The sequence below is a fragment of the Shinella kummerowiae genome, from assembly GCF_009827055.1.
Lineage (GTDB): Bacteria > Pseudomonadota > Alphaproteobacteria > Rhizobiales > Rhizobiaceae > Shinella > Shinella kummerowiae.
In genome coordinates this window covers 448,616-670,729 of sequence record NZ_WUMK01000002.1, presented here as the reverse complement: position 1 = coordinate 670,729, position 222,114 = coordinate 448,616, and the positions used below count along the sequence as shown (strand labels likewise).

223 protein-coding genes, 2 tRNA genes and 2 pseudogenes (2 of these 227 only partly in view) are annotated in these 222,114 nt (G+C 65.0%); 100 read left to right on the top strand and 127 right to left on the bottom strand.

Annotation, left to right across the window (positions count from 1 at the left end):
- Positions 1 to 1,122: the 3' portion of a glycerate kinase type-2 family protein gene (locus GR138_RS07765; protein ID WP_160858026.1), read on the top strand. 147 nt of this gene lie to the left of the window's left edge; the window shows 1,122 of its 1,269 coding nt (coding positions 148–1,269); its start codon lies beyond the left edge, outside the window; the stop codon is at positions 1,120 to 1,122.
- 50 nt (positions 1,123 to 1,172) lie between these two features.
- On the opposite strand, the gene GR138_RS07760 is transcribed toward GR138_RS07765, so the two are convergent.
- Positions 1,173 to 2,972: an ABC transporter ATP-binding protein gene (locus GR138_RS07760; RefSeq protein ID WP_160858025.1), complete on the bottom strand. Its 1,800-nt coding sequence runs from the start codon at positions 2,970 to 2,972 to the stop codon at positions 1,173 to 1,175.
- Positions 2,973 to 3,228: 256 nt separating this feature from the next.
- On the opposite strand from GR138_RS07760, the gene GR138_RS07755 reads away from it, so the two are divergent.
- Both GR138_RS07755 and GR138_RS07750 read left to right on the top strand, forming a co-directional pair.
- Complete coding sequence (locus GR138_RS07755) at positions 3,229 to 4,431, top strand: glycosyltransferase family 4 protein (protein WP_160858024.1); 1,203 nt, start codon at positions 3,229 to 3,231, stop codon at positions 4,429 to 4,431.
- An 18-nt stretch (positions 4,432 to 4,449) separates the two neighbouring features.
- Positions 4,450 to 5,502 carry a glycoside hydrolase family 5 protein gene (locus GR138_RS07750; protein ID WP_160858023.1) on the top strand — a complete coding sequence of 351 codons (1,053 nt, stop codon included), beginning with the start codon at positions 4,450 to 4,452 and terminating at the stop codon, positions 5,500 to 5,502.
- Here the strand turns inward: GR138_RS07750 and GR138_RS07745 are convergent.
- Together GR138_RS07745 and GR138_RS07740 are read right to left on the bottom strand one after the other, a co-directional pair.
- Complete coding sequence (locus tag GR138_RS07745) at positions 5,449 to 6,783, bottom strand: UDP-phosphate alpha N-acetylglucosaminyltransferase (RefSeq protein ID WP_160858022.1); 1,335 nt, start codon at positions 6,781 to 6,783, stop codon at positions 5,449 to 5,451. The genes GR138_RS07750 and GR138_RS07745 overlap by 54 nt on opposite strands.
- Before the next feature lie 10 nt (positions 6,784 to 6,793).
- A complete protein-coding gene (locus tag GR138_RS07740; RefSeq protein ID WP_276508775.1) occupies positions 6,794 to 8,854 on the bottom strand; it encodes a GumC family protein in 2,061 nt (686 codons plus the stop codon).
- A gap of 373 nt (positions 8,855 to 9,227) precedes the next feature.
- On the opposite strand from GR138_RS07740, the gene GR138_RS07735 reads away from it, so the two are divergent.
- Genes GR138_RS07735 through GR138_RS07715 form a run of 5 tightly spaced genes read left to right on the top strand, consistent with a single transcriptional unit; the run spans position 9,228 to position 14,985 of the window.
- Complete coding sequence (locus GR138_RS07735) at positions 9,228 to 9,482, top strand: acyl carrier protein (RefSeq protein ID WP_160858020.1); 255 nt, start codon at positions 9,228 to 9,230, stop codon at positions 9,480 to 9,482.
- Positions 9,479 to 10,651, top strand: coding sequence for an acyl-CoA dehydrogenase family protein (locus GR138_RS07730; protein ID WP_160858019.1), 1,173 nt, complete (start codon positions 9,479 to 9,481; stop codon positions 10,649 to 10,651). Before GR138_RS07735 ends, GR138_RS07730 begins: the two co-directional genes overlap by 4 nt.
- A gap of 4 nt (positions 10,652 to 10,655) precedes the next feature.
- Complete coding sequence (locus GR138_RS07725) at positions 10,656 to 11,570, top strand: amino acid--[acyl-carrier-protein] ligase (RefSeq protein WP_160858018.1); 915 nt, start codon at positions 10,656 to 10,658, stop codon at positions 11,568 to 11,570.
- Positions 11,571 to 11,572: 2 nt separating this feature from the next.
- The gene (locus GR138_RS07720; protein WP_160858017.1) at positions 11,573 to 12,526 is read left to right on the top strand and encodes a DUF1839 family protein; all 954 of its coding nucleotides are present in this window, start codon (positions 11,573 to 11,575) and stop codon (positions 12,524 to 12,526) included.
- A gap of 11 nt (positions 12,527 to 12,537) precedes the next feature.
- The gene (locus GR138_RS07715; RefSeq protein ID WP_160858016.1) at positions 12,538 to 14,985 is read left to right on the top strand and encodes a glycoside hydrolase family 2 protein; all 2,448 of its coding nucleotides are present in this window, start codon (positions 12,538 to 12,540) and stop codon (positions 14,983 to 14,985) included.
- 3 nt (positions 14,986 to 14,988) lie between these two features.
- Here GR138_RS07715 and GR138_RS07710 read toward each other — a convergent pair whose 3' ends face one another.
- From GR138_RS07710 to GR138_RS07695, 4 genes are all read right to left on the bottom strand, one after another.
- On the bottom strand, positions 14,989 to 16,782 hold the full coding sequence (locus GR138_RS07710; protein WP_160858015.1) for an alpha/beta hydrolase family protein: 1,794 nt from the start codon (positions 16,780 to 16,782) through the stop codon (positions 14,989 to 14,991).
- 6 nt (positions 16,783 to 16,788) lie between these two features.
- The gene (locus GR138_RS07705; protein ID WP_160858014.1) at positions 16,789 to 18,318 is read right to left on the bottom strand and encodes a lipopolysaccharide biosynthesis protein; all 1,530 of its coding nucleotides are present in this window, start codon (positions 18,316 to 18,318) and stop codon (positions 16,789 to 16,791) included.
- A 70-nt stretch (positions 18,319 to 18,388) separates the two neighbouring features.
- Positions 18,389 to 19,273, bottom strand: a complete 885-nt coding sequence (locus GR138_RS07700; protein ID WP_160858013.1) for a glycosyltransferase family 2 protein — start codon at positions 19,271 to 19,273, stop codon at positions 18,389 to 18,391.
- Between the two features lie 190 nt (positions 19,274 to 19,463).
- A complete protein-coding gene (locus GR138_RS07695) occupies positions 19,464 to 19,655 on the bottom strand; it encodes a hypothetical protein (RefSeq protein WP_160858012.1) in 192 nt (63 codons plus the stop codon).
- Positions 19,656 to 19,806: 151 nt separating this feature from the next.
- On the opposite strand from GR138_RS07695, the gene GR138_RS07690 reads away from it, so the two are divergent.
- Positions 19,807 to 20,388 (top strand): YigZ family protein, encoded by a 582-nt coding sequence (locus GR138_RS07690; RefSeq protein WP_160858011.1) that lies wholly within the window; start codon positions 19,807 to 19,809, stop codon positions 20,386 to 20,388.
- Positions 20,389 to 20,645: 257 nt separating this feature from the next.
- A complete protein-coding gene (locus GR138_RS07685; protein WP_160858010.1) occupies positions 20,646 to 21,305 on the top strand; it encodes a peroxiredoxin in 660 nt (219 codons plus the stop codon).
- A 110-nt stretch (positions 21,306 to 21,415) separates the two neighbouring features.
- On the opposite strand, the gene polA is transcribed toward GR138_RS07685, so the two are convergent.
- The gene (polA, locus tag GR138_RS07680) at positions 21,416 to 24,403 is read right to left on the bottom strand and encodes a DNA polymerase I (protein ID WP_160858009.1); all 2,988 of its coding nucleotides are present in this window, start codon (positions 24,401 to 24,403) and stop codon (positions 21,416 to 21,418) included.
- Positions 24,404 to 24,780: 377 nt separating this feature from the next.
- Between polA and GR138_RS07675 the strand changes: the two genes are divergently transcribed.
- The 4 genes from GR138_RS07675 (at position 24,781) to GR138_RS07660 (ending at position 28,432) form a co-directional block, all read left to right on the top strand.
- A complete protein-coding gene (locus GR138_RS07675) occupies positions 24,781 to 25,221 on the top strand; it encodes a MarR family winged helix-turn-helix transcriptional regulator (RefSeq protein ID WP_160858008.1) in 441 nt (146 codons plus the stop codon).
- 135 nt (positions 25,222 to 25,356) lie between these two features.
- Complete coding sequence (locus tag GR138_RS07670) at positions 25,357 to 26,748, top strand: M20/M25/M40 family metallo-hydrolase (RefSeq protein ID WP_160858007.1); 1,392 nt, start codon at positions 25,357 to 25,359, stop codon at positions 26,746 to 26,748.
- A 197-nt stretch (positions 26,749 to 26,945) separates the two neighbouring features.
- Positions 26,946 to 27,893, top strand: a complete 948-nt coding sequence (locus GR138_RS07665) for a lysylphosphatidylglycerol synthase domain-containing protein (protein WP_160858006.1) — start codon at positions 26,946 to 26,948, stop codon at positions 27,891 to 27,893.
- Positions 27,894 to 27,994: 101 nt separating this feature from the next.
- Positions 27,995 to 28,432 (top strand): BA14K family protein, encoded by a 438-nt coding sequence (locus GR138_RS07660; protein WP_160858005.1) that lies wholly within the window; start codon positions 27,995 to 27,997, stop codon positions 28,430 to 28,432.
- 48 nt (positions 28,433 to 28,480) lie between these two features.
- Here the strand turns inward: GR138_RS07660 and GR138_RS07655 are convergent, their stop codons facing one another.
- The gene (locus GR138_RS07655; RefSeq protein ID WP_160858004.1) at positions 28,481 to 29,452 is read right to left on the bottom strand and encodes a flagellin N-terminal helical domain-containing protein; all 972 of its coding nucleotides are present in this window, start codon (positions 29,450 to 29,452) and stop codon (positions 28,481 to 28,483) included.
- A 377-nt stretch (positions 29,453 to 29,829) separates the two neighbouring features.
- Between GR138_RS07655 and GR138_RS07650 the strand changes: the two genes are divergently transcribed.
- Positions 29,830 to 32,055, top strand: coding sequence for a transglycosylase domain-containing protein (locus GR138_RS07650; protein WP_160858003.1), 2,226 nt, complete (start codon positions 29,830 to 29,832; stop codon positions 32,053 to 32,055).
- Between the two features lie 32 nt (positions 32,056 to 32,087).
- On the opposite strand, the gene GR138_RS07645 is transcribed toward GR138_RS07650, so the two are convergent.
- Positions 32,088 to 32,456, bottom strand: coding sequence for a hypothetical protein (locus GR138_RS07645; protein ID WP_160858002.1), 369 nt, complete (start codon positions 32,454 to 32,456; stop codon positions 32,088 to 32,090).
- 509 nt (positions 32,457 to 32,965) lie between these two features.
- Between GR138_RS07645 and dnaK the strand changes: the two genes are divergently transcribed.
- Both dnaK and dnaJ read left to right on the top strand, forming a co-directional pair.
- Complete coding sequence (gene dnaK / locus GR138_RS07640) at positions 32,966 to 34,876, top strand: molecular chaperone DnaK (protein ID WP_160858001.1); 1,911 nt, start codon at positions 32,966 to 32,968, stop codon at positions 34,874 to 34,876.
- A 237-nt stretch (positions 34,877 to 35,113) separates the two neighbouring features.
- Positions 35,114 to 36,238, top strand: coding sequence for a molecular chaperone DnaJ (dnaJ, locus tag GR138_RS07635; RefSeq protein WP_160858000.1), 1,125 nt, complete (start codon positions 35,114 to 35,116; stop codon positions 36,236 to 36,238).
- A gap of 52 nt (positions 36,239 to 36,290) precedes the next feature.
- Here the strand turns inward: dnaJ and GR138_RS07630 are convergent, their stop codons facing one another.
- Positions 36,291 to 36,527 carry a putative antibiotic biosynthesis monooxygenase gene (locus GR138_RS07630; RefSeq protein WP_160857999.1) on the bottom strand — a complete coding sequence of 79 codons (237 nt, stop codon included), beginning with the start codon at positions 36,525 to 36,527 and terminating at the stop codon, positions 36,291 to 36,293.
- 97 nt (positions 36,528 to 36,624) lie between these two features.
- Here GR138_RS07630 and GR138_RS07625 point away from each other — a divergent pair, with 97 nt between their 5' ends.
- Positions 36,625 to 37,236, top strand: coding sequence for a TetR/AcrR family transcriptional regulator (locus GR138_RS07625; RefSeq protein WP_160857998.1), 612 nt, complete (start codon positions 36,625 to 36,627; stop codon positions 37,234 to 37,236).
- Positions 37,237 to 37,254: 18 nt separating this feature from the next.
- On the opposite strand, the gene GR138_RS07620 is transcribed toward GR138_RS07625, so the two are convergent.
- Both GR138_RS07620 and GR138_RS07615 read right to left on the bottom strand, forming a co-directional pair.
- Positions 37,255 to 38,127: a methylated-DNA--[protein]-cysteine S-methyltransferase gene (locus tag GR138_RS07620; RefSeq protein WP_160857997.1), complete on the bottom strand. Its 873-nt coding sequence runs from the start codon at positions 38,125 to 38,127 to the stop codon at positions 37,255 to 37,257.
- 69 nt (positions 38,128 to 38,196) lie between these two features.
- Positions 38,197 to 38,697 (bottom strand): DUF2244 domain-containing protein, encoded by a 501-nt coding sequence (locus GR138_RS07615; RefSeq protein WP_160857996.1) that lies wholly within the window; start codon positions 38,695 to 38,697, stop codon positions 38,197 to 38,199.
- 74 nt (positions 38,698 to 38,771) lie between these two features.
- Here GR138_RS07615 and nth point away from each other — a divergent pair, with 74 nt between their 5' ends.
- On the top strand, positions 38,772 to 39,536 hold the full coding sequence (nth, locus tag GR138_RS07610; protein WP_202402538.1) for an endonuclease III: 765 nt from the start codon (positions 38,772 to 38,774) through the stop codon (positions 39,534 to 39,536).
- Here nth and GR138_RS07605 read toward each other — a convergent pair.
- The gene (locus tag GR138_RS07605; protein WP_160857994.1) at positions 39,526 to 40,101 is read right to left on the bottom strand and encodes a TetR/AcrR family transcriptional regulator; all 576 of its coding nucleotides are present in this window, start codon (positions 40,099 to 40,101) and stop codon (positions 39,526 to 39,528) included. The genes nth and GR138_RS07605 overlap by 11 nt on opposite strands.
- 83 nt (positions 40,102 to 40,184) lie before the next feature.
- On the opposite strand from GR138_RS07605, the gene GR138_RS07600 reads away from it, so the two are divergent.
- On the top strand, positions 40,185 to 40,610 hold the full coding sequence (locus GR138_RS07600) for a VOC family protein (RefSeq protein WP_160857993.1): 426 nt from the start codon (positions 40,185 to 40,187) through the stop codon (positions 40,608 to 40,610).
- Here the strand turns inward: GR138_RS07600 and GR138_RS07595 are convergent.
- Positions 40,593 to 41,318, bottom strand: a complete 726-nt coding sequence (locus tag GR138_RS07595; RefSeq protein ID WP_160857992.1) for a sulfate transporter family protein — start codon at positions 41,316 to 41,318, stop codon at positions 40,593 to 40,595. The two genes, GR138_RS07600 and GR138_RS07595, sit on opposite strands and share 18 nt — an antisense overlap.
- 156 nt (positions 41,319 to 41,474) lie before the next feature.
- On the opposite strand from GR138_RS07595, the gene GR138_RS07590 reads away from it, so the two are divergent.
- On the top strand, positions 41,475 to 43,505 hold the full coding sequence (locus GR138_RS07590) for a methyl-accepting chemotaxis protein (RefSeq protein ID WP_160857991.1): 2,031 nt from the start codon (positions 41,475 to 41,477) through the stop codon (positions 43,503 to 43,505).
- 132 nt (positions 43,506 to 43,637) lie between these two features.
- Here GR138_RS07590 and GR138_RS07585 read toward each other — a convergent pair whose 3' ends face one another.
- Positions 43,638 to 44,699, bottom strand: a complete 1,062-nt coding sequence (locus tag GR138_RS07585) for a lysine-2,3-aminomutase-like protein (protein WP_160857990.1) — start codon at positions 44,697 to 44,699, stop codon at positions 43,638 to 43,640.
- The gene (gene epmA / locus GR138_RS07580; protein ID WP_160857989.1) at positions 44,696 to 45,760 is read right to left on the bottom strand and encodes an EF-P lysine aminoacylase EpmA; all 1,065 of its coding nucleotides are present in this window, start codon (positions 45,758 to 45,760) and stop codon (positions 44,696 to 44,698) included. Before epmA ends, GR138_RS07585 begins: the two co-directional genes overlap by 4 nt.
- Before the next feature lie 150 nt (positions 45,761 to 45,910).
- On the opposite strand from epmA, the gene efp reads away from it, so the two are divergent.
- Entirely contained in the window at positions 45,911 to 46,480 is a 570-nt protein-coding gene (gene efp / locus GR138_RS07575) for an elongation factor P (RefSeq protein WP_160857988.1), read from the top strand.
- 123 nt (positions 46,481 to 46,603) lie between these two features.
- Entirely contained in the window at positions 46,604 to 47,596 is a 993-nt protein-coding gene (locus GR138_RS07570; RefSeq protein WP_160857987.1) for an adenosine kinase, read from the top strand.
- Here GR138_RS07570 and GR138_RS07565 read toward each other — a convergent pair.
- On the bottom strand, positions 47,589 to 48,128 hold the full coding sequence (locus GR138_RS07565; RefSeq protein WP_160857986.1) for an SH3 domain-containing protein: 540 nt from the start codon (positions 48,126 to 48,128) through the stop codon (positions 47,589 to 47,591). The two genes, GR138_RS07570 and GR138_RS07565, sit on opposite strands and share 8 nt — an antisense overlap.
- 180 nt (positions 48,129 to 48,308) lie before the next feature.
- Here GR138_RS07565 and GR138_RS07560 point away from each other — a divergent pair, with 180 nt between their 5' ends.
- On the top strand, positions 48,309 to 49,313 hold the full coding sequence (locus tag GR138_RS07560) for a 2-hydroxyacid dehydrogenase (RefSeq protein WP_160857985.1): 1,005 nt from the start codon (positions 48,309 to 48,311) through the stop codon (positions 49,311 to 49,313).
- 181 nt (positions 49,314 to 49,494) lie between these two features.
- Here the strand turns inward: GR138_RS07560 and GR138_RS07555 are convergent, their stop codons facing one another.
- Positions 49,495 to 50,253, bottom strand: coding sequence for a molybdopterin-synthase adenylyltransferase MoeB (locus GR138_RS07555; RefSeq protein ID WP_160857984.1), 759 nt, complete (start codon positions 50,251 to 50,253; stop codon positions 49,495 to 49,497).
- A complete protein-coding gene (recF, locus tag GR138_RS07550; RefSeq protein ID WP_160857983.1) occupies positions 50,250 to 51,374 on the bottom strand; it encodes a DNA replication/repair protein RecF in 1,125 nt (374 codons plus the stop codon). The genes GR138_RS07555 and recF overlap by 4 nt, the downstream gene beginning before the upstream one ends.
- A 249-nt stretch (positions 51,375 to 51,623) precedes the next feature.
- Between recF and GR138_RS07545 the strand changes: the two genes are divergently transcribed.
- The gene (locus tag GR138_RS07545) at positions 51,624 to 52,301 is read left to right on the top strand and encodes an HAD family hydrolase (protein ID WP_246200320.1); all 678 of its coding nucleotides are present in this window, start codon (positions 51,624 to 51,626) and stop codon (positions 52,299 to 52,301) included.
- Positions 52,302 to 52,325: 24 nt separating this feature from the next.
- Here the strand turns inward: GR138_RS07545 and GR138_RS07540 are convergent, their stop codons facing one another.
- The 6 genes from GR138_RS07540 to mepA all read right to left on the bottom strand — a co-directional run bounded on the left by GR138_RS07540 (position 52,326) and on the right by mepA (position 58,340).
- Positions 52,326 to 52,961: a 2,3-bisphosphoglycerate-dependent phosphoglycerate mutase gene (locus tag GR138_RS07540; RefSeq protein WP_160857982.1), complete on the bottom strand. Its 636-nt coding sequence runs from the start codon at positions 52,959 to 52,961 to the stop codon at positions 52,326 to 52,328.
- Between the two features lie 25 nt (positions 52,962 to 52,986).
- Positions 52,987 to 53,805 (bottom strand): 4-hydroxy-tetrahydrodipicolinate reductase, encoded by an 819-nt coding sequence (gene dapB / locus GR138_RS07535; RefSeq protein ID WP_160857981.1) that lies wholly within the window; start codon positions 53,803 to 53,805, stop codon positions 52,987 to 52,989.
- 17 nt (positions 53,806 to 53,822) lie between these two features.
- Positions 53,823 to 55,616 carry an ABC transporter ATP-binding protein gene (locus tag GR138_RS07530; RefSeq protein ID WP_160857980.1) on the bottom strand — a complete coding sequence of 598 codons (1,794 nt, stop codon included), beginning with the start codon at positions 55,614 to 55,616 and terminating at the stop codon, positions 53,823 to 53,825.
- 114 nt (positions 55,617 to 55,730) lie between these two features.
- A complete protein-coding gene (locus GR138_RS07525) occupies positions 55,731 to 56,756 on the bottom strand; it encodes a glucokinase (RefSeq protein WP_160857979.1) in 1,026 nt (341 codons plus the stop codon).
- Positions 56,757 to 56,819: 63 nt separating this feature from the next.
- Positions 56,820 to 57,200 carry a methylglyoxal synthase gene (locus GR138_RS07520; protein WP_160857978.1) on the bottom strand — a complete coding sequence of 127 codons (381 nt, stop codon included), beginning with the start codon at positions 57,198 to 57,200 and terminating at the stop codon, positions 56,820 to 56,822.
- 84 nt (positions 57,201 to 57,284) lie between these two features.
- Positions 57,285 to 58,340 (bottom strand): penicillin-insensitive murein endopeptidase, encoded by a 1,056-nt coding sequence (gene mepA, locus GR138_RS07515; protein ID WP_420853625.1) that lies wholly within the window; start codon positions 58,338 to 58,340, stop codon positions 57,285 to 57,287.
- Positions 58,341 to 58,535: 195 nt separating this feature from the next.
- On the opposite strand from mepA, the gene GR138_RS07510 reads away from it, so the two are divergent.
- The 5 genes from GR138_RS07510 to GR138_RS07490 all read left to right on the top strand — a co-directional run bounded on the left by GR138_RS07510 (position 58,536) and on the right by GR138_RS07490 (position 65,374).
- Positions 58,536 to 60,386 carry an extracellular solute-binding protein gene (locus tag GR138_RS07510; RefSeq protein WP_160857977.1) on the top strand — a complete coding sequence of 617 codons (1,851 nt, stop codon included), beginning with the start codon at positions 58,536 to 58,538 and terminating at the stop codon, positions 60,384 to 60,386.
- A gap of 153 nt (positions 60,387 to 60,539) precedes the next feature.
- Entirely contained in the window at positions 60,540 to 61,616 is a 1,077-nt protein-coding gene (locus GR138_RS07505) for a microcin C ABC transporter permease YejB (protein ID WP_160857976.1), read from the top strand.
- The gene (locus GR138_RS07500; RefSeq protein ID WP_160857975.1) at positions 61,616 to 62,755 is read left to right on the top strand and encodes an ABC transporter permease; all 1,140 of its coding nucleotides are present in this window, start codon (positions 61,616 to 61,618) and stop codon (positions 62,753 to 62,755) included. Before GR138_RS07505 ends, GR138_RS07500 begins: the two co-directional genes overlap by 1 nt.
- Positions 62,752 to 64,392, top strand: coding sequence for a dipeptide ABC transporter ATP-binding protein (locus GR138_RS07495; protein ID WP_160857974.1), 1,641 nt, complete (start codon positions 62,752 to 62,754; stop codon positions 64,390 to 64,392). Before GR138_RS07500 ends, GR138_RS07495 begins: the two co-directional genes overlap by 4 nt.
- A 25-nt stretch (positions 64,393 to 64,417) precedes the next feature.
- Positions 64,418 to 65,374 carry a 2-hydroxyacid dehydrogenase gene (locus GR138_RS07490; protein ID WP_160857973.1) on the top strand — a complete coding sequence of 319 codons (957 nt, stop codon included), beginning with the start codon at positions 64,418 to 64,420 and terminating at the stop codon, positions 65,372 to 65,374.
- Positions 65,375 to 65,416: 42 nt separating this feature from the next.
- Here GR138_RS07490 and GR138_RS07485 read toward each other — a convergent pair whose 3' ends face one another.
- From GR138_RS07485 to GR138_RS07475, 3 genes are all read right to left on the bottom strand, one after another.
- Complete coding sequence (locus tag GR138_RS07485) at positions 65,417 to 66,271, bottom strand: C40 family peptidase (protein WP_160857972.1); 855 nt, start codon at positions 66,269 to 66,271, stop codon at positions 65,417 to 65,419.
- 22 nt (positions 66,272 to 66,293) lie between these two features.
- A complete protein-coding gene (locus tag GR138_RS07480) occupies positions 66,294 to 66,644 on the bottom strand; it encodes a MarR family transcriptional regulator (RefSeq protein ID WP_160857971.1) in 351 nt (116 codons plus the stop codon).
- Between the two features lie 123 nt (positions 66,645 to 66,767).
- A complete protein-coding gene (locus GR138_RS07475; RefSeq protein ID WP_160857970.1) occupies positions 66,768 to 68,159 on the bottom strand; it encodes a leucyl aminopeptidase family protein in 1,392 nt (463 codons plus the stop codon).
- A 158-nt stretch (positions 68,160 to 68,317) separates the two neighbouring features.
- Between GR138_RS07475 and GR138_RS07470 the strand changes: the two genes are divergently transcribed.
- A complete protein-coding gene (locus GR138_RS07470) occupies positions 68,318 to 69,133 on the top strand; it encodes a tetratricopeptide repeat protein (RefSeq protein ID WP_160857969.1) in 816 nt (271 codons plus the stop codon).
- Positions 69,134 to 69,212: 79 nt separating this feature from the next.
- On the opposite strand, the gene GR138_RS07465 is transcribed toward GR138_RS07470, so the two are convergent.
- The 9 genes from GR138_RS07465 to GR138_RS07425 all read right to left on the bottom strand — a co-directional run bounded on the left by GR138_RS07465 (position 69,213) and on the right by GR138_RS07425 (position 78,165).
- Positions 69,213 to 70,139 (bottom strand): type II secretion system F family protein, encoded by a 927-nt coding sequence (locus GR138_RS07465; protein WP_160858107.1) that lies wholly within the window; start codon positions 70,137 to 70,139, stop codon positions 69,213 to 69,215.
- A 67-nt stretch (positions 70,140 to 70,206) separates the two neighbouring features.
- Entirely contained in the window at positions 70,207 to 71,217 is a 1,011-nt protein-coding gene (locus GR138_RS07460; RefSeq protein WP_160857968.1) for a type II secretion system F family protein, read from the bottom strand.
- 18 nt (positions 71,218 to 71,235) lie between these two features.
- Positions 71,236 to 72,708, bottom strand: coding sequence for a TadA family conjugal transfer-associated ATPase (locus tag GR138_RS07455; protein ID WP_160857967.1), 1,473 nt, complete (start codon positions 72,706 to 72,708; stop codon positions 71,236 to 71,238).
- 27 nt (positions 72,709 to 72,735) lie between these two features.
- Entirely contained in the window at positions 72,736 to 74,019 is a 1,284-nt protein-coding gene (locus tag GR138_RS07450) for a CpaE/TadZ family protein (RefSeq protein WP_160857966.1), read from the bottom strand.
- A gap of 58 nt (positions 74,020 to 74,077) precedes the next feature.
- Positions 74,078 to 74,749: a CpaD family pilus assembly protein gene (locus GR138_RS07445; protein ID WP_160857965.1), complete on the bottom strand. Its 672-nt coding sequence runs from the start codon at positions 74,747 to 74,749 to the stop codon at positions 74,078 to 74,080.
- Positions 74,750 to 74,808: 59 nt separating this feature from the next.
- A complete protein-coding gene (locus tag GR138_RS07440) occupies positions 74,809 to 76,347 on the bottom strand; it encodes a type II and III secretion system protein family protein (RefSeq protein ID WP_160857964.1) in 1,539 nt (512 codons plus the stop codon).
- Positions 76,348 to 76,369: 22 nt separating this feature from the next.
- Positions 76,370 to 77,179, bottom strand: a complete 810-nt coding sequence (cpaB, locus tag GR138_RS07435; RefSeq protein ID WP_160857963.1) for a Flp pilus assembly protein CpaB — start codon at positions 77,177 to 77,179, stop codon at positions 76,370 to 76,372.
- Positions 77,180 to 77,371: 192 nt separating this feature from the next.
- Positions 77,372 to 77,884 carry an A24 family peptidase gene (locus GR138_RS07430; RefSeq protein WP_160857962.1) on the bottom strand — a complete coding sequence of 171 codons (513 nt, stop codon included), beginning with the start codon at positions 77,882 to 77,884 and terminating at the stop codon, positions 77,372 to 77,374.
- Positions 77,885 to 77,982: 98 nt separating this feature from the next.
- A complete protein-coding gene (locus tag GR138_RS07425; protein ID WP_160857961.1) occupies positions 77,983 to 78,165 on the bottom strand; it encodes a Flp family type IVb pilin in 183 nt (60 codons plus the stop codon).
- A 332-nt stretch (positions 78,166 to 78,497) separates the two neighbouring features.
- On the opposite strand from GR138_RS07425, the gene GR138_RS07420 reads away from it, so the two are divergent.
- From GR138_RS07420 to GR138_RS07390, 7 genes are all read left to right on the top strand, one after another.
- Entirely contained in the window at positions 78,498 to 78,911 is a 414-nt protein-coding gene (locus GR138_RS07420; protein ID WP_420853622.1) for a pilus assembly protein N-terminal domain-containing protein, read from the top strand.
- Positions 78,912 to 79,034: 123 nt separating this feature from the next.
- The gene (locus GR138_RS07415; protein WP_160857960.1) at positions 79,035 to 79,646 is read left to right on the top strand and encodes a TadE/TadG family type IV pilus assembly protein; all 612 of its coding nucleotides are present in this window, start codon (positions 79,035 to 79,037) and stop codon (positions 79,644 to 79,646) included.
- Positions 79,646 to 80,251 (top strand): TadE/TadG family type IV pilus assembly protein, encoded by a 606-nt coding sequence (locus GR138_RS07410; RefSeq protein ID WP_160857959.1) that lies wholly within the window; start codon positions 79,646 to 79,648, stop codon positions 80,249 to 80,251. The genes GR138_RS07415 and GR138_RS07410 overlap by 1 nt, the downstream gene beginning before the upstream one ends.
- Positions 80,252 to 80,352: 101 nt before the next feature.
- Positions 80,353 to 81,582: a phosphopentomutase gene (locus GR138_RS07405; RefSeq protein WP_160857958.1), complete on the top strand. Its 1,230-nt coding sequence runs from the start codon at positions 80,353 to 80,355 to the stop codon at positions 81,580 to 81,582.
- 8 nt (positions 81,583 to 81,590) lie between these two features.
- The gene (locus GR138_RS07400) at positions 81,591 to 82,547 is read left to right on the top strand and encodes an adenosine deaminase (protein WP_202402565.1); all 957 of its coding nucleotides are present in this window, start codon (positions 81,591 to 81,593) and stop codon (positions 82,545 to 82,547) included.
- A 105-nt stretch (positions 82,548 to 82,652) separates the two neighbouring features.
- Entirely contained in the window at positions 82,653 to 83,282 is a 630-nt protein-coding gene (gene upp / locus GR138_RS07395; RefSeq protein WP_160857956.1) for a uracil phosphoribosyltransferase, read from the top strand.
- Between the two features lie 124 nt (positions 83,283 to 83,406).
- Complete coding sequence (locus GR138_RS07390) at positions 83,407 to 83,943, top strand: TIGR02281 family clan AA aspartic protease (RefSeq protein WP_160857955.1); 537 nt, start codon at positions 83,407 to 83,409, stop codon at positions 83,941 to 83,943.
- On the opposite strand, the gene deoA is transcribed toward GR138_RS07390, so the two are convergent.
- The 7 genes from deoA to GR138_RS07355 are packed head-to-tail and all read right to left on the bottom strand — an operon-like array spanning position 83,933 to position 90,843.
- On the bottom strand, positions 83,933 to 85,246 hold the full coding sequence (gene deoA / locus GR138_RS07385; protein WP_160857954.1) for a thymidine phosphorylase: 1,314 nt from the start codon (positions 85,244 to 85,246) through the stop codon (positions 83,933 to 83,935). The genes GR138_RS07390 and deoA overlap by 11 nt on opposite strands.
- The gene (deoC, locus tag GR138_RS07380) at positions 85,247 to 86,005 is read right to left on the bottom strand and encodes a deoxyribose-phosphate aldolase (RefSeq protein WP_160857953.1); all 759 of its coding nucleotides are present in this window, start codon (positions 86,003 to 86,005) and stop codon (positions 85,247 to 85,249) included.
- Complete coding sequence (locus GR138_RS07375) at positions 85,998 to 86,810, bottom strand: purine-nucleoside phosphorylase (protein ID WP_160857952.1); 813 nt, start codon at positions 86,808 to 86,810, stop codon at positions 85,998 to 86,000. The genes deoC and GR138_RS07375 overlap by 8 nt, the downstream gene beginning before the upstream one ends.
- Positions 86,807 to 87,199, bottom strand: a complete 393-nt coding sequence (locus tag GR138_RS07370; protein ID WP_160857951.1) for a cytidine deaminase — start codon at positions 87,197 to 87,199, stop codon at positions 86,807 to 86,809. Before GR138_RS07370 ends, GR138_RS07375 begins: the two co-directional genes overlap by 4 nt.
- Position 87,200: 1 nt before the next feature.
- Positions 87,201 to 88,172 carry an ABC transporter permease gene (locus GR138_RS07365; protein WP_160857950.1) on the bottom strand — a complete coding sequence of 324 codons (972 nt, stop codon included), beginning with the start codon at positions 88,170 to 88,172 and terminating at the stop codon, positions 87,201 to 87,203.
- A 5-nt stretch (positions 88,173 to 88,177) separates the two neighbouring features.
- On the bottom strand, positions 88,178 to 89,311 hold the full coding sequence (locus tag GR138_RS07360; RefSeq protein WP_160857949.1) for an ABC transporter permease: 1,134 nt from the start codon (positions 89,309 to 89,311) through the stop codon (positions 88,178 to 88,180).
- Complete coding sequence (locus GR138_RS07355; RefSeq protein ID WP_160857948.1) at positions 89,308 to 90,843, bottom strand: ABC transporter ATP-binding protein; 1,536 nt, start codon at positions 90,841 to 90,843, stop codon at positions 89,308 to 89,310. Before GR138_RS07355 ends, GR138_RS07360 begins: the two co-directional genes overlap by 4 nt.
- A 138-nt stretch (positions 90,844 to 90,981) precedes the next feature.
- On the opposite strand from GR138_RS07355, the gene GR138_RS07350 reads away from it, so the two are divergent.
- The gene (locus GR138_RS07350; RefSeq protein ID WP_160857947.1) at positions 90,982 to 91,203 is read left to right on the top strand and encodes a SlyX family protein; all 222 of its coding nucleotides are present in this window, start codon (positions 90,982 to 90,984) and stop codon (positions 91,201 to 91,203) included.
- Between the two features lie 63 nt (positions 91,204 to 91,266).
- Here GR138_RS07350 and GR138_RS07345 read toward each other — a convergent pair whose 3' ends face one another.
- The 3 genes from GR138_RS07345 to GR138_RS07335 all read right to left on the bottom strand — a co-directional run bounded on the left by GR138_RS07345 (position 91,267) and on the right by GR138_RS07335 (position 93,506).
- Positions 91,267 to 92,259, bottom strand: a complete 993-nt coding sequence (locus GR138_RS07345; protein ID WP_160857946.1) for a BMP family lipoprotein — start codon at positions 92,257 to 92,259, stop codon at positions 91,267 to 91,269.
- 229 nt (positions 92,260 to 92,488) lie between these two features.
- On the bottom strand, positions 92,489 to 93,139 hold the full coding sequence (msrA, locus tag GR138_RS07340; RefSeq protein WP_160857945.1) for a peptide-methionine (S)-S-oxide reductase MsrA: 651 nt from the start codon (positions 93,137 to 93,139) through the stop codon (positions 92,489 to 92,491).
- A gap of 46 nt (positions 93,140 to 93,185) precedes the next feature.
- Entirely contained in the window at positions 93,186 to 93,506 is a 321-nt protein-coding gene (locus tag GR138_RS07335; RefSeq protein ID WP_202402536.1) for a hypothetical protein, read from the bottom strand.
- A 236-nt stretch (positions 93,507 to 93,742) separates the two neighbouring features.
- Between GR138_RS07335 and GR138_RS07330 the strand changes: the two genes are divergently transcribed.
- Positions 93,743 to 93,832: transfer RNA gene (locus GR138_RS07330), tRNA-Ser, on the top strand.
- A gap of 255 nt (positions 93,833 to 94,087) precedes the next feature.
- Positions 94,088 to 94,303 (top strand): hypothetical protein, encoded by a 216-nt coding sequence (locus tag GR138_RS07325; RefSeq protein WP_160857944.1) that lies wholly within the window; start codon positions 94,088 to 94,090, stop codon positions 94,301 to 94,303.
- A gap of 35 nt (positions 94,304 to 94,338) precedes the next feature.
- On the opposite strand, the gene GR138_RS07320 is transcribed toward GR138_RS07325, so the two are convergent.
- The gene (locus GR138_RS07320; RefSeq protein ID WP_160857943.1) at positions 94,339 to 94,716 is read right to left on the bottom strand and encodes a winged helix-turn-helix transcriptional regulator; all 378 of its coding nucleotides are present in this window, start codon (positions 94,714 to 94,716) and stop codon (positions 94,339 to 94,341) included.
- 114 nt (positions 94,717 to 94,830) lie between these two features.
- Here GR138_RS07320 and gstA point away from each other — a divergent pair, with 114 nt between their 5' ends.
- The 3 genes from gstA to GR138_RS07305 are packed head-to-tail and all read left to right on the top strand — an operon-like array spanning position 94,831 to position 96,057.
- A complete protein-coding gene (gene gstA, locus GR138_RS07315) occupies positions 94,831 to 95,457 on the top strand; it encodes a glutathione transferase GstA (RefSeq protein ID WP_160857942.1) in 627 nt (208 codons plus the stop codon).
- The gene (locus GR138_RS07310; RefSeq protein ID WP_160857941.1) at positions 95,457 to 95,840 is read left to right on the top strand and encodes a nuclear transport factor 2 family protein; all 384 of its coding nucleotides are present in this window, start codon (positions 95,457 to 95,459) and stop codon (positions 95,838 to 95,840) included. The genes gstA and GR138_RS07310 overlap by 1 nt, the downstream gene beginning before the upstream one ends.
- A 4-nt stretch (positions 95,841 to 95,844) precedes the next feature.
- Entirely contained in the window at positions 95,845 to 96,057 is a 213-nt protein-coding gene (locus tag GR138_RS07305; protein WP_160857940.1) for a tautomerase family protein, read from the top strand.
- A gap of 32 nt (positions 96,058 to 96,089) precedes the next feature.
- Here GR138_RS07305 and lhpI read toward each other — a convergent pair whose 3' ends face one another.
- The 7 genes from lhpI to GR138_RS07270 form a co-directional block, all read right to left on the bottom strand.
- Positions 96,090 to 97,772, bottom strand: coding sequence for a cis-3-hydroxy-L-proline dehydratase (gene lhpI, locus GR138_RS07300; protein WP_160857939.1), 1,683 nt, complete (start codon positions 97,770 to 97,772; stop codon positions 96,090 to 96,092).
- 27 nt (positions 97,773 to 97,799) lie between these two features.
- The gene (locus GR138_RS07295; RefSeq protein ID WP_160857938.1) at positions 97,800 to 99,050 is read right to left on the bottom strand and encodes an NAD(P)/FAD-dependent oxidoreductase; all 1,251 of its coding nucleotides are present in this window, start codon (positions 99,048 to 99,050) and stop codon (positions 97,800 to 97,802) included.
- 7 nt (positions 99,051 to 99,057) lie between these two features.
- The gene (locus tag GR138_RS07290) at positions 99,058 to 99,780 is read right to left on the bottom strand and encodes an amino acid ABC transporter ATP-binding protein (RefSeq protein WP_160857937.1); all 723 of its coding nucleotides are present in this window, start codon (positions 99,778 to 99,780) and stop codon (positions 99,058 to 99,060) included.
- A complete protein-coding gene (locus GR138_RS07285) occupies positions 99,773 to 100,423 on the bottom strand; it encodes an amino acid ABC transporter permease (protein ID WP_160857936.1) in 651 nt (216 codons plus the stop codon). The genes GR138_RS07290 and GR138_RS07285 overlap by 8 nt, the downstream gene beginning before the upstream one ends.
- A 13-nt stretch (positions 100,424 to 100,436) precedes the next feature.
- Entirely contained in the window at positions 100,437 to 101,102 is a 666-nt protein-coding gene (locus GR138_RS07280; RefSeq protein WP_160857935.1) for an amino acid ABC transporter permease, read from the bottom strand.
- 69 nt (positions 101,103 to 101,171) lie between these two features.
- Positions 101,172 to 101,981 carry an ABC transporter substrate-binding protein gene (locus tag GR138_RS07275; protein WP_160857934.1) on the bottom strand — a complete coding sequence of 270 codons (810 nt, stop codon included), beginning with the start codon at positions 101,979 to 101,981 and terminating at the stop codon, positions 101,172 to 101,174.
- Positions 101,982 to 102,157: 176 nt separating this feature from the next.
- Entirely contained in the window at positions 102,158 to 103,675 is a 1,518-nt protein-coding gene (locus GR138_RS07270; protein WP_160857933.1) for an aldehyde dehydrogenase (NADP(+)), read from the bottom strand.
- Positions 103,676 to 103,822: 147 nt separating this feature from the next.
- Between GR138_RS07270 and GR138_RS07265 the strand changes: the two genes are divergently transcribed.
- Positions 103,823 to 104,860 carry an Ldh family oxidoreductase gene (locus GR138_RS07265; RefSeq protein ID WP_160857932.1) on the top strand — a complete coding sequence of 346 codons (1,038 nt, stop codon included), beginning with the start codon at positions 103,823 to 103,825 and terminating at the stop codon, positions 104,858 to 104,860.
- A gap of 371 nt (positions 104,861 to 105,231) precedes the next feature.
- Here GR138_RS07265 and GR138_RS07260 read toward each other — a convergent pair whose 3' ends face one another.
- The 3 genes from GR138_RS07260 to GR138_RS07250 form a co-directional block, all read right to left on the bottom strand.
- Positions 105,232 to 106,194 (bottom strand): dihydrodipicolinate synthase family protein, encoded by a 963-nt coding sequence (locus GR138_RS07260; RefSeq protein ID WP_160857931.1) that lies wholly within the window; start codon positions 106,192 to 106,194, stop codon positions 105,232 to 105,234.
- Between the two features lie 132 nt (positions 106,195 to 106,326).
- Positions 106,327 to 107,025, bottom strand: coding sequence for a GntR family transcriptional regulator (locus GR138_RS07255; RefSeq protein ID WP_160857930.1), 699 nt, complete (start codon positions 107,023 to 107,025; stop codon positions 106,327 to 106,329).
- Positions 107,026 to 107,220: 195 nt separating this feature from the next.
- Positions 107,221 to 107,886 (bottom strand): GntR family transcriptional regulator, encoded by a 666-nt coding sequence (locus tag GR138_RS07250; protein ID WP_160857929.1) that lies wholly within the window; start codon positions 107,884 to 107,886, stop codon positions 107,221 to 107,223.
- A 180-nt stretch (positions 107,887 to 108,066) separates the two neighbouring features.
- Here GR138_RS07250 and GR138_RS07245 point away from each other — a divergent pair, with 180 nt between their 5' ends.
- The 3 genes from GR138_RS07245 (at position 108,067) to GR138_RS07235 (ending at position 111,142) form a co-directional block, all read left to right on the top strand.
- Positions 108,067 to 109,098 (top strand): trans-3-hydroxy-L-proline dehydratase, encoded by a 1,032-nt coding sequence (locus GR138_RS07245; RefSeq protein ID WP_160857928.1) that lies wholly within the window; start codon positions 108,067 to 108,069, stop codon positions 109,096 to 109,098.
- A gap of 104 nt (positions 109,099 to 109,202) precedes the next feature.
- Positions 109,203 to 109,880, top strand: a complete 678-nt coding sequence (locus tag GR138_RS07240) for a FadR/GntR family transcriptional regulator (protein WP_160857927.1) — start codon at positions 109,203 to 109,205, stop codon at positions 109,878 to 109,880.
- On the top strand, positions 109,877 to 111,142 hold the full coding sequence (locus GR138_RS07235) for a CynX/NimT family MFS transporter (RefSeq protein ID WP_160857926.1): 1,266 nt from the start codon (positions 109,877 to 109,879) through the stop codon (positions 111,140 to 111,142). Before GR138_RS07240 ends, GR138_RS07235 begins: the two co-directional genes overlap by 4 nt.
- Here GR138_RS07235 and GR138_RS07230 read toward each other — a convergent pair.
- Together GR138_RS07230 and GR138_RS07225 are read right to left on the bottom strand one after the other, a co-directional pair.
- Positions 111,112 to 111,810, bottom strand: a complete 699-nt coding sequence (locus GR138_RS07230) for a 5-formyltetrahydrofolate cyclo-ligase (RefSeq protein ID WP_160857925.1) — start codon at positions 111,808 to 111,810, stop codon at positions 111,112 to 111,114. The two genes, GR138_RS07235 and GR138_RS07230, sit on opposite strands and share 31 nt — an antisense overlap.
- Positions 111,811 to 111,883: 73 nt before the next feature.
- Positions 111,884 to 112,228: a DUF488 domain-containing protein gene (locus tag GR138_RS07225; protein ID WP_160857924.1), complete on the bottom strand. Its 345-nt coding sequence runs from the start codon at positions 112,226 to 112,228 to the stop codon at positions 111,884 to 111,886.
- A 327-nt stretch (positions 112,229 to 112,555) separates the two neighbouring features.
- Here GR138_RS07225 and rnk point away from each other — a divergent pair, with 327 nt between their 5' ends.
- Complete coding sequence (gene rnk, locus GR138_RS07220; protein ID WP_160857923.1) at positions 112,556 to 112,981, top strand: nucleoside diphosphate kinase regulator; 426 nt, start codon at positions 112,556 to 112,558, stop codon at positions 112,979 to 112,981.
- A 181-nt stretch (positions 112,982 to 113,162) separates the two neighbouring features.
- Positions 113,163 to 113,669, top strand: coding sequence for a GreA/GreB family elongation factor (locus tag GR138_RS07215; protein ID WP_210253449.1), 507 nt, complete (start codon positions 113,163 to 113,165; stop codon positions 113,667 to 113,669).
- A gap of 12 nt (positions 113,670 to 113,681) precedes the next feature.
- Here the strand turns inward: GR138_RS07215 and GR138_RS07210 are convergent, their stop codons facing one another.
- The 3 genes from GR138_RS07210 to GR138_RS07200 form a co-directional block, all read right to left on the bottom strand.
- Positions 113,682 to 114,833, bottom strand: a complete 1,152-nt coding sequence (locus tag GR138_RS07210) for an HPP family protein (RefSeq protein WP_160858101.1) — start codon at positions 114,831 to 114,833, stop codon at positions 113,682 to 113,684.
- A gap of 171 nt (positions 114,834 to 115,004) precedes the next feature.
- Positions 115,005 to 115,091, bottom strand: a tRNA-Leu gene (locus tag GR138_RS07205).
- A gap of 97 nt (positions 115,092 to 115,188) precedes the next feature.
- On the bottom strand, positions 115,189 to 116,619 hold the full coding sequence (locus GR138_RS07200; RefSeq protein ID WP_160857921.1) for a phosphohexomutase domain-containing protein: 1,431 nt from the start codon (positions 116,617 to 116,619) through the stop codon (positions 115,189 to 115,191).
- Between the two features lie 151 nt (positions 116,620 to 116,770).
- On the opposite strand from GR138_RS07200, the gene GR138_RS07195 reads away from it, so the two are divergent.
- Positions 116,771 to 117,163: a BA14K family protein gene (locus GR138_RS07195; RefSeq protein WP_160857920.1), complete on the top strand. Its 393-nt coding sequence runs from the start codon at positions 116,771 to 116,773 to the stop codon at positions 117,161 to 117,163.
- 50 nt (positions 117,164 to 117,213) lie between these two features.
- Here the strand turns inward: GR138_RS07195 and GR138_RS07190 are convergent, their stop codons facing one another.
- Positions 117,214 to 117,516, bottom strand: a complete 303-nt coding sequence (locus GR138_RS07190) for an Rdx family protein (protein ID WP_160857919.1) — start codon at positions 117,514 to 117,516, stop codon at positions 117,214 to 117,216.
- Between the two features lie 178 nt (positions 117,517 to 117,694).
- On the opposite strand from GR138_RS07190, the gene GR138_RS07185 reads away from it, so the two are divergent.
- Entirely contained in the window at positions 117,695 to 118,144 is a 450-nt protein-coding gene (locus tag GR138_RS07185) for a DoxX family protein (RefSeq protein ID WP_160857918.1), read from the top strand.
- Here the strand turns inward: GR138_RS07185 and GR138_RS07180 are convergent.
- Complete coding sequence (locus GR138_RS07180; protein ID WP_160857917.1) at positions 118,135 to 118,533, bottom strand: response regulator; 399 nt, start codon at positions 118,531 to 118,533, stop codon at positions 118,135 to 118,137. The genes GR138_RS07185 and GR138_RS07180 overlap by 10 nt on opposite strands.
- Positions 118,534 to 118,724: 191 nt before the next feature.
- On the opposite strand from GR138_RS07180, the gene GR138_RS07175 reads away from it, so the two are divergent.
- Complete coding sequence (locus tag GR138_RS07175; RefSeq protein ID WP_160857916.1) at positions 118,725 to 119,486, top strand: Crp/Fnr family transcriptional regulator; 762 nt, start codon at positions 118,725 to 118,727, stop codon at positions 119,484 to 119,486.
- 4 nt (positions 119,487 to 119,490) lie between these two features.
- On the opposite strand, the gene pyrC is transcribed toward GR138_RS07175, so the two are convergent.
- The 5 genes from pyrC to GR138_RS07150 all read right to left on the bottom strand — a co-directional run bounded on the left by pyrC (position 119,491) and on the right by GR138_RS07150 (position 124,394).
- Complete coding sequence (gene pyrC, locus GR138_RS07170) at positions 119,491 to 120,531, bottom strand: dihydroorotase (RefSeq protein ID WP_160857915.1); 1,041 nt, start codon at positions 120,529 to 120,531, stop codon at positions 119,491 to 119,493.
- 58 nt (positions 120,532 to 120,589) lie between these two features.
- Positions 120,590 to 121,213 (bottom strand): nucleoside triphosphate hydrolase, encoded by a 624-nt coding sequence (locus GR138_RS07165; protein WP_160857914.1) that lies wholly within the window; start codon positions 121,211 to 121,213, stop codon positions 120,590 to 120,592.
- A complete protein-coding gene (locus GR138_RS07160) occupies positions 121,210 to 121,989 on the bottom strand; it encodes an ATP-binding cassette domain-containing protein (protein ID WP_160857913.1) in 780 nt (259 codons plus the stop codon). The genes GR138_RS07165 and GR138_RS07160 overlap by 4 nt, the downstream gene beginning before the upstream one ends.
- The gene (locus GR138_RS07155; protein WP_160857912.1) at positions 121,989 to 123,098 is read right to left on the bottom strand and encodes an ABC transporter permease; all 1,110 of its coding nucleotides are present in this window, start codon (positions 123,096 to 123,098) and stop codon (positions 121,989 to 121,991) included. Before GR138_RS07155 ends, GR138_RS07160 begins: the two co-directional genes overlap by 1 nt.
- 270 nt (positions 123,099 to 123,368) lie before the next feature.
- Positions 123,369 to 124,394 (bottom strand): sugar ABC transporter substrate-binding protein, encoded by a 1,026-nt coding sequence (locus GR138_RS07150; RefSeq protein ID WP_160857911.1) that lies wholly within the window; start codon positions 124,392 to 124,394, stop codon positions 123,369 to 123,371.
- A gap of 285 nt (positions 124,395 to 124,679) precedes the next feature.
- On the opposite strand from GR138_RS07150, the gene GR138_RS07145 reads away from it, so the two are divergent.
- From GR138_RS07145 to GR138_RS07135, 3 genes are all read left to right on the top strand, one after another.
- Positions 124,680 to 125,909: an ROK family transcriptional regulator gene (locus tag GR138_RS07145; RefSeq protein WP_160857910.1), complete on the top strand. Its 1,230-nt coding sequence runs from the start codon at positions 124,680 to 124,682 to the stop codon at positions 125,907 to 125,909.
- Positions 125,910 to 126,338, top strand: a complete 429-nt coding sequence (locus GR138_RS07140; protein ID WP_160857909.1) for an RbsD/FucU family protein — start codon at positions 125,910 to 125,912, stop codon at positions 126,336 to 126,338.
- A 411-nt stretch (positions 126,339 to 126,749) separates the two neighbouring features.
- Complete coding sequence (locus tag GR138_RS07135; protein ID WP_160858099.1) at positions 126,750 to 127,475, top strand: type 1 glutamine amidotransferase; 726 nt, start codon at positions 126,750 to 126,752, stop codon at positions 127,473 to 127,475.
- Here the strand turns inward: GR138_RS07135 and GR138_RS30505 are convergent.
- Together GR138_RS30505 and GR138_RS30500 are read right to left on the bottom strand one after the other, a co-directional pair.
- A complete protein-coding gene (locus GR138_RS30505) occupies positions 127,472 to 128,305 on the bottom strand; it encodes an aminotransferase-like domain-containing protein (RefSeq protein ID WP_338091051.1) in 834 nt (277 codons plus the stop codon). The genes GR138_RS07135 and GR138_RS30505 overlap by 4 nt on opposite strands.
- A gap of 15 nt (positions 128,306 to 128,320) precedes the next feature.
- Positions 128,321 to 128,872 carry a GntR family transcriptional regulator gene (locus GR138_RS30500; protein ID WP_246200317.1) on the bottom strand — a complete coding sequence of 184 codons (552 nt, stop codon included), beginning with the start codon at positions 128,870 to 128,872 and terminating at the stop codon, positions 128,321 to 128,323.
- 69 nt (positions 128,873 to 128,941) lie between these two features.
- Between GR138_RS30500 and GR138_RS07125 the strand changes: the two genes are divergently transcribed.
- From GR138_RS07125 to GR138_RS07110, 4 genes are all read left to right on the top strand, one after another.
- Positions 128,942 to 129,664 carry a pyridoxamine 5'-phosphate oxidase family protein gene (locus GR138_RS07125; RefSeq protein ID WP_160857908.1) on the top strand — a complete coding sequence of 241 codons (723 nt, stop codon included), beginning with the start codon at positions 128,942 to 128,944 and terminating at the stop codon, positions 129,662 to 129,664.
- 643 nt (positions 129,665 to 130,307) lie between these two features.
- Complete coding sequence (locus GR138_RS07120; RefSeq protein WP_160857907.1) at positions 130,308 to 131,105, top strand: bestrophin-like domain; 798 nt, start codon at positions 130,308 to 130,310, stop codon at positions 131,103 to 131,105.
- Between the two features lie 11 nt (positions 131,106 to 131,116).
- The gene (locus tag GR138_RS07115; RefSeq protein WP_160857906.1) at positions 131,117 to 131,728 is read left to right on the top strand and encodes a methyltransferase domain-containing protein; all 612 of its coding nucleotides are present in this window, start codon (positions 131,117 to 131,119) and stop codon (positions 131,726 to 131,728) included.
- Positions 131,729 to 132,021: 293 nt separating this feature from the next.
- Positions 132,022 to 132,768, top strand: coding sequence for a F0F1 ATP synthase subunit A (locus GR138_RS07110; RefSeq protein ID WP_160857905.1), 747 nt, complete (start codon positions 132,022 to 132,024; stop codon positions 132,766 to 132,768).
- 9 nt (positions 132,769 to 132,777) lie between these two features.
- Here GR138_RS07110 and GR138_RS07105 read toward each other — a convergent pair whose 3' ends face one another.
- Positions 132,778 to 133,671, bottom strand: coding sequence for a LysR substrate-binding domain-containing protein (locus GR138_RS07105; RefSeq protein WP_160858097.1), 894 nt, complete (start codon positions 133,669 to 133,671; stop codon positions 132,778 to 132,780).
- Between the two features lie 97 nt (positions 133,672 to 133,768).
- Between GR138_RS07105 and GR138_RS07100 the strand changes: the two genes are divergently transcribed.
- Together GR138_RS07100 and GR138_RS07095 are read left to right on the top strand one after the other, a co-directional pair.
- The gene (locus GR138_RS07100) at positions 133,769 to 134,491 is read left to right on the top strand and encodes an SDR family oxidoreductase (protein WP_160857904.1); all 723 of its coding nucleotides are present in this window, start codon (positions 133,769 to 133,771) and stop codon (positions 134,489 to 134,491) included.
- Positions 134,492 to 134,510: 19 nt separating this feature from the next.
- Positions 134,511 to 134,822, top strand: a complete 312-nt coding sequence (locus GR138_RS07095) for an Atu4866 domain-containing protein (protein WP_160857903.1) — start codon at positions 134,511 to 134,513, stop codon at positions 134,820 to 134,822.
- A gap of 26 nt (positions 134,823 to 134,848) precedes the next feature.
- On the opposite strand, the gene lepA is transcribed toward GR138_RS07095, so the two are convergent.
- Both lepA and GR138_RS07085 read right to left on the bottom strand, forming a co-directional pair.
- Positions 134,849 to 136,681: a translation elongation factor 4 gene (gene lepA / locus GR138_RS07090; RefSeq protein WP_160857902.1), complete on the bottom strand. Its 1,833-nt coding sequence runs from the start codon at positions 136,679 to 136,681 to the stop codon at positions 134,849 to 134,851.
- Between the two features lie 72 nt (positions 136,682 to 136,753).
- Positions 136,754 to 137,992 carry an MFS transporter gene (locus tag GR138_RS07085; RefSeq protein WP_160857901.1) on the bottom strand — a complete coding sequence of 413 codons (1,239 nt, stop codon included), beginning with the start codon at positions 137,990 to 137,992 and terminating at the stop codon, positions 136,754 to 136,756.
- A 141-nt stretch (positions 137,993 to 138,133) separates the two neighbouring features.
- On the opposite strand from GR138_RS07085, the gene GR138_RS07080 reads away from it, so the two are divergent.
- Positions 138,134 to 138,712, top strand: a complete 579-nt coding sequence (locus tag GR138_RS07080; protein ID WP_160857900.1) for a helix-turn-helix domain-containing protein — start codon at positions 138,134 to 138,136, stop codon at positions 138,710 to 138,712.
- Between the two features lie 14 nt (positions 138,713 to 138,726).
- Complete coding sequence (locus GR138_RS07075; protein WP_160857899.1) at positions 138,727 to 139,254, top strand: GNAT family N-acetyltransferase; 528 nt, start codon at positions 138,727 to 138,729, stop codon at positions 139,252 to 139,254.
- 197 nt (positions 139,255 to 139,451) lie between these two features.
- On the opposite strand, the gene GR138_RS07070 is transcribed toward GR138_RS07075, so the two are convergent.
- Positions 139,452 to 140,438 (bottom strand): Gfo/Idh/MocA family protein, encoded by a 987-nt coding sequence (locus tag GR138_RS07070; protein WP_160857898.1) that lies wholly within the window; start codon positions 140,436 to 140,438, stop codon positions 139,452 to 139,454.
- Between the two features lie 161 nt (positions 140,439 to 140,599).
- On the opposite strand from GR138_RS07070, the gene GR138_RS07065 reads away from it, so the two are divergent.
- On the top strand, positions 140,600 to 141,556 hold the full coding sequence (locus GR138_RS07065; protein ID WP_160857897.1) for an aldo/keto reductase: 957 nt from the start codon (positions 140,600 to 140,602) through the stop codon (positions 141,554 to 141,556).
- Complete coding sequence (locus tag GR138_RS07060) at positions 141,553 to 141,996, top strand: GNAT family N-acetyltransferase (RefSeq protein WP_160857896.1); 444 nt, start codon at positions 141,553 to 141,555, stop codon at positions 141,994 to 141,996. The genes GR138_RS07065 and GR138_RS07060 overlap by 4 nt, the downstream gene beginning before the upstream one ends.
- A gap of 246 nt (positions 141,997 to 142,242) precedes the next feature.
- On the opposite strand, the gene GR138_RS07055 is transcribed toward GR138_RS07060, so the two are convergent.
- Positions 142,243 to 143,133 (bottom strand): LysR family transcriptional regulator, encoded by an 891-nt coding sequence (locus GR138_RS07055; RefSeq protein ID WP_160857895.1) that lies wholly within the window; start codon positions 143,131 to 143,133, stop codon positions 142,243 to 142,245.
- Between the two features lie 134 nt (positions 143,134 to 143,267).
- Here GR138_RS07055 and GR138_RS07050 point away from each other — a divergent pair, with 134 nt between their 5' ends.
- Positions 143,268 to 144,266 carry an aldo/keto reductase gene (locus tag GR138_RS07050; RefSeq protein WP_160857894.1) on the top strand — a complete coding sequence of 333 codons (999 nt, stop codon included), beginning with the start codon at positions 143,268 to 143,270 and terminating at the stop codon, positions 144,264 to 144,266.
- 55 nt (positions 144,267 to 144,321) lie between these two features.
- Here the strand turns inward: GR138_RS07050 and GR138_RS07045 are convergent, their stop codons facing one another.
- Together GR138_RS07045 and GR138_RS07040 are read right to left on the bottom strand one after the other, a co-directional pair.
- Positions 144,322 to 144,939, bottom strand: a complete 618-nt coding sequence (locus GR138_RS07045) for a transglutaminase-like cysteine peptidase (RefSeq protein WP_160857893.1) — start codon at positions 144,937 to 144,939, stop codon at positions 144,322 to 144,324.
- A gap of 116 nt (positions 144,940 to 145,055) precedes the next feature.
- Entirely contained in the window at positions 145,056 to 145,868 is an 813-nt protein-coding gene (locus GR138_RS07040; protein WP_160857892.1) for an alpha/beta hydrolase, read from the bottom strand.
- 223 nt (positions 145,869 to 146,091) lie between these two features.
- On the opposite strand from GR138_RS07040, the gene infC reads away from it, so the two are divergent.
- From infC to pheT, 5 genes are all read left to right on the top strand, one after another.
- On the top strand, positions 146,092 to 146,628 hold the full coding sequence (gene infC / locus GR138_RS07035; protein ID WP_160858095.1) for a translation initiation factor IF-3: 537 nt from the start codon (positions 146,092 to 146,094) through the stop codon (positions 146,626 to 146,628).
- Between the two features lie 232 nt (positions 146,629 to 146,860).
- Positions 146,861 to 147,064, top strand: a complete 204-nt coding sequence (gene rpmI / locus GR138_RS07030) for a 50S ribosomal protein L35 (protein WP_029620731.1) — start codon at positions 146,861 to 146,863, stop codon at positions 147,062 to 147,064.
- Positions 147,065 to 147,102: 38 nt separating this feature from the next.
- On the top strand, positions 147,103 to 147,507 hold the full coding sequence (rplT, locus tag GR138_RS07025) for a 50S ribosomal protein L20 (protein ID WP_069060325.1): 405 nt from the start codon (positions 147,103 to 147,105) through the stop codon (positions 147,505 to 147,507).
- A gap of 268 nt (positions 147,508 to 147,775) precedes the next feature.
- Positions 147,776 to 148,858 (top strand): phenylalanine--tRNA ligase subunit alpha, encoded by a 1,083-nt coding sequence (gene pheS / locus GR138_RS07020; protein WP_160857891.1) that lies wholly within the window; start codon positions 147,776 to 147,778, stop codon positions 148,856 to 148,858.
- 23 nt (positions 148,859 to 148,881) lie between these two features.
- Positions 148,882 to 151,308 (top strand): phenylalanine--tRNA ligase subunit beta, encoded by a 2,427-nt coding sequence (gene pheT / locus GR138_RS07015; protein WP_160857890.1) that lies wholly within the window; start codon positions 148,882 to 148,884, stop codon positions 151,306 to 151,308.
- Positions 151,309 to 151,673: 365 nt separating this feature from the next.
- Here pheT and mbfA read toward each other — a convergent pair whose 3' ends face one another.
- Complete coding sequence (gene mbfA / locus GR138_RS07010; RefSeq protein ID WP_160857889.1) at positions 151,674 to 152,657, bottom strand: iron exporter MbfA; 984 nt, start codon at positions 152,655 to 152,657, stop codon at positions 151,674 to 151,676.
- A 119-nt stretch (positions 152,658 to 152,776) separates the two neighbouring features.
- On the opposite strand from mbfA, the gene GR138_RS07005 reads away from it, so the two are divergent.
- Both GR138_RS07005 and GR138_RS07000 read left to right on the top strand, forming a co-directional pair.
- Complete coding sequence (locus tag GR138_RS07005; protein WP_338091049.1) at positions 152,777 to 153,601, top strand: C40 family peptidase; 825 nt, start codon at positions 152,777 to 152,779, stop codon at positions 153,599 to 153,601.
- 92 nt (positions 153,602 to 153,693) lie between these two features.
- The gene (locus GR138_RS07000; RefSeq protein WP_160857888.1) at positions 153,694 to 154,161 is read left to right on the top strand and encodes a group III truncated hemoglobin; all 468 of its coding nucleotides are present in this window, start codon (positions 153,694 to 153,696) and stop codon (positions 154,159 to 154,161) included.
- 40 nt (positions 154,162 to 154,201) lie between these two features.
- Here the strand turns inward: GR138_RS07000 and GR138_RS06995 are convergent, their stop codons facing one another.
- The 5 genes from GR138_RS06995 to GR138_RS06975 all read right to left on the bottom strand — a co-directional run bounded on the left by GR138_RS06995 (position 154,202) and on the right by GR138_RS06975 (position 158,513).
- Entirely contained in the window at positions 154,202 to 154,759 is a 558-nt protein-coding gene (locus GR138_RS06995) for an AAA family ATPase (protein WP_160857887.1), read from the bottom strand.
- Positions 154,760 to 154,865: 106 nt separating this feature from the next.
- Positions 154,866 to 155,528, bottom strand: coding sequence for a YiaD family glycine zipper/OmpA-like lipoprotein (locus GR138_RS06990; protein WP_160857886.1), 663 nt, complete (start codon positions 155,526 to 155,528; stop codon positions 154,866 to 154,868).
- 80 nt (positions 155,529 to 155,608) lie between these two features.
- Positions 155,609 to 156,499, bottom strand: a complete 891-nt coding sequence (locus GR138_RS06985) for an EamA family transporter (protein ID WP_160857885.1) — start codon at positions 156,497 to 156,499, stop codon at positions 155,609 to 155,611.
- A gap of 197 nt (positions 156,500 to 156,696) precedes the next feature.
- Positions 156,697 to 157,722 (bottom strand): histone deacetylase family protein, encoded by a 1,026-nt coding sequence (locus tag GR138_RS06980; RefSeq protein WP_160857884.1) that lies wholly within the window; start codon positions 157,720 to 157,722, stop codon positions 156,697 to 156,699.
- 380 nt (positions 157,723 to 158,102) lie between these two features.
- Positions 158,103 to 158,513 (bottom strand): hypothetical protein, encoded by a 411-nt coding sequence (locus GR138_RS06975; RefSeq protein ID WP_160857883.1) that lies wholly within the window; start codon positions 158,511 to 158,513, stop codon positions 158,103 to 158,105.
- Positions 158,514 to 158,640: 127 nt separating this feature from the next.
- Here GR138_RS06975 and GR138_RS06970 point away from each other — a divergent pair, with 127 nt between their 5' ends.
- Positions 158,641 to 159,441 (top strand): helix-turn-helix domain-containing protein, encoded by an 801-nt coding sequence (locus GR138_RS06970; RefSeq protein ID WP_160857882.1) that lies wholly within the window; start codon positions 158,641 to 158,643, stop codon positions 159,439 to 159,441.
- Here the strand turns inward: GR138_RS06970 and GR138_RS06965 are convergent.
- Both GR138_RS06965 and GR138_RS06960 read right to left on the bottom strand, forming a co-directional pair.
- Complete coding sequence (locus tag GR138_RS06965; protein ID WP_160857881.1) at positions 159,399 to 159,788, bottom strand: GtrA family protein; 390 nt, start codon at positions 159,786 to 159,788, stop codon at positions 159,399 to 159,401. The two genes, GR138_RS06970 and GR138_RS06965, sit on opposite strands and share 43 nt — an antisense overlap.
- Entirely contained in the window at positions 159,785 to 160,783 is a 999-nt protein-coding gene (locus GR138_RS06960; protein ID WP_160857880.1) for a glycosyltransferase, read from the bottom strand. The genes GR138_RS06965 and GR138_RS06960 overlap by 4 nt, the downstream gene beginning before the upstream one ends.
- A gap of 179 nt (positions 160,784 to 160,962) precedes the next feature.
- On the opposite strand from GR138_RS06960, the gene GR138_RS06955 reads away from it, so the two are divergent.
- The 3 genes from GR138_RS06955 (at position 160,963) to GR138_RS06945 (ending at position 165,030) form a co-directional block, all read left to right on the top strand.
- Entirely contained in the window at positions 160,963 to 162,729 is a 1,767-nt protein-coding gene (locus GR138_RS06955) for a hypothetical protein (protein ID WP_160858091.1), read from the top strand.
- 116 nt (positions 162,730 to 162,845) lie between these two features.
- Positions 162,846 to 164,432, top strand: a complete 1,587-nt coding sequence (xseA, locus tag GR138_RS06950; protein WP_160858089.1) for an exodeoxyribonuclease VII large subunit — start codon at positions 162,846 to 162,848, stop codon at positions 164,430 to 164,432.
- A gap of 7 nt (positions 164,433 to 164,439) precedes the next feature.
- The gene (locus GR138_RS06945) at positions 164,440 to 165,030 is read left to right on the top strand and encodes an NAD(P)H-dependent oxidoreductase (RefSeq protein ID WP_160857879.1); all 591 of its coding nucleotides are present in this window, start codon (positions 164,440 to 164,442) and stop codon (positions 165,028 to 165,030) included.
- Here the strand turns inward: GR138_RS06945 and GR138_RS06940 are convergent, their stop codons facing one another.
- A complete protein-coding gene (locus tag GR138_RS06940) occupies positions 165,031 to 165,513 on the bottom strand; it encodes a MarR family winged helix-turn-helix transcriptional regulator (RefSeq protein WP_160857878.1) in 483 nt (160 codons plus the stop codon).
- Between the two features lie 83 nt (positions 165,514 to 165,596).
- On the opposite strand from GR138_RS06940, the gene GR138_RS06935 reads away from it, so the two are divergent.
- On the top strand, positions 165,597 to 166,505 hold the full coding sequence (locus GR138_RS06935) for an EamA family transporter (protein WP_160857877.1): 909 nt from the start codon (positions 165,597 to 165,599) through the stop codon (positions 166,503 to 166,505).
- Here the strand turns inward: GR138_RS06935 and GR138_RS06930 are convergent.
- From GR138_RS06930 to GR138_RS06905, 6 genes are all read right to left on the bottom strand, one after another.
- Entirely contained in the window at positions 166,456 to 167,244 is a 789-nt protein-coding gene (locus tag GR138_RS06930) for a pyrroline-5-carboxylate reductase family protein (protein WP_160857876.1), read from the bottom strand. The genes GR138_RS06935 and GR138_RS06930 overlap by 50 nt on opposite strands.
- The gene (locus tag GR138_RS06925) at positions 167,241 to 168,494 is read right to left on the bottom strand and encodes an aminopeptidase (RefSeq protein WP_160857875.1); all 1,254 of its coding nucleotides are present in this window, start codon (positions 168,492 to 168,494) and stop codon (positions 167,241 to 167,243) included. The genes GR138_RS06930 and GR138_RS06925 overlap by 4 nt, the downstream gene beginning before the upstream one ends.
- A gap of 69 nt (positions 168,495 to 168,563) precedes the next feature.
- Positions 168,564 to 169,037 carry a Cys-tRNA(Pro) deacylase gene (gene ybaK, locus GR138_RS06920; protein ID WP_160857874.1) on the bottom strand — a complete coding sequence of 158 codons (474 nt, stop codon included), beginning with the start codon at positions 169,035 to 169,037 and terminating at the stop codon, positions 168,564 to 168,566.
- Positions 169,038 to 169,247: 210 nt separating this feature from the next.
- Entirely contained in the window at positions 169,248 to 170,453 is a 1,206-nt protein-coding gene (pcaF, locus tag GR138_RS06915; RefSeq protein ID WP_160857873.1) for a 3-oxoadipyl-CoA thiolase, read from the bottom strand.
- Positions 170,454 to 170,524: 71 nt separating this feature from the next.
- Positions 170,525 to 171,229, bottom strand: coding sequence for a CoA transferase subunit B (locus GR138_RS06910; RefSeq protein WP_160857872.1), 705 nt, complete (start codon positions 171,227 to 171,229; stop codon positions 170,525 to 170,527).
- A complete protein-coding gene (locus GR138_RS06905) occupies positions 171,226 to 171,933 on the bottom strand; it encodes a 3-oxoacid CoA-transferase subunit A (RefSeq protein WP_160857871.1) in 708 nt (235 codons plus the stop codon). The genes GR138_RS06910 and GR138_RS06905 overlap by 4 nt, the downstream gene beginning before the upstream one ends.
- 273 nt (positions 171,934 to 172,206) lie before the next feature.
- Here GR138_RS06905 and GR138_RS06900 point away from each other — a divergent pair, with 273 nt between their 5' ends.
- A complete protein-coding gene (locus GR138_RS06900) occupies positions 172,207 to 172,962 on the top strand; it encodes an IclR family transcriptional regulator (RefSeq protein ID WP_069060301.1) in 756 nt (251 codons plus the stop codon).
- A 60-nt stretch (positions 172,963 to 173,022) separates the two neighbouring features.
- A complete protein-coding gene (locus GR138_RS06895) occupies positions 173,023 to 173,673 on the top strand; it encodes a sulfite oxidase-like oxidoreductase (RefSeq protein WP_160857870.1) in 651 nt (216 codons plus the stop codon).
- Here the strand turns inward: GR138_RS06895 and GR138_RS06890 are convergent.
- A complete protein-coding gene (locus GR138_RS06890) occupies positions 173,658 to 174,542 on the bottom strand; it encodes a helix-turn-helix domain-containing protein (RefSeq protein WP_160857869.1) in 885 nt (294 codons plus the stop codon). The genes GR138_RS06895 and GR138_RS06890 overlap by 16 nt on opposite strands.
- A 116-nt stretch (positions 174,543 to 174,658) precedes the next feature.
- Here GR138_RS06890 and pobA point away from each other — a divergent pair, with 116 nt between their 5' ends.
- Complete coding sequence (gene pobA / locus GR138_RS06885) at positions 174,659 to 175,831, top strand: 4-hydroxybenzoate 3-monooxygenase (RefSeq protein ID WP_160857868.1); 1,173 nt, start codon at positions 174,659 to 174,661, stop codon at positions 175,829 to 175,831.
- Here the strand turns inward: pobA and GR138_RS06880 are convergent.
- Together GR138_RS06880 and pcaQ are read right to left on the bottom strand one after the other, a co-directional pair.
- Positions 175,825 to 176,691, bottom strand: coding sequence for a phosphotransferase family protein (locus tag GR138_RS06880; RefSeq protein ID WP_160857867.1), 867 nt, complete (start codon positions 176,689 to 176,691; stop codon positions 175,825 to 175,827). The two genes, pobA and GR138_RS06880, sit on opposite strands and share 7 nt — an antisense overlap.
- Positions 176,692 to 176,721: 30 nt before the next feature.
- Positions 176,722 to 177,645, bottom strand: coding sequence for a pca operon transcription factor PcaQ (pcaQ, locus tag GR138_RS06875; protein WP_160857866.1), 924 nt, complete (start codon positions 177,643 to 177,645; stop codon positions 176,722 to 176,724).
- Positions 177,646 to 177,740: 95 nt separating this feature from the next.
- Here pcaQ and pcaD point away from each other — a divergent pair, with 95 nt between their 5' ends.
- The 14 genes from pcaD (at position 177,741) to GR138_RS06805 (ending at position 191,065) form a co-directional block, all read left to right on the top strand.
- On the top strand, positions 177,741 to 178,553 hold the full coding sequence (gene pcaD / locus GR138_RS06870; protein WP_160857865.1) for a 3-oxoadipate enol-lactonase: 813 nt from the start codon (positions 177,741 to 177,743) through the stop codon (positions 178,551 to 178,553).
- Entirely contained in the window at positions 178,546 to 178,950 is a 405-nt protein-coding gene (pcaC, locus tag GR138_RS06865) for a 4-carboxymuconolactone decarboxylase (protein WP_160857864.1), read from the top strand. The genes pcaD and pcaC overlap by 8 nt, the downstream gene beginning before the upstream one ends.
- 7 nt (positions 178,951 to 178,957) lie before the next feature.
- On the top strand, positions 178,958 to 179,707 hold the full coding sequence (gene pcaH / locus GR138_RS06860; protein WP_160857863.1) for a protocatechuate 3,4-dioxygenase subunit beta: 750 nt from the start codon (positions 178,958 to 178,960) through the stop codon (positions 179,705 to 179,707).
- The gene (pcaG, locus tag GR138_RS06855; protein WP_160857862.1) at positions 179,707 to 180,321 is read left to right on the top strand and encodes a protocatechuate 3,4-dioxygenase subunit alpha; all 615 of its coding nucleotides are present in this window, start codon (positions 179,707 to 179,709) and stop codon (positions 180,319 to 180,321) included. The genes pcaH and pcaG overlap by 1 nt, the downstream gene beginning before the upstream one ends.
- A gap of 220 nt (positions 180,322 to 180,541) precedes the next feature.
- Complete coding sequence (locus GR138_RS06850; RefSeq protein ID WP_160857861.1) at positions 180,542 to 181,597, top strand: 3-carboxy-cis,cis-muconate cycloisomerase; 1,056 nt, start codon at positions 180,542 to 180,544, stop codon at positions 181,595 to 181,597.
- A 139-nt stretch (positions 181,598 to 181,736) separates the two neighbouring features.
- Complete coding sequence (locus GR138_RS06845) at positions 181,737 to 182,909, top strand: ABC transporter substrate-binding protein (RefSeq protein ID WP_160857860.1); 1,173 nt, start codon at positions 181,737 to 181,739, stop codon at positions 182,907 to 182,909.
- Between the two features lie 221 nt (positions 182,910 to 183,130).
- Positions 183,131 to 183,994, top strand: coding sequence for a branched-chain amino acid ABC transporter permease (locus tag GR138_RS06840; protein WP_160857859.1), 864 nt, complete (start codon positions 183,131 to 183,133; stop codon positions 183,992 to 183,994).
- Positions 183,994 to 185,001 (top strand): branched-chain amino acid ABC transporter permease, encoded by a 1,008-nt coding sequence (locus GR138_RS06835; protein WP_160857858.1) that lies wholly within the window; start codon positions 183,994 to 183,996, stop codon positions 184,999 to 185,001. Before GR138_RS06840 ends, GR138_RS06835 begins: the two co-directional genes overlap by 1 nt.
- Positions 184,998 to 185,762 carry an ABC transporter ATP-binding protein gene (locus tag GR138_RS06830; RefSeq protein WP_160857857.1) on the top strand — a complete coding sequence of 255 codons (765 nt, stop codon included), beginning with the start codon at positions 184,998 to 185,000 and terminating at the stop codon, positions 185,760 to 185,762. The genes GR138_RS06835 and GR138_RS06830 overlap by 4 nt, the downstream gene beginning before the upstream one ends.
- Entirely contained in the window at positions 185,743 to 186,459 is a 717-nt protein-coding gene (locus tag GR138_RS06825; RefSeq protein ID WP_160857856.1) for an ABC transporter ATP-binding protein, read from the top strand. Before GR138_RS06830 ends, GR138_RS06825 begins: the two co-directional genes overlap by 20 nt.
- Positions 186,460 to 186,604: 145 nt before the next feature.
- Positions 186,605 to 188,332, top strand: coding sequence for a thiamine pyrophosphate-requiring protein (locus tag GR138_RS06820; protein WP_160857855.1), 1,728 nt, complete (start codon positions 186,605 to 186,607; stop codon positions 188,330 to 188,332).
- Between the two features lie 24 nt (positions 188,333 to 188,356).
- Positions 188,357 to 188,890, top strand: a complete 534-nt coding sequence (locus GR138_RS06815) for a 2,4'-dihydroxyacetophenone dioxygenase family protein (RefSeq protein ID WP_160857854.1) — start codon at positions 188,357 to 188,359, stop codon at positions 188,888 to 188,890.
- A gap of 104 nt (positions 188,891 to 188,994) precedes the next feature.
- Positions 188,995 to 189,171 (top strand): hypothetical protein, encoded by a 177-nt coding sequence (locus GR138_RS06810; RefSeq protein WP_160857853.1) that lies wholly within the window; start codon positions 188,995 to 188,997, stop codon positions 189,169 to 189,171.
- A 367-nt stretch (positions 189,172 to 189,538) separates the two neighbouring features.
- Positions 189,539 to 191,065: an ABC-F family ATP-binding cassette domain-containing protein gene (locus tag GR138_RS06805; protein ID WP_160857852.1), complete on the top strand. Its 1,527-nt coding sequence runs from the start codon at positions 189,539 to 189,541 to the stop codon at positions 191,063 to 191,065.
- Here GR138_RS06805 and GR138_RS06800 read toward each other — a convergent pair.
- From GR138_RS06800 to GR138_RS06760, 9 genes are all read right to left on the bottom strand, one after another.
- Entirely contained in the window at positions 191,054 to 191,812 is a 759-nt protein-coding gene (locus tag GR138_RS06800) for an RES family NAD+ phosphorylase (protein ID WP_160857851.1), read from the bottom strand. The two genes, GR138_RS06805 and GR138_RS06800, sit on opposite strands and share 12 nt — an antisense overlap.
- Positions 191,772 to 192,149, bottom strand: coding sequence for an MbcA/ParS/Xre antitoxin family protein (locus GR138_RS06795; RefSeq protein WP_160857850.1), 378 nt, complete (start codon positions 192,147 to 192,149; stop codon positions 191,772 to 191,774). The genes GR138_RS06800 and GR138_RS06795 overlap by 41 nt, the downstream gene beginning before the upstream one ends.
- Positions 192,150 to 192,212: 63 nt before the next feature.
- On the bottom strand, positions 192,213 to 192,971 hold the full coding sequence (locus tag GR138_RS06790) for an SDR family NAD(P)-dependent oxidoreductase (RefSeq protein ID WP_160857849.1): 759 nt from the start codon (positions 192,969 to 192,971) through the stop codon (positions 192,213 to 192,215).
- Positions 192,972 to 192,974: 3 nt separating this feature from the next.
- On the bottom strand, positions 192,975 to 194,426 hold the full coding sequence (locus tag GR138_RS06785) for an aldehyde dehydrogenase (protein WP_160857848.1): 1,452 nt from the start codon (positions 194,424 to 194,426) through the stop codon (positions 192,975 to 192,977).
- Positions 194,427 to 194,445: 19 nt separating this feature from the next.
- Positions 194,446 to 195,159, bottom strand: a complete 714-nt coding sequence (locus tag GR138_RS06780; protein WP_160857847.1) for an ABC transporter ATP-binding protein — start codon at positions 195,157 to 195,159, stop codon at positions 194,446 to 194,448.
- Positions 195,152 to 195,880: an ABC transporter ATP-binding protein gene (locus GR138_RS06775; protein WP_160857846.1), complete on the bottom strand. Its 729-nt coding sequence runs from the start codon at positions 195,878 to 195,880 to the stop codon at positions 195,152 to 195,154. Before GR138_RS06775 ends, GR138_RS06780 begins: the two co-directional genes overlap by 8 nt.
- Positions 195,877 to 196,800, bottom strand: coding sequence for a branched-chain amino acid ABC transporter permease (locus GR138_RS06770; RefSeq protein WP_160857845.1), 924 nt, complete (start codon positions 196,798 to 196,800; stop codon positions 195,877 to 195,879). The genes GR138_RS06775 and GR138_RS06770 overlap by 4 nt, the downstream gene beginning before the upstream one ends.
- Positions 196,797 to 197,669: a branched-chain amino acid ABC transporter permease gene (locus GR138_RS06765; RefSeq protein ID WP_160857844.1), complete on the bottom strand. Its 873-nt coding sequence runs from the start codon at positions 197,667 to 197,669 to the stop codon at positions 196,797 to 196,799. Before GR138_RS06765 ends, GR138_RS06770 begins: the two co-directional genes overlap by 4 nt.
- A 289-nt stretch (positions 197,670 to 197,958) precedes the next feature.
- The gene (locus GR138_RS06760; RefSeq protein ID WP_160857843.1) at positions 197,959 to 199,185 is read right to left on the bottom strand and encodes an amino acid ABC transporter substrate-binding protein; all 1,227 of its coding nucleotides are present in this window, start codon (positions 199,183 to 199,185) and stop codon (positions 197,959 to 197,961) included.
- Positions 199,186 to 199,367: 182 nt separating this feature from the next.
- Here GR138_RS06760 and GR138_RS06755 point away from each other — a divergent pair, with 182 nt between their 5' ends.
- Positions 199,368 to 200,267 carry a helix-turn-helix domain-containing protein gene (locus GR138_RS06755; protein WP_160857842.1) on the top strand — a complete coding sequence of 300 codons (900 nt, stop codon included), beginning with the start codon at positions 199,368 to 199,370 and terminating at the stop codon, positions 200,265 to 200,267.
- Positions 200,268 to 200,270: 3 nt separating this feature from the next.
- On the opposite strand, the gene GR138_RS06750 is transcribed toward GR138_RS06755, so the two are convergent.
- Genes GR138_RS06750 through GR138_RS06740 form a run of 3 tightly spaced genes read right to left on the bottom strand, consistent with a single transcriptional unit; the run spans position 200,271 to position 202,459 of the window.
- Entirely contained in the window at positions 200,271 to 200,615 is a 345-nt protein-coding gene (locus GR138_RS06750; protein ID WP_160857841.1) for an ArsC family reductase, read from the bottom strand.
- Positions 200,616 to 200,664: 49 nt separating this feature from the next.
- Positions 200,665 to 201,282 carry a YitT family protein gene (locus GR138_RS06745; protein WP_160857840.1) on the bottom strand — a complete coding sequence of 206 codons (618 nt, stop codon included), beginning with the start codon at positions 201,280 to 201,282 and terminating at the stop codon, positions 200,665 to 200,667.
- Between the two features lie 7 nt (positions 201,283 to 201,289).
- On the bottom strand, positions 201,290 to 202,459 hold the full coding sequence (locus GR138_RS06740) for an amino acid aminotransferase (protein ID WP_160857839.1): 1,170 nt from the start codon (positions 202,457 to 202,459) through the stop codon (positions 201,290 to 201,292).
- A gap of 159 nt (positions 202,460 to 202,618) precedes the next feature.
- Between GR138_RS06740 and GR138_RS06735 the strand changes: the two genes are divergently transcribed.
- Together GR138_RS06735 and GR138_RS06730 are read left to right on the top strand one after the other, a co-directional pair.
- The gene (locus tag GR138_RS06735; RefSeq protein ID WP_069061551.1) at positions 202,619 to 203,089 is read left to right on the top strand and encodes an Lrp/AsnC family transcriptional regulator; all 471 of its coding nucleotides are present in this window, start codon (positions 202,619 to 202,621) and stop codon (positions 203,087 to 203,089) included.
- Between the two features lie 116 nt (positions 203,090 to 203,205).
- The gene (locus GR138_RS06730; protein WP_160858087.1) at positions 203,206 to 204,027 is read left to right on the top strand and encodes an endonuclease/exonuclease/phosphatase family protein; all 822 of its coding nucleotides are present in this window, start codon (positions 203,206 to 203,208) and stop codon (positions 204,025 to 204,027) included.
- Here the strand turns inward: GR138_RS06730 and GR138_RS06725 are convergent.
- Both GR138_RS06725 and GR138_RS06720 read right to left on the bottom strand, forming a co-directional pair.
- Entirely contained in the window at positions 203,999 to 205,459 is a 1,461-nt protein-coding gene (locus tag GR138_RS06725) for a phospholipase D-like domain-containing protein (RefSeq protein ID WP_160857838.1), read from the bottom strand. The genes GR138_RS06730 and GR138_RS06725 overlap by 29 nt on opposite strands.
- 120 nt (positions 205,460 to 205,579) lie before the next feature.
- Positions 205,580 to 206,638, bottom strand: a complete 1,059-nt coding sequence (locus GR138_RS06720) for a M14 family metallopeptidase (RefSeq protein WP_160857837.1) — start codon at positions 206,636 to 206,638, stop codon at positions 205,580 to 205,582.
- A 135-nt stretch (positions 206,639 to 206,773) separates the two neighbouring features.
- On the opposite strand from GR138_RS06720, the gene GR138_RS06715 reads away from it, so the two are divergent.
- Positions 206,774 to 207,334 (top strand): methylated-DNA--[protein]-cysteine S-methyltransferase, encoded by a 561-nt coding sequence (locus GR138_RS06715; protein ID WP_160857836.1) that lies wholly within the window; start codon positions 206,774 to 206,776, stop codon positions 207,332 to 207,334.
- Between the two features lie 34 nt (positions 207,335 to 207,368).
- Here GR138_RS06715 and cml read toward each other — a convergent pair.
- From cml to GR138_RS06645, 15 genes and pseudogenes are all read right to left on the bottom strand, one after another.
- Positions 207,369 to 208,568: pseudogene (cml, locus tag GR138_RS06710) on the bottom strand (CmlA/FloR family chloramphenicol efflux MFS transporter).
- Between the two features lie 136 nt (positions 208,569 to 208,704).
- Positions 208,705 to 210,267, bottom strand: coding sequence for a glutamine-hydrolyzing GMP synthase (gene guaA, locus GR138_RS06705; RefSeq protein WP_160857835.1), 1,563 nt, complete (start codon positions 210,265 to 210,267; stop codon positions 208,705 to 208,707).
- A 53-nt stretch (positions 210,268 to 210,320) separates the two neighbouring features.
- Entirely contained in the window at positions 210,321 to 210,965 is a 645-nt protein-coding gene (locus GR138_RS06700; protein ID WP_160857834.1) for a 5'-methylthioadenosine/S-adenosylhomocysteine nucleosidase, read from the bottom strand.
- Entirely contained in the window at positions 210,962 to 211,411 is a 450-nt protein-coding gene (locus GR138_RS06695) for a PaaI family thioesterase (RefSeq protein ID WP_069060263.1), read from the bottom strand. The genes GR138_RS06700 and GR138_RS06695 overlap by 4 nt, the downstream gene beginning before the upstream one ends.
- Before the next feature lie 83 nt (positions 211,412 to 211,494).
- Positions 211,495 to 211,953 carry a TspO/MBR family protein gene (locus GR138_RS06690; RefSeq protein WP_160857833.1) on the bottom strand — a complete coding sequence of 153 codons (459 nt, stop codon included), beginning with the start codon at positions 211,951 to 211,953 and terminating at the stop codon, positions 211,495 to 211,497.
- Positions 211,954 to 212,006: 53 nt separating this feature from the next.
- Positions 212,007 to 213,110, bottom strand: a complete 1,104-nt coding sequence (locus GR138_RS06685) for a DUF1513 domain-containing protein (RefSeq protein WP_160857832.1) — start codon at positions 213,108 to 213,110, stop codon at positions 212,007 to 212,009.
- Positions 213,110 to 214,132 (bottom strand): imelysin family protein, encoded by a 1,023-nt coding sequence (locus GR138_RS06680; RefSeq protein ID WP_246200316.1) that lies wholly within the window; start codon positions 214,130 to 214,132, stop codon positions 213,110 to 213,112. Before GR138_RS06680 ends, GR138_RS06685 begins: the two co-directional genes overlap by 1 nt.
- 93 nt (positions 214,133 to 214,225) lie before the next feature.
- Positions 214,226 to 214,340, bottom strand: a pseudogene (locus GR138_RS31030) (endonuclease domain-containing protein); the annotation flags it as partial.
- 76 nt (positions 214,341 to 214,416) lie between these two features.
- On the bottom strand, positions 214,417 to 215,949 hold the full coding sequence (locus GR138_RS06675) for a di-heme oxidoreductase family protein (protein ID WP_160857830.1): 1,533 nt from the start codon (positions 215,947 to 215,949) through the stop codon (positions 214,417 to 214,419).
- Between the two features lie 44 nt (positions 215,950 to 215,993).
- On the bottom strand, positions 215,994 to 217,271 hold the full coding sequence (locus tag GR138_RS06670; protein WP_160857829.1) for an imelysin family protein: 1,278 nt from the start codon (positions 217,269 to 217,271) through the stop codon (positions 215,994 to 215,996).
- 211 nt (positions 217,272 to 217,482) lie between these two features.
- Entirely contained in the window at positions 217,483 to 218,772 is a 1,290-nt protein-coding gene (locus GR138_RS06665; protein ID WP_160857828.1) for an RsmB/NOP family class I SAM-dependent RNA methyltransferase, read from the bottom strand.
- A gap of 77 nt (positions 218,773 to 218,849) precedes the next feature.
- Positions 218,850 to 219,212: a septal ring lytic transglycosylase RlpA family protein gene (locus tag GR138_RS06660; protein WP_160857827.1), complete on the bottom strand. Its 363-nt coding sequence runs from the start codon at positions 219,210 to 219,212 to the stop codon at positions 218,850 to 218,852.
- Positions 219,213 to 219,572: 360 nt separating this feature from the next.
- Entirely contained in the window at positions 219,573 to 220,448 is an 876-nt protein-coding gene (locus tag GR138_RS06655) for an SDR family NAD(P)-dependent oxidoreductase (protein WP_160857826.1), read from the bottom strand.
- Positions 220,445 to 221,590, bottom strand: a complete 1,146-nt coding sequence (queG, locus tag GR138_RS06650; protein ID WP_160857825.1) for a tRNA epoxyqueuosine(34) reductase QueG — start codon at positions 221,588 to 221,590, stop codon at positions 220,445 to 220,447. The genes GR138_RS06655 and queG overlap by 4 nt, the downstream gene beginning before the upstream one ends.
- Before the next feature lie 10 nt (positions 221,591 to 221,600).
- Positions 221,601 to 222,114, bottom strand: partial view of a glutathione S-transferase family protein gene (locus GR138_RS06645; RefSeq protein WP_160857824.1) — the 3' portion only. Its footprint extends 179 nt past the window's final position; only the last 514 of its 693 coding nucleotides appear in the window; the start codon falls outside the window, past its right edge; it ends in the stop codon at positions 221,601 to 221,603.

The window sequence follows — 222,114 nt, the reverse complement described above, 5'->3', positions numbered from 1 at the left end:
GCGCAGATGGCGCGCGCCTTCGAACGGCTGTGGGATGCGCCGCTCACCGGCGTGGTCGTCACGCGCTATGGATATGCGGTGGCCTGCGAGCGCATCGACGTGCTGGAAGCCGCCCATCCGGTGCCGGATGACAGCGGCCTTCTCGCCTCGGGCCGGCTGATGGCCGCCGTCCGCGGCCTCACCGCTGACGATCTGGTCGTCGCGCTCGTCTGCGGCGGCGGTTCGGCGCTGTTGCCGGCGCCGGCCGGCGACCTGACCCTCGCCGATGAAATCGCCGTCAACAAGGCACTGCTCGCCTCCGGCGCGCCGATCAGCGCCATGAACGCCGTGCGCAAGCAGGTCTCGCGCATCAAGGGCGGGCGGCTTGCGGCCCTTGCCTATCCCGCCCGCGTGGTGTCCCTCGTCGTCTCCGATATTCCGGGCGATAACCCCGCCCTCGTCGCCTCCGGTCCGACCATCGCCGACGCCACCACGCGCGTCGACGCGCTGCGCCTTATCGAGCGCTACCGCCTCGACCTGCCCGACGCCGTGATGCGCCATATCCGCGACGGCAAGGACGAGGCGCCGCTGCCGTCCGATGCCTGTTTTGCCCGTAACGAAGTCAGGCTCGTCGCCTCCGCCGCCGTGTCGCTGGAAGCGGCCGCCGAAGCCGCTCAGACAGCCGGTGTCGAAGCCGTCATCCTGTCCGATGCGATCGAGGGTGAAGCCGCCGAAGTCGGCCGTGTTCACGCGGCGATCGCCGCCGAGGTGGTGCGCCGCGACCGGCCGTTCACGAAGCCGGTGGTCATCCTCTCCGGTGGCGAGACGACGGTGACGATCAAGGGCAAGGGCAAAGGCGGCCGCAACGGCGAATTCCTGCTGTCCTTCGCCTGTGCCACGGATGGTTTGGAGGGCCTTTCCGCGCTCGCCGCCGATACGGACGGCATAGACGGTTCGGAGGACAATGCCGGCGCCTTTGCCGACGGCACCACCGTCGCGCGCCTCGCCGGCATGGGCAAGGATGCCGCCGAATTCCTCTCCCGCAACGATAGCTGGTCCGCCTTCGACGCGCTGGACGACCTCTTCGTGCCCGGCCCGACCGGAACCAATGTCAACGACTTCCGGGCGATCCTCGTCCAGTAGCGTGACACGAAATCAGCCCGGAAAACCGGGCTGACTTTTTCGACGGGGCCTCAGGCCATCTCCGCGTGCCCCGTCTGGATGTTCCACAGGGTGCGGTAGAGGCCGGGGCATTCTACGAGCCTGTCATGCGAGCCGGACTGGATGATGCGGCCCCCATCCATCACGTGAATGGCGTCCGCATGCACGACGGTGCTCAGCCGGTGCGCGACGAGGATCACGGTGCGCTTGCCCTTCATCTTGGCGAGCGAGCGCTGGATCGCCGCTTCCGTCTCGTTGTCGACGGCGCTTGTCGCCTCGTCGAGGATGAGGATGGCCGGATCGATCAACAGCGCGCGGGCGAGCGCGATGCGCTGGCGCTGGCCGCCGGAGAGTTTCTGGCCGTATTCGCCGATCTGGCTTTCGTATCCGTCCGGCAGATCGCGGATGAAGCCATCGGCTTCCGCCATTCGCGCGGCCGCCTCGACCTCCTCGCGGCTCGCGGCCGGCTTGCCATAGGCGATATTGTCGGCGATCGAGCCGGCAAACAGCGTCACCTCCTGCGGCACCCACGCCATGCTCTTGCGCAGCCGCTCGCCCGACCAGTCGGCAAGCGGTACGCCATCGAGCGTAATGCGGCCCTTCTGCGGGCGGATGAACAGGCCGAGCAGCTTGATCAGCGTCGACTTGCCGCTGCCCGTCGGGCCGACCAGCGCCACCGTCTCGCCCGCCCGGATGGCGAGGTTGATATCGGTCACGCCGCCGGGACCGGTCGTATAGCGGAAACCGACATGGTCGATCTCGAAGCGGCCGGAGACCGTTGCGTCGTGCTCGCCATGCGGTTCGCCGCGTGGTTCGTCGAGCAGGCGCAGGATGCGGCGCGTCGAGGCCATGGCGCGTTCATAGAGGTCGGCGATCTCGGCAAGCCCCGTCATCGGCCAGAGCAGGCGCTGGGTCAGGAAGACGAGCAGGCCATAGGCGCCGACCTGCATCTGCCCCGTCAGCGTCAGCCAGCCGCCGATCAGGAAGGTGGCGAGGAAGCCGGACAGGATCGCCATGCGGATGATCGGGATGAAGGCCGACGAGACGCGGATCGCCGCACGGTTCGCCTCGACATAACCGAGGCTTTCCTTCGTCAGCGCTGCCGTCTCGCGCACTTCCGCGCCAAAAGCGCGGATGGTCTGGAGGCCCTGCAGGTTGGTGGTGAGCCGTGCGCCGAGGCCGCCGGCGCGTGCGCGCACCGCGTCGTAACGCGCCTGTGCGCGGCGCTGGAACCAGAAGGCCCCGGCAATGATCGCCGGCACCGGCGTAAAGGCGATGACAGCGATCAGCGGGCTGACGATGAAGAAGACCGCGCCGACGAGAATGACGGCGGCAAAGGTCTGGATCAGCTCGTTGGCACCCCGATCGAGGAACCGTTCGAGCTGGTTGATGTCGTCGTTCAGCACCGCGACGAGATCGCCGGAGCGGTTTTCTTCGTAAAAACTCGTCGGCAGGTGCTGGGCGTGGTCATAACAGAGGATGCGCAGGCGGTGTTGCACGTCCTGCGCCAGGCCGCGCCAAAGAATCTGGTAAAAATATTCGAAGAGCGATTCGCCGAACCAGATGAGGAAGGTCGCGATGCCGAGCAGGGTGAGCTGCTGCACCGGATCGGTGATGCCGATCTGTGCCACGAAGGAATCCTTGCCGCGCACCACCACGTCGAGCGCGGTGCCGATCAGGATTTCCGGCATGACGTCGAAGATCTTGTTGATGACCGACGAGGCGACCGCCCGCGCCACACGACCCTTTTCCTCACTGACAAGCGACAGCAACACCCGGAGCGGATGACGCTGGCCGGAGGAGAGCGGGGCAGAAACTGGCGAGGCAGTCATGGGATCGGAACCTGTTTTTGGGGGGCGTAGCGCGCCCGAACGCCAGAGCTGGCGACATCCACGCCTCTAACCGGGAGAACCGGCGCTTGCAATCTCTTAATCCTGTTCGCCAAAGAAGCGCCGCCCAAAGCCTGCCTTAACGTCACCTTAAGGTTGCCCGCGCCTTGATCGGCGCGAAAGGGCGGATGACGCCGCCCGGCATCGCCCGAACCATGTGCGGGTGCAGCGTTTCAGCCCTTTGCGACGGATGACCGGAATGAGCCCAGCAACCATCACCTCCTCCGCCAATGCCTCGGCCCCGCTCGCCGTGCAGGTCGTGCGCCAGTACATCCCGAACCGCGGCGGGCTGGAGGATGTGGTCGCACAGCTTTCCCGCCAGCTTTTGTCGCGCGGCTTTCGCGTGCGGGTCGTCACGCTCGACCGGCTGTTTTCCGCCCCGGACAAGACCCTGCCCGCCCGCGAGATGATCGACGGCGTCGAAGTGGTGCGCATTCCCTTTTCCGGCAGCACGCGGTATCCGATCGCGCCAAAAGTGTTCCGCCATCTCGCTGACGCCGACCTCGTGCATGTGCATGCGATCGACTTCTTCTACGATGCGCTGGCCTGGGGCTGGCTCCTGCATCGCAAGCCGCTCGTCGCCACCACCCATGGCGGCTTCTTCCACACGGCGAAATTCTCCGGCCTCAAGACGCTGTGGTTCAACACGACGACGCGTTTTTCCTCCTTCGCCTATCGCCGGATCATCGGGTGCAGCGCGCAGGATACCCGCACGTTCCAGCGCATCGCCGGGCGCCGCGTCACCCGCATCGACAACGGTGCCGACACGCAGAAATTTGCCGATGCCGGTGTGCGCGAGCCGCGTCGCCGGCTGATCACCGTCGGCCGTTTTTCCGTCAACAAGCGCCTCGACCGGCTGATGGACGCCATGGTGCCACTCGTGGCGGAGAATCCCGAATGGCACCTGGAGATTGCCGGCGTGCCGGGCGATCATTCCGGAGACGACCTGGCCGCCATGGTGCGCGCCCGCGGGCTGGAGAAACATGTCGATGTGCATGTCGGCCTGTCGAACGGCGCCGTGCGTCACCTGATCGGCGACACCTCGCTGTTCGCCTCGGCGTCTGAATATGAGGGTTTTGGCCTCGTTGCCATCGAGGCGATGACGGCGGGGCTGGTGCCGGTGCTGCATCCGAATGTCGCCTATACGGACCTTGCCGCCAGCCATCCCGAAATCCGGCTTTGCGATTTTTCCGATGCGCGGCTTGCCGCCGAAGGTCTAGGCGACGCCTATACGATGCTTTCGCGCGACCCTGCCGGCTATCGCCGCGCCGCAATCGACGCGGCCGCGGCCTATTCGTGGGACCGGGTGGCGGATCGCTACGTCGACGTCTATCGTGCCGCGCTTGGCGACAGCCGGCGCGGCGAGCCACGCGGCTTGCTCACGGAGCGGACCGGCGCCTGAGCCGAACGGAGACAGGGCATGCGATCCTCATCCCGCAGCGGGACACTCTTTCGACTGGTGGCAGCCATGGTGGCTTTTGCGGTTCCGCTCGAGGCGAGTGCTGGATGCCTGCGCGGCATCAATCTCGCCGGCGCCGAATTCGGCGAAGGGCGCGGAACCTACGACAAGGACTATGCCTACCCTTCGGAAAAGACGATCGCCTATTTCGCCGGCAAGGGGTTCAACGCCGTGCGGCTGCCCTTCAAATGGGAGCGGCTGCAACCCCGGCTCGGCCGCGGCTTCGACAAGGCGGAAAGGAAACGGCTTTCCGAAACGGTCAAGGCCCTGCGCGGCGCCGGCATGACCGTCATCCTCGACCCGCACAACTACGCCTATTACGGCGACAAGCAGATCGGCTCGACCGAGGTGCCGGACAGCGCATTTGCCGATTTCTGGAAGCGTCTTGCCGACGACTACAAGGATGACGACGGCGTGCAGTTCGGGCTGATGAACGAGCCGCACGATGTGCCGGCGGATCGCTGGCTCGTCTCCGCCAATGCGGCGATTGCCGCCATTCGCGAGACGGGTGCCAAAAACCTCGTCCTGATCCCCGGCACGATCTGGACCGGTGCGCATAGCTGGGAGGATGACCGTCCGGGCGGCGCGAACGGCACCGTCATGCTCGGCATCCAGGATCCGGCCGACAACAATGCCTACGAGGTGCATCAATATCTCGACAAGGATTTTTCCGGCACGACCGACACCTGTGAGCGGGCGGACGACGCGGTGGGCGCGCTGGCGCATTTTACCGACTGGCTGAAGCGCAACGGCAAGCGCGGTTTCCTCGGTGAGTTCGGCGCATCGGCCAATCCGGCCTGCCTCGACGGGCTCACCCGTATGACGGCGCTGATCGGCAAGGAAGCGGATGTCTGGACCGGCTGGACCTATTGGGCGGCCGGCGACTGGTGGCCGGCAACGGAACCGCTCAACATCCAGCCGACCGCCGACGGCGACCGGCCGCAGCTCGCAGCCCTCGTCTCAGGCGGCAACCTGCCGGCCCGGCCCGGCAGCTGCCTTGCGCTTCGCCGCTAGGCGCTCTGCCAGTTCCTTGCCGTGGTCGAAGGCATTCGAGCTCCCAAGGATGAACCACATCAGCGCCGCCGTCTTGATCGAATAGAACGAGTCGCTGATCAGCATCAGAAGCAGCATGTAGACGATGACCATGGAGTGGAATTTCCACGCCTTGGCATGCACGACCGGCGCATGCACGAACAGGCTCCAGAGCGTGATGAAGCCAAAGAGGCCGAAGGCCACCAGCGAATAGGCAAGGCCTGAATCCGAGACGAACTGGCTCGTCGTTTCGATGCCGAGCACGACGCCGATCGTCAGCTGCGTCAGGATATGCGCCGTCACCGCGAAACGACCGGCGAGATCGTTCGGCCCGCCGCCCTCCACCGACGTCACGCCATAGACCGCCAGCACCGCCAGCAGCAGGAAGGGCAGCACGCTCCAGAAGAGGCGCGGCAGGAGCTGGTAGAACGGGTAGAGCAGCGTGATGAGCACGCAGGTGTAGAGGCCGAAGCGCGCATCCGCCAGCGCCACCACCGTGAAGGCGAGCAGGAAGGTGAGCCACCGCCCCTTGAAGGCCTGGCCGCGAAACAGCGCCCAGGAATAGATGATCACCGCGAAATTGCCCATGGAGACCGGCTCCAGGAACACCGAGGAGACGCGGTGCTGGCCGAGGAAGGGCAGGATGGTGCGCGCTTCCGGGCGCTGGCCGGAGATGAACAGGCCCTTGGTCTGGCCGAATGTCTGGTCGAGCGTCACCGAGCCACGCGCGAGGTAGTAGCCGATGACGTTGAAATATTCGAGGAAGGTCTCGAGGAAGAGATATTCGAACAGGCCGAAGACGACGACGATGACGGCACTTGCCACCACCAGCCGGTCGCAGAGCTTGAGATCGGCGATGCGCCGGCCCATGAAATAGAAGACGAGCGGGATGAGGATGTCGCGAATCGGCTTGGGGTTCACCACGCCGCCGCGCAGCATGAACAGGAAGACCATGTAGGTGAAGAACACGGCGAGGAAGATGTAGAGCCCGGATTTCCGCGTCATCGCGGCGATGAAGGTGCAGCCGACGATCGCCAGTTCCGCCAGCATCACATGGCTGTCGGCCACGCCCATGATGCGCGTGTTGACGAAGGCGAGGAACGGGTTGAACACCAGCGCGCCAAGCACGGTGATGATGGCGAGAAACCGGTAGAGCCGCATGGCAAGCGGCAAACCGTCATCCGTCGCGTCGGGGGACGGCACGGCATGGCGGACGAAGCCGCCGGAGCCGGGAGGTCCTGCATAGGCTTGCCGCGCCGCCATCTCGCTCTCCTCAGGCGGCCCGGTCGCCGATCAGGATGTTGCCGACCAGCTTGTCGCGCCACGGCGCGATTTCGGAGACCAGGGCCGACAGCGCCTCGCTGCCGGTCGCCCCGATGGCGGAAACCACCAGGATGCCGTCGACATGGCGCAGCACGGCGGGAAGGATCGCCTCGGCCGGCGTGCCGCAGCAGTCGATGATCGTGAAATCGGCAGCCTCGTCGCGGAACGACGTGCTGACCCGGGCGGACGAAAGGACCGAGACCTTGCGCAGTCCGCCGGAGCCGAGGCGGCGGAAATGCAGCATGTCCTCGAGTGTCTGGGCGTGGCCGCGCGAGTGTCGCTCGCCGGAAGGCCGCGCGAAATCGGTGCGGATCTTCACCGAACCGGTGGCGCGCAGCGGGCTCTGTGCCACGCGGCGAAGCTCGCCGTCGGAAAACAGCACGTCCTGCCCGAGTATCTGCAATTCGCGTGCAATGCCGAGTGCCGCATTGCCGTAACCGGCGCTGCCGGCGGAGAGCACGGCGATCGTCACCGGAACACCCGGCTCGAACTGCGCATCCAGCAGATGCGCCGCGCGCGTGAGGCCCGAGACGCGCGGTGTTGCATCGTGCCGCGCCGCATCACGGCCGAACGGCACCACGCGGGCAAGCTTGTCGCTCCAGCGGCTTTCGCTCCGGCCGGCATTCTCGTCCTCGATCACGGCGATGACCGGTGCGCCCGTCTTCGTGACGAGGTCCTTTTCCGAGCGCACGGTGCCGCCGAACAGTTCGCGCACCACGGCAAGCGCTGCACCGGCAGCCGTGCCGAACAGGATTGCGGCGATGAGCACAAGCAGTTTCGGCGCCTGGATGGCCTTGCCGGACGGCGTGGCCGCCGAGATGATGCGCGAATTGCCGTTGCCGAGATCCTGCTGGCGGCTCAGCTCCTCGGCACGCGTCAGGAACGACTTGTAGACCGCGTCGATCGCGTCGGCTTCGCTGATGAGCTGCGCCAGGCGGTAGCGGACATTGCCATTGTCGCCGGTCGCCGTCGCCTGTTCATCGAAGCGCTTCTGCACCGCGGCGAGGTTTGTCTGCGCCCGCTGATAGGTGTTGGCCGAGAGCTGGCGAATGCGCACGAGCTCCTTTTCAATCGCCCCGCGGATGCTGGCGATCTGCGAGCGCACGGCCTTCATCTGCGGATGGCCGTTGCCGAGATTGGCCGAGAGCTCCGCCTGGCGGTCGAGCATCTGCGAATAGCGGCTGCGCAGCCCCGTCAGCGCGGTGGATTGCAGCGCTTCGGGAATGGCGCCCGATTCGACATCGGACATGTTGAGCTGTTGCGCCTGGTCATAGGCGGTCTTCTGCTGCTCGGCCTGCTGGCGGGCGGCAATCAGCTGCTGGTTGAGTGCGGCAAGCTGCTGGTCGGCGATCAGCCCCTGTTCACCGGTCGTCAGAAGGCCGTTCTCGGCCCGGTAGGTCTCCACCTTGGCGCGGGCATCGAGCACGCGCTGGCGCAGCTCTTCCGTCTGCTCCTCGATGGTCTTGGAGGTGCGCAGGTTGACGTCGAGCCGCGACGTGTCGGCGATGCGCAGATAGCTTTCGGCGATGGCATTGGCGATCTTTGCGGCCATTTCGCTGTCGCGGTGCTTCATCTGGATGGTGAAAACGAAGGTGTCGCCGTTGCGGGCGACCAGCAGGTTTTCCAGGATGGCATCGACGACGCCGTTCGTCGCATCTCCCTCCGCGGGCTTGCGCCCGAGGATTTTCGACATCAGGCCACCACCGCCACCGGTGAGATATGGGTCCTTCTCGAGGTCGAGACGCTTGACGACGTCGCGCAGCACGTCGCGCGACTGGAACAGGTAAAGCTGGCTGCCGATCAGCTGCTGCATGTTCATCGTGCCGCCGGTATCCGTGCCGACGACGGGGCCGCGCTGGATATCGACAAAGACTTCTGCCGTGGAGCGATAGAACGGCTTCTGGGTCATCACGAAGCCGAGCGCGAGCACGGCACAGGCGAGCGCGCAGAGAATCACATAGTGGATTCTCTTCAGCACAATTCCGGGCAACTGAAAAATATCTATGTCCATGGAACGCCTGAACGGCCGCCTCTGGCAACCAGCCTGCTGCAATGATGCTCTGCCACGACGCAATGGCTGCGCGATGGCTAGATCTGCACAGTCTCAGGATATGGTTAACAAAGCCTCAATTTTGCCGGCGCGTATCAGCGCGGCACACCGACAACTTCTTGCAACCCATTGAAAAACAAACGTGGGTCAGACTTTCTTCAGGGCGTTCCGAAAAATGACGCCCCGGATCCGGCCACATCGCCGCAGCGCTTCACCGAATCTTATCCATGTCCCTTCAGCCGATCTTATCAACCGTCGGTTATGTCTTTTCGGAAGAATACGACGACGGTCCGCTGTCCGGCCGTGAACGACAAACAACGCGATGGAGAACAACATGAAGCAGAAGATCCGTGACATTCTGGCCAAGCACGGCGGTCTCCCGGTGCCGGTCGATACGCTGGCCGACGACGCCGATCTCTATGCCGCAGGCCTGTCTTCCTTTGCCTCCGTTCAGGTGATGCTCGGCATCGAGGAAGCCTTCGACGTGGAGTTCCCCGACAACCTGTTGAACCGCAAGTCCTTCCAGAGCATCGCCGCGATCACGCGGGCGGTCGAAGGTCTGACCGGCAGCGCGGAGGCCGCCGAATGACCATGACCGTCGGTACGAGCCTTGCGGAACGCGCCCAGCGCGTGTCCGCCGTGGCCGCAGTGCATGCCGACGACGTGGACGCCAAAGGCCGTTTCCCGCGGGAAGCCGTCGATGCGATGATCGCCGAACGGCTGCTGTCCATCCAGATCCCCGCAGCCCTCGGCGGCGAGGATTGCTCCCTTTCCGAGATCGCCGAAGCCTGTTCGCTGATCGGCCAGAGCTGCTCGGCCGCCGCCATGGTTTTCGCCATGCACCACATCAAGCTGTCGAGCCTCGTCTCGCATGGCGCCGGCGACACCTGGCATTCCGCCTTCATGCGCCGGGTCTCCGACGAACAGCTGCTGCTCGCTTCGGCGACGACCGAGGGCGGCATCGGCGGCAATCTGCGCAACAGCATCTGCGCCATCGAGATTGACGGCGACACCTGCCGCCTCACGAAGGACGCCACCGTCATTTCCTACGGCGCCCATGCCGACGCGATCCTCATCACGTCGCGGGCGCATGCCGACGCCGCCTCGACCGATCAGGTCATGACCGTCTTCACCAAGGACCAGTACACGCTGGAGCAGACCCATGTCTGGGATACGCTCGGCATGCGCGGCACCTGCTCGGACGGCTGGCTGTTCAAGGGCGAGGCGCCGAAGGAACAGATCCTGCCCAAGCCCTTTGCCGAGATCGCCGCACAATCGATGCTCGCCACCTCGCACCTGCTGTGGAGTGCCGTGTGGTACGGCATCGCCGTCAACGCGGTTTCCCGCGCCCAGGCCTTCGTGCGCGCCGCTGCGCGCAAGAGTCCCGGCGTCACGCCGCCCGGCGCGTTGCGGCTGGCGGAAGCCTCCAACCTGCTGCAGCTCGTCAAGTCGAACACGATTGCCGGCCTGCGCGAATACGAAGCCGCCAAGGCGGATCCGGACCGGCTGTCCTCCATGGGCTTTGCGGTGGCGATGAACAACGTGAAGATCGCCTCCTCTGAAACGATCCTCGCCATCATCAACCAGGCGATGCTGATCGTCGGCATCATGGGCTACAAGAATGGCACGCCGTTCAGTATCGGCCGGCACCTGCGCGATGCCCACTCCGCCCAGCTGATGATTTCCAACGACCGCATCCTCGGCAACACGTCCAACCTCCTGCTTGTCCACAAGCAGGACACCAGCCTGATTGGGTGACACCATGGATATGCAGACCTCCCTTCTCGACAGGCTCTTCGATTCAGGCCTGCTCATCGATACCGGCGTCGAAGGCCTCTATGGCCGCTCGGGCGCCTTCGAGGACGTCATCGCCCGCTTCGAGCGGCTGATCGACGCCTATGGCGGCCGTGATGGCGCAGAAGCCATGCGATTCCCGCCAGGCATGAACCGCGCGCATTTCGAAACCTCCGGCTACATGAAGAGCTTTCCGCAGCTCGCCGGCACCGTGCACAGCTTCTGCGGCGGCGATGCCGACCACATGAACCTGCTGCAATGCATGGAAGTGAACGGCGACTGGACGAAGGACCAGAAGGCGACCGACATCGTGCTGACGCCGGCCGCCTGCTATCCGCTCTATCCGACCATCGCCAAGCGCGGTCGCCTGCCGGCCAAGGGCGGCCTCTACGATCTGCAGTCCTATTGCTTCCGTCACGAGCCCTCCAACGACCCGGCCCGCCAGCAGCTTTTTCGCATGCGCGAGTACGTGTGCATGGGGACGCAGGAGCATGTGACCGAGTTCCGCCAGACCTGGATGGACCGCGGTCTCGAAATGATGGCCAAGGTCGGCCTCGACGTGACGATGGATGTGGCCAACGATCCGTTCTTCGGCCGCGCCGGCCGCATGATGGCCAACAACCAGCGTGACCAGAACCTGAAGTTCGAGCTGCTCATTCCCGTCACCTCGGCCGCCAAGCCAACGGCCTGCATGAGCTTCAACTACCATCAGGACGCTTTTGGCGCGAAGTGGGGGCTGAACCTCGAAAACGGCGACGTCGCGCACACTGCCTGCGTCGGCTTCGGCCTGGAGCGCATTGCGCTCGCGCTCTTTGCCCGCCACGGCATGGATATCGCGACCTGGCCTGCGGATGTCCGCAAGGTTCTGGGATATCAGGACTGAGCATGGCTGCCGTCTTCGCCGGGGCCAATCCCGAGACCTACCGGCCGCATGCCCTGCACGACGCAGAGCGCATGTGGCCGGAGACGAATTGTTATGTCGACCTATGGATCGAGGTGCTGAATGCGTTCGGCAGCCATCCCGAGGCGATGCTCGGCTTCTCGCTGACCCAGGATTTCGAGGGCGACCAGTTCACCTTCTTCAAGGTGCCGCTGGAAGACCTCGAAGCGCTCTATGGCATCCGCGCGACGGAGCTTGCCATCTTCGACACGGTCGAGAGCCACATCGCGACGCAGATCGCCCGCGGCCGTCTCTGCCTCGTCGAGATGGACAGCTTTTACATGCCGGACACCCGCGGCGTCGCCTACCGTCAGGAGCACGGCAAGACGACGGTGGCGATCAACCGGCTGGATCTCGAAGCAAAGCAGCTCGACTATTTCCACAATGCCGGCTTCTTCCGGCTGGAAGGCGAGGATTTCGACGGCCTGTTCCAACTGAACTACGGCCCCGACGCTCTGCCCTTCCTGCCCTATACGGAATTCGCCAAATTCCCGGAAAAGCGCCCGGACGACCTGCATCTGCGCCGCGAGGCAAAACGCCTGCTTGCTTTCCACTTCGCCCGGCGCCCAACGGAAAATCCGGTTGCGGCCTTCGCGAAGGTGTTTCCGAAGCAGGTCGAGGCCGTGGCGGATCGCCCCTTCGGCTTCTTCCACAAATACGCCTTCAACACGCTGCGCCAGCTCGGCGCCAATTTCGAGCTGGCCGGCAGCCATCTAGACTGGCTGGGCCTTGATGGCGGCGACGCCGCGCGCAAAATTTCGGAGACGGCGAAGTCCGTGCAATTCCAGCTTGCCCGTGCGGTGACCCGGCGAAAGTTCGATCCGCTGGCAACGGCGCTCGACCCGGCAATCGAGGCGTGGGATACTCTGATGTCGGGTCTTGCTGCCCGCATCGACTGAAGGAAAAGGCAATGTCCGAGACCGGAAAGGCGCTTTCCACCGGCTGGCGCATGGCCTTGACGGCGGCAGGCAGTGCGGCTGACCCTGCCGCGCTGCAAAGCCTTTCCGATGTTCTCGATGCGCCCGTTCCCGGCACCGTCGCCGGCGCCCTCGAGCGCGCCGGTCGCTTCGATCGCACCGCCCCTGAACCGCTCGACCATCTCGACGCCTGGTATATGCTCGATCTCTCGGGCGAAGCGCCGGGCGAGGCCGTGCTGCATTTCGACGGCCTCGCGACGATCACCGAGATCTGGTGGAACGGCGCGCTTGCCCTTTCCTCCGGCAGCATGTTCGTGCGCCACGCGCTTCCCGTCACGCTGACCGGCAGCGACCACCTCGCGCTGTGTTTCCGCGCATTAAAACCGCATCTGGAAAAACGCGGTCCCCGTGCCCGCTGGCGGCCGCAGATGATCACGCCGCAGGGTCTGCGCCTCGTGCGCACGACGCTGCTTGGCCGCATGCCCGGTTGGTGCCCGGATGTTTATGCCGCAGGCCCCTGGCGGCCGGTGCGCCTCACGCGGCCGACGCCGGCTGTTCCCACCGATATCCGCCTTTCCGCGCGCCTGCACGAAAACGGCAAGGGCCAGCTCGAGATCGGTTTCACGCTGGATAGCGCGGCGGCACCTGTCGTGGAATGCGCCGGCGTTTCAGTCGAAGCGATCCCGAACGGCGACCACAGTTTCAGCGCCAGCCTCACCATCCCCGGCGTCGAAGCCTGGTGGCCGCGCACGCATGGGACACCGGTCCTGCACGATATCTCGCTCGTGGTGGGTGGCGTGCGGCAAACCCTCGGCCGTACCGGTTTCCGTCGCATCGAGGTCGACCGCGGCACGGACGGCCGCGACTTCGCGCTCATCGTCAACGGCACGAAAATTTTCTGCCGCGGTGCCGTCTGGACCACTGCCGACATCGTCGACCTGCCGGGCACGCGCGAGCGCTACGAACCGCTGTTGAACCTCGCTGCCGACGCCAACATGAACATGCTGCGCATCGGCGGCACCATGGCCTACGAGACGCCGGCGTTTTTTGCGCTGTGCGACGAGCTTGGCCTGATGGTCTGGCAGGATTTCCAGTTCGCCAATTTTGATTACCCGGCGAACGATCCGACCTTTGTCGAAAACGTCCGCACGGAGGTTTCGCAGTTCCTCGACGCCACCGCTGCCTCGCCGTCGCTCGCCGTGCTCTGCGGCGGCAGCGAGATCGACCAGCAGGCGGCCATGCTCGGCCTGCCGGAGACGGCCTGGGCCGGGCCGCTGACGCTCGACATCCTGCCCGCCCTCGTCGCCGTACACCGTCCGGATGTGCCCTATGTCGAAAATTCGCCGAGCGGTGGCGCCATGCCCTTCTCGCCCGATGCTGGCGTGACGCATTATTACGGTGTCGGCGCCTATTGCCGGCCGCTGGAGGACGCGCGTCGCGCCGCGGTGCGTTTTGCCGCCGAGAGCCTCGCCTTTGCCAATGTGCCGGAACAGCAGACACTCGATGCCCACCTGCCGGTGCCCGCCGTACACGATCCGCGCTGGAAGGCGCGCGTGCCGCGCGACCGCGGCGCCTCCTGGGACTTCGAGGATGTGCGCGACCACTATCTCGGCCTGCTCTACGGCCATGATCCGGCGCGCTTGCGCCGGGAGGACCCGGCCCGCTACCTCGATCTCTCCCGCGCCGTCGTCGCCGAGGTCATGGAGGCGACGTTTGCCGAATGGCGCCGCGAACAATCCACGTGCAACGGCGCGCTCGTCTGGACGTTCCAGGACCTGCTGCCCGGCGCCGGCTGGGGCATCGTGGACGCCACGGGCCTGCCGAAATCCGCCTGGCATGCATTGCGCCGTGCCTTCCGGCCGGTGCAGGTCGCAGTGTCCGACGAGGGCACCAACGGGCTCGATGTGCATACGATCAACGACAGCGCAGACGAACAATCCCTGACGCTGGAGCTTTCCTGCCTGCGACACGGCCGCCAACCGGTCGTCAGCGGCCGGCGGGAGATCACGCTTGCCCCGCATTCGGCGCAAACCCTGCCGGCAACTCAACTGTTCGGCGCCTTCTTCGACACGACCTATGCCTTCCGTTTCGGCCCACCCGCCCATGACGTGACGGTCGCCCGGCTGATCGATGCCGATGGGACTGTGGTTGCGGACGCCTTCCATTTTCCGCGCGGCCGGGCGGCGGCGATGGCTTTCGCGGCGATCAGCTCCACCCTCGATCAAGACGCTGAAGGCTGGAACCTCGCGCTTTCGGCGGATCGTTTCGCCCAGTCCGTCGCAATCAACGTCGAAGGGTTTCTGCCGTCGGACAATTGGTTCCATCTGGCGCCGGGTGGCGCAAAAACCATCCGGCTTGTGCCACGCGCCGGCACCGATCCGGCTGCCAAACCCTCCGGCACGGTGGGTGGTATCGGCGTCGAGGCGATCGTGTCGTTCTGAAAATCAGGCGAACTTCAGGGCAGCCTTGAGCAGCAGCGCGCGATAGGCGGCCTGGGCATGCGGCGGCGAGAGATTGTGATCGGCATCGGGGATCATCTCGACCGCCACGTTGTGGTAGCTGTCGAGCCCGGTGCGGCCGAAATCGAGCTTCAGCCGCTCCAGCCCGACGTCCCCTTCGCTATAGACCAGCAGCACCGGCACCCCGCGTTTCGCAAGCAGGCGGAAATCCGCCTGCGTATCACCCCGCAACCGGCCGAAACGGGAGAAACGGCCGAGCGTGCGGGGTGCGATGACGGCAAGGCGGCGGGCGATCTGCACACCGACATTGCCGGCCGCGCGGCGCAGGTCGATCTCGCCGGCCAGCAACCGGCGGAAGGTGGCGGGGTCGAAGGCGCGCTGGCGATAATCGTCGAGCGAGCGCGGATTGGCGCGCAACGCCTCATCGACGGACATATCCGGGTCCCAGCGGAAGGTGAAGGGATTGACCGAGACGACGCCGGCCGCGCGCTCATCCGTGACGGCCGCGCGGAACGCGAGATAGGCGCCGCTGCACCGGCCCGAAAGAAGGATGGGCGCGAGATTGCGGGAAACGAGAAAATCCATCGCCGCCCGCACATCGGCAAGCTGTGTTTCGCTGTACTGCACCTGTTCGGGCGCATCCGGCGCTGGCGGACTGTCGGCGACATTCGCGGCATCGAAGCGCAGCGACACGATGCCGTGCTGCGCAAGATAGCGGGCGGTCTCGGTCGTGCCCCGCGCCCAGCCGGCCTGCCGGTCATAGGCGGTGCCGAGCAGCAGCACGGCCGCGCCATGGCGCTGGCCTTGCGGGCCGCAAAGCGTTCCGAACAGCCGGTTGTTCTCGCCAAAACGCAACGGCTCCTCGACGAAGCCATCACCCGTCAGCGGCGCCGGGCCTGTGGGCTCCGCAGCGGCCCGCGCCCGCCCGCCGGCCTTGGTGAGCCCGGCGAGCCAGTGGACGACGCCATCGATGACCGCCTGCGGCTGGTGCGCCAATGTGGGGTTGGAAACGAGATCGTCGTAGCCGGCATAGTCCATGCGGGCAAGATCAGCACCGAGGCTTGAAAGATGCGCGGCAAGCGCCGCATCCTTCTCGCGGCCGGGGCGCTCGACCACCAGGGCTTTTGCAAACGGCAGCATCTCCAGCCGGTCGATGCCGAGGCTCTTGACGGCTTCGGCGACCTTTTCCGGCATGACCAGCCCGGCGACGGCGACGCGGCCGGCAATGCGCTGCTCCGATCGCAGGCCGAGCCCCTCATCGACCATCTTCGACCAGGCGGACAGTTCGCGTAGATAGAAGCGGCCGCTGACCACCGGGGCCATCAGCACGGCCGCCTCGCTATCGAGCGCGTTGCCGAGCCTTGCCGCAAGCGTCGCACCAAGACCGTGGCCGACCAGCACAAGGCGAGCGGCGCCGGAAAGCCGGCGCAGCGTGCGCCCGGCCTCCAGAATCGCCTGCGACCAGGTCTCGAGGCATTGCTCTTCCGGCGCATCGAGCGCATCGCCCGTGCCGGGATAGTCGAAGCGCAGGCTGGCGACGCCATGGACGGCGACCCGCTCGGCGATGAGACGCCAGAGTTTTCGCGTGCACATTTCCTCAAAACCCCAGGGGCTGAGAAAGAGCACGGCGATATCAGAGGGCGTGGCGGAGGCGGCAGCGGGCGTGTAGAGGCCGACCGTGCCCGCGAAGGTCACGGGAAGGGCTGCCTCCCCGGCGTGCCAGCGCGGCGCGGCGTCATGCTGCTCTCTGTCGTTTTGTCTGGTCTCCCCGCGCAGCATCTCGCCTCACTCTCCGGCGGGCTGCGATAGCGGCAGCGGCACCACGAAGGCGAGCAGCCGGCGGGCGATGCGGCCGGGTTTCATCGGCAGGCGCTCCAGCATCTTGTCGATGACGGCTCCATCCTCCGCCGGCACCGCCCGCAGCAGACGCAAGAGAACCCCGTAGGCAACGGCGCCGGCCAGGATACCGATGACGACGCCGGTGAAGCCGCCGATCTTTTCGGCGATCGGCCAGGCCGCAAGGCCGCAGCCGGCGGCGGCAATGCCCACCTTGAGCACGATGACAGAGAGGCCGGCCGACATGGCGCCGCGGCCGACACCCGTCAGCAACAGCCCGACCATGATGGCGAAGACGACGCCGCGCACCGCCGCAGCCCCGGCCCCGCCGGCCACCGGCACGACGAAAAAGAGGCCGACGACCATCAGCGCCGCGCCGACGCCGCTTGCCACCAGGCGGATTTTCACCCGGTCCATGGAGTAGAGATATTGCGTGACGAGCTGGCCGAAGACATAGGCGGGCGAGCCGGCGGCGAGGATCGCGACGATCAGTCCGGCTTCGGCGAAGGGCGCGCCGTAGACGGCGGTCACCAGCGGATGGGCAATGGCGGCGAGCCCGAAGCAGAGCGGGAAGGTGATATAGGCGAAACTGCGCACCACGCCGTCGAAGATGCTGGCATGCACGCTGCCGCCAGATGCCTCGCGCCGTTCCGCGTAGAATGGCAGCAGGCTTCCGGTCAGTTGCACGGGGAGCTGAAGCGCGAGATTGGCGAGCGACAGGGCGACGGCATAATAGCCGACTTCGCCGAGCGACTGGAAATGCTGCAGGAAGAACAGTTCCGGTCGGTTGAGGAAGACCGCGCTGACGGCGAATTCGAAGAACAGCACCGCGGAATTGCCAAGCAGATAGCGCCGGCGATAGCCGGCGTTGTCGCGGCGGACCCCGAACAGGCCGAGCGTATAGACGAATTGCACACATTGCCCGGCAATGTAACCGACGAGCGCGCCGGCAATGCCATAACCCAGCGCACCGGCGACGACGAAGACGAACTGGAGCAGCGAGGACAGGGCCGTGATGCGGAAAAAGGTGCCGAGGCGCTGCTCGCCGATCAGGAAGTTCTTCGAAAACGAGCCGACCGACTGGATGAACAGCAGCGCCGCCGTCAGCACGATGATACCGGTGGTCACGTCGGTGCCGTAGAGCAGCTCCGTCTTGAGGGAGACGCCGAAGTAGAGCGCGACGAGAATGAGAGTGGAGGCGATGACCGGCAGCGCCAGATAGGCGGCAAAGCCACGGCGCCCCGCATCGTCGACACCGCGGGCCTTCAACTGCGGCAGGAGGCGGAGAAGCAGCACGCCGGTGCCGAGCTCGGCGACGAGGGAGCCCGTCGCGCCGATCCACAGCGCAAAGGCAATGGTGCCGTTGGCTTCCGGCCCGAGCAGGCGGGCGACAAGGATCGAGCAGGCGAATCCGGTCACCAGCAGCAGCATGCCCGCCGCAGCATTCATGATCGAATTGGACATGATGCCCTTGCTCATCGGTCGTTCCATTCACCGTACGAACCGCAATTCTTCGCGGTCATTCAGCGGGAACCCTAGGACGAAACCCTTAAGATATCGTCGTTTTGGCGGGGGCCATGCGCCAGCCGGACCAGCGGCCGGCCAGGATTTCCCGCGAGCGGCGGGCAAGTGCCGGACGGCCCGTCACCGTGTAGACGGCAATGCCGGCAAGCGGGCGCAGAAGATGCGGAAGATAGTCGGTGAAACGATAGCCGTGTTTGCGCATGACGTAACCCAGGCCGGCGCCGTAGACGCGCATCTTGAGTGCGCCGTCGGGTGTTGCCGCCTGCAGACGGTCATCCGGGTGATGGCCGGTGAGCGACGGGTCGTAATGGCCGCGCGCGCCTGTCGACAGCAGGTTCAACGCCAGATCCTGCACCTCATAGGCGCCCCAGGGCGTGCCGGAGCCGGGGCCGATGCGATCATCGAAGCCACCGGCCTTCTCGAAGGCAGAGCGCCGCACGAACAGCATCCACTCGATCAATGTTGTCCAGATGTTTTCGCGCTCGATGGTGCGGGGCGAGAGTTCGAAGCGACCCATGATCGTCTCGCCCTCGGCGTTGACGGCACGTCCGCAGTAGAAATCGGCCGGCACCGCCTGCGATATCGCCTCGAAACGCTGGACGAGGTCGGCCGGATACCAGCAATCGTCATCCGGGAAGAGCAGCCAGGTGCCGGTGGCCTTGGAGGCCCCGAGATTGCGCGCCCGGCACACGCCCGCGCGATCGGTCCTGACATGTTGAATGTGGAGGCGGTCCTGCCACTGCGAGACGATCGGCGCGAGGCGCTCATCCTTGTTCTGATCGACGAGGATGATTTCGAAATCATGCCGTCCGAGCGCGGCAAGCGACGCGAACAGCAGGTCCAGTTCACTGGAACGGCCGAGCGTGGCGACAACCATCGATATCAGGAAAACCGGATCATCCGGAAGCATGGAGAAGGCCTTGCAACAATCGATGGCGGCGACGACCCGTCGGTCCTCTGCTCGTCCCTGCAATTTGTCTACGAAACCTTAATGCAGGATGAATGCCCCAAACAAAACCGCCCATTCCGGCGCAGGCCGCCGCATTTCGCGCGGACAACAGGAAATCATCGATGATTTCTCACAGTCGCGGAAAATCGCCTCAGAAGAAAACGTGCAACGGCCACTGCACCGGGCGCTTTGAAGAGGAAAGCCGGCTGCCTTCCAGCGGCAGACGCTCCTGCGTCACCGATGCCACGACCGCATCGTCGCGTTGCGCCTGCTCGTCCTTCGGCTGGAAGCCGACCGGATAGAGGTTGAAATAACCAAGCGTCACGCCGCCGAGATAGATCATGCCATGCTCCCGTTCCGTTTACGTCCCGGCAAACATCATGGCGGAATCGTGGCATCTGTCAATAGTCTATAGAATTAGTGCTCTATTGCGGGCTTGATGCGAGGGTCGCCGAGGGGCTACGAAGCGCGATCATCGCCACCGGAAACCGCCCGTGTATACGCTGGACCGCACCGAGACCTTCGATCAGGAAATCCGCAAAAGCCGGTTTCTTGCGATCGCCTGTGTCGTCGAGAGCGACACGGAGGCGAAGGCCCGGATCGCCGAGCTTTCCGATCCTGCCGCCAACCACAATTGCTGGGCCTGGCGCATCGGCCAGGCCTACCGCTTCAGCGACGACGGCGAGCCGAGCGGCACTGCGGGAAAACCCATCCTGCAAGCCATCGATGGCCAGGCGCTCGATCGCACGCTCGTCGTGGTCACGCGCTGGTTCGGCGGCATCCTGCTTGGCAGCGGCGGCCTCATCCGCGCCTATGGCGGCACCGCGGCCGCCTGCCTGCGCGCCGCGGCCAAGACGGAATATGTGGAACGGGTCGCCCTTTCCGTCTCGCTCGGCTTTTCCGATCTGGCGCTGGTCAAGGCGCGGCTTGGCGCTTTTGCCGGGCTCATCATGGACGACGAGGCCTATCATGAGACGGGGGCAAGGCTTTCCTTTCGCGTGCCCGCAGAGAAGGCGGAGGAGATCGGCCGGATGATCGTCGACCTCACCAGCGGGCGCGCCGAAATCGGCGACTGAGACGCACACTGCTCGCCCGGCGAAAAGAAAATCGCCTTCCACTGCGCGGCGACTTCGGAGAACGGTTTGGCGCGGGTGCTGCCAAGAACCGAACGCCGTCTTCCAACCGGCGATAAAAGCGCAAAGATGCGCTCGTCCCTGCCCCTCCAGCGACGGCGTGCCGCTATAGGCAAGCCAAATTTTTCGGTCTATCTACCGGCCCGATATTGTCTCGCAGGCTCCATGTCTGCGATCCCGCACAAGAGAGGACGAGACCCATGAGCCTGCGCATCAACGACATCGCTCCGGACTTCACCGCCGAAACCACCGCCGGCACGATCGGCTTCCATGACTGGATCGGCAATGGCTGGGCCGTACTCTTCTCGCACCCGAAGAACTTTACCCCGGTCTGCACCACCGAGCTTGGCGCCATGGCCGGCCTCGAAGGCGAATTCCGCAAGCGCGGCGTCAAGATCATCGGCATCTCGGTCGATCCGGTCGAAAGCCATGCCAAGTGGAAGAACGACATCCGCACCGCCACCGGCTTCGACGTCGAATACCCGCTGATCGGCGACAAGGACCTCGCGGTCGCCAAGCTCTATGACATGCTGCCGGCCGGTGCTGGCGAGACGTCCGAGGGCCGCACGCCCGCCGACAATGCCACCGTGCGTTCCGTCTTCGTCATCGGCCCGGACAAGAAGATCAAGCTGATCCTTACCTACCCGATGACCACGGGCCGCAACTTTGCGGAAATCCTGCGTTCGATCGATTCGATCCAGCTCACCAGCAAGCATCAGGTGGCAACGCCCGCCAACTGGCAGCAGGGCGAGGATGTCATCATCACCGCCGCCGTCTCCAATGAAGACGCCATCGCCCGCTTCGGCGCATTCGACACGGTGCTGCCCTACCTGCGCAAGACCAAGCAGCCGGCCGCCTGATCACGATCGATGGAAGACGGGCAGGGCGTGATGCCACGTCCGTCTTCCGCCGACCACCATCTTCTCCCCATCGGGGAATGTGACGACAGGGGAGAGGGGACTGCGTCCCCTCAGTGCGCCTCGTCCCAATTGTGCGCGGCCCGCGCATCCACCTTCAGCGGCACCTTCATTGACAGCGCCGGCATCGACGCGTTTTCCATGGTGTCGACGATGATCGGGATCGCCTTTTCGACTTCGCCATCCTCGACTTCGAAGATCAGTTCGTCGTGCACCTGAAGCAGCATGCGGGCGGAAAGGCCGGCGGCGGCGAGTGCCGGCTCCATCTTGATCATGGCGCGGCGGATGACGTCGGCGGCCGACCCCTGGATCGGCGCGTTGATCGAGGCGCGTTCGTTGAAGGCGCGCACCGACGGGTTGGACGACTTGATTTCCGGATAGTGCGCGCGCCGGCCGAAGATCGTCTCGACATAGCCGTTCTCGCGGGCAAAGGCCTTGGTGGAATCCATATAGTCCTTGATGCCCGGGAAGCGTTCAAAATACTTCTTGATGTAGTCGCCCGCTTCCGAGCGCTCGATGGACAGCTGGTTGGCGAGGCCGAAGGCCGAGATGCCGTAGATGATACCGAAATTGATCGCCTTGGCGCGGCGGCGCACGTCCGACGGCATGCCCTCGACCGGTACGCCGAACATTTCCGAGGCCGTCATCGCGTGGATGTCGACGCCATCGGCAAAGGCCTGTTTCAATTGCGGAATGTCCGCCACATGGGCAAGCACGCGCAGTTCGATCTGGCTGTAGTCGGCCGAGACCAGCTTGTTGCCGGGCGTCGAGATGAAGGCCGTGCGGATCTTGCGGCCTTCGGCGGTGCGCACCGGAATGTTCTGCAGGTTCGGGTCGGACGAGGAGAGGCGGCCGGTCGTCGTGGCGGCGAGCGCGTAGGAGGTGTGCACGCGCTTGGTTTCGGGATGCACGAAGCCCGGCAGTGCGTCGGTATAGGTGGATTTCAGCTTGGTGAGCTGGCGCCAGTCGACGATCTTGCGCGGCAGCGGAATGCCCTGCGCGGCCAGGTCTTCCAGCACCTGCGCGGAGGTCGACCACTGGCCGGTCTTGGTCTTCGAGGCGCCGGAGAGGCCCATCTTGCCGAACAGGATGTCGCCGAGCTGTTTGGGCGAACCGATGTTGAAGCGCTCGCCGGCCAGCTCGTAGATCTCCTCCTCGAACCGGGCGGCGCCCTGTGCCAGCTCGCCGGACAGGCGCGACAGCACCTGCCGGTCGATGGTGATGCCGCGCTCTTCCATGCGCGCGAGCACGGGCACGAGCGGGCGCTCCAGCCGCTCATAGACGGTGGTCATGCGTTCGGCCGCAAGGCGCGGCTTCAGCACGTGCCAGAGGCGCAGCGTCACGTCGGCGTCTTCGGCCGCATAGGCCGTGGCGCGGGAAATATCGACCATGTCGAAGGTCTGCGCACCCTTGCCCGAGCCGGCGACGTCCTTGTAGGCGATCGGCTTGTGGCCGAGCCAGCGTTCCGACAGCGTGTCCATGCCATGCGTGCCGGCCCCCGCGTCGAGCGCGTAGGACATCAGCATCGTGTCGTCGAAGCTCTCGATGGTGATGCCGTGGCGGCGCATAACGAGGTAGTCGTATTTGAGGTTCTGCGCGACCTTCAGGACCGACCGGTCCTCCAGCAGGCTTTTCAGCCGCTCGAGGGCGGCACGGATCGGGATCTGCCCATCGGCAAGCCCGCCACCCAAGAGGTCGCCGACGCCGGTCTTGTGGTTGAGCGGTACGTAGCAGGCACGGATCGTCGTGCCCGTCGGGTCTTTGGCGTTGTCGGCAACCGCCAGCGAGAAGCCGCAAAGCTCGGCCTGCATGGCGTCGAGCGAGGTCGTTTCGGTGTCGAAGCCGACGAGGCCGGTTTCGCGCGCCGCGGCGATCCAGCGGTCGAGCGCGTCGAGGTCGCGCACCGTCTCATAGGCGGAATGGTCGATCGGGGCGGCGGAAAACCGCTCGGCGCGTGCCTTCGCAAGGGCCGAAGGCGTCTCACCGCCGCTGCCGGCGGAAGGCAGCAGCGTTGCCGCGGCCTCGGCAGCCGTCTCGTTGCCGTCAAGAACCAATGCGGGACCGGCGACGTCGCCCTTGTCGAGATCCGGGCCGCGCGCTTCCGCGCCCCATTCCACCGGCACGCTCGCCGGTTCGATGGCGCTCGCGTCGCAGGCGCAATCCTCCGCGACGCGGCGCGTCAGCGTGGTGAATTCCATGGCCTTCAGGAAGGCGATCAGCTTCGGGCCGTCCTGCGGATGCAGCACCAGTTCGTCGAGCGTCGTGTCGAGCGGCGTATCGGTCTTCAGTGTGACGAGCTGGCGCGACAGCAGCACAAGCTCGCGGTTGGCCACGATGTTCTCGCGGCGCTTGACCTGCTTGATCTCCTCGGCGCGGGCGAGCAGCGTGTCGAGGTCGCCATATTCCTCGAGAAGCTGGGCGGCGGTCTTCGGGCCGATGCCGGGCACGCCCGGCACGTTGTCGGTCGAGTCACCCGTCAGCGACTGGAGGTCGATCATCTTCTCCGGCGGCACGCCCCATTTCTCGATGACCTCGGGAATGGCGATCTGCTTGTCCTTCATGCTGTCATACATCGAGACGTTCTGCGTCACGAGCTGCATGAGGTCCTTGTCTGAGGAGACGATAGTGACATCAGCGCCGTCGGCTTCGGCCAGGCGCGCATAGGTGGCGATCAGGTCGTCGGCCTCGAAGCCTTCCTTCTCGATGCAGGGCAGGTTGAAGGCGCGGGTCGCGTGGCGGATCAGGCCGAACTGCGGGATCAGGTCTTCCGGCGGCGCCGTGCGGTTGGCCTTGTACTGGTCGTACAGTTCGTTGCGGAAGGTCTTCGACGAATAGTCGAAGATGACCGCGAAATGGGTCGGCGTCACGCCCACGTCGGTGTTGCGCGCGTCCTTGAGCAATTTCCACAGCATGTTGCAGAAGCCGGACACGGCATTGACCGGAAGCCCGTCCGATTTGCGGTTGAGCGGCGGGATGGCGTGGAAGGCGCGGAAGATGAAGCCGGAGCCGTCGACGAGGAAGAGATGATCACCTTTTTTCATGGGGTGAATGGATAGCGCGGGGCGCTTTCCGCGTCCATCTCTCATTGCGGCTTCGGGGTTCTTTCGAGAGCGCGAAAAGGCTCACACGAACGTTACCAATTTGTAATTTCCGAGGGCCTGCGAATCCCTTGAAAAGCCACATTCGGATCCACAAATATTCATCAACGGCACCTGATCAAGCCGTTGTCTGGCATCACCGGCCTGTCCCCCGCCGCGCCAGACAAGGACAAAGGCCTCATCCCCCTCTCCGGGCCTTTGTCCATCATTCGAAGAAGCCGCCGCGACAAGCCTCCTGTCGTCGGCGGCTTCTCGCATTTGCGGATTGCATCGTCTGCGATCCATTGCCATCGGTTGCAATCCGGCATAGCCTCGCCTTCATGGACTTTGACCGGAAGGAGTCGGCCGCGTACCTCGCCAATCTCCTGGCGAAGGGAGCGTCCCGCGCGTTGCAGGCGCGGGCGGACGGGGCTGGCTTTGCGCCCGGCCAGTTCCCGGTTCTGGTCGAACTGTGGAGCGGTGACGGCCTCACCCAGCGCGAACTTCTCGACCGGCTGGATATCGAACAGGCGACGATGGCCAACACGCTCGCCCGCATGCAGCGCGACGGTCTCATCGCGCGGCGCCGCCACCCGAAGGACAAACGCGCGCAACTGGTGTTCCTGACGGCGCGCGGCAAGGCGCTGCGCGAGACGGCAATTGCCGCGGCCGCGGCGACCGAAGACGCGCTCTTTCAGGGCTTCCGGCGCTTCGAACGAGAACTGCTGCTCGAATATATGCGCATGGCGCTGGCCAATCTCGGCTGCGATCCGCGCGCATGATGGTCGCGAAACCGTCATACGATTTGCCCTTCCCGACACGATCGGTCTAATGTCGCGCCGAAATTTTGATTTGCCGCATGTCGTCATCGCAAAACCGCTCACGCATTTGGCGCATCGTGCTCTAGGGATTCCACCATGACCAATATTCTGCCCGTCCTCGATCACGCCAGCGCCGGCATTCCGGCGAGCCTCGAACGCCTGTTCGAGCTGGTGCGCATCAAGTCCATCTCGACCGATCCGGCCTTCAAGGCCGAGTGCCGTCGTGCGGCCGAATGGCTGGTGACGGAACTGCGGTCGCTCGGCTTCGGCGCGACGGTGCGCGACACACCCGGCCATCCCATGGTCGTCGCCCATCATGACGGTGCGAAGCCCGATGCGCCGCACGTGCTGTTCTACGGCCACTACGACGTCCAGCCGGTCGATCCGCTGAATCTCTGGGATCACGACCCCTTCGAGCCGGCAGTGCGCAACACTGGCGATGGCCGCCGCATCATCACTGGCCGCGGCACCTCCGACGACAAGGGCCAGCTCCTGACCTTCGTCGAGGCCTGCCGCGCCTACAAGGAAACGACGGGTAGCCTGCCCTGCCGCGTGACGATCCTCTTCGAAGGCGAAGAGGAATCCGGTTCGCCCTCGCTGAAACCCTTCCTGGAAGCCAATGCCGCGGAACTGACGGCCGATTTCGCCCTCGTCTGCGATACCAGCATGTGGGACGCCGATACGCCGGCCATCTCGGCGGGCCTGCGCGGCCTCGTCGGCGAGGAGGTCGTCATCAAGGCGGCCGATCGCGACCTGCATTCCGGCTATTTCGGCGGTGCGGCGGCAAACCCGATCCACATTCTGTCGACCATCCTCGCCGGCCTGCATGACGAGACCGGCCGGGTGACGCTCGACGGCTTCTACGACGGCGTCGAGGAAACACCGACGCAGATCAAGGCGGCCTGGGAAAAGCTCGGCAGCTCGGCGGAAAGCTTCCTCGGCGAGATCGGCCTGTCGATCCCGTCCGGCGAGAAGGGCCGCTCGGTGCTGGAACTGACCTGGGCACGCCCCACGGCAGAAGTGAACGGCATCACCGGCGGCTACACCGGCGAAGGCTTCAAGACGGTGATTGCCGCCGAAGCCTCCGCAAAAGTCTCCTTCCGCCTGGTCGGCAAGCAGGATCCGGCCAAGATCCGCGACGCCTTCCGCGCCTATGTCCGGTCCAAAATCCCGGCCGACTGCTCGGTGGCATTCCATGCCCATGGCGGTTCGCCGGCGATCCAGCTGCCCTACGATTCGGAATTGCTCGGCAAGGCAAAGAACGCGCTCTCCGACGAATGGCCGAAGCCCGCCGTGGTCATCGGCATGGGCGGCTCGATCCCCATCGTTGGCGATTTCCAAAAGATGCTCGGCATGGAATCCTTGCTCGTCGGCTTTGCGCTGTCGGACGACCGCATCCATTCGCCGAACGAGAAATACGAGCTGCGCTCCTTCGAGAAGGGCATCCGCTCCTGGGTGCGCATACTTTCGGCGCTCGCAGCGCGTTAACGCAGATGTGATGACAAAGTTGGCCGGCATTAACCGAAGGGAACGGAAAGGCTGGCCAACTGAATGACAAGGGCCGCATCGCGGACAGGCGATGACAGGTCCAGACGATGGGGAAAGGTCAGGATGGCATCAGGAAAGATTGCGAGACACCCTCGCGGCTCAGGCGATCGCGCGCCGGGCGCAGGGGGCAAGGCAGGATGAAGCGGCTGAAAAAATTCTTCTGGCCGCTCGTCAGCACCGCCGCGATCATCCTGTCGGTCTACATCCTCTACAAGGACCTGAGAGGTCTGTCGCTCGACGAGTTCATGGCGAGCATCCATGCCATTCCGGTCTCCGGCTGGGTTCTCGCCTCGCTTGCAACGCTCGTCGCCTATGCAGCCCTTGCCGCCTACGACCACCTGGCGCTGGAACATCTCGGCCACCGTATTTCGCTGTGGTTCATCACCATCACCTCCTTCACCACCTACGCCCTGTCGCACAATATCGGCGCCTCGGTGTTTTCCGGCGCGCTGGTGCGCTACCGCGCCTATACGTCGAAGGGCCTGACGGGATCGGAGGTCGGCGTGCTCGTCGCCTTCTGCTCGTTCACCTTCGCGCTTGGCACGGTCATGTTGTTCGGCCTTGTCCTGGTGCTGGAACCGACGATCATCGAGCGTTTCGCCGGGTTTCTGCCGATTGAGGCGGCTTTTTCGACCGGCGTCGTCATCCTGGGCCTGGTGGCGCTCTATGTGGTGGGCAGTCTTGTCGGCTTTCGCCCCGTCAACACGCGCTGGCTGAAGCTCGAATATCCCAAACCCTCGCTGGTCTTTCGCCAGCTGTTCATCGCCCCCATCGAGCTCATCGGCGCGGCGGCGATCATCTATTTCGTGCTGCCGGCGGAGGGCAATCCGGGTTTCTTCGTCGTTCTCGGTATCTTCCTCGCCTCCTTCTCGGTGGCGCTGCTGTCGCATGCGCCGGGCGGCATCGGCGTGCTGGAACTGGTCTTCATCGCCGGCCTGCCGGATATGGATCCGGCAACGGTGCTCGCGGCGCTTGCCGTCTTCCGGCTGTTCTACCTGATCATTCCGTTCATCATGGCGCTGGGCGTCATCCTGATCTTCGAACGCCAGCGATTTCTCGCCCGATTGCGCAGCGGTGACGACTGATTGCACGGACAGATTTGGTTCATCCCGGGTTCAGCCGAATTCTTTCATGGTGTGATCCGTCTTGATCACTGTAAAACAGTGACAATCCAAGGGAGATCGGCATGAAGACAAGGTTCAAGGGCGGCATTGCCGCAGCCATGGCCGTCGCTATGTTCGCCACGACATTCGTCCCGGCAGAGGCCTTCGCCATGCCGATGCCGAAGGTTGGCGCGTCTCAGTCCAGCGATGTCCAGCAGGTGCAATGGCGTGATCGGCGCGACCGGCGCGGCTGGTATGGTGGTCACCGCGGCTACCGGTACCACCGCCATGGCTATCGCCGCCATTCGGATGGCTGGTGGTATCCGCTGGCAGCCTTCGGCGCCGGCGCGATCATCGGCGGGGCAATTGCCAATGACGGCTATTCCCGGCCGCGCGACGCGGGCATCAACCCGCGCCACATCGATTGGTGCTATGCGCGCTACCGGTCGTATCGCGACTACGACAACACGTATCAGCCCAACTATGGTGGCCGCCGCCAGTGCTACTCGCCTTACTATTAAGGCAATCCACCGGGCGGCCCGAAAGGCCGCCCGAATGTTTTCAGGCGATCAACGGAACAGCGTCATGATGCCTTCGGCGCTGGTATTGGCGATCTGCAGCGATTGCAGGCCAAGCTGCTGCTGGGTTTCGAGCGCCTTGAGGCGGGTGGATTCCTGATCCATATCGGCATCGACAAGCCGGCCGATGCCCGTTTCGATCGAATCGGTGAGTTTCTCCACGAAGGCCGACGATGAGGCGATTCGCTCGGACAGCGCGCCGAACATCGAGGCGACCTTGATCATCCGCTCGGTCATCAGATCGACGACGACGGTCATTTCCGCAAGTTCCTCCCTCGTCGTCTCGTCCGTCAAGGTGATCTCGGGGTGGCCGCCATGGTTTTCGCCGCTGATCAGAACCCAGTCCTGGCTGTAGCCCTGCATGGTGGCGAAGCCGGAATTGGTGATGATGCCGTCGCAGCCGCCGTCCGACACGAGGTAGAAGACCTGGTCCGTGTCGAACACCGCCGTCATGTCGAATTTGATGTTGCTGATCGACACGCTTCCGGAAGGGTCGCGCACGAAGGAGGCCGGCAGGGATTTGACGCCATTCTGCAGCGGATCGGTCGGATCCGTCATGTGCAGCCAGTTCTGGCCGGCGAAGGAGGCCGAAGAGGCGATCGACCGGAGCTGGTCCTTCAACTGGTCGAGTTCCGTGTTGATCTTCGTCTTGTCGACGCCCGCTTCATGGGCGGCAACGAGCTTCGCCTTGATCTGGTGCATGACCTCGATTGCCGACGACATGCCGGCATAGGCGGTGTTGACGATGCCGTCGCTGACGCCGAGCGCGTCGGAAACCGCGTTCAGCGCCATATTGTCGGAGCGCATCGTCGTCGCGACCGCCCAATAGGCGGCATTGTTTTCGGCGGTGCGCACGCGCAATCCGCTGGAAACGCGGCTTTGTGTTTCAAGCATGCTGGCGTTGATGGTGCGCAGAGTCTGGAGCGCAGAAATGGCTCCGGCATTCGTGTGGATGCTGGTCATATTAGCACATGTAAAAATTGAGGTTTGCCTGTCATGGGCGGGTAGGTTGTGGCCAGTAAGCGCAATCATGGTTAACGAAAGACTAAACACCCAAATTTCGCCAACGAATCCAATATTTTAGATAGTTCTTTATCGAGAATTGCTGAAATGAAGGTGGGTGTTGCTTGCGCTCGTCCGTGCGTCAGCCGAGAGACGATGCCCGTTGTGGCGCAGAGGCATGAAGGCTCACGGGGACCGGTTCACGCGCTCTTAAGCCCTGTTGGCGGAAGTGATTGAGAAATTGGAGCTTTCCGTTTCCGATTTCTTAACTACCCCTTAAATCGCCGCATTTAAGGTTCAACCGACGCCAACATCCACGAGGACTTATCCGACCGCTTATGGCAGGCAACCGCAAATCCGAGCGTATTGAACCGTCCTTCCAGGGATCACGCGGGCGCGACGACGATGATTTTCACGTCGGCGCGGCGGATCGCGTGGTGGGCGGCGGAGGGCGCAAGGGGCGTGGCAAGCCGCCGAAGGCCGAGCGGCCGCAGCGTGGCGCCAGGGCACGCCGGCAATCGTCCGGCGGCGGTGTCTTCGGTTTGGTCCGCAGGCTGGTCTACTGGTGCTTCGTGCTCGGCCTGTGGGGCGCCATCGGCGTCGGCGGGCTGGTGCTCTATTACGGCGCACGCATGCCGAGCGCCACCAGCTGGTCGATCCCCGACCGGCCGCCGAACGTCAAGATCCTGGCCGTCAGCGGCGAGGCGATCGCCAACCGCGGCCTGACCGGCGGCGAGGCGCTGAACCTCGAAAACATGTCGCCCTATATTCCGCAGGCCGTCATCGCCATCGAGGACCGCCGCTTCTATTCGCATTTCGGCGTCGATCCGCTCGGCCTTGCCCGCGCGATGCTCACCAACATCACCACCGGCCGCATGGTGCAGGGCGGCTCGACGCTGACCCAGCAGCTTGCCAAGAACATGTTCCTCTCGCCGGAGCGCACGCTGGAGCGCAAGGTGCAGGAGGTGCTGCTCGCCTTCTGGCTGGAGCACAAATATTCCAAGGACCAGATCCTTGCGATGTATCTCAACCGCGTGTTCTTCGGCTCGAATTCCTACGGTGTCGAGGCCGCCTCGCGGCGCTACTTCAACAAGTCGGCGCGCGACGTGAACCTCGGCGAGGCGGCCCTTCTCGCCGGCCTGCTCAAGGCGCCGTCGCGCCTGTCGCCGGCACGCGATCCGGAGGCGGCGGAAGCCCGCGCCCAGGTGGTGCTCGGCGCCATGCGCGAAGAGGGTTTCGTCACCGATACCGAGATCAAGACCGCGATGTCGCAGACGCCGGCGCGCGCAAAAAGCTATTGGTCCGGCGCGCAGCATTATGCCGCGGACATGGTGATGGCGCAGCTTCCCGGCATGATCGGCGACATTACCGAAGACCTTATCATCGACACGACGATCGACCTCGACCTCGAAAAGAAGGCCGACGAGGCGATCACCGCGATCATCGACAAGGAAGGTGCCAAGTCGAATGCCTCGCAGGCCGCCCTCGTCTCGATCGACGGCACGGGCGCCATCCGCGCGCTGGTCGGCGGCCGTGACTATGCCGAAAGCCAGTTCGACCGCGCCTCCAAGGCCAAGCGCCAGCCCGGCTCCGCCTTCAAGCCCTTCGTCTATGCCGCAGCGCTGGAAGCCGGCCGCTCGCCGCTGTCGGTGCGCAACGATGCGCCGGTCAAGATCGGCAAGTGGACGCCGGAAAACTACGACCAGAAATATCGCGGCGAGGTGACGCTGTCCTCGGCGCTTGCCAATTCGCTGAACACCATCGCCGCCCAGCTCGTCATGGAAGTGGGGCCCGACGAAGTGGTCAAGCTCGCGCGCCGGCTCGGCATCGAATCCGAAATGCAGGCGAACGCCTCGATCGCGCTCGGCACGTCGGAAGTCACGCTGGTCGAGCTGACGGCCGCTTACGCCCCCTTCATGAATGGCGGCTACAAGGCGACGCCGCACATCATCCGCCGCATTTCGACGGCCGACGGACGGGTGCTCTACGAAAACACTTACGACAACCCGCCCCGCGTGCTGGAGCCGAACATCGTCTCGCAGATGAACGGCATGATGATGCGCGTCATCACCGAGGGCACCGGCAAGAATGCCCGCATTCCCGGCTGGCCGGCGGCGGGAAAATCCGGCACGACGCAGTCCTTCCGCGACGCGCTCTTCGTCGGCTTCACCAGCAACCTGACGACCGGTGTCTGGTTCGGCAATGACGACGGCAAGTCGATGAAGAAGGTGACGGGCGGCGGGCTTCCCGCCAAGGCCTGGAGCCAGTTCATGATCGCTGCCCACGAGGGCCTCAACCCGTCGCCGCTGTTCGGCACGGCCGGCGGTGACCAGCCGGTGGTGGAGGGGACCGAACCCGCGCCCGAAGGTGACCAACTGTTCGACATCATTTCCCGCACGCTCGGCACCGATGGCGGCAATACCCGCGACGGACAGTCTGTCGCCGCCGAACAGACGGGCGCGGTGCCGCTCGACGACGGCCTTGTTCCACCCGCCGACGTGGGCGAACAGCGGCAGACGGGAACGCGGCGCACGACGTTGCTGGATGTGCTACTGGGGGGGTGAGGACGTCGGCGCGTTCCCCGTGCCTTCTTGGCTTAACCCCAAGCGACGATCACGTTCTCAGGTTCTCTTGGGTGATCGATCCAGACGCGGATTCGTGTTTTGACCGTAGGCACGGGAATGCTGGCGAACTCTGGTTCGTTGGCGTCGAAGAAGATAAGCTTCTTTTCGGGCGTGTTGAGAATGCCATCGAACGTTGGTGGCGTCGACATCGGTATTTCCAAGGCCTCACCAACAGTAAAATTTGTATCGCCGTCGTTCCAATATGTACATGGAATGCTGACGCAGTCGGGCGTGAAGGGAATGATTCTTTCCCTGAAATCGTAGGGAACATCGCGCAGAGTGCGGCTCGCGAGGTAAACGCTGTTGTATTCGGGTGCTATGCTGAAGTGAAGAATAGCCATTTCAGAATTTCCCGCCACTTACGATGCCGCCCTGCGCATTGCTGCAGAAAAGGCAATGAGGATATATGCGTGTAGGTGTACCCAGTGAAGTTGGCACTTGGTGATCTCCTACATACCCTCCTTTCTCGGTTCCGGGTATCTTCGTGCCGCATCGGTGGCAGCCGAATTTGCGACCGATGCGGTTGATCTCTTCTTGTTCAGCTCGCGTAAGCCAAGCCTGTGCCGGGGCGGCAAGAATATCCGCATGACGATGCCAACGGATCGCACCCTTCGGCTTGACGCCCGTCGGGAACCTCACCACATTGCGTCCCGCAGACGGTTCACCCCTCTCATAGTGCTGATTTTGCGCGCTTTGCGGCGTGCCAATGTCTTGCAGTCGTCTGGAGTGCTCCTTATATACGCCGCAAGGCTTCGGCTTACGCTCAAGCTTTCGTGAAGACCATACCATTAGGGGCTGCCAACAGAATGCCTGAATGGGTTCCGGCAGTTCGCTTCAAGGAGAGAATGACATGGCTAAAGTAATCGGTATCGACCTCGGGACGACCAATTCCTGCGTATCCGTCATGGACGGCAAGGACGCGAAGGTCATTGAAAATGCCGAAGGCGCGCGGACGACCCCTTCGATCGTCGCCTTCAATGATGATGGCGAGCGCCTGACCGGCCAGCCGGCAAAGCGCCAGGCCGTCACCAACCCGGAAAACACCCTGTTCGCAGTGAAGCGCCTCATCGGCCGCCGCTACGACGACAAGCTCGTCGAGAAGGACAAGGGTCTCGTTCCCTACAAGATCGTCAAGGGCGACAACGGCGACGCCTGGGTCCAGGCCCAGGGCACCGGCTATTCCCCCTCGCAGATCTCCGCGATGATCCTTCAGAAGATGAAGGAAACCGCCGAATCCTATCTCGGTGAAAAGGTCACGCAGGCCGTCATCACCGTTCCCGCCTACTTCAACGACGCGCAGCGCCAGGCAACCAAGGATGCCGGCAAGATCGCCGGTCTTGAAGTCCTGCGTATCATCAACGAGCCGACGGCTGCAGCGCTTGCCTACGGCCTCGACAAGAAGGACGGCAAGACCATCGCCGTCTACGACCTTGGCGGCGGCACGTTCGATATCTCGGTGCTCGAAATCGGCGACGGCGTCTTCGAAGTGAAGTCGACCAACGGCGACACCTTCCTCGGCGGTGAAGACTTCGACATGCGCCTGGTCGAGTACCTGGCGGCCGAGTTCAAGAAGGACCAGGGCATCGACCTGAAGAACGACAAGCTCGCTCTGCAGCGCCTCAAGGAAGCTGCCGAAAAGGCCAAGATCGAACTCTCGTCCTCGCAGCAGACCGAAATCAACCTGCCGTTCATCACGGCGGACGCTTCCGGCCCGAAGCACCTGACGATGAAGCTGACGCGCGCCAAGTTCGAAGCGTTGGTCGACGACCTCATCCAGCGCACCGTCGCTCCGTGCAAGGCAGCCCTCAAGGATGCCGGCGTCACGGCGGCCGAGATCGACGAAGTCGTTCTGGTCGGCGGCATGAGCCGCATGCCGAAGGTGCAGGAAGTCGTCAAGCAGCTGTTCGGCAAGGAGCCGCACAAGGGCGTCAACCCGGATGAAGTGGTCGCCATGGGCGCCGCCATCCAGGCCGGCGTTCTGCAGGGCGACGTCAAGGACGTTCTGCTGCTCGACGTGACCCCGCTGTCGCTCGGCATCGAAACGCTGGGTGGCGTCTTCACCCGTCTGATCGAGCGCAACACGACGATCCCGACGAAGAAGAGCCAGACCTTCTCGACCGCCGAAGACAACCAGTCAGCCGTGACCATCCGCGTCTCGCAGGGCGAGCGTGAAATGGCTGCCGACAACAAGCTGCTCGGCCAGTTCGACCTCGTCGGCATTCCGCCGGCCCCGCGCGGCATGCCGCAGATCGAAGTCACCTTCGACATCGACGCCAACGGCATCGTGCAGGTTTCGGCCAAGGACAAGGGCACCGGCAAGGAGCACCAGATCCGCATCCAGGCCTCCGGTGGTCTCTCCGACGCCGACATCGAGAAGATGGTCAAGGACGCCGAAGCCAATGCCGAGAACGACAAGAAGCGCCGTGAGGGCGTCGAGGCGAAGAACCAGGCCGAAAGCCTGATCCATTCGTCGGAAAAGTCGCTCAAGGAATACGGCGACAAGGTCACGGAAGACGACCGCAAGGCCATCGAGGACGCGATTGCCGCGCTCAAGACCGCCGTCGAAGCCTCCGAGCCGGACGCCGACGACATCAAGGCCAAGACCAACACGCTGATGGAAGTTTCCATGAAGCTCGGTCAGGCGATCTATGAGGCGCAGCAGGCTGAAGAAGCCGCTTCCTCGGGTGACGCCGGCGACAACGTCGTCGATGCCGACTACGAGGAAGTCAAGGACGACGACGATCGCAAGAAGTCGGCCTAAAGCCTCTGAAATGCCGGCCGCCACAAGCGGCCGGCGCAACGGATAGCACAAGGGCGGAAGTCAGCGCGAAGGGAACAAGGCCAAGATGATCACGCCCGTTCTAAGCGGTGACGATGTCCTGGCTTTTCCTTCGCCCCGGCTTCCGCCTTTTGCATGCGCGAATTTCAAGCGCAGGCTAAGGCAAGCTTCCAGGTCCATAACAAGAAGACCGTTCCACTGAAACGGACGTGAACCCGAATGGCAAAAGCTGATTTTTACGAGACGCTGGGTGTCTCCAAGACCGCTGACGAGAAGGAGCTGAAGAGCGCCTTCCGCAAGATGGCGATGAAGTACCATCCGGACAAGAATCCGGGCGATGCCACGGCCGAGCAGACGTTCAAGAACGTCAACGAAGCCTATGAGACGCTGAAGGACCCGCAGAAACGCGCGGCCTACGACCGTTACGGCCACGCTGCCTTCGAGCAGGGCGGCATGGGCGGTGGTGGCGGCGGCTTCCAGGGCGGTGGCTTCTCCGACATCTTCGAGGACATCTTCGGCGAGATGATGGGTGGCGGGCGCCAGCGGCGCTCCTCCGGCGGGCGCGAGCGCGGCGGCGATCTGCGCTACAACATGGAAATCTCGCTGGAAGAGGCCTATGCCGGCAAGACCGCGCAGATCCGCGTGCCGACGTCCATTACCTGCGACGTCTGTACCGGCACCGGCGCCAAGCCCGGCACCAGCCCGAAGACCTGCGCCACCTGCCAGGGCTCCGGCCGCGTGCGGGCCGCCCAGGGCTTCTTCTCGATCGAGCGCACCTGCCCGACCTGCCACGGCCGCGGCCAGACCATCAGCGATCCCTGCACCAAGTGCCACGGCCATGGCCGCGTCACGGAAGAGCGTTCGCTGTCGGTCAACATTCCGGCCGGGATCGAGGATGGCACGCGCATCCGGCTTTCCGGTGAAGGCGAGGCGGGTGTTCGTGGTGGCCCGGCGGGCGATCTCTACATCTTCCTGTCGGTCAAGCCGCACGAGTTCTTCCAGCGTGATGGCGCGGATCTGTACTGCACCGTACCGATCTCGATGACCACGGCAGCGCTCGGCGGCACGTTCGACGTCGCGACGCTCGACAGCACGAAGTCGCGCGTCACGGTGCCGGAAGGCACGCAGGCCGGCCGTCAGTTCCGGCTGAAGGGCAAGGGCATGCCGGTGCTGCGCTCCGCGCAGGTCGGTGATCTCTATATCCAGATCCAGATCGAGACGCCGCAGAAACTGACCAAGCGCCAGCGCGAACTCTTGAAGGAATTCGAGGAGATTTCCTCGAAGGACAACAACCCGGAATCCGCCGGTTTCTTCGCGCGGATGAAGGAATTCTTCGAGGGCTGATCGCTGTCGGATTGTTCAAACAAAAGCCGGGGTGGAAACACCCCGGCTTTTTTCATGCGGCGCGCAGGATGAAATTTGCAAAGCGCTTCTGCACGAAGGGCGAAACGACGAAGACCATGGCGAACACCATGATCGGCGCGATGACCGCTGTGCGCTGCCAGATCGTCCAGCCTTCGGTGAGCGGCAGCACGATGTAGAGGATCGTGGTGATCAGCGGGTAGACGGGGACCAGCATGGCGAGCGCCAGGTGGAGTTTCGAGAGCTTGCGATTGGAAACGGACGTGGTCATGGGAGGAGCCTTATAGAACGGAACGTTTCGTTTATATAGAAACGAAACGTTCCGTTCAAGTACCTTTCATGGTAGAAGCGTGAAAAAGGAAAAGGCTATGACCGAGGCAGACATCAAACCGGCACGACGCTCCATCGGCGCCACGCGCAATCCGGCGAGCCAGGAGGCTATCCTGGTGGCGGCCGAAGCGGTGCTGGTTGAAAATGGGCTGAGCGGCTTCTCCATCGAAGCGGTCGCGCGCCGCGCCCGTGCCGGCAAGCCGACGATCTATCGCTGGTGGCCGTCCCAGGCGGCGCTCCTGCTCGATGTCTATCACAACCAGAAGCGCATCAACTTCATTTTCCCCGACACAGGCAATGTACACGACGACCTGCGCGCCTATCTTCACGGCCTCTTGCAAACCTGGCGGGAAGGCGCAAGCGGCGAGGTCTTCCGCTGCGTGGTGGCGAAGGCGCAGGAAGAACCTGCGGCGCTTACGGCGCTCTCCGCCTACATGGCCGGCCGGCGCCAGCAGAGCGGCAAGATCGTCGAGCGGGCGCAGGCGCGCGGCGAGGTTCGACCGGAGGTCAAGCCGGAGCTGGTCACCGAAATCCTGGCGAGCTTCGCCTGGGGCCGGCTGCTGACGGAGCGGCTGAACGTCTCCGAGGAGGAGGTCGATGCCGTGGTCGATGCGGTGCTTGGCGGTATTCTGGCCAAGCCCGCAACCTGAGTTGGCTTGGCCCGCGTATCAGGCCTTGCCCGATTCCCAGCCCAGCATCGCGCGCTTGCGCGTCAGGCCCCAATGGTAGCCGGTGAGCGCGCCGCTTTTGCCGAGCGCCCGGTGGCAGGGCACCACGAAGGAAATCGGATTGCGCCCGACGGCGGCGCCCACGGCGCGGGATGCGGTCGGCTGGCCGAGCTTTTCGGCGATCGACGAATAGGTGACGGCGCAGCCCATGGGGATGCGCAACAGCGCCTCCCAGACGCGGACCTGGAAATCCGAACCGATCAGCACGATGCGAAGCGGCTCCTTCGGGTCCCAGCGTTTCGGGTCGAAGATGCGCGACGCATAGGGCGCAGTTGCCTCGCGGTCCTCGACATAGTGTGCGTTCGGCCAGCGCGAGGACATGTCCTCGAAGGCATCCATGCCATCCGCTTCGTCGGTGAAGGCAAGGCCGGCAAGGCCGCGATCGGTGATCATGACGAGCGCCTGGCCGAAGGGGGAGGGATGCAGGCCGTAGCGGATCGTCAGGCCCGCGCCGCGCGCCTTCCATTCGCCGGGCGACATGGCCTCGTGCGTGACGAAGAGATCGTGCAGGCGGCTCGGGCCGGAAAGGCCGACCTCGAAACTGGTTTCGAGCAGCGGCAGCTCTTCCTGGCGCAACAGGCGCTTGGCATGGTCGAGCGTCACGGCCTGCAGGAACGCCTTCGGTGACAGCCCCGCCCAGCGCGTAAAAGTCTTCTGCAACTGCGTCGGCGACTGGTCGAGCCGGCCGGCAATGTCGTCGAGACCCGGCTGGTCGCGATAGTCTTCGGTGATCAGCTCGATGACCCGGCGGACGGTCGCATAGTCGTCGCCCTCGGGCGTGATGTCGTTTTGCAAAGTCGCGGCAATGTTCATTGGTCTTCTCCTGTGCCGCCAGAAAAGCACGCTCGAGGCGTACTCGCCACCCGATTCCTGCCAGACAGGCTAGTAACCGCGTTTGACCCGCGCGAGCGCCCCGGAAAAGGCCGAGGCGAAACGCTCGCGGTCATCGGGTGGCAGGAAGGTGCCGACATCGGTTTCCCGGCCGTTGCCGCTGACATGCATGGCGGTGATGCCGATCTTCGGCTTGCGCGAGACGAGGAAGCGCGCCCAGAACGGGTTGAAGACGTGTTCCGTTTCCTTGCCGGAGGGGCTGATCTTGCGCACGGAAATATTGGTGCGCGAGAGCGAGACGACCTCGCGCGCCCGGGCCGCCCGGTTGTTCAGCCAGAAGGCGCCGATGAGGATGCCGAAATCGAGGCCGAAGAACAGCATGACCGGCCAGGCACCGGAAATCAGGAAGACGGCCATATGGGCAAGGGTGAGAACGCCCGCGATGACGAAGAATATGCGATGCCCGTTCCGTCCCAGCGACCGGTACGGGTGGAGTTCTGCGGAAAAGACCGGCAGGTCGTTCATCGTCATGTCGGCGTTGCCTTGCGTCATCGCTGACGATTATAGAGCATGTTGCGCGAAAGTGTGCAGCGGTTTTGCGATAACAAATGCGGCAACAGAGCATCATGGAAAACGGGAAGATCAAAACGAAAGCGCCCTCCGCATCGCCGCGCCGCAAGGCCCCGGCGCGGCCGAAGAGCCTCTATTCGCAGGACGAGCTGAAGGAGATCTTCCGGCGCTTCTCCATCCAGCGGCCCGAGCCGAAGGGCGAGCTGGAACACGTCAATCCCTTCACGCTCGTCGTTGCCGTCGCACTCTCCGCGCAGGCGACGGATGCCGGCGTCAACAAGGCGACGCGCGCGCTCTTTGCCATTGCCGATACGCCGGAAAAGATGCTGGCGCTCGGCGAGGAGAAGGTCCGAGACTACATCAAGACGATCGGGCTCTACCGCAACAAGGCGAAGAACGTCATCGCACTCAGCCAGATGCTCGTCGATCGTTTCGGCAGCGAAGTGCCGCGCACCCGCGAGGAGCTGATCCTGCTGCCGGGCGTCGGCCGCAAGACGGCGAATGTCGTGCTCTCCATGGCCTTCGGGCAGGCGACGATGGCGGTCGACACGCATATCTTCCGCATCGCCAATCGCCTGCTGCTGGCCCCCGGCAAGACGCCGGACGAGGTGGAGGACCGGCTGATCCGCATCATCCCGGACGAATATCTCTACCACGCGCACCACTGGCTGATCCTGCACGGACGATACTGCTGCAAGGCGCGCAAGCCGGAATGCGAGCGTTGCGTCATCGCCGACCTCTGTCGGTCGCCGGAAAAGACCTGCGACGTGCCCGCACCCCTGGTTGAACTGCCGGCGCAGCTCTTCGGCCCTACGCCCTGACGAGCCCGTCGAGCAGGCCGGCGATTGCCTTTTCGTAGATCGCGCGATCCGCGCCGGTCTCGATGGCGATCGCCGCGCGGTCGAAGGCGGCGGAGAGCATGTCCGTCAGTGCCTGGAGCGTTGCGGCTCCCGCAGCCGCACCGAGAAAGTTGGAAAGCCCTGTCTTGAGCGTGCTCTCGGTATTCTCCCGGTCGATCGCGACCACACTCTCCAGACCGAGCACCGCCGGCGCCTCCAGCAGCAGCAGACGCGTGCGGCCCGCTATCGCCATGGCGTCGAAATAGGCGGAAGCGCCAAGCAGCAGCGCTTGCCGTGGCGAGGCGCCCTTGAGCGCGACGCCCTCGATATGTACGGCCACCGCCTCGCCCTCGCGCTCGAGCACGGCGCGAAAAAGCGCTTTCTTGTCCTCGAAGTGATGGTAGAGCGCGCCCCGCGTCACGCCTGCCTCCGCCACGATGTCGGGCGTCGCCGTCTCCGCATAGCCCTTTTCCACGAAGAGCCGCCGTGCCGCCTCGATCAGGGCAAGGCGCGTCGCCTCGGTGCGTTCCTTGTTGCTGCGTGCCATTTTTGCCTTTACATACAAACTGTCTGTATGTTAATTGATAGAAACATGCAGACTGTATGTTTATTTTCAAGAAAGGGAAAGAGATGAAAACGACCAGCTACTATCCCGTGATCATGACCGACGACGTGGCCGGCACCGCCGCCTTCTACAAGAGCCATTTCAGGTTCGAAGCGCTGTTCGACAGCGGCTGGTACATCCACCTTCAGTCGAAGGAGGACGAGAAGGTGACCCTTGCCGTGCTCGACGGCAGTCACGGGACGATCCCGGCGGTCGGCCGCGGCAAGGTCTCCGGACTGCTCCTGAACTTCGAGGTGGAGGATGTCGATACCGTATACGCTGCCGCGCGCGCCGCCGGCCTGCCGATCCTGCTCGACCTGCGCGACGAGGATTTTGGCCAGCGTCATTTCATCACCGCCGATCCGAACGGCGTGCTGATCGACGTCATCAAGCCGATCCCGCCGAAGGGCGAGTATGTCGCTCTCTATGAGGCATCAGTTCTGCCGCAGTGAGAAGCCCGGATCCTTGCGGCTCAAGGCCTTGTGGAGGTGCACCATGAGGCCGGCGGCAAACAGCGGCGTCAGCAGGTTGACGATCGGGATGGCGAGGAACGCGGCGACGAGCAGGCCGGCGAGAAGAACCGTGGATGCGTGTTTGGCCCGAAACAGCCGTGCTTCCGCAGGTGTGCGGTAGCGCATCGCCGCGAACTCGAAGAACTCCCGGCCGAGCAGGTAGCCGTTGACCAGGAAGAAGGCGATGAGGTTGACGCCGGGAATGAACAGCAGGAACAGCGCGATGAGGTTGCCGAGGATGACGATGCCGAGGAACTTGACCGAGCCGGCAATCGCCTGCCCGAGCGGCAAGGCGGTCCCCGGCGCCTCCGTCGCATAGTCGCGCTTCTCGATGACCTCGGCCACATCGTCGAGGAAGAAGCCGGCGATGATGGCCGTCACCGGCGCCAGCAGCAGGGCAAGGCCGAGCGCCAGCCCGAGGCTCGCGATGATGCCGAAGATGAAGGTGAGCCAGCCCGCCCATTCCGGCAGGTCGGGCATTACCGTCCCCTGCAGCCACGGCCAGGCGAAGGCGATGAAACTCTCCCGCAGGCCGAACCAGATGACGACGAGGGCGAGAAGCGTGAGCCCGATGACCTTCCAGAAGACGCCGCGCGTCTCGGGAGCGAAGAGATTGGCGAGCGAGCGCCGTGCGGCATCGAAGATCATCAAGAAACTCCTGTTCGTTGTCGCATGTAGGGTGTGGAAAAGCGCCCGGCAAGGCAGGAGGTTATGGCCGTGCATTAAGCCGGCGTTAAACGACCGCTCCTAGACTTTCGCGTACACGCACGACGCCGTGCGGCGCCAGAAAATCAGGGAACTGTTATGCGCAACGTCCGGATCAGCAGGCTTCTGCCCGCGCTCTTCGTCCTCATGGTCATCCTGGGGGCGCTGCAAGGTGCCGTCGCCTTCCGCTCGCTCTCGACGATGACCGGCCATATCGAGCGGATCGGCGCGGAGCGCATGCCGCAGATGAGCAGCATCCTGCAACTGAGCCACGCCTTCTCCGAACTCAACGCAACTTACTCAGAACACCTGCTGTCGATGGATCCGGACGAGATCGGCCGCATCGAAGCGCGCATCAAGGAGCGCGCCGATGCCTTTGCCGGCATGGTCGATGGTTACGGCGCCGCCAACAGCGGCGATGCGGCGACGGTCGCGGAAGTCGACAGCATCAAGGCGACGTTGAAGACCTATATCGACGAATCCGCCAAACTCATCCAGTTCTCCGCCATCGCCGCCAAGGGCCCGGCGCTGGAAGTCTACAAGGGGCCGATGCAGGCGAGCGCCGATGCGATCACCGCCTCGCTCAACGATCTCGTCGCCCGTACCCAGAAAATTACCGAAGAGACGATCCTTGCCGCGCGCGGGGAAGAAGGCTCGGCCTTCGCCTTGACCTGGGCGTCGCTCGCCGTCGCCATGGGTATCGCCATCGCCGCGATCTTTCTGGTCAACCGCCGCGTGGTCAAACCGCTGAACGGCCTGGGGGCTGCGATGAAGCGCCTGGCCGGTGGCGACGCAACGGTCACCATCCCGCACGCCGACCGCACCGACGAAATCGGCGAGATGGCCGGCACCGTTGCCATCTTCCGCGACAACGCCGCCGAGCGGCAGCGCCTGGAGCGCCAGGGCGAGGACGACCGCCGTCGGGCGGACGGCGAGCGCCAGGCGCGCGAGGCGGAGCGCACCCGCGACAGCGGCCGCGTGCAGGAGGCCGTTTCGAGCCTTGCCGATGCGCTCGGCAAGCTTGCCGCCGGCGACATGACCTGCCGCATCGAGCAGCCCTTCGATGGTGATCTCGACCGGTTGCGTGACGATTTCAACGCCTCGGTCTCGCGCCTCAGTGATGCGCTGCGCGAGGTCGGCGAGAATGCAAGGGCGATCGACGCCGGCGCCAGCCAGATCCGTGCCGCCGCCGATGACCTGTCGCGCCGCACCGAGCAGCAGGCGGCGTCCGTCGAGGAGACGGCCGCAGCCCTCGAACAGATCACCACGACCGTCAAGGATTCGACCAAGCGCGCCGAAGAGGCCGGAGCCCTCGTCGGCCGCACCCGCTCGGGCGCCGAAAAATCCGGCGAGATCGTGCGTCGCGCCGTTTCGGCCATGCAGGAAATCGAAAAGTCGTCGAGCGAGATCACCAGCATCATCGGCGTCATCGACGACATCGCCTTCCAGACGAACCTGCTGGCACTGAATGCCGGCGTGGAAGCGGCGCGCGCGGGCGAGGCCGGCAAGGGGTTTGCCGTCGTCGCACAGGAAGTGCGCGAGCTTGCCCAGCGCTCGGCAAAGGCCGCCAAGGAAATCAAGACGCTGATCAACACCTCCGGCGAACAGGTGCGCACCGGCGTATCGCTCGTCGGCGAGACGGGCCGTTCGCTCCAGACCATCGTCGGCGAGGTGCAGGAGATCAACAGCCACGTGCAGGCGATCGTCGAGGCCGCCCGCGAACAGTCGACCGGCCTTCAGGAAATCAACACTGCCGTCAACACGATGGATCAGGGCACGCAGAAAAATGCCGCCATGGTCGAGGAGACGACGGCGGCAAGCCACGGTCTCGCGTCGGAAGTGCACGCGCTGAACGCGCTGATCGGCCGCTTCAACGTCGGCGGCAGCACGGCGGCCGGTCACAGCCGGCAGGCCCCCCACCTCCATGTCGTGCCCTCCGCCCCGGTGGCCCCGCCCATTGCCCCGGCGCCGGCACTTGTCCGCAAGTCGTCCGGCCAGTGGAACGTCAAGCCGGCCGGCAGCGGCGCGCGCCCGGTCAGTTCGCCCGCACTCGCCCTCAGCGAAAAGCTGGCCGGTGCCTTGGGCGTACGCCAGGACAAGGGGCCGGACGGCGATTGGGAAGAGTTTTGAGATGGAAACCTCTCCCTCCGTCATGGTCGGGCTTGATCCGACCATCCACGCCAACGGTGCCGCATGGATCCTCGGGTCGAGCCCGAGGATGACGGCTGAGTGTCGGGCAAGGCTTGGACCTCCGCTTCGGCGCTAAGCCTGGCCGTCCTCCGGCGGATAAACATGCGTGGTGCCGCGGAAATCGCGCACACGAAAACAGCCGTTGTCCGCTTCCTCGACAGCACGTGAATCCGCCCGCACCTTGCCGTGCCCGCCGGGAATGTCGAGGATATAGGTCGGCTGGCAGAGGCCGGAGACGCGGCCGCGGAGGCTTTCGACCAGCGTCCTACCTTCGGCGAGTGTCAGGCGGAAATGCGACGTGCCCGGCGCGAGATCCGGATGATGCAGGTAATAGGGTTTGATGCGGTTCTCGACGAAGGTGCGCATCAGGTCCGCCAGCACGTCCGCGTCGTCGTTGATGCCCTTCAAAAGCACCGTCTGGCTGATCATCACCAGTCCGCTCTCGACGATCCGGGCGATGGCGGCGCGGGCCTCCGGCGTGAACTCGCGCGGGTGGTTGGCGTGGAGCGCCACATAGGTCGTCTTGCCGGAGGCCTTCAGCGCCGCCACGAGAGCCGCATCGATGCGCGCGGGATCGACCACGGGCACGCGGGTATGGAAACGCACGATCTTCACATGGGGAATGGCCGCAAGCCGTTCCATGATCGCCTGCAGCCGGCGCGGGGAGAGCACGAGCGGGTCGCCGCCGGTCAGGATCACCTCCCAGATTTCCGGGCGTTCGGCGATATAGGCGATCGCCGCATCGAGCGCCTTTGCCGACAGCGTGCCAAGCCCCTCCGGCCCGACCATTTCGCGGCGGAAGCAGAAGCGGCAATAGACCGGGCAGACATGCACGGCTTTCAAAAGCACGCGATCCGGGTAACGGTGCACGATGCCCTCGACGGGGCTGTGTGCGAGATCGCCGATCGGGTCGGCGCGTTCCTCCGGCAGCGTCACCAGTTCGGCGGCATCGGGAAGGAACTGGCGGGCGATCGGGTCGAGCGGATCGGTGGCATCCATCAAGGAGACCAGCGACGGCGTGACGGCGACGGCATAGCGCTCGGCAACGGCGGCCGTCTCGGCGCGCTTGGTCTCGGCAATGAGGCCGGCGTCGACGAGTTCCGCCACCGTCGTCAGGCTGCGTGCCGCCGTCATGGCGCCGTCTCCACGACGGGTGCCCAGATCACCTGGTCGATGCGCGACGCGCCGGTTGCCAGCATCACCAGCCGGTCGAAGCCGAGCGCGATGCCGCTCGCCTCGGGCATGACAGCAAGGGCGGCCAAAAAATCCTCGTCGAGCGGATAGGTCTCGCCATAGACGCGGGCCTTCTCAGCCATTTCCAGCTCGAAGCGCCGGCGCTGCTCGGCGGCGTCCGTCAGTTCGCCGAAGGCATTGGCCAGTTCCACGCCGCAGGCATAGAGTTCGAACCGCTCGGCAACACGCCGGTCATGCGGCGCCGGCCGCGCGAGGGCGGCTTCCGCCACCGGATATTCGCAGAGAAAGGTGGCGCGGCCGAAGCCGAGGTCCGGCTCCACCTTTTCCACCAGCACCCGGCTGAACAGGTCGGCCCAGGTATCGTCCTCAGCAACGCGCAGACCGGCCGCCTGCATGGCGGAAGCCAGATGCTGCCGGTCCGTCGTGCCATCCGGATGGATCGATGCAAGGAGGTCGATGCCCGCGTGACGCTGGAAGGCGTCGGCCACGGTCAGCCGTTCCGGCACCTGCCTGGGATCGCAGACAGCACCGCGATAGGTGAGCATGGAAACGCCCGCGACTTCGGCGGCAAGCGCCAGCATCTCGGCGCAATCGGCCATCAGCGCGTCATAGGTCTCGCCGGCGCGATACCATTCCAGCATGGTGAATTCCGGGTGGTGCAGCGGCCCGCGCTCGCGGTTGCGATAGACATGGGCGAAGCAGGCGATGCGCGGCTCGCCGGCGGCGAGGATCTTCTTGCAGGCGAATTCCGGCGAGGTGTGCAGGTAAAGCGGCGTCTCGGCGCCGGAATGGCCGATGGCGGCCGTCTGGAAGGCGTGCAGATGCGCCTCGTTGCCGGGCGAGACCTGCAGCGTCGCCGTGTCCACCTCGACAAAATCGCGGGCCGCAAACCAGCCGCGCAACGCCGCCTGGATGCGGTTGCGGGCCATCAGGAACGGCCGGCGGTCGGCATGGACGTCGGGCGTCCACCAGGGCGAGGGTCTTTGGCGTGTGGCGCTCATGTGACAGGTTTCTTCGGCCATGCCGGCGGTGAGACTGGTGTTTTGCCGGAATATAGGATAGTTGCGGCCCCGAATACGCTTTTTCAGCGTCCGGGAAGGCGTCTCAGACGGTCCTCTACGACGCGATCCATCCAGTTACAAGGAAGACTTATGGTAAAGATCATCGCCTCTTCCGTCCGCAAGGGCAATGTCCTCGAGGTCGAAGGCAAGCTCTATGTCGTGCTGACGGCGCAGAACTTCCACCCGGGCAAGGGCACGCCGGTCACCCAGGTCGACATGCGCCGCATCTCCGATGGCGTGAAGGTCTCCGAACGCTACCGCACGACCGAGCAGGTCGAGCGCGCCTTCGTGGAAGATCGCGAGCACAACTTCCTCTACGAGGATGGTGAAGGCTACCACTTCATGAACCCGGAGAGCTACGACCAGCTCACCATGTCGGTCGAAGACATCGGCGATCTGAAGGCCTACCTGCAGGAAGGCATGACGGTCATCCTGTCGGTGCATGAAGGCGTCGCGATCGCCATCGACCTGCCGCGTCACGTCACGCTCGAGATCATGGAGACCGAGCCGGTCGTCAAGGGCCAGACGGCGTCGTCCTCCTACAAGCCGGCGATCCTGTCGAACGGCGTGCGCACGCTGGTGCCGCCGCACATTTCGGCCGGTACGCGCGTCGTCATCGCGACGGAAGACGGTTCCTACGTGGAACGCGCCAAGGATTGATTTGCCGAACGGCAAACCCTGAAGCCGCCCGCCGGACACGGCGCGGCGGCTTTTTTCTTTCAACTTGCGGAAAATCCGTTAAGACCACATCCCGGCTCTTACCGAACTGAGACGGGATCCCGCATGACCAAATTTGACGTGCTGACGGTTGGCAATGCCATCGTCGACATCATCGCGCGCTGCGACGAAAACTTCATCACGGACAACGGCATCATCAAGGGTGCGATGAACCTCATCGACGCCGAACGTGCCGAACTGCTCTATTCCCGCATGGGACCCGCGCTCGAGGCTTCCGGCGGCAGCGCTGGCAACACCGCCTCCGGCGTCGCAAGCTTCGGTGGCAAGGCTGCCTATTTCGGCAAGATCGCCAACGACCAGCTCGGCGACATTTTCATTCACGATATCCGCGCCCAGGGCGTGCATTTCGAAACGAAGCCGCTCGCCGGCCCCCCGCCGACCGCCCGCTCGATGATCTTCGTCACGCCCGATGGCGAGCGCTCGATGAACACCTATCTCGGCGCCTGCGTCGAGCTGGGACCGGAGGATGTCGAAGAGCAGGTCGTGGCCGAGGCCAAGGTCACCTATTTCGAAGGTTATCTGTGGGATCCGCCGCGCGCCAAGGATGCGATCCGCGAATGCGCCCGCATCGCCCACGCCCATGGCCGCAAAGTGTCGATGACGCTCTCCGACAGTTTCTGCGTAAACCGCTATCGCGGCGAATTCCTCGACCTCATGCGCTCCGGCACCGTCGACATCGTCTTTGCCAACAAGGCGGAAGCCCTGGCGCTTTACGAGACGGAGGATTTCGAGGAGGCGCTGACCCGCATCGCCAAGGATTGCCGTCTGGCAGCGGTGACGATGAGCGAGGAAGGCTCCGTCGTCCTGACGAAGGGCGAGCGCACCAAGGTGGATGCCATCCGTATTCCGAGCGTCGTCGATACCACGGGTGCGGGCGATCTCTATGCCGCCGGTTTCCTCTACGGCTACACGGCGGGCCGCTCGCTTGCCGATTGCGGCAAGCTCGGCAGCCTTGCCGCCGGTTTGGTCATCCAGCAGGTCGGTCCCCGTCCGCTGCTGTCGCTGGCGGACGAGGCGAAGAAGGTCGGCCTTATTTGAAAGCCTCGCCCGGATAGGCGCCCCAGATCTCGTTCTGCGAGACCCAGCCCGCCGTGCCGTCCACTTCGGCACGGCACCAGTCGCCGTTGCATTCGCCGACCTTGACGACGACGCCAGGCTGGATTTTGGCAATAAGCGTCGAATTCGGCATGCCCTCGCGGCGCATGTTCACATAGATGTCTTCGCCCTTGCCGCGCATCCAAGGCGCGGTCACGGCGGTGCGCTCGCCCGACAGCAGCGCCTGGTTGACCCAGCCTTCCGTGCCGTCGGCATCGCGGATGCGGCGCCAATTGTCATATTCCTGGATGATCTCGACCGGAACGCCGGACTTCAGATAGCGCCAGGCCACTGCATAATCGACGCTCGGGCCGACGCGCAGATTGACGCTCTTTGCCTTGAGGCTGACGAAGCGGGGCAGCGGCAGGCCGCTCGGCCCCTTGGCCGCCTGGGCATGGGCGGACTGGAGGCCCGCGACCGAAACGATGATGCCGGCAAGAGCGGCGAGACTGAGACGCACGACAAGGTTACGCATGGAACATCCGCACAAATGAATGAGGGCATCGGGTCGCCATGCCGGTCAGCGGTGGCAAATCGCGGGGACCGCACGATGGGCGGATTGTCTTCGCGACCGGGTCTGGTAGAAAATGCCCCTGATGAAGCAATCCTTGCCCAACTTGGTTAAGGACCCGTCAACAGGACGCCGGAACATCCCATGACCCAGAAGAAAAAACCGAAGGTCTATATCACCCGCCGCCTGCCCGAGGTCGTAGAGACCCGGATGCGCGAACTGTTCGACGCGGAACTCAACATCGACGACACGCCGCGCAGCCAGCCGGAGCTGGTCGCCGCCGTCAAATCGGCCGACGTGCTGGTGCCGACGCTGACGGACCGGATCGACGCCGCGCTCATCGAGCAGGCCGGACCGCAGCTGAAATTGATCGCCTGCTTTTCCAATGGCGTCGACAATGTCGATGTCGAGGCGGCCGCCCGGCGCGGCATCACCGTCACCAACACGCCGAACGTGCTGACCGAAGATACGGCCGACATGACGATGGCGCTGATTCTTGCCGCCCCTCGCAGGCTTGCGGAAGGTGCGCGCATCCTGACGGACCGCAAGGGCGAATGGGCCGGCTGGTCGCCGACCTGGATGCTTGGCCGGCGCATCTGGGGCAAGCGCCTCGGCATCGTCGGCATGGGCCGCATCGGTACCGCCGTCGCCAAGCGCGCCAAGGCCTTCGGCCTCTCCATCCATTACCACAATCGCCACCGCGTGCGCCCGGACACCGAAGACGCGCTGGAAGCGACCTATTGGGACAGCCTCGACCAGATGCTCGCCCGCGTCGACATCGTCTCGGTCAACTGCCCCTCGACGCCGGCGACCTACCACCTGCTCTCGGCCCGTCGGCTCGAGCTGATGCAGCCGTCGAGCTATATCGTCAACACGGCGCGCGGCGGTATCATCGACGAGACGGCGCTGATCAAGTGCCTGCGCGAAGGCAAGATCGCTGGCGCCGGCCTCGACGTGTTCGAGAACGAGCCGGCGGTCAATCCCAAGCTCCTGAAACTCGCCGCCGAGGGCAAGGTCGTGCTGCTGCCGCATATGAGCTCGGCGACGCTCGAAGGCCGCGTCGACATGGGCGAGAAGGTGGTGATCAACATCCGCACCTTCTTCGACGGCCACCGCCCGCCGGATCGCGTGCTGCCGAGCCGGGTCTAGCGAGACGTTTGCATGGGACGCAACTCCCTTCTCCCCCACGGGGAGAAGGTGGCCCGAAGGGTCGGATGAGGGGGTGGCGCGCCAAGCAAGCCGATATGCCTGCGATATCCCCCTCATCCCGCTGCCGCGACCTTCTCCCCGCGGGGGGGAAGGGGCAGGAAGGACCGTCTCGTCGTAAGAACTAACCCTTCCGCCGCCGGTACTTCAGCGTCTCGAACCGTGCGGCGAGGCCGTCATACAGCATCAGGCGGCCCACCAGTGGCTCTCCGGCGCCGGTGACGAGCTTGATGACCTCCATCGCCATCAAGGTGCCGATGACGCCGGTCAGCGCGCCGACGATGCCGGCTTCCGCGCAGGCCGGTACGACGCCCGGGGGCGGGGCGGAGGGGAAGAGGTCGCGGTAGCCGGGATTGAGGGCGCCATCCGCGCCGGCCTCGTAGGGCTTCAGCACGGTCAGCGAGCCATCGAACCGGCCGACGGCGCCGGTGACGAGCGGAATGCGCGCGGTTTCTGCGGCATCGGCGGAGAGATAGCGCGTGTCGAAATTGTCAGAACCGTCGACGAGCAGATCGTATCCGGCAAGCAATGACGCCGCGTTCTCCGCCGTCAGCCGTTCCGCGATGCCGGAGAAACGCACATGCGGGTTGAGGCGGGTGACAGCGGTCTCGGCGCTGGCGATCTTCGCCATGCCGATGCCGGCCGTGTCGTGGATGATCTGGCGCTGGAGATTGGACAGCGACACCGTGTCGTCGTCGGTAACGCCGAGATGGCCGATGCCGGCGGCGGCGAGATACTGGATGACGGGGGCGCCGAGGCCACCGGCGCCGATCACCAGCACGTTCGCCTGCTTGAGCTTCTGCTGGCCTGCACCGCCGATTTCGGCAAGCACGATATGGCGGCGGTAGCGGTCGATTTCGTCGGCGCTGAGGGGATCGGTCATGTCACAATGCCTCCGTTCGAGACGGTGAGAAACTGCGCGCGCTCGCCGAGCGCGTCGAACATCGACCGGTCGGTGCCGGTCATGAAGGCCTGGCCGCCGAGCGCGTCGACCCGGTCGAACAGGGCGGCGCGCCGGCCCTCGTCGAGATGGGCGGCGATCTCGTCGAGCAGCAGCACCGGCGCATGGCCCGTCATGCCGCCGACGAGGCCGGCATGGGCGAGGATAAGACCGACGAGCAGCGCCTTCTGCTCGCCCGTGGAGCAGCGCTCCGCCTCCATGTCCTTCTCGCGGTGGCGAATGAGCAGGTCGGCGCGGTGCGGACCGTCCAGCGTGCGGCCGGCCGCCGCGTCGCGGTAGCGCCCGCTCTGCAGCATGTCGAGATAGATGTCCTCGATCTCGTAGGCCGGCCGCTGCCATTCCTCGTCGAGAAAGCCGGACAGCCGCATGGTGGCGGAGGGGAACGGTCCGTCATCGCGTGCCGCTTCCACCAAACCAGAAATGAGGCCGACGAGTTCATGGCGGGCATGCGCCATGGCGATGCCCAGTTCGGCCATCTGCTTTTCCAGCGCCGTCAGCCAGGCGGGATCCGGCCGTGGTTCGGAAAGCAGCCGGTTGCGGCCGCGCATCGCTTTCTCGAAATCCGCCGCGCGCCGGCCGTGTTCGGGATCGAGCGACAGCACGAGCCGGTCGAGGAAACGGCGGCGATCGGCGGAGGGACCGGTGAACAGGCCGTCCATGGAGGGTGTCAGCCACACGACGCGCAGGTGATCGAGCAACTCGTCGACGGTGCGGGCCGGCGTGCCGTTCAGCCGCAGTTTTCGCGCCTGACCCTCGTCGCCGCCTTCCGTGCCGGTGCCGATATCGACCTCGTCCATCATGCCGTCGACCGTCGCGAAGATGGTGAAGCCGGCTTCGGCGCCGGCGCGCACGACGTCGCCATAGGCGGCGCGGCGCAGGCCACGGCCGGGCGAGAGCAGCGAGACCGCTTCCATCAGGTTCGTCTTGCCCGCACCATTCTGTCCGGTCAGCACGACGTGCCGGCCGTCGAGCGGCAGCGACAGGCCCGCATAGTTGCGGAAATCCGTGAGCTTGAGGCGGGAGAGCGAAACCTTGTGCGGCATGGGGCCAGAGCTAGAGCATTTTTCCGCCAAGGGGAATCACCGCCGGCGCATAAATCGGGCAACAACAGAAAGATGCGGCAACCCGTTGAGGCCGCGTCCCGCATAGATGGGGGTTGTGCAGGGCGAAGGCAAATGCCGTTCGGCAGACACGATGGCGTGAGAGCGGTTGCCTGTGCGGCCGGGAGGGGGTAATCGAAAGGCCCGCCAGCGCGTTCCGCATCCTCCCCTTCAAGCCCGCAGGTCCTTGCCTTGTCTTCTTCCGCTCGTCCCGTCTTCGACCGCTCCTTCTCCGCCTTCCTCTTCGACATGGACGGCACGATCATCAACTCCATTCCGGCGACGGAACGGGTGTGGACCAATTGGGCGCTGAAGCACGGCCTCGACGTCGCGACCTTCCTGCCGACCATGCACGGCGTGCGCGGCATCGACACGATCACGCGGCTTGGCCTGCCGGGCGTCGACCCGGTGGCGGAGGCAAAGGAGGTCGAACAGCAGGAGATGGACGATGTCGAAGGCATCGTGCCGATTTCCGGCGCGATCGATTTTCTGAAGTCGCTTCCGGCCGGCCGCTGGGGCATCGTCACCTCCGCGCCCGTGGCGCTCGCCCGTCGCCGCCTCGCGGCAACCGGCATCCCGCTGCCCGAGGTGATCGTGACGGCCGATGACGTGACCAAGGGCAAGCCCGCGCCGGATGGCTACCGGCTGGGTGCGCAGAGGCTCGGGTTTGATTCGGCCGATTGCCTGGTTTTCGAAGACGTCCCGGCCGGTATTCTGGCCGGCGAGGGCGCGGGCGCCCATGTCGTCGTCATGACAGCGACGCATCATCACCCGATCGAAACGGGCCATCCGCTTCTGAAGAACTATGACGGCGTGAGTGTCGAGCAACAGGCCGACGGCACGCTGAAGCTGCTGCGCGCCGCAGGCTGAGCCACGGCGCGCGCGTTTCGAGGGTTAGTGCGCGCCCGACATGTCGCCGAGCACGTCCTTCGACGCGACGGTGGAATCGGCGTTCAGCGTGTAGACCATCGGCACGCCGGTCGCGAGGTTGAGCTTCAGGATCTCTTCCTTCGACAGCTTGTCGAGCACCATGACGAGCGAGCGCAGCGAATTGCCGTGCGCAGCGACCAGCACCTTCTCGCCGCGCAACACGCGCGGCAGGATTTCCGTCAGGTAGTACGGCCAGACGCGGGCGCCCGTGTCGCGCAGGCTCTCGCCGCCCGGCGGGGGAATGTCGTAGGAACGGCGCCAGATATGGACCTGCTCCTCGCCCCATTTTTCGCGGGCATCGTCCTTGTTGAGGCCGGAAAGGTCGCCGTAGTCGCGCTCGTTCAGCGCCTGGTCGCGGATCGTCTCGAGGCCCTGCTGGCCGATCTCGTCGAGAATGAGCGTCAGTGTCTTCTGGGCGCGGGAGAGGTCCGACGTGAAGGCGATGTCGAACTTGATGCCGGTCTCGGCGATCGCCTTGCCGCCGGTCTTGGCTTCCTCGACACCGAGCGCCGTCAGGTCCGGGTCACGCCAGCCGGTGAAAAGGTTCTTCAGGTTCCATTCGCTCTGGCCGTGGCGAACAAGGACGAGGGTTCCGCTCATATGGTCTGTCTCCCAGTGGTGAATTTCAGTTGAGCCCGAGCACGTCGAGCATGGAATAGAGGCCGGGCTTCTTGTCGCGTGCCCACAGTGCCGCCTGCACTGCGCCGCGTGCGAAGATCGATCGGTCGGTCGCGCTGTGCGACAGCGTCACCATTTCGCCTTCGCCGGCAAGCATCACCGAGTGGTCGCCGATGACCGAGCCGCCGCGCAGCGTGGCAAAGCCGATCGTCCCGGCGGGGCGCGGGCCGGTATGGCCGTCGCGCACGCGCACGGAGTTTTCCGCAAGCGAGATCCCACGGCCCTTGGCGGCGGCATTGCCGAGCAGCAGCGCGGTGCCGGAGGGGGCGTCGACCTTGTGCTTGTGGTGCATTTCCAGCACCTCGATGTCCCAGTTATCAGGGCCGAGCGCCCGCGCGGCGGTTTCCGTCAGCACGCCGAGCAGGTTGACGCCGAGGCTCATATTGCCGGACTTGACGATGCGGGCATGGCGCGCGGCAGCCTTGATCTTCTCGTCGTCCGCCGCCGAGCAGCCGGTGGTGCCGATCACATGCACGATACGCGCCTGCGCGGCGAGGCCGGAAAATTCGATGGAGGCTGCCGGCGCGGTGAAGTCGAGCACGCCTTCCGCCGCGACGAAGGCTTCGAGCGGCTTGTCGGTGATCTTGACGCCGATCGGGCCAAGGCCGGCAAGTTCGCCGGCATCGCGGCCGACAAAGGGCGAGCCCTCGCGTTCGATCGCCGCAAAGACCTCCGCGCCCTCGATGGCGTGGATCGTCCGGATCAGCGTCTGGCCCATGCGGCCCGCAGCCCCCACGACGACCAGCTTCATTGCGTTGCCGCTCATTGTCCCGTCCCTACTGTCTATTTGTCCGTGCTGCCGGCCGGCGCCTGGAGGCTGTTGAGGCGAGCGTAAAGGCCGTTATCGCGGCCTGCAAGCGCCTCATGCGTGCCCTCTTCGGCGACCTGGCCGTCCTGCATCACGATGATCTTGTCGGCGCGCACGACGGTCGACAGCCGGTGCGCGATGACGACGACGGTGCGCCCGCTCATCGCTTCGTCCAGCGCCTTCTGCACGGCCTGCTCCGATTCGGTGTCGAGCGCGGATGTCGCTTCGTCGAGCAGCAGGATCGGCGCATTGCGCACCAGCGCGCGGGCGATCGACAGCCGCTGGCGCTGGCCGCCGGAGAGCGTCACGCCGTTTTCGCCGACGGGCGTGTCATAACCGAGCGGCTGGGCAAGGATGAAGTCGTGCGCATAGGCGTGGCGCGCGGCCTCCTCGATGTCGGCGTCCGTCGCATCCGGGCGTCCATAGCGGATATTGTCGCGGATCGTGCCCTCGAACAGATAGGGCTGCTGCGATACATAGGCGATGGCATTGCGCAGCGATTGCTTGGTGACATGGGCGATGTCCTGCCCGTCGATCAGGATCTCGCCCTCTACCGGATCATAGAAGCGCGGAATGAGATTGATCACCGTCGACTTGCCGGCGCCGGACGGGCCGACCAGCGCCGTCGTCTTGCCGCCCTCGGCGGTGAAGCTCACGCCCTTCAGGATCGTCTCGGTTTCCGAGTAGCCGAAGCGCACATTCTGGAAGGCGACCGTCGCATCGGAGATGGCGAGTGGCTTGGCATCGGCACGGTCGGCCTGGCGCGGCTGCAGGTCGAGGATCTCGTAGATCATCCGCGCGTTCACGACGGCGCGCTCCATCGAGACCTGCAGGCGGGCAAGGCGCTTGGCCGGGTCATAGGCCATCAGCAGGGCCGTGACGAAGGAGAAGAAGGCGCCCGGCAGCACGCCGCCATAGATCGAACGATAGGCCGCGTAGGCGAGCACGCCGGAAATGGCAAAGCCGGCGAAGGTTTCCGTCATCGGCGCAGTGCGTTCGGTCAGCCGCGCGATGCGGTTGGAGCGGCTCTCGGCCCGGCCGATAATGTCCTCGACCTTGGTCTTGAGCTGGCCCTCCATTGTGAAGGCCTTGACGATGGCGATGCCCTGGATGGTCTCCTGCATGGCGCCGAGAACGTGGCTGTTCAGCTCCACGGATTCGCGCGTCGCGCTGCGCAGGCGCCTGGAGACGTAACGCAGGCCGATGATCAGCGGCGGGGCGATGACGAAGACGATCAGCGTCAGCAGCCAGTCCTTGGAGATCATCACGCCGATGAGGGCGACAAGCGTTAGGAAGTCGCGGGCAACGGAGGTCACCGTCATGTTGAGCACGTCGCGGATGCCCGTGACGTTCTGGCTGATCTGCGCGGCGAGATAGGCCGAGCGCGCCTCGTTGAAGAAGCCCACGCTGAGCGCCATCAGGTGCGAGAAAAGCCGGCGCTGGTAACGCGCGACGATGTTGTTGCCGATCTTCGACAGGATGACGGCCTGGTAATAGGTCGCGAAGCCGCGCAGCACGAAGGCGATGAAGATCGAGACGCAAATGATGGCGACGAGGTCGGCGCGCTTGTTGGCGAATGCCTCGTTGACGACGGCTTCCATGATCCAGGCGGTAAAGCCGGTCGTGCCGGCAACCACGGCCAGGCAGAGGATGGCGATCACATAACCACGGACGTGCTCGCGGCCATTTTCGGCGATGATGCGCTTGAGCACGGTGGCGACGGTGTCGGAGCTGACATGGGGGCGCTCGGTGCGACTCTTATCGGCCAATAATCTGACTTTCCTGCACGGTCTCGACCGGCATGCGCCGGTCTGTTGGCCGCTCTATAGGACGCTGGTTCTCCTTTGGCGAGTCCGTGGCGCCGTGAAGCGCCGTCCGGCGCCTCACCTTTTCCAGTGGCGTCCCTCGGTTGCAACACCAAAACGGTCCGGCATGCGCGCGAAGGCGGCAAGGCCGGCGAGTGCCGCGACCGGGTGCGTGACCACATAGGTCGGGATCGATTTCAACAGCGCGCTGTGCGGCGCCTTGTCCTCGAAGGCGGCGCGGAACTCCGGTCCGCGCAGCGCGGGCAGGATTTTCTGCGAGATGCCACCGGCAAGGAACACGCCGCCTTTCGCCATGAAGATCATCGCCATGTCGCCGGCCACGCGGCCGAGATAGGTCGAAAACAGCGAGACGGTCTCGATCGCCGCGCGGTCCGCCTGCGCTAAGGCCTTCGCGGTCACGTCGGCGGGGGTTTCCAATGGCGCATCGATGCCATCGGCTGCCGAGACGGCATGGTAGATGTTCATGATGCCGCGGCCGCACAGCAGCTGTTCGGCGGAGATGCGGCCCTCGATCGGCTCGAGGAACGGCCAGATCTGGTAGTCACGCTCGCTGCGCGGGCCGACATCCACATGGCCGCCTTCGCCGGGAACCGGAAACCAGGTGTGGCGGGCATGCACGAGGCCGGCGACGCCAAGCCCGGTGCCGGGGCCGAGCACGGCGCGCGAGGCGGCGCTGCGCTCGATGCCGGGGCCGATCTTTTCCCGGTCGCTCTCGTCGAGCGAGGCGGTGGCAAGCGCCTGCGCCTCGAAGTCGTTGACCAAGAGCACGTCCTCGAAGCCGAGATTGGCGATCATGTCGCGCGGCCGCACCACCCAGGGGCAATTGGTCAAGGGCACCTCGTCGCCCTCGATCGGGCCGGCCAGCGCCAGGATCGCCGAGCGCGGCTGGACCGAGCTTTTGTCGAGAATGCACTGCTGGAGCGCGTCGTCGATATTGGCAAAATCGGCGGTCTGGACGATCGGGAACTGTTTCGGCTCGGCAAAGACATCGACCAGCAGCGCGAAGCGCGCATTGGTGCCGCCGATATCGCCGACGAGGATGGGGAAGGGGAGGTTCGTTTCGTTGTCGCCCGGTCGTGCCATCAAGCTGTCCCGTTCTTTCGCGTGGATGTGCTGCTTTTCGCCTATCTGCGGCAGAGGTTGCCGTCAATCGCCGGCAAAGTCGAGCAGGTGTTCGGCCGTTGCCCGGTTCAGCGCCATCGGAATGTCATAGACGATGGCCAGCCGCATCAGCGCCTTGACGTCCACATCGTGCGGCATGGGGGTGAGCGGATCGACGAAGAAGATCAGGAGATCGACCTCGCCGGTCGCGATCAGCGCGCCGATCTGCTGGTCGCCGCCGAGCGGGCCGCTTTTCAGCCGGGTCACGTCGAGGCTGGGGCAGGCCTCCAGCACCCTTCCGCCGGTCGTGCCGGTGGCAAAGATCTTCGCCTGCGCCAGAACCGCCTCGTTCTGCAGCGCGAAGGCCGCCATGTCGTCCTTCTTCTCGTCATGCGCGATGAGCGCGATGCATTTCTGGCGCGACATAGGCGGTTCCCGATGATTTTTAAATCGATTTGAACGCCTTATACAAAAGCGGCGGAGCCTTGAAAAGCCCCGCCGCCGGATGGCTTACTGAAACGGACGCGGAATCGGGATCGGCACGATGGCCGGCAGCGCGGTGTCGGCCGCGATGACCGATTCGATCGTGCGGCCTGCGCTCTCGCCGCCGCCGCTGGAAAAGGCGAGCGCCGTCGAGGTGCCGCCATTGCCCTGGTAGGTCACTTCCTGCTCGGAGGCCGGCGAGGGGCCGGCAAGCACCGCGCTGCACGCCTTCGGCAGGTTCGCGAGCGTGAGGTACCAGGGCTTGACCGGCTTGGCATCCTTCTTCGGCTTGGGCTTCGCCCATGGTTCCTTGGTGAACCACCAGTCGAGCGAGGCGTCGCAGCCGTCGCCGGCCGCCACCTTCGCCTGCGGCTTGCAGCCGGCCGCGCCTTCCGGGCACTTGATGCGGATGTGGAAGTGTTCGTCATGGCCATAGATCGGCCGCACCTTGCCGAGCAGCGAGCGGTCGCCCTGCCAGGTGTCGCAGAGCTTCCTCTTGATCGCCGGATTGACGAAGACGCGCTCGACCTGCGGATAGCTCGCCGCCTTCATGACGAGACGGGCGTGGGTGGAGGTCCAGCGGCGCGAATCGACCGTCAGGAACTTGCTCTTGTCGAGCATGGACGTGAAGGGCAGTTCGTCGCGTTCCTGGGCGGAAAGCCGGCGGTCGGGCATCGGCGTGAACCAGATGTCGGCATCGAGGCCAACCTGATGCGAGGCGTGGCCCGACAGCATAGGTCCGCCGCGCGGCTGCGAGATATCGCCGAGCAACAGCCCCGGCCAGCCCAGTTTCTGCGCGTCCTGGGAAAACTCCTCCAGAAGCGCGATCATCTGCGGATGACCCCAGCGCCGGTTGCGCGACAGCCGCATCGCCTGCCAGGCCGGGCCGTCCGTCGGGATCGCCACCGCACCCGCAATACAGCCCTTGGCATAGGAGCCATAGGAGGCCGTCGCCATCTTGGCCGGCAGCCGTTTCGCCCCGAAAAGCTCCTTGGCGGGTCGCTCCTCGGCAGCCAGTGGCTGGGCAAGCGCCGTCAGCGCAAGGCCGGCGGCGATCAGGCAGGTGGTCAGGCGGGAAATCAGGGGATGCACGGGCAGTATCCGGTCTTGGTGGCGCAATCGTTGCGAAAGGTTAAAGGATCATCCTTTCGCGGAAGTGAATCGATGGCCCGAATAGGCGCGACAAAAACCGCCGCTTTGATGGCAGGCCTGTCATTTGCCCGGATTTTGCCTATTCTCTGCTGCAAGCTCCGGCAAAATGACTGAAAGGGAATTGGCATGCACTCAGCCTTCGGGAGAACCTTGTTCACGGCGGCGCTGGCTTTATCGCTGGCGGTCGCGACCGGCACGAAGGCCCAGGAGACGAAAGAGCCGGTCTGGCGCAGCGGCGTCTCGACGATCGGCGAGCTGAAACGCCCCAACGGCTTCGAACGCTTTGACTACGTCAATGCCGATGCGCCGAAGGGCGGCGAGCTGAAACTGTCCGAAACCGGCACCTACGACACGTTCAACCCGATCCTTTCCAAGGGCGAGGCGGCGACCGGCGTCACGTCGCTCGTCTTCGATACGCTCTTGAAATCCGCCGAGGACGAGGTCACCGCCTCCTACGGGCTGCTCGCCGAGGGCGTCTCCTATCCCGACGACTTTTCCTCCGCGACATTCCGGCTGCGTCCCGAAGCGAAATGGGCGGACGGCCAGCCGGTGACGGCGGAAGACGTCATCTTCTCCTTCGAGAAGTCGAAGGAGCACAACCCCCTTCTCTCGAACTACTATCGCCATGTGATCTCAGCCGAAAAGACCGGCGAACGCGATGTCACCTTCCGCTTCGACGAGAAGAACAATCGCGAACTGCCGAACATTCTCGGCCAGTTCCCCATCGTGCCGAAGCATTGGTGGGAGGGCCAGGACGCGAAGGGCAACAAGCGCGATATCAGCAAGAGCACGCTGGAACCGGTCATGGGCTCGGGCCCGTACAAGATCGCCTCGTTCCAGGCCGGCGGCTCGATCCGCTTCGAATTGCGCGACGACTATTGGGGCAAGGACGTCAACGTGAATGTCGGCCAGAACAATTTCGGCACGATCACCTACACGTTCTTCGGCGACAAGAGCGTCGAGTTCGAAGCCTTCCGCGGCGGCAATGTCGACTTCTACCGCGACGGCAGTGCCAGCAACTGGGCGACCCGATACGATTTTCCGGCCGTGAAGGATGGCCGCGTGGTGCGCGAGGAGATCGAGAACCCGCTGCGCGCCACAGGCATCATGCAGGCCTTCGTGCCGAACCTGCGACGCGAAAAATTCAAGGACCAGAAGGTGCGTGAGGCGATGAACTACGCCTTCGATTTCGAGGACCTGAACAAAACCCTCGCGTATAACGCCTACCAGCGTGTCGACAGCTATTTCTGGAACACCGAGCTTGCCTCCAAGGGCCTGCCCGAAGGCCGTGAGAAGGAGATCCTGGAAGAGCTGAAGGATAAGGTTCCTGCCGCGGTCTTTACCACGCCCTACACGAACCCCGTGAACGGCGACCCGCAGAAGGTCCGCGACAACCTGCGCAAGGCGATCGGGCTCTTCAGGGAGGCCGGTTATGAGCTGAAGGGCAACAAGCTGGTGAATGCCAAGACCGGCGAACCTTTCGCTTTCGAGATCCTTCTGTCCAGCCCGTCCTTCGAGCGAACGGTCGCGCCTTTCGTGGCGAGCCTGAAGAAAATCGGCATCGACGCCCGCATGCGCACCGTCGACGCCTCGCAATATACCAATCGTGTCAGAAGCTTCGACTATGACATGATCTACGGCATCTGGGCGCAGACGCTGGTGCCCGGCAACGAGCAGAGCGACTATTGGGGCTCCGCCTCTGTCGACCAGCAGGGCTCGAAGAACTATGCGGGCATTTCCGATCCGGCAATCGACGAACTGATCCGCAAGATCATCTTCGCGCCGACCCGGGACGAGCTGATTGCGACCACGCGCGCTCTCGACCGGGTGCTTTTGGCGCATCACTATGTCGTGCCGCTGTTCTACTCCAAGGCCCAGCGTATCGCCTACTGGAATCACCTCGTGCGCCCTGCGGAACTGCCCTATTACGGCCTGGGCTTTCCGGATGTCTGGTGGTCGAAAAATGCTGCGAAATGAGCCGGGGCTTGCGCCGTGCGGCGTCCTCGGCTCCATATAGCGGCGACGAATCACCGCCGCGGCGAGCGGCGGCAGCACGGAAGGGTTGGGCTTGACCGACGGGACTGCGCCAAAACAAGAAGACCGGCAACAGGCTGTGGCGGGTAATCGCTGATGGGCGGCTATATCCTTCGCCGAATCCTGCTGATGATCCCGACGATCTTCGGCATCATGGCGATCTCCTTTGCCATCGTGCAGTTCGCGCCGGGCGGCCCGGTCGAGCAGGTGATCTCGGACCTCACCAACCAGAGTTCCGGCGATCGCCTTTCCGGCGGAACCGAGATGTCGCAGGAACTCTCGCAGGACAGCGCTTATCGCGGCGCGCGCGGCCTCGATCCGGAATTCATCGCCAAGCTGGAAAAGCAATTCGGCTTCGACAAGCCGCCGCTCGAGCGCTTCGTCACGATGATGTGGGACTATATCCGCTTCGATTTCGGCGAGAGCTTCTTCCGCAACACCGCCGTGATCGATCTCATTGCGCAGAAACTGCCGGTCTCCATCTCGCTCGGCGTCTGGATCCTCATCTTCTCCTACGCGATCTCCATCCCGCTCGGCATCCACAAGGCGGTGAAGGACGGCTCGGCGTTCGACGTCTGGACCTCCGGCATCATCATCGTCGGTTATGCCGTGCCGAGCTTCCTCTTCGGCATCCTGCTGATCGTGCTTTTTGCCGGCGGCTCGTTCTTCGACTGGTTCCCGCTGCGCGGCTTCGTCTCCGACAATTTCGACAGCCTCGCCTGGTGGCAGAAGCCGCTCGATTATATGTGGCACATGACGCTGCCGCTGATCACGCTGCTGCTGTCTGCCTTCGCCACGACGACGCTTCTGACGAAAAACTCGTTCATCGACGAGATCAAGAAGCAATATGTCACCACGGCGCGCGCCAAGGGCCTGACCGAGAGCCAGGTGCTCTACGGCCACGTCTTCCGCAACGCCATGCTGATCATCATCGCCGGTTTCCCCGGTGCCTTCATCTCGGCCTTCTTCACGGGTTCGCTGCTCATCGAATATATCTTCTCGCTCGATGGCCTCGGCCGCCTCGGCTACGATTCGATCGTCCGGCGCGACTATCCGATCGTCTTCGCGACGCTCTTCATCTTCTCGCTGATGGGCCTCGTCGTCAGCCTCATCTCCGACCTCATCTATACCTGGGTCGATCCGCGCATCGATTTCGAGCGGAGGGATGTCTGATGAGTGCCGTCATCGACGCAAAACCCATGGCACCACCGCGCAAGGGCCTGCTCAATCCGACCAACCTGCGCCGCTGGGAGAATTTCAAGGCGAACCGCCGCGGTTACTGGTCGCTCTGGATCTTCCTGGTCATCTTCGTCCTCAGTCTGTTTGCCGAGTTCATTGCCAATGACCGGCCGATCATGGCGTCCTACAAGGGCGAACTGCTCTTCCCCGTGGTCATCAGCTATCCGGAAGAAAAGTTCGGCGGCTTCCTCGCGGAAACGGACTACCGCTCCGATTTCATCACGGACGAGATCAAGGCGAACGGCTGGATGATCTGGCCGCCGATCCGCTATTCCTACAACACGACCAATTCCAACATTCCCCATTCCGCGCCGACCAAGCCGTTCTGGCTGATGGACGAGGCGGAGCGCTGCGCCGGGTATCCGGGCGGTGCGGCGGACCCGAACTGCACCTGGAACAACCTCAACTGGCTCGGCACGGACGATCAGGCGCGCGACGTGCTCGCCCGGGCCATCTATGGTTTCCGCATCTCGGTGCTGTTCGGCCTGGCGCTCACCGTCGCATCGGCCGTCGTCGGGGTCACGGCCGGCGCCATACAGGGCTATTTCGGCGGCTGGACCGATCTGCTGCTGCAGCGCTTCATCGAGATCTGGTCGTCGATGCCGGTGCTCTACATCCTGCTGATCATCGCCGCGATCCTGCCGCCCGGCTTCTGGATCCTGCTCGGCATCATGCTCTTGTTTTCCTGGGTCGGCTTCGTCGGCGTGGTGCGCGCGGAATTCCTGCGCGCCCGCAATTTCGAATATGTGCGGGCGGCGCGCGCGCTCGGCGTCGGCAACATCACGATCATGTACCGGCATCTGCTGCCCAACGCGATGGTGGCGACGCTGACCTTCCTGCCGTTCATCCTGTCCGGCTCGATCACCACGCTCACCTCGCTCGACTTCCTGGGCTTCGGCATGCCGCCGGGTTCGGCGTCGCTTGGCGAACTGGTCGCGCAGGGCAAGAACAACCTTCAGGCCCCGTGGCTCGGCTTCACCGCTTTCGCCGTCATGTCCATCATGCTGTCGCTCCTGATCTTCGTCGGCGAAGCGACGCGCGATGCCTTCGATCCGAGGAAGACCTTCCGGTGAGCGCTGAAAAATCCGAAACCATCCTGTCCGTCCGTGATCTATCGGTTGCTTTCCACCAGGGCGGCAACACCTCGACCGCGGTCGATCATGTCTCGTTCGACATCCGGCGCGGCGAGGTCGTGGCGCTGGTCGGCGAATCCGGCTCCGGCAAGTCGGTGACCGCCAACTCGATCCTGCGGCTCCTGCCCTATCCCGCCGCAAGCCACCCGTCCGGCGAGATCTTTTTCAACGGCAAGGACCTGCTCAAGGCCTCCGACGCCGAGCTGCGCAATGTGCGCGGCAACGACGTCACGATGATCTTCCAGGAGCCGATGACCTCGCTCAACCCGCTGCATTCGATCGAGCGGCAGATCGGCGAGATCCTCGAACTGCACCAGGGCATCGCGGGTGCCGCCGCACGCAGCCGCATTCTCGAACTGCTCAACCAGGTCGGCATCCGCGAGCCGGAAAAGCGCCTTGCCGCCTATCCGCACGAGCTGTCCGGCGGCCAGCGCCAGCGTGTCATGATCGCCATGGCGCTCGCCAACCGACCGGAACTGCTGATCGCCGACGAGCCGACGACGGCCCTCGACGTCACCGTGCAGGCGCAGATCCTGGCGCTCCTGAAAAACCTCAAGGAAGAGCACGGCATGTCCATGCTCTTCATCACGCACGACCTCGGTATTGTCCGGAAGTTCGCCGACCGGGTCTGCGTGATGACCAAGGGCAGGATCGTCGAGACCGGCCCGGTGGAAGACATCTTTTCCAACCCGCAACATGCCTATACGCGCCACCTGCTCGCCTCTGAGCCGAAGGGCCTGCCGCGGCCGGGCGATGACAGCCAGCCCGTCATCATGGAAGCGGAAGACGTCAAGGTCTGGTTCCCGATCAAGGCGGGTTTTCTCCGCCGCGTCGTGGATCATGTGAAGGCCGTGGACGGCATCGATCTCAAGCTGCGCGCCGGCCACACGCTCGGCGTTGTCGGCGAATCCGGCTCGGGCAAGACGACGCTCGGCCTCGCGCTCACAAGGCTCATCGCCTCGAAGGGCCGCATCGCCTTTGTCGGCCAGGACATTGCCGGCCATTCCTTCGGCGAGATGCGGCCGCTGCGGCGGCGCATGCAGATCGTCTTCCAGGATCCCTTCGGTTCGCTGTCGCCGCGCATGTCGGTCGCCGATATCGTCGCGGAAGGCCTGAAGGTCCACGAGCCGTCGCTCTCCGAAGCCGAGCGCGACCACCGCGTCGCCTCCGCGCTGGAGGAAACCGGCCTCGATCCGACGACCCGCTGGCGCTATCCGCACGAATTTTCCGGTGGCCAGCGCCAGCGTATCGCGATTGCCCGCGCCATGGTGCTGAAGCCGGAATTCGTCATGCTCGACGAGCCGACCTCCGCACTCGACATGAGCGTGCAGGCGCAGGTCGTCGAGCTGCTGCGCGATCTTCAGGTCCGGCACAATCTCGCCTATCTGTTCATCAGCCACGACCTGAAGGTCGTGCGCGCGCTGGCCAACGACATTATCGTCATGCGCGCCGGACGCGTGGTGGAGAAGGGGGCAGCGAAGGACGTCATCGAGCGGCCGAGCGAGGCCTATACCAAGGCGCTGATGGCCGCGGCCTTCAATCTGGAAGCCGTCCGCAGCGAGACCATCAGCCAATAGTGCGCAGCCAGCAGCAGGAAACAGCATGACGAAAAGCCCGATCATCATCGATCTGAAATTCGATCAGGAGCAGGTCGCGGCCGCCCTCAAGGGCGCCTTTGCCGATCGCGAGGTGATCAACCTGTTGCATCCTGCAAGCCGCAAGCGCGACCTCTCCGGCGTCGACTATGCCGTGGTGTGGAAGCCGGGCGCCGATCTCTTTTCGCGCGCAAAGGACCTCAAGGTCGTCTTCTCCGGCGGCGCCGGCGTCGACCATGTGCTGACGCTGCCCGGCCTGCCGGACGTGCCGCTCGTCCGCTTCGTCGACGATACCTTGACGACGCGCATGAGCGAATGGATCGTCATGCAGTGCCTGCTGCACCTGCGCCAGCACCAGGCCTACGAAGCACAGCGCCAGAAGCGTGTCTGGCGGGAACTCGCTCAGCCGGAGGCGAAGGAACTCACCGTCGGCATCATGGGGTTTGGCGTGCTGGGGCAGGATTCGGCAGCGAAGCTGAAGGCGATGGGCTTCAACGTCATCGGCTGGTCGCGCAGCCGCAAGCAGGTCGATGGTTTCGAGACCTTCGATGCGGCCGGCCTCGACGCCTTCCTCGCCCGGACGGATATCCTCGTCGGTCTGCTGCCGCTGACGCCCGAGACCAAGGGCATCTTCAACACCGGCCTCTTTAGCCGCTTGAGCCGCAAGGGCCCGTTCGGTGCCCCGGTCTTCATCAATGCCGGCCGCGGCGGCAGCCAGGTGGAGGCGGATATCGTCGCCAGCCTGAATGACGGCACGTTGCGCGGCGCCTCGCTCGATGTTTTCGAGCAGGAGCCGCTGCCGCTCGAAAGCCCGCTCTGGTCGATGGACAAGGTGTTCATCACGCCGCACGCTGCCGCCGCTTCGGACGTCGCGGCGCTCTTCCGCCACGTCGCCGGCCAGATCGAACGGCTCGAGAGCGGCAAGCCGCTGGAGCATCTGGTCGATCGCAGCGCGGGCTACTAGGACCGTTTCCTCTCCCGGCATGACAGGGGAGCGTTTTGGAGTTCAGGGCCGGCGGTAACCCGTCGGCTGCTGATAGAGCCAGCCGATACGCTCGACGGCCGCATCCAGCCCCTCGCGCGCCACGCTCATCGTGTGGCCGTTGGCATGGAGGATGGTCTTCTCGTCCTCCATGATCGCCACATGGCCTTTCCAGAAGACGAGGTCGCCGCGGCGGAGCGCGTCGCGCTCGATCGGCGTGCCGAGACCGGCGGCCTGCATGTCGGAATCGCGCGGCGCCGTCCGGCCGGTCATCATCATCGACAGTTGCACGAGGGCGGAGCAATCGAGCCCGAAGCCCGAGCGTCCGCCCCAGAGATAGGGTGTCTCCAGAAAACGGGCGGCAATGGCGACATAGTCGTCGCCCGCCGTCTCGCCGACGGAAAGGCAATGGCCGGCCACCACGGACTGGCCGCTTTCCAGCGTGAGATAGCGCGTGCCGCGCGTTTCGCTTTCGCCAACGGCCGTTAGCCGGCTTCCGACCGACAGGGCAAAGGCGGCGGGCGTTTTGAGGTCGGGCCCGGAATAGGCGAAGGTGCGGGGCACGGCGACGACATGGGTCGCGGCGGCGGTGCCCGTATCGAGTGCCGCCTCCGGCAGATAGCCGACATAGCCGTCGAAATCGGACTTGACCCAGGCCCAGCCATTCGCCCGGTCGAGCACTCGCACGGTTTCGCCGAACAGCAGCTCCGTATCGATGCCGGCGCTGCTGTCCGGCTTGGGCCGAAGGGCGGCGACGGGCTGGACCACGCGCGCCGGCGTACCTGCGACGTAGCGCTCCGCCGTGACGGTGCCGCGCAGGGCCTCCTCGGCGAGGTCCGGACGGTAGGCGTTGAGGCGGCGGTCGGGCAGGGCGTTCATCGGTCTGGTTCCATGGTTTGGCTCATGCGGTCTGCGCGCGGCCCCGGGCGATGATGAGATCCCCCAGCCGTTCGAGATAAAGCGCGCCGTCCACGGTGCGCTTGATGATGACGTTGCGGCGGTCGCGGTCGTCGCGCATGCGGGTGACGAGGCCAAGGTCGCCCATCGTGTCGAGCGCGCGGGTGATCACCGGCTTGGTGACGCCGAGTTTGGATGCAAGCCCGCGCACGGTATGCGGCGGCGGCACGAGGTAGATTTCGAGCAGGATGGCGAGCTGGCGCAGCGTCAGGTCGCGACCATCCTGCTGCACCTGCTGCGACGTCACCTCGTGCCAGAGGCCGAGCGCCTGCGATGGAGTGAGATCTACCGGCACGGCTCCTCCGGGCCTGAAAAGCCTGCCCGCCTTCCCGGAAGGCGTTCCAGACCTGTTGTCCCGCATTTGCGTTAGCGTTTCGTTACGCTACCGTATCGTTTGCCCGAAGGAAAGCCGCCCGTGTCAGGCGGTCGCCTTGCGCAGATGGTGGTAGAGCGCGCGGATCGCCTGCGCCTCGCCGCCGACCGGCGAATGCGGCCGCTCGGCCTGCGCCCAGCCGTAGATGTCGAAATGCGCCCAATGCTTGTTGCGGGTGACGAAGCGCTTCAGGAAGAGGGCGGCGGTGATCGAGCCCGCCATGCCGCCGGACGGGGCGTTGGTGAGGTCGGCGATACGGGCGGAGACGTCCTTGTCGTAGCCCATGTAGAGCGGCATGCGCCACATCGGATCGTCGACAGTCAGGCTCGCCTCGGTGAGATCATGGGCGAGATCGTCGTCGTCGGTGAAGAACGGCGGCAGGTCGGGTCCGAGCGCCACGCGCGCTGCTCCCGTCAGCGTCGCCATGTCGATGATGAGGTCGGCATCCTCCTCGTCGGCATAGGCGAGCGCGTCGGCAAGGATCAGGCGGCCTTCGGCGTCGGTGTTGTCGATCTGCACGGTCAGGCCCTTGCGGCTCCTGTAGATGTCGCCGGGGCGGAAGGCGTTGGCGGAGATCGAGTTCTCGACAACCGGTACCAGCACGCGCAGGTCCACCTTCAGCTTGGCGTCCATGATCATCAGCGCGAGGCCCATGACATTCGCCGCGCCGCCCATGTCTTTCTTCATCAGCAGCATGGAGGAGGCAGGCTTGATATCGAGGCCGCCGGTATCGAAGGTGACGCCCTTGCCGACCAGCGTCACACGCTTGTGGCCCTTCTTGCCCCAGCGCAGTTCGAGCAGGCGCGGCGCCTGCGCCGAGGCTCGGCCGACCGTGTGGACGAGCGGGAAGTTCTGTTTGAGCAGGTCGTCACCGGTGATGACGGAGACCTTGGCCTTGTAGTGTTCGCCGAGCGCACGGAAAACGTCTTCCATCGCTTCCGGGCCCATGTCGTTGGTGGGGGTGTTGATGAGGTCGCGGGCAAGGAAGACGCCGGCGAGCTGGCGCTTGATGTCGGTGGCGTCCGCGTCGCTTGGAATGAGCAATGTCGGCGCTTCCGAGGTCGAGGCCTTATAGCGCTCGAAGCGGTAGCTGCCGAGGCCGTAGCCGAGCGACAGACGGTTCGCCGTCAGCGGTGCGGTCTCGATATGCCAGTCGCCGGCCGGCAGCGCGCGGGCGAGCTTGCCGGTCAGGAAAGGCGCGTCGGACGGGTTCTTGCCAAGGCCGAAGAGGGCGCCGCCGAGATGACCGTCCGCCGTGGGCACCATCAGGAGCGCACCGGTCTCCGCCTTGAAGCCGGCCCGCTTGGCCCAGTCGAGTGCGATCGGATCGATCGTGCCGGTCTCGATATGGGCAGGCGTGATGGCGAAAATCGGCAGCGTCTTGCCGTTCTTCGTGTTGAAGGGAGAGGGCCGGTCGATGAACTGGAAGGGGGCCATGTCGGAACCTTTGGCAAGCGTTGGAGCACATCCGACGGACATGCTCTCGAATCGGGCAATTAACACTCTGTTAGGGTTAACAGATTATTGCTTGAGCGGAGATTGCGGCGTGATTCCTTAACCGCCGCGGCACGCGGAAATCGCTTCGGGGACACAACATGGCCGCTTCCGTCACACATTCATCGCTTCGGTCGACGTTCTTGCGCGGCGCCGCCTTTGTCGTGATCGCCATTGCCGCGACGGGCTGTGCGGGCAAGAGCAACCTCACCACCGGCTCCATTCCGAAAATGTCGAAGCCGGTCGACGCTATGAATGCGACGGAGCTGCGCGGCGCGGCGGAGACGATGGGCCGCGCCTACGAGAAGAACCCGAAGGACCGGGCGATCGGCATGAACTATGCCAACGTCTTGCGCATGAACGGGCGCAACGACCAGGCGCTCGCCGTCATGCAGCAGGTGGCCATCAATAACCCGAGCGATCGCTCGGTGCTTGCCGCCTACGGCAAGGCACAGGCGGCCGCGGGCCAGCTCGAGCAGGCGCTGAACACCATCCTGCGCGCCCAGACCCCGGACCGGCCGGACTGGCGGTTGAAATCGGCGGAAGGCGCGATCCTTGATCAGCTCGGCCGCGCCGGCGATGCCCGCCAGCGCTACCGCGAAGCACTCGAAATCAATCCGAATGAATCCTCGGTCCTGTCCAATCTCGGCATGTCCTACCTGCTGGCCAGGGATCTGAAAACCGCCGAGACCTATCTGCGCAACGCCGCAGCCCAGCCGGGCGCGGACAGCAGCGTGCGCCAGAACCTTGCGCTTGCGGTCGGCCTGCAGGGCCGTTTCCAGGAGGCGGAAACTATCGCCCGGCAGGAACTGACCGCCGAACAGGCCGAGGCGAACGTTACCTATCTGCGCTCCATGCTGACGCAACAGAATTCCTGGAAGAAGCTTGCCGCCGACGACGGTGGCAACACGAACTGACCCAACGTGCCTCCCAAGCACAAACTCAGCCCCGGTCGATAGTTTCGACCGGGGCTTTTTCTTTTTTGCGCTGGTTGGATCAGAACCGGTCCGAGACCTGGATGCCGGCCGGGCCGAGAATGACGGCGACCAGTACGGGCAGGAAGAACAGGATCATCGGCACGGTGAGCTTCGGCGGCAGGGCGGCCGCCTTCTTTTCCGCCTCGTTCATGCGCTGGTCGCGGCATTCCTGTGCGAGCACGCGCAGCGCCTGGGCGAGCGGCGTGCCATAACGTTCCGCCTGGATAAGCGCCTGGGTGACGGATTTGACCGTGTCGAGGCCGATGCGCGTGCCGAGGTTTTCATAGGCCGCGCGCCGCTCCTGAAGGAAGGAGAGTTCCGCCGTCGTCAGCACCAGTTCTTCGGCAAGTTCCGGCGACGCCATGGCGATTTCGTCGGCCACGCGCTTGAAGGCGACTTCGATGGAAATACCCGATTCCACGCAGATCAGCATGAGGTCGAGCGCATCGGGCCAGGCGCGGCGGATCGATTTCTGCCGCTTGGTCACCTGGTTGGAGACGAAGATGTTCGGGGCGTAGAAGCCGATATAGGCGATGACGACCGTCGCCAGAACCCGCATCGGGAACGGTTTGTCGGCGAGAAAGCCGAGATAGAAGATGTAGAAGACGCCGACGGCGAGAAAGATGAAGGGCAGCACGAAACGCGCGAAAAGGAAGACGTTGAGCGCGTTCTGGGAGCGATAGCCGGCCTGGCGCAACCGGTTCATCGTGTTGGCATCGACCAGCGCCTCGCGCAGGTTAAGCCGGTCGACGACGCGGCGCACCGAGACATTGTGCTGCGCGCGCAGCGATGCCTTGCTCTGCACGCCCTCGGCATTCAGGCGCGCCCGTTCGCGCGCCCGCATCTGCTCGCGTTCGAGCGAGACGGACTTCATGCGCTTGTCGAGGTCGCTGCGGTCGAAATAGGGGGCGGCCAGCGTGTAGAAGGTCGCGAGAACCGCGACCATCACGAAGGCCGGCAGCAGGATGGTCGGGTCTGTGAGCGTAGCAACGAGATCGGACACGCGTGACCCCCTAGATGTCGAAGTTGATCATGTTGCGCATGACGAGGATGCCGATGGACATCCAGACGGCCGACAGGCCGAGGATGAGATGGCCGCGCGAATCCGTGAACAGGATCATGATGTAGTCGGGCGAGGTAAGGTAGACGAGGGAGGCGACGATGAAGGGCAGCGCGCCGATGATCGCGGCCGAGGCCTTCGCTTCCATCGACAGCGCGTTGACCTTGGCGCGCATCTTGCGCCGCTCGCGCAGCACGCGGGAAAGGTTGCCGAGCGCTTCGGAAAGGTTGCCGCCCGCCTGGCTCTGGATGGCGATGACGATGGCGAAGAAATTCACCTCCTGCAGCGGAATGCTGGTGAACATGCGCGCGCAGGCCTCCGGCACGCTGAGACCGACCTGCTGGGATTCCACGATCCGCCGGAACTCCGTCTTCACGGGCTCCTGGCCCTCCGCGGCGATCAGGCGCAGCGCGTCCGTCAGTGGCAGGCCGGACTTGATGGAGCGAACCATCACGTCCAGCGAGTTGGGGAATTCTTCCAGGAACTTGTTCAGCCGCCGCTTGACCAGGAAGCCCACGACCCAGCGGGGAAAACCAAGCGCTGCGATGAAGGCGACGCCCAGGCAGACGAGGATGTCGCCCCCGGCGAGAAAGCTGAGCACGAGGGTAAACAGGCCGAACAGGGCGCTGAACAGGTAGAATTGCCCGACACTGATCGACAGGCCTGCCTGGCCGAGTTTCGCCTTCAGCGATGTGGCGGCTCGCTTGGTCTGGTCCTGCTGCTTCTTTTCGAGATCCTTCAGCGAATCCTGCACCGATTTGCGGCGCTTCGACATTTCCTGCATGCGGTCGCGCGCGGCCTTGGCCTTGGACTGGTCGGTTTCCGCCGCCTGCACCCGCCGCACGCGGCTTTCCGTCTTCTTCTGGGCCTCGATGCGCGAGAACAGAACGCCATAGGCAAGGCCCGCGGTGGAGAGCGCCGCCAATGCGAAGATCGCCACGATGGTGATATCCAGTCCGAACATCCGCGCCCCGCCTGCCCCTTACGGCTTTTCCATTGCGTCGAGCGTGGCCGCCAGGCGCTTGTCCTCGTTGAAATATCGCGCGCGGTCCCAGAAGTGCGGCTTGCCGATGCCGGTGCCCTTGTGCTTGCCGAGGATGCGGCCGTTGGCATCCTCGCCTTCCATTTCGAAGCGCATCAGGTCCTGGGTGACGATGACGTCGCCTTCCATGCCGACCACTTCGGTGATGTGGGTGATGCGGCGCGAGCCGTCGCGCAGGCGCGAGGCCTGGATGATCACGTCGATGGAGCCGGCGATGATTTCGCGCACCGTCTTGGCCGGCAGCGTATAGCCGCCCATGGCGATCATCGATTCCATACGGCTCAGGCATTCGCGCGGCGTGTTGGCGTGGATCGTGCCCATCGAGCCGTCATGGCCGGTGTTCATCGCCTGGAGCAGGTCGAACACTTCCGGCCCGCGCACTTCGCCGACGATGATGCGTTCGGGGCGCATACGCAGGCAGTTCTTGATGAGATCGCGCATGGTGATCTCGCCTTCGCCTTCGATGTTCGGCGGGCGGGTTTCGAGGCGCACCACATGCGGCTGCTGCAGCTGGAGTTCGGCCGAGTCTTCGCAGGTGATGACGCGCTCGTCGCGGTCGATATAGTTGGTCAGGCAGTTGAGCAATGTCGTCTTGCCCGAGCCGGTACCGCCGGAAATGACGAGGTTGCAGCGCACCCGGCCGATGATCTGCAGCAGGGCCGCGCCTTCCGGCGTGATGGAGCCGAACCGGACCAGCTGGTCGAGCGTCAGCTTGTCCTTCTTGAATTTACGGATGGTGAGTGCGGTGCCGTCGATGGCGAGCGGCGGAGCGATGACGTTGACACGCGAGCCGTCCGGCAGGCGCGCGTCGCAGATCGGGCTCGATTCGTCGACGCGGCGGCCGACCTGGCTGACGATGCGCTGGCAGATGGAGAGAAGCTGCGCATTGTCGCGGAAGCGGATTTCCGATTCCTGCACCTTGCCGGCCACTTCGATATAGGTCTTGCCGGCACCGTTCACCATGATGTCGGCGATGTCGTCGCGGGCGAGCAGCGGCTCCAGCGGGCCGTAGCCGAGAACGTCGTTGCAGATGTCGTCGAGCAGTTCTTCCTGCTCGGAGATCGACATCGCGAAGTTCTTGATCGTGATGATGTCGTTGACGATATCGCGGATTTCTTCGCGCGCGCTCTCGGTATCGAGCTTGGCGAGCTGCGACAGGTCGATCGTGTCGATGAGCGCGGAGAAGACCTGGCTCTTCGTGTCGTAATAGTCTTCCGTGCGGGGCGTGCGCCGGCGGGCCTGGGCGGCCGGTGCCGCGACCGGCGGAGGCGCGGGCTCGAAAACGGGTTGCGCGCTGGGCGCCTTGGCGACCGGCCGTTCTGCCGTCAGGGTCGAGGCGGCCGCATGCACGGCCGGGGTCGCCTGACCCATGCCGCTCTTGCCGGAACCTTCATTGCCGCGTTTGCCGAACATGCCACTTCATCCAGTCTGTTGCGTCGCTTACTTGCGCCCGAGCAGCCCCAGCATCTTGCCGAGGCCGGCCTTCTTGGGTTTCTTGATCGTCGCGCGGCCCGTCACGATATGGGCGAGCTGCGAGAAGGTTTCCGCCGTCGGCGACTTGCGATCCATCTCCGCGATCATGCGGCCGCTGTTGGCCGCCGTGCCGAAGAGCTGCGCGTCGAAGGGGATGATTGCGACCGGCTCGATGCCGAGCGGTTCGCAGAAATCGTTGGGCGAGATTTCCGGCCGCTTCGGCATGCCGACCTGGTTGAGCACCAGATGCGGCGGCTTGTCGTTTGGCCGCAGCTTCTTCAGCGCGTCGAGCATGTTCTTCGCGTTGCGCAGGTTGGCGAGGTCGGGCGTCGCGGTGATGATCAGCTCGTCCACCTCGGACAGCAGCGTGCGCGTCCATTCCGACCAGGCGTGCGGCACGTCGAGCACCGACACCGGCGCGCTACGCTGCAGCACCTCGATAATCGGCTGGAACGAGCCGCGCTCGAGATCGTAGGCCCGGTCGAGCATGGAGGGCGCCGCAAGCAACGAGAGATGATCGGAGCACTTCGTCAGCAGGCGGTCGAGAAACACCTCGTCGAGCCGATCCGGCGCATAGATCGCCTCGGAAATGCCCTGCGGCGGGTCCTGGTCGAAGTCGATATTGGCAGTGCCGTAGGGCAGGTCGAGATCGGCGAGGATGACCTCGGTCTGGAACAGGTTGGAAATGTCGAAGGCGCAATTGTGGGCGATCGTCGAGGAGCCGCAACCGCCCTTGGCGCCGATGAAGGCGACGGTGCGGCCGAGCGGCTCGGCATCCGGATCGACGAAGATCGCGGCCATGGCGTTCAGCACCTCGGCCATGCCGACGGGGCCGACCATATATTCGGAGATGCCGTTGCGGATGAGGTCGCGGTAAAGCGGGATGTCGTTGTAACGGCCGACGATGACGACCTTGGTGCTCGGATCGCAGACCTCGGCGAGCGGGGCCAGCTCCTCCATGATGCCGTGTGGCTCCGTCGAGGTCTCGAGGATCAGCAGGTTCGGGGTCGGCGCGGAGGCGAACATGTTGGCGGCAGCCGCGATGCTTGCGCTCGATATGCGAAGGCTTGCCTTGGACATGCGGCGGTCCTGGCCGCAGCGTTCCATGGTGCGCAGCATCGCCTCGCTTTCGCAGAAGGCATGCACGGAGATGCGCGGCAGCGGACGCACGGCCTCAAGCTCGGTCGGCCGCACAGCCTCGTCCATTTGGTCCTCGGCGGGCCGCTCAATGGTGTAGTTGATCGTGCTCATCGTCATGTCCGTTGCTGGTGCCCGGCGGACCGGATGGATAGCTGCTTTTCAATGTCGTTCATCGTAGCGGCGGCTGCCCGTTCTCACGGTAGTCCTGGATCACGACGGTGCGCTGCTCCGCGTCGATCGGCGTCATGCCGCGCGGCTGGACGAGGTCCATCGGGTTTGCCACCTGGGCGGCAAGGTTGGCCTGCGTGGCGCAGCCGAAATTGTGATAGTTGCGGTTTTCCATGGTGTTCGCGACCAGGTCTTCCGGCCAGGCGCCGCAGGGACCGGCCTTCGCCGTGATGGCGAAGAAGACGAGGCGCACCGGCGCGGCATCGCCGTAGCCGCTCGCATCATAGCTCGTTTCGATCAGCCGGTCGCGCTTGATGCCGGCGGCCGTCAGGGTCGCGCGGATGTCCTTGCGCAGATAATTCGCGGTTGCCGCATTGGCCGAGCCGCGCGGCAGCATGATCTGGACGGCGCCGGTCGACTTGGCGGCGCGGTCGGCGGCGAAGCCGCGGATATTGTCACGCATCGCGAAGGTCAGCTGCCGGTCGCCGGTGGCGATGGGAAGATCCATCGTCTGGGCGGTTTCCGTCAGCACGATCGGATGGCGCGTGCGATAGTCGTCCGGAATAGAGCCGGTCGCGTTCTTGTCCGGATTGGTGCCGCAACCCGAAAGGGCTGCAGCGGAAAGGGCGAGCAGCGCGGCGAATGTGGCGCGTGCCGGCAGGATCGTGTGCATGAAGCGCATCCTTGCGGGGAGGGGCATATGGCTGTTCGTGTCGCGCATCTCTCTCCCCGTCATTTGTAGATGAAGCCGATGGAGCCGTGGTAGTTGCCCGAGGGCATTGCCTCTTCCTTGCGGCCGTAGATCTTGTTGACCTTGCCGAGGAAGAAGCTCGCGGCATCGTTCGTCGCGTTGAAATTGTCGTCCGGGCGGGAAATTGCGCTACGTGCAACCGGGCGCACCAGATAGGGTGTCGCGATGATGACCATTTCGGTCTCGTTGCGTATGAAATCCTTCGAGCGGAAGAGCGTGCCGAAGATCGGGATTTTCGACAGGCCCGGCAGGCCGGACATGGCCTGGCGGATGTCATCCTTGACAAGACCGGCGATGACGATGGAGCCGCCCGAAGGCAGCTCGACGCTCGTCGTCGCCTCACGCCGGCGAATGCCGAGCACGGTCAGGCCGGGGATGTCGTTGTGAGCAATCGTCGCGGTCGAACCTTCGAAAGTCGGCTCGGAAACCTCCGTCTCGATGCGCAGGCTGATCCGGCCGGGCGACAGCACGACTGGGCGGAAATTCAGCCGGATACCATATTCGACTTCGGTGAGTGTCCGGCTGACAGTCCGTTGACCGGTTTCCTCGTCAGCATCGATGGATTGTTCCGTCGGCATGCGAAATTCACCGCCAACATAGAAACGGGCTTCTTCGCCGGAGATGGCCGTCAGGCTTGGTTCGGCAAGCGTGCGCATGACGCCGGCCTGTTCCATTGCGCTCATATTGCTTGCAATGTTCAACCCGCCCACGGCTCCACCGAGGCTTCCGCTTGAGAACCAGTCGGCCGCACCGCCAAGGTTGGTCGGGTTGCGAAACGAAATGCCCCCGTCAGACCCGCGGACCGAGCCATTAAAGCCCAGCTGCTTCAGCACCTGACGGCTGACCTCGGCGACCGTGACCTTCAGCGTGACCTGGTCTTCGCCGTCGATCTTCAGCATGTTGACGACTTGTGAGCGCTGGCGCACTTCGCCGAAGATCGCCGCATCGCCGTTGTTGCCCTGTGCGGTGATGTTGCGGGTCGTCGCCTCACCGCCTTTCAGGAAGATTTCCGCCAGTCGCACGGCCTGAGCGGAATCCTGCGGCGTGCGCACGGTGCCGTTCAGCACGATATTGTCGGAGATGATTTCGACCTGGATATCGGAATCGGGAATGAAGCGCCGAAGATTGGCCTGCAGGCCGTCGATGTCGCGTTCGACATTGAGGTCGATGCTGACGATCTCCTCGCCATTCGGCCCGAAGACGAAGATGTTGGTCTGGCCCACTTCCTTGCCGAACAGGTAGATGCGCCGCGAAGTCCGCGTCACGGCATCCGCCTTGCCCGGATCGGCGACCAGGATGTCGTGCGCGTCGGTCGGCAGGTCGACGACGATCGCCTTGTTGAGGCCGAGCTTGACGGACTTGCGCGCACCCGGACCGCTGTCGTCGATGCGGATGATGGAGGCTGTCGCCGCTTCGGCGGGCGTTACGGCGGTCCCGCCGACGAGGGTTGCGGGCATGCCCGAAAACGCCAGGCAGAAGCTCAATCCGCCGGCGACAGAGGCCCGAAAAGTTTTGGTCATTGCAAACACGGTCAGCTCCTGGTCACTTCTGGGCTGCGGATGTGCCGCCGTTAACGATTTCGCCGGTCTTGATCACCTGGACCAGCGGCATGCCGTCGCTACCACTCAACAGATAGTCGGCAGCGCCTGTGTCGGCCTCCTGTGCATCCGCGACGCTGCGCAGCGCCAGCGAGAGCCGCTCGGCCATCTGCTGTGCAACGGTGATCACCTTGGTCTGGTCCGGCGTCAGCTCCAGCGTGGCGGTGGTGCCGACGGCCGATTTGGACCCATCCGGATTTTCCTGGATCTGCTGGTCGATCGCCAAGACGCGAACATTGGTGAGCACGGTTTCGGTGAGATAGGAATTGGTCTCGCTCTTGCGCACCATGATCACGTCGACACGGTCGTTCGGCAGGATGAAGCCGCCGGCGCCGGTCGCCACGGAGATTTCCGTCGCGACCGCACGTTTGCCGGACGGCAGAAGCGATGACATGATGCGGTTGCTCGAATCGGCGATCTTTTCCTGTCGGATTGGTTCACCGTTGAAGATCGGCATGCGGGCAATCGCGCCATCGAGGCTTTCCAAGGCGTCGGGCCGGTTCTGGTCGGTGATGAAGCCTTCAACGACCGAGCCCTCCGGCCAGGCGGCCCAGGCCATGATATCGGGATTGAGCCGCGCGCCCACAGGCAGGCTTTCCTTGGCAACCAGAACGTTGATGGTCGGCTCGCGCTCCACCACGGGATCCGACTGGATGATCGTGGGGCCACCGCTGGCGAGCTGCAGGGCCAGCAGGCCCGCAACGCCAGCCGAGACGACGGCCACTGCCAGAATAATGATTCGCGCCGGTTTCATGTGGGTTCCCTGGACTGCGGACTCTTCTATCCGCCCACATTGACCGGCAATGGTGTAATTATGGTTAATAACCACCTTACGGTCATGGTTAACGCCAGGTTTCGCCATGCGCGTGAAACGCAGGAAGCCGCCGGACGCGATCACGCATCGGCGGGCGTTCTAAAAGAGCAATTCAGCGGCTGGTGACTGGGTTCAGCCCAGTTTGCCGAGAGCGGCCATCATGAGGGGAGACGAAGCATAGGTGGCGAAGGCTGCTGCGCCGATCGCGATGCCGTAGGGCACTTTCCCGCCTTCCAGCAGGTGGTTCGGCACGGGCAGGCGCGAGGCGAGGATGACGTTCGCGTTCGAACGCAGCGCGAGGATGCCGAGCGTCAGCATGCCGCCGAAGAAAGAAACACAGATGAGAAAATCGAACAGCGACATCGAAAGGCCGAACCAGACGGCGCTGGCGGTCAAAAGCTTGGCATCACCACCGCCCATGATGTTGAAGGCGAAGAGGGCAAAGCAGGCGGCGAAGACGAGAAGGCCTGCGGCCAGATGCAGGCCGATATCGGTCAGGCTGAGGCCGGCAAGCGGGGCAACGATGACAAAGGCGGCGAGAAGGATCGCCGGCACGCGGTTCGGGATCGTCATCGTGAACAGATCGGTGAAGGCGGCGAGCGCCAGGCACAGCGGGAAGACCACGAAAATCAGAGCCTGCGTCATGCCGATTGCCTCCGGTGGTTGTTCTGGCGGTGCCCCGAATGATGAAGCCGCCTTCCGAAGGATGGCGGCTTCATTGTCAGGAAATCCTGTCCCTGAGCTTACGTCGGGTTCTGCGAGCCCGAGAGCTTGGTGTTCAGGAAGTTGAACTGAGCGTTCAGGCCCTTGCCGAGGGCGGTTGCACCGCTGATGAGGGCAACGGAAATCAGGGCGGCGATCAGGCCGTATTCGATGGCGGTTGCGCCAGATTCGTCCTTCATAAGGCGAGCGAAAATCTTGGTCATGGTATTCTCCTAGCTCCACGATGTTGGTTCAGCACGTCCGCCAACTGTTTCCGTTGTTCGGATGAATGCAACCTACAGGCAGTCGATTTCCATCGGCTTAAGGAAATGGGTTAATGCAGCCCTAACGCCAACCTACCGGATGTATGGTCAACAAGAGGTAAATCGCCTTACGCGCGCGCGTTTCGCGCGTACTTTCCTGGCTGCCGGACGGAACGGGCCATTCAGGGTGTTTCGGCTGTCGCGGAGAAATCTGCAATGTGAGCGAGTGCCTTAAAGCTTCATTCACCATTCCCGGCGATGCTGTTGGTGATTGTTTGCCGGGATGAGTGTTTATGGGACGCGACTGGACCTTCGTTAAGGGTGCGATGAGGTTTGCCACTGCCGCAGTCGTGGTGGGTGCGACGGCCGTCGGCGCCATGGCCGAAGAGCCACTGATGCGCGTCTACATGGATCATGCCCGTGTGCTGCGTCTCGATCGCCCCGTCAGCAAGGTTATCATCGGCAATGCCAAGGTCGCGGATGCAACGGTTGCCGATGCGCGCACGATCGTCCTGACGGGCCGCAGTTTCGGAACGACCAATCTGGTTCTTCTCGATGCCGATGGAAACGCGATCGTCGACGAGCGTATCCTGGTGTCGATCGACGAAGGCAACACGGTGCGTGTCTTCCGGCAGACGGACAGGTCCGTGCTGTCCTGCACGCCGAACTGCGAGGAACATTCCACGCGCGCCGACACCGGCGGCTGACGACCTGTTTCGCCTCGATCGTCCGAATATGAGAAACAGTTCAAATATTCGGCTTCGCGCACACGAAAAATAAACGGTCTACCGCCTACTCTCGCCGTGTCCAGCATTTGGGAACGGATCGCGATGTCGCTCGATCAAGACACAACAACTCGCCGACGGCCGATGAAGGGTCTGATCGGTCGCTTCTTCGCTCGCCGCGACGGCGCGACGGCGATCGAATTCACCATTCTCACGTTGCCGTTCTTCCTGATCGTTTTCGCCTCGATCGAAACGTTCGTCGCCTTTTCCGCCGAGCAGCTTCTTGCCAATGCGACCGATACCATGGCGCGCAAGATCCGCACCGGCGAGATCACCTACAATTTGGGCAGGGCCGACACCGACAAGACCGCGGGGCAGTTCCGCGCCGCCTTCTGCCAGGAAATCGCCATCATGCTGAAGTGCTCGGCGGCGGAGCTGGCGGCGCCCAACAAGCTCTGGCTGGATGTGCGCAGCTTCAAGACGTTTGCGGAAATTCCGAAATCGGTTCCCTTGACGGGCAAGGACCTCAACACGACCGATTTCAAGTTTGCCCCGGGCGGCAAGAAGTCGATCAACATCGTGCGCGCCTACTACCGCTGGGACATCGTCACGGACGTCATCCGTCCCTACCTCTCGACCGTCAAATCCGCCGACGGTAGCAAGCAGAATTACCTGATGGTCTCGACAGCCGTTATCCAGAACGAGGACTATCCGTGATGCGTACGGTCTTTTCGCCTGTGCTCGCCGGCAAGAAGGTGGCCCTGCAGGGACGCAGCCTGCTACACCGCCTCGGGCGGGACCGGCGCGGTGCGGGCGCCATCGAATTCGCGATCGTCGCACCGCTTCTAATCATGGCCTATGTCAGTGCCTTCGAGATTTCCGTCGGCATCAACATGTCGAGCAAGGTCAGCCGCGCGGCCAGCACGGTCTCCGACCTGTTGACGCAGGACACCGCAACGACCGCCGACACACTGGACACCATGAAAGAGGTCACCAAGCGCGTGATCGCCCCCTTCCAGCAGACCGAGGGATATACGCTGAAGATCACCGGCGTTGCCGTCGACAAGGATGGGAAGGCAACCGTCGCCTGGTCGCGGGATCAGGCCAAGGGACAGCCCTATGCCAAGGGGGCGACCGTGGTCCTGCCGAGCAACATTCAGGGTGCCAAGAGCCTGTTCTTCGTGCGCACGGAGCTGTCTGTGCCGTACACGATATTGCTCATGGCGCCCAATCTCTCGTCCAGGCTCAACTCGTTTCGTCTTGCCAAGACGAGTTACTTCGGTCTGCGCAAGGGCAAGGAGATCACTTGCTCGGGCTGCTGAGCCGCGCGCATGCGCTTGCCGATTTCGCTTGAACCTGCCGCTTCGCCTGTGTCATGTCACGCAATCCGTCCGCCGTTTCGGCGACATGTGACAGGTGATCCATGGCGCGAGCCTTCCTCTTCGTTCTCGACTCCTTCGGTATCGGCGGCGGGCCGGATGCGGCAGGCTTCGGCGATCTCGGTGCCGATACGCTTGGCCATATCGCCGAATTCTGTGCGGCTGGCGCAGCCGACCGGCCTGGCCTCAGGCAAGGGCCGCTGAAACTTCCCAACATGTCGGCGCTGGGTCTTCTGCACGCCGCCCGCGCCGCCACCGGCCGCTTCCCCGAGGGCATGGATGTACCGCCGCGCGTCTTCGGCTATCACGGTGCGGCAAGTGAAGTCTCCTATGGCAAGGACACCCCGTCCGGCCACTGGGAGATCGCCGGCACGCCCGTGACCTTCGACTGGGGGTATTTTCCCGCAGATGGCGGTTCCTTCGAGCCCGAACTCGTCGAGGCGATCTGCAAGGAGGGCAATGTGCCGGGCATCCTCGGCAATTGCCATGCGTCCGGCACGGATATCATCGCCCGCTACGGCCAGGCCCATATCCGCACCGGCAAGCCGATCTGCTACACCTCGTCCGATTCCGTCTTCCAGGTCGCCGCGCATGAGGGGCATTTCGGTCTCGATCGCCTGCTGGCCTTTTGCGAAACCGTGCGAAAGATCCTGGACGATCGGCCGGGTGGCCGCATCGGCCGGGTCATCGCGCGGCCCTTCGTCGGCGAGACGCCGGAGACCTTCGAGCGCACCGGCAATCGCCGCGACTACTCGGTGCTGCCACCGGAGCCGACCCTGCTCGACCGGTTGACCGAGGCCGGCCGCACGGTGCATGCCGTCGGCAAGATCGCCGATATTTTCGCCCATCAGGGCATCGGCACGCTGACCAAGGCGAACGGCAACATGGCGCTGTTCGATGCGACGCTCGCCGTCATGGACGAAGCGAAGGACGGCGATCTCGTCTTCACCAATTTTGTCGATTTCGACATGCTCTACGGCCACCGCCGCGACGTCGCGGGCTACGCCGCGGCATTGGAAGCCTTCGACCGGCGCCTGCCGGAAGTGGATCGCAAGCTGAAGCCCGGCGATATCGTCATCCTCACCGCCGATCATGGTTGCGACCCGACCTGGCGTGGCACGGACCACACGCGCGAGCGCGTGCCGATCCTGAGCTTCGGCCCCGGCATCCGCTCGCGTCTGCTCGAGACCCGCAAAACCTTCGCCGACATCGGTGAAAGCATCGCCCGCCATCTCGGCATCCCGCCAGGCCCGCACGGAAGGAGCTTTTTGTGACGAAAACCATGCCCAAGGCGGAGCTGCACTGCCATATCGAGGGCGCGACACCGCCGGCCCTGGCCCTGGCGCAGGCCGCGCGCTATGGCATCGATACCTCTGCCTTCATCCGCGATGGTGCCTATGCCTGGCAGGATTTCACGAGTTTCGTGCAAAGCTACGACGCGACGGCCAATCTCTTCCGCACGGAAGAGGATTACGCGCTGCTCGCCGAAACCTATCTCACCGAGATCGCCGAAGCCGGCGCCATCTACAGCGAGCTGATCGTCTCGCCCGATCAGGGCGACGCCGTCGGCATCGGGGCGGATGCCTATGTCCGCGGCCTCGCCGAGGGCGCCGAACGGGCGAAAGCGAAGACCGGCATCGAGACGCGCCTGCTCATCGTCGGCATCCGGCATTTCGGACCGGAGCGGGTGGTGAAGGCGGCGGAATATGCCGCGCGCCGGCCGCATCCGCTGATATCAGGCTTCAATCTCGCCGGCGAGGAGCGGATGCATCGCGTCGCCGATTTCACCCGCGCCTTCGACATTGCCCGCGATGCCGGTCTCGGCATCACCATCCATGCCGGCGAGCTTTCCGGTGCCTTCAGCGTGCGCGATGCGCTTGACCATGTGCGTCCCTCGCGCATCAGCCATGGCGTGCGCGCCATCGAGGATGCGGATCTGGTGAAGCGGCTGGCCGACGAAGGCGTGGTGCTCGAAGTCTGCCCTGGCTCGAATGTCGCGCTGAGCGTCTTTCCGGATTTCCAAAGCCACCCGCTGCGGGCCCTGCATGCGGCCGGCGTGCGTGTCACGCTCAATTCCGACGACCCGCCGTTCTTCCACACCTCGCTTGCCCGCGAATACGAGGTTGCCTCGACCGTCATGGGTTTCAGCGACGCGGACATTCTCGGCATGACGCGCACCGCCATCGAGGCGGCCTTCGTCGACGAACCGACGCGGCAGCGGCTGTTTTCGGCTCTCTGAGGGGCAAGCCGGCTGGGGATGTTGCCTGCGGCCGGCTCTCTTCTCTTGCGGCCCTCTGCCGTTCCGTGGAAAAAGGAACGTTCACTTTATTTCGGAAGGTTGGCCATGGACGGCGTCACAGTCATCGATCACCCGCTCGTGCAGCACAAGCTGACCATCATGCGCAAGAAGGAAACGTCGACCGGCAGTTTCCGTCGCCTGCTGCGCGAGATTTCCACGCTGCTCTGTTACGAGGTCACGCGCGACCTGGAGCTGACCACCGAACGCATCCAGACGCCGCTTGAGGAAATCGACGCACCGGTGCTGGAAGGCAAGAAGCTGGTCTTCGCCTCCATCCTGCGTGCCGGCAATGGCTTGCTCGAAGGCATGCTGGAACTGGTGCCGTCGGCCCGCGTCTCGCATATCGGCGTCTACCGTGATCATGAAACGCTGGAAGCCGTCGAATACTTCTTCAAGGCGCCCGATAGTATCGACGAACGCCTCGTCATCGTCGTCGACCCGATGCTGGCGACCGGCAACTCGGCGATTGCCGCCATCGACACGCTGAAGAGCCGTGGTGCGACGAACATCCGCTTCCTCTGCCTGCTGGCCGCGCCGGAAGGCATCAAGAGTTTCCGAGCCCACCATCCGGACGTGCCGGTCTACACCGCCTCCATCGACCGCCAGCTCAACGAGAAGGGCTACATCGTGCCCGGCCTCGGCGATGCCGGCGACCGCATGTACGGCACCAAGTGAGCCGTTAACCGGGCGTTCACCAAGCCAAGCGAAGATCGTGGAGAGGGGCGCCGTCGAGCGCCCCTTTTGCCGTCCGTTAGCCGGGCGCGTGTTATTTCGGGACAGATCTTTCGGAGACCTGTCCATGTCCGTCCGCAGCCTTGCCTTTGTCGCCGGTGCCGTCCTCGTCACCGCCGCCTTCGTACCCGACGTTGCGAAGCGTTATCTCGAAACGACGGGTGACAAGCCCGCTGCGAAGGTCGAGACCGTGGCGGTTCCGACCGGGCAGGGCAGCGCACGCTACACCGGCAATCGCGGCGCGGTGATCGATGCCGATCCGAACGGCCATTTCACCGGCCTCTTCGCCATCAATGGCCGCAAGGAAAAGGGCATGGTCGATACCGGCGCCAGCATGGTGGCCATCAACGTCTCGACCGCACAGCGCATTGGTATTTCCAGGACCGAGCTTGATTTCCGCTATGCCGTCGATACCGCTAACGGTAAGGCACGGGCCGCCTATATCCGCCTCGACAAGATCGAGATCGGCCCGGTGCGCCTGGAAAATATCGGCGCCATGGTGCTGGAGGACAAGGCGCTCTCCGGCACGCTGATCGGCATGAGTTTCTTGAAGGGCCTGTCGTCCTACAAGGTCGAAGACGGTAAGCTGCACCTCATACGCTGATGCGTGTGAGAATATCGCAAACGCGCATCGGCGCTTCCGGCGCGATGCCATAAAGTCCGGCAAGCCGCTCCGCACCGCGCGCCGCATCCGCCTCGTTTGCCGCGTGCACGCGGCCGATCGCGTCGCCCTTCTCCACCTTCGTTCCGAGAGGCGATAGCTGATCGAAGCCGACGCGGTGGTCGATCGCATCGTCCGGCCGGCTGCGGCCACCGCCAAGCTCGATGACGGCGAGGCCGACGCCGCGCGTATCGCAGGAAACCAGATAGCCGGCTTCAGGGGCGACAACGGCGCGCACAACCGGTGCCGTGGCCAGATAAGCGTCCGGCCGATCCATGAGGTCGGCGGGGCCGCCCAGCGCGTGGACCATGCGGCCGAAGGTTTCCGCCGCCGCACCGCTGGCAAGCGCCCGCGCCGCTTTCGCCGTGGCGGCGGCCATGTCGTTCTCCAGCCCGGACAACACCAGCATCTCCGCCGCGAAGGCGAGCACGATGCGCTCCAGCCGCGTGCCGACCTTCTCGCCCTTCAGGAAGGCGATGCAATTGGCGATCTCGACGGCATTGCCGGCGGCGTCCGCCAGCGGCTGGTTCATGTCGGTGATGAGGGCGGAGGTTTTCACGCCGGCGCCATTCGCCACCTCGACCAGCGAGCGGGCCAGCGTTTCGGCTTCGGCCGCATCCGTCATGAAGGCGCCATTGCCGACCTTCACGTCGAGCACCAGCGATTGAAGGCCGGCGGCGAGTTTTTTCGAGAGAATGGAGGCGGTGATCAGCGGCACGGAATCGACCGTCGCCGTGACGTCGCGGATGGCGTAGATGCGCTTGTCGGCCGGCGCGAGGGCCGTTGTCTGGCCGATGATCGCGCAGCCGATGTCCTTCACCGTGCGGCGGAAGAGATCGGCGGACGGCATGATCGTATAGCCGGGGATCGATTCCAGCTTGTCCAGCGTGCCGCCGGTATGGCCAAGGCCGCGGCCGGAAATCATCGGCACGGCAAGCCCGCAGGCCGCGGCGATCGGCGCCAGCATCAGCGAAACATTGTCGCCGACGCCGCCGGTCGAATGTTTGTCGGCGATCGGCCGGTCGATGTCCGACCAGTCGAGCACGTCGCCCGAATCGCGCATGGCAAGCGTCAGCGCCACGGTCTCGTCGCGCGCCATGCCCTTGAACCAGACGGCCATGGCAAAGGCCGCCACCTGTCCCTCGGAGACGCTGCCGTCCGTCACGCCGGCAATGAAGCGGGTGATCTCCTCGCGGCTGAGGGGCTCGCCGCCGCGCTTGCGGCGGATCGTCTCCTGCGGGAGCATTTAGTAGCTCGCCGGTGCCGCTGGCGCGGCCTGGCCGCCGAGCACGGACAGGATGTCGCCCAGCAGGCCGGAGGCACCGAAGCGGAACGTCTTGGGCGTCGCCCAGCCTTCGCCGAGGATGGAGGCGGCCAGTGCCAGATATTCGCCCGCATCCGTCACCGTGCGCACGCCCCCCGCCGGCTTGAAGCCGACCGGCTTGCCGCTGGCCTTGATGGCATTCAGCATGATCTCGGCCGCCTGCAGGGTGGCATTGACGGAAACCTTGCCGGTCGAGGTCTTGATGAAATCGGCGCCGGCGGTAATGGCGAGGTCGGAGGCCTCGCGGATCAATGCCGGGTCCTTGAGTTCGCCGGTTTCCAGAATGGTCTTGAGGATGACCGGCGGCGTGCAGACGGCCTTGACCGCACTCACCATGTCCGTCACGGCCCCTTCGTGGCCGGCAATGAAGTCGCGGTAGGGGATGACGAGGTCGATCTCGTCGGCGCCGTCGGCAATCGCCTGCTTGGTTTCCGCCAGCACATTGGCAACCGCCAGATCGCCGGACGGGAAGTTGACGACGGTCGCGATCTTCACCGCATGACCCGGGCCGAGAATGCCGCGCGCCTGCGCCACGAAACGCGGCCAGATGCAGATGGCGGCCGTGGTGCCGAAGGGCGTCTGCGCTTGCGCGCAGAGCTTTTCGATCGCGGCTGCGTCGCAGTCATCGGTAAGATCCGTCAGGTCGAGCAGCGAGAGTGCCCGTTTTGCCGTGTCATGCATGGTCGTTGCCTCCGCCCGCGATCATCTCGGCGAGGATGGCGGCGAGCCGCTTCCCGCCGATCGGGGCCATGTCCTTGGTTTCGTGGTGGCTGAGTTCGCCGCCCGTCATGCCGGCACCGAAATTGGTGATGACGGAGGCGGCGGCGGCCTTGAGGCCGAGATGGCGGGCAATCAGCACCTCCGGCACGGTCGACATGCCAACGGCATCCGCACCGAACACGCGCGCCATGCGAACTTCCGCCGGCGTTTCGAAATTCGGGCCGGAGAACCACATGTAGACGCCTGATGGCAGCGGGATGCCGAGCTTTTGCGCGGCAGCCTCCATGCGGGCGGCGAGATCCGCGTCATAGGCATTGGTCATGCCGACGAAGCGGTCGTCGCTGTCGATGCCGATCAGCGGATTGGCGCCGGAGAAATTGATGTGGTCGGAAATCCGCATCACCGAGCCGGGCGGCATGTCCTCGCGCAGCGACCCCGCCGAATTGGTGAGGATCAGCGAGGTGACGCCGAGCCCCTTCAGCACCTCGATCGGCGTGCGCATGGCATTGGCATCGCCGCTCTCGTAGTAGTGCACGCGCCCGGAAAGCATGATGACCGGAACGGCGCCGAGATAACCGATGACCAGCTCACCGGCATGGCCGGAGACGGAGCTGACCGGAAAACTCGGCAGGTCGGCATAGGGGATACGCAGCGCATTCTGCATGGCCTCCACCAGCGAGCCGAGGCCGGAGCCGAGCACGATGCCGGTGCGTGGCAGCACGCCGCCGAGGCGGGCGCGCAGCAGTTCTGTCGTCGAGGCACTCATCCGAGTACATCCGTCGCAAAGCTGTGCGGCAGCAGTTCGTCCATGGTCATGGTCTTCTTCACGCCGGTCTCGTCGCACAGATAGATCGGCGTCTTTGCGGTGGCGAATTCGGCGATCTTCTGCCGGCAGCCGCCGCAGGGCGGGCAGAGCGGCAGCTTCTCGGCAATCACCGCCATCTCGACGATTGTCTTGTTGCCGGCCATGATCATATGGCTGATCGCGGTCGGCTCGGCGCACCAGCCCTGCGGAAACGACAGGTTCTCGATATTGGCACCGGCATAGATCTTGCCGTCCTCGGCGCGGATCGCCGCCCCCACCGGGAACTTGGAATAGGGGGCGTGCGCGAAGGCCATCGCCGCGCGCGCTGCCTCGAAGAGGTCGTGAGACATGTTATCGCTCCTTGACGTAGGGCACGCCGCCGGCCTTCGGCGGAATGGCCTTGCCGATGAAGCCTGCAAGCAGGATCACCGTCAGGATATAGGGCAGTGCCTGCATGAGCTGTACCGGCACCTTGCCGATCAGCGGGAAGGCGTAACCCTGGTAGCGGATGGCGAAGGCATCGAGGAAGCCGAAGAGCAGGCAGGCGAAGAGAATGTTCTTCGGCCGCCACTTGGCGAAGATGAGGGCGGCGAGCGCGATGTAACCCTTGCCGGCCGTCATGCCCTTGGTGAAGCCGGCATTGGCCGCAAGCGACAGATAGGCGCCGGCAATGCCGCACAGGATGCCGCAGCAGATGACGGCGCGGTAGCGCAGCCAGATGACCGAGATACCGGCCGTATCGACCGCACCCGGATTTTCGCCGACAGCGCGCAGGCGCAGCCCGAAGCGCGTGCGGTAGAGGATCCACCAGCTCGCCGGCACCATCAGGAAGGCGAGATAGGTGAGCGGCGAGTGGCCGGACAGCAGGTTCGAATAAAGCGGCCCGAGGATCGGCACCTCGCGCAACGCATCGGCAAAGGGCAGCTTGATCGTGCCGAAGCGGCCGCTTTCCATCAAGGCCGGCGTGCGCCCGCCCTGGCGGAACCAGGCTTCGCCGAGAATGACGGTCGAGCCGGCGACGACGAAGTTGATGGCGACGCCCGAGACGATCTGGCTGCCGCGCTGGGTGATCGAGGCGTAGCCATGCACCAGCGAGAGCAGCACGGAGACGAGGATGGCCGCCCCGAGGCCCATCGCCACGGACTGCGTGAGGAAGGCGACGGTGCCGGCGGCGAAGGCCGCCCCCAGCATCTTGCCCTCGAGCCCGATGTCGAAGACGCCGGCGCGTTCGGTAAAGAGGCCGGCAAGCGCGGCAAGGATCAGCGGCGTCGAGACGCGGACGGTCGACTGCGCGAGTTCGATGAAGACCTGAAAGAAATCCATGGCGATCAGGCTCCCTTCGTGGCGGCGGCTTGGCGGCCCTTGGGCGAGAGCCCGAAGATGATCCGCGTGATGGCCGGGCGGAACATGTGTTCGAGCGCGCCGGCAAAGAGGATGACGAGACCCTGGATGATGACGATCATGTCGCGCGAGATGGAGGGCATCTCGAAGGAGATTTCCGCCCCGCCCTGGTAGAGCATGCCGAACAGCAGCGCCGCCGGGATGATGCCCGCCGGATGCGAGCGGCCGATGAGCGCGACGGCAATGCCGACGAAGCCCGCGCCCTGCACGAAATCGAGCTGCATGCGGAACTGCTCGCCCATGATCGGGTTCAGCGCCATCATGCCGGCAAGCGCGCCGGAAATCATCATGGTGATGACGATGATCTTCGCCTCCTTGATGCCGGCATAACGCGCGGCGGCCGGGCTGTGGCCCATCGTGCGCATTTCATAACCAAGCTTGGTGCGCCAGATCAGCACCCACACGCCGAAGGCCGCGAGAAGTGCGAGCAGAAAGGAGATGTTGAAGGGCGCATTGCCGACGGAAAGGCCGAAGATCGACATCAGCCAGTCGAGTTTCGGCAGTTGCCCGCCGGTCTCGAAGGTACGGGTTTCGAGCGACATCGAGCCGAGCGGCTTGAACACCCGGTTGAGCAGGTAGTTCATCAGGCTGGCAGCGATGAAGTTGAACATGATCGTCGTGATGACGATATGGCTGCCGCGCTTGGCCTGCAGCCAGCCGGGGATCATCGCCCAGAGCGCGCCGAAGAAGGCGGCGCCGATGACGGCGATCGGGAAGAGCAGGTACCACGGCAGCACGCGGTCGAAGGAGAGACAGGCAAGGGCCACCCCGATGCCGCCGATATAGGCCTGACCCTCGCCGCCGATGTTGAACAGGCCGCAATGGAAGGCGACGGCAACGGCGAGGCCGGTGAAGATAAAGGTCGTCGTATAGTAGAGCGTGAAGCCGATATATTCGCCGCGCCCGAAGGCGCCGTTGATCATGTGATAGGCGGCCTCCAGCGGGCTTTCGCCGACGATCAGCACGACGAGGCCGGAAATCAGGAAGGCGACGGCGAGATTGACCAGCGGGATCAGGCCATATTCGGCCCAGGCCGGCAGTTTCGCGTGAGGGACACTCATTCCGCGGCCTCCTTCCGGCCTTCCACACCGGCCATCAACAGGCCGAGTTCTCCTTCGGTGGCATCCGGCATGCGCTCACCGACGACACGGCCGGCAAACATCACCAGAATCCGGTCCGACAGCGCGCGAATCTCGTCGAGCTCCACCGAGACGAGCAGCACCGCCTTGCCCTGGTCGCGCATCTCGATGATGCGCTTGTGAATGAATTCGATGGCGCCGACATCGACGCCGCGCGTCGGCTGGCCGATGATCAGCACGTCCGGCCCGCGCTCCATCTCGCGCGCCAAGACGATCTTCTGCTGGTTGCCGCCGGAGAAGTTGGCGGTCTTCAGCCGCGGGTTCGGCGGGCGGATGTCATAGGCGGCGATCTTCTCCTCCGCGTCGGCGCGGATCGCGTCCACGTCGAGCAGCAGGCCCTTCCGGTATTTCGGGTCGTCGTGATAGCCGAGGATGGCGTTCTCGCTCTCCTCGAATTTCAGCACGAGACCGACATGATGGCGGTCCTCCGGCACATGGGCGAGGCCGCGCTTGCGCAGCTCGGCCGGGTCGACATGGCCGGTAACGTCGATGGCGCTGCCATTGAGCGACACGGTGCCGGATTTGGCGCGGCGGATACCGGAGATCGCCTCCAGCAGTTCCGACTGGCCGTTGCCGGCCACGCCCGCAATGCCGACGATCTCACCGGCGCGAATGTCGAAGGAGACATCGTCCACCATCGTCACGCCGCGGCTGTCGCGCACCGTGAGGTTCTTGACCGAGAGCTTGACGTCGGCCGGCTTCGCCTCGCCCTTTTCGACACGCAGCAGAACGCGGCGGCCGACCATCAGCTCTGCGAGTTCTTCAACGGACGTGTCCTTTGTCGTGCGCGTCGCCACCATCTCACCGCGGCGCATGACGGAGACCTCGTCGGTGATCGCCATGATCTCGCGCAGCTTGTGGGTGATGAGCAGCACCGTCTTGCCCTCGGCCTTCAGCTGCTCGAGGATGCGGAACAGGTGGTCGGCTTCCGCCGGCGTCAGCACGCCCGTCGGCTCGTCGAGAATGAGGATGTCGGCCCGGCGATAGAGCGCTTTCAGGATTTCCACGCGCTGCTGCAGGCCGACCGGCAGTTCCTCGATGACCGCGTCCGGATCGACCTCCAGCGCATAGTCTTTTTCGAGCCGTTTCAGCTCGGCGCGCGCCTTGGTGATGCTGGCGTTGAGGATCTGGCTCTCTTCCGCGCCGAGCATGATGTTTTCCAGCACGGTGAAGTTTTCCACCAGCATGAAGTGCTGGTGCACCATGCCGATGCCGGCGGCGATGGCGGCATTCGGATCACGGATCTTGATCGTCTTTCCATCGATGACGATGTCGCCGTGATCGGCCTGATAGAAGCCGTAGAGGATCGACATGAGGGTGGATTTGCCGGCGCCGTTTTCGCCGATGATACCGTGAATGGTGCCCTTGCGGACCTTCAGGTTGATATTCCGGTTGGCGTGGACGAGGCCGAAGCTCTTGTCGATGCCCTTCAGTTCGATTGCCAGTTCGCTCATGATGATCCACTCTTACGGGGATTTTGGGCCTGTCGGCCTAGTCTTGTTGCTTCCGCCGCCCTTGTCCAGTCCGATTGCGGCCGACGCCGGTGGCGGCTATAGCTCCGGGCGCCCGGTATTCGACCGACGAGGACAGCCATGACCACTTCCGACGACATCCAGGCCGCGCGCATCGCCCGCCTCGAAGAGCATGCCGCCCACCAGGCAAAAACGATCGAGGAGCTCTCCGATCAGCTCGCCGAACAATGGCGTGTGGTCGATCAGCTCCGGACGAAGCTCGACCGGTTGACGGAACGGTTCCTCACACTCGAAGAGGGGTCTCTCGAAGCCCCGGCCATCACCCGCCCGCCGCACTATTGAGGTCGCAGCCGGGGCAGGACGGAATCGGCCCGTCTGCTTGCGCAAACGGGCCGTGAATGCCGCTTAGTAGGGGCAGGTCTCGTCCGACATGTAGTCGTGCACCTTGACGGCACCGCTGTCGATGTCGGCGCGCGCCTTGTCGATCGCAGCCTTCATTTCGGCCGTGATGAGGGGCGCGTTGTTGTCGTCCATCGCGACGTCGACGCCGCTTTCCTTGAGGCCGAGCACGTTGACGCCCGGCTTGAACGTGTCGTTCTTGGCGGTGATGAAGGCGTCGTAGACGGCAACGTCGACGCGCTTGACCATCGAGGTCAGAACCTTGCCCGGATGCAGGCCGTTCTGGTTGGAATCGACGCCGATGCCGAGTTTTCCGGCGTCAGCCGCCGCCTGGAGCACGCCAACGCCCGTGCCGCCGGCCGCGTGGTAGACCACGTCGGACCCCTGGTCGAACTGGGACTTTGCGATTTCGCCGCCCTTGACCGGGTCGTTCCAGGCGTCCGGCGTCGTGCCTGTATAGGCTTCGAGCACCTTGATGTCGGGGCCGAGCGACTTGGCGCCGCCGATATAGCCGCAGGCGAATTTGTGGATCAGCGGGATGTCCATGCCGCCGACGAAGGACACGGTCTTCGTCTTGGAGGCCATGCCGGCCAGGATGCCGGCGAGCCAGCCGCCTTCTTCTTCCTTGAAGACGACCGAGCGCACATTCGGCTTGTCGACGACCATGTCGATGATGGCGAACTTGATGTCCGGATATTCCACGGCGACCTTCTCAAGCGCCGCGGACCAGGAGAAGCCGGCCATCACGATCGGGTTGTTGCCGTCGCCGGCGAAGCGGCGGAGTGCCTGCTCGCGCTGCGCGTCGTTGGCGATTTCGAAGTCGCGATATTCGATGCCGGTCTCGGCCTTGAACTTTTCCGCGCCATTGTAGGCTGCTTCGTTGAACGACTTGTCGAACTTGCCGCCCAGGTCATAGATGATTGCCGGCTTGATATCGGCGGCGAATGCAGTGGCCGACATGGCAGCCGTGGCAAGAAGGGTGAGAAGGGTTTTTTTCATTGTGCAGCCCTGTTCGCTATTGATCTTATAGGGACCTTCCGGGCAGCGCCTGCAGGAGCGCACACCGGAGCCACCGACCCTTTCCCCTGGGTCAGGCTGGCGGCATCCTTGCACGGCTCCGGGAAAAATTCACCAGAAATTTTTCAGTTGGTAAAAAATAGAAGCCGTTGCGAAGAGAGGGGAGATCCTCTTTCGCAACGGCTTGAAAGCAGCGAATTTTATCGGGCGGTCAGCCGATCGCGCAGCTGACGCCGGTGCCGCGAAGGTTGCAATAGCCGCCCGGATTCTTGGCGAGATACTGCTGGTGAACCTCTTCGGCGAAATACAGCGGACCCGCCTTGGCGATTTCCGTCGTGATGCGGTCGGTGCGCCCGGCGGCTGTCAGCGCCGCCTGGTAGACGTCGCGGGCGCGGTGCGCCACGGCAAGGTCTGCTTCGTCGTCGAGATAGATCGCCGAGCGGTAGGTCGTGCCGATATCGTTGCCCTGGCGCATGCCCTGCGTCGGGTCGTGCGCCTCGAAGAAGGCCTTCAGCAGGGTCTCGAGCGTGACCACCGCGGGATCATAAACGACAAGCACGACTTCGGTATGGCCGGTCAGCCCCGTCGTGGTCTCGTGATAGGTCGGGTTGGGCGTGATGCCGCCGGAATAGCCGGCCGCCGTCACCCACACGCCGGGGATCTTCCAGAGCAGCCGCTCGGCGCCCCAGAAGCAGCCCATGCCGAGCAGCACGGTCTTGAACCCTTCGGGATAGGGGCCCTGAAGCGCGCGGCCATTGACGAAATGGGTGGCGGATGTGGGGATGGGCTGGTCGCGGCCGGGCAGGGCAGCTTCGGGCGCAGGCATGGTGGTCTTCTTGTTGAACATGTCGATCAGGAACATCGTGGCCTCCTGGCCGGGGCCGCATCGAGCGCGGCGGGTTGTGATATCAGGCGGTGAAGCGGCCGGCGATCGGTTGGCGCTTGTAGGCGATCACCCAGAAGAACAGCGAGATGGCGAGCAGCACGGCAAAGGCCGGCTGCGACAGCACCCACATGGCCGCCGGGTCCCAGGCATAGGGATGCAGGTTGCGCATGATGCCGTCGGCAACGAGCGCGATCGTGTCCGGGCTCGCCGTGCTCCAGGCGACCGCGAGCGGCGTCAGCACCGGCTCGGAGGCCGAGACGGACTGGATCGCGTCGATCGTTCCCGCCATCACGGCAATGACCAATGCGATCAGGCTGATGGTCTTCAGGATGAACCGTATCATCGCGCCCCTCCCGGTATCGCCGCCGGAGCGTCCATTTTGCCCCCGCTTCCTTCTGCCTATAAATAGGAAGACGGCCAAACTTCTGCAATCCTTCGCGTCGTTCTCCGAAAGAACCTTCAAAAAACTGTCAGAAAGCGGTTGATCCCGCGTGAAACCTCGGTATATATCGCGCCGTCTCGCCGGAATGGAAACAGGAAAGCGACCCGCGCCGGATTGACCAACGGCAGCGAGCGGACGGACAGGTGGCCGAGTGGTTGAAGGCGCACGCCTGGAAAGTGTGTATAGGGGAGACTCTATCGCGGGTTCGAATCCCGCTCTGTCCGCCATCACCCCCTGCTAAGCCAGCATTCTACCCAAAACCGATTTGGCTGCCAAAGCTGATGCCTCGTCGAGAGGCGATTCCAGTCCATCCGCCCGCCATTGCTCCCGGAGATATGGCAGGGTCAATGTGGCAGCACCTACGTCAATTTTAATAGCGCCACCTCCGCACCAAGCGTAGAGTCTGCATATCGGCAGCATCTAAACGCGCCATAACATTCACAAAAAGCGCTGATGTCCTTGCCAGAAGTCAGGAGACTTCGATGCACTCAACACAGCTTGAACCCAATGAGCTATCTGCCGTGAAGCTGATATTCGACGATATCGCCGCACAGGAATGGTTCGACAAGAGTGAGGAAGCACGGTCGTCCTTCGCGCGCTACCTGATCGATACCTACTCGATCGGCCAGATCGAGCCGGCGCGGTTTCGCAAGATCGTCGAATGCTCGGCGCGTATGCATTACAGCCGCGCGCGATAGACGCTGCCATCCGGGGGGATGCACGGGGCTCGGCTTCAGAAATGAGCCGGGTCCCGTGATGTCACGTGGGCTTGCGCGACCTTCAGCTTGTGCCCGACATCGACGATCGCGCTGAGTGCCGGCACCAGCTCCTGTCCAAGCCCTGTCAGCGCATATTCCACGGACGGCGGGGTGGTCGGCTGGATGGTGCGGGTGATCACGCCGCGGCTTTCCAGTTCGCGCAGGCGCTGCGAAAGCACCTTTGCCGAGATCGGCGGAATATCGATCCGCAGTTCGCTGAACCGGCGCGGGCCGGCCCGCAGGTGCCAGATGACGTTTGGCGCCCAGGCGCCGGCGATGATCGTCATGCACTCGGTCAAGAGGCAGGGCTCCGGCGGGGGCGTGCTGCGGTTCTTTCGGATCTTGAGGCTCATGATGCGGACCGGTTACCACGGAGAAACGAGGATATGAAGTAACTGATAGAAACTTGGTTGGCAATAGAAACCGAAGCCCCTAGCTTCGCGCCATTGTCAAAGAAAGGTCTGTCCATGTTGCTCTACTTCAAACCCGCCGCCTGCTCGCTCGCGTCGCGCATCGTGCTCCTCGAACTCGGCCTGCCCTTCGAGGCGGTCGAGGTCGACACGCAGGCCGGTCGAACGAAGGCCGGCGCCGACTATCGTCGCGCCAACCCCAAGGGCTACGTGCCGGCGCTCGAGATCGAGCCCGGCGTCGTCATCACGGAAAATCCGGCGGTGCTGCAATATCTGGCCGACCGCGCGCCAGAAGCCCGGCTTGCGCCCGCTGCCGGAACGCTGGACAGGGTCCGCCTGCAGGAATGGCTGAACTTCATCTCCGCGGAACTGCACAAGGCGTTCAGCCCCTATTTCCACGGTCATGCCCTGGAGGCATCCGAGAAGGCACGCGTGGAGGCGACGCTCCTCCGTCGTATCGACGACGTGGAAACGGGCCTTGCCGACGGTCGCTCGTTCCTGCTCGGTGAGACCTTTTCCGTCGCCGACGCCTATCTGTTCGTCGTGCTCAACTGGACGAATTTCATCGGCGTCGATCTCGCACGCTGGCCCCGCATCAGCGCCTTCATGAAGCGGATGCTGGCGCGACCGGCAGTGCGCAAGGCGCTCGCCGCCGAAGGCCTGCTGCAGGACGAGGCAGCCTGATGCGCGGGGCGTTCCACGACATCAGCGCCGTTCTCCAGGATTATTTCGACGCGCTCTATTTTTGCGACGTCGAGACGCTGGAGCGTGTTTTCCACCCGCAGGCCATCTATGCGACGGCGGACGAGACGCCGCTTCTCTACCGCACCATGGCGGAATACGTGCCGGTCGTGGCCGCCCGGCAATCGCCGGCCTCGCGCAACGAAGCCCGGCGTGACCATATCGACGCGATCGACATCGCCGGAGACAACACCGCCGTGGCGCGTGTGCGCTGCTCGATCGGCAGCCGGGATTTCGTCGATTTTCTCACGCTCGTGCGCACGGACGGCCAATGGCGGATCATCGCCAAGGTTTTCCAGATCATCGAGCGGCAAACGCAGGAGTAGCCCAATGCCCTATGTCAACATCAAGATCACCCGCGAGGGCGCGACGCCCGCGCAGAAAGCCGAACTGATCAAGGGGGTGACCGATCTTCTCGTGCGGGTGCTCGACAAGAATCCCGCCACCACCTTCGTCGTCATCGATGAGGTGGCGATGGAGGATTGGGGCGTCGGAGGCCTTCCCGTCGAGGCCTATCGAACGTCGCTCAAATCATCCTCGTAACGGCGTCGAAGCGGCCGGCAGGGCGCCTGTTCTCAGGCAAGCCATGCCGGCAGGCGCGGCGGCACGCGGCCGGTCAGGGCGGCCTCGATACAGTCGGCGAGGTTGCTGAAGCGGACGGTGCGGCCGGAGAGACCCGGGCCGTAATGGGCGTATTTGCCGGAATTGGTGATGAGGGCACGCGTCTTTGTCGGGAAAACCGGTTCGGAGATCGAGCACCAGCAAAGGTCCGGCAGGACCTGTACGCCGCTGGCCGTGAGCCGGGCAATGATGTCGCCGGCGTCCGCCATGACGTCCCGGCCGGCGGTGACGATGACGGTCACGTCCGCGTGGCGCTTGCGCGCGCCAAGCGCATCCGCCACGGCGCGGCATTCCGACAGCGAGGCATGCGGGCTGCCGATGGCGACGAGTTCCACCGCCTCCGGCCCATCGTTGAACATGGTCCAGACGTCGATCATGTCGGCGCGGGTGATCGTCGCCGTATCGGCCTGCGGTGCGGCGGCACCGTCTGCCTCAGGCGTCACGCCCTCGATATGCAGCATGGGCGCGGCAGAGGTGGTGCCGAAGGCCGCGCACAGCGCCTTGAGGTCGTCCGGCGTGGGGCTCGCGGCAGCAAGGCCGCGCAGCACGGGAATACGGTCGGGCGCGACACGGCCGGCGAGATAGCCGACGATCGGCCAGAAAGCGTCGTCGACAGCGTCGGGCAGGTCGACATCGATGATGCGCTTCGCCTTGCGGTGTTCGTCAAGATAGACGCCGGACAGCGGAGCGCGACCCGTCAAGGCGATGCAGAGATCGAGGAAATCGGGATGTTTTGCCGTGCGGGCGCCGAGCACCGTGTTGGCAAAGATCACCGCATTGGATTCCGCCCAGGCAATCGCCTCGCCGGTTTTCGGCGCGCTGTCGAGCAGATAGGGTGAACAGGTGAAGGTCGGGCGGCAGCCCATGCGCACATAGGCGTCGGCCAGGCGGGCGGCGGGGTCGCCGAAATCCTGCGGCACGCCCTGCTGTTGCCAGTTGACGCGGTCGACGGAAATGGCGTTCATGGTGGTCGGCACGCGCACCCTGGCGCCCATGTCGGCCATCTTTTCCGCAAAGGTCAGGTTGGCGGGGCTGGCATAGATGCAGCCGTCGATATGGCCCTGCACCACGTCGATCAGCTTTGTCGCGCCCTGCTGCGCAGCCATGGCGGCGGTGATGCGCAGAGCAAGTTGCACCGCGACGCCATCGCGGCCGTCGAGCATGGCGCGGTCATCCGCGGTGAGGTCGAGCGCCGATGTAGCCGGTGGGGCAACGGGAATGGTCAGCCCATCAGCGACGATTTCGGTCTCGCTGATGGTTGCCGTCCCGGCGCGACAGAGCGCGTCATAGGCGCCGTGTGACAGGCGCAGCACCGGCAGCGACTTGCCGAACATTTCCGCGGCGATCAGCGCACCGAGGGTGAGCACGTCCTCCGCCTCGCTGAAGATGAGGGCGGCGGGCGCGCGGCCGGTCAGCGCCAGGTCGAGGAGCACGCCGGAGCCGGTGCACGAGCCGCGGCTCGAGGGCATCATCAGGATGCCGCCGGTAATCGTCACGCCATGCAGCGGGTGGTGCACGTCGATGACCTTGCCGGTGGCCGGATCGACGCCGCCCCAGAAACTCAACGCCTCTCCCGCCGCGATGATCGGGCCGGAGGCGGTGCCGGCGAGGATGCTGCGGGCGGAGAGATCGGTCATGGGGCGGCTCCTGTGCGGTTGGACCTGTCAGAAACGTTGCGGCGAGAAGGCGGCGATGTCGATGGCTGTGCGGTCGTTCGTCAACAGGTCGGCGACGAGCCGTGCTGTGCCCGCCGACTGGGTGAGGCCGAGATGGCCGTGACCGAAGGCATAGACGACCCGCGGCGTCGCGCGGGCGCGGCCGATCGCCGGCAGGCTGTCGGGCAGCGACGGGCGAAAACCCATCCACTGCACGCCGCCCTGCGACTTCAGGCCGGGCAGGAAGCTGCGCGCCTTTTCCAGCATGGCTTCCGACCGGCGGAAGTTCGGCGGTAGCTTCAGTCCGCCAAGCTCCACCGCGCCGCCAACGCGGATGCCGGTCGAAAGCCGGGTAACGACGAAGCCGTGACCGCCGAAGGTCACCTGCGTGCGCAGGTCGAAGGCGTCGATGGGCAACGTCGTGTTGTAACCGCGCTCGGTTTCGAGCGGGATGGTTTCGCCAAGCGAGCGCGCGACCTGATGGGAGAAGGCGCCGGCCGCCAGCACGACGTTTTGTGCCCGCAGCGTCCGGCCATCGGTGGTGCGAATTTCCACGCCGCCCTCGATCGGGTGCAGGCCGGAAACCTCCGCGCGTTCGATCGTGCCGCCCTGCGCGCTAAAATGCTCGGCGAGCGCCAGCGTATAGAGTTTGGGATCGGCGATGGAGTACCAGCCGGGCGTGAACGTGCCATGTGTGAAGCGGGGCGCGAGGCCGGGCTGGATTATCGCCATGTCGGCGGCGCCCATGTGGCGGAATTCGACGCCGTGCTGTTCGCGTGCCTTCCAGCCGGGCAGCGCGGCGTTGAGCTCGGCCTGGCTCTCATAGACCTGGAGGTTACCCTCCTTGCGCAGCATCGCGATGGTGCCGGTCTGCGTGAGGAACGGTTCCAGCTCGGCCTTGGACAGGTCCATCAACGCCGTCTGTGCCGCCGTGGAATGGGCGACGCGGCCTGCCGAACAGGCGCGCCAGAAGCGGAACATCCACGGTGCGATCTGGAACGCGTAGGACGGCGGCACGCTGAGCGGCCCGAGCGGATCGAGCAGCCATTTCGGCGCTTTCTTCAGGATGCCCGGCGAGGCGAGCGGCAGGATGTCGGTGAAGGCGAAGGCACCGGCATTGCCGGCAGAAGCACCGGCGGCGGGCGCCTCGCGTTCCAGCACGGTGACGGAGAGGCCGCGGGCCTGCGCGGCGATGGCCGCGGAAAGCCCGACCACGCCGGCGCCGATGACGACGACGCCGGGCTGGATTCCAGTGTTCATCATGGCCTCAATGCGTCGCGGCGAGGAAGGTCTGCAGGTCGGCATCCTTCGGCGCGCCGAACAGCTGTTCCGGCGGCGCGATCTCGGCCATCACACCTTTGTGGAAGAAGGCGACGCGGTCGGAGACTTCGCGGGCGAACTTCATTTCATGCGTGACGCAGATCATCGTCATGCCTTCGGAGGCGAGCATGCGCAGCGTGTCGAGCACTTCGCCGACGAGCTGCGGGTCGAGCGCCGAGGTCACCTCGTCGAACAGCATGTAGGCCGGCGACATGGCAAGCGCGCGGGCAATCGCCATGCGCTGCTGCTGACCGCCGGACATGCGGTTCGGATAGACCTTCAGCTTGTCGCCGAGGCCGACATGGGTGAGCTGCTTGACGGCCATGGCCTCGGCTTCGGCCTTCGACTGGCCGAGCACCTTGACCGGCGCCAGCATGACGTTTTCCAGCACGGTCAGGTGCGGGAAGGCGTTGAACTGCTGGAACACGATGCCGAGCTTGCGGCGCAGCTTGTTGAGGTCCGTCGCCTTGGCATGCACATCGGTGCCGTCGACCACGATGCGGCCGCCGTCGATCGTCTCCAGCCCGTTGATGCAGGTCAGCAGCGTCGACTTGCCCGAGCCCGAGCCGCCGATGATGGTCAGCACTTCGCCCTTCTGGACGGTGAGGTTGATCCCCTTCAGGACTTCCAGCGAACCGAAGGATTTGCGGACGTTTTCGATCTCAATCATTGGACCACCGTCTTTCGAGATAACCGCCGAGCCGGGCGATGGGGAAGCTGATGATGAAGTAGATGGCGCCGCAGATCAGCAGGATGAACAGCGGTTCCTGCAGGCGCGTGACGAGGATCTGCGAGGCGCGCAGGAGCTCGATCAGGCCGAGCCAGAGCACCAGCGCCGAATCCTTCATGACGCCGAGCGTCAGGCCGATCCAGGCGGGCAGCGAGACGCGGGTGGCGAGCGGCGCCACGATGTAGCGCATGTCCTGCCACCAGGTCATGCCGAGCGAGCGGGCCGCGCGGCGCGTGGTGGCCGGCACGGCGGAGATGCCGCCGCGCACGATCTCGGTGCAATAGGCCGCCGTATAGAGCGACAACACCACGCAGGAGGTGGTGAACGGCGCCCAGCCGAGCTTGAGGATCGATTGCAACGCGTTGCCGAGCACGAGCTGGATGAGCAGCGGCACGGAGCGGAAGATATCGAGCAAAAAGGTGATCGGCATCGACCAGTAGGGACCGGCCTGGTTGCGGATGACGCCGAAGACGACGCCGAGCACGGTGCCGGCGAGGACCGAGACGGCGGTGACGGCGAGCGTCATCGCCGCACCCTTGGCGAGGAAGCCGAGATCGGCGAGCGTGAGAGCGGTATCGAACATGGCTTACCCTCTCTCAGTAGCGGAACATGCGCGTGGCGGCGAGGCGCGCTGCCAGCGTCACGGCCTTGGCGATCACATAGTAGATGACCGCCGCGAGCGCGAAGAATTCGAAGGTGCGGAAGGACACCGCGTTCAGCGCCTGGGTGACGCCGGCAAGGTCCGTGTTCATCCCGACGGTGACGCCGAGCGAGGTCATCAGGATTGCCCAGACCATCTGGTTGGTGGCCGGCAGGAAGGCGATGCGCAGCATCTGCGGCATGACGATGTAGCGGAAGGCCTGCAGCGGCGTCATGCCGAGCGAGCGGCCCGCACGCGTCTGCGTGTCGGGGATCGCCTTCAGCGCGCCGCGGAAGTTTTCTGCAAGATAGCCGGCATTGTTGAAGGCGATCCCCACGAGCAGCGCCGTATAGGGGCTCAGGTGGATGCCGAAATTGCCGAGGCCGAAATGGGCCATGTAGATCTGGAAGAGGGCCGGCGTGTTGCGCGCGACCTCGACCCAGGCCGTGGCGAAGCCGTTCAAGATGCGGTTACCGGACAACCGGAAGAGCGTCAGCGCGAGCGCGACGGCAAGGCCGATGGCCATGGACAGCAGCGCGATCTGGAGCGTGACGAGCGCGCCCTCCAGCATCTGCGGCAGGGCCTTGAAGGCCTGGTTCCAATGGAAATTGTAACTGAACATTGCCGTCTCACCCTTCGGAAACGATCAGCGGCGCGGAAGTGGCTCCCGCGCCGCCTTTAAAACGGCAGATTAGCGATAAACGCCGTTGATCGAAAGGGACGGCACTTCGCCGCCGACCCACTTTTCGTAGAGTTCGTTGTAACGGCCGGTGCGAACCTGCTGGTTGATGAAGAGGTTCAGGTAGTTGATCAGGCCGTATTCTTCGCGGTTGGTGAAGAGCGCGACATAGTCGATGTCGTAGGGCGCGTTGCCGACGACGGAGATGCCGGCGAACTTGCCGCTCTTGACGTTGGACTGGGCGACCGTCGAGGTCGAGACCGTGGCGTCGATCTGGCCCTGGCTGAGCGCGAGGAAGACGTCAGCCTGGGTCTGGTACGGACGGAATTCGCCAGCGCCCCATTCCTTGACCGACTTTTCCAGCGCGATGGCTTCGAACGTGCCGGCAGTGGCGCCGACGACCTTGCCCTTCATGTCTTCGAAGGATTTTACGCCCGACTTGTCGTTGGCCGTGACGGCCATCTGGAAGGCGAAGTAGGGAACGGTCATGCCGACCGTCTTGGCGCGTTCCAGCGTGTCGGAGGTCGAGGCGACGCCGACATCGACGCGGCCGGACATCAGGGCCGGGATGCGCTCCGGGAAGGGCGTTTCAACGATTTCGGCGGTGACACCGAGCGCCTTGGCGAGATCGTTGCAATAGTCGACGTCGAAACCGATCGGGTTGTTGCTCTCGTCGCGCGCGCCCATCGGCGGGAAGTCGAGAACGACGGCGCAGCGCAGCGTGCCGGACGAGATGATGTCGTCCAGCTTGTCGGCCTTGGCCGGGCTGGTGAGGGCGGTGGCGGCGATGAGGCCGAAGGCGAGGACCGAGGTCTTCTTCATTACTCTCTCCCTGAATTGGTCTGGTGATTCACACGGGCGAGGTCCGTCCTGCGCCGAAAATGTAAACCGGCTCTAAAATACAAATAATATGCAAAAAGTATATAGCTCGTATGCGAAAAAATGAAGCCGGGCTCTCCGTCTAGAAAGCCCGGCTCTGGGTCGGCTTTAGGCTTGAATTAGTTCAGGAAATCGTCCGGCAGCAGGCCTTCCGGCATGTTCTGGTAGGAAACCGGCCGCAGGAAACGGCGGATCGACATCGTGCCGACGCTCGTCGCGCCGAAATTCGTCGAGGCCGGGTAGGGGCCGCCATGCACCATGGAATCCACCACTTCCACGCCGGTCGGGAAACCGTTGACCAGCACGCGGCCGGCCTTGCGCTCGAGGACCGGGCGGAGCTTGCGGGCGTCGTCGAGATCGCCGGCATCCATGTGGATCGTTGCCGTCAGCTGGCCTTCGAATTTGCGGGCAAGCGCTTCCATCTCGTCGACCGAACCGACACGCACGACGAGGCCGAGCGGACCGAAGACTTCTTCGGAGAGCGCGTGGTCGGCGAGGAACTGTTCGCCGGAGATCTCGAACAGGTTCGGCAGGGCATTGCGGCCGGAGGATTCGGTCGTCAGCAGCGGCTTCACCGTGTTGCGGCTTTCGAAACGCGCCTGGCCGTCCTGATAGGCCTTGGCGATGCCATCGGTCAGCATGGTCTGCGGACCGACCTTGCCGAGCGCCTCGACGGCGGCGGTGGTGAAGCGGTCGGCATCCGCGCCATCAGCCACGATGGCGATGCCCGGATTGGTGCAGAACTGGCCGGCGCCCATGGTGAGCGAGCCTGCCCAGCCCTGGCCGAGCGATTCGGCGCGGGCCTTCAGCGCTTCCGGCAGCAGGAACATCGGGTTGACCGAGCCGAGTTCGCCGAAGAACGGAATGGGTTCCGGGCGCGCGGCGCACAGGTTGAACAGCGCGCGGCCGCCGGCAAGCGAGCCGGTGAAGCCGACCGCCTTGATCAGCGGATGCTGCACGACGGCCTCGCCGACCTGGCGGTTGCCGCCCTGGATCAGCGAGAAGACGCCGGGATGCACGCCGGTCTTCTGGATGGCGGCGAGAACCGCCTCGGCGATGATTTCGCCGGTGCCCGGATGGGCGGAGTGTCCCTTGACGACGACGGGGCAACCGGCGGCCAGCGCTGCGGCGGTGTCGCCGCCGGCCGTCGAGAAGGCGAGCGGGAAGTTGGAGGCGCCGAACACCGCGACGGGGCCGATCGGCCGCTGGATCAGGCGGATTTCGGTGCGCGGCAGCGGCTGGCGGTCGGGCTGGGCGGCGTCGAGGCGGCGGTCGAGATAGTCGCCCTTCTCGATGTGGTCGGCGAAGAGGCGCAACTGGCCGGTGGTGCGGCCGCGCTCGCCCTGCAGGCGGGCGACGGGCAGGCCGGTTTCCTGCGTGCCGATCTCGGTGATGGCATCGGCGCGCGCCTCGATCTCGTCGGCGATGGCGCGCAGAAACGCGGCGCGTGTCGCACGCGAGGAATAACCGTAGCTCAGGAAGGCCTCTTCGGCGGCTTCCGCGGCGCGGTTCACCAGATCGACCGTGCCGACGGCGAAGTCGTGCGACGGGCCATGCGCCGGCGACGAGGCGAACGTGCCGTTTCCATCGAGCCATTGCCCGGCGACGAGGTGTTTACCGTTGGGAGTGAAAGCCATTTGACGTACCTTTCTGGCGGAAGAGGGATTCGGCCCTGACATAGGATCTGACGGGACGAATTGCACTTGTCGAAATCTTGTATACTCTATGTATGCAAATACTCAACCGCCAACCGCCGCGGTCGGCCCAGCCTGAAGAGACCAACGATGACGCAAACCACCACCTTGACGATTGCCGCCCTTTTCGAGCGTGTCGAAGCCATCTTCCGCAAAGCCGGCCTCAATGCGGTGCAGGCCGGCGCGCTCGCCCGCGTCATCGTCGCGGGCGAGCGCGATGCCTGCAAGTCGCACGGCGTGTTCCGCATCGAAGGGGCGCTGCGCACGGTCAAGGCCGGCAAGGTCAAGCCGGACGCGGTGCCGGAGCTGGACCGCAACGAGGGCTCGGCCATCGTCAAGGTCAATGCCAATGGCGGCTTCGCCAACCCGGCCTTCGAGCTCGGCGTGCCGGCATTGGCCGAGCGCGCCCGCAAGCTCGGTATCGCCGCACTGGTTATCAACGACTGCACGCATTTCTCCGCGCTGTGGCCGGAAGTGGAAGCGGTGACGAACGAAGGCCTCGCCGGGCTCGTCATGTGCCCGAGCTATGCGACGGTCGCACCGACCGGCGGCAACAAGCCGCTGCTCGGCACCAACCCCTTCGCCTTCGGCTGGCCGCGCCCGAATGGGTCGCCCTACGTCTTCGACTTCGCCACCTCGGTTGCCGCGCGCGGCGAAATCGAGCTGCACCGCCGTGCCGGCAAACAATTGCCGGAAGGCTGGGCGATCGATGCCGAGGGCAACCCGACGACCGATCCGGAAGCGGCGCTCGCCGGCGCCATGCTGCCCTTCGGCGGCCATAAGGGCTCGGCCATCGGCACGATGATCGAACTGCTCGCCGGCATCATGATCGGCGACCTGACGAGCCCGGAAGTGCTCGATTATCTCGGCACGACGACGCTCGCGCCCTTCCACGGCGAACTGATTATCGCCCTGTCCCCGGAAGCCTTCGCCAAGGGCCGCCCCGGCGATCCCTTCGCCCGCGCCGAGGTGCTGTTCGAGGCCATCGTCGGCCAGGGCGCGCGCCTGCCCTCGCAGCGCCGCTTCGTCGCCCGCAAGGTCTCCGAAACCGACGGAGTCACGCTGACGGCCGCCGAGACGGAACAGCTCGATCGCCTGCTGGCGCTGGGCCTCGACGCGGTCGCGTGATTGCGCTGCTGGTTCATTAGCCGGCGAACGGTCAATTGGGGTGCCGTGTCGCCGTTTTGGACAACACGGCATCCCCGCCCATCACCGCCCGCCCGCGGTCAAGCAAGACGGCAATCCCACCCACTACCGTCATCCTCGGGCTAGACCCGAGGATCCACACATCCCCACCGCCGTGCTTGCGGCATGGATCCTCGGGTCGAGCCGGAGGATGACAGAGGAGAGGTGGTGTCCGACACGAAGTGATACTGGACTGGGCTGAGCGGAACCGGACAGACCGTCGCGTGCCGCACCTTCCCCCTTCGAACCAATTGCCAAACCAAAAAAGGCCCTCCTTGCGGAGGGCCTTTCTCGTCGGATGGAAGCGTAAAACCTTACGCCTTGTAGGTCTGCACCGCGCCCGGCAGCTTGCTCCATGCGGCATACCAGGTGTCGAACAGCTTCAGTTGGCTCTCGACATAGCCGCGCTGGCTGTCGGAGAGCGCGTCGGTCTCGTTGAAGTGCAGCGTGTATTCCTTGTCGCCCTTCAGCACCATCATGTGCTTGAAGTAGAGAACGAGGTCCGGGCCTTCGTCGAAGGAGGAGAGCACGGCAAGCGCCGATTCCAGCTCCAGCGCGCGGGCGCGGGCATCCGGGTCGCCCTTGGCGGCAGCCTGTGCAAGCGCGCACATGTGCAGCACTTCCTTCGGCAGAACGCAGCCGATGCCGGTGATCGCGCCTACGGCGCCGCAATCGACGAAGCCGGTGAAGACGCAGGTGTCGACGCCGATCATCAGCGAGACGTCATCGTCACGGCTGGTGATGTTTTCGGCCGCATAACGCATGTCTGCAGCGCCGCCGAATTCCTTGAAGCCGACGAGGTTCTTGTGGTCCTGGCGCAGCGCGAAGAACAGGTCGGCGCGGGTCGCGAAGCCGTAGTAGGGGCTGTTGTAGATGACCGCCGGCAGGTCCGGAGCGGCCGACAGGATCGCCTTGAAGTGGTTCTTCTGGGCGGCGACGACGGTGCCGCGGGAGAGCACGCGCGGGATGACCATGAGGCCCTGCGCGCCGACCTTCTGGGCGTGCGCGGCATGCGCCACGGCCGAGGCGGTGTTGACGGCACCCGTGCCGACGATGACCGGAATACCGGCCTTCACCAGGCGCTCGACGCCTTCCATGCGTTGTTCGTCGGAGAGCAGCGGCCAGTCACCCATCGAGCCGCAATAGACGACGGCGGACATGCCTTTTGCGATGAGGTCCTTGCCCTTGCGCACCAGCGCGTCGAAGTCGGGCGTGCGGTCGTCCTTGCAGGGCGTCATCAGGGCGGGGATCACGCCGGAAAAAATCTTGGCCTTCATCTCGGTCTCCTATGGGCGGTTCGTCGGGTGGTCAGCCGGCACGATGCCTCAGCCTCCCCCTCTCTGATTGCGGGTGTAGCATCTTGCATTTTATTTGTCGACAAGAAAAATACAACGCCGGGCGCGATCGTTCTACAGGGCGATATCGAGCCTGTCGTTGCGGCTGAAAAGCTTCTGCACCTGGGCGACGATCGCCTCCGCATGGGCCTTGCCGAGCCGGTCGGCCTCTTCGATGTCCCGCGCCTCGATGGCCGCGATGATCGCGGCGTGCTCGTCGACGAAGCGCTGCGGAAAGTGTTCGTCATAGGACTGGTAGTAGAGCTGCAGGATGCGCCGCCCTTCGTCGAGCAGCCGGCGGAAGAGGCCGGTGAAATAGGGGTTGCGGCCCGCCTCGGCGATCGCGGCGTGGAAGGCGGCGTTGGTGGCGATCATCGCAATATGGTTGCGTGCGGAGAGCGCTGCTGCATAGTCCTCGTGGAACCCCCTGATGACGGCGAGGTCTTCCGGCCGGTGGCTCTGCGCGGCGAGCCGCGTCGTCACGCGGTACATCAGCACCAGCGCGTCGAAGAAGGTATGCAGGTTCATGAAGTCGATGTTCGACACCATGGTCGAGCGGTTCGGCAGCGTCTCGATCAGCCCTTCGCCGGCCAGCCGCACCAGCGCCTCGCGGATCGGTGTGCGCGACATCTTGAACCGCTCGGCCAGTTGCACTTCGTCGATGGGGCTGCCGGGCGCGATCTTCAGGTCGAGAATCTCGTCGCGCAGCAGGTCGTAGACCATCTTGACGCCGGAGCCGCGTTTGCGCTCCGGCAGGGAATCGGTTTCAGTCATGAAAAGTCCTCTTGTCGACAAAAGAAATACAATTCTCTGCCCGCGCTATCAATCGTTTTAAGAGGGCCTTTTGCCGAAAGCCGCGTCAAGTGTCCGGAAGCTGCGATTTCCGCAAATCCAGTGCTTTGCCGGCAGAAAACGAAAAGGGCGGGATTTTTCCCGACCTGCGTTCCGTCAAAAAAAGCGTCGGGACGATCAGCCGCGCTGGTCGCGCAAAAACGTCATCAGCGAGCGGCCGGCGTCGAGGATGTGATCGCGCGTCAGGCGAGAGGCGAGGTCGGCGTCGCCCTTTTCGCAGGCGGCCAGGATCGCCTCGTGCTCGCGGCCGGCACGCGGCACGCCATTGGTGAAGGTCAGTTGTGCACGCAGATAACGGTCGATGCGGTCGAGCGAGGATTGCACGTTCTGCAGATAATAGGCGCGGCCGGAGGCTTCGTAGAGCGTGGTGTGGAACTGGCGGTTGATCTCGCCCCAGCGGTGCGGGTCGGTTTCCCGGTCGAAGGCGTCGCAATAGCCGCGCGCCTTGTCCAGCGTCGCGCGGTCGAGATTGGGCACGGCAAGGCGCATGACTTCGGCCTCGATCAGCGCACGGAACTCGAAGATCTCGTCGATCTCCCCGATGGAGAGGCCCGCGACGACCGCGCCCTTGTAGCGCTGGGTGGTGATGAGGCCGTGCTGTTCCAGCCGCGACAGCGCCTCGCGCACGGGAATGCGGCTGGTGTTGAACATCTGCGCTATCTCTTCCTGGCGCAGATTGTCGCCCACGGCGATCTTGCCTTCGATGATCGCCTTGCGCAGCGCCTCATAGACGAGGTCGGCCGCCGAAGCGGCCTGCCTGACATCGACGGCAGCAAATTTCATCACGCCCAACCCCTGAAAATCGCGCCTATGGTCATAGGCGGAAACCGGAGGCGGAGCAACAAACGACGCCTCGAGAATGAATATTGTATATTGTATATTGGATCCAATTTTTCTATAAGGGGTCATCCGCGTTGGGCCGATGCCGGCATCGCCGCGAAAATCAGGACATCGGAGAAAGCCATGCGCAGCAGCAAGGTCATTCATATCGTCTCCTGCCACGCCGAGGGCGAGGTGGGTGATGTCATCGTCGGCGGCGTCGCGCCCCCGCCGGGCGCTACGCTGTGGGAGCAGCGCAATTTCATCGCCCAGGACAAGGCGTTGCGCAATTTCGTGCTGAACGAACCGCGCGGCGGCGTGTTCCGCCACATCAATCTTCTCGTGCCGCCGAAGGATCCGCGCGCCACGATGGGCTTCATCATCATGGAGCCCGAGGACACGCCGCCGATGTCCGGCTCCAACTCGATCTGCGTCTCCACCGTGCTGCTCGACAGCGGCATCGTGCCGATGGTCGAGCCGGAAACCCACATGGTGCTGGAAGCGCCGGGCGGACTGGTCAACGTCGTTGCCACCTGCCGCAACGGCAAGGCCGAGCGCATCACCGTCACCAACGTGCCCTCCTTCGCCGACAGGCTGGATGCCAGGCTGGAAGTCGAAGGCCTCGGCACGCTCACCGTCGACACCGCCTATGGCGGCGACAGTTTTGTGTTTGCCGATGCCCGCGCCCTCGGCTTCTCGGTCACGCCGGACGAGGCGCGCGAACTTGCCGAAACCGGCATCCGCATCACCAGGGCCGCCAACGAGCAGCTCGGCTTCACCCATCCGGAAAACCCGGAATGGAACCACATCTCCTTCTGCCAGTTGACGCTGCCGGTCGAGCAGCGCGACGGCGCGCTGCATGGCCGCAACACCGTCGTCATCCAGCCGGCAAAGCTCGACCGCTCGCCGACCGGCACCGGTTGCTCGGCCCGCATGGCGGTGCTGCATGCCCGCGGCCAGATCAAGGTCGGCCAGTCCTTCTCCGGCTATTCGATCCTCGATTCGCGCTTCGACTGCCGCATCGTCGGCGAAACGACCGTCGGCGGCCGCCCGGCCATCGTGCCGGAAATCTCCGGCCGCGCCTGGATCACCGGCACCAGCCAGGTCATGCTCGACCCCGCCGATCCATGGCCCTCCGGCTACCGCTTGGCCGATACGTGGCCGCGTAAGCAGTAAGTCAGTATTTCCCGATGGCCCGGCGCTCAGGCGCCGGTCCGTCCTTGACGCGAGTGAGTGAGACCGCTACTCATAAAGTCATCAGATGACTTTATGAGTTCACCATGTTTTCCCTCAGCAAGACCAATCTCGCCGATACCGCCGTCGAGGCGATCCGCGACGAAATCCTCAACCGCCGCTGGGCGGTGGGGGAAAAATTGCCGAACGAGGCGACCTTGTCCGCCATGCTGTCCGTCAGCCGCGGCACGGTGCGCGAGGCGGTGCGCGTGCTCGCCTCGCAGGGCTATCTCGAAACGCGGCAGGGCTCCGGCACCTATGTGCTTTCGGCGGCCGATAGCAGCCGCCCGCTCACCATGGCGCGTCGGGCGGGCCTGCGCGACCAGTTCGAGGCACGCCTTGCGCTGGATGCGGAGGCGGCACGGCTTGCGGCGCTGCGCCAGACACCAGCCGTGATCGCCGGGCTGCGCACGCTGCTTGCCGAGCGCGGCAACCACGAGGATGGCGACAAGGCGGGCTTCGTCATCCGCGACTTCGCCTTCCATCAGGCGGTGATCGCCGCCTCGCAGAACAGCGTGCTCATCTGCATGTACGAGTTCTTTTCCACGCTGATTTCCGAAACCATCGAGGCGACGCTGGGCGAAGAGCTTCCGGAACCGGACATGGCCGCCCATGCGGCGATTGTCGATGCCATCGAGAGCGGCGATCCGGCGGCGGCCGATGCCGCGGTGCGCCGTTTCATGGCGCCCATGTTGTCGGCTCTCGACCGGTTGCTGCTGTCATGACGGTTCTCAATGATCCCGGCGCCATCGACCTGATCGACGCCGAAGCCGACAGCGTACCGGCGCCCGAAGCGCATCGGCCGACGAGCACGCTGGCGCGCGTGCTGCTCGGCGCCAGCCTCGTGCTCATTGCCTTCAATCTGCGGCCGGTCTTTTCCAGCGCGTCGGCGCTGCTGCCGGAGATACGCGATGTGCTCGGTCTCTCCGCCACCGGCGCCAGCCTGCTGACGACGCTGCCCGTCGTTTGCCTCGGCCTGTTCTCGCCGCTCGCCCCGCGCCTTGCCCAACGCATCGGCACGGAGCGAACCCTGCTCGTCGTCATCCTCGTGGTGGCGCTCGGTACCGCACTGCGCGGCCTGTCCTCCGTGCCGCTGCTCTTTCTCGGCACGGCGCTCGCCGGTGCCGCGATTGCGGTCGGCAATGTGTTGCTGCCCGGCCTCGTCAAGCGGGACTTTCCCGACAAGGCGGCGCTGATGACAGGCTGCTATACGATGGCGCTTTGCGCAGGTGCCGCGAGTGCCGCCGGCCTGACATTGCCATTCGAACATGCCGTCGGCGGCTCGCTCGATGGGGCGCTGGCGATCTGGGCGCTGCCGGCCTTTCTTGTCGGGTTGCTCTGGCTGCCGCAGGTGCTTGGTGGCCGCCTGCAGGCCAAGCGCACGGGTTTTCGTGTCGAAGGGCTGTGGCGCGACCGGCTTGCTTGGCAGGTCACGCTCTTCATGGGCCTGCAATCGGCGCTCGCCTATTGTGTGTTTGGCTGGCTGGTGCCGATCCTGCGCGAACGCGGGCTGGATGGCGTGACGGCCGGGGCGATCGTATCGGTCTCCGTCATGGTGCAGGCCGGCGCCTGCCTTGTCGCGCCGCATATCGCCGTGCGCGGCAAGGACCAGCGGCTGATCAATGTCGTGCTCTGCGGATTCGCCGTCGTGGCGCTTTTGGGGCTGCTCTTCGCGCCGCTCTGGTCCGTCTGGATCTGGGCCGTGCTGCAGGGCATCGGCCAGGGCGGACTGATCGCGGTGGCGATGACGGTCATCGTGTTGCGCACGCGCGATCCGCATGTGGCCGCGCACCTGTCCGGCATGGCGCAATGCGTCGGCTACCTGCTGGCAGCCATCGGCCCGCTGGTCGTCGGCCTCATCCGCGGCTGGACGGGCAGTTTCGCCTGGAGCGCTGTGCTCTTCGTGCTGCTTGGCCTTGGCGCCGCGGTCAACGGCTGGTTCGCCGGCCGGGCGCTCTATGTCAATGCGCGCACGGTGGAGACATAGGGCCGGATAGTGCCGGCCTCCGTGACGATGACGCCCATCGCAATGTCGTGTGGCTGCGGATAGATCGTCGCAAGCCGTGCGGCGCTGTAGCCGACCCCGATGACACGCGGTTTCCTCGGCATGGCCGCCAGGGTCCTGTCGAAGAAGCCGCCGCCATAACCCAGCCGGTAGCAGGTCGGGTCATAGCCGACGACAGGCGCGATGACGATATCGGGCAGGCAGGGCCGCTGCGCGGCCGGAACCGGAATGTTCCACACACCGCGCGACAGGGCCTCGCCCGCCTGCCAGAGATGAAATTCCAGCGGCCGCCCCTTCTCGACCACGACCGGCAGGGCCGTGCGCCCGCCGCGTTCCGCCACGGTTTGCAGGAACGGCCGCAGATCCGGTTCGCCGCGAAACGGCCAGTAGGCGCTGACGATGCGGTCCGTGAGGTCGCCGATTTCCGCCAGCACGCCGGCCGCAATCGTTTCGCCATGAAGCGCCCGTGTCTCGGCCGGAACGGCGAGACGCGCGGCGATCAGGCGCTCGCGCTCGCTCTTGCGCCAGCGATTGACATCCGTCCAGGCTTGCAGATCGAACGGCCCCGCCAGGCCGGAATAGGCCGGATCGACCTCATGCAGGAAACAGGCCGGCGAGGCGAATGTAGCTGGTTTCTCGTCGTCATCCATGATGTCGGCCTCTGCGGCGCGGGGAGTTCGAGGATCGCGCCTTTTTCCTTACCTGGCAAATGAAATCCTCTTGCTATGTCTCCAGCAGATAATCAGCCAGCACCCTGGCATGGTTGAAGTCCCGATTGCGGGATCCGTAGAGCAGAGTGACCGTCTCCGCTGCGGCGCGCTGGCGCAGCGGAGCGATCAGCGGATTTTCCCGCAGCTCCTCCCGGTAGCGTGCCTGGAATTCCGTCCAGCGCTCCGGCTTGTGATCGAACCATTGGCGAAGCGCCGTTGTCGGCGCGAGCTCCTTCATCCATTCGGCAAAGGCGGCCTTGTCCTTCGACATGCCGCGTGGCCAGAGCCGGTCGACGAGAATGCGCACACCGTCCCGTGCTTCGGCCTCGTCGTAAACACGCTTGATCCGTATCGGCATCTGAGCCTCCGCATTGCCCACCCGCCCATCTGGCGCCGGAACGGCGCGCGCCGCAAGCGCGACGTTCCGGCGCGCCGGCTTGACTTTGCCATCCCGCTCATCCCATCATAGGACCATGAACACGATGCCATCCCTTGCCCGGTTTCTGAAACGGCTGTTTCCTCTCGCAGGACACTAGCCCCTCGGCTTGGTCGCGTCGTGCCCCAGCCGTGGGGCAAATGCGGTTCCGTCATTTGGAAACCGTGCCAGACCAGCGCGACACACCATTCCCGTTTTTTTCATGTTCGTGTGCCCCCGGGCCGCGAGACACCGTGTCGTGAGGTTTCCATGACCAGCAAGACCAAGGGCAGCCGCCGGCCTGCCATCACCATCGCCCGTTCCGAACATGCCCGCCTGTCGAACCTTGCCGACATGCTGGCCGCGCGCGATCCGCATGCCGCAGAACAGCTTGCCGTCGAACTCGACCGGGCAAAAATCCTCGACGATGCGCGCATGGCGCCCGGCATCATGCGCATGGGCTCGATCGCCGAGTTCCGCATCGATGACGAACCGGCGCAGACCGCCGAACTCGTTTTCCCGAAGGATGCCGATATTTCCCGCCAGCGCATTTCTGTGCTGACGCCGGTCGGTGCAGCCCTTCTCGGCCTGTCCGCCGGCCAGTCGATCGAATGGGCCGCGCGTGACGGCCGGGTGCGGCGCCTCAGCGTGCTGTCCGTGCACAGCGCCGCGCCGGAAACGGCCCAAGCGTCCTGAGGCGCTGGCGGCGATGAAGTTCCTGTCCTTCTCTTGCTCCGGACGCATCGGAGGTTGCCTCGTCGCAGGATCGTGACCCCCTGCGCCGCATCCGCGGCCAGGGGGCTTCTCCACCATGGGTTTGTTTGCCGCGCCTCGAAGGCGGGCAGGATGGAGAATGGCTATGGGATGCGATCCCGCAATGTTGACGGCAAGAGACCTCTATGTGCTGGAAAGACTGCGCCGTGACTGGCCGCCGCTGACCGAGGAATGGTCTGCTTTGCTCGACCGAAAACTGTTGGCCGCTCGCCTGCCGGCAGAACGCCGCACGCCGGCGGACCTGGCAATGATCGACGCGCGCGTCTCGTTTCGCTGCGCAAGCGGGCTCACCGATACCCGCACGCTTTGCCTGCCCGGCAGCTATGCACCGGGGAGCGCCTTCCTGTCGGTCACCACCTTCTATGGCCTGGCGCTGCTCGGCCTCCGCGAGGGGCAGGCGATCGCCTTCGCCCGGCCGGAAGGCCGGCGGGACTGGGTCGTTCTGGAAAAGGTGCTTTTCCAGCCGGCGGCCATGCCCGATCTCTCCCATGCAGCGGTGCCTTCGGCGCGGCCGGCCTTCCGGCTGATTGCCGGAGGGCTGGAAGAACGCGCCTTCACGCCGGCGAACGAAAACGGCCCCCGCACGGGGCCGGGACCATCGGCGGCTTGAGCCGGGATCGGCTCAGATGCCCTGCCCGTTCCCGCCCATCAGTGCGGTCGGGCCGGTCTGCGAGAGGCTTTTTGCCAGCGTCGCCAGCAGGTCGGTCTGGGAAATGATGCCGACGACATGGTGTTCGTCATCGAGGACCACAACGGCGTGAATGGTGCCGTCCGTCAGGCGCGGCAGAAGGCCGATCGCCGGGTCGGACGGTTTGGCGGTCGCAGCCTGCGATACGGGAAGGGGCGTCGCGGGCGCCATGGCGGCCAGCTCCCGGAGGCCGACGGTGCCGGAAAGATGTCCCGCTGCGTCGAGCACGGGGAGCGTGCGGATATCGTGCTCGAGCAGCAGCGTGCGCGCCTCGTCGGCCGTCGCAGTCTCGGCGACCGTCACCACGTCGCGCGACATGATGTCGGCGGCGGTAAGCTCGCCGCGCTGGCGCAGCAGCGCCTGCAGCTCGACTTCGCGCAGCAGCGCGTCGATATCGGCGCGGCTGACGTCGAGCGTCTCGTTGAGGCTGGCAATGGCGACGTCGATGTCCTCGCTGTTGAACCCGACGCGAAAGGCCGCCGGCGGGTCGGCGGTCTTGTGCGTGTTGACGGGCACGATCGCCTGGCGATGCGGATATTGCCGCCCGGCAAGCCGGTGAAACACCATGCCGACGGCGACAAGGATCAGCGAGTTGATGGCGATCGGCACCAGCGGAAACCAGAAGCCGGCCCGCGCCACGGCAGCGCCGCCGACGACGGCGGTCAGTGCGGCTGCCCCTCCCGGCGGGTGCAGCGAGCGCGTCAGCGACATGACGAGGATGGCCAGCGCCACGGCAAGGCCGATGGCCAGCGGCGGATTGGTGACGAGCGTGGCGACGGTCACGCCGACAAAAGCGGAAATCGTGTTGCCGCCGACGATCGACCAGGGCTGGGCCAGCGGGCTTGCCGGCACGGCGAAGAGCAGGACGGCGGAGGCGCCGATCGGGGCGACGATCAGCGGCAGGTTCGGATCCTGCCCCATGACAAGCGCGCAGACGAGGCTGGTCAGGCAGATGCCGATCAGCGCGCCGACGCAGCCGATCAGCCGCTCTTTCAGCGTGGCACCGGCGAGAATCGGTGCGAAAAAACGGAACCTGGATGAATTGCCCGGTTTCTGGGCATCGTGCGGAGGAATGGCCACGATGATCCTGATCGCAGAAGCGGATGACTGATTTTCACGCTTATCTGCCTATCGCAGTCGGGACGCAAGGCGCAATCGGAGGATTTTGCCCTGCGGCGAGCGGGCTTGCTGCGGGCAACAAAAAAGCCCGGCAGAGCCGGGCTTTTTTGGCTGTTCCGAAAATCCGGAACGGGAATTTGGTGCCCAGAAGAGGACTCGAACCTCCACACCCTTTCGAGTACCAGCACCTGAAGCTGGCGCGTCTACCAATTCCGCCATCTGGGCGACGGAGAGCGATGTAGAAGGACCGCCGCCCGGTGTCAACAGGCTTTTTGAAGTTTTTGCAACAGCTTGGCGAAAACCCTGTGCAGCGCAAAAATCTTCACCGGTTGAGCGCCCATTCGCGAATGCGCGCGAGCCCGGCCGTGAGCAGCCGGAAGGCGGCGGCGTCATCGCGGGCCTCCACGTAGCAGCGCATTTCCGGCGCATTGCCGGACGGGCGCAAATGCACGACGTCGCCGGTCTCCAGCGTCACGCGCAAACCATCGATGTCGCTGACCGTCGCCGGCACGCCGATTGGTGCCAGGAACGCGGCAAGCGCGTTAGCGCCCGAGCGCAGCTCGGCCATCAGCGCAGCGCTCGTTTCGACGGGGAAGTTTTCGAGACGGTCGCTTGCGGCAGCCGGCAGGGCGAAGCCGGCGGCGATCGCGGAAAGCGGACGTTTTTGCGCGGCCGCAAGCGCCAGAACGGCGAGCACCGGCATCAGGCTGTCACGCGTCGGCAACGGCGCGAGTGTGTGGCCGTTCACGGTGAAGGGCGTGGCGGTCAGCGTGCCGCCATTGGCCTCGAAGCCGGCCACGGCCTGTTCGCCCGCCGCGACCGCCTCGTTCATGGCCGCGATGACGAAGGGAGAGCCAACCTTGGTGCGCAGCACGGTGCCGTCGATTGCGGCCTCGATGCCGGAATTGGAGGTCACGGGTGTCGCGATGGCGGTGGCGCCGAGGAAGCGGCTGGCGATGAGGCCGATCAGGTCGCCGCGAATCGGCGTGCCGGTCTCGTCGGTGGCGAGCGGCCGGTCGCCATCGCCGTCGGCGGAGATGATGGCGTCGAGCCCGTGCTGTACCGCCCAGCCCTGCAGCAGCGCTGTGGTTTCGCTGGAAACCGCTTCCGTATCCACCGGAATGAAGCTTTCCGACCGGCCAAGCGCGACGGTATCCGCGCCGTAGCGGGTCAGCACGGAGACGAAGAGATCGCGCGCGACCGTCGAGTGCTGGTAGACACCGACACGCAGGCCGGCAAGGCTGTCAGCCGGCAGCAGCAGGCGGTTGCGGGCGTCGTAGAGCGCCATGGCGGCATCATGCAGGTCGTCAGCCGTTTCCTGCGCGGCGTCGAAAGCTGTCTCCTCGGCGCGGATCGCCGCAGCGGCGGCGGTGATGGCGGCTTCGTCCGTCTTGTCGATCTCGCCGTCCGGCCGGTAGAATTTGATGCCGTTGCGGTCGGCGGGAATATGCGAGCCGGTGACCATCAGGCAGGCCGCCTTGCGGGCGAGGCCGGTGAGCGCAAGCGCCGGTGTGGGCAGCGCGCCGCAATCGCGCGGGGCGAACCCGGCCTTGCGCAGGGCGCCGATCGCGATGGCCGAAATGGCCGGGCTGGAGGCGCGAAAGTCGCGGCCGACCAGAACCTCGTTACCCGGTTGCGCGATGCCGGAAGCCAGCAGATGCCGGGCGAAAGCCGTGGCGTAGAGGGCGGTTGCCGGTCCCTCCAGATCGACCGAGAGCCCCCTGAGGCCGCTGGTTCCGAATTTCAGGCTCATGTCGTCCCCTCATGCCTCTTGCGGATCGTTAATCCGGCGGTAAATCCCGTGCTTATGCGGATGCGCGATCATGAATAAAACAAAATGCGTGAACGTAATGCAAAGCAGGGACGAGACTGGGAGAAATCCCGCCAGAACAGTGAGGATCAACATGTCGAAGATTCGAAATCTCGTTTTCGGTTGCGCGATGAGCATCGCCTCCGCAATCGCGCCGATGGGAGTGGCCGAGGCCGTTCCGCTGGCCGTGCCGAAGGTCGAGACAAAAAGCGACGTCACCAGGGCTCAGGTGGAGTTCTGCTACGGTTACGGTTGCGAACGCCGGCATTATCGCCGCTACGATCGCCCGTATTATGGCGGTTATGAGCGGCGTTATTATCGGCCCCGCTACTATCGCCCGCGCTACGAGCGGCCGCGTTATTATGGCGGTGGCAGAAACGCCCATGTCCGGTGGTGCTCGAACCGTTACCGGACCTATGACCCGTACACCAACCGCTACCATGCGGGTGGCGGCGTCTATCGCATGTGCTACTCGCCCTACCGTTAAGCCGGTCGGGTGACAAACAAGACGGCGGGCCTCGGCCCGCCGTTTTCGTTTCATCCGGTTGTATTGTCGGCCGTGCGGTCGGTGTGGCCGAGGTCACGGCCGGGCTCGATGATGTCGCGCACGCGCTGCTTGAGTTCCTTCGGTCCCGGAAAGCCGCCGTCGCGCTTGCGCTCCCAGACCAGCGCCGCGCCGACCCGTATCTCAAAATTGCCGCCGGTTCCGGGGATGAGCGCCACTTCGCCGAGAGAATCGGAAAAGGTCGACAACAGCTCCTGCGCCATCCAGCCGGCACGCAGCAGCCAGTTGCACTGGGTACAGTAAAGTATGGAAACGCGCGGCTTTTCCCCGGTCATGGCACCCTCCTGATGATCCGGAAAGCATATAGCAGCGCACGCGCCTTGGCACCTGCCTGCACACGATCCTCTCACGGAAATGTCAACTCAATTTATCATGTTTTGTTGTTGGACATCTTGTCGCAGCCAGGTTCATGAGGGAGACGTGGTGCACTGCAACATCCCTTCAGGAGACCTCATGACCGACTTCACCACCAGCCGTCCCCGCCTCATCATTCCGTCGCTCGGCGGCCTCTATGCGGCGCTCGGTGAAAGCGCAGAAACGATCCTGCGCGTCGCCGCCGGCCTGCTGCTCGTCACCCATGGCTACGGCAAGATCATGAACCCTTTTGGTGCGAGCGGCATGGTCGAAAGCCTCGGCTTTTATCCCGGCGCCTTCTGGTCGCCGCTGCTTGCCGCCACCGAGTTCTTCGGCGGCATATTGATCGCCATCGGCCTGTTCACGCGGCCGGCCGCCTTCGCGGCGATGATCGTGCTGACCGTCACCATCTATTTCCACGGCATCGTGCAGGCTGAAGGCCTGATGGGCGCGGAAAAGTCCATCCTCTGGGCGCTCATCATGTTCTACTTCGTCATCCGCGGCGCAAACAGCCATTCGGTCGACGCCAAGCTCGGCCGTCAGTTCTGATCCATCGCTTCGGGTGGTTGCGGCGCTGGCCGCAACCGCCCTTTGATGAGGGCCATGATCGCCTCGCCGTCATAGGGTTTCTTCGCGACGGGAATGACCTCGAAACCTTCAATACCGCTGGTATCGACGCCGCCGACCGTGGTGAAAAGCAGCGGCACGCGCGCGTCGATCAGCCGCTGGATACGCGCCGTTATCTGTGTTGCGTCGAGCGGCACGTCGAGCAGGCACAGGTCGATCCCTGACAGTGCCGCGCTATCCCACTGGTCGAGTTGCTCCGGCCGCAGCAGCGTTATGCGGCAGTCGAGCGCCGCCTTGATCAGGAATTCCGCGTCAAGCGCGATCAGGAATTCGCGTTCAGCGATCACGATGTGCGGAAGAAAAGGTTCCATGGTGCCGCACTCCTCAGTCCATGCGCAACCGCCGGATCGACCGGCGGTTCGGAGCGCGGACTTTGGGCTTGGGCCCACGGGGTGTCATTTAAAAAAGACATAGCAAACTGCCTTATGGAACAACGCGGGAGGTTCCACGTTCAACAGGCCAGTCCGGTGCTTGGCACGGGGAACGGAAGGGGCAAGGCAGAATGGTCAGCAGCACGGCGGGCAACCATCCCTCGAAATGGCGCACGCCCTGCCAGCAATGTCCCTTGCGGGAGCTTTCGGGCTTTCGCGATTTCACCGCGAAGGAACTCGACTTCATTTCGCAGTTCAAGAGCGGCGAACTGTCCAGCGAGCGCGGCGCGACGATTCTCGTCGAGGGCATGCACAGCGCCCATCTCTTCACCGTGCTCTCCGGCTGGGCCTTTCGCTACAAGCTTCTGCCGGATGGCCGTCGCCAGATCATGAACTATGTGCTGCCCGGCGATCTGATCGGCCTGCAAGGCAGCCTGATGGGCGAGATGGATCACTCCATCGAGGCGCTGACGCCGGTGACGCTTTGCGTCTTCGAACGCTCCAAGCTGGAACGCCTGTTCGAGCGCCACCCCTCCCTCGGCTACGACCTCACCTGGATCGCCGCGCATGAGGAGCGCATCCTCGACGAACATCTGCTCAGCGTCGGCCGGCGCACCGCGCTGGAGCGCACGGCCTATCTCCTCTCCTTCATCCACCAGCGCGCCCATTCGGCGGGCGTCAATGGCGGGCGGCGGGTCATTCCGATCACCCAGCAGCATGTCGCCGATACCCTCGGCCTGTCGCTCGTGCACACCAACAAGACGCTGCGCAAGCTGTCGGATCGCAAGCTGATGCGCTGGCAGGAAAAGGGCTGCGAGATCCTCGATGCGGACGGCCTGCTCGCGCTGTCCGGCTGGGAGGGCCTCAAAAGAGAAGCCCGCCCCTTCATCTAGCGTTTTACGCCACGTCCCAGTGCAGCGGGAACATCGGGTCGAACACGGTGACCGGTCCCGCCCCCGTCTCGATCCTGGCCGGGAAGCTCACAGGTTCCGCACGCTTGACGAGGCGGATCGTCTCCTCGTTTGCCGGAAGGCCGTACCAGGCCGGACCGTTCAGCGAGGCGAAGGCTTCCAGCGCGTCGAGCGCGCCGTCCTGTTCGAACACATGGGCAAGGCAGCTCATCGTGTTGATCGAGGTGTAGATACCGGCGCAGCCGCAGGCGCATTCCTTCAACGGATCGACATGCGGTGCGGAATCGGTGCCGAGGAAGAAGCGCCTGTCGCCGGAGGTGGCAGCGGCGCGCAGCGCCAGCCGGTGCTCCTCGCGCTTGGCGACGGGCAGGCAGTAATAATGTGGCTTGATGCCGCCGACGAGGATGGCGTTGCGGTTGATGATCAGGTGATGCGTGGTGATCGAGCCGGCGAGGTTCGCCTTCGACGCCTTGATGTAGTCGATGCCGTTCTTCGTCGTCACGTGTTCCATGGTGACGCGCAACTCCGGCAGGCGCTGGCGCAACGGGTCGAGCACGGTCTCGATGAACACCGCCTCGCGGTCGAAGATATCGACCTCCGGCGTCGTCACCTCGCCATGCACGCAGAGCGTCAGGCCGATCTTCGCCATGCGCTCCAGCACCGGCATCGCCTTGTCCATATCGCGCACGCCGCCATGCGAATTGGTCGTCGCACCGGCCGGGTAGAGTTTGACCGCGCGGATCAGGCCGCTCTTGAAGCCGGCTTCCACGTCGTCGGGATTGGTCTGCTCGGTGAGGTAGAGCGTCATCAGCGGCTCGAACCGGTCGCCCTTGGGCAGGGCGGCGAGGATGCGGTCGCGATAGGCCGATGCGTCGGCGGTGGTGACGACCGGCGGCACGAGGTTCGGCATGATGATCGCGCGGGCGAAGTGGCGGCTGGTGTCGCCGATCACGCCTTCCAGCATGGCGCCGTCGCGCAGGTGCAGGTGCCAGTCGTCCGGCCGGCGGATGGTCAGTTCTGTGGTCATCGGTCATCTCCCGCGTGTTGCGGCTGCGATAGCATCCGTGGGCGCCGACGACAATCGCTCAGAAGATGTCGATATGCAGGTCGGCGGGCCGGGAGTTTTCCAGGATGCGCTTTCCGTTCGGCAGATCGTTGCCGTAGAGCTTCCAGCCGATCTGGTCTTCCGGCAGCGCGTAACCCATCCAGCGCTGGCGCAGCCGCTCTTCCAGCACCGTGTAGGGTGGGCCGACGAAGATGGTGAAATCGAACACGCCGTCCAGCCGGTCCCAGGGCGCATCCTTGAAGAGCAGGTAATTGCCCTCGGCGAGGATGAAGCGTGTCTCGACCGGAATGGCGCGCGCCGCATTGATGGCAAGTTCGCGCGACCGGTCGAAGACCGGCACCAGCACTTCGCCGTCGGCGCGTTTCAGCGCCTGCACGATATCGACGAAGCCGCGCCCGTCAAAACTCTCCGGCACGCCCTTGCGCTGCAGCAGTCCGCGCTCGGCGAGAATGCCGTTGTCCATGTGGAAACCGTCCATCGGCAGGATTTCGGCGGCCTCGCCGCGGGCGAGCAGGCCCTCCCGCAGGGCTTCGGCCAGCGTCGACTTGCCGGCGGCCGGCGGCCCGGCGAGGCCGACGAGGAAGCGGCGCGCGTTCCCCGCGCGCCGCAGGAGTGCATCGACGATCGTGGTCGGCGATATCATGCCGCAATCGCCTCCGCAGGCAGCTTGGCGCCTGTCATGAAGGCAACGGCGTCGGACATCGAGTAGTCCTTCGGGTTGATCACGGTCAGCCGCCGGCCGAGCCGGTGGATATGGATGCGGTCCGCCACCTCGAAGACATGCGGCATGTTGTGCGAGATCAGCACGATCGGGATGCCGCGCCGGCGCACGTCGAGGATGAGTTCCAGCACGCGCCGGCTTTCCTTGACGCCGAGTGCGGCCGTCGGCTCGTCGAGGATGATGACCTTCGAGCCGAAGGCCGCGGCACGCGCCACCGCAACCCCCTGACGCTGGCCGCCCGACAGCGTTTCCACCGCCTGGTTGATGTTCTGGATCGTCATCAGGCCGAGTTCGGAGAGCTTGTCGCGGGCAAACTTTTCCATCGCGCCGCGATCGAGCGTGCGGAACAGGCTGCCCATGATGCCGGGTTTGCGCAGTTCCCGACCGAGGAACATGTTGTCGGCAATCGAAAGGGCCGGCGACAAAGCGAGGTTCTGATAGACCGTCTCGATGCCGGCCTTCTGCGCCTCGATCGGCGAGCGGAAGTTGATCGGCTGGCCCTCGAGCCGAATTTCGCCCTCGTCCGGCGTGATCGCGCCGGAGATCGCCTTTATCATCGAGGATTTGCCGGCACCGTTGTCGCCGATCACGGCGAGGATTTCGCCGGGATAGAGATCGAAATCGGCATTGTCGAGGGCGGTGACGCGGCCATAGCGTTTGACGAGACCGCGTGCGGTGAGAATGGGTTCGAGAGCCATCAGCCTGCTACCTTTCTGATCCACTGGTCGATTGCGACGGCCGAGATGATGAGGACGCCGATCAGGAGATAGGTCCATTGCGGGTCCGTGCCGATGAGGCGCAGGCCGAGCGAGAAGACACCGACGATGAGCGCGCCGAAAATCATGCCGAGGATCGAGCCGCGTCCGCCGAAGAGCGAGAGGCCGCCGATCACCACGGCGGTGATCGATTCGATGTTGGCGAACTGGCCGGCGGTGGGCGAGACCGAGCCGATGCGGCCGATGAGCGCCCAGCCTGCCAGCGCGCAGATCAGGCCGGACAGCGTATAGACCGAGACCAGCATGCGCTTGACGTTGACGCCGGCAAGTTCCGCCGCATCCGGGTCGTCGCCGACCGCATAGACATGGCGGCCCCAGGCGGTGTGGTTCAGCACGTACCAGAGCAGCGCCACCAGCAGCACCATGGCGATGACGCCATAGGTGAAGACCGCGCCGCCAAGCCGGATATTGTTGCCGAAGAACTGCAAGAGCGGCGCATCGCGGGCGAGATCCTGCGAACGGATCGTCTCGTTGGCCGAGTAGAGGAAGTTCGAGGCGAGAATGATCTGCCACATGCCGAGCGTGACGATGAAGGGCGGCAGTTTCATGCGGGCGACGAGCAGGCCGTTGATATAGCCGCACAGCGCGCCGCAGGCGAGGCCGCAGAGCACCGACACCGCCGGCGGCAAGCCGTAGCGGAAGTTGAACTGGCCCATGACCACGGACGAGAGCACCATGATGGCCCCGACCGACAGGTCGATGCCGGCCGTCAGGATGACCAGCGTCTGCGCCGCGCCGACAATGCCGACGATCGCCACCTGCTGGAGGATCAGCGTCATGGTGAAGGCAGAGAAGAATTTTCCGCCGAGAATGATGCCGAAGACAGCCACGGACATCACCAGCACGATCAGCGGCACGGCAGAGGGACTGCCGTGCAGGAAATGCTGGAACTTCTGGATGGCTGTCTTGTCATGCGTATCGAAGGACGCGACCTGCGTTGCGCTGCCGGTCAGTACCTTCTCGAATTCCTGCGAGGGTTGCGAACCCTGCGAGGGTTGCGAGGCCGGTGTGGCCACCGTTGTCTCACTCATGATCCTTTTCCTCCCCTTCCGATGCCGACCGTCGCGGCAGTGCCGGATACATTGGGTGCGTGGACGTGTCGGTAGAGACGCTTCAAGCGCACCTGCCGCCTTCTTCGGGCGGCCTTCTCCGCGCAGCAGCATGATACCGTGCCGCTGGTCGCCGGGGAGAAAGGTGCCCACGTCTCTTTGCGATTGTCAAAACAAGGGTGCGTTTATCGCGACCCGATCCGTCCATGGCGGATGGCCGGCCCGGTCAAACCGGGCCGGCTTGGCGGGGCATCAGCCCCAGCACTTGTCCTTGCCGGCCTTGGTGTCGATCGAATCGACGCCTGCTGCCGGCTTGTCGGTGACGAGCGTCACGCCCGTGTCGAAGAAGTCCTTGCCTTCGGTGGCCTTCGGCTTTTCACCGGTGTCGGCGAACTTCTTGATGGCCTCGACGCCGAGTGCCGCCATCATCAGCGGGTACTGCTGCGAGGTGGCGCCGATCACGCCGTCGGCCACGTTCTGCACGCCCGGGCAACCGCCGTCGACGGAGACGATCAGCACGTCGCCTTCCTTGCCGACAGCCTTCAACGCTTCATAGGCGCCGGCAGCGGCCGGTTCGTTGATCGTGTGCACTACGTTGATCGACGGATCCTTCTGCAGGAGGTTTTCCATGGCGGTGCGGCCGCCTTCCTCGTTGCCGTTGGTCACGTCATGGCCGACGATGCGGGCATCGTCCTCGTCGCCGATCTTGGAAATGTCCTTCACGTCGATGCCGAAGCCCTTCATGAAGCCCTGGTTGCGCAGCACGTCGACCGACGGCTGCGAGGGCGTCAGGTTGAGGAAGGCGATCTTGGCGTCCTTGGCGGCATCGCCCAGCGTGGCGGCGGCCCACTTGCCGATCAGTTCGCCGGCCAGCAGGTTGTCGGTGGCGAAGGTCATGTCGGCGCTGTCGAGCGGCTCGAGCGGCGTGTCGAGCGCGATGACGAGCAGGCCGGCTTCGCGCGCCTTCTGCACCGAGGGAACGATGCCCTTGGTGTCGGAGGCGGCAATCAGGATGCCCTTCGCGCCGTCGGCAATGCAGGTCTCGATCGCGGCAACCTGGCTTTCCGAGTCACCGTCGACCTTGCCGGCATAGGCCTTCAGCGTGACGCCGAGTTCCTTGGCCTTGGCTTCGGCGCCTTCCTTCATCTTGACAAAGAAGGGGTTGGTGTCGGTCTTGGTGATCAGGCAGGCAGTGGTGTCGGCGGCGGCAGCCGGCGAGGAAAAGGCAACGCCGAGCGCAAGCGCGCCGAGAGCGGCGGAAATGATCGATTTCTTCATCTGTATCCTCCCAAGGACGAAACGGGATGCGCCCTGTCGGGGCCATCCGGTCACACGGGCCAGGGGCTCCTCCGCCGGCTTTCCGTGTTTCCGATCGTGAAAAGACCACCAAAAGAAATGCCTGTCAATAAATAAATCGAATTGAATTATTAATTCGATGTGGCATGCTGGTGGAAAGAACGGGTGAGAGCCCCGGCTGTATCGTTTCCGATGGAAGAGCGGAACGCCAGCCGATAAGAGGACCGGAAGAGGTGCTTTGCGCCGCGACCGGCACGGGAGGAGACGATGAGCAAACATGCCGCGACGGCACGCGCCGCGCCGGCCGAAATCCTCGACCCGAGCGGGGGCGCCAACCAGGTGCGCGTGCGCGCCTATAACGAGCGCCTCGTCATGTCGCTGGTGCGCCGGCACGGCACCTTGTCGAAGGCCGAGATCGCCCGGCGCAGCGGCCTGTCCGCCCAGACCGTCACCGTCATCATGCGCGCGCTGGAGGCCGAGGGCCTGTTGATGCGCGGCGCGCCGATGCGCGGCAAGGTCGGCCAACCCTCCGTGCCGATGCGGCTCAATCCCGACGCCGTCTACTCCTTCGGCCTGAAGATCGGCCGCCGCAGCGCTGACCTCGTCATGATGGATTTCGTGGGTGGCATCCGTCGGCAGGTCCGTCGCACCTATGCCTATCCCATGCCCGGCCCGCTGCTCGCCTTCGTCGAGGAGGGGCTTGCCGAACTGGAAGCGGCGATCACGCCGGAGGAGCGCGCCCGCATCGCCGGCCTCGGCGTTGCCGCCCCCTTCGAGCTGTGGAGCTGGGCGGGCGAGGTGGGCGCGCCGCAGGCCGACATGGACCAGTGGCGCGGCGTCGATCTGGAGGCGGAGATTGCCCGGCGCGTAACATATCCCGTCGCGCTGCAGAACGATGCGACCAGCGCCTGTGCGGCCGAGCTGGTCTTCGGCCTCGGCCCGCAATATCCGGATTTCCTCTATCTGTTCATCGGCTCCTTCATCGGCGGCGGCGTGGTGTTGAACTCCGCGCTGTTCACCGGCCGCACCGGCACGGCCGGCGCCATCGGCCCGCTGCCCGTGCAGGGCCGCAACGGCGAGACGGTGCAGCTCTTGAAGATCGCCTCGATCTACCGGCTGGAAAACCTCCTGCGCGAGCATGGCATCGATCCGAAGCCGCTGTGGTATTCGCCCGACGGCTGGATCGACTTCGGCCCGCCGCTGGAAATCTGGATCGACGACATGGCCGCAGCGCTTGCCCAGGCGGTCGTCGCCTCCGCCTCGGTTATCGACTTTTCCGCCGTCATCATCGATGGCGGTTTTCCCGCCTGGGTGCGCGCGCGTGTCGTGGCGGCGACGAAGGACGCCGTCGCCCGGCTCGACCTGCAGGGCGTCACCATGCCGGAGATCGTCGAAGGCGCGGTCGGCAGCCACGCCCGCTCGGTCGGCGGCGCCAGCCTGCCGCTGTTTTCCCGCTATCTTCCGGACCACAATGTCCTCTTCAAGGAGCTTGCCTGAATGCTGAAAGGTATCGACCCCATCCTGAGCCCGGAGCTGCTCGCCACGCTGCGCGCCATGGGCCATGGCGACGAGATCGCCATCGTCGATGGCAATTATCCGGGTGTCGAACATGCCCGTCGGCTGATCCGCCTCGATGGCGTGCCGCTCATCCCGGCGCTGAACGCCGTGCTCTCGGTGATGCCGATCGACGATTTCGTCGAGGACGCGATCTTCCGCTCGACCTTCCGCCAGGAGCGCGACACGCTGGAGCCGGTGCATCACGAGATCATCGCCTGCTGCGCCCGGCACGAGCCGGCCCGCACGGTCGTGCCCCTCGTCGGCGCCGATTTCTACAACCGCGTGCGCGCCGCCCACACGCTGGTGCAGACCGGCGAGCCGCGGCTCTATGCCAATGTCATCCTGCGCAAGGGTGTTATCTATCCCTAGCGTTCCCTGCCGTGTTCCACGCGGAACAGCGTCGCGGAAGGTGATGTGGGACAGTCTGGGCACCGGATGAGACAGGCTCATCCGCAACCAGAGATCAGGAGAGACCCCATGCGCAAGATCATCCTTTCCGCCACCGTCGCCCTCGTCGCCGCCGTGTCCTTCGCAGCGCCCTCGCAGGCCGGTTACTACAGCTACGGCTACGAGCACGATTGCTCCTCAGGCCGGTGAAACCCTGCAAACGCTGCGGCAATGTCTCCATCGAGACGATCCGCATCTGCCGCTGATTTTTCCCTTCGCCGATCCTCCCCGTCTCGCCCGGCTCGAAAGAGCCGGGTTCTTTCTGTCCGAAGTCCTTGAACGAAGCACAAGGGCATGGTTGTCTCGCGCCATATCGATGAGCAGGAGTATCGCATGCGGGTGCTGGTGGTGGAAAATGACAAGGTCACGTTGCTGGGTCAGATCGGCGTGGCGCTCGCGGAGGCAGGGGCCGAGATCGACATCTGCCGGCCGCATGCCGGCGACGCCATCCCCGCCGACGAGACCGGCCACGACGCGATCGTCGTCATGGGCGGCCCGCAGAATGCCCGCGACGACGAGCGCCATGGTTATCTGCCGGCCCTTGCCGGCCTGATGCGCCGCTTCGGCGATGCCGGCAAATCGGTGCTCGGCGTGTGTCTCGGCAGCCAGCTGCTCGCCCGGGCCTATGGGGCGGAAAACCGCATCGGCGCGGCACCGGAATTCGGCTGGTGCACGGTGGCGCTGACGGCGGACGGGGCCGGTGATCCGGTGCTTTCGGCCGCGAGCGGCTCCTTCCCGATCTTCCAGTGGCACAGCGACACGTTCACGCTGCCGGAGGGCGCGGTCAGGCTCGCGACCAATCCCGCCGCCGAAAACCAGGCCTTCCGCATCGGCCGCGCCGTCTATGGCACACAGTTCCACTTCGAGGCGAGCCGCGACGTGGTGGACGGCTGGGTCGAGACGTTCCCGAAGCTGATCGAGACGCTGCAGCCCGGCTGGCTTGCACAGCGCGCTGCATTCGCTGCCGAAAGCGGCCCCAGCGCCGATGCAACGGGTCTTGCCATCGCCCGAGCGTGGGTGGCGACGATCGCCGCCGCCGAGACGCGCCGCGTCGCCTAATACTTCGAAATGGCGGCTGCGAACCGTGTCGCGGCGGCCTGCAGGACCGCCGGGGCAAAGCCGGAGAAGCCGATGACCAGGCCCTGCTTTGGCGGGTTGGTGACGGCCATCGACGAGAGCGCCCGCACGCCGAGCCCGGCCGTGCGGGCCATGTCCACGGCATGCGTATCGACGAGCGATGCGGGCAGGCCGGCGACGAGGTGCAGGCCCTGGTCCGGCACGGCGACGGACAGGTTTTTCGCCGCCGAAAGCCCCTCGACCAGCGCATCGCGTGCCGCCTGCGCCTGCCGCCGGGCGCGGCGCAGATGCGCGGCGAAGTGGCCCTCGCGGAGAAGGTCGGTCAGCGCGGCCTCCGCCAACGTCGGCGGGTTGCGGTCGCTGCGGCTGCGCAAGCTCATCACGGCGTCGAGCAACGGGTCCGGGATGACGGCGTAGCCGAGGCGCAGGCCGGGAAACAGCACCTTGGAAAAGGTGCCGAGATAGATCACGCGGCCGCTGTCATCCATGCCCTGCATGGCGGCGAGCGGCGGGCCGGCATAGCGGAATTCGCTGTCGTAATCGTCCTCGATGATCCAGCCGCCCGTCTCGCGCGCCCAGTCGATCAGCGCCAGGCGCCGGCGCATGCTCATGGTCACGCCGAGCGGGAACTGATGCGACGGCGTGACATAGACCGCGCGGGTGCCGGGAGTGGCGAGCGCGATGTCAGCACCCTCCGCATCGACGGCGAGGCCGGAGAGAGCAAGGTCGTTGCCGGCGAAGGCGGCTCGGGCGCTCGGGTAACACGGGTCCTCGATCATCACCCGGTCGCCCGGCGAGAGTGCGGTGCGGATGACGAGGTCGATGCCCTATTGCGTGCCCGTGGTGATGACGATCGAGCGGGCCTCGCAGCGCACGCCGCGTGCCTGCCGCAAATAGGCGGCGACCGCCTGGCGCAGCGCTTCGCCGCCACGCGGATCGCCGTAATAGAAATGCTCGGGGCCGGGGCGGGCGAGATGGCGCGACAGCAGCGTGCGGAAGATTTTCAGCGTGCGCGCATCGGCCATGGCGACGCCGAGCGTGCCGGGCAACGGCATTTTCGGATCGGCGCTTTTTGTTTCGAGGGCGACCACCGGCTTCACCGTCGGCACCCGATCGGCGACGAAGGTGCCGGCGCCCCTACGCGCCACGGCGTAGCCTTCGGCGATCAGCGTCTCGAAGGCGGCGACGACGCTGCCGCGCGCCGTCTTCAGCCGCTGCGCCAGATCGCGCGACGGCGGCAGCTTGCTGCCCGCCGGAATGGCACCCGCCTCGATCAGCCGGCGCAGCTCGCGATACAGTGCGGGTGTGCGCTTTCCGGTCGCCGGCAGGACGGGAATGAGCGACGACCAGTCCGGCAGATTGGCCTGATTTTTTTGCATAGGATTGGTACTTTTTCGATCCAATGGCATGGCGCACCATGGCGGCATCATTCCTGAAAGGCAAGATGCATGACCGCCGAGACCGAGACTGCCACCTATCCCGTCACCCCGCGCAACCGCGTCAAGCGCCTGCACGAACGCGGCAGCTACGATCGCGCCGCCGTGCACGCCATTCTCGACGCGGCCATGCTCTGTCATGTCGCCTATGTCATCGACGGCCAGCCCTATACGACGCCGACGCTGTTCTGGCGCAAGGGCGACACGCTCTACTGGCACGGCTCGTCGGCGAGCCGTATGCTGCGCCACCTCAAGACCGGCACGCCCGCCTGCCTCACCGTTGCCCATCTCGACGGGCTGGTGCTGGCGCGCTCGGGCTTCAACCATTCGGCCAATTACCGCTCCGCCATGTGTTTCGGCACCGCCCGCCTCGTCGAGGACCCGGAGGAGAAGATCGAGGCGATGCGCGACGTCGTCGACCGCTTCTACCCCGAGCGCAGCGCGTTGCTCCGCCCCATCACCACCCAGGAGGCCAAGGCCACGACGATCATCGCCATGCCGATCGACGAGGCGGCTGCCAAGGTGCGCGCCAAGGGCGTCGGCGACGACGAGGAGGATTTTGCCCTGCCCATCTGGGCCGGCGTCATCCCCGTGACGACCGTGCTGGGTGCTGCCGAAACCTGTCACCGGCTGGTGGCGGGCGTCGACAAGCCCGAGACGCTGTCGATCTTTCCCGAAGGCGGGCGGCTGGATGAGGCGCTCAAGACCGGGCAGCGGATCTACGAGGACGGCTGACCGGCGCATGGTCTCTCCAGCGGAGATATCCACGTGGCGGCTTTTCCGCCCGTGGGTTTTGGCAAGCATCGGACGGGGCGCTGGGAGCTGCCTCGTAAGGTTTAGTATATGTGACACCTCTCAGCGCCCCGTTCAGCGGTTTTTGCCTGCGACTTCGGTCTCTCTGGGAGGATGGGTCTATGGGAACGGTGGCGTGCCTTTCCATCGGAAAGCACCATGCACGCCCTCAGACTTACGCTGCCGCAGCCATGGCTGCCGATCGGCACCGTCTTCCATCGCGCCGGGCAAACCGGGGGAAACCCCTCGGACGTCACCCGCGCCAAACCCGATCCCTTTGTGTGCCCCACAGGCACGCCCGCCGAATTTATCAGGGGAAATGGCAGGCCCGGTCCGACACCCCCGCCAAATCCCCCGGATCGCCGGAGGGAGACCATTTTCCGCAGACCCTTGCGATGAAGGTGCACGTCCTTCCCGCATCACAAGCGCCGATCCCGCCTGACTGCCACGCCTGGCAGCGTATCCTTCGGCGGGATGGGAGGAGTGTAGGCCGGATTTGCGGGACGGGGAAAATTTCGCCGTGCGTGGCAACGATTGCTGGCCCGCCCGGCTTGATTCTTCAGGGGCGGTGGCGAATGGTGCGTTCATGGAAGACCTCGCCGACGTCCTCTCTTCGCTGCTGTCCGGCTCCGCCGTCGTGCTCGCGACGATCACGCTGGTGCTGGGTTCCTATTTCCTGGCGCGCCGGTTGATCCATCCGGGGCACGAAGGCGATAGGACGCTGGAAGTGGCGGGAAGCGTCGCGGTGCGCGTGGCCACGCTGCACAGCCTCATCCTCGGTCTCGTCTATGCGCAGGAACTGGACGACTACAAGGGCGTGCGCGCAACGCTGGTCGACGAGGCGATCGCCATCTCGGATGTCTTCAACGATGCCGGCCGCTATGGCGGCGCGATCGTGCTGCCGATCCAGCAGGGGCTGGCGCGCTACGTTGCCATCGTCGTCGACGAGGAATGGGAGCGACTGGGGCATCGCGAGGGGCTTTCGCCGCGCGCCTGGGAGGAATGGAACGCGGTCTATGCCCGCGTGCTGGACCTCGAGCCCGCCAGCGAACGCGAACGTTATCTGAGCGGCCACATGAAGGAGAAGACCGCGGAGATTGCCCGGTTCCGGCAATTGCGCGAGGCGGCCTCGGCTGGCCGTTTCTCCGGCCTGTTCTGGGGGCCGGCCATCATCGGCCTCATCATCATTTCCGCGGCCTTTTATGTCTATCGGCCGACCAAGACGCATCTCGTGCTGCTGTCGTTTTTCGGGGCCTATTCCGGCGTCATCCTGTTTTTCATCTTCGCCTTCTCCAATCCCTACGCCAATCCGGGAAAGCTGCCGCCCCGCCCCTTCGAGCACCTGTTGAGCGGCGATCTCGGCAAGGTGCTTGCGCCATCGTGAAGGTCGGCGCCGTGAACGACATTCTCGACGGTTACGCCGCTGCTGCCACACCCGACCTGATCGAACGCTACGAGGCCTTCGATCCGGCGGTGCTCTATGCGCCTGTGCTCGACCTGCTGCCGAAGACACCCGGCCGCGCGGCCGATATCGGCACCGGGACGGGGCGCGATGCCGCGTGGCTTGCCGGGCAGGGCCACCGGGTTCTCGCCGTCGAGCCCGTCCGGGCGCTGCGCGAGGCCGGGATGGCGCGGCATGGCGACAAGGGCATCACCTGGCTTGACGATACCTTGCCGGACCTATCGGCAGCGCGGGAGCTTGGGCCGTTCGACCTCGTCACGCTGAATGGCGTGTGGCAGCATATCGACGACACGGCGCGCGCCGTGGCGATGCCGGTGCTCGCGGGAATGCTGGCGCGCGGCGGGCGGCTCGTGCTGGCGCTGCGGCACGGGCCGGGTGTTGCCGGTCGCCGTGCTTTTCCGATGTCTGACGAGGCAACCATTGCCGCCGCCGGGGGGTGCGGTCTTGCCCTGTTGCGGCGGCAGGACACCGCCTCCCACCAAGCGGGAAACCGGGCGCTGGGCGTTCGCTGGACCTGGATGGCGTTCGAGCGGCCGGAAATCTGATCGGCTTTCGCGCGGCCGGGCGGGTGCCGGGTCGAAGCGGAGCGGTGCGATACCGGCGGTGCTTGCCATCACCTCTCGCAGCGGCTAAACAGCCCTCGCGCTGGACGACCAGCGCCTTGTTCGTTCCGGGGACGGCCCCTCATCTCGCAATCGAGAGAGAATGCCGACACCCGCGAACCCTTCTCACCCTTCCGTTCTGAAATCTGCCGCGCGGCCTGCGCGTGCCGTGCGTTGCGCTGTTGCGAGCCCGGAACGTCGGCCGGCCCTGCGCGTTGCCCCTGTGAGGATATCCGATGGCCGGACCCATTGAGCAATTCGAGATCAAGCCGCTTGTCCCGTTCGAAATCGGCGGGCTGGATGTCGGTTTCACCAATTCCTCCGCCTATATGGTGGTGACCGTCGTGCTGGCGAGCGCCTTCCTGCTTCTGGCGACCGGACGGCGCGGGCTGGTGCCCGGCCGCTGGCAGGCGGCCGCGGAAATGGTCTACGAGTTCGTCGCGACGACGCTCAGGGCCAATGCCGGCGAGCAGGGCATGCGCTTCTTCCCGCTGGTGTTTTCCCTCTTCCTGTTCATCCTGGTGGCGAACCTTGTCGGCATGTTCCCCTATGCCTTCACGGTGACGAGCCATCTCATCGTCACCTTCGCGCTCGCCATGCTAGTCTTTACGACGGTCACGCTCTACGGCCTGTTCCGGCATGGCGCCGGTTTCCTGAAACTGTTCGTGCCTGATGGCGTGCCGCTGATCCTGACGCCGATCATCGTGCCGATCGAGGTGATTTCCTATCTCTCCCGCCCCGTCAGCCATTCCGTGCGTCTGTTCGCCGTCATGCTGGCCGGCCACATCACGCTGAAAGTGTTCGCCGGCTTCGTCGTGTCGATGAGCGACCTCGGTACGCTCGGCCTTGTGGGCGCGGTGTTGCCGCTCGCCATGACGGTGGCGCTGACGGCGCTGGAACTGCTGATGGCGCTGATCCAGGCCTATGTGTTCACCATGCTGACCTGCATGTACCTGAACGACGCCCTGCATCCGGGGCATTGAGGCACAAGCTCAGCGCGCGCGCCAGCGGCGGATATGGTCGACCAGGGCGCGCAGCTTCGGCGCCATGTTCCGGCGCTGCGGATAGTAGAGATAGAAACCGGGGAAGGGCGTGAGGAAGTCTTCCAGCAGCCAGACGAGCTCGCCCTTGTCGACATGCGGCTGGAAGGTCTCGCGCGGGGCAAAGGTAAGGCCGGCGCCCGCGAGGGCCGTGCGCAGCATCAGGCGCAGGTCATTGGTGGTGATCTGCGCCTCGACGGCCACATCGAAGGCGGTGCCGTTCTCCTCGAATTCCCAGCGATGCGGCGCAACGTTCGGCGCGCGGCGCCAGCCGATGCAGCGGTGGTGCACGAGATCGCGCGGATGTGCCGGCGCGCCGTGGGCGGCGAGATAGGAGGGGGCGGCAACGACGGCTTCGCGCTGTTGCCCGCCGACGGGCACGGCGATCATATCCTGTTCGATCACCTCGCCGAGCCGGATGCCCGCATCGAAGCCCATCTCGACGATGTCGGATTCCTCGTCGGTCACCGTCACATCGACGGTGATGTCAGGATAAGCCTCGACAAAGGCGGCAAGCAGCGGACCGGACAGGAACTCCTCGGCAATCGAGGTGACGGCGAGCTTCAGCAATCCGCGCGGCGCATCCTCGTCGGCCACCCGCTCCAGCGCGGTGGCGATATCGGTCATCGGCTGCGACAGCGCCGCCCGCAGGCGCTCGCCCGCCTCCGTCAGCCGCACCGAGCGCGTCGTGCGGGTGACAAGGGCCATGCCGACATGATCCTCGAGCCGACGCATGCCCTGGCTGACCGCCGATCGTGTCACGCCGAGACGATCGGCGGCAGCACGAAAATTGGCTTCGTCGGCGACGGCCTGAAAGAGCGAGAGAAGATTGAGATCCATGGTGATTGTCCAGTTCAGCTAACCGGTGCGTCAAGGATTGAAGGGATACACGCACCGATGATGCGGGTCCATCTTCAGCAGGCAAATGAAATGGAGCTGAAACATGAACAAGATCATTCTCGTGACAGGCGCGTCCGGCGGTATCGGCGAGGCCATTGCCCGCGAGCTGGCGGCGGCAGGCGCCAAGGTGCTGCTCGGCGCGCGACGGGCCGACCGCCTCGACGTCGTGGTGGCGGATATCCGCGCCAAAGGCGGCACGGCCGAAGCCCGCGAACTCGACGTCACCGACCGTGCGGCGATGCAGGCGTTCGCCCGCACGGCCCTCGATCTCTGGGGGCGCATCGACGTGCTCGTGAACAATGCCGGCATCATGCCGCTGTCGCCGCTTTCCGCCGGCAAGCTCGACGAGTGGGAGCGCATGGTGGATGTCAACATCAAGGGCGTTCTGTGGGGCATCGGCGCCGTGCAGCCCGTGATGGAGCGGCAGGGCAGCGGGCAGATCATCAATATCGGCTCGATCGGCGCGCTGCATGTCGTGCCGACGGCGGCGGTCTACTGCGCGACGAAATTCGCGGTCCGGGCTATTTCCGACGGCTTGCGCCAGGAGAGCGACGTGATCCGCGTCACCTGCGTCAATCCCGGCGTGGTGGAAAGCGACCTTGCCGCGACCATCACGCATGCGCCGACGGCGGCCTTGATGGACGATTACCGCGCCATCGCCCTCAAGCCCGGCGACATCGCCCGCGCGGTGCGCCAGGTGATCGAGGCGCCCGAAAGCGTCGATACGACGGAGATCACCATCCGGCCGACGGCCTCGGCCAACTGATCAGGACAGGAGAACGACCATGCAGAAACCAGCCGCAACGCTCGTGGCGCTTGCCCTGATGAGCCAGGTCGCCGGTGCCGAGGAGGCTGGCGCCTCCGCAATGCACCCCTATGCCGGCCTGTGGGTGACCGAAGACGGATATATCCGCCATGAGCTTCGACCCGACGGCCGCTATGTCGAGGCGCGCGGCACGCGCGAACGCGCCTATCTCGGCCGATACGTGGTGACAGGCGACCATATCGACTATTGGGACGATACCGGCTTCACCGCCGACGGAGACTTCGTCGATGGCGTGCTCCATCACGCCGGCATGGTGCTCTATCGCCGCTAGAGGTTATGGTGAGGGGCGACAGCCTCTCACTCGTCGCCCATCTTGAGGGCTGCGATAAACGCTTCCTGCGGGATTTCCACCTTGCCGAACTGGCGCATGCGCTTCTTGCCGGCCTTCTGCTTGTCGAGCAGCTTGCGCTTGCGGGTGGCGTCGCCGCCGTAGCATTTGGCGGTCACGTCCTTGCGCAGGGCCGAGATGGTCTCGCGGGCGATCACGTTGCCGCCGATGGCGGCCTGGATCGGGATCTTGAACATGTGCTTCGGGATCAGCTCCTTGAGCTTCTCGCACATCTCGCGGCCGCGCTTTTCGGCGGCCATGCGGTGCACCATCATCGACAGCGCATCGACCGGCTCGCCGTTGACGAGGATCGACATCTTGACCAGATGGCCTTCCTGATGGTTGGTGATCTGGTAGTCGAACGAGGCGTAGCCCTTGGAAATCGACTTCAGCCGGTCGTAGAAATCGAAGACCACTTCGTTGAGCGGCAGGTCATAGGTCAGCATCGCGCGCGTGCCGACATAGGTGAGTTCCACCTGGATGCCGCGGCGGTCCTGGCAAAGCTTGAGGATGCCGCCGAGATAATCGTCCGGCGTCAGGATCGTCGCGCGGATCCACGGCTCGTGGATTTCCTTGATCTTGACGACATCAGGCATGTCGGCCGGATTGTGCAGTTCGCGCTCGGTGCCGTCCGTCATGAACAGCTTGTAGACGACCGACGGCGCCGTCGCGATCAGGTCGAGGTCGAATTCGCGCTCCAGGCGTTCCTGGATGATTTCGAGGTGCAGCAGCCCGAGGAAGCCGCAGCGGAAACCGAAGCCGAGGGCGGCGGAGGATTCCATTTCGAAGGAGAAGGACGCGTCGTTGAGGCGCAGCTTGCCCATGGCGGCGCGCAGATCCTCGAAGTCGGCGGCATCGACCGGGAACAGGCCGCAGAACACCACCGGCTGCGCCGGCTTGAAGCCCGGCAGCATGGTGGCGGTCGGGCGCTTGTCCTCGGTGATCGTATCGCCGACGCGGGTATCGGCCACTTCTTTGATGGAGGCGGTGATGAAGCCGATCTCGCCCGGGCCGAGCGCCTCGACGGTGACCATCTTCGGCGTGATGACGCCGACACGCTCCACCTGGTATTTCGCGTCCGTGCCCATCATGCGGATGGTCTGGCCCTTTTTCAGCACGCCATCGAGAATGCGCACGAGCACGATGACGCCGAGATAGGTGTCGTACCAGGAATCGACGAGCAGCGCCTTCAGCGGCGCGGTCTCGCCGCCCTCGCTCTTCGGCGCGGGCAGCTGGTGGACGATGGCTTCCAGCACGTCGGGAATGCCAAGGCCGGTCTTGGCCGAAATCAGCACCGCCTGCGACGCGTCGATGCCGATGACTTCCTCGATCTGCTCGCGGATGCGGTCGGGCTCGGCCGCCGGCAGGTCGATCTTGTTGAGCACGGTGACGAGTTCGTGGTTGTTGTCGATCGCCTGGTAGACGTTGGCGAGCGTCTGGGCCTCGACGCCCTGCGAGGCATCCACCACGAGCAGCGAGCCCTCGCAGGCCGACAGCGAGCGCGACACTTCATAGGCGAAGTCGACGTGGCCGGGCGTGTCGATGAGATTGAGGACGTAGGTCTCGCCATTGTTGGCGACATAGTGCAGGCGCACGGTCTGCGCCTTGATGGTGATGCCGCGCTCCTTCTCGATTTCCATGTTATCGAGAACCTGTTCCGACATCTCGCGCGCGGCAAGGCCGCCGGTCGACTGGATCAGCCGGTCGGCGAGCGTCGACTTGCCGTGGTCGATATGGGCCACGATCGAGAAGTTGCGGATATGGTCGAGGGGCGTGGAATTATTGGTGCTCATGCGCGCCATATAGCAGCGAGCGAGATTCCCGCAAAGCGGTAAATGAAGGGTTTCGGGCGTGTGAACGCCGCTATTCCGGGCCTATTCGCCCTCAACGAGCGCGCCGGCATTCGGCACCTGGGCGCTGCGGATCTCAAAACTCTCGCGCGCCTCCACCGGCACGGTCTCGCGACGGCGCAGGCGATGGGCGACGAAGGCGGCGTAGAGCAGGGCGACGGCCATCGCGGCATAGATGAACGTCTTCGGGCCATAGACGGGGGTGAGCGCCGTGACCGCCAGCGGAACGAGAGTCGCCGAAGCCGACCAGGCGACCAGCAGCGTCGAGGCGAGCGGCACGAAATCCTCCGGATCCGTGCGGTCGTTGGCATGCGCATTGGCGATCGAATAGACGCTTTCGACCGCGCCGGCCCACAGCGCGAAGACCAGCATGAGGATGACGAGGGCCTGGAAGGAGACGAAGAGCGCGGCAACGGCCGTGCCGGCGATCAGCAGGCAGGTGAAGATCAGCACGATGCGCCGGTCGATGCGGTCTGACAGCGTGCCGAGCGGATATTGCACGAAGAGCAGGCCGAACTGCATGACGAACATCAGGAGCGCCACGTCGGTCTGGCCGACATTGTTGGTGGCGGCGTAGATCGGCGTGAAGCCTTGCACGACCATCGACAGGCCGCCGGCGGCGAGCACGCCGATGAGGGCGACGGGAGAATTGCGCCACGCCATGGCGAAATCGACGCTGACGCGGGCGGGTGCCGGCGGCGTCGGCAACCGGGTGAGGCCGATCGGGAGAAGGGCGATGGTGGTGACGAAGATGGTGACGAGGGGCGCGAGGTTGCCGTCGGCCGGCATCTGCCCGAACAGCCAGGCGCCGACGCCGAGCCCCAGCACATAGGCCATGTAGAAGAACGACATGGCCTTGCCGCGCCAGCGGTTGTCGGCGGCGTGGTTCAGCCAGCTCTGGGCGATGATGAAATTGGAATTGCCGGCCGCGCCATAGATGCCGCGCGCCAAAACCCAGAGGAGCGGGTTGACGCCGAGCGCCACGAGAAAGGCGGCGATGAGGACGAGCGCCATGGAGCAGGAGAAGGCCCGCGCATGGCCGACGCGGCGAATGACCGGCCCGGCCAAGATGCAGCCGAGCAGGCCGCCGAAGGCGATGGCGGTGACGGCGGCACCCGGCGTCCAGGATGGCGCACCGGCGCGCGACAGCACATAGGGCACATAGGCGAGCATGATGCCGTTGCCGATGGCGACAAAGGTCATCGAGACGACGATGGCGGTGATGGAAAAGAGCGAGGATGGCCGCTGCGTTTCACCTGTCATGCGTCACCCTCCTGATTCTCGCGGCGTCACCTTATCCGGCCGGGCGATGTCGCATTGTCGCCGGAGCGGCATGGCCGGAAATTATTTTCAGATCGGGTGATGCGTGTTGACTCCATTATAAGAGAGAATTATTCCATTATAATGGAACATGCTGTTGATCCCCTGGAAAGCGCCATCGGCGAGCGGCTGCGGCTATTGCGCGTCGCCCGCAACCAGACGCTGGACGACCTTGCCGGTGCCTCTGGCGTCAGCCGGGCGATGATTTCCCGTATCGAACGCGGCGAGGCGAGCCCGACGGCGCAGCTGCTGTCGCGGCTCTGTGCGGCGCTCGACCTGACGCTGTCCGCCTTCTTCGCCTTTTCTGAGGAGGCGGGCGAACCGCTGTCGCGACGGGAAACGCAGACGGTGTGGCGCGATCCCGAGACGGGCTACCAGCGGCGTGCCGTGTCGGCGCCGAACACGGCGTCCCGCGTCGAGGTGATCGAGGTGACGTTTCCGGCCGGTGCACGCATGGCCTATCCGCCGGAAACCGCCAAGGCCGGCATGACGCAGCATGTCTGGCTGTTTTCCGGCGACCTGCGCCTGACGATCAGGGACGTGGTGCACGATCTTCGCCCCGGTGACTGCCTCTATTTGAGCATCACCGAGGGCCATGTTTTCGAAAATCCCGGCAGCGAGCCGGCCCACTATGCCGTGGTGCTGGATCGCGGCCGCACCTGATGTTTGAGGATGAAATGAGCGAGATCAGACTGCTCGACCTTGCGGAAACCCGCGCCCGGCTGGGCGAACTGGCCGACGTGCTGGTCGATTGCGTGACCGGCGGGGCCTCCGTCGGCTTCATGGCGCCCTATGGGCCCGATGATGCGCGGCCCTTCTGGGAGGGTGTCGCGGCAGCGGTCGGCGAGGATGCGACGTTGCTCTTTGCCGCCGAGCGCGCGGGCCGCATCGTCGGCACGGTGCAGGTCGGCATTCGTCAGATGCCGAACCAGCCGCATCGGGCGGACGTGAAGAAGCTGCTCGTCATGGAAAGCGAGCGCGGCCGCGGCCTCGCCCGCGCGCTGATGGCGGCGGCGGAAGCCGAAGCCATCAGGCGCGGCAAGACGGTGCTGGTGCTCGACACGGCGACCGGCAGCCCCGCCGAAACGGTCTATGAACGGCTGGGGTGGCAACGCGCCGGCGTCATTCCGGACTATGCGCTCTATCCGGACGGGCGCTATTGCGCGACGACGTTTTTCTACAAGCGGCTCGGGGACGGCTCGTAGGTTATCGGGCGCATACCGTGCCGCGTGGATCCTCGGGTCGAGCCCGAGGATGACGGAGGGGAGGAGGGGTTTTTTACCGCTTGCCGACGGTGCGGCATGCGGTGCCGGCAGTTTGGCTGACGAACACTTCTTCTGTCGTCATCCTCGGCCTTGAGCCGAGGATCCATCCGCAAGCACCGTCACCGAAGAGGCGCGGTTTACACCGCTTCCCAGCCGTCCTTTTCGCTGGCGCGGTAGATGGCGTCGATGAGCTTCTGGTTGTTGACCGAGCTTTCCAGCGTCACGATCTCCTCGTTCTCGCCGCGCGCTGCCCGCGTAAACGCTTCGGCCTCGCGCTTGTACTGGCGCGCGTCCTGGAAGCGGAAGAGCTGGCTTTCGCTGTGGCTCTGGTTGGTGAGTTCGAGTTCTTCAGCACCATAGCGATCGGCATTGAAGGGCGATTTCACCTCGATAAAACCCTTGTCGCCGTGGAAGACCATGACCTGGCGCTGGGCGAGCTGGGTGGAAACGTAGAAGGACAGTTCGAAATCGCCGAAATCGGCGCGCACGCTCGAATAGATGTCAGTGCCGAATTCCGGGTCGCGGTCGGTGGTGGCCTGGACGCGCAGCGCCTCCTTGCCGGTGACGAAACGCGTGGTGATCGTCGGGTAGACGCCGATATCCGGCAGGCCGCCGCCGCCGAGCGCCGGCACGTTTCGCATGTTGCCGGGGTCGCGGTTGTAATAGGTGAAGGCGCCCTGCACGTGGCGCAGCCTGCCGATCGCGCCTTCCGCCAGCAGCGCGCGCACCTTGCGCCAGACGGGGCTGTAGGTGACCATATAGGCTTCGGAAATCAGCACCTTGTTGCGGTCGCGGGCCTCGATCAGCGCGGCGATCTCGCCGGCATTCAGCGCGATCGGCTTCTCGCAGAGCACATGTTTGCCGGCATCCGCCGCCTTGATCGACCATTCGACATGTTGGGAGGTCGGCAGCGGGATATAGACGGCGTCGATGACGTCGGAGGCGAGCATGTCCTCATAGGAGCCGAAGGCGTGCGGCACGGAAAAGCGGTCGGCCATGGCGCGGGCCTTCGCGAGGTCGCGGCTGGCAATGGCGGTGATGACGCAGTTTTCCGCATCCTGGATGGCCGGCACGACAAGTTCGCGGCCGATCTTGGCCGTCGACAGGATTCCGAAACGCAGCATGGTGATCTCTCCCTGATTGCGGCGGCAGACTAGTCGCGAGGGACGTACCTCGCAAGCGTGGCGGCGCCCAAAAAAATCGCAAGCGTGCAGCGTGCATTGGGCTCGACACCGTCCTATGGTCCTTTCGACACTTTTCAGCACGAACCCTTTGGAGGACCTTCATGCAGCATCGTTCCCTCGGCAAGACCGGCCTTTCGATCGCGCCCCTCGTCTTCGGTGGCAATGTCTTCGGCTGGACGGCCGACGAAAAGACCTCCTTCGACCTGCTGGATGCCTTCACCGGCGCCGGCTTCAACGCCATCGACACGGCGGATGTCTATTCGCGCTGGGTGCCGGGCAATGAAGGCGGTGAATCGGAGACGATCATCGGCAAGTGGCTGAAGCGTTCCGGCATTGCCCGCGACAAGGTCGTCGTGATCACCAAGGTCGGCTCCGACATGGGGCAGGGCCGGCGGGACCTGCGCAAATCCTGGATCGTCGAGGCCGTGGAAAAATCGCTGAAGCGGCTACAGACCGACCATATCGACCTCTACCTCTCGCACTGGCCGGACCCGGACACGCCCTATGCGGAAACGCTGGAAGCCCATGCCAGCCTCGTCAAGGCCGGCAAGGTGCGGGCCTTCGGCGCCTCGAACCTCGATGCCGGCCAGTTGCAGGCCGCGTTCGATGCGGCCGACAAAGCGGGCCTGCCGCGCTACGGCGCGCTCCAGCCGGAATACAATCTCTACGACCGCGCAGGCTTCGAGGGCGCGCTGGCCGACCTCTGCCAGAAAGAGCATATCGGCGTCATCACCTATTACAGCCTGGCCTCCGGCTTCCTGACGGGAAAATACCGTACGAAGGCCGATACCGAGGGCAAGGCGCGCGGCGAGGACGTGGCGCACTATCTTGATAACAAGGGCCTGCGCATTCTGGCGGTCCTCGATGAGGTTGCGGCGCAAACCGGGGCGAAGCCGGCGGAAATCGCGCTGGCCTGGTTGATGGCAAAGCCCGCCGTTACCGCGCCGATCGCCAGCGCCACCAGCCTTTCCCAGCTCGCCAGCCTGACCAGGGCGGCGTCGCTTTCCCTCTCCGCCGAACAGGTTTCGGCCCTCGACACGGCAGGAGCCGCATCATGACGCTGACCATCCGCGATGCCATCGAAAGCGACGAGGCGGCCTGGAGGAAACTCTGGGCCGGCTACCTCACCTTCTACAAGACCGTGGTGCCGGAGGAGGTGACCGCCTTTACCTGGGCACGCATTCTCGACGCGGGGTCCCGGGTCTCGATGCGTGTCGCCGTGGAGGACGGCGAGATGCTCGGCTTCGCCATCCACCACTACCACGATTCCACCTGGGACATCGCGCCGGAAGGGTATCTCGAGGACCTCTATGTCGACGAGACGACACGCGGCAAGGGCGTCGGGCGGGCGCTGGTGGACGATCTCATCGTGATCTCCCGGCGCAACGGATGGCGCGGCATCTACTGGCACACCAACGAGGACAATGCCCGGGCGCGAACACTCTACGACAGTTATGTCAAGTCGGACGGGCACATCCGCTACCGGCTGCGGACGTGATCGTCGGGGTCATCGCGATCGTTGAGAGCTTTGCCCGTTCTTCCCCTTGGGCAATCGCCTAGGGCACACCCTGGCCGCTTTCCCCTTCTCCCCCGCGGGGAGAAGGTGGCCCGAAGGGTCGGATGAGGGGGCTTGCGCGCCGCCGACCGTCTGCGCCACCCCCCTCATCCCGCTGCCGCGAGCTTCTCCCCGCGGGGGAGAAGGGGCTGATGGCATCGCCTCGCCCCACTAGGCGATAGCTCCGGCCTAACCGCGGTACCGGAAGAAATCGACGAAGGCCCGGAGCGCCGGGCGCATCTGGCGGCGGGAGGGGTAGTAGATCGAGAAGCCGTCGAAGGCCGGGCACCAGTCTTCCAGCACGGGGATGAGCCGGCCGGCGCGGATATCCTCGGCGACGCGCTGGTCGAAGACATAGGCGAGGCCGGCGCCATCCATCGCCGCGCCGCGCATCAGCCGCTGGTCGGAGACGATCAGCGGGCCGGTGACATCGACCGTCACCAGCCGGCCGTCCTTTTCCAGCTCCCAGCGGTAGAGCCGGCCGCTCGAAAAGCGCCGGCGGATGCAGCGGTGCTGCATGAGATCGCGCGGTTGCACGGGTTTGGGATGCGTTTCGAAGTAGGCGGGTGCGCCGACGATCAGGCCGCGCCACGGGCCGCTCGCCCGGACTGCGATCATATCCGCCTCCAGATGCTCGCCGAGCCGCAGGCCGGCATCAAAACCCTTTTCGACGATGTCCTCGAAGCGGTCGTCGGTGCGCAGATCCAGTTCGATCTCCGGATAGGCCGCGAGGAAGGCGGCAAGCCGTGGCATGACGATATCCTCGGCGGCGATCAGCGGCATGGTGATGCGCAAGGGGCCGGCCGGGCGGCTCTGCCGGTCGGCGAGGCTTTCCATCACGGTGCCGATATCGGCAAGTGCCGGCGCCAGCGTCTCGAGCAGCAGGCGGCCTTCCTCCGTTGGTGCCACGCTGCGGGTGGTGCGGGCGATGAGGCGCACGCCAAGGCTTGCCTCCAGCGCCGACACGGCATGGCTGACGGCCGAGGGCGCGATGGCGAGCTCGGCCGCGGCCTTGCGGAAGGAGCGCGCCTCCGCGACGATGGCGAGCACGGCGAGTTGGGAAAGCTGGGTCCGGTTCATTGTTCTAACAGATAGAACAAGTCGTTGGCCTTTGCAGCAATTTTCAGATGAAGCGCCGCACCCTAGATTGGCGATGTCCGGATGACGGCGACCGGCCCAACGGTCCGCTTCCCGGCGCCACGAAAGGATTTGCCATGAAACACAGAAAACTCGGGACCCTCGATGTGTCCGCCCTCGGCCTCGGCTGCATGGGCATGAGCCATGCCTATGGCCCGGCCGACGACGAGACGGCGGCGATCAAGACGCTGCACCGCGCCGTCGATCTCGGCGTCACGCTGTTCGATACGGCCGAAGTCTACGGCCCCTACAAGAACGAAGTGCTTGTCGGCAAGGCGTTGAAGCCGGTGCGCGACAAGGTGGTCATCGCCACGAAGTTCGGCTTCAGCTTCGATCTGAGCAAGCCGGCGGCGCAGATGATGACCGGCACCGACAGCCGGCCGGAAAACGTCAAGGCCGTGGCCGAAGCCTCGCTGAAGCGGCTCGGCATCGAGGTGATCGACCTGTTCTACCAGCACCGCGTCGACCCGGCCGTGCCGATCGAGGAGACGGTGGGTGCGATGGCGGAACTGGTGCGCGAGGGCAAGGTAAAGGCGCTCGGCCTGTCCGAGGCCGGCGCCGAGACGATTCGCCGGGCCCATGCGGTGCACCCGATCGCGGCGCTGCAGAGCGAATATTCGCTGTGGACCCGTGATGTCGAGGAGAACGGCGTGCTGCAGACCTGCCGCGATCTGGGCATCGGCTTCGTGCCGTTCAGCCCGCTTGGCCGCGGCGTTCTGACCGGCGCGCTGAAGAAGCTCGACGGTCTTTCCGCCGATGATTTCCGCCGCTCGCTGCCGCGCTTCGAGGCGGAGAATTTCGATGCCAACCTGGCGCTGGTGGCGGCTCTCGAAGCGATGGCGACGGAGAAGGGCGTGGCCCCGGCGCAGCTGGCGCTCGCCTGGGTGCTGGCGCAGGGCGACTTCATCGTGCCGATCCCCGGCGCCAGCAAGGTGCCGCATCTGGAGCAGAACGTCGCCGCCGCCGACGTGGTGCTGACGGCGGACGAGGCGGCCCGCCTCGGCGACATGCTGTCGCCGGCAAAGGTGTCGGGCGGGCGTTATTCGCAGCGCATGGCCTCGATGGCCAATCGATAAAACCAAAAGGCCGCGGATCGCTCCGCGGCCTTTTCAAATCCGGTCTGCGGCCCGCTTACTGGCCGACCGACGACACCATGACGGCATCGCCGTTTTCGATCGACACCCAGCGGCCGGCGTGGAACGAGGCCTGGCGCTTCAGGTAGCGGTAGGGCGTCGTCGTCCAGAGCTTGACCTCGTTGTTGAGGTTGTCGAGGATGAAATCGCCCTCGGTGGTGCGCACCGTCAGCACGGCATGGCCTTCGCCGTCCGGCTTGCGCACGACGGTGATCAACAGGTCACCGGGGGCAAAACCCTTCTGCATCAGCTTCTTGCGCTTCAGGAGGACAAAGTCCTCGCAGTCGCCGGCACCATCCGGATAGGACCAGTATTCGTCCCGGCCGTGCAGTTCCTTGTCGGTGATCGGGGTGATGTCGCGGTTGACGCTGGCATTGATCGTGCGAATGGCCGACCAGCCGGCCTTCGTGACCTTGGCCGGTGCCTGGCTGCGCACGCCGGCGCGGCACTCGGACTTGTAGATCTGACAGAATTCGTAATGCCCGATCGGCTGGGAGGTCACGCCGCCGGTCTTCATGGAAAGCGCCGATGCCGGTGCCGTGAAAGCCGCAGAAGAAGAAACGAGGAGCGCAAAAAACGCCGCAGCTCCAGCCTTCGCACCAATCATTCGTGCCATGTAACGTCCCCTAATCGTTAACAAAGAGTTAACGGTCAGGGGGGCGTCTCGTCAATCATCAGAATTGGCGATCCGGCAATATGGTTAAAATGCGGCCGGAGCGATGCGCAAAAGCCTCATTGCGCGCGGGCGAGCGCCTCCGCCGCCTCGAGGATCTTGGCGATGTCCTGCGGCCGCGACAGCCGGTGATCGCCGTCGCGGATCATCGTCAGCACGACGTCGTCGCCGGAAAGATGCTCCATCAGCCGCACCGCGTGGCCATAGGGCACGTCGGGGTCGGCCATGCCCTGCAGGATATGCACGGGGCAACCGGTCTCGATGACGCCGGTCAAAACGCGGTTGTCGCGGCCGTCCTCGATGAGTTTCCGCGTGTAGATGTTTGGATCCGGGCCGTAGGGCGTCGGCTCCTCGAACTGGCCGCGCTCGGCGAGCGCCGTGCGCTCGGCCTCCGTGAGGTTCGGCTCGATTAGTTCGGAGGTGAAATCGGGTGCCGGCGCGATGAGGACGAGGCCGGTGACGGCGATATCCTTGCGCCGCGCCAGGTCGGCAATGGCGCGCAGCGCGATCCATCCGCCCATCGACGAGCCGACGAGCACCATGCGGCGCGTGCCGAGGGTCTTGGCGGCATGGTCGATGACGGCCAGCGCCTCCTCCAGCCAGCGCGAGATCGTGCCGTCGACGAAGGCGCCGCCCGAGGCGCCGTGGCCGGAATAGTCGAAGCGCACACAGGTCGTGCCGAGGCGGGCGGCAAGCGCCGCAAGCTCGATTGCCTTGGTGCCCGTCATGTCCGAGCGGTAGCCGCCGAGCCAGACGAAATGGGCAAGCGCATTGCCGGCGGCGGCCGGCTGGAGCGCGATCGCGATCTGCCGGGCATCGTCGCCCGCGCCGACCGTGATGAAATCTGCCCCGTTGCCATCAGTCGCCGTCATACCTATCTCCTGTCTGCGTTCCGGCCCCGAAAAGCCGGTCTTTTGCCGAAAGCTAGACCAGATTCGCGCGTGCAAGGACAGGTGGTGATTTTTTCCACGGGCCATGCTATTGACTTCGCAAGCGTGATCAACACATTGCCGAAAAACGCCGAAAGGCGGGCAAACGGCCCGGTTGACGCACCCAAATTCATACCTGTCGAAACAGTTCGAGGAGAACACGACCATTCGCAGACCTTTTAAAGCGGAAGCTCCCGTCAAGGACGGCCCGCGCTCCAACAAGGAAATCCGGATTCCCCGGGTTCAGCTTATTGACGCCGACGGCAACAACCACGGCACCGTGCCCACTGATCAGGCGCTCCGCATGGCGGAAGAAGCCGGCCTCGATCTCGTTGAGATTTCGCCGAACTCCGAGCCGCCCGTCGTCAAGATCCTTGACCTCGGCAAGCTGAAATACGCCAACCAGAAGAAGGCGGCCGAAGCGCGCAAGAAGCAGAAGATCGTCGAAATCAAAGAAATCAAGATGCGCCCGAACATCGACACGCATGACTATGACGTGAAGATGAAGGCGATGAACCGCTTCTTTGAAGAAGGCGACAAGGTCAAGGTGACGCTGAAGTTCCGCGGCCGCGAAATGGCCCACCAGGAACTCGGCATGAAGCTCCTGATGCAGGTCAAGGAAGACACACTGACCATCGCCAAGGTCGAAGCCGAGCCGAAGCTCGAAGGCCGCCAGATGATGATGGTGCTCGCTCCGAAGTGAGCCCCGTCTCTCCGGCGCCTCAAGGCCGCACGGATCGAAGCCGCCTTTCGGGGCGGCTTTTCCTTTTCTGCACCGGAAAAGCCTGACTGCACGGAATCCGGTTGCGCTTTTCGGGGACTTCGGTTACAAGCCGCCGTCCGAACGGTCCGGCAGGGCATGCCGTGGCCGTTCTTTACGCTGGAGATGCACCGTCGTCAGTGCATTTCGAATTCAAGAAGAATGGAGTAGCAAAATGCCCAAGATGAAGACGAAGTCGTCTGCCAAGAAGCGGTTCAAGATCACCGCGACCGGCAAGGTCGTTGCAGCTGCCGCCGGCAAGCGCCACGGCATGATCAAGCGTTCCAACAAGTTCATTCGCGACGCCCGTGGCACCATGGTGCTGGCTGAGCCCGATGGCAAGAAGGTCATCAAGAACTACCTGCCGAACGGTCTCTGAGACTAATCGCGCTTTTGAAACGTTAAGGAGATCATGACATGGCACGTGTAAAACGCGGCGTAACATCCCACGCCAAGCACAAGAAGACGCTCAAGGCAGCCAAGGGTTTCTACGGCCGCCGCAAGAACACCATCCGCGCCGCCAAGGCCGCGGTTGATCGTTCGAAGCAGTTCGCCTACCGCGACCGCAAGGTCAACAAGCGCAATTTCCGCGCGCTCTGGATCCAGCGCATCAACGCTGCCGTCCGCGAGCACGGCCTGACCTATGGCCGCTTCATCGACGGCCTCAACAAGGCTGGCATCGAAGTCGACCGCAAGGTTCTGTCCGACATGGCGATCCATGAGACCGAAGCTTTCGGCGCGCTCGTCGCTGCCTCCAAGAAGGCTCTCGAATACCTCAAGGACGCTGGTACGAAGAACGAGTTTGAAGCCGCCGTAAACTAACCGGCGCTTCCACAACCAAACGTCTTTTCGTTGTGAAACCCGCGCCGGGGAACCGGTGCGGGTTTTTGCTTTTTGGCCACCGCCGTGAACGGACTGGCGCCGTTTCCAAGCCTCGTTCCGTGGCGTTCCCGGCCAAGTTTTTATGGCGCACCCGATTGATCGGGCGCGTGCACATGGGTAGTGATCTGCGGCGCTTTCCCGCCGCAACCCGCTATCTGTCGCAGGTTCTCTTGGCCTCGCCCGGCCGACGCAAGCAAAGCAGGTAAAGATGACTGAACTCGACACACTGGAACATCAGCTCCTCGCCGACGTTGCCGCGGCCTCCGACGAAGCGGCGATCGAAGCCGTGCGCGTGGGCGCGCTCGGCAAGAAGGGCTCCGTCTCCGACCTCCTGAAGACGCTCGGCACCATGTCGCCGGAAGAGCGCCAGACGCGCGGTGCCGCGATCAACGCGCTGAAGACCCGCGTGACCGATGCTATCGGTGAGCGGAAGTCGGCCCTGCGCGATGCCGCAATCGACGCCCGCCTCAAGGCCGAGACGGTCGATGTCAGCCTGCCGGTGCGCTCCTCGCCGGCTGAGCGCGGTCGCATCCATCCGATCAGCCAGATCGTCGACGAGATCACCGCGATCTTCGGCGATATGGGCTTTTCCATCGCCGAAGGCCCTGACGTCGAGACCGACTATTACAACTTCACGGCATTGAACTTCCCCGAGGGCCACCCGGCCCGCGAGATGCACGACACGTTCTTCTTCCCGGCGGACGAGAGCGGTGAGCGCAAGGTGCTGCGCACGCACACCTCGCCCGTGCAGATCCGCACGATGGAAGCGCAGAAGCCGCCGATCCGCATCATCATCCCGGGCAAGACCTATCGCCAGGACAGTGACGCGACCCATTCGCCGATGTTCCACCAGGTCGAGGGCCTCGTGGTCGACAAAAAGGCCAATGTCGCCAACATGCGCTGGGTGCTGGAAGAGTTCTGCAAGGCCTTCTTCGAGGTCGACAGCGTCACCATGCGCTTCCGCCCGTCCTTCTTCCCGTTCACCGAGCCGTCCTTCGAGGTCGATATCCAGTGCGACCGTTCGGGACCGATCGTCAAGTTCGGCGAGGGCACCGATTGGATGGAAATCCTCGGCTGCGGCATGGTTCATCCGAACGTGCTGCGCGCCGGCGGGCTCGATCCCGACGAGTACCAGGGTTTTGCCTGGGGCATGGGCCTCGACCGCATCGCCATGCTGAAATACGGCATGCCGGACCTGCGCGACTTCTTCAACGCCGACGTCCGCTGGCTCAGCCACTACGGCTTCCGCCCGCTCGACATGCCGACTTTGTTCGGCGGCCTCAGCGCGTAACCGGCACCAAGGAGAAATTTGTCATGAAATTCACGCTCTCCTGGCTGAAGGATCATCTCGATACCGACGCCTCGCTGGACGAGATCTGCGCGAAGCTGACGGCGATCGGCCTTGAAGTGGAAGAGGTCGACGACAAGGCGGCATTCAAGCCCTTCGTCATCGCCAAGGTCGTCTCGGCCGAACAGCATCCGAATGCCGACAAGCTGCGCGTGCTGATGGTCGATACCGGCAAGGGCGACCCGATCCAGGTCGTCTGCGGCGCGCCGAATGCCCGCACGGGCCTCGTCGGCGCGTTTGCCGCCCCCGGTACCTATGTGCCCGGCATCGACGTAACGCTCGCCGTCGGCACCATCCGTGGCGTCGAGAGCCGCGGCATGATGTGCTCGGAGAAGGAACTGGAAATCTCCGACAGCCATGACGGCATCATCGACCTGCCGGCGGATGCGCCGGTGGGCCAGAGCTACGCCGCCTATGCCGGCCTCGACGATCCGGTCATCGAGATCAACCTGACGCCGAACCGCCCGGACTGCACGAGCATCTACGGCATCGCCCGCGATCTCGCCGCTTCCGGCCTCGGCACGCTGAAGGCGCCGAAGGCGCCGTCCTTCGCGGTGGAAGGCGAGACGCCGGTCAAGGTGAAGCTCGACCTCGGCGGCGACGATCATCTCTGCCCGGGTTTTGCGCTGCGTCTCGTGCGCGGCGTGAAGAACGGTCCGAGCCCGCGCTGGATGCAGCAGCGGCTCATCGCCATCGGCCTTCGCCCGATCAACGCGCTGGTCGATATCACCAATTACATGACCTTCGACCAGGGCCGTCCGCTGCACGTCTTCGACGCGGCCAAGGTGAAGGGCAATCTCGTCGTGCGCCGCGCGGTGGACGGCGAGAAGGTGCTGGCGCTCGACACGCGTGAATACACGCTGAACCCCTCCAACGTCGTCATCGCCGACGACAATGGCGTGGAATCGATCGGCGGCATCATGGGCGGCGAGCATTCCGGCTGCGACGAGAACACCGTCGATGTGCTGATCGAATCGGCGCTGTGGGACCCGATGAACATCGCCAAGTCCGGCCGTTCGCATGGCATCATCACCGATGCGCGCTATCGCTTCGAGCGCGGCGTCGACCCGGAATATATGGTCCCGGGCCTCGAGCGCGCCACGGAACTGGTGCTGGAACTGTGCGGCGGCACGGCGGCGAAGACCGATGTCGTCGGCTACAAGGGTTTTGACGCTAGGATCGTCGATTTCCCGTTCGCCGACGTGAAGCGCCTGACCGGGCTCGAGGTCTCGTCCGACGAAAGCGTCGATATCCTGAACCGCCTCGGCTTCACGGTGACGGGCTCGGGCGAGCGCGTTTCCGTCGCGGTGCCCTCCTGGCGCCCGGATGTCGATGGCAAGGCCGATCTCGTCGAAGAGGTCATGCGCATCCACGGCGTCGACAATATCCGTCCGGCGCCGCTGGAAAGCCATGGCGCGGTCAACGGCCGCATCCTCACCACGCTGCAGATCCGCTCGCGGGTGGCGAAGCGTGCGCTTGCGTCGCGCGGCATGATGGAGGCCGTCACCTGGTCGTTCATCCCGAAGGCGCATGCCGAGCTGTTCGGTGGCGGTGCGCCGTCGCTGGCGCTGTCGAACCCGATCGCATCCGACATGTCCGACATGCGGCCCTCGCTGCTGCCGGGCCTGCTGGCGGCCGCCCAGCGCAATGCCGACAAGGGTTATGGCGACGTTGCGCTCTTCGAAGTCTCCGGCACCTATGAGAACGACCGGCCGGAAGGCCAGCGTCGCGTGGCCGGCGGTATCCGTCGCGGCACCGCCTCGCTTGCCGGCGCCGGCCGTCTCTGGTCGAATGCGGCCAAGGGCGGCGGCAAGCCGGTTGATATCTATGACGCCAAGGCCGATGCGCTCGCCGTGATCGAGGCCTGCGGCCTGCCGATGGGCAATGTGCAGATCGAGGCCGGTGCGCCCGCCTGGTATCATCCGGGCCGCTCCGGCACGATCAAGATGGGCCCGAAGGTCGTGCTCGGCTATTTCGGCGAATTCCATCCGAAGGCACTTGCCGCGCTCGATGTCTCCGGTGCGCTGGCCGGCTTCGAAATCTATGTCGATGCCATGCCGGAGCCGAAGAAGAAGGCGACCCGCACCAAGCCGGCGCTCGACCTCTCGCCGTTCCAGGCCGTGAAGCGCGACTTCGCCTTCGTCGTCGACAAGACGGTGGATGCGGGCGCGATCGTGCGCGCGGCGAGCGGCGCCGACCGCAAGCTGATCGCTGGCGTCAACGTCTTCGACGTGTTCGAGGGCGCCTCCGTCGGCGAGGGCAAGAAGTCGATCGCCATCGAAGTCGTCATCCAGCCGACCGACAAGACGCTGACCGACGAGGATTTCGAGGCACTGACCGCCAAGATCGTCGGCAATGTCCTGAAGACCACGGGCGGCACGCTGCGCGCCTGACCGACCAAGGAACGGGGCGGTGACGCCCCCTTCACGTCACCGTAAGGGACAGCACCTCTCCTCCGTCATTCTCGGGTCGAGCCCGAGGATGACGGCGGGCGGTAGGGTTGTCTGCGTTCGGGAAGGGGTGTCAACGCCCCGCTCTCGTTTCCGTGAGCGCCGGTCGCATTTTGTGAACGACCCTCGCAGATCTCGCGATTGCGGATTGGTTAGCAAGATCTTAACTGTCTCCAAAAGGGGGACAATGAGGTCGACATGGATTCTATTGCCAATCTGCTGCCCCTCGCCATCATGGGCGCCGGGATTTACCTGTTCTTCCGCTGGGTTGTGCGTGACATGAACCGCCCGACCGGCCGCTAGCTTTTTCACGCATTGCCGATCAATACGCCGGCCGCAAGCACGAGACTGCCGCCGAGCACCACCTGCATCGCCGCACGCAGGAACGGCGTCTCCATGTAGCGGTTCTGGATGAAGGCGATCGCCCACAATTCCACGAAGACGACGAAGACGGCGATGGTCGTCGCCAGCATGAAATTCGGGATCAGGTAGGGCAGGGCGTGGCCGAGGCCGCCGAGCGCCGTCATGATGCCGGAGGCGAGGCCGCGTTTGACCGGCGAGCCGCGCCCGGACAGCTTGCCGTCGTCGTGTGCGGCTTCCGTGAAGCCCATCGAGATGCCGGCGCCCACCGAGGCCGACAAGCCGACAAGGAAGGTCTGCCAGGTATCCTGCGTGGCGAAGGCGGCGGCAAAGATCGGCGCCAGCGTCGAGACCGAGCCGTCCATCAGGCCGGCAAGGCCCGGCTGCACATAGGTCAAAACGAACTGCCGCCGCGCCGTCTGGTCCTCCTCGGCCTTCACGTCCAGCGGCGTGTGCTCCTCGCCGAGCCGGCGGGCGAGCGATTCATGCGACTTCTCCGCCAGCGCTAGGTCGCCGAGCAGTTTGCGTGTTGCCGCGTCCTCGGTGCGCGCGGCGGCTTCCAGGTAGAAGCGGTGCGCCGCTTCCTCCATCGCCTCGGCCTGATCGCGGATTTTCTCGATCGGCATGTTGTGGATCAGCCAGTCGGGTTTGCGCTCCGGGAAATCGCGCACAAATTCCCGCCGAACCAGCGGAATGCGGTCGCCGAAGCGGGCGATGTGCCGGTCGATCAGCATCTGGCGGTGATGGCTTTCCTCCGCCGCCATCTCCTCGAAGACGCGGGCGGAGCGCGGATAGGCATCGCGCAGCGCATCCGCGTAAGCGAGGTAGATGCGGCCGTCGTCCTCCTCGGAGGAAATGGCGAGCGCCAGGATTTCCTGTTCGCTCAGGGATTCGAGGCTGCGTTTGCCGGGGCGAAGAAGGCGGGAGAACATCGGCACATATCCAGTTTAGAATTATTCTAAATATAGGAGAGGCATGCTTCTGGTCAACCTCGACAGGATGTCGCGGCTGAGGTTAGAGTGACGGGACATGAGACTGCAAAGGACGAGCCGTGACTGCTGCCTTGAAGCCGCTTTCCTTTGGCCGCGACACACTGCTCGACCGCCTCGGTCGGCGTATCGCGGACCGGCTGCAAAGCCAGACCTCCGGCTATGAGCCCTATACGCCCTCCGACCCGGAAACGCTGGCGCGCACGCTGCGGCCGGGTGACATCCTGCTCGTTGAGGGCAACCAGAAGGTCTCGGCGGTCATCAAATATCTGACGCAATCCACCTGGTCGCATGCCGCACTGTTCGTCGGCGACGAGACACCCTTGACGCTCGACCAGGCGGCGCTGACCTCCATCGAGCGCCCGCAGCTCATCGAGGTCAATCTCGGCGAGGGCTGCGTCGCCGTGCCGCTCACCAAATACCGCACCTACAACACGCGCATCTGCCGCCCGGTCGGGCTGACGCCGGAAGACCGCAACACGCTGGTCTCCTTCATGGTCTCGCGCCTCGGCCTCAAATACGACCTGAAGAACATCACCGACATGCTGCGCTATTTCATGCCGGCGCCACCCGTGCCGGTGCGCTGGCGCCGCCGCATGCTGGCCTTCGGCTCGGGCGATCCGACGCGGGCGATCTGCTCGACGGTGATCGCCGAAGCCTTCGAGCGGATCCGCTACCCGATCCTCCCGGAAATCACCCGCGCGCCCGGCCATGCCGCCGCAACCTCGACCTATTCGCGCGAGGAGATCCTGCATATCCGGCACTACTCGCTCTATACGCCGCGCGACTTCGACCTCTCGCCCTATTTCGAGATCGTCAAGCCGACGCTGGAATACGGCTTCGATTACAAGCGGCTGGAATGGGCGCCGGGGCGCGAGGGGCCGTGATTGCGCCCGGTGCCGCCCTGCGGCGAATGGCGTCCCGCCCTGCGGCGATCGGCCGGATTGTACCGGTGCGATAAGCTTCCTATCTTCCGTCCATGAGCGACACCGATCCAGACCGTCTTTCCCACTTCGCCGCCATCCGCGCCCGTGCGCAGGCCGAGATGCAGGCCATCGGCGTCACCGCCGACTTCATTCCGTTGCTGGTGGACACGTTTTACGGCCGCGTGCGGGTGCATCCCGAGCTTGGCCCGGTCTTCGGCGGCCGGCTACAGGGGCGCTGGCCCGAACATATGGAAAAGATGAACCGCTTCTGGTCCGCCGTCGCCTTCAAGGATGGCGGTTATGCGGGCAAGCCCGTCATGGCGCACCAGGGCGTGGCGGGCATGACCCCGCCGCTGTTTCAGACCTGGCTTGGCCTGTTTTCCGCCACACTGGACGATATCGCGCCCTCGCCGGAGGCGAAGGCGTGGTTCATGGCGACGGCCGAGCGGATCGCGAAGAGCCTGGTGCTCTCCCTCTTCTACAACCCGGCCGACGACGACCCGGCGCTGAAGCGCGCCTGAAGCCCGCTTCTCGCACGTTTGCCGGGCTTTTCCGGCAGACTTATTCCTGCTGATCGACGATATCGAGCCAGCCAGTTTTCCGGAGAATGAACCCTGCCAGCTCCGCAGGTCTTTTGCCGTCCGTCGGCAGCATGATGATGCCCTCGGCTTCTTCGCCTGCCATGCGCCTTGCCTGCCGAAGCGAACGTTGTGCCTGTTCGTCTGCTCCAGAACCGGTCTCCCGCTGGGCAAGTCGCGCCAACAGCGTCGGCTCGGCAGCCGACAGACGGACGACCGTGATTCGTGCTTCGGGTATGGCGGAAAGGATCCACCGCTTATCGAAATTCAGGTGCATCATGACGCCCGACATGATCAGGCGCGTGTGCCCCAGGGCCTGGTATGTCGACCAGATCGCAGCCAGGTTGATGCTGCTGACGTCAGTGGCGCCGGGCTGAAGTCTGCCAAGCGCATCGGCATCTGGACGCGGGAACACCCGATCCAGTTCATCGCTTTCGACAACGGCATGGGCGACGTGAGCTGCGGCGAGTTGAGCACTCATTTCCCAGCTCAACGTCGATTTGCCCACGCCGGCGGGGCCGGTAATCAGCAATAGCTGCATGCCGCTTCGGCCTTCAATTCGATCTCAGTGCTTCTGGTGCACCGGACGGCCGGGGAAGGTCGCCTTCCACCGCCCGTCGGTCATGTCGAATTTATGCGCTCGCGGCCTAGCTCTTGAGCGGCGAGATCGAAATCTCGACGCGGCGGTTCTGCGCGCGGCCGGCTTCCGATGCGTTGGAAGCGATCGGACGCTCCAGGCCATAACCCATCGCCGACATGCGGCGCGGATCGACGCCACGCGACGCCAGATAGTTGGCGACCGAGTTGGCGCGGCGGTTGGAGAGATCCTGGTTGTAACCGGCATTGCCGACCGAATCGGTGTGGCCGTCGACATCGATCAGCGTCTTGTCGAACTTGCGCAGCACGATCGCGACGGAATCGAGTGTCGGGTAGAACGGCGGGATCACCTGGTCCTGATCCGTCGAGAAGGTGACGTTCGACGGCATGTTGAGGATGATGCGGTCGCCGTTGCGGGTGACCGAGACGCCGGTGCCTTCAAGCTGCGCGCGCAGCTCGGATTCCTGCGTATCCATGTAGTTGCCGATCGCACCGCCGGCCAGCGCGCCGATGCCGGCGCCGATCAGCGCGGCATTGCGGCGCTGCTTCGGGTTGTTGCCGATCAGCAGGCCGGCGACCGCGCCCATGCCGGCGCCGATCGCGGCACCGCCTGCGGTGTTCGAGACCTTCTGCTCGCCCGTATAGGGATCGGTGGTCGTGCAGCCTGTAAGATAGACCGCGGCAAGCGCGACAATCGCGTATTTCTTGTACATTGAGGCGTCCCCGAGAATTCGATGATTCTGCTTGAACCTACCGATTGCGGCAGGAACATGAAAGGGGGCGGACCTTTTGCCTAGGTTTCGCTGCTTCCGCTCGACGTCACGCCGGCACTGGCGGCGACCACAAGCGCCGTGCCGAGCATCTGGAACGGCGTCATCGGCTGGCTGAGCACGAGGAAACCGGCCAGCGCGCCGAGCGCCGGCTCAAGGCTCATCAGGATGCCGAAGGCGGCCATCGGCATGCGGCGCAACGCCGTCATTTCCAGCGCATAGGGGATCAGCGGTACGAGAAGGGCAAGGCCGAGCATCATGCCGAGACCTTCCGGGCTCATCGCCTCATGCGCCCGCGGCAGGCCGAAGGGGGCTGCGACGACAGCGGCGACGATCAGCGACATGGACAGGCCTTCGAGCCCGTTGAAGAGCTTGCCGGATTTTTTCATCAGGATGATATAGGTGCCCCAGCCGACGCCCGCCCCACAGGCGAACAGCATGCCGACGGGATCGCCGACCCAGCCCGCGCCATCATGCGAGAGCAGCACCACGCCGATGAAGGCCGCGAGCGGCCAGATCAGCCGCCAGCCGCCGCCAAGCCCCCATGTCGCGACGGCGAGCGGCCCGAGGAACTCGATCGCCACGGCGAGCCCGAGCGGGATGCGCCCGATCGCCGCGAAGAAGCAGAGCGTCATCGCCGCCATGGTGGCGCCGAGCGCCAGCGCGCTTTTCCATTGCTGGCGGCTGTAGGAGCGTATCGGCGGGCGGACGATGGCTGCCAGGATCGCCGCCGCCATGACGAGGCGCAGGAAGGTCGTGGCGAACGGCCCGAAATCGGCAATCGCCGTGGCGGAAAAGGCCGCGCCGAACTGGATGCACGACATGGAGGCGAGACAGAGCAGGATGCCCGTGACGAGCCCGGCATTTCCCGAGCCCGAAAGCCCGCCGCCTGCCGCTACCTGTTGATCCGCCATGGTGAAACCCTCCCGATATGCCATTGTCATAGGAAGCCCCCTCATCCGATCCTTGGGGCTCCTTCTTCCCGAGAGGACAAGGTGCCGGCGAGCGGTTGAGGAGGTTCTAATGAACCGCGCCACAGTCCTAGACGAGCGCTCGTCCTGCGACAAATGGATAATCGTGACGGCTTGCTTCAGGAAAATTGATGCTGGCCTCAGCCGGCAATGCCCTTCAGCGTGTTGGCGACGTTGAGGCCGATTTCCGGCACGCCGTAGCCGCCTTCCATGACGACGAGCACCGGCACGCCGCTTGCGGCGACCGCCCGGCCCATGGTGATATAGTCGGCCGAGACGAGCTTGAAGAAGGAGATCGGGTCCTTCTCGAACGTGTCGACGCCGAGTGACAGCACGATCGCTTCCGCGCCGAAGGCGGCGATGCGCTTCAGCGCGTCGTGAAGGGCGGCTTCCCAGACGGAATAGGGCGTGCCGGGCGGCATCGGATAGTTCTGCGTCGTGCCGGCACCCGCACCCTTGCCGGTCTCTTCGGCATAGCCGAGGAAATGCGGGAAGGCTTCGGCCGGATCGCCATGCAGCGAGGCGAAATAGACGTCGCCGCGCTCGTAGAAAATATCCTGCGTGCCGTTGCCGTGGTGGAAGTCGACGTCGAGCACCGCGACCTTCTTCGCGCCCTTGTCGAGGAAGCGCTGGGCGGCGACGGCGGCATTGTTGATGAAGCAGTAGCCGCCGAAACTGTCGATGCCGGCATGGTGGCCGGGCGGACGGCAGAGCGCGAAGGCGGCCCTGTCGCCACCCGCGACGATATCGGCCGCCGTCAGCGCGGTCTGCATGGAGGAGACGGCCGCCTCCCAGGTGCCGGGCGAGATCGCCGTCTCGGCGGCGTTGCAATAGTAGCCGAGCAGGCCGTCGATCTGGGTCGGGATGCGCGGCGAGGTGCGGCGCACCGGGAAGGACGTGGCGATCGCCTCGCCCTTGTAGCCGGCGGCCTTCCACTGGTCCCAGGCGGTTTCGAGGAAGGACAGGTAGCCTGCGTCCTGCACCTTCAGCGCGGTCTCGAGCCCGTGGCGCTCCGGGGCGGCAACATCGCTAAAGCCGGCATCCTTGACCGCGGCCAGAATCCATTCCGCGCGAAACGGCGCCTCGAACGGCGGCACCAGTTCGCCGCCGTACAACTCGCTGCGGGCGTTCCTGAGCTTGTGGTCCTCGGAAAAGATAACGCGCATGAAGGGCTCCCATTGTCATTCGGGCGCGACGGTAGTGCATTTTGTGAGGCAGGGGAATCACTCCCATGGGGTAGGTGCCGGCTTTGTCGCGCGGCGCAAAACGGCCGTCGCCCCCGCTTGCGGGGAGGGCGATCCGGTTGGGTTGGAAGACGGTCCCTCCTTCCCCTTCTCCCCCACGGGGAGAAGGTGCCGGCAGGCGGATGAGGGGGCACTGCGGATGGCAAACGGAGATGGAGATATTGGCGCTGTGTCTTCGGCAACCCCCTCATCCCGCTGCCGCGACCTTCTCCCCGGTGGGGAGAAGGGGGTGTTGCTGGCGCTGAATTCCCATGCAATCGCCCCCGCTTGCGGCGAGGGCGAAAGGTGTGGTTGTCGTGTGGTCAGGCAAGTGCAGCGCGCTGCTGCCGGCCGAGGCCGATCTGTTTGAGGAGCAGGATATCGGCGACCGCGACGGCGGCGACGGCGATGAGGCCGATGCCGGTCAGCGTCAGGCCGTCACGGGCGAGGAGGAGGACGGCGATGCTGCCAAGGATCCACAGCGCATCGCCGGCTATGCCGACACGCACGGCGGCGGGCGAGGGCCGTTCCTGCCGGCCGACGGCGAGATGGAAGGCACCCCAGAGCACGAAGAAGGCGGCGAAACCGTTGACGATGGCGGGCGTCGCATGCGGGCCGACCAGCGTGCCGATCGGCCCGGAAAAGGCGAACAGGCCGAAGGCGGTGGCGACAGAGAAGACGCCGTCGAAGAGCATGATGGATTTCAGGAGATTGCGGTTGAGGCTGGCGAACATGATGGGCTCCTTTCGTTTCGATGGGCCAATCCTGCCGGGGGTCGTGCGGCAAACCAATTACCTTGGAGGTAATGGAAATCATGCCGGGTCTCCTGTTTAGTGCGCGGGACATGAAAGGGAGTGCAACATGGAATTCGGAGACCATCTCAAGGAATGGCGCGGCCATCGGCGCATGAGCCAGTTGGAGCTGGCGACCGAGGCCGGCATTTCCTCGCGCCACCTGTCCTTTCTGGAGACCGGCCGCTCGCGTCCGTCCGAAGGCATGATCCTCCGGCTTTCCGCCGTGCTTGACATTCCGGCGCGCGACCAGGGCATGCTGTTTTCCGCCGCCGGCTTTCGCCCGCGCTTCGCCACCGCACCGGCCGCCAGTCTCGCGGCCTTCCCGCCGGCGGTGGCGGAGGCGATCGGTCTCATCCTCGGCCGGCACGATCCCTATCCGGGTGTCGTCTTCGACCACGAATACAATGTGCTGACCGCCAATCCGGCCTTTCTCGGCCTTGCCGGCATGGCGGGCATTGCGGTCTCGCCGGGCGACAATTTCCTCGATGCCTATCTCGGCGCGACGCCGCTGCGCTCCATCGTCGTCAACTGGGCGCAGTCGGCGGCTGATCTGGTGCATCGTATCCGGGCGGAAGCCTGGCTGCAGGGGCCGCGCAGTCCGCTCTCCAAGCGCATCGAACGGCTGGCGGCGGCGGACGATATTCAGGCGGCGCTGGAGGCGTTCCCGGAAACCGACCGGCTGCCCATCCTGCCGATCGAGATGAAGATCGGCGCCAAGCGCTTCAACTGGATCACCACGCTCACATCCTTCGGCTCGGCGCAGGATGCGCTGGTGCAGGGCGTGCTGATCGAGAGTTTCTTCCCGGCCGACGCCGAGACGCGGGCTCACTTCGAGGGCGAGGACGCACCGAAGACGAAGCGGGAATAGCCGAGGAAGGACCAGACCATGGCGACCAGCGAGGCGATGGCGACGGCAAGAACCGGCCAGAGCGCCGGAAAGGCCAAAACGAGCGCCGAATAGACGGCGTAGTTCAGGAGAGCAGCACTGATGCCGACCCCACCATAGCGCGCGCCTTCGGCAGAGAGGCTGCGCGCGCTGTGGCCGAAGGTGAAGGTGCGGTTGAGCCAGAAGGTGAAGAGCATGGCGGCGGCGATGGCGAAGAGCCGCGCGACGAGCGGCCCGAGCGGCGTTGCCCACAGCAGAAGCGCGAGGATGCCCGCATCGACGAGGAAGCCGGCGGCGCCGGCGACCGCGAAGAGCAGGACGCGTTTCATGCGGCGCGCGACCGTGCGGCCGGCGCTTCCGCCGGGCGCGCCCGGCGGCGGTGGCCGCTCTGGATGGCGGGCAGGCCCATATAGTGGATGCGCAATTGCTCGGCGCGGGCGCGGGCGAGCGAATCGAGGATCATGCCGGCCGAAAAGACCAGGAAGGACATCATCATCAGCACCAGCGAGAACACCCAGGTCGGCATGCGGTCGACCAGGCCGGTGCGGAAGTAATCGGCCAGCACCGGCGCCATGAAGGTGAGGCTCGCCAGCATGAAGACGCCGCTGATCACGCCGAAGAAGGCGAAGGGCCGTGTCTCCTTCATCAGCATGGCGAACATCCAGAGGATCTTTGCGCCGTCGCGGACGGTCGAGAGTTTCGAATGCGACCCTTCCGGCCGGCGGCCGTAGTCGAGCTCCAGCTCGGCGATCGGCAGGCGCAGGCGCGAGGCATGCACCGACATTTCCGTCTCGATCTCGAAACCGCCGGAGACGGCGGGGAAACTCTTGGCGAAGCGGCGCGAGAAGGCGCGGTAGCCGGAAAAGATGTCGGAGAAATCGTTGCCGAACAGCGAGCGGAACAGCGTGTTGAAGATGCGGTTGCCGAAGGCGTGGCCCTGGCGGCCGGCATCGGCGCGCACGTTGCGGCGCGTGCCGACGACCATGTCCGCACCCTCGGTGATGAGCGTGCGGATCAGCTCCGGCGCATCGGCGGCTGCATAGGTGCCGTCGCCGTCGGCCATCAGGTAGATGTCCGCATCGATATCGGAGAACATGCGGCGCACCACATTGCCCTTGCCCTGGCGGCGCTCGCGCACGACGGTGGCACCGGCCAGCGCCGCGCGCAGCGCGGTCGAATCGGTGGAATTGTTGTCGTAGACATAGACGCGGGCGGACGGCAGCGCGGCGCGGAAGGCCGTCACGACGTCGCCGATGGTCTGCGCCTCGTTGTAGCAGGGCAGCAGGACGGCGATCTCGAGGTCTTCCAGCAAGGCTTCCGTCATGATGACGCGTTCTCCCGATCGGCCACCGCATGCGACCGCTGGTTTTACTATTTCTTGAGAAGGTTAAGGCTAGGTTTCGCACAGGGTTCCAATGGTGGACGAAGGGGCGAAACGTGCTGAAAAACCTGCCTGCGGCCCTGCCGCTCGCACGCTCCGAGGCACCGTCTCGTCGTGAAGGCATGACGCTGGGCGTGCTTGCCGGCTACTCGCTGCTGGCGATCGTCCTGCTGCTGGCGATCACGCTGCCCTTTGCCACCGACTATGTCGGCCCCGACAATGACGACACGATGCGGCTCGTCACGGTGCGCGATCTCATCGCCGGCCAGAGCTGGTTCGACACGACGCAGTATCGCCTCGGCCTCGACGGCGGCACCACGATGCACTGGTCGCGTTTCGTCGACCTGCCGATCGCCAACCTGATCGGCTTCTTCTCGCTGTTCACCGGGCAGGCGCGGGCGGAGGCGCTGGCGCTTGCCGTGTGGCCGGCCCTGCTGGTCGTGCCGACCGTCTTCGGCATGGGGCTTGCGGCCTGCCGCCTGGGGGGCACCGCCGCCATGCATGCGACGCTGGTGCTGACGACGATCTTCATTCTCGCGGTCAGCCGCTTCCAGCCGGGCGCGATCGACCACCACAATCTCCAGATCGCGCTCATCGCCTGCATTGCCGCCATGCTGCTCGATCCCGCCAAGCGGGCGCGCGATCATGCCATTGCCGGCGCGCTTGCCGGTTTTGCCATTGCCATCGGTGCGGAAACGACGCCGCTGATCGGCGCGGTCTGCATCGTCGTTTCGCTGCGCTGGGTCTGGCACGGGCAGGCCTTTCGCGAGGCGGCGGCCGCATTCGGCCTCGCCTTGGCGCTGACGGTGACCATCGCCTTTTTCTCCACCGTTGCGCCGTCGCGCTATGCGCAGGTCACCTGCGACAGCCTTTCCTACGGTTTTTACGCGCTCGCGACCTTCGGCGGCGGCACGCTGTTCCTGACGGTATCGCTCACCAGTGCCTGGTCGTTGGCCGGGCGGGTCGTCGCCCTTGCCGGTGCCGGCGTGGTGGTGGCCGCCGCGGTCCTGCTGATCGCCCCGGGCTGCCTTGCCAACCCGCTCGACACGCTCGATCCGCTGTTGAAGACCTTCTGGCTTGCCGGCGTCATTGAAGCGCAATCCATGGTCGCCCAGTTCCGCTTCGATCCGGGCTCCATCGGCGGCTTTTACGCCGTGGGTCTTTTTGCGATCCTGGTCTGCCTGTGGCGGATCCGGCGCGGTGACCGGGTGGAAGCCCATCTGGTGCTGTTTGCGCTGCTGGTCGTCGCCTATGCCGTGACGCTGATCCAGATCCGCGGCGCGATCTTCTCCAACCTGCTGTCGGCCGTGCCACTCGGCCTGCTGATTGCCGATCTGCGCCGCGCATCAAACGCCGACCCGAAGAACCTGAAACGCGCGCTCGCCTTCATCGCCGCGACGCTCGCCGCCGTGCCGACCAGTTGGGCGCTAGCCGGTGCGCTGCTGCCCGGCCGGTCGCAGGATATCCTGAAGGCCGAAATCGCCGAGAATGCCACGCCCCGGCAATCCTGCATCGACAAGACCGCAATGGCGCCGCTTGCCGGCGAGCCGGCCGGCGTGGTCGCGGCAGCGTCCGATCTCGGCGCGCCGATCCTGCGCTTTACGCCCCACCGCGTGCTGTCGGCGCCCTATCACCGCAACCAGGGCGGCATGCTGACGGAACTGCATATCGGCCTGTCCAATCCGAACCAGGCGGAGGCGTTTTTACGCGGCGCCCGTGTGACGTTGCTCGCCTTCTGCGAAACCGACACGCAGACGCACAACATTGCCGGCGCCGAACCGGAAGGCCTCTATGCCGAACTGCTGAAGGGCCGGGTGCCGGCCTATCTCGAGCCGGTCGCGGGCACGGAAAAGGCGGCGCTGCGGCTCTACCGGGTGCGGCCGGACTAGTCGCCGACTGTGTCATTGCGGGGCTCGGTGCCTGCCCGACAAGAAACGGCTAAGCGTGCTGGGGACACCGCGTGTTGCGGCCTGTCATCGGCGACCAAACGCTCTACACTTGTGGCATGAGCTTCTTTTCGGACACTGATTCGCCCAGCAACCTTGCCGAATATTCGGTGTCGGAACTCTCCGGCTCCATCAAGCGCACGGTTGAACAGGCCTTCGACCAGGTGCGCGTGCGCGGCGAGATTTCCGGCTATCGCGGGCCGCATTCTTCCGGCCACGCCTATTTCTCGCTGAAGGACGACCGGGCGCGCATCGACGCGGTGATCTGGAAGGGCAGTTTTTCAAAGCTGCGTTTCAAGCCGGAGGAGGGCATGGAGGTGATCGCCACCGGCAAGATCACCACCTTCCCGGGCTCGTCGAAATACCAGATCGTCATCGAAACCCTGGAGCCGGCTGGCGCTGGCGCGCTGATGGCGCTGCTCGAGGAGCGCCGGCGCAAGCTTGCCGCCGAGGGGTTGTTCGACCAGGAGCGAAAGAAACCGCTGCCCTTCCTGCCGAAGGTGATCGGCGTCGTCACCTCGCCGACCGGCGCGGTCATCCGCGACATCCTGCATCGCATCGCCGATCGTTTTCCGGTGCATGTCATCGTCTGGCCGGTCAAGGTGCAGGGCGAGGGGTCGGGACAGGAGGTTGCCGCGGCGATCGACGGTTTCAACGCCTTTGCGCCCGACGGGCCGATGCCACGGCCGGATGTGCTGATCGTCGCGCGTGGCGGCGGCAGCCTTGAAGACCTGTGGAGCTTCAACGACGAGATCGTGGTGCGCGCCGCCGCCGCCTCGACAATCCCGCTCATCTCCGCCGTCGGCCACGAGACGGACTGGACGCTGATCGACCATGCCGCCGATCGCCGCGCGCCGACGCCGACGGGGGCGGCGGAAATGGCCGTGCCGGTGAAGGCCGATCTCGAGGCGGAGGCGGCCTCGCTCGGCGCGCGCCTCAGCGGTGCTATGCTGCGCCAGATGGACAACCGCCGCCAGGGTGTTCGCGCGCTCGCCCGCGCGCTTCCATCGCTCGACCAGCTTCTCGCCCTGCCGCGTCGCCGCTTCGATGAAGCGGCCGCCGGCCTCGGCCGCGGCTTGCAGATGAACACGGTCAACAAGCGCCGCGCCTTCGAGCGCACGGCGGCGCATCTGCGGCCCGATATGCTGCTCACCCGCATCGCCGAGCGGCGCCAGCGCGTCGCCGATCGGGTGCAGCGGGCCGAACGCATCGTCGAGCGTAGGCTCGACCAGTTTCGTGCCCGGCTTTCGGCCTTCGACGTTTCGCTGCGTGCGACGCCGGCGCGCATTGTCGCCTATACCGGGCGGGCGCGCGACCGGCTGTCCGGCCTTGCGCTGCGCGGTGAAAGTGCCGTTGCCGGCGACCTCGCCCGCCGCCGCGCCCTGCTTCAGGCGCAGGATCGCATGTTGCAATCGCTGTCCTATCGCAATGTGCTCAAACGCGGCTACGCGTTGGTGCGCGACGAGGAGGGTGCGCCGGTGAAGGGTGCCGCCAGCCTCGGTCCCGGCCGCGCGATTGCCATCGAGTTCGCCGACGGAACGGTGGATGCCGTGACCGGCTCGGGCGGCGGTGCGCCGCCGCGCAGGAAGGCGAAGGCAGAGGCGGAGGCGGCGAAACCCGCCGCTCGCCAAGGCTCGCTGTTCTGAGGCCGTGATGCGCATCCTGCTCGTGCTCGCCCATCCGCTGGAGGAGAGTTTTGCCGCAAGCGTCGCCGAGACGGTGCGGCAGAAGCTGATCGCGAACGGCCATACGGTCGACCTGCTCGATCTCTACCGCGAAGGCTTCGATCCGCGGCTGACCGTCTCCGAGCGCTCGCGCTATTTTGAGCCGGCTTACGATCCCGCCGAGGCGGAGCCTTTCATCTCGCGGCTGAAGCAGGCGGATGGGCTCGTGCTGGTCTTTCCGCAATGGTGGTTCAATTTCCCGGCCATCCTGAAAGGCTTCTTCGACCGGGTCTTTGCGCCCGGCGTCGCCTTCGAGAACGACCCGGACGGTGGGCGCATCCAGCCGCGGCTCGGCAATATCCACCTGTTCTGGGCCTTCACCACCACCGGTTCGCCCTGGTGGGTGGTCAATCTCTACATGGGAAACCCGGTGAAGCGGCTTTTGAAGCGTGGCATCGCCGCCTTCTGCGCCAAGGGGCTCGATTTCAAGCTCACCAATCTCTACGACATGGACCGGGTGAGCGCGGACAAGCGCAAGGCGCATATCGCCCGTGTCGAAAAGCTGGTCGACCGGATCTGACTATTCGAAATCCCCGAGGAATTTTCGCAGCAGGCCGTCCAGCGCCGCGCGCTCGTCCGTGCTGAGGTTTTCCAGCAGCCGGTGCTGGTTGGCGACATGCGATGTCACGGCCTCGTCCACCAGCGCAGACCCTTTCGGCGTCAGCGCGATGATGACGCTGCGGCGGTCGTCCGGATTGTGCGAGCGCGCGATGAGGCCTGCCTTTTCCAACTGATCGAGCCGGTTGGTCATCGTGCCGGAGCTGACCATCGTCGTGGCGATGAGATCGCCCGGCGACAGCCGGTAGGGCGGGCCGGAACGGCGCAGCGTCGCCAGCACGTCGAAACTCGCCGAATTCAGCCCATGCTCGGCGAGCGCCTTTTCGATCTCACGGGCGAGATGCGTACGCAGCCGCGCCAGGCGGCCGAGCAGGCCCATCGGCTCGACATCGAGGTCGGGCCGTTCGCGATTCCATTGAGCGAGAATTCTGTCGACGTGATCCATGGCTCGACTTAACGAAGAGATTCTCTTGACGTCAAGATAAAATCATATATCTTGAGTTCAAGATACTTTGAGTGGAGATAATTATGTCCCGCGCCACCGACGTCCTTCTCACGGCAACCGCCCCCGCCATCTGGGGCAGCACCTATATCGTCACCACGCAGTTGCTGCCGGCCGGCTATCCGCTGACCGTCGCCATGCTGCGGGCGCTTCCGGCCGGGCTCCTCCTGCTGCTCGTCGTCCGGCAATTGCCGCAGGGCATCTGGTGGGGCCGGACCTTCCTGCTCGGTGCGCTGAACTTCTCGTTCTTCTGGGCCATGCTGTTCGTCTCGGCCTACCGCCTGCCGGGTGGCGTCGCCGCGACCGTCGGTGCCATCCAGCCGCTGATCGTGCTGGGGCTGTCCCGCGCGGTGATGGGAACGACGGTGCATCCGCTGTCTGTTATCGCGGGCCTTGCCGGCATCGGCGGCGTCGCCCTCCTCGTGCTGACGCCGTCCGCCAGCCTGGATCCCATCGGCATTGCCGCCGGTCTCGCCGGCGCGGTCTCCATGGCGTTCGGCACGGTGCTGTCGCGCCACTGGCAGCCGCCGGTGCCGCCGCTGACCTTCACGGCCTGGCAGTTGACGGCGGGCGGCCTGCTGCTCGTGCCCGTCGCGCTGTTCTTCGAGCCGGCCCTGCCCGTGCCGACGGCGCAGAACCTCGTCGGTTTCCTCTTTCTCGGCCTGATCGGCGCGGCGCTCACCTATATCGTCTGGTTCCGTGGCCTGGCGAAGCTCGGTCCGGCAGCGATTTCGCCGCTCGGTTTCCTCAGCCCGCTGGTCGCCGTCGTGCTCGGCTGGGCAATGCTCGGGCAGAATCTGAGCTGGCTGCAGATGGCCGGCATGGTCGTCGTGCTGGCGAGCGTCTGGCTCAGCCAGTGGGCACAGGCATCGCGGCCGGTGCCGGTCAGGTCCGGCGCTGCGACGCCTTTCGCCGCGCCGCCGTCAGCCCGTTGAAGATGGCGTGTTCGATATTGGCTTCCATCATGGCGGAAAGACCGGCAGCCGTGGTGCCGCGATATTCCATGAACAGTTCCACGATGTCGGCCGGCGTCTCGGCAACCCGCATCATCTGCGTGGCGGCGCCGAGAAAGAGCTGGCGAACCGCGAGGTCCGCCGTGTCGGGATCGATACCGGACTCGACGGCATGGCGGATCATCGCATCCGCCATGAGGGCCGGGAAGGCCGCGCCCGAGCCGGTCAACGCGGTGAAATAGTCGAGATCCTGCTCGCTGGTGATGAGATGGGCCTGGCCCGATGCGGCGAAGAAGCGCTGCGCGAAATCCGTTTCCGACGGGCGCACGTCGTCCGTCGCAAACCAGGGCGTGAACGACAGGCGCTGCTCGGCACAGGCATTGGGCATCGCCCGCACGATGCGGCGCGCGCCGTAGCGCTCGCCGATTTCCTCCACCGTCACCCCCGCCATGACGGAGATGACGAAGCGGCCGCGCAGGTCGAGTTCGATATCGTCGAGGTCTTCCGGCCGAACCGAGAAGAGGATGACGTCGGAGGCATCGACGAGGATCGCATTGTCCGTCGTCATATGCACGCGTGGCCAGGATTCGAAACCGGAAATCTGGCCGGAGCGCGAGGAAAGCACGAGGTCGGCGGGTCGGATGACGCGGTCGGCAAGTGCCGGCCGGAGCAGGGCCCCGGCCAACCATCCGCCGCCACCGATCACGCCGAGATGGGTCATGCCCACTCGCCGGCGCGCATGACGGGCATGCGGCTTCCGTCATTGCGGATGCCGTCGATATCCACCTTGTCGGAACCGATCATCCAGTCGATGTGGATGAGGCTCTCATTGCCGCCCTGCGCGCGGATCTGCTCCGGCGTCAGGCTCGCGCCGTCGAGGAAGCACTTGGAATAGCACTGGCCGAGCGCGATGTGGCAGGAGGCGTTCTCGTCGAACAGCGTGTTGTAGAACAGGATGCCGCTTGCCGAGATCGGCGAGGAATGCGGCACCAGCGCCACTTCGCCGAGCCGCCGCGCGCCTTCGTCCGTATCGAGCACCTTGTTCAGCACCGCCTCGCCCTTCGAGGCCTTCGCCTCGACGATGCGGCCGCCCTCGAAGCGCACCTGGATATCGTCGATCAGCGTGCCCTGGTGGGAGAGCGGCTTGGTGGAGGAGACATGGCCCTCGACGCGCAGCGCATGCGGCGTGGTGAAGACCTCTTCGGTCGGGATGTTGGGATTGCAGGTGATGCCGTTCTTGGCGGTCGAGGCGCCGCCGTGCCATTCGTGGCCGTCGGCGAGACCGACAATCAGGTCCGTGCCCGGTCCCTTGAAGTGCAGGGCGGCGAAGCGCTCGCCATTCAGCCAGGCCGAGCGCCGGGCAAGGGCCGCATTGTGCTCGGCCCAGGCCGCGACCGGATCGGCGACATCGACGCGCGAGGCGGCGAAGATGGCGTTGGCGAGCTTTTCGACCGCCACGTCCTCGGCATCGTTCGGGAACACCTGTTTGGCCCAGGAGGGGTTCGGATAGGAGACGATGTTCCAGTTGATGTCGAAATTGGCGATCTTTTCCAGCGCCGGCTTGTAGGCGGTGGAATTCGCCTTGTTGGCGCGGGCGACCTTGGCGGGGTCCTCGGCCGACAGCAGCATCGGGTTGTCGCCGGCGATGGCAAGCCGCGCCGCGCCATTGGCATAGGCCTTGGCCATGCCCTCGTAGAGCCAGTCGCTCGCGCGGTCGAAACTCTCGTCCGGCGCGTGGTGGTAGCGGGCAAGCGTCGCCTCCTCATCGGCATAGAAGGTGGAAACGAGGCCGGCGCCGGCCATATAGGCGTGTTTGGTGATCAGGCGGACAAGCGGCAGGGCGGCAATCGGCGCCGTCATCACGAGGTCCTGCCCCCTCTGGAGCTGAAGGCCGACGCGCACGGCGACTTCGGCGAGCTTGTCGAGCTTTGCCGCATCGACGGCAGGGGCGGAATTGGCGGGATAGGTCATGGCATGCCTGTCTGTTTCTGAAAGGATGGGAGAAACTTAGTGTGCTTGTCGCCGGATGAGAAGGCGCAATCAGGCGATAACCGGTGCCGAAATCGCCTTCAGCGCGACGAGCACGTCGCCGGGCGCCAGCCGCACCTGAAGGCCACGCTGCCCGCCGTTCATGTAGACCGCCGCGTGGACCAGTGCTGCCTCCTCGATTGCTGTGGGAACCTGCTTCTTCTGGCCGAACGGGCTGATGCCGCCGACCACATAGCCCGTCAGCCGCTCGGCATCCGCCGGCTTCATCATGCTCGCCGACTTGCCCTTGAAGGCGCTTGCCAGCTTCTTCATGCTGACCTCGCAGTCTGACGGGACGATGACACAGACCGGCTTGCCGTCCACCTCCGCCATCAGCGTCTTCAGCACGCGCGACGGGTCTTCCCCGAGCGCTTCGGCCGCTTGCATGCCGACGCGCTCGGCGTTGGGGTCATAGTCATAGGTATGCACGGTGAAGGAAACGCCGGCCTTGGCAAGGGCCTGGGTGGCGCGGGTGGTCTTGGACATGGCGGGCCGTCATCGAAGCGAGGATATCGGCCCGCATGGGTGCCGGAGGGCGGGGCGGCTGTCAATGCACCCCGTTTCTCTGCGCATGCAATGAGGGCAGGCCGTTTTGGAAACTCCCCTTCTCCCCGTGGGGGAAAAGGGGAACTTCTGCGGCGCCTTATCCAATCGCAGGAGAGGCGCTTGCGCTTTCTTCTTATCGAGCCGGAGGCGTCAAGCTCGCTCGAGCGCCACGGCAATGCCCTGGCCGACGCCGATGCACATGGTGGAGAGCGAGCGCTTCTTGCCGGTGAGCTGCAGTTCCAGCGCCGCCGTGCCGCTGATGCGGGCACCGGACATGCCGAGCGGATGGCCGAGCGCGATGGCGCCGCCGTTCGGATTGACATGCTCTGCGTCGTCGGCGATGCCGAGTTCGCGCAGCGTTGCGAGACCTTGCGAGGCGAAGGCCTCGTTCAACTCGACGACATCGAAGTCGGTCGGCTTGAGGCCGAGGCGGGCGCACAGGCGCTGCGTGGCATAGACCGGGCCGATGCCCATGATGCGCGGCGGCACGCCCGCCATGGCGCCACCGAGAATGCGGGCGATCGGCGTCAGGCCATATTTTTTGATCGCCGCCTCCGAGGCGATGATCAGCGCTGCCGCCCCGTCATTGACGCCGGAGGCATTGCCGGCAGTCACGGTGCCGCCTTCCTTCTTGAACGGTGTGCCGAGCTTGGCGAGCGCTTCCATCGTGGTGGCGCGCGGATGTTCGTCCTTTTCGACGACGACCGGGTCGCCCTTCCTCTGCGGGATGGTGACGGGCGTGATTTCCTTCGCCAGACGGCCATTCGCCTGCGCTTCAGCGGCTTTCGCCTGCGAGCGCACGGCAAAGGCGTCCTGGTCTTCGCGCGACACCTTGAAATCCTCGGCGACGTTCTCGCCGGTCTCCGGCATGGAATCGACGCCATACTGCTTCTTCATCAGCGGATTGATGAAGCGCCAGCCGATGGTCGTGTCGTAGATTTCCGCGTTGCGCGAAAAGGCGGTGTCCGCCTTGGGCATGACGAAGGGTGCGCGGCTCATGCTTTCGACGCCGCCGGCGACGATCAGTTCGGCCTCGCCGGCCTTGATGGCGCGGGCGGCGGCGATGACCGCGTCCATGCCGGAGCCGCACAGCCGGTTGATCGTCGTGCCGGACACCGAAACAGGCAGGCCGGCGAGCAGCGACGACATGCGTGCGACGTTGCGGTTGTCCTCGCCCGCCTGGTTGGCGCAGCCGAAGATGACGTCGTCGGCCGCTTCCCAGTCGATGCCAGTGTTTTTCGCCATCAGCGCCCTCAGCGGCACGGCGCCGAGATCATCGGCACGGACAGCGGAAAGCGAGCCGCCGAAGCGGCCGATGGGGGTGCGGATATAGTCGCAGATATAGGCGTCTGACATGGTCTTCCTCTCAAGCAATTCCAGCAAAAGTGCGCAGCGGTTTTGCGTTCGGAAATTGCGTAAACAATGGTCTAGAGTTCCGGCACGACGAGATCGGCGACGGGGCCTTCGACATGCAGCCTGGCGCCTGTCATGGCCTGTAATTCCTCGATTGTCATGCCCGCCAGCTTTTCACGCAGCACGAAGCGGCCGCCGGACACGTCGATCACGGCATGGCTGGTATAGATACGGGTGATGCAGCCGACGCCGGTGAGCGGGAAGGTGCATTTTTCGACGAGCTTCGGCTCGCCGTTCTTGGTGACATGTTCGGTGATGACGACCACCTGCTTGGCGCCGTGCACGAGGTCCATGGCGCCACCCACCGCCGGCACGCCCTTGGAGCCGACGCGCCAGTTGGCAAGGTCGCCGTTCTCCGCCACCTGATAGGCGCCGAGAATCGCGACGTCGAGATGGCCGCCGCGCACCATGGCGAAGCTGTCGGCATGGTGGAAGAAGGCGGAGCCGGGCTTCAGCGTCACGGCCTTCTTGCCGGCATTGATCAGGTCCCAGTCCTCTTCACCGGCAGGTGGTGCCTCGCCGAAATCCAGGATGCCGTTCTCGGTGTGGAAAATCGCTTCGCGGCCTTCCGGCTGGTAGCGGGCGACCATTTCGGGAAAGCCGATGCCGAGATTGACGTAGGCGCCATCCTCGATGTCCTGCGCCGCGCGCCAGGCGATCTGAGCGTTGGAGAGTTTGATGTCTTCGCGGGTATCGATGTCGCGTGTCACGGGGCTCATGCGTAAACCACTCCTGCGCGGATGAGATTTTCTTCCTGGCTGGGCGCGGCAACTTCCACGACGCCATCGACGAAGATGCCGGGGGTGACGACCTGTTCCGGGTCGATGCCGCCCGGCTTCACCAGTTTCGAGACCTGAACGATGGTCTTTGCCGCGGCCATGCACATCAGCGGGCTGAAGTTGCGGGCGGCCTTGTTGTAGGTGAGGTTGCCGTGCGTGTCGCCGACATGCGCCTTGATCAGCGCGAAATCCGCCTTCAGCCAGCGTTCCTGCACATACATGCGGCCGTCGAATTCGGCGGTCGGCTTGCCGTTCGCCAGTTCCGTGCCAAAGCTCGTCGGCGTGTAGAAGGCCGGAATGCCGGCGCCGCCGGCGCGAATGCGCTCGGCGAGCGTGCCCTGCGGCACGAGTTCCAGCTCGATCTTGCCGGCGAGATAGCTGTCGGTGAAGGCGCGCGGATCGCTCGAGCGCGGGAACGAGCAGATCATCTTGCGGATCAGCCCCTTGTCGATCATCGCGGCGATGCCGATGCGGCCATTGCCGGCATTGTTGTTGATGACGGTCAGATCCTTCGCGCCCGTATCGATCAGCGCGTGGATCAGCTCGATCGGCGCGCCCGAGCCGCCGAAGCCGCCGATCATCACCGTCGCGCCATCACCGATACCCGCCACGGCCTCCGCCAGACTTCCGATGGTCTTGTCCATGCAAAATCTCCCGTTGTGACCCTAGAGGTAAATCCGAAGGGGGAAACGGGCAATCCACTTTGTGCGATAATTGACTTTTGTTCAATTATCGCACAAAGTGGAGGCGACCAAGGTGATGGGGAAACATACGCTTCGCCCTCCACTGTCATCCTCGGCCTTGAGCCGAGGATCCATGCCGGCAACCGAAGCCTGGATGCTCGGGTCAAGCCCGAGCATGACGGTGGAGAGGTATTAAGCGGATGAAACAGGCAAGCCAGCGTTCTGGAGGGACACATGCGGGAAACGGATTTCATCGGCGGGTTTGCCAAGGGCCTAAAAGTCATCGAAGCCTTCGACGAGGCAAAGCCGCGGCTCACCATCAGCGACGTGTCGAAGGAAACCGGTCTCGACCGGGCGACGGCGCGGCGCTGCCTGCTGACGCTCGCCGAACTTGGCTATGCGGCCTATGACGGGAAGTTCTTCCAGCTGACGCCCAAAATCCTGCGGCTCGGCCATGCCTATCTGTCGGCAACACCGCTGCCGCGGCTGGTGCAGCCCTATCTCGACCAGCTTTCGGACAAGGTCGGGCAAAGCGCCTCCGCCTCGGTGCTCGATGGGACGGAAATCGTCTATGTGGCACGCGCCGCACAGAAGCGGGTTATGTCGATCAACCTCATGCCCGGCTCGCGCCTGCCGGCCTATTGCGCCTCGATGGGCCGGGTGCTGCTTGCCGCCCTTCCCGAAGCGGAGGCGCGCGCCATTCTGGAGGCCTCGGACCGCAGGGCGAACACCCCCTTCACCAAGACCGATCCCGACGTGCTGATGGAAGAGTTCGCCCGCGTGCGCCGGCAGGGTTTTGCGGTGATCGACCAGGAGCTGGAAATCGGCCTGTGCTCCATCGCGCTGCCGCTGGAAAATGCCCGCGGCCGGGTGGTGGCGGCGCTCAATATCGGCGCACCGGCGGCCCATGCGGCGGCAGGCGAGATGGTCGAGCGCTACCTGCCGGCGATGCGCGAGGTGCAGGCGGCGCTGCGGCAGGTGCTGGCCTGAGCCGGCCTTGACAGAGGACGGGCGGCGATCCCACCTATTGCGGCGCAGCAGGAGGCCGCCATGGGCGACGACGACAGCAAGCTCACCCGCACGAAACGCCAATGGGCGGACCAGGGGAAATTCCTGACAGGCCGCATATCGCGGCCGGAAACCGATCGCCTGCCGCCGGGCCAGCATCTGGTCAAGAACTGGCCGGTGCTCGATCTCGGCCAGCAGCCGGTGATCCGTCCGGAAAGCTGGCGGCTCGATGTGAAGGGCGGCGCGGAAAACCCGATGTCCTTCTCCTGGGCGGATTTTCTCGCTCTGCCGCAAAGCCAAAAGCTTTCCGACATCCATTGCGTGACGACCTGGTCGCGCTACGACAATCGCTGGGAGGGTGTGTCCACCCGCGATCTGCTCGATCTGGTCATGCCGCGGCCGGAAGCCAGTTTCGTCATGCTGACGAGCTATGACGGCTATACGACCAACCTGCCGCTCGCCGATTTCGCGGCCGAGGACGCCATTCTCGCCACCCATTGGGAAGGCCAGCCGCTGACGGCCGACCATGGCGGGCCGATGCGGCTCGTCGTGCCGCATCTCTACTTCTGGAAAAGCGCCAAGTGGCTGACGCGCATCGATTTCCTGCCCGGAGACCAGGCCGGCTTCTGGGAGCGCAACGGCTATCACATGCGCGGCGATCCCTGGATGGAAGAGCGCTACTCGGACGACTGAGCGGCCAGCCGCGCCCGTTCGGCGAGCCGCCAGGCGCGCGGCGTCTCACCGGTCTCACGCAGGAAGAAGCGCGAGAAATAGGCCGGATCGGCAAAGCCGAGGCGCAGCCCGATTTCTTGTGCCGGCCTCTCGGTGAAGACCAGTTCGCGTTTCGCCTCGTCGATCAGCTTTCGGCCGATATAGGCATGCGCCGTCAGGCCCGTCGCGGCCTTGACGATACGGTTGAGATGCGTCGGGGACACGCCAAGCTGCTGCGCGTAGAAACGCGCCGGTTTCTGGTTGCGGAAATGCTGCTGGATCAGGCCGTTGAGATGTTCCATGCGCCGGGCCGTCTCGCCGATGCCTTCAGTCGGAGTGTCGCGGGCCGACAGCCGCGCCGTCAGCGTCAGCGTCGAGACGAGATAGGCTTCCATCAGATCGGTGCGCCCGCTGCGCCGGCTCGCCCATTCCGCCGCCAGCCGCTCGAGCGTCCCGATCAGGAAGGCGTCCTCCGGATCGGCGGCATCGAGCGTGGTGACGCGCGGCTCCGCCGCAAAGCGCGCCGCCTCGCCGGCAAGCCGCACATGCGAGGCGAGCATGGTGAAGACATAGCCGTCGATATCGGGGGAAAAGCGGAAGCCATGGTTGATGGCCGGCGGCACGGTGACGATCGCCGGCGGGCGCAATGTCAGCCGCTCGGCCCCGAACAGCGCATCGCCCGATCCGGCGGAAATGTACAGGATCTGGAAAAAGCTCTCATGCCGGTGCAGGCCGATTTCGTAGCGATGCAGGCTGCTGCGCGACGGGATCGTTTCGCAGTGCAACCAGAAATCCGCCGATCGTCCCGCTCTTTCGCCATAGAGATCATAGGTCGGGACAGGTCTGTTCATGTCGGCGCCGCCGGTTTGCGATGTTCGTTTTGTACAAGTTGTGGCTTGATCCGTCCATTGTCTGCCACCGCCTTTCTCGCCGACAATTTGCCGAATGCCAAATGCGGGAGGATCACATGCGCGTCCAGGTCGCCATCATCGGTTCGGGTCCGTCGGGGCTGCTGCTCGGCCAGTTGCTGGGCAATGCCGGCATCGAGACGGTCATTCTCGACCGGTCGAGTCGCGCGCATATTCTCGGTCGGGTGCGGGCCGGCGTGCTGGAAGAGGGCACGGTCGGCCTGATGGACAGGGCGGGTGTCGGGGCGCGCATGCATGCCGAGGGCCTGCCGCATGACGGTTTTTCGTTCGCCTTCGACGGTCGCGACCATCGCATCGACCTTTTCGACCTCACCGGCGGCAAGCGGGTGCTGGTCTATGGCCAGACGGAGCTGACGCGCGACCTCATCGAGCAGCGCGAAGCCGACAGCCGGCTAACGATCTACGAGGCGGCGAATGTGACGCCGCATGGCTTCGATGGTGCAGCCCCCCACGTCACCTACGAGAAGGACGGCGTGACGCATCGCATCGACTGCGATTTCATCGCCGGCTGCGACGGTTTTCACGGGGCGAGCCGCAAGGCGGTGCCGGACAGCGCGATCCGCACCTTCGAGAAGGTCTATCCCTTCGGCTGGCTCGGCGTGCTCAGCGAAGTGCCGCCGGTCAGCGACGAACTGATCTATGCCAACCATGCGCGCGGTTTCGCGCTCTGTTCCATGCGCTCGCCGACCCGCAGCCGCTACTACATCCAATGCGCGCTGGACGAGCGGATCGAGGACTGGTCGGACGACCGCTTCTGGGACGAGCTGCGCCGCCGGCTTCCCGCGCACCACGCCGAAGCGATGGTGACGGGAAAAAGCTTCGAGAAGTCGATTGCGCCGTTGCGCTCCTTCGTCGCCGAGCCAATGCGCTTCGGCCGGCTGTTCCTCGTCGGCGATGCCGCCCATATCGTGCCGCCGACCGGCGCCAAGGGGCTCAATCTGGCGGCAAGCGACGTGCATTACCTGTTCTCCGGCCTGCTGGAACACTATCAGGACCGCTCGAATGGCGGCCTCGACGCCTATTCGGCCAAGGCGCTCGCCCGTGTCTGGAAGGCGGTGCGCTTCTCCTGGTGGATGACGAGCATGCTGCACCGGTTCCCGCAAACCAGCGATTTCGACCAGAAGATCCAGGAGGCGGAACTCGACTACCTCACCCATTCGCGCGCCGCGGAAACGGTGCTGGCGGAAAACTATGTCGGCCTGCCCTACTGACGGCTGGCCCAGGCGGCAATCGAATCGATCATCGTCGCGTGGTGCTCGGGGGAGTTGGCCAGCGTGGCGAGTTCCCAGAGGCGATGCACGCCGGTGAGCAGGTGGATGCGGGTGCGGTCGAGCGTGCGACCGGTGACCCGCTCATAGCCGTCGACGATCCGCGCCGTCAGGTCCGGACTGATGAAGTTGGAATAGATGAAATCCTGGTGCAGCGGCCCGAAGCCGGAATCGGCGAAATCATAGATACCGTTGAGCGTGCCTGCCGCATGGTCGAAGGCCATGTTCCAACCGTGCCCATCGAAGAAACCGTAGGTCTCGCCATAGGGATCCGGCGGCAGGTCGCGCCAGCCGGCAATCGTTTCGGCCGCGAAGGCTTGCAGGTGCTGCGGCAGTAGCGGCAGGGCTCTCGATTTTATCGCATCGGCATCCAGCCAGCGCTCGATGGGCTGCGCGCCCGCCCTCTCCATGCTGGCCCGGTCGCGTGCATGCAGGTCTGCATAGAAGCGGGCGAGCGCTTCGCCGAGGGTCTGGCGCGCCGGTTCCGGCAGCGCGTCGTAGTGCGCGGTTTCGAGATGCTCGCCCGGGATGATCGCATGTTCGGAGAATAGAGGCGTGCCGTCATAGAGGCGAAGATCGGGCACGCGCATCGTTAGATGGGGGCGCAACGCCGCGAGGATCGTCGCTTCACGCCGTAGCGCCCGCTCCGCCTCTTCGCCCTGCGGGAATTTGAAGACGAGACGGTCATCGACCGCGAAGGCGCGCGAATGCCAGCCGCCGGGCAGCGGCCGGAAGGCGGCGTCGGCGAGATCGGGATGGCGCGCGACGATCACGGCGTAAAAAGGATCGAGTTCGTTTTCCATGGCCAGTCCTAGCCGAGGCGCGAAGGCGTCTCAAGCCGCAGGCGACACGCTGCCGGCCACCTCGCGGATTGTCTGCATGAGAATGGCGAGCGGCATGGAGGGCACGGCGTCGGTGCGCATGGTGAGGCCGACGGGGCCCTTGGTTTCGCTGGTATCGATCGGCAGGGCGGCGAGTTTGCCTTCCGCGATGTCGGCCGCGACGACCCCTTCGGAGATGATCCAGATGGCATCGCTTTCGCGCACGAAAGCGCGGCCGAAGGCGTCGGAGACGGTTTCGATCTGGTTCGCCAGGCCGGCAATGCCGTTGGTGATGAGGAACCGTTCGACGAAGGGGCGGATGATCGAGGCGCGCGTCGGCATGAGCACGGGATAGGCATCGAGGCCGGCAAAGGCCGAGCCGCCGGAAAGCAGCGGATGGCCGGCGCGCACGCAGAACACCACCCTTTCCGAATAGAGATGCTCGAAGGAGAAGCCCGTCATCTTTTCCGGCGCCGCCAAGCGCCCGACGACGAGATCGAGATCGCCGACGCGCAACTGCTCGAGCAGCACGGCATTTTCCCCCGTGACGATCTTGATGCGCGCGCCGGTGCCCTCGGCAAGAAAGAGCTGCATGGCCTTCGGCATGATGCGCGTCGAGACGGTCGGCAGCGCGCCGATGCGGATCGGCGTCGTATCGCCGGACAGCGCCTGCGAGACGGAATCGAAGCCTTGCCGCAGCGCCGTCAGCGCAGCACCTGCATGTTTGAGAAAGACCTCGCCGTAGCGGGTGATCTTGATGCCGCGGCCGTCGCGCTCGAAGACGGCGACGCCCAGAACCTCCTCCAGTTCGCGGATCGTCTTCGTCACGGCAGGCTGGCTGACATGCAGAAGATCCGCCGCCTTCATCACGCTCTTCTGGCGTGCCACCTCGACAAAGGTTTGCAGATGGCGGAACTTGATACGGCTGTCGATCATGGTTTTCATAACCCTGAAGTTAACGAAACGGCATGAAATATCATTTTACCTAACCAGATCAAGCGATCAATCTGGAAAGACGGGAGGAGAAAGCCGTGCAATTCGCAACCGTCAACGACGTCATCCTGCACCACCAGCTGATCGGCGGCCCGGCCGGGCGGCCGGTGATCGTCTTTTCCAATTCGCTCGGCACCGACTTCCGCATCTGGCGCGACGTCGTGGTGCGCCTTGCCGGCGACTATCCGATCGTCACCTATGATAAGCGTGGTCACGGCCTGTCCGATCTCGGCCAAGTGCCCTATTCGATTGACGACCACGTGCTCGATCTCGCCGCCCTGCTCGACCGGCTCGACGTCAGGAACGCCATCATCTGCGGGCTTTCCGTCGGCGGTATGATCGCGCAGGGGCTTGCAGCCAAGCGCCCGGATCTCGTCAAGGCGCTCGTCCTGTGCGACACGGCGCACAAGATCGGCACGGCCGACATGTGGAACGCCCGCATCGAAAGCGTCGAGACCAAAGGCATCGAAAGCCTGGCCGATGCGGTGATGGAGCGCTGGTTCACGCCGGCCTTCCGTCGTCCGGAGAACGCCGCCTATCACGGCTACCGCACCATGCTGACCCGCCAGTCGGCGGTGGGTTATGCCGCGACCTGCGCTGCGCTGCGCGATGCGGACCTCACCGAATCCACCCGAAACATTGCCGTGCCGACGCTCTGCGTCGTCGGCGACCAGGACGGCTCGACGCCGCCGGATCTCGTGCTGTCCATGGCCAAGCTGATTGCCGGCGCGCGCTACGAGGTCATCAAGGACGCCGGGCATATTCCCTGTGTCGAACAGCCGGAAATGCTCACCGAGATGATCCGCGCCTTCATCGCCACCCTACCTGCCGGAGACGAGCCCCATGGCTGATGCGCATACCTTTTCCGACCGCTACCGCCAGGGCATGGTGACCCGCCGCGCGGTGCTCGGCGACAGTCATGTCGACCGCGCCTCCTCCGCGGCGACGGATTTCGACCAGCCGTTCCAGGAGCTGATCACCGAAGGCGCCTGGGGCACGGTCTGGTCGCGGCCGGGCTGGACGAAGCGCGAACGGTCCATGGTGACGATCGCGCTGCTGGCAGCACTCGGCCATGACGAGGAGGTGGCGATGCATGTGCGCGCCACGGTCAATACCGGGGCGAGCCGCGACGACATCGCCGAAGCGTTGCTGCATGTGGCGATCTATGCCGGCGTGCCGGCCGCCAATCGGGCGATCAAGATCGCCAAACACGTCTTCGACGAACTGGATGCGGAAAAGGCGGCGTGAGGCAGAGATGACGGACCTTTCCAACCGCAAGCCCGAAACGGGCGCCTTCTTCTCGCGCGATCGGCTGTGGCATCCGCCCGGCCTCACCCCCGGCTACAAGACCTCCGTGCTACGCTCGCCGCAGAAGGCGCTGCTGTCGCTGGACGGCACGGTGTCGGAAATCACCGGCCCGGTTTTCGGCCATTCGATTCTCGGCGAGCTGGACAACGATCTGATCCACAATTTCGCCAAATCCGGCGAGAGCGCCATCGGCGAGCGCATCATCGTGCATGGTCGCGTGCTCGACGAACGGGCGCGGCCGGTCGCCGGCGCGCTGCTCGAATTCTGGCAGGCCAATGCCGGCGGGCGCTACCGCCATAAGAAGGAAAGCTATCTGGCGCCGCTCGACCCGAATTTCGGCGGCTGCGGCCGCACCATCACCGATGCGGACGGCTATTATGCTTTCCGCACCATCAAGCCCGGCCCCTATCCCTGGCCGAACGGCGTCAATGACTGGCGCCCGGCGCATATCCATTTCTCCGTCTTCGGCCATGGGTTCGCCCAGCGGCTGATCACGCAGATGTATTTCGAGGGCGACCCGATGATCTGGAAATGTCCCATCGTGCAGACGATCCCGGACAAGGCGGCGATCGAACAGCTGGTCGCAGCACTCGATTGGGGCAACACGATCCCGATGGACGCGCGCGCCTACAAGTTCGATATCGTGCTGCGCGGCCGCCGCTCGACGCTGTTCGAAAACCGCATGGAGGGCAACTGATGGTCCAGCCGCTCGGGTATCTCAAGGAAAGTGCCTCGCAGACGGCGGGGCCTTACGTCCATATCGGCCTGACGCCCAATTTCTCCGGCATCGACGGCGTCTATGAGAGCGATCTCGGCGCCATCATGGTCACCGACAAGACGCTCGGCCGGCGCATCACCATCACCGGCCGCGTGCTCGACGGTACCGGCACGCCGCTGAAGGACGCACTGTTGGAAATCTGGCAGGCGGACGCCGCCGGCCTCTACAACAGCCCGTCGGAACTGCGCGGCAGTGCGGACCCGAATTTTTCCGGCTGGGGCCGCTCAGCCACCGACGGCGTGACGGGGGAATACCGCTTCGAGACGATCAAGCCCGGCCGCGTACCGTTCAAGGACGGCCGCCTGATGGCGCCGCACATTTCGGTCTGGATCGTTGCCCGCGGCATCAATCTCGGCCTCAACACGCGCCTCTATTTCGGCGACGAGGAAGCAGCCAATGCCGAGGACCCGGTGCTGGCGCGCATCGAGCATCGCGTGCGCGTGCCGACGCTGGTCGCCATGGCGGATGGCGATACCTACCGGTTCGACATCCATTTGCAGGGCGACAAGGAGACGGTGTTCTTCGATATTTGAGGCGGCGTTTGCGCGGCAATCGCCTATAGTGCGCTGTCCGCCGGGGCGTGGCTCCTCGGGTCGAGCCCGCGGATGACGACAGAAGGGAAGCCGGGGCCTATCGAACGGTGCCGCAGGCCGCGCCACCCAAGAAACCGGTAACGTCTCCTCCGCTCCGTCATCCGCGGGCTCGACCCGAGGATCCACGCCAAACAAGCTGCCGCCGCGAAAAGAGCGCCCCATGACCGTCTCGCCCTTCGATCACCCCTATCTGTCCGGTCTTCTCGGCGACGAGGAGGTGGCTGCGCTGTTTTCCGCGGCGGCCGAACTCGAGGCGATGCTTGCCTTCGAGGTGGCGCTGGCAAAGGCCGAGGCGGCGGAGGGCATCATTCCCGCCGAAGCGGCCGAGGTTATTGCCGAGACCGCACACCGCTTTTCACCGGACGTCGCCAGCCTGCGGGATGCGACGAAGCGGGACGGTGTCGTCGTCTCGGATTTCGTTCGGCAGTTGCGGGCAGCCGTCGGGGAAGCGCATGGCCGCCACGTGCATTTCGGCGCGACCAGTCAGGATGTGGTGGACAGCGGCTTGATGTTGCGGCTTGCCCGCGTGCTGCCCGTTCTTGAAAACCGGCTGGCGGCGCTGGGTGCGCGCCTCGATGGCCTGTCCGCCGATTTCGGCGAACGACCGTTGATGGGGCGCACGCGCATGCAGGCGGCCATCCCGATCACGGTGGCCGACCGGGTCGCCGCGTGGCGAACGCCGCTGGAGCGCCATGGCGAGCGGCTCAGGTCCTTCGCAGCGACCGGCCTTGCGGTACAGTTCGGCGGTGCGGCCGGCACGCTGGAAAAGCTTGGCGACCGGGCGCCCGCCGTCCGCGCTACCCTTGCCCGCGAACTCGGGCTCGCTGACAGGCCGCAATGGCACAGCCAGCGCGAGCGGATCGTCGAACTTGGCGGCCTGCTTGCGGCGATCACCGGCAGTCTCGGCAAGATGGGACAGGACATCGCGCTGATGGCGGATCATGGCGACGAGATCGCGCTTGCCGGCGGCGGCGGTTCCTCTGCCATGCCGCACAAGCAGAACCCGGTCGCTGCCGAGGTGCTCGTCACCCTTGCCCGTTTCAATGCCGCCCAGCTCGGCGGGCTGGCACAGGCGGCGGTGCATGAACAGGAGCGCTCCGGTGCTGCCTGGACGCTGGAATGGCTGCTCCTGCCGCAGATGGTTGTCGCCAGCGGCGCCGCCCTGCGCCTCGCCGGCGAATTGATGTCGTCCGTGCGGAGGCTTGGGCCGGTATAGCGCGAATGCATAATTTATAAGTTATGAAATCGGCCTATATTTTCATTTTACATCACCGTTTCATCTGGCAATCTGACAAAACGCTATTGTGGGACGAGACCGAACGCCGGCGGGAGGCTGGCCCTTCAGGGAGGAAAACATGAAGACATTTACGATCGCAGCGCTGGCGGCCGCACTGCTGGGCGGTGTCGCCCATGCCGATACGATCAAGGTCGGCGTCGTCGGGCCGTTCTCCGGCCCCTTCGCGCTGCAGGGCAAGAATTTCAAGGCCGGCATCGACGCCTATATGGCGCTGAACGGCAACACGGTCGGCGACGACACGATCGAGATCATCTACCGCGACATCCCGACCGCCGATCCGGCGCAGTCGAAGGCGCTGTCGCAGGAACTGGTCGTCAAGGAAGGCGTGCAGTATTTAGCCGGCTTCTATTTCACGCCGGATGCCATGGCCGCCACGCCGCTGCTCGAGCAGGCGAATGTGCCGATGGTGGTGATGAACGCCGCGACGTCGGCCATCGTCACCAAGAGCCCCTATGTGGTGCGCACGTCATTCACCACCTGGCAGACCTCCACGCCGATCGCCAAGGTCGCCTTCGACGGCGGCACGAAGAAGGTGATCTCGGTGGTCAGCGACTATGGTCCGGGTGTCGACGCGGAAGCCGCCTTCAAGGCCGGTTTCGAAAAGGCGGGCGGTGCGGTCGTCGAGGCGATCCGCATGCCGCTCCAGACCAACGACTTCTCGCCGATCATGCAGCGCATCAAGGACTCCGGCGCGGAAGGCGTCTTCGCCTTCCTGCCGTCCGGCCCGACGACGCTCGGCTTCGTCAAGGCGTTCAACGAGAACGGCCTGAAGGATGCCGGCGTCAAGTTCTTCGCCCCCGGCGACCTGACGCAGGAATCCGACCTGCCGGCGCTCGGCGAATCGGCGCTCGGCCTGCAGACCACCTTCCACTATGCCGTCTCGCACGGTTCGGCGGAAAACAAGAAATTCGTCGAAGCCGCCGTGAAGGCGATCGGCAATCCGGCGGAACTGTCGTTCCCTTCGGTCGGCGCCTATGACGGCATGCATGTCATCTACAAGATGATCGAGGCGACGGGCGGCGAGCAGGACGCGGCCAAGGCCGTCGAGGCCGTGAAGGGCCTGTCCTGGGAAAGCCCGCGCGGGCCGGTGACGATCGATCCGGAAAGCCGGCATATCACGCAGAACATCTACCTGCGCGAGGTGGCCAAGGCCGAGGATGGGACGTATTACAACAAGGAAATCCAGACGTTTGAGAAGCAGGGCGATCCGGGCCTGGCGGCTGCGAAGTAGCCGAATTTCTCAGCGTTGCGCCTGGGGTGTGGATCCTCGGGTCAAGCCCGAGGATGACGGAGGGGAGGGAAGCGCTTCCCGTCCGTCGGGCAGTGCGGCAGGCGCCGTCATCGTTGTGATGCGCCGCCCTCGCTTCTTTCGTCATCCTCGGGCTTGACCCGGGGATCCACACGCCTCCGACGAGTGACTGCCGAAATCCCGGCGACAAGCAGGACAGGAACATGCAAACGGTCTTCAGCATCGGGGTTGATGCCCTTGCCTATGGCATGGTGCTCTTCGTCATCTCCATCGGCCTTTCGGTGACGATGGGGCTGATGCGGGTGGTCAATCTGGCGCATGGCGCCTTTGCGATGATCGGCGGCTACATCGCCTCCTATGCGGCGCGCGACCTCGGGCTCGGTTATGCCGTTGCCGTCATGCTCGCGGTGGTCGGCACCATCCTCATCGCCATTCCCGTCGAGCGCCTGCTCTACCGCCGCATCTATGGCCAGCCGGAACTGACGCAGGTGCTGATGACCATCGGCATCACCTTCTGCATCATCGGCATCGCCAATTACGTCTTCGGCCCGACGCTGAAGACCATTCCGACGCCGGAGGCCTTGCGCGAACCGGTCAGCCTCGGCTTCCGCACCGTCTCGGCGCACCGGCTGTTCGTCATCGGCTGCGGCCTCGCCGTCGCACTTGGCCTCTGGTACTTCATCGAGCGCACCGCCTTCGGCGTGAAGCTGCGCGCAAGCGTCGACAATGCGGCGATGGCGGCGGCACTCGGCGTGAAGACGCAGGTCGTCTATGCGGTCAGCTTCGCCGTCGCCGTCGGCCTTGCTGCCTTTGGCGGCGTGGTTGGCGCGGAGTTGCTGCCGATCGAGCCCTATTATGCGTTGCGCTACATGGTGACCTTCCTCGTCGTCGTCTCGGTCGGCGGCGCGGGCTCCATTCCCGGCGCGCTGGCCGCCTGCCTGCTGCTCGGCGGCATCGATACGACGGGGCGTTATCTCATGCCGGAATTCGGCGAATTCTTCTTCTACCTCGCGGTCATCGCCATCGTCTGGCTGTTTCCGCGCGGTCTTGCCGGAAGGGCGAAGTGATGGCGCTGCTTGCCAATTCCGACACGATCTCCACCGCCGGCGACCGCCGCGCGCGCCTGACGCGCGACGCCATCGGCGTGCTGGTCATCCTTGTGCTGGCCGCCGTGGGCTATTTCCTCTTCCCGAACAATCTCGCGCTGCTGACCCGCATCATCGCGATCGCGCTGCTGGTGCTGTCGCTCGATCTCGTCACCGGCTATTGCGGTGTGGCGACGCTCGGCCATGCGGCGCTGTTCGGCGCGGGGGCCTATGGCGCGGGCATCGCGGCGGCGCATTTCGGCATCACCGACCCGATCGCCATGCTGGCCGTCGGCATCGTCGCGGGTGCGCTTGCCGGTTTGGTGTCCGGCGTCGTCGTGCTGCGGGCGCATGGCCTGCCGCAGCTCGTGCTCTCCATCGCCATCGTTCACCTCGCCCATGAAGCCGCCAACAAGGCGTCGGGCTGGACCGGCGGCAGCGACGGCCTTGCCGGCATCATGCCGGACGCCGTCTTCGGCCTCTGGCAGTTCGATCTCTGGGGCCGCACCGCCTATGTCTTCGGCATCGTGCTTTTGCTCGTCGCCTTCGTCATCCTGCGCCAGATCGTGCGTTCGCCCTTCGGCATGCTCTGCCGCGGCATCAAGCAGGATCCGGTGCGGGTGCGCGCCATGGGCGCCTCGGTGCACGGCACCCTCATCAAGATGTACGCCATTTCCGGTGCCGTTGCCGGGGCGGGTGGTGCGCTCAACGCCATCTCGACCCAGGTCGTCGGCCTCGACAGCTTGTCTTTCACGATGTCGGCCGAAGCGCTTGTCATGCTGGTGCTCGGCGGCACGGGTTCGCTCTACGGCGCGCTGATCGGCACGATCTCGTTCCTGTGGTTCGAGGATGTCGTCTCGGCGGCCAACCCGTTCCACTGGCTCACCATCGTCGGCGCGCTGTTGATCGCCGTCGTGCTCTTCGCGCCGAAGGGCCTTTACGGTTCGTTCGCGGCCTATCTCGAACGCCGCGGGAGGAAGGGCCGATGAGCGCGATCTTCGACGTCCGCAACCTGAAAAAGATGTTCGGCGGTCTCGCCGTCACCAACGATGTGTCGCTGTCGATGGCGCCGGGCGACCGGGTCGCGCTGATCGGCCCGAATGGTGCAGGCAAGACGACCTTCGTCAACCTCGTCACCGGCAACATCCTGCCGAATTCCGGCACGGTGACGCTCGGCGGCGAAGATGTCACGCGCCTTGGCCCGACCGAGCGCGTGCGCCGCGGCCTCGTGCGCTCCTTCCAGGTGACACGGCTGTTTTCCGAGATGACGCCGGAGGAGCATGTGGCGCTCGCCATTCTCCAGCGCGAAGGCCGTTCGGGAAAGATGTTTGCCAGCCATCGCGCCATGCCCGACGTGATGAACGAAGCGCAGGCCCTGCTGGCCAAGCTCGGCATCGCGCAGCTCGCCCACCACCGTGTCAGCGAGATCGCCTATGGCCAGCAGCGCCTGCTGGAACTCGCGCTGGCGCTCGCGCTGAAGCCGAAGGTGCTGCTGCTCGACGAGCCCGCCGCCGGCGTGCCGCAGAGCGACACGGCGCGCATCGAGCAGGCGATCGCCGATCTGCCGTCCGATCTCGCCGTGCTGATGATCGAACACGACATGGATCTCGTCTTCCGCTTCGCCAGGCGTGTCATCGTGCTGGCGGCGGGCGAGATTATTTTTGACGGCTCACCGGATGCGGTGACGAAGGACGCCCGCGTCCGCCAGGCCTATCTCGGGAGCTATGCCGATGCCCGCAGCGTCGCTTGAAATTTCCGGCCTCTCCGCCGGCTACGGCCCGACGCGGGTGCTGGAGGATATTTCCTTTTCCGCCGATGCCGGGCGAAGGCTCGCCGTGCTCGGCCGCAACGGCATGGGGAAGTCGACGCTGTTTGCCACGCTCGCCGGCCAGACGAAGCGTTATGGCGGCGAAATCCGTCTCGGCGGCCAGCCGATCGAGGGCATCGACAGTTCGTCGCGCGCGCTGAAAGGGCTGGGCTACGTGCCGCAGTCGCGTGATGTCTTCCCGACGCTGACCGTCGAGGAAAACCTCTTCGTCGGCCTGAAGGCGCGGCCGCGCTCGGCGATCGAGGAAGCCTATGCGATGTTTCCCCGGCTCAAGGAGCGGCGGAAAAACCTCGGCTCGCAGCTGTCCGGTGGCGAACAGCAGATGCTGACCACGGCGCGCACGATTCTCGGCCAGCCGTCCGTGCTGTTGCTCGACGAGCCGCTCGAGGGTCTGGCGCCGGTCATCTGCGAGGAGCTGATGGCGGCCTTCGGCACGCTGGCGGCATCGGGTGAAATGACCATCCTGCTCGTCGAGCAGCGTATCCAGAGCGCGCTCGATTTCGCCGACGCGGTGATCATCCTGGAGCGCGGCCGCATTGCCTGGACCGGCACGCCGGCGGCACTTGCCGGCGACCAGCACACGGTCGAAACCCTGCTCGGCGTCGGCGGCCTGCACTGAGCCTACTCATACGGCTTTCGTTATGAATCGCTGCCGGCATTTCATTTTACATCGCTGCCTCGCCTGTCAGAGTGCGGCCTGACCGTCGCGTCCCGGCTTGAGGAGGCCGGACGCGGCGAGGGGTCCGGACGAAGGGGAGGTGGCGATGCGCAGGCACGAAGGCGATCCCGCTGGAACGTCGGTAATGACGGCGGGTGGCGCGTTGCTCGCCCGGCTGAAGGCCGTCGGCGTCGACTATATCTTTGCCAATTCCGGCACGGATTTTCCGCCGATCATCGAGGGGCTTGCCGAGGCCGAGGCCAAGGGCATCGACCTGCCGCAGGCGCTGATCATGCCGCATGAGAGTGCGGCGATGGGCATGGCGCATGGTTATTTTCTGGCGACCGGCCGCGCCCAGGCGGTAATGGCGCACACCAATGTCGGGCTGGCCAATTGCGCGATCGGCGCGATCAACGCCGCCATGGAGCATATCCCGGTCCTGCTGTTTTCCGGCCGCACGCCCGTCACCGAACGCGGGCACAAGGGGTCGCGCACCGTGCCGATCGGCTGGGGGCAGGAAATGCGCGACCAGGCGGCGCTGGTGCGCGAGGCCTGCAAATGGGACGACGAATTGCGCGTGCCCGAGCATATCCCGCAGATGGTCGACCGCGCCTATGCCATCGCCAATTCCACGCCGCGCGGGCCAGTCTATATGAGCCTGCCGCGCGAGGTGCTGTGCCAGCCTTGCCCGACCGAGGGGCTGGACGCGCCGGCAACCATGGCGCCAGCCCTCGCATCACCCGCGCCGATGGCGGTGGCTGAGGCGGCCCGCCTGCTGGCGGAAGCGGAAAGCCCGGTGATCTTTGCGCAGCGCGGTGCGGGCTCGGCCGAAGGGTTCGCTGCGCTGGCATCCCTTGCCGATGTGTGGGGCATTCCCGTCTGCCAGTACTGGGCCGTGCAGCTGGCCATGGCGACGGACCATCCGATGGCGGCGCAGGCGGATCCGAAGCCGCTGCTCGACAAGGCCGATGTGGTGCTGGTGCTTGATGCACTCGCCCCCTGGTCGCCGGATGCGCATTCGCTCCGGTCCGGCTGCAAGGTCGTCCAGCTCGCGCAGGATCCGCTCTACCAGCGCCAGCCGGTGCGCTATTTCCGCGCCGATGTGACGCTCGCCTGCGACGTCGATGCGGGCCTTCTCGCGTTGAAGGCGGCGATGGACCCGCTGCTGCCCATTTATCGGACGAAGGCCGAGCGAAACGCCCGGGACGTTGCGGCGCACAACCGGGCAGCACGCGCTGCCGTGCTTGAAACGGCGCGGCGCGGCAGCGGCACACCGATGACGAAGGATTTTGTCTCGCTGACCCTGTCCGCGGCGTTGGCCGGCCGTGATGCGACGGTACTGTCCGAACTCGGCTGCCCGATGGCGCCGATGACGCTTGCCCATCACCAGGCCTGGTACCAGGAGCCGCATTCCGGCGGGCTCGGCTGGTCTTTTCCGGCAGCACTCGGCATGCAGCTCGCGCGGCGCGACCGGCTGGTCGTCGCGACCATGGGCGACGGGTCCTACATGTTCGCCAATCCCGTCGCCTGCCACCAGATCGCCGAAGCGCTCGACCTGCCGATCCTTCTTCTCATCGTCAACAATGCGGAATGGGGTGCCGTACGCCAGTCGGTGCTGGGCCTTTATCCGGACGGCTATGCCGCCAAAACCAACCGCATGCCGCTGACCGCGCTGTCGCCGGTGCCGGATTTCGTCAAGGTCGCCGAGGCGAGCCGCGCCTATGCCCGCCGCGTGACCGATGGCGCGGCGCTGGCCGGCGCCATCGCAGAGGCGATCGCGCATATCGAGACGAAGCGCACGCTGGCGCTCATCGACGTGCAGGTTCGCGCCTGAAGCCGATCATACAAGGAGGAAACCATGCCCGAACGTGCCACCCATGAATTCTGGAAAGACCTGAAGCCGATCGACAAGGTGTTTCAGCCCGATGCCCTGCCGGAAGTCTATCTGCAGAATGCGCCGACCGAGGATGAGCGCTACTACGTGCCCTTCACCGAAACCGTGTCGTCGCGCCCGCTGTGGATTTCGCCGACGCAGAACAAGTGGTGCGACATCCTGATGGCCAAGAAGGCCGGGCTGGTGAACCGCCACTACCATCCGCACGAGGTCTTCGCCTACACGATCTCCGGCAAGTGGGGCTATCTGGAGCACGACTGGACGGCGACGGCCGGCGATTTCGTCTACGAGACGCCCGGCGAGGGCCACACGCTCGTCGCCTACGAACACGAGCAACCGATGAAGGTGTTCTTTCAGGTGACAGGCCCGCTCATCTGGCTCGACGAGGCGGGCGAGCCGAACGGTTTCTTCGACGTGCACAACTACATTGCGCTCTGTCGCGACCACTATGACAAGGTCGGGCTCGGGCGGGACTATGTGGAGCGGCTGTTCCGGTAGTTTTCGCGTGTTCCATGCGGAACAGCGTCGCGGACTGTGATGTGGGACAGTCTGGTCACTGGATGAGAGAGGCTCATCCCCAACCAGAGATCAGGAGAGACCCCATGCGCAAGTTCATCGTTTCCGCCACCGTTGCCCTCGTCGCCGCCGTTTCCTTCGCTGCTCCCTCGCAGGCCGGCTACTACAGCTACGACTACCAGCCCTACTGCTTCATCAAGAAGGTCAAGGCCTACGACTACTACGGCAACGTCATCATCAAGCGGATCAAGGTCTGCAAGTAAGCGACCGTCCCGCTGACCTCCCCGAAGGCCCGGATGTTCCCTGCATCCGGGCCTTTTGACGTGGTGATAACCGGCCCGGTTGCAAAAGCCTCCGCCCGATGGTACCCGTTGTCTCGTTCGCAACACGAAAGAGAGGGGCTGCGCGTGAAGACCAACTTCCTGCCACATCGTACGCATGGCCCTGATTTTGCCCTGCAAATGCGTTTGCAGGGCTGATCGGAACGAACGCTTTCTTCTGGTCTGCCCTTCCCGGCGATGCGCTGACGTGCCTTCAGGTGTGCTGCTGCATCAGATTTCATCGGGCCTTTTTCGCGTGACTGACGGCTGATGCCGCGCCGCGTGGGCCTCGAAAGACCAGAGACCCTTCATGTCGCTTCTCAATATCCGTGCGCTCGGCGTCACGCTGTCCACCGACCTCTTCTCTAACCTCAATCTTTCTATCGCTGCCGGCGATCGTATCGGCCTCGTCGCCGCCAACGGGCGTGGCAAATCCACCCTGCTGAAATGCATCACCGGCGATTTCGAGCCGACGACCGGCGAGATCACGCGCGCCCGTGGCCTGACCATCGGCCATATGGAGCAGAATCTGCCCGCCGGGCTTGAAACGCTCACCTTCCGCGAGGCCGTGCTGGGCGCGCTTTCGCCCGAGCAGCAGGAGAGCGAGGGCTGGCGCGCCGATGTGACGCTGGAGGAGCTGGAGGTGCCCGAGGCGTTGCGGGAGCGCCGGCTCGATGCGCTCAGCGGCGGCTGGCAGCGTATCGCGCTGGTCGCCCGTGTGCGCGTCGGCGAGCCGGACATGCTGCTGCTCGACGAGCCGACCAACCATCTCGATCTGTCGAAGATCGCCTTGCTGGAGACCTGGCTTGCAACGCTGCCGCGCGACATGCCGGTCGTCATCTCCAGCCACGACCGTGCCTTCCTCGATGCGGTGACCAACCGCACGCTGTTCCTGCGTCCCGAACGGTCGCCGCTCTTCGCACTGCCCTATTCCGAGGCCCGTGCGGCGCTGGACGAGATGGATGCGGCCGAGGGGCGGCGCTATGAGCGCGACATGAAGACGGCGCAGCAGCTTCGCCAGCAGGCGGCGAAGCTCAACAATATCGGCATCAACTCCGGCAGCGACCTTCTGGTGGTGAAGACCAAGCAGTTGAAGCAGCGGGCGGAGAAGATCGAGGATGCGGCAAAGCCGGCCCATCTGGAGCGCTCCGCCGGTGCCATCCGCCTCGCCAACCGCGGCACCCATGCCAAGGTGCTGCTGACGCTGGAGGATGCTGAGGTCAAGACGCCGGATGGCACGCCGCTCTTCCGCACGGGCCAGAAATTCATCTGCCAGGGTGATCGCATCGTGCTGCTCGGGCTGAACGGTGCCGGCAAGACGCGGCTGGTCGGCCAGTTGCGCCGGGCGATCGAGGCGGCGGGGGCAAGTCTTCAGGGCATCAAGGCGACACCCTCGCTGGTGCTCGGCTATGGCGACCAGGCGCTCTCCGACCTCGCCGACACGGAGACACCACACGGCACGATCATCCACCGCTTCGACGTGGGCGACCAGCGGGCGCGCAGCCTGCTGGCGGGCGCCGGCCTGAGCATCGAGATGCAGGGACGGCCGGTGGGGCAGCTTTCAGGCGGGCAGAAGGCGCGGCTCGGCATGCTGGTGCTGCGGCTCACCAACCCGAATTTCTACCTGCTCGACGAGCCGACCAACCATCTCGACATCGAGGGGCAGGAAGCGCTGGAACGGGAATTGACGGGCAGCGAGGCCAGTTGCCTGTTCGTCTCGCACGACCGCGCCTTCGTGCGGGCGGTGGCAAACCGCTTCTGGGTGATCGAGAGACGGCGGCTCGTCGAGGTGGACGGCCCGGAGGACTTTTTTGCCGAGGCTGCTCTATCCGCGTAAGGATATGCGCGGATCGGCGCGGAAATCCTCGCGGGAAAAACCGATGCGCTTCGGCGGATGGTCGCACAAAGCCTGCACGCCAAGCGCCGACAAGCGGATGCGCCAGGTCTGGCGCTCCACCGGTTTGGGGGCGGCAAAGGCGGTTGCCGTCAGCAGCGCCATGCTCGTGCCGGCGCCCGGGTCGCGCACCGAGCGATAGAGGATGGCGGAGACCGCCGCCACCCGCGCGCCATCGGCCAGGGACTGGCAGGCGGCGTAATCGGTCGGGTGCGTCCAGACGGAGGCGTCCCGGTCGAGCGGCGGCGCGGTCAGGTCGATTGCCGCATCCGTGCGGATGGCGGCGGAGAAGGCGGTGTAGTCGGCGGCATTGCCGGGCAGCGGCGTCGCTGGCGATTCGGCGAAGAACAGCAGCCGGTAAAAGGCCATTTCGGCGAGTGCCGTCTCGACCGACAGAGCCGCATAGTAGACGCCGAGTGTGCGCCCGGCGCGGCGGAAACGCGAACCGTGCGGATAGACCGAACCATAGCGGAAGGGGGTGGCGAGCAGATAGTCGAGGCCGGCGCATTCCGGCGGAAGCACCGGCTTGCTCTCCTCCAGAATGTCTTCCAGCAGCGCCTGTTCGTCCAGCGTATCGATGAGTTTCAAGGTCGAGACGCGATGCTGCGCCTCGACGAACCGCCAGACGGAGCCCGCAAAGGGCCGCGCCTCAGACGAGAGCGCGGCGGGCGTCCAGATAGGCAAGGACATCGATAAGGCCTGAAATGGAGACGATACGATCGACCGGGCGGGCGCCGAGCACGGTGTTGTCCGCCGTCATCCAGGCGCGGGCGACGGTCTCGTCGCCGCCGGTAATGGCGTCGAGCGAGCGGAAGAGGCGCACCAGCAGCACGGCGAGTTCGAAGGGTTTTGTTCCCCGCTCCAGCAGCACATCCTGCCGCTTCAGCCGCGACACCGTCGCCTCCGAAACGCCGATGACGCCGGAGAGGATGCGCGCCGTCAGCCCCAGCCGGTCCGCCGCGCTGACGGTGGCCTTGGTGAGCACCGTGCCTTCTGCATTGGCCTGTGGGACGGGGTTGCGCTGCATGGTCAAGATCCTTTCAATGGAAAAAATATAGCATAAATTTTTCCATTGACAAGGTTTCTCCGGCTAGATGCTCATCCCGCCATCAACCATCAGCATGGTGCCGGTGACGAAACTCGACTGGTCTGAAGCGAGATAAAGCACGGAGCGGGCGACCTCCTCCGGATTGGCATGGCGGCCCATGGGGATGAGCCCGTTGAAGAATTCCGTCCCGTCCGCGCCGATCGCGGCCCCCAGGCCCTGTTCCACGGCAAGCTGGAAACCATTGTCGACGGGGCCGGGATTGACGGTGTTGACGCGGATGCCGCGCGGGGCGAGTTCCTTGGCAAGGCAGCGCATCAGGCCGGTCTGGGCGTGTTTGGCGGTGATATAGGCATAGACACCGGCGTCCCCACGCGTCGCCGCGACGCTGGACGTGATGACGATGCTGCCGCCGCGTCGCATATGCGGGACGGCATGCTGGGCGGCGAGAAACGCGCCGCGGACATGCACGGCCTGCACCCTGTCGAAAAGGTCCACCGGATAGTCGGCGATGGGCGCCACGGTGCCGAAAATGCCGGCGTTGGAAAACAGCACGTCGATGCCGCCGAAGCGGGAGACGGCGAGGTCGACATAGGCTCTGGTGGATGCCGCGTCCGTGACGTCCGCCGCGGCGAGCGCCACCCGGTCCGCCGGCAGTCCGGCGGCGGCACTGTCAAGCGTGTCGCGGTCGAGGTCGACGAGCACGACATTGGCACCCTCGGCGAGGAACAGCCGGGCGGTGGCAAGGCCGATGCTGCCGGCCCCGCCCGTTATGATGCAGGTCTTTTTGTCGAGCAGCGCCATGGCTCAGATCGGGTAATGGATCGGGCCGTCCTGCACGGTGACCCAGCGCAGTTCGGTGAATTCGGCAATGCCGGCCTTGCCGCCGAAACGGCCATAACCGGATTCCTTGACGCCGCCGAAGGGCATCTGCGCTTCGTCATGCACGGTCGGGCCGTTGATGTGGCAGATGCCGGATTCGATGCGCCGGGCGACCTGCATGGCGCGGTTGACATCCCGGCCGAAGACGGCGGCCGAGAGGCCGTATTCCGTGTCATTGGCGACGCGCACCGCCTCGTCGATCGAACCGACGCGGATGACGCTGACGACGGGCCCGAAACTTTCCTCGCCATAGATGCGCATGGCGGGCGTCACGCGGTCGAGCAGGGTGGCATCGACGATGGTGCCCCGGACGCTGCCACCGGCGGCAAGCGCCGCACCCTTGCCGACTGCATCGCGGATCAACTGTTCGAGCCGCTGCGCCGCATGGGCATCGACCACCGAGCCGAGCGGCGTGTTGCCCTCGCGGGGATCACCGGCAACAAGGGTCTTTGCCTTTTCCGCCAGCGCCTCGACGAAGCGGTCGGCGATCGTTTCGTCGACGACGATGCGCTCGGTCGACATGCAGATCTGGCCCTGGTTCATGTAGGCGCCGAAGGCGGCCGCCGCGACGGCCGCGTCGATATCGGCATCGTCCAGCACGACGAAGGGGGCCTTGCCGCCGAGTTCAAGCAGGGCGGGCTTGAGATAGCGCCCGGCCGTCTCGGCGATGATGCGGCCGACGCGGGTGGAGCCGGTAAAGTTGACGCGGCGCACGGCCGGGTGGGCGATCATCGTCTCGACGATGGCGGCGGCATCCTCCGGTGCGTTGGAGACGGCGTTGAGCACGCCTTCGGGCAGGCCGGCATCATGCAGCGCATCGACGATCAGCCGGTGCGTGCGCGGGCAGATTTCCGAGGTCTTCATGACGACCGTGTTGCCGCAGGCAAGCGGGGTGGCGAGCGAGCGCACGCCAAGGATGACCGGCGCATTCCACGGCGCCATCGACAACACCACGCCGGCCGGCTGGCGCACGCCCATGGCGAGCGAGCCGGGCCGGTTGGAGGGGATGATCTCGCCGGTGATCTGCGTGGTCAGCGACGCGGCCTCGCGCAGCATGTCGGCGGCAAGGCTGACATTGAACATCGCCCAGCCGGCGGTGGCGCCCGTCTCCGCGGCCATGGCGGCGACGAAATCCGGCGTCTTCGCCTGCAATTTGTCGGCGGCGGCGTTGAGCAGCTTGCGCCGCTGGCCAGGACCCATCGCCGCCCAGGCCGGAAAGGCCTTGGCCGCGGCGTTGACCGCCTGGCGCGCATCCTCCAGCGAGGCGGCGGCCACTTCGGACGCGACCTCGCCGGAAATCGGGTTGATGCGGGAGAAGGTGCGCCCGTCGGAGGCCGCCTGGTCCAGGTTGTTGATCTTCAGTCCAAGCACAGACATATTTTGCTCCTTGCAGAATTCAGACGGTTGCGCCGAGGAACGCGCGCTTCACGGCGTCGTCGTTCATAAGCGCTGTTGCGGTGTTTTCGCCGACGATGCGCCCGGCCTCCATGAGATAGCCGCGGTCGGCGATGGAAAGGCTCATCCGGACATTCTGCTCGACGATCAGCAGCGCCAGCCCGCTTTCGCGCACCCGCCCGAGGGCGGCGAAAAGCTCGCCGACCACCACGGGGGCGAGGCCGAGGCTCGGCTCGTCGAGCATGAGCAGATCGGGCTTCGACATCAAGGCCCGGCCGATCGCCACCATCTGCTGCTCGCCGCCCGACATGGTGTTGACGAATTGCTTTCGGCGGTCGGCGAGTTTCGGGAAGAGGGAATAGACGAGGTCGCGGCTCGTCTTGCCATGGGCGCGGGCGCGTTTGGCATAGGCGCCGAGCGCGAGGTTTTCCTCGACCGTCAGGTCGCCGAAGACACCACGGCCTTCCGGGACCAGCGCGATGCCCGCTTCGAGCACGAGATGGGCGGGCCGGCTGACGATGTCTGCACCGGCAAAGCGGATGCTGGCGCCGGGATCGGGTTTAACGAGGCCGGCCGCCGCTTTGAGGAGCGAGGATTTTCCGGCTCCGTTTGCGCCGAGGATGACGACCGTTTCGCCCTTGCCGACCGTGGCGGCGACGTGGTCGAGGGCGAGGTGCTGGCCGTAATGCAGCGAGAGGTCGCGGATCTCAAACATGGCCATCTCCGAGATAGGCACGCACCACCTCCGGGTCCTTCAGCGTTTCCGCCGTCGGGCCATCGGCGATCTTGCGCCCGGCATTCATGACGATTGAGCGGCCGCACAGCGCACGGATCGCGTCCATGACATGTTCGACGAGCAGCACGGTGATGCCGCGATCCTTCAGCGACAGGATGAGGTCGATACCGGTCTTGAGTTCCGTCGGGTTGAGGCCGGCGAGCCATTCGTCGAGCAGAAGCAGTTCCGGCTCGGCGGCAAGCGCGCGGGCCAGCTCCATGCGCTTCTGGTCGATATAGGTGAGGGAGCCGGCCGGCTGATCGGCCCGCCCGGCGAGGCCGACGGCGGAAAGGTGGTGCAGTGCCGCATCGCGGGCAACGGCATCCCACAGCTTCTGCCGGCCGAAGGCAAGGGCCGCGATGACGTTTTCGGCGACCGTCAGCGAGGGCAGGGCGCGCACGAGCTGGAAGGTGCGGGCCACACCCATTTTTGCGATGTGGTTCGGGCCGAGGCCGGAGATCGCGTCGCCGTTGAGCGTGATCCGCCCGCCGGTCGGCGGCAGGAAGCCGGAAATCATGTTGAGCACGGTCGTCTTGCCGGAACCGTTCGGCCCGAGCAGGCCGACGACCTCGCCGCGCTCCAGCGAGAAGGAGACCGCGTTGACGGCGGTGAGGCCCCCGAAGCGTTTGGTGAGGCCGGTGAGCGCCAGGAGTTCGCTCATTTTGCGCCTCCCTTGCCGAGCCGGCTTTCGAGCGCGGCGAGCACGCCCTTCGGCAGCAGGAAGACGATGGCGATGAAAACGAGGCCGAGGATGATCGGATAGTGGTTCGGGAAATTGGCCGACAGCCACTCGAAGAGCAGGAACAGCGGGATGGCACCGAGCAGCGGCCCCCACAGCCGGTCCGCCCCGCCGAGCAGCGCCATGATCAGCGTCAGGAACGAGATGGTCGGGTTGAAGACGATGCTCGGCTCGATATAGGTCCAGCGCGGCGCCTGGATCGCGCCCACCAGCGTGATGATGACGGCGCTGGTGGCGAAGAGCGCGAGCTTCAGTCTGGTGATGTCGATGCCGCAATGGCTCGCCACCACCTCGTCGTCGCCGATGACCTTGAGGGCAAGGCCCCAGCGCGTCCGGCCGATGCCCCAGGAGATGAGGAAGGTGGCGGCGGCAAGCGCCAGCAGCTGCCAGTAGATGCCTTCGGGCGTCACCGGCAGGAAGATGTAGCGGCCGAGCGTGCCCGTCACGTTGACCTCGTACCAGGTGACGACCTGGCGGATGAGTTCGGCAAGGCCGAAGGTGAAGATGACGAAGTAGACGCCGGCAAGTCGGAGCGTCGAGAGCCCGACGACCAACGCCACCGCAAGGCCGATCAGGGCGGCGACGAGGAGGACGAGCGGATAGGGCAGGGTCTCGCTGAGCACGCCCACCGTATAGGCGCCGATGCCGAAGAAGGCGACGGTGGCGAGCGAGACGTAACGTGTCGGGCCGGAAAACAGGCCCCAGGCGGTGGCGAGCACGACATAGCCGGTCATGCCGATCATCAGCGTCACGGCATAGGGGCCGGCGAAGAAGGGCAGGGCGGCGAGCGCGATCAGGACGAGGCCGGCGAAGGCGAGGCCGAGGAGGGTACGGGCGGTCATCGCGCGGCCCTCCCGAACAGGCCGGCCGGACGCCAGAGCAGGATGGCGAGGAAGATCAGGTAGGTGGCGGCAAGCGTCAGGCCGGGATCGAGATAGGTGGCGACGAAGGTTTCCACGAGGCCGAGCATGAGGCCGGAAAGGAGGGCGCCCAGAACGTTGCCGACCCCGCCCATGATGACGACGATCAGCGCCTTCATGGTGAAGACGACGCCGGCCGTCGCGGTGAACGTCTGGTACATGGAGATGGCGACACCGCCGGCGGCGGCGAGCGCGCCGCCGATCGCGAAGGCGAACCGGGCCGCGCGGTCGACATCAATGCCGACGAGCGGTGCGGAGCCGGGCGAGACGGCAACGGCGCGCAGGGCCGTGCCCCACAGCGTGCGGGTCAGCAACAGATAGAGGCCACCGCCGAGCACGATGGCAAGCAGGAAGGCGAGCAGGCGGTTGGCGGCGATGTTGGTGCCGAGCACGTTCACGCCGACATTAAGATAGCTGTAGCTCGTATAGTTGCTGCCGAACAGCACCAGCATGACGCCCTGCAGGACGAACAGCAGGCCGAAGGTGGCGAGGATGGAATCGATCTCGAGGTTTTCCCGGCTTCTGGCGCGACGCACCAGCGGGCGCATCATCAGGCCGTAGACGAAATAGCCGAAGGCGAAGCCGAGCGGGACGGCGGCGAGAAGGCCGAGCACCGGGTTGACGCTAGAGCCGGTAAACAGCACATAGGCGAGGAAGGCCGCGGCGATGATCGTCTCGCCATAGGCGAGGTTCATGATGCGCGCGATGCCATATTGAAGCGTCAGCCCCATGGCGAGCAGCGCGTAGGTTCCGCCGAGCACGAGCCCGGACAACACGGCCGTGACGAGCATGGCCACTCCTTCAGATCTTGGCCGGTCGTTTGGACCAGGCCCTTTCATTCAATGACAGAATGCCCCTCATCCGGCCTGCCGGCCACCTTCTCCCCGCAAGCGGGGCAAAGGGGATGTGTCGAGACGGTTTCCCGAGCCAGCACGGTTTTGTGAGGCACGTCCCCTCTCCCCGCTTGCGGGGAGAGGGGTAGGGTGAGGGGCAATCTTACCTATTCCGGTTCGCATGAAAGGAAGGGATGGGCCGGTCCGCCGATGCCCGCTTCCCAAGCTTCCGCGACAACGGCGTCGGCTACTTCTTCCAGCCCTGCCGCGGCAGGATCGGCTGGCTGGCGCCGGCGCGGTCGGCGGGCGCGATGCCGACGAACTGGCCGTTCTGCCACTGGCCGGTCCACCAGAGGGTGCGAAGCTGGTTGTCCTCCATCTTCGTCTCGCCAAGCACGGTCTGGAATGTGCCGGTCGAGAGTTCTGCGGAGACGGCCTCGCGGTCGAGGCCCTTGCGCTTGATGGCCTCCTGCAGCATCTGCAGCGAAGCGTAGGTGATGACGCTGCCCCAGTAATCCGGGCCCTGGCCGGTCACCTCTTCATGACGCTTGCGGTAGGCGGCATTCTCCGCATTGGCGGGGTCGATGCCGCCGAGGCTCATGATGCCGGTGGCATTGTCGCCATTGTTCTTGCCGTAGATGGGAAAGCCGGTGCCGACGCCGAGATAGAGCAGTTTCGGATTGAAATCCGCGACCTGGCTTTGCTGGGTCAGCGCGAAGGTATCCGGCGGATAGGAGAAGGCGACGAAACTGTCGGCGCCGCTCGCCTTCGCCTCGTTGATCATCGGCGTGAAGTCGGAGGTGCCGATCGGGTAGGTCTTGTCATAGACCACCTCGATGCCGGCCGCCTCGAAGGCCGGGCGGGCGGCGGTCACGAGGTCGATACCGAAGCCGTCGGCGACCGAGACCATGGCGACCTTGTTGTTGAGCGTGCCGTCGGCGGCCGCCTTCTTGATGATGCCGGCGAGCGCGCCCGCATAGTCATGGCCGCCGCCGAGCATCCAGAAACTCTTCGTCCAGCGCTTGACGAAATCCGGCGCCTTGTCGGTGACGGAGGAGACGGCAAGCTGCGGATAGCCGTAGCGGTCGAAGAGGGGGGCGGCAGCAAGGTTGAAGCCCGTGCCCCAGGGTGCGAGGATGAAGTCCGCCTCGTCCTGCGTGGCGAGGCGCTCGACGGCGCGCACCAGCTCCTCGGAGGTCGAGCGGTCGTCATATTCGATCACTTCGATCGGCAGCTTCTTGCCGTCCGGCAGTTCTAGGCCGCCGGCGTCGTTCACATCCTTCACCCAGAGCTGGTAGTTCGGCAGCGTGGTGATGCCGGCGCCGCCGGCATTGGGGCCGGTCTTGGAAATGGCGTAGCCGATCTTGACCGAGGTGCGGTCCTGGGCGAGCGCGCCCGGCGCAATGCCGGTGGCGAGCAGGGCGGAGGCAGCCGCCATCACGCGCAGGACATGCCTGCGTTGAACAGATTTCATCGTCGATTCCTCCCAAAGGGCCTGCTCTTCCGGCAGGCGGCGCGTCATGCGGGCAGCGGCCCCGTTCTCCTCCGGGCCTTCTGTCGCTTTTTGACGAAGGCAAGGTTAGCCGCCATCACGGTGCAGCGGAATAGACTTTTACAAGAGATACTTGTACTTTTCGCGGGTAAGGAGTTTTGCCCATGCCGTTCCAGGACGTTCTTGCGCCGCAGCATCGCGCGCTTGCCAATGCGCCGCCTTTGCCGACGGAGGCGCGGCTGTTTCGCGGGGCGCTTTCGCAATCCGGCTGGACCTTTCGCGGCGGGCGCAACCGTGTCTTCCTGCTGCTTTCGGGCAGCGGGCGCGTGTCGCTCGGCGGCACCGATCTCGGCCTGTCCGGCCCCTCGCTCGTCTGGGCGCCGGCCGGCGTGCGCGGCTCCGTGACCTTCGATGCGGGGGCGGAAGGGGCGGCACTCGCTATTCCCGAACTGGCGCTCGGCCCCGCCATGCCGACCGGCGCCATTTTTGCCGAGGTGCGCGATGCCGTCGCCCGGCCGATCCTCGGCGCCCGGCTGGCGCTCGCTGACGCCAGAAAAATGCTGCAGACGGTGGAGACGATCGAGGCGGAACTGCGCGAGAACGCAGCCGGCATGCAGGAGGTGGTGCGCCATCACCTGGCGCTGTTGCTGATTGCCATCTGGCGCCGCGCCAACCCGTCAACGGAAAAGCCGAAACCCTCGCCGCGCGCCACGGTGCGCAGTTTTCTCCATCTCGTGGAACTGCACATGCGCGAACAATGGTCGCTGGCCGACTATGCCGGCGTGCTGGGGGTCACGGCGGACCGGCTCAACACGGCGGTGCGCCGCGCGACGGGTCGCTCGCCGATGGAACTGATCCATGCCCGGTTGATGATGGAGGCGGAAATGCTGCTCGACGGGTCGAGCCTGCAGATCGCCGAGGTGGCGGAAGCGCTCGGCTTTCGCGACGCCGCCTATTTCAGCCGGTTCTTCAAGCGGCTTGCCGGCGTGTCGCCGCGCGCGCGCCGGGCGGGCCTGGTCAATCGGCAGGTGCGCGAGGAGACGTCCTATGCTGCCTGGCCGTGACGCTCAGAACAGCGTTTCGTAGATATCCGGCTTGAAACCGGCGGTAAGCGCACCATCGCGATCGAGGATCGGGCGCTTGATCATCGAGGGCTGGGCGTGCATCAGCGCAATCGCCTTCTTGGCGTCGAGGTCCTGCTTGTCGGCATCGGGAAGGGCGCGGAACGTGGTGCCGGCGCGGTTCAGCACGGTTTCCCAGCCGAGTGCGTCGACCCAACGTTTCAGGCTTGTTTCGTCGATGCCTTCGGCCTTGTAGTCGTGGAAGTGATAGGCCACGCCCTTGGCGTCGAGCCAGGTCCGCGCCTTCTTCATCGTGTCGCAGGTCTTGATGCCGTAGATCGTGACGGTCACGCGTCTCTCCCGATTGTCTCAGTCGGGTCTTCTTAGAGCGAGGAGACCGTCACGTCACCCCGAGATAACGCCCGGGGCGGTGATTGATCGCCAGCGTCATGTTGACGATGACGGCGCCGAGCACGGAAAGCGCGAGGCGATCGAGCGGAATGACGAAGAAAGCGGCGGCGAGAATGGCAAGATCGACGGCGAGCTGGAAATAGCCGGCGCGCAGGCCGAACCGGTCCTGCAGGTAGATCGCCAGCACGTTGATGCCGCCGAGCCCGGTGCGATGGCGGAACAGGATGAGCAGACCGGCACCGGACAATGCGCCGCCCATGACAGCCGCGTAGAGTGGATCGAGATGGGCGAAGGACACGAGCTCTGATGTTAGCCGGGTAAATATCGACACGAGCGTGACGGCGCCGAAGGTGCGCAGCGTGAAGGCCCAGCCGAGTTTTTTGACGGCGAGGATGTAGAAGGGCAGGTTGATCGCAAAGAACAGCCACCAGAAGCTGATGCCGCTCGCATATTGCAGGAGAAGGGCCAGGCCCGCGGTGCTGCCGGCAAGCAGCACCGCCTTGGTGTAGATGACAACGCCGAGCGCCATGAACAGCGTGCCGACGACGATGGCGATGGCATCCTCATAGGCGGAATGACGCTCGGGCGTCGCGATCTCGACCGACATGGCGACCTCAGAGGCTCAGGAATTTCTCGATGACGGCATCGACTTCCGCGCTCTTCAGGCCGGCAATGTTGATGCGGCCGGAGGTCGGCATGTAGATGGCGTGTTCGGCGCGCAGTTTCAGCACATCCGCCTCTTCGAGCGGCAAAAGCGAGAACATGCCCTCCTGCTCGCGCACCGCCGTCAGCACCTGCCAACGGCGGGACAGGCCGGCAGCCAGCCGTTCGCGGATCGAGGTGATGCGCAGCCGCATGGTCTCGATTTCCTCCATCCAGTCGGCTTTCAGCGCCTCGTCGCCGAGGATCATGCTGACGATGGCGGCACCGTGGTCCGGCGGCATGGAATAGCTGGTGCGGGCGAGCGCAGCGAGGTTGGTGCGCACGGAAAGCGCGGTCTCGGGGTTGCTGCAGGCGGCATAGATCGCGCCGGTGCGCTCGCGGTAGAGGCCGAAGGATTTCGAGCAGGAGACGGCGACCAGTGCTTCGGGAACAGCGGCAAGCAGCGTGCGTAGGCCGGCGGCATCCTCGTCGAGGCCGCGGCCATAGCCCTGATAGGCGATATCGACGAGCGGCAGCAGGCCACGCGCGGCGATAAGGTCGGAGACGGCGCGCCACTGGTCGGCGGAAAGGTTCGCGCCGGTCGGGTTATGGCAGCTGGCATGCAGCAGCACGGCATCACCGGCCGCGGCGCCCGACAGCGCCTCCATCATGCGGTCGAATTGCACGGACTGGGAGGGGATGTCGAAGAACGGGTAGGTGATCACGTCGAGACCGGCAGCCTTGAAGATGCTGGCATGGTTCGGCCAGCTCGGCAGGCCGAGCCAGACGCCCTTGGTGCCCATGCGCGCCATCAGGTCGGCGGCAAGGCGCAGGGCCCCGGAGCCGCCCGGCGTCTGGAGGGCTGCGGTGGCGCGGCCGCGGCCCGCCTCGCCCGTCGTCAGCGTCCAGAGGCGTTCGAGGAAGAGTGCGTCGCCTTCCGGGCCGATATAGGCCTTGGTCGGCTGCGTTTCGACGAGGCGGCGTTCGGCCTCCTTCACGGCGCGGAAGATCGGGGTCGCGCCCGTCTCGTCGCGATAGACGCCGACGCCGAGGTCGACCTTGCCGGCCCGTTCGTCGGCCCGGAAAAGGCCGATCAGGGCAAGCAACGGATCATCGGGCTGGCGGGTGAGGGCGTCGAACATGGCCGGTTTCCTGTGCGTGTGGGGTATCAAAGGGGTGTAGGACAAAGCCTCCGCAAAATCGACCATGATATTGCGGGAAGGACGCAAGAAGCTTTTGTATTCTTGCCGCTACCCGCTAGATTTATGCAGGATTTTGCGTGAGGGACGAAGATGGACAAAATGGCGGGTGACGAGGTCGTGCTGGACCAGACGGACCGGCGCATCATCCGCCTGCTCGTCGAGGATGCCGGGCTCTCCAACAACCAGCTCGCGGAGAAGGTCGGCCTGTCGCCAGCACCGCTGTCGCGCCGGCTGGCGCGGCTGGAGGCGAGCGGCGTGATCCGCCATACCGTGATCGTCGATCCGCGCGCGGCCGGCATCGGGTTCCAGGCTTTCCTGGAGGTGACGCTGGAGCGCACGGCGCCGAAGGTCGGCGAGCGTTTCATCGATCTCGTGCGGCGCATGCCGGAGGTGGTTGAATGCCACACGGTCGCCGGCGATTTCGATTTCCTGCTGAAGATCGCGGTAAAGGATGTTGCCGATTACCGTCGGCTACTGTGGAGCGAGTTCGAGCGCATCAGCGAGATCAAGACGCTGCGCTCGACGATCTTGCTCGACAGCCCGAAGATGCAGGTGAGCGCGCTTCCCTGACACCCGTCGCGGAACCTTTCTCTGTCCGCGGAGGTTGCCGATGGTGGGAAGGCGCCCATATGATGGGAGGCGCCACCAAGGAAGGACCCGTGGACAGAAAGCCCAACGACAAGGTCATGTCGGCCGCGCTGCTGTCGGCCATCCGCAACCGTCGCGGCCATCGGCCGCCGGAAGCCAATCGCCCCGGCGATACCGTGATCGCGTCCTACAACGTGCACAAGTGCATCGGCGTCGACCGGCGTTTCGATCCCGAACGCACGGCAAGCGTGATCGCCGAGATCGATGCGGACATCATCGCCATCCAGGAGGCGGACAAGCGTTTCGGCGAACGCTCGGGGCTGCTCAACCTTGAAATCCTGGAGCGCGACTGCGGGCTCGTGCCGGTGCCGATCACCGCGCTGTCGTCCACAGGCCATGGCTGGCACGGCAACATGATCATGATGCGCAAGGGCGCGGTCGGCGCCGTGCGGCAATTGAAGCTGCCGGGCGTGGAGCCGCGCGGCGCGCTGGTCGTGACGCTTGATCTGCCGGTCGGGAAACTCCGCCTCGTCGCCGCGCATTTCGGCCTGTTGAAGCGCTCGCGCGAACAGCAGGCGATGGCGATCCTCGCCTCCGTCGCCGAAGAGGAGCAGATGCCGACGCTGCTCGTCGGCGATCTCAACGAATGGCGCGTCGGACGGCGTTCGTCGCTCTCCCGCCTTCAGCCGACCTTCGATCCGGCCTCCGGCGCCGTGCCGAGTTTTCCTTCGCGCTTTCCGGTGCTGGCGCTCGACCGGGCGCTCGGCCATCCGCACGATCTCGTCACCTCGGTCGAGGTGCATGATTCACCGCTTGCCCGCATCGCCTCCGATCACCTGCCGATCAAGGCGCATATCGACCTGAAGGTGATCTGGGAACGATCCTTCGGGCTCACAGATACGGCGAGCCAAGCCATGTGACGCGCTCCACGAGGCGCTGCGCAAAGGGCCGTGCCCTGAGTTCGTCGAGCTTGACCTCCACCGCCTGCGAAAGGGCGCCGCCGATACGGCGGCCGATCAGATCGGCGAAAGCCGGGTCTATCACCTCGATATCCACCTCGAAATTCAGCCGCAACGAGCGCGGATCGATGTTCGACGAGCCGACATAGGACCAGACGCCATCGACGACGGTCAGCTTGGAATGGTTGAACGCGCCCGACGCCCGCCAGATGCGGCAGCCGTGTTTCAGCATCTGGTCAAACTGCGCCGTCATGGCGAGGTCGACGAGTTTCAGGTTGTTGGCCGAGGGCACGACGATGTCGATCTCCACGCCGCGCCGTGCTGCCGTGACGATGGCGCTGATCAGCTCGCGGTCGGGCAGGAAATAGGGTGACATGATGTGGATGTGTTTCTTGGCGACCGAGACGGCGCCCATCAGCATGCGGTGGTTGGTCTCCAGGCTCTTGTCCGGCCCGGAGGGCACGACGCGCGCCAGCATGCCATCCCCCGGTGCATCCGGCGGCGGCGCGATTTGCCAGGCCTCGTGGGACAGGTCGTCGCCACCGGAAAAGCGCCAGTCCTCGTAGGCGATGCGGAATAGATCGCTGACGACGGGGCCGGTGAGGCGGAAATGTGTGTCGAGTGCGGCGGCCTCGCCGGAAAATTCGGCGCAAAAGCCAGCGCGGATGTTCAGCCCGCCGGTAAAGGCGACGCTGCCATCGACGATGAGGATCTTGCGGTGGGTGCGCAGGTTCGCATAGGGCAGGCGAAGGCCCATGACGATATTGCCGTTGAAGACATCCGTCGGCACGTTCGCCCGCTGCAATTCGGAGACGATCGAGGGGATGGAGTAGCGCGCGCCGACCGCATCGATCAGCACGCGCACCTCGACACCGCGTGCGACCGCCGCCGACAGCGCGCGCACAAAGCGCTCGCCGGCCCTGTCGCGGTCGAAGATATAGGTTTCGAGCAGGATGGAGCGTTCGGCGGCGTCGATCGCCGCGAGCATCGCGGCATAGGCCTCGTCGCCGGTTGACAGCACCGTGATGCGGTTGCCGGAGGTGAGCTTGCAGCGCCCGACCGTGTCGCCGAGCCGCTGCATGGCGGCGAGCGCCCCGCCATAGGCCACCTGCATATGTTCGTTCGAGACGTCGTATTCCGCCATGTGGTGCCAGCCGGCGGCGAGCAGCCCCTCGCGGCTGAGGTTCAGCGTCTTGCGGCGGATGCGGTTCACCCCGCCGATGGCATAGATCATCGGGCCGACGACCGGCGAGAGCATGATGACGCCGACCCAGCCGATCGCCGCGCGCACCTCTTCCTTCGTCATGGTCGCATGAATGGCGGCCGGCACGCCGAGGATGATCGACAAGGCGACGAGGATATGCGGCCAGTAGGCGGAAAGCGTCTCAAACATGATGCGTGCGGATCATCCCAGGCGCGGCAGTCGATGCTGCCGCCCCTATATATTGCGCTGGACCAGATGAAGGCGAGGGGCAAGTGCCGCCGCCGGCAAGAAATCTCTACCGGAAGAGGATCAATCCTCCAGCGTACCCGGTTTGCGATCCTTGCGCGTCGCCTCGTGGCAAGCGATCTTCATCAGGTCGTCGCCGCGCCGCGCATAGCGGGCCGAGCTTCGGGTGGCGATCAGGCCGTCATGGCCGGCCTTGACCTCCAGCGTGCCATCCGCAGCACCAGGCCGGGTGATCAAGGTCGCCAGCAGGTCGCCGGCCTTGACCGGTTCGCCGATATTTCGGTGGAAGAGGATCGTGCCGGGCTCGGGCGCACGCACCATCTCGATATTGTCGAGCGGCAGTGCTGGGCCGGCATAGGGCTTGGCTTCATATGCCGGGTCTGCCACGACGCCGCGGCCGACGAGGAAGGCCCACACGCCATCGGCATCGCGCTTTGCCATGTCCGGATAGACATCCCGCCGGCCGCGCAGTTCGACGGTCACCGCAAGGCGGCCCGGAACGGATTTGAGCCTGTCACCGCCCTGATGTTTGAAGGCATGGCCGACAGCCTCCTCGAAGGCCGTGCTTTCACCGTCCGAGAGGAAGACGGCCTGCATGTCGAGTTCGCCGGCGAGATCGGCCGCTTCGGGCCAGAAGGCGTCGTCGATATAGGCATATTGCAGGGATTCGTCGTCACAGTGCAGGTCGAGCACCAGATCGGCGCCAAGGGCAGCGTGCAGCAGCCGGCGTTTCAGCCGGTCGGCCGCGCTGCGGCGATCAAGATCGTCGAGAAGCGTCTCGCGCTCGACAAGAGCGATCAGCGGGAAGTCACGGTTGAAATTGGTGCGTGAACCGAGGTCGAACCGGCCCTGCATCTCGCCGAAATGCGATTGCGCAAGGCCGATCGGGTTCGCCTGCGGGACGACAGTGATGTCGCCAAGGATCGCCCCGTCTGCATCCGCCTTGCGCAGCCTTTCCAGCAGGAAGTGCAGGAGGGCGGTGCCGGGCAGCTCGTTGGCATGCAGCGCCGCCTGGAGATAGACCGACGGCGCCTTGGCGTCGCGGCCCTTGAAGCGGAAGACGGGCACGCGCCATTCGATGCCCGCCGTATCGCCGCTGATGATGAACTCCGAAGTCTCCACGTCGTTTCCTCGCTGACAGTTTTTGCGACGGTTTATGCGAATTGGCGGCCTCCGGCGCAAGCCCCGGCAAGAAACGGGTTGAAAGCGGCCGGGCAAAGCCCGATCTTTTAGTGAAACGGGATGAGGAGCCGAACCATGACCGGCAAAACCTATTATCGGATCTTCGACACTGACGGCGGCCCCTGCGGTATTGCCTGGACGCCCGCCGGCGTGGTGCGCTTCCAGCTGCCGGGCGACGATGCCGCCACGACGCGACGCCTGCTGCTCCGCCACCTGCCGGAGGCGGACGCCGCCGAGCCGCCGCCGGCGGTTGCCGAGGCCATCGAAGGTGTCAAACGTTACTTTGCCGGCGAGCCGGCCGATTTTTCCAATGTGCCGCTCGACCTTGCCGGCCAGAGCGATTTCTTCCGGGCGATCTACGATGCGGCGCGCCGTCTGCACTGGGGTGAGACGACGACCTACGGCACGCTCGCCCGCGATCTCGGCGCCGGACCGGAAATGGCCCGCGAGGTCGGCCAGGCCATGGCGAAAAACCCGGTCGCCCTCATCATCCCCTGCCACCGCGTGCTTGCGGCCGGCGGCAAGGTCGGCGGCTTCTCCGCGCCGGGCGGTGCCTCGTCCAAGTTGAAGATGCTGGCGCTGGAGGGCGTTTCCTTCGCGCCGCCGGAACCGGCGCAGTCGTCGTTCGGGTTTTAGGATACGGGCGACCGGGGCCGCCCGTATCCAGCCGTCAGCGCCGTACGTGACGCCTTTCGAGAAGTGTACGGGCCGCGAGCGTGATGGTCGCCATGCAGGTTACATAAGCCACGAGTGGCCATGCGGTCGTGCCATCGAGCAGGATGACGAAGGCGGTGCCGGCAAGGCCGGTGATCAGGCTCTGCACGCAGAAATGCAGCGCAACCGCTGTGCCGGCAGAGCTTGCAAAGGCCTACAAGGCGCCGTTTGCGGACACGGACGCCGTGAAGACGATGCCGACCGCAATCAGCCACATGGGCGGCATGAAGGTCCAGAAGGACAGCGGTGCCGTAAGCTGCCCGAGCGCCAGCAATCCGGCGCCTGCCAGCAGCAGGAGCATTCCGCGCAGCATGCAGCCCGAAACGCCCCATCGGCCGACGAAGCGTTCCGCAAACCGCGCCGTGACGATCATCGCCACGGCGGCGGTAGCGAAGGCCAAGCTGAAGCCGAGTTGGGAAAAGCCCGCGCCGTCCATCAGGATGCGCGGCGCCGTGGAGAAGAACACGAAGAAGCTCCCCATCGCGGCACTGAAGGCGAGCGTGTAGGTCCAGAAGGCGAGGCTCGCCAGGACGGGACCGAAGGCGCGCTTTTGCTCACTGGCCTCGACTGGCCGGGTTTCATGCCATTTCGGCAATGCCCAGAGCAGTGCGATCACCGCGGGAAAACCGAGGGCGATGAACAGCGACGGCCAGCCGAATAGACCGGCGAGCACGGCGCCGGCAATCGGCCCGAGTGCCGGAACGGCGGCCAGCATGGCATTCATCAGGCTGTAGATCACGGCGCTTTCCGGACGCTCCGCATAGACGTCGCGGATCGTCGCGAAGATCGCAACCAGCGTTGCCGACGCCCCGATTGCCTGCAGCAGGCGGAGCGAGACGAAAAGCGGTGCGGCGGTCGCCGCTGCGAGGCCGAAGGAGGCGGCAGCGAAGATCACTGCTCCGGCAATGAGTACCGGCCGCCGGCCGACACGGTCGGACAGCGGTCCGAAGAGCACTTGCCCGACGCCGAGCACGATCATGTAGACCGTCAGCGTCAGTTGCACCACATCCGGCGTGGTTTGCAGGATCGCCGGCATGGCAGGCACGACCGGCAGGTAGATATCCATGCCGAGCGACGCAAGAATGTTGAAGGGGGCCAGCAGCAGGAGCGCTACGGGCAGGCTATAGGTCCACGGGCGTGGATCATGAACACGCATGACAAATCATCCGCTAAATGAGGAACATCCGGCGGCGTCTGCGTTCAAAAACTGGATTGGCTTAAGCAGAGCGCCGCAACAACAGGGTGTCGTTGCGGCTTATCTGTCTGCTGACTTGGGATCCGTCATCGCGATCCTATTCCCACTCGATCGTGCCAGGCGGCTTCGACGTCACGTCATAAACGACGCGGTTGATGCCGCGGACTTCGTTGATGATGCGCGTGGCGGCGCGGCCGAGGAAGTTCATGTCGTAGTGGTAGAAATCGGCGGTCATGCCGTCGACGGAGGTGACGGCGCGCAGCGCGCAGACGAATTCGTAGGTGCGGCCATCGCCCATGACGCCAACGGTCTGGACGGGGAGCAGCACGGCGAAGGCCTGCCAGATCTTGTCGTAGAGGCCGGCCTTGCGGATCTCGTCGAGATAGATGGCGTCGGCGTCGCGCAGGATTTCCAGCTTGTCGCGGGTGATGCCGCCCGGGCAGCGGATGGCAAGGCCCGGACCCGGGAAGGGGTGGCGGCCGATGAACGAGTCGGGCAGGCCGAGTTCGCGGCCGAGCACGCGCACTTCGTCCTTGAAGAGCTCGCGCAGCGGTTCGACGAGCTTCATGTTCATGCGGTCGGGAAGACCGCCGACATTGTGGTGCGACTTGATGGTGACCGAGGGGCCGCCGGTAAACGAGACGCTTTCGATGACGTCCGGATAGAGCGTGCCCTGGGCGAGGAATTCCGCGCCGCCGAGCTTCTTCGCTTCCTCTTCGAACACCTCGATGAACAGGCGGCCGATGATCTTGCGCTTGGTCTCCGGGTCCGAGACGCCTTCCAGCTCGCCGACGAAACGATCGACGGCATCGACATGGATGAGGTGCAGATTGTAGTGCTCGCGGAACATGGCGACGACGTCGGCCGCCTCGTTCTTGCGCATCAGGCCGTGGTCGACGAGGATGCAGGTGAGCTGCGCGCCGACCGCCTCATGGATGAGGAGGGCCGCAACGGAACTGTCGACGCCGCCCGACAGCGCGCAGATGACGCGCTTGTCGCCGACCTGTTCGCGGATCGCTTCCACGGCGCGGGCGCGGTAGGCCGACATGGACCAGTCGCCCTTGATGCCGGCGATCTTGTGCACGAAGTTCGACAGCAGCTTGGCGCCGTCCGGTGTGTGCACCACTTCCGGGTGGAACATCGTCGTGTAGTAGCGCTTCGCCTCGTTGACGCAGATCGCGAAGGGCGCGTTTTCCGAGGTGCCGATGATCTCGAAGCCTTCGGGCGCGACCGTGACGCGGTCGCCGTGGCTCATCCAGACCGGATACTTCTGGCCGACTTCCCAGAAACCCTCGAACAGCGGGCTCGCCTTCAGGATCTCGACGTCGGCGCGGCCGAATTCGCGGGCGTGTCCACCCTCGACGGTGCCGCCAAGCTGGGTGGCGAGCGTCTGCTGGCCATAGCAGATGCCGAGGATCGGCAGGCCGGAATCGAACACCACCTGCGGCGCGCGGGGGCTGCCCTGGTCGAGAACCGAGGCGGGGCCGCCGGAGAAGATGATCGCCTTCGGCTGCATGCGGTGGAAGGCGTCTTCCGCCGACTGGAAGGGGATGATCTCGCAATAGACGCCTGCTTCGCGCACGCGCCGCCCGATGAGCTGGGTCACCTGGCTGCCGAAATCGATGATGAGAACGCTGTCGGGATTGGCTGTCTGGGTCATGGCGAGCCTTTAATGAAAAACCGCGCGCCGCGCAACGGGGGAAGGCCGGATTTTCAGCCCTTCAACACGATCGTCCCGTCGAGAATGGCTGCTTCCAGCCGGTCGACGGCGGCAGCGAGCTTCTCGTCGATGACATGCAGGTATTCCGTCCAGTCGCCGATATGGGTGAGTTCGGTCTTGCCGTCGGAAATGCCGCGCAGGCCGATAAGGCGCACACCGAAGGCCTGGCAGGCGCGCAGTTCGGCATAGGTTTCCATCTCCACCATATCGGCGTCAATGCCCGTGTAGGCGGGACCGGAGACGATGTTGGCGCCGGTCGAAAGGCGGGCTTCCGGAATGCCGGGTATGCAAACGGGGAGCGCTACCTCCACCGGAAGATCGAGAAAGGGCGTGGCACCCTTGGTGAAGCCGAGTGCCGAGGCGTCCATGTCGCGATAGGAAACGGCGGTTGCCTGGTAGACGCCGGTCTGCTCCAGCGTGGCAGAGCCGGCGGAGCCGAGCGAGACGACGAAATCGGGCAGCTGGGCCTCGGCTTCCAGGTGGCAGAGCGCCAGCGTCAGCTGCACGGCGGCCTCGACGGGGCCGACGCCCGTCATGAACGGCGTGATGCGCGCCTTGAGGTGCGGCCCGTATTCGGCGTCCGCCGCCATGACATAGAGGATGCGGCGCGCGCCGATCGTCTTCAGGACGACGCTCATTCGGCGACGTCCTCGCGGCCGCGCACCACCATCATCGTGCCCGTCATGGAGGCGATGAGCTTTGCCGGGCCGTCCGAGATGGCATAACCACGCCCGTCGGCGACGATGATGTTGGAGCCCGGCTTGGTGACCTCGCCGCGGAACAGGAAGCGGTCGCCGCGTCCGGGCGACATGAGGTTGACCTTGAACTCGATGGTGAGGATCGAGGCATCCGCGTCGATCACCGAATAGGCGGCGTAGCCGCAGGCGGCATCGAGGGCGGCGGAAATGATACCGGCATGCAGAAAACCGTGCTGCTGCGTCAGCTTCTCATCGAAGGGCAGCTCGATTTCCACCGTGCCGTGCTCGACACGGGTCAGCTCGGCGCCGATCAGCCGCAGCGCCGGCTGGCGATCGAAGCTTCGGGTGATGCGGCCGGCAAAATCGGCGGGCGGAAAATCGGTCATGGTGCACACATGTCTGCCGGCGCGCCGGCCTGGAACGGAGTTGATCGACGTTTGCACGGCCCATGCTGCATCGCAAGCGTCTTTCAGTTCAACGCGATAATTGCCGCATTGAGGGCTGTCGCGAAGAGCACCCAGGCGAGATAGGGCAGGAAGAGCAGGGCGGCCGTGCGGTCCTGCCGCCAGGAGACGATGATGAAACCGGCGACCGAGACGAGAAGGCCGAGGATGATGATCATCGCCGATAGCGGATCCTGCAGGCCGAAGAACGCCGGCGACCAGGCGAAGTTGAAGACGAGCTGGGCAAACCACAGGCGCATGGCGATCGACCGGCGGAGCGGGGAAAGCCATGTGCGGGCGCCCACCACGCCGATGATGACGTAGAGAAGGCTCCAGACCGGCGCGAACACCCAGTTCGGCGGGTTGAAGGACGGTTTTGCCAGCGACTGGTACCAGCCGCCCGGCACGTTGTTGGCACCGATCAGGAGACCGCCACCGAGCACGAGGATGATGAAGAGCAGATAGACGAGGGGCTTGTTGTTCATGGGCCTGGAGGTAGTGCGCCGCAGGCGACCGTCCAGAGGCGGAGGGGTCGTAATCAGCGGTGCGGCGTCAGGCCGGCAATGTGCTGGTCCCAGGACACGTCCGCGCGATGGCCGGCGAAACGCCCGCCATAGGACGAGACGGCGAACCCCTGCGGCGCGGCAGCGATGCCGGCGGCGTCGATAACGCTTTCCTCGCGCAGCACGCTGCCGGTTCCGGCATCGAGAACGACGAAGCGGCCGCCATTCGGCGAGGTGAGGCCGACAAGACCCTCGCGCCGGTTGACGGCGATGGCGCCGACATAATTGGCGAGCCCGATGGTCGTCTCCTCCGGCAGGGAGAGGAAGGTCAGGTCCTCGCCCTTGCCGAAATGACCGACGAGCGGCGGCAGGTCGTTGCGCGGCCCCTCGTACTGGCAGGCAAACCAGATGCGGCCCCTGTCGTCGAGATCGATATGGCGGGTGGAAAGCTGGCGGAGTTTCTGAGGCAAGGTGTGGCGCTCGATCAGCGCGCCCGTCGCAGCGTCGATCAGCGCGAGCGACGGCTCCATATGGTCGAGGTTGAGCTTGGTGCGGCCGAAATCCGGGTGGGTCTCGATGCCGCCATTGGCGGCGATCAGCAGGCTTCCGTCGTCGCTGACGGAAAGGTCGTGCGTGCCGATGCCGTAGGTGGAATATTCGTCGATGCGGCGGTAGCCGTCGCGAGCATCATAGAGGCCGATCACGCCCCGGTTGGCGTCGAAATCGTTCTCGCTGGCATAGAGCACTCGTCCATCCGGCGAGAAGCAGCCGTGGCCGAAGAAGTGTCGGTCCTCGGTGGCGGCGATCGTCACCGGGGCAGCCTTGCCGGTGCGGTCGATGACCAGCGCGAAGGTGCCGGGGCGCCGGGCGAAGGCGACGAGGTGGCCGGTTGCCGGCGAAAAGGCCATGCCGTGGCTTCGGGCGGGCAGGGGCGTGCGGTCGATGACCGTGCCGTCTTCGGCAAGCACCGCGATGCCGAAACGGCCATCGCTGTCCCGGTAGCCGGACGCAAAGACGGCGTCGGTGCGGGTGAGCGCAAAGGATTCTCCCGCACCGAGCGTCGCGACCCAGGCCGCACCTGCCATGCGCAGGAAGGCGCGCCGGTCGACCAGCGCGCTATGGCGGCCCGTCGCCGCCATCAATCGCCGTCCGAGAAGGAGAAGCCGGAGCCGAGCCCGATGGCGCCGCCATAGCCGCCGTCGAAAGCGAGGATCAGCTCGCGCGTGTTGACGAGCACGAAGTTGATCTTCTGCTGTTCCTCCGGCGTGGAAACGGCCTTCTCCATAGTCGTGTCGATCGTCGGGACCACGCGGCGCAGCGATTTCAGGATGAAGTCGATATTGCCGTTGACCGAGGCGATGCTGGGATCGATCAGCTCTTCCATGCCAGATTTGTCGAACAGCGTTTGCAGGCCCTCGAGATTGGCATCGATCGACGTCCAGGTGTTTTCCGAGCGCCAGAACGCCGCCGATTTCGGCCGGGCGATGCCGCCGTGGCGATAGAAGGTCTCGACGCGCTGGTCGCGCACCGCCTCTGCGCCGTGCACGAGAATGCCGAGCAGCGCGGTCATGGCCTCCTTGCCGGTGCGGAACACCGGGTTCTGCGGGCCGGGATGTTTCCAGTCCCGCTGTACGCCGTCGGGCGCGTCCCAGGCCGCGACGAGCTGGCCGGCCGTCGTCTCGATATGGCTGGCGACGGCGGCGGCGTATCGGCAACGGAATGTCTCCGGCGCGGTCATCAGCGTTTCGGCGCCGGTGCCGTAGAGGGCGAATTCGATAGCGCCAAAGCCCTGGATGGCGACGCTCTTGCTGCCCATCGTTTCGGCCTTCGTATCCGCCTCGTCCTGTTTCTGAAGCAGCGCCTGCACCTGTTTCAGCCCGGTGCCCTTGCGGTCGGGGTAGAACAGGATGCGCTCGAAGCGGTTGTCCTCGATGACCGGGCCGATCCGCACGATCTCGATATGCCCCCAGTCGGTCACGGCCTGGCGGAAGGCGTCATCGACGGCCTTCCGGCCATCCTCGGATGGGGCCTTGCAGAAAGCGGCGGTCGTTTCGGCCAGCGCGCCGGCGGAGGCCTGGAAGGTGCGGTAGCCGGGGCGGATGACGTCGTCCACGGCGCGGGTCATGATGCCGGTGACGACCTCGTCCGTCAGCTCCGGCAACACCGGTGCACCGCCCTCCTGGGCCGCGGCCGGCAGACTTGTCGCGAGCAGCAGGCCCGTCGCAAGCAGCAGGGTAATCTGCCGGGGCGTGCCCCCCTCATCCGCCTGCCGGCACCTTCTCCCCGCTGGGGAGAAGGGGATTATCGCCGGCGTCTCGTTTTCCCTTCTCCCCCGGGGGGAGAAGGTGGCCCGAAGGGTCGGATGAGGGGGTATTCCACGAAGGCGAGACAGGCCTGCGGCGAGGAGAGGTCCGAAACGATGGAAGGTTGGGCGCCGGGTCAGCATCAGAGACTCTCCAGGAAGGTCAGAAGGGCGTCGCGGTCGTGTTTTTCGAGAGCAGTGAAGCGGTTGCGTGCTGCCTCAGCCTCGCCGCCGTGCCAGAGAATGGCCTCGGTGAGGTTGCGGGCGCGCCCGTCATGCAGGAAGAACGTATGGCCGTTGACGGTTTTTGTAAGGCCGATGCCCCAGAGCGGCGGCGTGCGCCACTCCCGGCCGCTCGCCACGCCGACAGCCTGCCCGTCGGCAAGGCCTTCGCCCATGTCGTGCAGCAGGAAATCGGAATAGGGCCAGATGAGCTGGAAGGCATGGGCCTTGTTTTCGGCATCGCGTCGGGTCACGAATTTCGGTTGATGACAGCTGACGCAGCCGGTTTCGTAGAAGACGCGCTTGCCCGCCAGCGTCTCGGCGAAACTCGCCTTGCGGCGCGCCGGCACGGCGAGGTTTTCCGCGTAGAAGGTTACGAGATCCATGATCGGCGGCGGCGCTTCCACATCGCCGAGCCGTTTCTGCACGCCGTCCGGTCGCTCCAGGCAGGCGGCCTGTGCGGACATGCAGTCGCCCTGGTGCAGCGGCACCTCCGGTGTCGAGATGCCGATGTCGAAAGCGAAGGCGTCGGCGCTCTGCTGGCGCACCGTGGCGGACTGCGCCTTCCAGCCGAACCGGCCCAGCGTCTGCTTGCCGGTTTTCGGGTCGATGGCGACCGCGGCCTTGCCGCTGATCCCGTCTTCATCCGCATCATCGGGGTCGGCGAGCGCCAGGATATCCGCCGCGTGGATCGCCTGGACGAGACCAAGGCCGAGCATGGGCTGGGTGACGCGCGGCGAGAGCGTCGTCGCCGCATCGAGATCGCCATAGGCGAGGTCGGCGACGGAATAGCTCGGCCGGCGAAGGCTGACGACCTCGCCGCCGGCAAGCGCTACCTGCTCTTCCGTGTAGGTGATGACCATGCGGCCCTCGGCCTTGAGGCCGGGCACGGCGAGATCCTGAAGCTGGCGGCCGTAGACGGGGTCCGGCAGGCTCAGCTCGCCAAACGTCTTCAGTGCCGTTTCTTCCTCCGGCGTCGTCGCGGCGCGCGCCAGACGCAGGAACATGGAGGTCGCGTCGGCGGCTCCCTCCGGCGGATGGCCGCGGCCGTCCTTGATATGGCAGGTCTGGCAGGAGCGGGCGTTGTAGAATGGCCCGAGCCCGTCGGAGGCCTGCGTGGACGACGGTGAGGAGACCCAGAGCTTCTGGAACAGTGCATTGCCGAGCTTGAAGGTTTCTTCCTCGGCAAACGTGATGTTTTCGGAAAAGTGCGAAAAGCTGTTGAGGTTGACGGACGCAAGCGAGGTCGCGGCCCCGCCGGACATCGCCTCGTATTGTTCGGCCGCGGAAAAGTCCGTCGTGAGCCGCGTCACGGTCGCGACGCGTTTGCGATCCTTTTCCGACAGGTCGTCGCGCCCGCCATCAGCGGAATGGGCGCCCAGAACAAAAACGCCCGCCGCGACGAAGACCGCGGCAGAAACCGCGAGCAGGCGACGGGCAGGGCGTTCTGTCATGCGTGAAATCGGGCCGCGTCCCGTCGGGAGCGGCCCGCCTTCTATCATTGGAAGACAGCGTTAGGATTATCCAGGCTGTCGGAGCCTTCAAGCTCGATCTTGCCGATGTCCAGCGACCCGATGACGCGTTCGATGGTCTTCGTCTGGTCGATCAGGGTGTCGACGGCGGCCTGCACCACCTTGTTGCCCTCGGCATTGCCTTCGCCGATCATCTGGTCATAGGCTTCGCCGCCTTCCGCACGGTCGACCAGCGCCTTGAAGGCGGCATGGCTGGCGTCGAGCTTGCCCTTCATCTCGGTGTCGAGGGCGGCGTCCTTTTCCGCAACCAGCTCCGAGAGCGACGGGCCGGTCAGCTTCGAGCCGTCGGGACGGGTGTATTCGCCCGTATAGACGGTCTGGATGCCGACGACGTCATAGTAGTGCGAGTTGTGCGTGTTGTCGGAGAAGCAATCGTGCTCTTCTTCCGGATCGTGCAGCAACAGGCCGAGCTTCATGCGCTCGCCGGCGAGTTCGCCGTAGGACAGCGAGCCCATGCCGGTCAGCATCGCCGTGATGCCGGCCTTCGGATCGGCGGTGACGTTCTTGGTGGCGTCGCCATCCGCGGCCCAGGCCTTCACCATCTCTTCGAGATCGGTGACGAGCAGCGAAGAGGCGGCCTTCAGGTAGGCGCCGCGGCGGTCGCAATTGCCGTTGGTGCAATTGGCCTTGTCGTAGTCGGACGCCTGGCGGTTGCCCGCACCCTTGCCGGTGCCGTTCAGGTCCTGGCCCCACAGCAGGAATTCGATGGCATGATACCCGGTAGCGACGTTCGCCTCGACTTCACCGGCCTCGTGCAGTTCCTGCAGCACGGCGGGCGTGATCGTCGTGGCGTCGATCGTCTTGCCGGCGATCTCCAGCTTCGGATTGGCGATGACATTGCCGACGAACAGCGCGTTCTCGTCGCTCTCCGTGCCATAGCTCGGGTCGACATAGTCGATCAGGCCTTCATCGAGCGGCCAGGCATTGACCTTGCCTTCCCAGTCGTCGACGAGCGGGTTGCCGAAGCGATAGGCTTCCGTCTGCTGGTACGGCACGCGCGACTTCAGCCACGCCTCGCGCGCTGCCTTCAGCGTTTCGTCGCTCGGCTTGGCAATGAGGGCATCGACCGCCGCATCGAGCGCCTTGGCGGCATCGAGCGAGTCGGAGAATTTGGCATGGGCGATTTCGGCATAATGCTTGACGATCGCAGCCGGATCGGCCGCCGCATGGGCGGAGCCGATGGCGAGGCTTGACGCCGCCGCAGCAAGCGCAAAGGCGACCGCGCGAAGAGTGGAAGTGGTCATGACGTCTCCTGGTGTCCTGTTTGGCGTGTCCCCCCGACACCGGACGTCGCGGCTTGCTCGACAGCAGGCCGTTGCCCGGATGGCCCGGCAGACCGCCGGGCTCGGGATTATTCAGGCGTTACTGTCATGGACCAAATAAAAACTGGTGTCAAAGTGTATAGTTTAGAACGATTTCAAGCTGTTCTGCCCGTTTTGACAGAGCGCAAACGCCTCAGGCCTTGCGACCCATGGCGCAGAAGAAGAAACCGTCCGTATCGGTGGATGCCGGGGTCAGCGTGACGGTCTTTCCATCGCGCGACCAGGGCTGCGGCTTGTCCGCGCCGAACAGCTTCTGCCACGTATCGGTGACGGGCAATACCTCGAATTCCGGATTGGCCGCACAGAAGCCGTGCACCTGGTCCTCGTTCTCCTGCGGCAGGATGGAACAGGTCACGTAGAGCAGGGAACCGCCCGGCCGCACGAAGGCGCTGGCATTGGCGAGCGCTTCCTGCTGCTGGACGATGCGTTCCTCGAGGTTCTTCTCGGTGAGGCGCCACTTGGTGTCCGGGCGGCGGCGCCAGGTGCCGGTACCCGTGCAGGGCGCGTCGACCAGCACGCGGTCGAACCGCGACTTGAGCGGCGCGAGGCTGGACATGTCCTCGTGGACCTGGACGTTGCGGGTGCCGGCGCGCTTCAGCCGCTCGATGATCGGGGCAAGGCGCTTGCGATCGGTATCGTAGGCGTGCACCTGGCCCTTGTTGTGCATGGCGGCCGCCATGGCGAGCGTCTTGCCGCCGCCGCCGGCACAGAAGTCGAGAACCTGGTCGCCCTCCTGCGGCACGACGAGATCGGCGACGATCTGCGAACCCTCATCCTGCACCTCGAACCAGCCTTTCTGGAAGGCGAGGTCGGCAGTGACGTTCGGCAGGCGCGACGGGCCTTCGCCGGCCGGAATGCGGATGCCTTGCCGGGCAATGGCCGAGGCGACGGCGGCATTGCGTTCCAGCGCCTTCAGCACCTTGTCGCGACCGGCCTTCAGCGTGTTGGCGCGCAGGTCGAGCGTCGGCCGCCCGGCAAGTGCCTTGGCTTCGGTAAGCCACGCATCGGCAAAATTCGTCTCGAAGGCCGGCTGGATCCATTCCGGGATGTCGCCCTGCACATGCGCGGCGGCGCCGTCGAGGGTGCGGGCGTGGAAGGCGACGAGCTTTTCGTCGGAGAGGGCTTCAGGGGCGAAGCGGTCGCCGTCGAATTCGGCGGCCAGCGCCTCGGGGGCGAGGCCCCACTGGCGCAGCAGCACGGCATAGGCAAGGGCCGTGGGGCTGTCATCGTCCATCAGGAAGGCGTGCGACAGTTTCATGCGCAGCGCGTCATAGACGATGTTGCCGATCGCGGCGCGGTCGCCGGAGCCGGCGAACCGATGGGAAAGGCCCCAGTCCTTGAGCGCATCGGCGACGGGGCGCCGCCGCGTCTCGATATCCGTCAGAACCTCGATGGCTCCCGAGAGCCGCCCACCCAATCGCATCCGTTTACTCCGTTTTGCGTCGTGGTAGCGGCGGAACGCGCCGAGAGCAAGCCGGCGCGGACAGATTCACGTGGCGATCAGCCGATGACTTCGTAGCAGATCTTGGCGTGGCCGGAGCGGATCATGCCGATGTTGGAGGCGGCAGCCTTGGAAAGATCGAGCACCCGGCCGCGGATGAACGGGCCGCGATCGTTGATGCGCACCACGACGCTCTTGCCGTTGTTGGCGTTGGTAACCTTCACCTTGGTGCCGAAGCGCAGGCTGCGGTGTGCGGCCGTCATGAGGTTCGGATTCATCCGCTCGCCGGACGCGGTGCGCGAATGCAGCGCATACCACGAGGCACGACCGCAACCGGCGGCCTGAGCATCGGAAAAAGTAACGAAGGTGGAGGAGGCGGCGACGAGAGAAGCGAGCGCGAGGCTGGAGAGCTTGGACAGCATGTAGCGGATGACCCTTGCGGCGAGTTGTGAAAATCCCCTGTGATGCTTGCCCTATGAGGAAGCAAAAGTGGCAAAACCGTGCCTCAACCTGCCGCAATTCTGTCGAATGGCGCGCGGATATACAGTCCATCGCCCACGATGGATTTTTAATCTTCGTTAAGATGACAGAAAAATGTCTTGCGAATCAGTCGCTAAACTGGATCGACTGTGAAGCTGGAACGCCGGTGCGGCATTCGCGCAAATTTTCAGAAAAAACTTCCAATATTAGCAATCACTGCGCAGGAATTCGGCGGCAAAAATAGGGCAGATAAATTTCAGGTTGCATAAAACAGCAAAAGCCATCCCACCGGCCCTGTCCCCTCAGCTCCGCCACTGCCCGGACGAGAAGAGCTCGGCGAGCGATTGACGATAGTTCGGGAAGCGGAATTGGAAGCCCGCTGCACGCAGTTTCGCGTTCGAGACGCGTTTGTTCTCGCCATAGAAAGACCTGGCCATGGGAGAAAGTTCCGCGGTTTCAAACGGAATATCCGGCGGCACCGGCAGGCCCATCAGGTGGGCGGCTTCCGCGACGACATCCTGCGGCGGGCCCGGCTCGTCATCGGTGATGTTCCAGACGCCGCCGAGATGCCCTTGTGCAAGGAACAGGGCCGAGCCGCCGATATCCTCGACGCGGATGCGGTTGAACACCTGTTCCTGCTTGATGAGGCGGCGCGCCGTGCCTTCTTCCATATTGCGCAGCGCATTGCGACCCGGCCCGTAAATGCCGGCAAGGCGCAGCACGGCGACGGGAAGGCCCGATTCCGCTCCGAAGGCGAGCCAATGGCCTTCCGCCTCGACCCGCTCGACGGAGCGGGCGGAGACCGGATTCAATACCGTCTCCTCATTCACCCAGCCGCCCTTGTGGTCGCCATAGACGCCGACGGTGGAGAGGTAACCGGCCCATTCGAGCTTCGGCATCAGCGAGGCGAGCGACGAGCTCTCCATCCGGAAGAGCGGATCGCCGTCCTTGCCGGGGGCGATCGACTGCACGAGATGGGTGGCGCGCGCCATGTCGGCAGCGAGAGTTTCAGAGATGGTACCGCCGTCATAGAGGATCGGTTCGATGCCGAGGGTGCGCAGAGCCTCCGCTTTCTCGGCCGAGCGTGTCGTTCCCGAAACGGTAAAGCCGGCATTCCGGAAGGTTTCGCCGATGGCCTTGCCGGAAAAACCGGCGCCGAGGATCAGGAGGTGCGTCATCGTCCGTCTGCCTTCGCTCTTTCATATTCCGCGCGCACGTCGTCGTCCGCGTCGTCTGCCCTTCCTGCCGCAAATTGCCGGAATTCGGAAGGTGTCATCAGCCGGCAAAGCGCCCATGCGGCCATGCCGCGCACCACGGGCGCGGCGTCGTCGGCAAGGCGCGTGCAGGGCGCGATGAGGCTGCGGTCACCGGAATTGCCGGCGGCGATGAGCGTGTTGCGCACGAAGCGGTCGCGGCCGATGCGCTTGACGGGCGAGCCGGAGAAATGCGCGCGAAACCCCAGATCGTCGAGCGCCAGGAAGTCGGCGATGGCCGGCACCTTCAGCTCCTCGCGCGCGACGAGCTTCATTTCCGAGGCGCTGGCGGCGAACTTGTTCCAGGGACAGGCGGCGAGACAGTCGTCGCAGCCATAGATGCGGTTGCCGATCTTTTCGCGGAATTCCGGCCCGATCGGGCCCTTGTGCTCGATGGTGAGGTAGGAGATGCAGCGGCGCGCATCGAGTTTGTAGGGTGCGGGAAACGCGTCCGTCGGGCAGGCGTCGAGGCAGGCGCGGCAGGAGCCGCAATGATCACGCTCCGGTTCGTCGCGGAAGAGATCGACCGTGGTGAAGAGGCTGCCGAGGAACAGCCAGGAGCCGTGCGTTCGGCTGACCAGGTTGGTGTGTTTGCCCTGCCAGCCGAGGCCGGCAGCGGCGGCGAGCGGCTTTTCCATCACCGGCGCCGTGTCGACGAACACCTTGACGTCCGCCCCGCCACGCGCGGCAAACCGCGTCGCCACTTCCTTGAGCTTGCCCTTGATGATGTCGTGGTAGTCGCGGTTCTGGGCGTAGACCGAGATGGCCGCCCGGTCCGGCATGGCGAGCACGGCGCGCGGATCGTGTTCCGGACCATAATTCATGCCGAACAGCACGACGGAGCGCACATCGCTCCACAGCACCCGCGGATCGGCGCGGCGGGCTTCCGTCTCGGCCATCCAGTCCATCGTGCCGTGATAGCCGGCGGCGAGGAAGTCGGCGAGGCGGGGCGGTGCGTCAGGGATCGAGTCGGGGCCGGTGATGCGACAGAGGTCGAACCCCTTGTCCGCCGCTTCCGCCTTGACGAAATCGGTCAGGCGGCGCCGGAGCCTCTCGTCGCCCGACATGGGTTCGTCCTCAGAAGTCCAGGTCCGCGTAGTGCGAGACCGGGGTGACGCCGCGCACGCGCTCGGCGAGCAGCGGACGGAAGGAGGGGCGGGACTTCAGCCGCTGGTACCAGTCCTTGGCCTGCGGCGCGTCGGCCCAGTTGATCTCGCCCATATAGTCGAGCACCGAAATCATCGCGGCCGCGGCAAGGTCGGCATAGCTCAGCCGGTCGCCGGCGAGATAGGTACGCGAGCCGGCGAGCCAGGAGAGATACTTCATGTGCTGGCGGATATTGGCGCGCGAATTGCGCAGGATCTTGCTGTCCGGCGGGCCGCCGCCCTGGTCCGGCGTCATCTGCAGCTTGAAGATCCGCTCGCGCACCAGCGGCCGCGTCACGTCCTGTTCCATCTTCTGCAGGAACCATTCGGTCAGGCGACGGATCTCCGCCCGTTGAAACGGGTCTTCGGCGAGCAGCCGGCGATCGCGCTTCAACACGCCGTGCGTCTCGTCGAGATATTCCGAGATGATGCTCGCGCCACAGAGC

Coding starts and splice junctions, on each gene's coding strand:
- GR138_RS07760 (WP_160858025.1), bottom strand. CDS start 2,972: ATGACTGCCTCGCCAGTTTCTGCCCCGCTCTCCTCCGGCCAGCGTCAT.
- GR138_RS07755 (WP_160858024.1), top strand. CDS start 3,229: ATGAGCCCAGCAACCATCACCTCCTCCGCCAATGCCTCGGCCCCGCTC.
- GR138_RS07750 (WP_160858023.1), top strand. CDS start 4,450: ATGCGATCCTCATCCCGCAGCGGGACACTCTTTCGACTGGTGGCAGCC.
- GR138_RS07745 (WP_160858022.1), bottom strand. CDS start 6,783: ATGGCGGCGCGGCAAGCCTATGCAGGACCTCCCGGCTCCGGCGGCTTC.
- GR138_RS07740 (WP_276508775.1), bottom strand. CDS start 8,854: ATGGACATAGATATTTTTCAGTTGCCCGGAATTGTGCTGAAGAGAATC.
- GR138_RS07735 (WP_160858020.1), top strand. CDS start 9,228: ATGAAGCAGAAGATCCGTGACATTCTGGCCAAGCACGGCGGTCTCCCG.
- GR138_RS07730 (WP_160858019.1), top strand. CDS start 9,479: ATGACCATGACCGTCGGTACGAGCCTTGCGGAACGCGCCCAGCGCGTG.
- GR138_RS07725 (WP_160858018.1), top strand. CDS start 10,656: ATGGATATGCAGACCTCCCTTCTCGACAGGCTCTTCGATTCAGGCCTG.
- GR138_RS07720 (WP_160858017.1), top strand. CDS start 11,573: ATGGCTGCCGTCTTCGCCGGGGCCAATCCCGAGACCTACCGGCCGCAT.
- GR138_RS07715 (WP_160858016.1), top strand. CDS start 12,538: ATGTCCGAGACCGGAAAGGCGCTTTCCACCGGCTGGCGCATGGCCTTG.
- GR138_RS07710 (WP_160858015.1), bottom strand. CDS start 16,782: ATGCTGCGCGGGGAGACCAGACAAAACGACAGAGAGCAGCATGACGCC.
- GR138_RS07705 (WP_160858014.1), bottom strand. CDS start 18,318: ATGAGCAAGGGCATCATGTCCAATTCGATCATGAATGCTGCGGCGGGC.
- GR138_RS07700 (WP_160858013.1), bottom strand. CDS start 19,273: ATGCTTCCGGATGATCCGGTTTTCCTGATATCGATGGTTGTCGCCACG.
- GR138_RS07695 (WP_160858012.1), bottom strand. CDS start 19,655: ATGATCTATCTCGGCGGCGTGACGCTTGGTTATTTCAACCTCTATCCG.
- GR138_RS07685 (WP_160858010.1), top strand. CDS start 20,646: ATGAGCCTGCGCATCAACGACATCGCTCCGGACTTCACCGCCGAAACC.
- polA (WP_160858009.1), bottom strand. CDS start 24,403: ATGAAAAAAGGTGATCATCTCTTCCTCGTCGACGGCTCCGGCTTCATC.
- GR138_RS07675 (WP_160858008.1), top strand. CDS start 24,781: ATGGACTTTGACCGGAAGGAGTCGGCCGCGTACCTCGCCAATCTCCTG.
- GR138_RS07670 (WP_160858007.1), top strand. CDS start 25,357: ATGACCAATATTCTGCCCGTCCTCGATCACGCCAGCGCCGGCATTCCG.
- GR138_RS07665 (WP_160858006.1), top strand. CDS start 26,946: ATGAAGCGGCTGAAAAAATTCTTCTGGCCGCTCGTCAGCACCGCCGCG.
- GR138_RS07660 (WP_160858005.1), top strand. CDS start 27,995: ATGAAGACAAGGTTCAAGGGCGGCATTGCCGCAGCCATGGCCGTCGCT.
- GR138_RS07655 (WP_160858004.1), bottom strand. CDS start 29,452: ATGACCAGCATCCACACGAATGCCGGAGCCATTTCTGCGCTCCAGACT.
- GR138_RS07650 (WP_160858003.1), top strand. CDS start 29,830: ATGGCAGGCAACCGCAAATCCGAGCGTATTGAACCGTCCTTCCAGGGA.
- GR138_RS07645 (WP_160858002.1), bottom strand. CDS start 32,456: ATGGCTATTCTTCACTTCAGCATAGCACCCGAATACAACAGCGTTTAC.
- dnaK (WP_160858001.1), top strand. CDS start 32,966: ATGGCTAAAGTAATCGGTATCGACCTCGGGACGACCAATTCCTGCGTA.
- dnaJ (WP_160858000.1), top strand. CDS start 35,114: ATGGCAAAAGCTGATTTTTACGAGACGCTGGGTGTCTCCAAGACCGCT.
- GR138_RS07630 (WP_160857999.1), bottom strand. CDS start 36,527: ATGACCACGTCCGTTTCCAATCGCAAGCTCTCGAAACTCCACCTGGCG.
- GR138_RS07625 (WP_160857998.1), top strand. CDS start 36,625: ATGACCGAGGCAGACATCAAACCGGCACGACGCTCCATCGGCGCCACG.
- GR138_RS07620 (WP_160857997.1), bottom strand. CDS start 38,127: ATGAACATTGCCGCGACTTTGCAAAACGACATCACGCCCGAGGGCGAC.
- GR138_RS07615 (WP_160857996.1), bottom strand. CDS start 38,697: ATGACGCAAGGCAACGCCGACATGACGATGAACGACCTGCCGGTCTTT.
- nth (WP_202402538.1), top strand. CDS start 38,772: ATGGAAAACGGGAAGATCAAAACGAAAGCGCCCTCCGCATCGCCGCGC.
- GR138_RS07605 (WP_160857994.1), bottom strand. CDS start 40,101: ATGGCACGCAGCAACAAGGAACGCACCGAGGCGACGCGCCTTGCCCTG.
- GR138_RS07600 (WP_160857993.1), top strand. CDS start 40,185: ATGAAAACGACCAGCTACTATCCCGTGATCATGACCGACGACGTGGCC.
- GR138_RS07595 (WP_160857992.1), bottom strand. CDS start 41,318: ATGATCTTCGATGCCGCACGGCGCTCGCTCGCCAATCTCTTCGCTCCC.
- GR138_RS07590 (WP_160857991.1), top strand. CDS start 41,475: ATGCGCAACGTCCGGATCAGCAGGCTTCTGCCCGCGCTCTTCGTCCTC.
- GR138_RS07585 (WP_160857990.1), bottom strand. CDS start 44,699: ATGACGGCGGCACGCAGCCTGACGACGGTGGCGGAACTCGTCGACGCC.
- epmA (WP_160857989.1), bottom strand. CDS start 45,760: ATGAGCGCCACACGCCAAAGACCCTCGCCCTGGTGGACGCCCGACGTC.
- efp (WP_160857988.1), top strand. CDS start 45,911: ATGGTAAAGATCATCGCCTCTTCCGTCCGCAAGGGCAATGTCCTCGAG.
- GR138_RS07570 (WP_160857987.1), top strand. CDS start 46,604: ATGACCAAATTTGACGTGCTGACGGTTGGCAATGCCATCGTCGACATC.
- GR138_RS07565 (WP_160857986.1), bottom strand. CDS start 48,128: ATGCGTAACCTTGTCGTGCGTCTCAGTCTCGCCGCTCTTGCCGGCATC.
- GR138_RS07560 (WP_160857985.1), top strand. CDS start 48,309: ATGACCCAGAAGAAAAAACCGAAGGTCTATATCACCCGCCGCCTGCCC.
- GR138_RS07555 (WP_160857984.1), bottom strand. CDS start 50,253: ATGACCGATCCCCTCAGCGCCGACGAAATCGACCGCTACCGCCGCCAT.
- recF (WP_160857983.1), bottom strand. CDS start 51,374: ATGCCGCACAAGGTTTCGCTCTCCCGCCTCAAGCTCACGGATTTCCGC.
- GR138_RS07540 (WP_160857982.1), bottom strand. CDS start 52,961: ATGAGCGGAACCCTCGTCCTTGTTCGCCACGGCCAGAGCGAATGGAAC.
- dapB (WP_160857981.1), bottom strand. CDS start 53,805: ATGAGCGGCAACGCAATGAAGCTGGTCGTCGTGGGGGCTGCGGGCCGC.
- GR138_RS07525 (WP_160857979.1), bottom strand. CDS start 56,756: ATGGCACGACCGGGCGACAACGAAACGAACCTCCCCTTCCCCATCCTC.
- GR138_RS07520 (WP_160857978.1), bottom strand. CDS start 57,200: ATGTCGCGCCAGAAATGCATCGCGCTCATCGCGCATGACGAGAAGAAG.
- GR138_RS07510 (WP_160857977.1), top strand. CDS start 58,536: ATGCACTCAGCCTTCGGGAGAACCTTGTTCACGGCGGCGCTGGCTTTA.
- GR138_RS07505 (WP_160857976.1), top strand. CDS start 60,540: ATGGGCGGCTATATCCTTCGCCGAATCCTGCTGATGATCCCGACGATC.
- GR138_RS07500 (WP_160857975.1), top strand. CDS start 61,616: ATGAGTGCCGTCATCGACGCAAAACCCATGGCACCACCGCGCAAGGGC.
- GR138_RS07490 (WP_160857973.1), top strand. CDS start 64,418: ATGACGAAAAGCCCGATCATCATCGATCTGAAATTCGATCAGGAGCAG.
- GR138_RS07485 (WP_160857972.1), bottom strand. CDS start 66,271: ATGAACGCCCTGCCCGACCGCCGCCTCAACGCCTACCGTCCGGACCTC.
- GR138_RS07475 (WP_160857970.1), bottom strand. CDS start 68,159: ATGGCCCCCTTCCAGTTCATCGACCGGCCCTCTCCCTTCAACACGAAG.
- GR138_RS07470 (WP_160857969.1), top strand. CDS start 68,318: ATGGCCGCTTCCGTCACACATTCATCGCTTCGGTCGACGTTCTTGCGC.
- GR138_RS07465 (WP_160858107.1), bottom strand. CDS start 70,139: ATGGTCGCGGTTCTCGCGACCTTCTACACGCTGGCCGCCCCCTATTTC.
- GR138_RS07460 (WP_160857968.1), bottom strand. CDS start 71,217: ATGTTCGGACTGGATATCACCATCGTGGCGATCTTCGCATTGGCGGCG.
- GR138_RS07455 (WP_160857967.1), bottom strand. CDS start 72,708: ATGTTCGGCAAACGCGGCAATGAAGGTTCCGGCAAGAGCGGCATGGGT.
- GR138_RS07450 (WP_160857966.1), bottom strand. CDS start 74,019: ATGAGCACGATCAACTACACCATTGAGCGGCCCGCCGAGGACCAAATG.
- GR138_RS07445 (WP_160857965.1), bottom strand. CDS start 74,749: ATGCACACGATCCTGCCGGCACGCGCCACATTCGCCGCGCTGCTCGCC.
- GR138_RS07440 (WP_160857964.1), bottom strand. CDS start 76,347: ATGACCAAAACTTTTCGGGCCTCTGTCGCCGGCGGATTGAGCTTCTGC.
- cpaB (WP_160857963.1), bottom strand. CDS start 77,179: ATGAAACCGGCGCGAATCATTATTCTGGCAGTGGCCGTCGTCTCGGCT.
- GR138_RS07430 (WP_160857962.1), bottom strand. CDS start 77,884: ATGACGCAGGCTCTGATTTTCGTGGTCTTCCCGCTGTGCCTGGCGCTC.
- GR138_RS07425 (WP_160857961.1), bottom strand. CDS start 78,165: ATGACCAAGATTTTCGCTCGCCTTATGAAGGACGAATCTGGCGCAACC.
- GR138_RS07420 (WP_420853622.1), top strand. CDS start 78,498: ATGGGACGCGACTGGACCTTCGTTAAGGGTGCGATGAGGTTTGCCACT.
- GR138_RS07415 (WP_160857960.1), top strand. CDS start 79,035: ATGTCGCTCGATCAAGACACAACAACTCGCCGACGGCCGATGAAGGGT.
- GR138_RS07410 (WP_160857959.1), top strand. CDS start 79,646: ATGCGTACGGTCTTTTCGCCTGTGCTCGCCGGCAAGAAGGTGGCCCTG.
- GR138_RS07405 (WP_160857958.1), top strand. CDS start 80,353: ATGGCGCGAGCCTTCCTCTTCGTTCTCGACTCCTTCGGTATCGGCGGC.
- GR138_RS07400 (WP_202402565.1), top strand. CDS start 81,591: ATGCCCAAGGCGGAGCTGCACTGCCATATCGAGGGCGCGACACCGCCG.
- upp (WP_160857956.1), top strand. CDS start 82,653: ATGGACGGCGTCACAGTCATCGATCACCCGCTCGTGCAGCACAAGCTG.
- GR138_RS07390 (WP_160857955.1), top strand. CDS start 83,407: ATGTCCGTCCGCAGCCTTGCCTTTGTCGCCGGTGCCGTCCTCGTCACC.
- deoA (WP_160857954.1), bottom strand. CDS start 85,246: ATGCTCCCGCAGGAGACGATCCGCCGCAAGCGCGGCGGCGAGCCCCTC.
- deoC (WP_160857953.1), bottom strand. CDS start 86,005: ATGCATGACACGGCAAAACGGGCACTCTCGCTGCTCGACCTGACGGAT.
- GR138_RS07375 (WP_160857952.1), bottom strand. CDS start 86,810: ATGAGTGCCTCGACGACAGAACTGCTGCGCGCCCGCCTCGGCGGCGTG.
- GR138_RS07370 (WP_160857951.1), bottom strand. CDS start 87,199: ATGTCTCACGACCTCTTCGAGGCAGCGCGCGCGGCGATGGCCTTCGCG.
- GR138_RS07365 (WP_160857950.1), bottom strand. CDS start 88,172: ATGGATTTCTTTCAGGTCTTCATCGAACTCGCGCAGTCGACCGTCCGC.
- GR138_RS07360 (WP_160857949.1), bottom strand. CDS start 89,311: ATGAGTGTCCCTCACGCGAAACTGCCGGCCTGGGCCGAATATGGCCTG.
- GR138_RS07355 (WP_160857948.1), bottom strand. CDS start 90,843: ATGAGCGAACTGGCAATCGAACTGAAGGGCATCGACAAGAGCTTCGGC.
- GR138_RS07350 (WP_160857947.1), top strand. CDS start 90,982: ATGACCACTTCCGACGACATCCAGGCCGCGCGCATCGCCCGCCTCGAA.
- GR138_RS07345 (WP_160857946.1), bottom strand. CDS start 92,259: ATGAAAAAAACCCTTCTCACCCTTCTTGCCACGGCTGCCATGTCGGCC.
- msrA (WP_160857945.1), bottom strand. CDS start 93,139: ATGTTCCTGATCGACATGTTCAACAAGAAGACCACCATGCCTGCGCCC.
- GR138_RS07335 (WP_202402536.1), bottom strand. CDS start 93,506: ATGATACGGTTCATCCTGAAGACCATCAGCCTGATCGCATTGGTCATT.
- GR138_RS07325 (WP_160857944.1), top strand. CDS start 94,088: ATGCACTCAACACAGCTTGAACCCAATGAGCTATCTGCCGTGAAGCTG.
- GR138_RS07320 (WP_160857943.1), bottom strand. CDS start 94,716: ATGAGCCTCAAGATCCGAAAGAACCGCAGCACGCCCCCGCCGGAGCCC.
- gstA (WP_160857942.1), top strand. CDS start 94,831: ATGTTGCTCTACTTCAAACCCGCCGCCTGCTCGCTCGCGTCGCGCATC.
- GR138_RS07310 (WP_160857941.1), top strand. CDS start 95,457: ATGCGCGGGGCGTTCCACGACATCAGCGCCGTTCTCCAGGATTATTTC.
- GR138_RS07305 (WP_160857940.1), top strand. CDS start 95,845: ATGCCCTATGTCAACATCAAGATCACCCGCGAGGGCGCGACGCCCGCG.
- lhpI (WP_160857939.1), bottom strand. CDS start 97,772: ATGACCGATCTCTCCGCCCGCAGCATCCTCGCCGGCACCGCCTCCGGC.
- GR138_RS07295 (WP_160857938.1), bottom strand. CDS start 99,050: ATGAACACTGGAATCCAGCCCGGCGTCGTCGTCATCGGCGCCGGCGTG.
- GR138_RS07290 (WP_160857937.1), bottom strand. CDS start 99,780: ATGATTGAGATCGAAAACGTCCGCAAATCCTTCGGTTCGCTGGAAGTC.
- GR138_RS07285 (WP_160857936.1), bottom strand. CDS start 100,423: ATGTTCGATACCGCTCTCACGCTCGCCGATCTCGGCTTCCTCGCCAAG.
- GR138_RS07280 (WP_160857935.1), bottom strand. CDS start 101,102: ATGTTCAGTTACAATTTCCATTGGAACCAGGCCTTCAAGGCCCTGCCG.
- GR138_RS07275 (WP_160857934.1), bottom strand. CDS start 101,981: ATGAAGAAGACCTCGGTCCTCGCCTTCGGCCTCATCGCCGCCACCGCC.
- GR138_RS07270 (WP_160857933.1), bottom strand. CDS start 103,675: ATGGCTTTCACTCCCAACGGTAAACACCTCGTCGCCGGGCAATGGCTC.
- GR138_RS07265 (WP_160857932.1), top strand. CDS start 103,823: ATGACGCAAACCACCACCTTGACGATTGCCGCCCTTTTCGAGCGTGTC.
- GR138_RS07260 (WP_160857931.1), bottom strand. CDS start 106,194: ATGAAGGCCAAGATTTTTTCCGGCGTGATCCCCGCCCTGATGACGCCC.
- GR138_RS07255 (WP_160857930.1), bottom strand. CDS start 107,025: ATGACTGAAACCGATTCCCTGCCGGAGCGCAAACGCGGCTCCGGCGTC.
- GR138_RS07250 (WP_160857929.1), bottom strand. CDS start 107,886: ATGAAATTTGCTGCCGTCGATGTCAGGCAGGCCGCTTCGGCGGCCGAC.
- GR138_RS07245 (WP_160857928.1), top strand. CDS start 108,067: ATGCGCAGCAGCAAGGTCATTCATATCGTCTCCTGCCACGCCGAGGGC.
- GR138_RS07240 (WP_160857927.1), top strand. CDS start 109,203: ATGTTTTCCCTCAGCAAGACCAATCTCGCCGATACCGCCGTCGAGGCG.
- GR138_RS07235 (WP_160857926.1), top strand. CDS start 109,877: ATGACGGTTCTCAATGATCCCGGCGCCATCGACCTGATCGACGCCGAA.
- GR138_RS07230 (WP_160857925.1), bottom strand. CDS start 111,810: ATGGATGACGACGAGAAACCAGCTACATTCGCCTCGCCGGCCTGTTTC.
- GR138_RS07225 (WP_160857924.1), bottom strand. CDS start 112,228: ATGCCGATACGGATCAAGCGTGTTTACGACGAGGCCGAAGCACGGGAC.
- rnk (WP_160857923.1), top strand. CDS start 112,556: ATGACCAGCAAGACCAAGGGCAGCCGCCGGCCTGCCATCACCATCGCC.
- GR138_RS07215 (WP_210253449.1), top strand. CDS start 113,163: ATGTTGACGGCAAGAGACCTCTATGTGCTGGAAAGACTGCGCCGTGAC.
- GR138_RS07200 (WP_160857921.1), bottom strand. CDS start 116,619: ATGAGCCTGAAATTCGGAACCAGCGGCCTCAGGGGGCTCTCGGTCGAT.
- GR138_RS07195 (WP_160857920.1), top strand. CDS start 116,771: ATGTCGAAGATTCGAAATCTCGTTTTCGGTTGCGCGATGAGCATCGCC.
- GR138_RS07190 (WP_160857919.1), bottom strand. CDS start 117,516: ATGACCGGGGAAAAGCCGCGCGTTTCCATACTTTACTGTACCCAGTGC.
- GR138_RS07185 (WP_160857918.1), top strand. CDS start 117,695: ATGACCGACTTCACCACCAGCCGTCCCCGCCTCATCATTCCGTCGCTC.
- GR138_RS07180 (WP_160857917.1), bottom strand. CDS start 118,533: ATGGAACCTTTTCTTCCGCACATCGTGATCGCTGAACGCGAATTCCTG.
- GR138_RS07175 (WP_160857916.1), top strand. CDS start 118,725: ATGGTCAGCAGCACGGCGGGCAACCATCCCTCGAAATGGCGCACGCCC.
- pyrC (WP_160857915.1), bottom strand. CDS start 120,531: ATGACCACAGAACTGACCATCCGCCGGCCGGACGACTGGCACCTGCAC.
- GR138_RS07165 (WP_160857914.1), bottom strand. CDS start 121,213: ATGATATCGCCGACCACGATCGTCGATGCACTCCTGCGGCGCGCGGGG.
- GR138_RS07160 (WP_160857913.1), bottom strand. CDS start 121,989: ATGGCTCTCGAACCCATTCTCACCGCACGCGGTCTCGTCAAACGCTAT.
- GR138_RS07155 (WP_160857912.1), bottom strand. CDS start 123,098: ATGAGTGAGACAACGGTGGCCACACCGGCCTCGCAACCCTCGCAGGGT.
- GR138_RS07150 (WP_160857911.1), bottom strand. CDS start 124,394: ATGAAGAAATCGATCATTTCCGCCGCTCTCGGCGCGCTTGCGCTCGGC.
- GR138_RS07145 (WP_160857910.1), top strand. CDS start 124,680: ATGAGCAAACATGCCGCGACGGCACGCGCCGCGCCGGCCGAAATCCTC.
- GR138_RS07140 (WP_160857909.1), top strand. CDS start 125,910: ATGCTGAAAGGTATCGACCCCATCCTGAGCCCGGAGCTGCTCGCCACG.
- GR138_RS07135 (WP_160858099.1), top strand. CDS start 126,750: ATGCGGGTGCTGGTGGTGGAAAATGACAAGGTCACGTTGCTGGGTCAG.
- GR138_RS30500 (WP_246200317.1), bottom strand. CDS start 128,872: ATGCAAAAAAATCAGGCCAATCTGCCGGACTGGTCGTCGCTCATTCCC.
- GR138_RS07125 (WP_160857908.1), top strand. CDS start 128,942: ATGACCGCCGAGACCGAGACTGCCACCTATCCCGTCACCCCGCGCAAC.
- GR138_RS07120 (WP_160857907.1), top strand. CDS start 130,308: ATGGAAGACCTCGCCGACGTCCTCTCTTCGCTGCTGTCCGGCTCCGCC.
- GR138_RS07110 (WP_160857905.1), top strand. CDS start 132,022: ATGGCCGGACCCATTGAGCAATTCGAGATCAAGCCGCTTGTCCCGTTC.
- GR138_RS07100 (WP_160857904.1), top strand. CDS start 133,769: ATGAACAAGATCATTCTCGTGACAGGCGCGTCCGGCGGTATCGGCGAG.
- GR138_RS07095 (WP_160857903.1), top strand. CDS start 134,511: ATGCAGAAACCAGCCGCAACGCTCGTGGCGCTTGCCCTGATGAGCCAG.
- lepA (WP_160857902.1), bottom strand. CDS start 136,681: ATGGCGCGCATGAGCACCAATAATTCCACGCCCCTCGACCATATCCGC.
- GR138_RS07085 (WP_160857901.1), bottom strand. CDS start 137,992: ATGACAGGTGAAACGCAGCGGCCATCCTCGCTCTTTTCCATCACCGCC.
- GR138_RS07080 (WP_160857900.1), top strand. CDS start 138,134: ATGGAACATGCTGTTGATCCCCTGGAAAGCGCCATCGGCGAGCGGCTG.
- GR138_RS07075 (WP_160857899.1), top strand. CDS start 138,727: ATGAGCGAGATCAGACTGCTCGACCTTGCGGAAACCCGCGCCCGGCTG.
- GR138_RS07070 (WP_160857898.1), bottom strand. CDS start 140,438: ATGCTGCGTTTCGGAATCCTGTCGACGGCCAAGATCGGCCGCGAACTT.
- GR138_RS07065 (WP_160857897.1), top strand. CDS start 140,600: ATGCAGCATCGTTCCCTCGGCAAGACCGGCCTTTCGATCGCGCCCCTC.
- GR138_RS07060 (WP_160857896.1), top strand. CDS start 141,553: ATGACGCTGACCATCCGCGATGCCATCGAAAGCGACGAGGCGGCCTGG.
- GR138_RS07055 (WP_160857895.1), bottom strand. CDS start 143,133: ATGAACCGGACCCAGCTTTCCCAACTCGCCGTGCTCGCCATCGTCGCG.
- GR138_RS07050 (WP_160857894.1), top strand. CDS start 143,268: ATGAAACACAGAAAACTCGGGACCCTCGATGTGTCCGCCCTCGGCCTC.
- GR138_RS07045 (WP_160857893.1), bottom strand. CDS start 144,939: ATGGCACGAATGATTGGTGCGAAGGCTGGAGCTGCGGCGTTTTTTGCG.
- GR138_RS07040 (WP_160857892.1), bottom strand. CDS start 145,868: ATGACGGCGACTGATGGCAACGGGGCAGATTTCATCACGGTCGGCGCG.
- rpmI (WP_029620731.1), top strand. CDS start 146,861: ATGCCCAAGATGAAGACGAAGTCGTCTGCCAAGAAGCGGTTCAAGATC.
- rplT (WP_069060325.1), top strand. CDS start 147,103: ATGGCACGTGTAAAACGCGGCGTAACATCCCACGCCAAGCACAAGAAG.
- pheS (WP_160857891.1), top strand. CDS start 147,776: ATGACTGAACTCGACACACTGGAACATCAGCTCCTCGCCGACGTTGCC.
- pheT (WP_160857890.1), top strand. CDS start 148,882: ATGAAATTCACGCTCTCCTGGCTGAAGGATCATCTCGATACCGACGCC.
- mbfA (WP_160857889.1), bottom strand. CDS start 152,657: ATGTTCTCCCGCCTTCTTCGCCCCGGCAAACGCAGCCTCGAATCCCTG.
- GR138_RS07000 (WP_160857888.1), top strand. CDS start 153,694: ATGAGCGACACCGATCCAGACCGTCTTTCCCACTTCGCCGCCATCCGC.
- GR138_RS06995 (WP_160857887.1), bottom strand. CDS start 154,759: ATGCAGCTATTGCTGATTACCGGCCCCGCCGGCGTGGGCAAATCGACG.
- GR138_RS06990 (WP_160857886.1), bottom strand. CDS start 155,528: ATGTACAAGAAATACGCGATTGTCGCGCTTGCCGCGGTCTATCTTACA.
- GR138_RS06985 (WP_160857885.1), bottom strand. CDS start 156,499: ATGGCGGATCAACAGGTAGCGGCAGGCGGCGGGCTTTCGGGCTCGGGA.
- GR138_RS06980 (WP_160857884.1), bottom strand. CDS start 157,722: ATGCGCGTTATCTTTTCCGAGGACCACAAGCTCAGGAACGCCCGCAGC.
- GR138_RS06975 (WP_160857883.1), bottom strand. CDS start 158,513: ATGTTCGCCAGCCTCAACCGCAATCTCCTGAAATCCATCATGCTCTTC.
- GR138_RS06970 (WP_160857882.1), top strand. CDS start 158,641: ATGGAATTCGGAGACCATCTCAAGGAATGGCGCGGCCATCGGCGCATG.
- GR138_RS06965 (WP_160857881.1), bottom strand. CDS start 159,788: ATGAAACGCGTCCTGCTCTTCGCGGTCGCCGGCGCCGCCGGCTTCCTC.
- GR138_RS06960 (WP_160857880.1), bottom strand. CDS start 160,783: ATGACGGAAGCCTTGCTGGAAGACCTCGAGATCGCCGTCCTGCTGCCC.
- GR138_RS06955 (WP_160858091.1), top strand. CDS start 160,963: ATGACGCTGGGCGTGCTTGCCGGCTACTCGCTGCTGGCGATCGTCCTG.
- xseA (WP_160858089.1), top strand. CDS start 162,846: ATGAGCTTCTTTTCGGACACTGATTCGCCCAGCAACCTTGCCGAATAT.
- GR138_RS06945 (WP_160857879.1), top strand. CDS start 164,440: ATGCGCATCCTGCTCGTGCTCGCCCATCCGCTGGAGGAGAGTTTTGCC.
- GR138_RS06940 (WP_160857878.1), bottom strand. CDS start 165,513: ATGGATCACGTCGACAGAATTCTCGCTCAATGGAATCGCGAACGGCCC.
- GR138_RS06935 (WP_160857877.1), top strand. CDS start 165,597: ATGTCCCGCGCCACCGACGTCCTTCTCACGGCAACCGCCCCCGCCATC.
- GR138_RS06930 (WP_160857876.1), bottom strand. CDS start 167,244: ATGACCCATCTCGGCGTGATCGGTGGCGGCGGATGGTTGGCCGGGGCC.
- GR138_RS06925 (WP_160857875.1), bottom strand. CDS start 168,494: ATGACCTATCCCGCCAATTCCGCCCCTGCCGTCGATGCGGCAAAGCTC.
- ybaK (WP_160857874.1), bottom strand. CDS start 169,037: ATGTCCAAGACCACCCGCGCCACCCAGGCCCTTGCCAAGGCCGGCGTT.
- pcaF (WP_160857873.1), bottom strand. CDS start 170,453: ATGTCAGACGCCTATATCTGCGACTATATCCGCACCCCCATCGGCCGC.
- GR138_RS06910 (WP_160857872.1), bottom strand. CDS start 171,229: ATGAGCCCCGTGACACGCGACATCGATACCCGCGAAGACATCAAACTC.
- GR138_RS06905 (WP_160857871.1), bottom strand. CDS start 171,933: ATGGACAAGACCATCGGAAGTCTGGCGGAGGCCGTGGCGGGTATCGGT.
- GR138_RS06900 (WP_069060301.1), top strand. CDS start 172,207: ATGCGGGAAACGGATTTCATCGGCGGGTTTGCCAAGGGCCTAAAAGTC.
- GR138_RS06895 (WP_160857870.1), top strand. CDS start 173,023: ATGGGCGACGACGACAGCAAGCTCACCCGCACGAAACGCCAATGGGCG.
- GR138_RS06890 (WP_160857869.1), bottom strand. CDS start 174,542: ATGAACAGACCTGTCCCGACCTATGATCTCTATGGCGAAAGAGCGGGA.
- pobA (WP_160857868.1), top strand. CDS start 174,659: ATGCGCGTCCAGGTCGCCATCATCGGTTCGGGTCCGTCGGGGCTGCTG.
- GR138_RS06880 (WP_160857867.1), bottom strand. CDS start 176,691: ATGGAAAACGAACTCGATCCTTTTTACGCCGTGATCGTCGCGCGCCAT.
- pcaQ (WP_160857866.1), bottom strand. CDS start 177,645: ATGATCGACAGCCGTATCAAGTTCCGCCATCTGCAAACCTTTGTCGAG.
- pcaC (WP_160857864.1), top strand. CDS start 178,546: ATGGCTGATGCGCATACCTTTTCCGACCGCTACCGCCAGGGCATGGTG.
- pcaH (WP_160857863.1), top strand. CDS start 178,958: ATGACGGACCTTTCCAACCGCAAGCCCGAAACGGGCGCCTTCTTCTCG.
- pcaG (WP_160857862.1), top strand. CDS start 179,707: ATGGTCCAGCCGCTCGGGTATCTCAAGGAAAGTGCCTCGCAGACGGCG.
- GR138_RS06850 (WP_160857861.1), top strand. CDS start 180,542: ATGACCGTCTCGCCCTTCGATCACCCCTATCTGTCCGGTCTTCTCGGC.
- GR138_RS06845 (WP_160857860.1), top strand. CDS start 181,737: ATGAAGACATTTACGATCGCAGCGCTGGCGGCCGCACTGCTGGGCGGT.
- GR138_RS06840 (WP_160857859.1), top strand. CDS start 183,131: ATGCAAACGGTCTTCAGCATCGGGGTTGATGCCCTTGCCTATGGCATG.
- GR138_RS06835 (WP_160857858.1), top strand. CDS start 183,994: ATGGCGCTGCTTGCCAATTCCGACACGATCTCCACCGCCGGCGACCGC.
- GR138_RS06830 (WP_160857857.1), top strand. CDS start 184,998: ATGAGCGCGATCTTCGACGTCCGCAACCTGAAAAAGATGTTCGGCGGT.
- GR138_RS06825 (WP_160857856.1), top strand. CDS start 185,743: ATGCCCGCAGCGTCGCTTGAAATTTCCGGCCTCTCCGCCGGCTACGGC.
- GR138_RS06820 (WP_160857855.1), top strand. CDS start 186,605: ATGCGCAGGCACGAAGGCGATCCCGCTGGAACGTCGGTAATGACGGCG.
- GR138_RS06815 (WP_160857854.1), top strand. CDS start 188,357: ATGCCCGAACGTGCCACCCATGAATTCTGGAAAGACCTGAAGCCGATC.
- GR138_RS06810 (WP_160857853.1), top strand. CDS start 188,995: ATGCGCAAGTTCATCGTTTCCGCCACCGTTGCCCTCGTCGCCGCCGTT.
- GR138_RS06805 (WP_160857852.1), top strand. CDS start 189,539: ATGTCGCTTCTCAATATCCGTGCGCTCGGCGTCACGCTGTCCACCGAC.
- GR138_RS06800 (WP_160857851.1), bottom strand. CDS start 191,812: ATGTCCTTGCCTATCTGGACGCCCGCCGCGCTCTCGTCTGAGGCGCGG.
- GR138_RS06795 (WP_160857850.1), bottom strand. CDS start 192,149: ATGCAGCGCAACCCCGTCCCACAGGCCAATGCAGAAGGCACGGTGCTC.
- GR138_RS06790 (WP_160857849.1), bottom strand. CDS start 192,971: ATGGCGCTGCTCGACAAAAAGACCTGCATCATAACGGGCGGGGCCGGC.
- GR138_RS06785 (WP_160857848.1), bottom strand. CDS start 194,426: ATGTCTGTGCTTGGACTGAAGATCAACAACCTGGACCAGGCGGCCTCC.
- GR138_RS06780 (WP_160857847.1), bottom strand. CDS start 195,159: ATGTTTGAGATCCGCGACCTCTCGCTGCATTACGGCCAGCACCTCGCC.
- GR138_RS06775 (WP_160857846.1), bottom strand. CDS start 195,880: ATGAGCGAACTCCTGGCGCTCACCGGCCTCACCAAACGCTTCGGGGGC.
- GR138_RS06770 (WP_160857845.1), bottom strand. CDS start 196,800: ATGACCGCCCGTACCCTCCTCGGCCTCGCCTTCGCCGGCCTCGTCCTG.
- GR138_RS06765 (WP_160857844.1), bottom strand. CDS start 197,669: ATGCTCGTCACGGCCGTGTTGTCCGGGCTCGTGCTCGGCGGAACCTAC.
- GR138_RS06760 (WP_160857843.1), bottom strand. CDS start 199,185: ATGAAATCTGTTCAACGCAGGCATGTCCTGCGCGTGATGGCGGCTGCC.
- GR138_RS06755 (WP_160857842.1), top strand. CDS start 199,368: ATGCCGTTCCAGGACGTTCTTGCGCCGCAGCATCGCGCGCTTGCCAAT.
- GR138_RS06745 (WP_160857840.1), bottom strand. CDS start 201,282: ATGTCGGTCGAGATCGCGACGCCCGAGCGTCATTCCGCCTATGAGGAT.
- GR138_RS06740 (WP_160857839.1), bottom strand. CDS start 202,459: ATGTTCGACGCCCTCACCCGCCAGCCCGATGATCCGTTGCTTGCCCTG.
- GR138_RS06735 (WP_069061551.1), top strand. CDS start 202,619: ATGGCGGGTGACGAGGTCGTGCTGGACCAGACGGACCGGCGCATCATC.
- GR138_RS06730 (WP_160858087.1), top strand. CDS start 203,206: ATGTCGGCCGCGCTGCTGTCGGCCATCCGCAACCGTCGCGGCCATCGG.
- GR138_RS06725 (WP_160857838.1), bottom strand. CDS start 205,459: ATGTTTGAGACGCTTTCCGCCTACTGGCCGCATATCCTCGTCGCCTTG.
- GR138_RS06715 (WP_160857836.1), top strand. CDS start 206,774: ATGACCGGCAAAACCTATTATCGGATCTTCGACACTGACGGCGGCCCC.
- guaA (WP_160857835.1), bottom strand. CDS start 210,267: ATGACCCAGACAGCCAATCCCGACAGCGTTCTCATCATCGATTTCGGC.
- GR138_RS06700 (WP_160857834.1), bottom strand. CDS start 210,965: ATGAGCGTCGTCCTGAAGACGATCGGCGCGCGCCGCATCCTCTATGTC.
- GR138_RS06695 (WP_069060263.1), bottom strand. CDS start 211,411: ATGACCGATTTTCCGCCCGCCGATTTTGCCGGCCGCATCACCCGAAGC.
- GR138_RS06690 (WP_160857833.1), bottom strand. CDS start 211,953: ATGAACAACAAGCCCCTCGTCTATCTGCTCTTCATCATCCTCGTGCTC.
- GR138_RS06685 (WP_160857832.1), bottom strand. CDS start 213,110: ATGGCGGCGACGGGCCGCCATAGCGCGCTGGTCGACCGGCGCGCCTTC.
- GR138_RS06675 (WP_160857830.1), bottom strand. CDS start 215,949: ATGACAGAACGCCCTGCCCGTCGCCTGCTCGCGGTTTCTGCCGCGGTC.
- GR138_RS06670 (WP_160857829.1), bottom strand. CDS start 217,271: ATGACCACTTCCACTCTTCGCGCGGTCGCCTTTGCGCTTGCTGCGGCG.
- GR138_RS06665 (WP_160857828.1), bottom strand. CDS start 218,772: ATGCGATTGGGTGGGCGGCTCTCGGGAGCCATCGAGGTTCTGACGGAT.
- GR138_RS06660 (WP_160857827.1), bottom strand. CDS start 219,212: ATGCTGTCCAAGCTCTCCAGCCTCGCGCTCGCTTCTCTCGTCGCCGCC.
- GR138_RS06655 (WP_160857826.1), bottom strand. CDS start 220,448: ATGACGCACCTCCTGATCCTCGGCGCCGGTTTTTCCGGCAAGGCCATC.
- queG (WP_160857825.1), bottom strand. CDS start 221,590: ATGTCGGGCGACGAGAGGCTCCGGCGCCGCCTGACCGATTTCGTCAAG.